The 189,684-nt window shown below is 52.9% G+C and carries 164 protein-coding genes (1 of these 164 running past the window's edge); 76 read left to right on the forward strand and 88 right to left on the reverse strand.

Going from position 1 to position 189,684, the window contains the following annotated elements; genetic code table 11:
• The 15 genes in view from tssH to tssB are tightly spaced (at most 52 nt apart) and all read right to left on the reverse strand, a layout consistent with a single transcriptional unit that may run on beyond the window.
• Nucleotides 1–1,865, reverse strand: the 5' portion of a protein-coding gene (gene tssH / locus J1778_RS14880) for a type VI secretion system ATPase TssH (protein WP_217173827.1). Its footprint begins 706 nt before the window's first position; 1,865 of the gene's 2,571 nt are visible here — the first part of the coding sequence; its start codon is at nt 1,863–1,865; its stop codon lies off the left edge, out of view.
• Between the two features lie 43 nt (nt 1,866–1,908).
• Nucleotides 1,909–5,343 carry a type VI secretion protein IcmF/TssM N-terminal domain-containing protein gene (locus J1778_RS14885; protein ID WP_217173828.1) on the reverse strand — a complete coding sequence of 1,145 codons (3,435 nt, stop codon included), beginning with the start codon at nt 5,341–5,343 and terminating at the stop codon, nt 1,909–1,911.
• A gap of 4 nt (nt 5,344–5,347) precedes the next feature.
• Nucleotides 5,348–5,974, reverse strand: a complete 627-nt coding sequence (locus J1778_RS14890; RefSeq protein ID WP_217173829.1) for a DotU family type IV/VI secretion system protein — start codon at nt 5,972–5,974, stop codon at nt 5,348–5,350.
• A complete protein-coding gene (gene tssK, locus J1778_RS14895) occupies nt 5,971–7,365 on the reverse strand; it encodes a type VI secretion system baseplate subunit TssK (RefSeq protein ID WP_217173830.1) in 1,395 nt (464 codons plus the stop codon). Before tssK ends, J1778_RS14890 begins: the two co-directional genes overlap by 4 nt.
• Nucleotides 7,365–7,940, reverse strand: a complete 576-nt coding sequence (locus J1778_RS14900; RefSeq protein ID WP_217173831.1) for a type VI secretion lipoprotein TssJ — start codon at nt 7,938–7,940, stop codon at nt 7,365–7,367. Before J1778_RS14900 ends, tssK begins: the two co-directional genes overlap by 1 nt.
• Nucleotides 7,937–9,001, reverse strand: a complete 1,065-nt coding sequence (tssA, locus tag J1778_RS14905; RefSeq protein WP_217173832.1) for a type VI secretion system protein TssA — start codon at nt 8,999–9,001, stop codon at nt 7,937–7,939. Before tssA ends, J1778_RS14900 begins: the two co-directional genes overlap by 4 nt.
• Nucleotides 9,002–9,012: 11 nt before the next feature.
• Entirely contained in the window at nt 9,013–9,312 is a 300-nt protein-coding gene (locus tag J1778_RS14910; RefSeq protein ID WP_217173833.1) for a PAAR domain-containing protein, read from the reverse strand.
• On the reverse strand, nt 9,312–9,827 hold the full coding sequence (locus J1778_RS14915) for a DUF6931 family protein (protein ID WP_217173834.1): 516 nt from the start codon (nt 9,825–9,827) through the stop codon (nt 9,312–9,314). Before J1778_RS14915 ends, J1778_RS14910 begins: the two co-directional genes overlap by 1 nt.
• Before the next feature lie 13 nt (nt 9,828–9,840).
• Nucleotides 9,841–11,754, reverse strand: coding sequence for a type VI secretion system Vgr family protein (locus J1778_RS14920; RefSeq protein ID WP_217173835.1), 1,914 nt, complete (start codon nt 11,752–11,754; stop codon nt 9,841–9,843).
• A 3-nt stretch (nt 11,755–11,757) separates the two neighbouring features.
• A complete protein-coding gene (gene tssG, locus J1778_RS14925; protein ID WP_217173836.1) occupies nt 11,758–12,705 on the reverse strand; it encodes a type VI secretion system baseplate subunit TssG in 948 nt (315 codons plus the stop codon).
• Nucleotides 12,696–14,498: a type VI secretion system baseplate subunit TssF gene (gene tssF / locus J1778_RS14930; protein WP_217173837.1), complete on the reverse strand. Its 1,803-nt coding sequence runs from the start codon at nt 14,496–14,498 to the stop codon at nt 12,696–12,698. Before tssF ends, tssG begins: the two co-directional genes overlap by 10 nt.
• Before the next feature lie 12 nt (nt 14,499–14,510).
• A complete protein-coding gene (locus J1778_RS14935; protein ID WP_217173838.1) occupies nt 14,511–14,927 on the reverse strand; it encodes a GPW/gp25 family protein in 417 nt (138 codons plus the stop codon).
• Between the two features lie 52 nt (nt 14,928–14,979).
• A complete protein-coding gene (locus tag J1778_RS14940; RefSeq protein ID WP_217173839.1) occupies nt 14,980–15,471 on the reverse strand; it encodes an Hcp family type VI secretion system effector in 492 nt (163 codons plus the stop codon).
• A gap of 29 nt (nt 15,472–15,500) precedes the next feature.
• On the reverse strand, nt 15,501–16,982 hold the full coding sequence (tssC, locus tag J1778_RS14945; protein WP_217173840.1) for a type VI secretion system contractile sheath large subunit: 1,482 nt from the start codon (nt 16,980–16,982) through the stop codon (nt 15,501–15,503).
• Nucleotides 16,979–17,458, reverse strand: coding sequence for a type VI secretion system contractile sheath small subunit (tssB, locus tag J1778_RS14950; protein WP_217173841.1), 480 nt, complete (start codon nt 17,456–17,458; stop codon nt 16,979–16,981). Before tssB ends, tssC begins: the two co-directional genes overlap by 4 nt.
• Nucleotides 17,459–17,984: 526 nt before the next feature.
• On the opposite strand from tssB, the gene umuD reads away from it, so the two are divergent.
• Together umuD and mntP are read left to right on the forward strand one after the other, a co-directional pair.
• Nucleotides 17,985–18,404 carry a translesion error-prone DNA polymerase V autoproteolytic subunit gene (umuD, locus tag J1778_RS14955; protein ID WP_217173842.1) on the forward strand — a complete coding sequence of 140 codons (420 nt, stop codon included), beginning with the start codon at nt 17,985–17,987 and terminating at the stop codon, nt 18,402–18,404.
• Between the two features lie 266 nt (nt 18,405–18,670).
• A complete protein-coding gene (mntP, locus tag J1778_RS14960) occupies nt 18,671–19,243 on the forward strand; it encodes a manganese efflux pump MntP (protein ID WP_217173843.1) in 573 nt (190 codons plus the stop codon).
• A 10-nt stretch (nt 19,244–19,253) separates the two neighbouring features.
• Here the strand turns inward: mntP and J1778_RS14965 are convergent, their stop codons facing one another.
• The 3 genes from J1778_RS14965 to J1778_RS14975 form a co-directional block, all read right to left on the reverse strand.
• Nucleotides 19,254–19,751: a hypothetical protein gene (locus J1778_RS14965; protein WP_217173969.1), complete on the reverse strand. Its 498-nt coding sequence runs from the start codon at nt 19,749–19,751 to the stop codon at nt 19,254–19,256.
• A 186-nt stretch (nt 19,752–19,937) separates the two neighbouring features.
• The gene (locus tag J1778_RS14970; RefSeq protein WP_238484735.1) at nt 19,938–20,465 is read right to left on the reverse strand and encodes a hypothetical protein; all 528 of its coding nucleotides are present in this window, start codon (nt 20,463–20,465) and stop codon (nt 19,938–19,940) included.
• A 269-nt stretch (nt 20,466–20,734) separates the two neighbouring features.
• Nucleotides 20,735–21,523: a sulfite exporter TauE/SafE family protein gene (locus tag J1778_RS14975; protein ID WP_217173844.1), complete on the reverse strand. Its 789-nt coding sequence runs from the start codon at nt 21,521–21,523 to the stop codon at nt 20,735–20,737.
• 114 nt (nt 21,524–21,637) lie between these two features.
• Here J1778_RS14975 and J1778_RS14980 point away from each other — a divergent pair, with 114 nt between their 5' ends.
• Nucleotides 21,638–22,435: an AraC family transcriptional regulator gene (locus tag J1778_RS14980; protein ID WP_217173845.1), complete on the forward strand. Its 798-nt coding sequence runs from the start codon at nt 21,638–21,640 to the stop codon at nt 22,433–22,435.
• Here the strand turns inward: J1778_RS14980 and J1778_RS14985 are convergent.
• Entirely contained in the window at nt 22,427–23,347 is a 921-nt protein-coding gene (locus J1778_RS14985; RefSeq protein ID WP_217173846.1) for a LysR family transcriptional regulator, read from the reverse strand. The genes J1778_RS14980 and J1778_RS14985 overlap by 9 nt on opposite strands.
• Before the next feature lie 95 nt (nt 23,348–23,442).
• Here J1778_RS14985 and J1778_RS14990 point away from each other — a divergent pair, with 95 nt between their 5' ends.
• Nucleotides 23,443–24,300, forward strand: a complete 858-nt coding sequence (locus tag J1778_RS14990; RefSeq protein WP_217173847.1) for an aldo/keto reductase family oxidoreductase — start codon at nt 23,443–23,445, stop codon at nt 24,298–24,300.
• 61 nt (nt 24,301–24,361) lie between these two features.
• Here the strand turns inward: J1778_RS14990 and J1778_RS14995 are convergent, their stop codons facing one another.
• Together J1778_RS14995 and J1778_RS15000 are read right to left on the reverse strand one after the other, a co-directional pair.
• The gene (locus tag J1778_RS14995; protein WP_217173848.1) at nt 24,362–24,565 is read right to left on the reverse strand and encodes a DUF6434 domain-containing protein; all 204 of its coding nucleotides are present in this window, start codon (nt 24,563–24,565) and stop codon (nt 24,362–24,364) included.
• A gap of 99 nt (nt 24,566–24,664) precedes the next feature.
• Nucleotides 24,665–24,928, reverse strand: a complete 264-nt coding sequence (locus J1778_RS15000; RefSeq protein WP_217173849.1) for a DUF2798 domain-containing protein — start codon at nt 24,926–24,928, stop codon at nt 24,665–24,667.
• Nucleotides 24,929–25,056: 128 nt separating this feature from the next.
• On the opposite strand from J1778_RS15000, the gene J1778_RS15005 reads away from it, so the two are divergent.
• On the forward strand, nt 25,057–25,944 hold the full coding sequence (locus J1778_RS15005) for a LysR family transcriptional regulator (RefSeq protein WP_217173850.1): 888 nt from the start codon (nt 25,057–25,059) through the stop codon (nt 25,942–25,944).
• Here J1778_RS15005 and J1778_RS15010 read toward each other — a convergent pair.
• From J1778_RS15010 to J1778_RS15020, 3 genes are all read right to left on the reverse strand, one after another.
• Nucleotides 25,941–27,359 carry an alpha,alpha-trehalose-phosphate synthase (UDP-forming) gene (locus J1778_RS15010; protein ID WP_217173851.1) on the reverse strand — a complete coding sequence of 473 codons (1,419 nt, stop codon included), beginning with the start codon at nt 27,357–27,359 and terminating at the stop codon, nt 25,941–25,943. The two genes, J1778_RS15005 and J1778_RS15010, sit on opposite strands and share 4 nt — an antisense overlap.
• 63 nt (nt 27,360–27,422) lie before the next feature.
• Nucleotides 27,423–28,841: a glutamine synthetase family protein gene (locus J1778_RS15015; protein ID WP_217173852.1), complete on the reverse strand. Its 1,419-nt coding sequence runs from the start codon at nt 28,839–28,841 to the stop codon at nt 27,423–27,425.
• Nucleotides 28,842–29,000: 159 nt separating this feature from the next.
• The gene (locus J1778_RS15020) at nt 29,001–29,618 is read right to left on the reverse strand and encodes a dTMP kinase (RefSeq protein WP_217173853.1); all 618 of its coding nucleotides are present in this window, start codon (nt 29,616–29,618) and stop codon (nt 29,001–29,003) included.
• A 406-nt stretch (nt 29,619–30,024) separates the two neighbouring features.
• On the opposite strand from J1778_RS15020, the gene yahO reads away from it, so the two are divergent.
• Nucleotides 30,025–30,294, forward strand: a complete 270-nt coding sequence (gene yahO, locus J1778_RS15025) for a DUF1471 family periplasmic protein YahO (protein ID WP_217173854.1) — start codon at nt 30,025–30,027, stop codon at nt 30,292–30,294.
• A 288-nt stretch (nt 30,295–30,582) separates the two neighbouring features.
• On the opposite strand, the gene J1778_RS15030 is transcribed toward yahO, so the two are convergent.
• Nucleotides 30,583–31,545 (reverse strand): autotransporter domain-containing protein, encoded by a 963-nt coding sequence (locus J1778_RS15030; RefSeq protein WP_217173855.1) that lies wholly within the window; start codon nt 31,543–31,545, stop codon nt 30,583–30,585.
• Between the two features lie 249 nt (nt 31,546–31,794).
• On the opposite strand from J1778_RS15030, the gene J1778_RS15035 reads away from it, so the two are divergent.
• The 4 genes from J1778_RS15035 (at nt 31,795) to J1778_RS15050 (ending at nt 34,562) form a co-directional block, all read left to right on the forward strand.
• Entirely contained in the window at nt 31,795–32,118 is a 324-nt protein-coding gene (locus J1778_RS15035) for a DUF3302 domain-containing protein (RefSeq protein ID WP_217173856.1), read from the forward strand.
• Nucleotides 32,119–32,122: 4 nt separating this feature from the next.
• Complete coding sequence (locus J1778_RS15040; protein WP_217173857.1) at nt 32,123–33,259, forward strand: HlyD family secretion protein; 1,137 nt, start codon at nt 32,123–32,125, stop codon at nt 33,257–33,259.
• Between the two features lie 233 nt (nt 33,260–33,492).
• A complete protein-coding gene (locus J1778_RS15045; RefSeq protein WP_115183781.1) occupies nt 33,493–33,942 on the forward strand; it encodes a GNAT family N-acetyltransferase in 450 nt (149 codons plus the stop codon).
• 122 nt (nt 33,943–34,064) lie between these two features.
• A complete protein-coding gene (locus tag J1778_RS15050; protein WP_217173858.1) occupies nt 34,065–34,562 on the forward strand; it encodes a hypothetical protein in 498 nt (165 codons plus the stop codon).
• Between the two features lie 96 nt (nt 34,563–34,658).
• Here J1778_RS15050 and J1778_RS15055 read toward each other — a convergent pair whose 3' ends face one another.
• A complete protein-coding gene (locus tag J1778_RS15055; RefSeq protein WP_217173859.1) occupies nt 34,659–35,552 on the reverse strand; it encodes a LysR family transcriptional regulator in 894 nt (297 codons plus the stop codon).
• 154 nt (nt 35,553–35,706) lie between these two features.
• Here J1778_RS15055 and J1778_RS15060 point away from each other — a divergent pair, with 154 nt between their 5' ends.
• On the forward strand, nt 35,707–36,102 hold the full coding sequence (locus J1778_RS15060) for an acyl-CoA thioesterase (protein ID WP_120509416.1): 396 nt from the start codon (nt 35,707–35,709) through the stop codon (nt 36,100–36,102).
• A 48-nt stretch (nt 36,103–36,150) separates the two neighbouring features.
• Here J1778_RS15060 and J1778_RS15065 read toward each other — a convergent pair whose 3' ends face one another.
• From J1778_RS15065 to J1778_RS15080, 4 genes are all read right to left on the reverse strand, one after another.
• Complete coding sequence (locus tag J1778_RS15065; protein ID WP_217173860.1) at nt 36,151–36,753, reverse strand: TetR/AcrR family transcriptional regulator; 603 nt, start codon at nt 36,751–36,753, stop codon at nt 36,151–36,153.
• 158 nt (nt 36,754–36,911) lie between these two features.
• Nucleotides 36,912–37,592: a type 1 glutamine amidotransferase domain-containing protein gene (locus J1778_RS15070; RefSeq protein ID WP_217173861.1), complete on the reverse strand. Its 681-nt coding sequence runs from the start codon at nt 37,590–37,592 to the stop codon at nt 36,912–36,914.
• A gap of 298 nt (nt 37,593–37,890) precedes the next feature.
• Nucleotides 37,891–38,550, reverse strand: coding sequence for an SDR family oxidoreductase (locus tag J1778_RS15075; protein ID WP_217173862.1), 660 nt, complete (start codon nt 38,548–38,550; stop codon nt 37,891–37,893).
• A 319-nt stretch (nt 38,551–38,869) separates the two neighbouring features.
• Nucleotides 38,870–39,358, reverse strand: a complete 489-nt coding sequence (locus J1778_RS15080; RefSeq protein ID WP_217173863.1) for an Lrp/AsnC family transcriptional regulator — start codon at nt 39,356–39,358, stop codon at nt 38,870–38,872.
• A gap of 128 nt (nt 39,359–39,486) precedes the next feature.
• On the opposite strand from J1778_RS15080, the gene J1778_RS15085 reads away from it, so the two are divergent.
• A complete protein-coding gene (locus J1778_RS15085; protein ID WP_217173864.1) occupies nt 39,487–40,425 on the forward strand; it encodes a DMT family transporter in 939 nt (312 codons plus the stop codon).
• Nucleotides 40,426–40,584: 159 nt separating this feature from the next.
• Nucleotides 40,585–41,850, forward strand: coding sequence for a translesion error-prone DNA polymerase V subunit UmuC (gene umuC, locus J1778_RS15090; protein WP_217173865.1), 1,266 nt, complete (start codon nt 40,585–40,587; stop codon nt 41,848–41,850).
• A gap of 36 nt (nt 41,851–41,886) precedes the next feature.
• Here umuC and J1778_RS15095 read toward each other — a convergent pair whose 3' ends face one another.
• Together J1778_RS15095 and J1778_RS15100 are read right to left on the reverse strand one after the other, a co-directional pair.
• Entirely contained in the window at nt 41,887–42,915 is a 1,029-nt protein-coding gene (locus J1778_RS15095) for an alpha/beta hydrolase (protein ID WP_217173866.1), read from the reverse strand.
• A gap of 67 nt (nt 42,916–42,982) precedes the next feature.
• Nucleotides 42,983–44,095, reverse strand: a complete 1,113-nt coding sequence (locus J1778_RS15100) for an MFS transporter (protein ID WP_217173971.1) — start codon at nt 44,093–44,095, stop codon at nt 42,983–42,985.
• 312 nt (nt 44,096–44,407) lie between these two features.
• Between J1778_RS15100 and J1778_RS15105 the strand changes: the two genes are divergently transcribed.
• Complete coding sequence (locus J1778_RS15105; RefSeq protein ID WP_217173867.1) at nt 44,408–45,298, forward strand: LysR family transcriptional regulator; 891 nt, start codon at nt 44,408–44,410, stop codon at nt 45,296–45,298.
• A gap of 100 nt (nt 45,299–45,398) precedes the next feature.
• Here the strand turns inward: J1778_RS15105 and J1778_RS15110 are convergent, their stop codons facing one another.
• Nucleotides 45,399–46,835 (reverse strand): glycoside hydrolase family 1 protein, encoded by a 1,437-nt coding sequence (locus tag J1778_RS15110; protein WP_217173868.1) that lies wholly within the window; start codon nt 46,833–46,835, stop codon nt 45,399–45,401.
• Between the two features lie 378 nt (nt 46,836–47,213).
• On the opposite strand from J1778_RS15110, the gene J1778_RS15115 reads away from it, so the two are divergent.
• The 3 genes from J1778_RS15115 to yjiA are packed head-to-tail and all read left to right on the forward strand — an operon-like array spanning nt 47,214 to nt 50,640.
• Entirely contained in the window at nt 47,214–49,367 is a 2,154-nt protein-coding gene (locus J1778_RS15115; protein WP_217173869.1) for a carbon starvation CstA family protein, read from the forward strand.
• A gap of 59 nt (nt 49,368–49,426) precedes the next feature.
• Nucleotides 49,427–49,630: a YbdD/YjiX family protein gene (locus tag J1778_RS15120; RefSeq protein ID WP_014341854.1), complete on the forward strand. Its 204-nt coding sequence runs from the start codon at nt 49,427–49,429 to the stop codon at nt 49,628–49,630.
• 47 nt (nt 49,631–49,677) lie between these two features.
• The gene (gene yjiA, locus J1778_RS15125; protein ID WP_217173870.1) at nt 49,678–50,640 is read left to right on the forward strand and encodes a GTPase; all 963 of its coding nucleotides are present in this window, start codon (nt 49,678–49,680) and stop codon (nt 50,638–50,640) included.
• 31 nt (nt 50,641–50,671) lie between these two features.
• Here the strand turns inward: yjiA and btsR are convergent, their stop codons facing one another.
• From btsR to J1778_RS15155, 6 genes are all read right to left on the reverse strand, one after another.
• Nucleotides 50,672–51,391 carry a two-component system response regulator BtsR gene (gene btsR / locus J1778_RS15130; RefSeq protein ID WP_217173871.1) on the reverse strand — a complete coding sequence of 240 codons (720 nt, stop codon included), beginning with the start codon at nt 51,389–51,391 and terminating at the stop codon, nt 50,672–50,674.
• A complete protein-coding gene (locus tag J1778_RS15135) occupies nt 51,385–53,073 on the reverse strand; it encodes a sensor histidine kinase (protein WP_217173872.1) in 1,689 nt (562 codons plus the stop codon). Before J1778_RS15135 ends, btsR begins: the two co-directional genes overlap by 7 nt.
• Before the next feature lie 99 nt (nt 53,074–53,172).
• Nucleotides 53,173–56,238, reverse strand: coding sequence for an efflux RND transporter permease subunit (locus J1778_RS15140; RefSeq protein WP_217173873.1), 3,066 nt, complete (start codon nt 56,236–56,238; stop codon nt 53,173–53,175).
• Complete coding sequence (locus J1778_RS15145) at nt 56,235–57,377, reverse strand: efflux RND transporter periplasmic adaptor subunit (protein WP_217173874.1); 1,143 nt, start codon at nt 57,375–57,377, stop codon at nt 56,235–56,237. Before J1778_RS15145 ends, J1778_RS15140 begins: the two co-directional genes overlap by 4 nt.
• Before the next feature lie 95 nt (nt 57,378–57,472).
• Nucleotides 57,473–58,654, reverse strand: a complete 1,182-nt coding sequence (locus tag J1778_RS15150) for a sensor histidine kinase (protein WP_217173875.1) — start codon at nt 58,652–58,654, stop codon at nt 57,473–57,475.
• Complete coding sequence (locus tag J1778_RS15155; protein ID WP_217173876.1) at nt 58,651–59,346, reverse strand: response regulator; 696 nt, start codon at nt 59,344–59,346, stop codon at nt 58,651–58,653. Before J1778_RS15155 ends, J1778_RS15150 begins: the two co-directional genes overlap by 4 nt.
• Before the next feature lie 124 nt (nt 59,347–59,470).
• Between J1778_RS15155 and J1778_RS15160 the strand changes: the two genes are divergently transcribed.
• Nucleotides 59,471–60,256 (forward strand): MipA/OmpV family protein, encoded by a 786-nt coding sequence (locus J1778_RS15160; RefSeq protein ID WP_217173877.1) that lies wholly within the window; start codon nt 59,471–59,473, stop codon nt 60,254–60,256.
• A gap of 117 nt (nt 60,257–60,373) precedes the next feature.
• Here J1778_RS15160 and J1778_RS15165 read toward each other — a convergent pair whose 3' ends face one another.
• On the reverse strand, nt 60,374–61,480 hold the full coding sequence (locus J1778_RS15165) for an ABC transporter substrate-binding protein (protein WP_217173878.1): 1,107 nt from the start codon (nt 61,478–61,480) through the stop codon (nt 60,374–60,376).
• 308 nt (nt 61,481–61,788) lie between these two features.
• On the opposite strand from J1778_RS15165, the gene J1778_RS15170 reads away from it, so the two are divergent.
• The 5 genes from J1778_RS15170 to J1778_RS15190 all read left to right on the forward strand — a co-directional run bounded on the left by J1778_RS15170 (nt 61,789) and on the right by J1778_RS15190 (nt 67,917).
• A complete protein-coding gene (locus J1778_RS15170; protein WP_112286547.1) occupies nt 61,789–61,980 on the forward strand; it encodes a hypothetical protein in 192 nt (63 codons plus the stop codon).
• Nucleotides 61,981–62,134: 154 nt separating this feature from the next.
• Nucleotides 62,135–63,922: a malto-oligosyltrehalose trehalohydrolase gene (treZ, locus tag J1778_RS15175; protein WP_217173879.1), complete on the forward strand. Its 1,788-nt coding sequence runs from the start codon at nt 62,135–62,137 to the stop codon at nt 63,920–63,922.
• Nucleotides 63,919–66,444, forward strand: coding sequence for a malto-oligosyltrehalose synthase (gene treY, locus J1778_RS15180; RefSeq protein WP_217173880.1), 2,526 nt, complete (start codon nt 63,919–63,921; stop codon nt 66,442–66,444). Before treZ ends, treY begins: the two co-directional genes overlap by 4 nt.
• A gap of 356 nt (nt 66,445–66,800) precedes the next feature.
• Nucleotides 66,801–67,298, forward strand: a complete 498-nt coding sequence (locus tag J1778_RS15185) for a YciE/YciF ferroxidase family protein (RefSeq protein ID WP_217173881.1) — start codon at nt 66,801–66,803, stop codon at nt 67,296–67,298.
• Nucleotides 67,299–67,644: 346 nt separating this feature from the next.
• Complete coding sequence (locus J1778_RS15190) at nt 67,645–67,917, forward strand: ElaB/YgaM/YqjD family protein (RefSeq protein WP_217173882.1); 273 nt, start codon at nt 67,645–67,647, stop codon at nt 67,915–67,917.
• Between the two features lie 170 nt (nt 67,918–68,087).
• On the opposite strand, the gene J1778_RS15195 is transcribed toward J1778_RS15190, so the two are convergent.
• From J1778_RS15195 to J1778_RS15215, 5 genes are all read right to left on the reverse strand, one after another.
• Complete coding sequence (locus J1778_RS15195) at nt 68,088–69,449, reverse strand: NosD domain-containing protein (RefSeq protein ID WP_217173883.1); 1,362 nt, start codon at nt 69,447–69,449, stop codon at nt 68,088–68,090.
• A gap of 58 nt (nt 69,450–69,507) precedes the next feature.
• Nucleotides 69,508–70,929, reverse strand: a complete 1,422-nt coding sequence (locus J1778_RS15200; protein ID WP_217173884.1) for a glycoside-pentoside-hexuronide (GPH):cation symporter — start codon at nt 70,927–70,929, stop codon at nt 69,508–69,510.
• Between the two features lie 125 nt (nt 70,930–71,054).
• Nucleotides 71,055–72,065: a LacI family DNA-binding transcriptional regulator gene (locus J1778_RS15205; RefSeq protein ID WP_217173885.1), complete on the reverse strand. Its 1,011-nt coding sequence runs from the start codon at nt 72,063–72,065 to the stop codon at nt 71,055–71,057.
• 361 nt (nt 72,066–72,426) lie between these two features.
• Complete coding sequence (locus J1778_RS15210) at nt 72,427–73,263, reverse strand: alpha/beta fold hydrolase (protein ID WP_217173886.1); 837 nt, start codon at nt 73,261–73,263, stop codon at nt 72,427–72,429.
• A gap of 138 nt (nt 73,264–73,401) precedes the next feature.
• Entirely contained in the window at nt 73,402–74,298 is an 897-nt protein-coding gene (locus tag J1778_RS15215) for a LysR family transcriptional regulator (RefSeq protein WP_217173887.1), read from the reverse strand.
• A gap of 117 nt (nt 74,299–74,415) precedes the next feature.
• Here J1778_RS15215 and J1778_RS15220 point away from each other — a divergent pair, with 117 nt between their 5' ends.
• Complete coding sequence (locus J1778_RS15220; protein WP_217173888.1) at nt 74,416–75,738, forward strand: serine hydrolase domain-containing protein; 1,323 nt, start codon at nt 74,416–74,418, stop codon at nt 75,736–75,738.
• A 61-nt stretch (nt 75,739–75,799) separates the two neighbouring features.
• Here J1778_RS15220 and J1778_RS15225 read toward each other — a convergent pair whose 3' ends face one another.
• Nucleotides 75,800–76,912, reverse strand: coding sequence for a mechanosensitive ion channel family protein (locus J1778_RS15225; protein ID WP_217173889.1), 1,113 nt, complete (start codon nt 76,910–76,912; stop codon nt 75,800–75,802).
• A gap of 247 nt (nt 76,913–77,159) precedes the next feature.
• Between J1778_RS15225 and J1778_RS24615 the strand changes: the two genes are divergently transcribed.
• Together J1778_RS24615 and J1778_RS15230 are read left to right on the forward strand one after the other, a co-directional pair.
• Nucleotides 77,160–77,525: a hypothetical protein gene (locus J1778_RS24615; RefSeq protein ID WP_238484736.1), complete on the forward strand. Its 366-nt coding sequence runs from the start codon at nt 77,160–77,162 to the stop codon at nt 77,523–77,525.
• A gap of 2 nt (nt 77,526–77,527) precedes the next feature.
• The gene (locus J1778_RS15230) at nt 77,528–78,031 is read left to right on the forward strand and encodes a YqhG/Tai3 family protein (RefSeq protein WP_217173890.1); all 504 of its coding nucleotides are present in this window, start codon (nt 77,528–77,530) and stop codon (nt 78,029–78,031) included.
• Between the two features lie 75 nt (nt 78,032–78,106).
• On the opposite strand, the gene J1778_RS15235 is transcribed toward J1778_RS15230, so the two are convergent.
• The gene (locus J1778_RS15235) at nt 78,107–79,579 is read right to left on the reverse strand and encodes a pyridoxal phosphate-dependent decarboxylase family protein (RefSeq protein WP_217173891.1); all 1,473 of its coding nucleotides are present in this window, start codon (nt 79,577–79,579) and stop codon (nt 78,107–78,109) included.
• Nucleotides 79,580–79,597: 18 nt separating this feature from the next.
• The gene (locus J1778_RS15240) at nt 79,598–80,980 is read right to left on the reverse strand and encodes a diaminobutyrate--2-oxoglutarate transaminase (protein WP_217173972.1); all 1,383 of its coding nucleotides are present in this window, start codon (nt 80,978–80,980) and stop codon (nt 79,598–79,600) included.
• Nucleotides 80,981–81,732: 752 nt separating this feature from the next.
• Here J1778_RS15240 and J1778_RS15245 point away from each other — a divergent pair.
• The gene (locus J1778_RS15245; RefSeq protein ID WP_217173892.1) at nt 81,733–82,722 is read left to right on the forward strand and encodes an aldo/keto reductase; all 990 of its coding nucleotides are present in this window, start codon (nt 81,733–81,735) and stop codon (nt 82,720–82,722) included.
• An 83-nt stretch (nt 82,723–82,805) separates the two neighbouring features.
• On the opposite strand, the gene J1778_RS15250 is transcribed toward J1778_RS15245, so the two are convergent.
• The 7 genes from J1778_RS15250 to J1778_RS15280 form a co-directional block, all read right to left on the reverse strand.
• Nucleotides 82,806–83,693 carry an extended-spectrum class A beta-lactamase RAHN-1 gene (locus J1778_RS15250; protein WP_063864600.1) on the reverse strand — a complete coding sequence of 296 codons (888 nt, stop codon included), beginning with the start codon at nt 83,691–83,693 and terminating at the stop codon, nt 82,806–82,808.
• 124 nt (nt 83,694–83,817) lie between these two features.
• Nucleotides 83,818–85,482 (reverse strand): methyl-accepting chemotaxis protein, encoded by a 1,665-nt coding sequence (locus J1778_RS15255; protein ID WP_217173893.1) that lies wholly within the window; start codon nt 85,480–85,482, stop codon nt 83,818–83,820.
• A 346-nt stretch (nt 85,483–85,828) separates the two neighbouring features.
• A complete protein-coding gene (locus J1778_RS15260) occupies nt 85,829–87,418 on the reverse strand; it encodes an ABC transporter ATP-binding protein (protein ID WP_217173894.1) in 1,590 nt (529 codons plus the stop codon).
• On the reverse strand, nt 87,415–88,230 hold the full coding sequence (locus tag J1778_RS15265; RefSeq protein WP_217173895.1) for an ABC transporter permease: 816 nt from the start codon (nt 88,228–88,230) through the stop codon (nt 87,415–87,417). The genes J1778_RS15260 and J1778_RS15265 overlap by 4 nt, the downstream gene beginning before the upstream one ends.
• An 18-nt stretch (nt 88,231–88,248) precedes the next feature.
• On the reverse strand, nt 88,249–89,187 hold the full coding sequence (locus J1778_RS15270) for an ABC transporter permease (protein ID WP_217173974.1): 939 nt from the start codon (nt 89,185–89,187) through the stop codon (nt 88,249–88,251).
• A 94-nt stretch (nt 89,188–89,281) separates the two neighbouring features.
• Entirely contained in the window at nt 89,282–90,823 is a 1,542-nt protein-coding gene (locus J1778_RS15275) for an ABC transporter substrate-binding protein (RefSeq protein WP_217173973.1), read from the reverse strand.
• Between the two features lie 68 nt (nt 90,824–90,891).
• Nucleotides 90,892–91,794 (reverse strand): homocysteine S-methyltransferase family protein, encoded by a 903-nt coding sequence (locus tag J1778_RS15280; RefSeq protein ID WP_217173896.1) that lies wholly within the window; start codon nt 91,792–91,794, stop codon nt 90,892–90,894.
• A gap of 736 nt (nt 91,795–92,530) precedes the next feature.
• On the opposite strand from J1778_RS15280, the gene fhuE reads away from it, so the two are divergent.
• From fhuE to pqqF, 8 genes are all read left to right on the forward strand, one after another.
• A complete protein-coding gene (gene fhuE / locus J1778_RS15285; RefSeq protein ID WP_217173897.1) occupies nt 92,531–94,753 on the forward strand; it encodes a ferric-rhodotorulic acid/ferric-coprogen receptor FhuE in 2,223 nt (740 codons plus the stop codon).
• A 755-nt stretch (nt 94,754–95,508) separates the two neighbouring features.
• Nucleotides 95,509–96,546, forward strand: a complete 1,038-nt coding sequence (locus tag J1778_RS15290) for a dipeptidase (protein WP_217173898.1) — start codon at nt 95,509–95,511, stop codon at nt 96,544–96,546.
• Nucleotides 96,547–96,716: 170 nt separating this feature from the next.
• Nucleotides 96,717–96,788, forward strand: coding sequence for a pyrroloquinoline quinone precursor peptide PqqA (pqqA, locus tag J1778_RS15295; RefSeq protein ID WP_013578120.1), 72 nt, complete (start codon nt 96,717–96,719; stop codon nt 96,786–96,788).
• Nucleotides 96,789–96,845: 57 nt separating this feature from the next.
• The gene (gene pqqB, locus J1778_RS15300; RefSeq protein WP_217173899.1) at nt 96,846–97,757 is read left to right on the forward strand and encodes a pyrroloquinoline quinone biosynthesis protein PqqB; all 912 of its coding nucleotides are present in this window, start codon (nt 96,846–96,848) and stop codon (nt 97,755–97,757) included.
• Nucleotides 97,758–97,769: 12 nt separating this feature from the next.
• Nucleotides 97,770–98,537: a pyrroloquinoline-quinone synthase PqqC gene (gene pqqC / locus J1778_RS15305; protein ID WP_129638868.1), complete on the forward strand. Its 768-nt coding sequence runs from the start codon at nt 97,770–97,772 to the stop codon at nt 98,535–98,537.
• Nucleotides 98,538–98,563: 26 nt separating this feature from the next.
• Nucleotides 98,564–98,821, forward strand: a complete 258-nt coding sequence (gene pqqD, locus J1778_RS15310) for a pyrroloquinoline quinone biosynthesis peptide chaperone PqqD (RefSeq protein ID WP_238484750.1) — start codon at nt 98,564–98,566, stop codon at nt 98,819–98,821.
• Complete coding sequence (pqqE, locus tag J1778_RS15315; protein WP_420804082.1) at nt 98,808–99,941, forward strand: pyrroloquinoline quinone biosynthesis protein PqqE; 1,134 nt, start codon at nt 98,808–98,810, stop codon at nt 99,939–99,941. Before pqqD ends, pqqE begins: the two co-directional genes overlap by 14 nt.
• 7 nt (nt 99,942–99,948) lie before the next feature.
• Nucleotides 99,949–102,264, forward strand: a complete 2,316-nt coding sequence (gene pqqF, locus J1778_RS15320; RefSeq protein ID WP_217173901.1) for a pyrroloquinoline quinone biosynthesis protein PqqF — start codon at nt 99,949–99,951, stop codon at nt 102,262–102,264.
• 52 nt (nt 102,265–102,316) lie between these two features.
• Here the strand turns inward: pqqF and lldD are convergent, their stop codons facing one another.
• The 3 genes from lldD to J1778_RS15335 all read right to left on the reverse strand — a co-directional run bounded on the left by lldD (nt 102,317) and on the right by J1778_RS15335 (nt 104,449).
• Nucleotides 102,317–103,480 carry an FMN-dependent L-lactate dehydrogenase LldD gene (gene lldD / locus J1778_RS15325; protein ID WP_217173902.1) on the reverse strand — a complete coding sequence of 388 codons (1,164 nt, stop codon included), beginning with the start codon at nt 103,478–103,480 and terminating at the stop codon, nt 102,317–102,319.
• Between the two features lie 206 nt (nt 103,481–103,686).
• Nucleotides 103,687–103,953, reverse strand: coding sequence for a hypothetical protein (locus tag J1778_RS15330; RefSeq protein WP_217173903.1), 267 nt, complete (start codon nt 103,951–103,953; stop codon nt 103,687–103,689).
• Nucleotides 103,922–104,449, reverse strand: coding sequence for a DUF2778 domain-containing protein (locus J1778_RS15335; RefSeq protein ID WP_217173904.1), 528 nt, complete (start codon nt 104,447–104,449; stop codon nt 103,922–103,924). Before J1778_RS15335 ends, J1778_RS15330 begins: the two co-directional genes overlap by 32 nt.
• Nucleotides 104,450–104,638: 189 nt before the next feature.
• On the opposite strand from J1778_RS15335, the gene J1778_RS15340 reads away from it, so the two are divergent.
• The 9 genes from J1778_RS15340 to J1778_RS15380 all read left to right on the forward strand — a co-directional run bounded on the left by J1778_RS15340 (nt 104,639) and on the right by J1778_RS15380 (nt 119,472).
• Nucleotides 104,639–105,124: an Hcp family type VI secretion system effector gene (locus tag J1778_RS15340; protein WP_217173905.1), complete on the forward strand. Its 486-nt coding sequence runs from the start codon at nt 104,639–104,641 to the stop codon at nt 105,122–105,124.
• Nucleotides 105,125–105,458: 334 nt separating this feature from the next.
• Nucleotides 105,459–113,993 (forward strand): glycoside hydrolase family 94 protein, encoded by an 8,535-nt coding sequence (locus J1778_RS15345; RefSeq protein ID WP_420804083.1) that lies wholly within the window; start codon nt 105,459–105,461, stop codon nt 113,991–113,993.
• Between the two features lie 279 nt (nt 113,994–114,272).
• The gene (locus J1778_RS24620) at nt 114,273–114,485 is read left to right on the forward strand and encodes an SDR family oxidoreductase (protein WP_238484738.1); all 213 of its coding nucleotides are present in this window, start codon (nt 114,273–114,275) and stop codon (nt 114,483–114,485) included.
• Between the two features lie 140 nt (nt 114,486–114,625).
• Entirely contained in the window at nt 114,626–115,951 is a 1,326-nt protein-coding gene (gene hutW, locus J1778_RS15355) for a heme anaerobic degradation radical SAM methyltransferase ChuW/HutW (RefSeq protein WP_217173906.1), read from the forward strand.
• Nucleotides 115,938–116,444, forward strand: a complete 507-nt coding sequence (hutX, locus tag J1778_RS15360; RefSeq protein ID WP_217173907.1) for a heme utilization cystosolic carrier protein HutX — start codon at nt 115,938–115,940, stop codon at nt 116,442–116,444. The genes hutW and hutX overlap by 14 nt, the downstream gene beginning before the upstream one ends.
• Before the next feature lie 2 nt (nt 116,445–116,446).
• Complete coding sequence (locus J1778_RS15365; protein ID WP_217173908.1) at nt 116,447–117,070, forward strand: SDR family oxidoreductase; 624 nt, start codon at nt 116,447–116,449, stop codon at nt 117,068–117,070.
• Nucleotides 117,071–117,237: 167 nt separating this feature from the next.
• Nucleotides 117,238–117,459: a YdgH/BhsA/McbA-like domain containing protein gene (locus tag J1778_RS15370; protein WP_112289138.1), complete on the forward strand. Its 222-nt coding sequence runs from the start codon at nt 117,238–117,240 to the stop codon at nt 117,457–117,459.
• Between the two features lie 193 nt (nt 117,460–117,652).
• Complete coding sequence (locus tag J1778_RS15375) at nt 117,653–119,002, forward strand: type II toxin-antitoxin system HipA family toxin (protein WP_217173977.1); 1,350 nt, start codon at nt 117,653–117,655, stop codon at nt 119,000–119,002.
• Nucleotides 118,999–119,472 (forward strand): helix-turn-helix transcriptional regulator, encoded by a 474-nt coding sequence (locus J1778_RS15380; protein WP_217173909.1) that lies wholly within the window; start codon nt 118,999–119,001, stop codon nt 119,470–119,472. Before J1778_RS15375 ends, J1778_RS15380 begins: the two co-directional genes overlap by 4 nt.
• Nucleotides 119,473–119,524: 52 nt before the next feature.
• Here the strand turns inward: J1778_RS15380 and J1778_RS15385 are convergent, their stop codons facing one another.
• The 3 genes from J1778_RS15385 to J1778_RS15395 all read right to left on the reverse strand — a co-directional run bounded on the left by J1778_RS15385 (nt 119,525) and on the right by J1778_RS15395 (nt 122,165).
• The gene (locus J1778_RS15385; RefSeq protein ID WP_112289135.1) at nt 119,525–119,845 is read right to left on the reverse strand and encodes a DMT family transporter; all 321 of its coding nucleotides are present in this window, start codon (nt 119,843–119,845) and stop codon (nt 119,525–119,527) included.
• A gap of 127 nt (nt 119,846–119,972) precedes the next feature.
• Nucleotides 119,973–121,439: a sensor histidine kinase gene (locus J1778_RS15390; protein ID WP_217173910.1), complete on the reverse strand. Its 1,467-nt coding sequence runs from the start codon at nt 121,437–121,439 to the stop codon at nt 119,973–119,975.
• A gap of 3 nt (nt 121,440–121,442) precedes the next feature.
• Complete coding sequence (locus J1778_RS15395; RefSeq protein WP_120162963.1) at nt 121,443–122,165, reverse strand: response regulator transcription factor; 723 nt, start codon at nt 122,163–122,165, stop codon at nt 121,443–121,445.
• 153 nt (nt 122,166–122,318) lie between these two features.
• Here J1778_RS15395 and J1778_RS15400 point away from each other — a divergent pair, with 153 nt between their 5' ends.
• The 5 genes from J1778_RS15400 to map all read left to right on the forward strand — a co-directional run bounded on the left by J1778_RS15400 (nt 122,319) and on the right by map (nt 125,270).
• Nucleotides 122,319–122,945, forward strand: a complete 627-nt coding sequence (locus tag J1778_RS15400) for a cytochrome b/b6 domain-containing protein (RefSeq protein WP_217173911.1) — start codon at nt 122,319–122,321, stop codon at nt 122,943–122,945.
• 10 nt (nt 122,946–122,955) lie between these two features.
• Nucleotides 122,956–123,759 (forward strand): molybdopterin-dependent oxidoreductase, encoded by an 804-nt coding sequence (locus tag J1778_RS15405; protein ID WP_217173912.1) that lies wholly within the window; start codon nt 122,956–122,958, stop codon nt 123,757–123,759.
• 51 nt (nt 123,760–123,810) lie between these two features.
• Nucleotides 123,811–124,092, forward strand: a complete 282-nt coding sequence (locus tag J1778_RS15410) for a pentapeptide MXKDX repeat protein (protein WP_217173913.1) — start codon at nt 123,811–123,813, stop codon at nt 124,090–124,092.
• Nucleotides 124,093–124,222: 130 nt separating this feature from the next.
• Nucleotides 124,223–124,477 carry a ParD-like family protein gene (locus J1778_RS15415; protein ID WP_112289129.1) on the forward strand — a complete coding sequence of 85 codons (255 nt, stop codon included), beginning with the start codon at nt 124,223–124,225 and terminating at the stop codon, nt 124,475–124,477.
• A 37-nt stretch (nt 124,478–124,514) separates the two neighbouring features.
• Nucleotides 124,515–125,270, forward strand: a complete 756-nt coding sequence (gene map, locus J1778_RS15420) for a type I methionyl aminopeptidase (protein ID WP_420804086.1) — start codon at nt 124,515–124,517, stop codon at nt 125,268–125,270.
• 67 nt (nt 125,271–125,337) lie between these two features.
• Here the strand turns inward: map and J1778_RS15425 are convergent, their stop codons facing one another.
• Together J1778_RS15425 and J1778_RS15430 are read right to left on the reverse strand one after the other, a co-directional pair.
• A complete protein-coding gene (locus J1778_RS15425; protein ID WP_217173915.1) occupies nt 125,338–125,817 on the reverse strand; it encodes a PadR family transcriptional regulator in 480 nt (159 codons plus the stop codon).
• A gap of 5 nt (nt 125,818–125,822) precedes the next feature.
• A complete protein-coding gene (locus J1778_RS15430; RefSeq protein ID WP_217173978.1) occupies nt 125,823–126,635 on the reverse strand; it encodes a siderophore-interacting protein in 813 nt (270 codons plus the stop codon).
• A 370-nt stretch (nt 126,636–127,005) separates the two neighbouring features.
• Here J1778_RS15430 and J1778_RS15435 point away from each other — a divergent pair, with 370 nt between their 5' ends.
• Both J1778_RS15435 and J1778_RS15440 read left to right on the forward strand, forming a co-directional pair.
• Complete coding sequence (locus J1778_RS15435; RefSeq protein ID WP_217173916.1) at nt 127,006–129,426, forward strand: TonB-dependent receptor domain-containing protein; 2,421 nt, start codon at nt 127,006–127,008, stop codon at nt 129,424–129,426.
• 287 nt (nt 129,427–129,713) lie between these two features.
• On the forward strand, nt 129,714–130,100 hold the full coding sequence (locus J1778_RS15440) for a methionine-R-sulfoxide reductase (RefSeq protein WP_217173917.1): 387 nt from the start codon (nt 129,714–129,716) through the stop codon (nt 130,098–130,100).
• A gap of 194 nt (nt 130,101–130,294) precedes the next feature.
• Here the strand turns inward: J1778_RS15440 and J1778_RS15445 are convergent, their stop codons facing one another.
• Nucleotides 130,295–131,242 carry an anthrax toxin-like adenylyl cyclase domain-containing protein gene (locus tag J1778_RS15445; RefSeq protein WP_217173918.1) on the reverse strand — a complete coding sequence of 316 codons (948 nt, stop codon included), beginning with the start codon at nt 131,240–131,242 and terminating at the stop codon, nt 130,295–130,297.
• Nucleotides 131,243–131,974: 732 nt separating this feature from the next.
• Here J1778_RS15445 and J1778_RS15450 point away from each other — a divergent pair.
• The 3 genes from J1778_RS15450 to J1778_RS15460 all read left to right on the forward strand — a co-directional run bounded on the left by J1778_RS15450 (nt 131,975) and on the right by J1778_RS15460 (nt 136,014).
• Nucleotides 131,975–132,997 (forward strand): hypothetical protein, encoded by a 1,023-nt coding sequence (locus J1778_RS15450; protein WP_238484739.1) that lies wholly within the window; start codon nt 131,975–131,977, stop codon nt 132,995–132,997.
• Between the two features lie 315 nt (nt 132,998–133,312).
• Entirely contained in the window at nt 133,313–134,578 is a 1,266-nt protein-coding gene (locus tag J1778_RS15455) for an MFS transporter (protein ID WP_217173919.1), read from the forward strand.
• Nucleotides 134,575–136,014 (forward strand): glycoside hydrolase family 32 protein, encoded by a 1,440-nt coding sequence (locus tag J1778_RS15460; RefSeq protein WP_217173920.1) that lies wholly within the window; start codon nt 134,575–134,577, stop codon nt 136,012–136,014. The genes J1778_RS15455 and J1778_RS15460 overlap by 4 nt, the downstream gene beginning before the upstream one ends.
• 2 nt (nt 136,015–136,016) lie before the next feature.
• Here J1778_RS15460 and J1778_RS15465 read toward each other — a convergent pair whose 3' ends face one another.
• Both J1778_RS15465 and J1778_RS15470 read right to left on the reverse strand, forming a co-directional pair.
• Entirely contained in the window at nt 136,017–137,012 is a 996-nt protein-coding gene (locus tag J1778_RS15465; RefSeq protein ID WP_217173921.1) for a LacI family DNA-binding transcriptional regulator, read from the reverse strand.
• 73 nt (nt 137,013–137,085) lie between these two features.
• Nucleotides 137,086–138,024, reverse strand: coding sequence for an aminoimidazole riboside kinase (locus J1778_RS15470; protein WP_217173922.1), 939 nt, complete (start codon nt 138,022–138,024; stop codon nt 137,086–137,088).
• A 253-nt stretch (nt 138,025–138,277) separates the two neighbouring features.
• On the opposite strand from J1778_RS15470, the gene J1778_RS15475 reads away from it, so the two are divergent.
• From J1778_RS15475 to J1778_RS15510, 8 genes are all read left to right on the forward strand, one after another.
• Complete coding sequence (locus J1778_RS15475) at nt 138,278–139,858, forward strand: carbohydrate porin (RefSeq protein ID WP_217173923.1); 1,581 nt, start codon at nt 138,278–138,280, stop codon at nt 139,856–139,858.
• Between the two features lie 72 nt (nt 139,859–139,930).
• Nucleotides 139,931–141,304, forward strand: coding sequence for a sucrose-specific PTS transporter subunit IIBC (locus tag J1778_RS15480; protein WP_217173924.1), 1,374 nt, complete (start codon nt 139,931–139,933; stop codon nt 141,302–141,304).
• Nucleotides 141,301–142,710 (forward strand): sucrose-6-phosphate hydrolase, encoded by a 1,410-nt coding sequence (locus J1778_RS15485; RefSeq protein WP_217173925.1) that lies wholly within the window; start codon nt 141,301–141,303, stop codon nt 142,708–142,710. The genes J1778_RS15480 and J1778_RS15485 overlap by 4 nt, the downstream gene beginning before the upstream one ends.
• Nucleotides 142,711–143,766 (forward strand): LacI family DNA-binding transcriptional regulator, encoded by a 1,056-nt coding sequence (locus J1778_RS15490; protein WP_217173926.1) that lies wholly within the window; start codon nt 142,711–142,713, stop codon nt 143,764–143,766.
• A gap of 293 nt (nt 143,767–144,059) precedes the next feature.
• Entirely contained in the window at nt 144,060–145,289 is a 1,230-nt protein-coding gene (locus J1778_RS15495) for a sensor histidine kinase (protein ID WP_217173927.1), read from the forward strand.
• A gap of 17 nt (nt 145,290–145,306) precedes the next feature.
• On the forward strand, nt 145,307–146,374 hold the full coding sequence (locus J1778_RS15500) for a response regulator (protein ID WP_217173928.1): 1,068 nt from the start codon (nt 145,307–145,309) through the stop codon (nt 146,372–146,374).
• Between the two features lie 118 nt (nt 146,375–146,492).
• Nucleotides 146,493–147,638 (forward strand): methionine adenosyltransferase, encoded by a 1,146-nt coding sequence (metK, locus tag J1778_RS15505; protein ID WP_217173929.1) that lies wholly within the window; start codon nt 146,493–146,495, stop codon nt 147,636–147,638.
• A 48-nt stretch (nt 147,639–147,686) separates the two neighbouring features.
• Nucleotides 147,687–148,181: a BMC domain-containing protein gene (locus J1778_RS15510; protein ID WP_217173930.1), complete on the forward strand. Its 495-nt coding sequence runs from the start codon at nt 147,687–147,689 to the stop codon at nt 148,179–148,181.
• A gap of 93 nt (nt 148,182–148,274) precedes the next feature.
• On the opposite strand, the gene pduF is transcribed toward J1778_RS15510, so the two are convergent.
• The 12 genes from pduF to pduL form a co-directional block, all read right to left on the reverse strand.
• On the reverse strand, nt 148,275–149,084 hold the full coding sequence (gene pduF / locus J1778_RS15515; RefSeq protein WP_217173931.1) for a propanediol diffusion facilitator PduF: 810 nt from the start codon (nt 149,082–149,084) through the stop codon (nt 148,275–148,277).
• Nucleotides 149,085–149,138: 54 nt separating this feature from the next.
• A complete protein-coding gene (locus tag J1778_RS15520) occupies nt 149,139–150,056 on the reverse strand; it encodes a glycyl-radical enzyme activating protein (protein WP_217173932.1) in 918 nt (305 codons plus the stop codon).
• A 79-nt stretch (nt 150,057–150,135) separates the two neighbouring features.
• Nucleotides 150,136–152,682: a glycyl radical diol dehydratase GrpM gene (grpM, locus tag J1778_RS15525; RefSeq protein ID WP_217173933.1), complete on the reverse strand. Its 2,547-nt coding sequence runs from the start codon at nt 152,680–152,682 to the stop codon at nt 150,136–150,138.
• 62 nt (nt 152,683–152,744) lie between these two features.
• Nucleotides 152,745–153,050, reverse strand: coding sequence for a BMC domain-containing protein (locus J1778_RS15530; RefSeq protein WP_217173934.1), 306 nt, complete (start codon nt 153,048–153,050; stop codon nt 152,745–152,747).
• Between the two features lie 9 nt (nt 153,051–153,059).
• Nucleotides 153,060–154,583: an aldehyde dehydrogenase family protein gene (locus tag J1778_RS15535; protein WP_217173935.1), complete on the reverse strand. Its 1,524-nt coding sequence runs from the start codon at nt 154,581–154,583 to the stop codon at nt 153,060–153,062.
• A 42-nt stretch (nt 154,584–154,625) separates the two neighbouring features.
• Complete coding sequence (pduB, locus tag J1778_RS15540; RefSeq protein ID WP_217173936.1) at nt 154,626–155,411, reverse strand: propanediol utilization microcompartment protein PduB; 786 nt, start codon at nt 155,409–155,411, stop codon at nt 154,626–154,628.
• Between the two features lie 49 nt (nt 155,412–155,460).
• Nucleotides 155,461–155,742, reverse strand: a complete 282-nt coding sequence (gene grpH / locus J1778_RS15545; RefSeq protein ID WP_095925478.1) for a propanediol utilization system shell hexameric protein GrpH — start codon at nt 155,740–155,742, stop codon at nt 155,461–155,463.
• 205 nt (nt 155,743–155,947) lie between these two features.
• Nucleotides 155,948–157,156 carry a propionate kinase gene (gene tdcD / locus J1778_RS15550; RefSeq protein WP_217173937.1) on the reverse strand — a complete coding sequence of 403 codons (1,209 nt, stop codon included), beginning with the start codon at nt 157,154–157,156 and terminating at the stop codon, nt 155,948–155,950.
• Nucleotides 157,157–157,167: 11 nt separating this feature from the next.
• Entirely contained in the window at nt 157,168–157,659 is a 492-nt protein-coding gene (locus J1778_RS15555; protein ID WP_217173938.1) for a GlcG/HbpS family heme-binding protein, read from the reverse strand.
• Between the two features lie 9 nt (nt 157,660–157,668).
• Nucleotides 157,669–157,935, reverse strand: coding sequence for a microcompartment shell vertex protein GrpN (gene grpN, locus J1778_RS15560; RefSeq protein WP_112289088.1), 267 nt, complete (start codon nt 157,933–157,935; stop codon nt 157,669–157,671).
• A 12-nt stretch (nt 157,936–157,947) separates the two neighbouring features.
• Nucleotides 157,948–158,634: a flavoprotein gene (locus tag J1778_RS15565; RefSeq protein WP_238484740.1), complete on the reverse strand. Its 687-nt coding sequence runs from the start codon at nt 158,632–158,634 to the stop codon at nt 157,948–157,950.
• A complete protein-coding gene (pduL, locus tag J1778_RS24740) occupies nt 158,631–160,367 on the reverse strand; it encodes a phosphate propanoyltransferase (RefSeq protein WP_274388773.1) in 1,737 nt (578 codons plus the stop codon). Before pduL ends, J1778_RS15565 begins: the two co-directional genes overlap by 4 nt.
• 266 nt (nt 160,368–160,633) lie before the next feature.
• Between pduL and J1778_RS15575 the strand changes: the two genes are divergently transcribed.
• The 7 genes from J1778_RS15575 to J1778_RS15605 all read left to right on the forward strand — a co-directional run bounded on the left by J1778_RS15575 (nt 160,634) and on the right by J1778_RS15605 (nt 169,276).
• The gene (locus tag J1778_RS15575) at nt 160,634–161,449 is read left to right on the forward strand and encodes an ATP-binding cassette domain-containing protein (RefSeq protein WP_217173939.1); all 816 of its coding nucleotides are present in this window, start codon (nt 160,634–160,636) and stop codon (nt 161,447–161,449) included.
• The gene (locus J1778_RS15580; protein ID WP_217173940.1) at nt 161,449–162,264 is read left to right on the forward strand and encodes an ABC transporter ATP-binding protein; all 816 of its coding nucleotides are present in this window, start codon (nt 161,449–161,451) and stop codon (nt 162,262–162,264) included. Before J1778_RS15575 ends, J1778_RS15580 begins: the two co-directional genes overlap by 1 nt.
• A gap of 4 nt (nt 162,265–162,268) precedes the next feature.
• Nucleotides 162,269–163,507, forward strand: coding sequence for an MFS transporter (locus J1778_RS15585; protein ID WP_217173941.1), 1,239 nt, complete (start codon nt 162,269–162,271; stop codon nt 163,505–163,507).
• A gap of 13 nt (nt 163,508–163,520) precedes the next feature.
• On the forward strand, nt 163,521–165,029 hold the full coding sequence (locus J1778_RS15590) for an ABC transporter substrate-binding protein (RefSeq protein WP_217173942.1): 1,509 nt from the start codon (nt 163,521–163,523) through the stop codon (nt 165,027–165,029).
• On the forward strand, nt 165,029–166,816 hold the full coding sequence (locus J1778_RS15595) for an ABC transporter permease subunit (RefSeq protein WP_217173943.1): 1,788 nt from the start codon (nt 165,029–165,031) through the stop codon (nt 166,814–166,816). Before J1778_RS15590 ends, J1778_RS15595 begins: the two co-directional genes overlap by 1 nt.
• Before the next feature lie 79 nt (nt 166,817–166,895).
• Nucleotides 166,896–167,837, forward strand: a complete 942-nt coding sequence (locus tag J1778_RS15600; RefSeq protein ID WP_217173944.1) for a DMT family transporter — start codon at nt 166,896–166,898, stop codon at nt 167,835–167,837.
• 89 nt (nt 167,838–167,926) lie between these two features.
• Nucleotides 167,927–169,276, forward strand: coding sequence for a glycoside hydrolase family 10-like protein (locus tag J1778_RS15605; protein WP_217173945.1), 1,350 nt, complete (start codon nt 167,927–167,929; stop codon nt 169,274–169,276).
• A 20-nt stretch (nt 169,277–169,296) separates the two neighbouring features.
• On the opposite strand, the gene J1778_RS15610 is transcribed toward J1778_RS15605, so the two are convergent.
• Nucleotides 169,297–170,181 (reverse strand): GNAT family N-acetyltransferase, encoded by an 885-nt coding sequence (locus J1778_RS15610; protein ID WP_217173946.1) that lies wholly within the window; start codon nt 170,179–170,181, stop codon nt 169,297–169,299.
• A gap of 241 nt (nt 170,182–170,422) precedes the next feature.
• Between J1778_RS15610 and J1778_RS15615 the strand changes: the two genes are divergently transcribed.
• Entirely contained in the window at nt 170,423–171,874 is a 1,452-nt protein-coding gene (locus tag J1778_RS15615) for a metal-dependent hydrolase family protein (protein ID WP_217173947.1), read from the forward strand.
• Between the two features lie 29 nt (nt 171,875–171,903).
• Here the strand turns inward: J1778_RS15615 and J1778_RS15620 are convergent, their stop codons facing one another.
• The 6 genes from J1778_RS15620 to J1778_RS15645 are packed head-to-tail and all read right to left on the reverse strand — an operon-like array spanning nt 171,904 to nt 178,346.
• The gene (locus J1778_RS15620) at nt 171,904–172,674 is read right to left on the reverse strand and encodes an ABC transporter ATP-binding protein (RefSeq protein WP_217173980.1); all 771 of its coding nucleotides are present in this window, start codon (nt 172,672–172,674) and stop codon (nt 171,904–171,906) included.
• Between the two features lie 24 nt (nt 172,675–172,698).
• Nucleotides 172,699–173,565 (reverse strand): ABC transporter ATP-binding protein, encoded by an 867-nt coding sequence (locus J1778_RS15625; protein ID WP_217173948.1) that lies wholly within the window; start codon nt 173,563–173,565, stop codon nt 172,699–172,701.
• On the reverse strand, nt 173,537–174,442 hold the full coding sequence (locus J1778_RS15630) for an ABC transporter permease (protein WP_217173949.1): 906 nt from the start codon (nt 174,440–174,442) through the stop codon (nt 173,537–173,539). The genes J1778_RS15625 and J1778_RS15630 overlap by 29 nt, the downstream gene beginning before the upstream one ends.
• Nucleotides 174,439–175,494, reverse strand: coding sequence for an ABC transporter permease (locus J1778_RS15635; protein ID WP_420804087.1), 1,056 nt, complete (start codon nt 175,492–175,494; stop codon nt 174,439–174,441). Before J1778_RS15635 ends, J1778_RS15630 begins: the two co-directional genes overlap by 4 nt.
• Before the next feature lie 2 nt (nt 175,495–175,496).
• Nucleotides 175,497–177,140, reverse strand: a complete 1,644-nt coding sequence (locus J1778_RS15640; RefSeq protein ID WP_420804084.1) for an ABC transporter substrate-binding protein — start codon at nt 177,138–177,140, stop codon at nt 175,497–175,499.
• 51 nt (nt 177,141–177,191) lie between these two features.
• Complete coding sequence (locus J1778_RS15645; RefSeq protein ID WP_217173951.1) at nt 177,192–178,346, reverse strand: mandelate racemase family protein; 1,155 nt, start codon at nt 178,344–178,346, stop codon at nt 177,192–177,194.
• A 400-nt stretch (nt 178,347–178,746) separates the two neighbouring features.
• Here J1778_RS15645 and exoX point away from each other — a divergent pair, with 400 nt between their 5' ends.
• Nucleotides 178,747–179,409, forward strand: coding sequence for an exodeoxyribonuclease X (gene exoX, locus J1778_RS15650; RefSeq protein ID WP_217173952.1), 663 nt, complete (start codon nt 178,747–178,749; stop codon nt 179,407–179,409).
• A gap of 21 nt (nt 179,410–179,430) precedes the next feature.
• Here the strand turns inward: exoX and J1778_RS15655 are convergent, their stop codons facing one another.
• Nucleotides 179,431–180,336 (reverse strand): LysR family transcriptional regulator, encoded by a 906-nt coding sequence (locus J1778_RS15655; RefSeq protein WP_217173953.1) that lies wholly within the window; start codon nt 180,334–180,336, stop codon nt 179,431–179,433.
• 134 nt (nt 180,337–180,470) lie between these two features.
• On the opposite strand from J1778_RS15655, the gene J1778_RS15660 reads away from it, so the two are divergent.
• The 4 genes from J1778_RS15660 to J1778_RS15675 are packed head-to-tail and all read left to right on the forward strand — an operon-like array spanning nt 180,471 to nt 183,356.
• Nucleotides 180,471–181,889 (forward strand): MFS transporter, encoded by a 1,419-nt coding sequence (locus J1778_RS15660; protein WP_217173954.1) that lies wholly within the window; start codon nt 180,471–180,473, stop codon nt 181,887–181,889.
• Between the two features lie 31 nt (nt 181,890–181,920).
• The gene (locus J1778_RS15665; RefSeq protein WP_120162917.1) at nt 181,921–182,160 is read left to right on the forward strand and encodes a DUF1272 domain-containing protein; all 240 of its coding nucleotides are present in this window, start codon (nt 181,921–181,923) and stop codon (nt 182,158–182,160) included.
• A gap of 47 nt (nt 182,161–182,207) precedes the next feature.
• A complete protein-coding gene (locus J1778_RS15670; protein WP_217173955.1) occupies nt 182,208–182,852 on the forward strand; it encodes a hypothetical protein in 645 nt (214 codons plus the stop codon).
• 45 nt (nt 182,853–182,897) lie between these two features.
• Nucleotides 182,898–183,356 (forward strand): acyltransferase, encoded by a 459-nt coding sequence (locus tag J1778_RS15675; protein WP_217173956.1) that lies wholly within the window; start codon nt 182,898–182,900, stop codon nt 183,354–183,356.
• A gap of 55 nt (nt 183,357–183,411) precedes the next feature.
• On the opposite strand, the gene J1778_RS15680 is transcribed toward J1778_RS15675, so the two are convergent.
• Both J1778_RS15680 and pqqU read right to left on the reverse strand, forming a co-directional pair.
• Nucleotides 183,412–185,811 carry a glucose/quinate/shikimate family membrane-bound PQQ-dependent dehydrogenase gene (locus J1778_RS15680; protein ID WP_217173957.1) on the reverse strand — a complete coding sequence of 800 codons (2,400 nt, stop codon included), beginning with the start codon at nt 185,809–185,811 and terminating at the stop codon, nt 183,412–183,414.
• Between the two features lie 174 nt (nt 185,812–185,985).
• On the reverse strand, nt 185,986–188,139 hold the full coding sequence (pqqU, locus tag J1778_RS15685; RefSeq protein ID WP_217173958.1) for a TonB-dependent receptor PqqU: 2,154 nt from the start codon (nt 188,137–188,139) through the stop codon (nt 185,986–185,988).
• A gap of 789 nt (nt 188,140–188,928) precedes the next feature.
• Between pqqU and J1778_RS15690 the strand changes: the two genes are divergently transcribed.
• The coding region (locus tag J1778_RS15690) for an alpha/beta hydrolase (RefSeq protein ID WP_217173959.1) at nt 188,929–189,684 on the forward strand (756 nt) is incomplete at its 3' end.

Below are 189,684 nucleotides of genomic sequence, written 5' to 3' on the forward strand. Positions count from 1 at the left end.
GCTTCCTGATATTCAGACATATTGATGGTAATCAGACTTTGTTCACCGCCGAAAAGCAGTTCTGATAATGCCAGCGCCGTTTCTGTTTTACCGACGCCAGAAGGCCCGGCCAGCATAAAGACGCCGGTTGGCTTAACCGGATCAGCAAGATTGGCGCGACCAATGCGGATTTGCTGTGCAATTGAGGCTAATGCATGGGATTGCCCGATCACCCGGCTTTCCAGACGAGCGACCAGATCGCAAAGCTGTTGCTGTTCCTTTTCCACCATTCTGCCCAGCGGAATACCTGTCCACCCGGCGATCACGTCCGCCACACAGACCGCATCGACGCAGTCATAAACCAAAGCATGATCTTTATGCATCTCAGCCAGCCGGGCGCGCAATGCCGCAATGTGTGTCACATCGTCAGAATCTGTGATCTGCGCGACCAAATCTTGCTGTTGCCGCCAGACAGGCAGCAGTTTCTCCAGGCTCAGCGTGATCTCACTTTCACGTTTGTCTAACCATTTCAGGCGGGTTGCCCCCTCCCCCTCCGTTAGCAGACTTTCGCGCTCAGTTTGAATATTGCTCAGGAGTGCGTTGAGATCTTCAATCTCTTTCGGCTCATGGCATTGCGAGATAGCGACGCGTGCGCAGGCGGTATCCAGCAGGCTGATCGATTTGTCCGGCAGCTGACGGCCTGATATATAGCGACTGGACAGGCGAACTGCGGCCACCAGCGCACTTTCGAGGATCTGCACGCCGTGATGCTGGCTCAGCGCCGGTTTCAAGGATCGCAGCATGGCTATGGCGGTTTCCTCATCAGGTTCCGCTACTTTAATGACCTGAAAACGGCGTGCCAGTGCGGCATCTTTTTCAAAATACTTTTTGTACTCCGCCCAGGTAGTGGCCGCCACCACGCGCATTTCTCCGCGTGCGAGAGCAGGTTTAAGCAGGTTAGCGGCATCATTTTGCCCTGCCTGACCACCTGCACCAATCAACGTGTGAGCCTCATCGATAAACAGGATGACCGGAGACGGGTATTCTTTGATTTCACGTAACAGCGTTTGCAGACGATTTTCAAATTCGCCTTTGACGCTGGCACCGGCCTGCAACAGCCCCATATCCAGCGATAAAATTTCCATCTTCTTCAACGCTTCCGGCACGCTGCCTTGCGCAATACGCTGAGCCAGTCCTTCAACCAGCGCCGTTTTCCCCACGCCCGGTTCACCAGTCAGTACCGGATTGTTCTGACGGCGACGCAGCAGCACATCAATCAGCTGACGAATTTCCTGTTCGCGTCCGAGTGCCGGATCAAGTGTCGCCTTGCGCGCCTGTTCGGTCAGGTTACGGGTGAACTTCATTACCGCAGAATCCGCGAGATGATCCACCGGCGCGGCTGCACTGACACCGGCGCTGTGCACACACGCGTCGCGCAGTAACTGGTCGGCGCGTTCAGACTGGCACACTAATGCCTGCTGTAGCGAGGTACCAAGATGTGACTGAAGGCCCTTATCATTAGCAATCAGACTGCCGAGTAACGCCTGAACCGGAAGCTGTAATTGTTGCCAGCAGGTGCTGGCATGAAGCCAGGATTTCTCAAGATGCTCGACCAGTAATTCTGATAACACCGGACTCCGTGTATTGCCGCTACGCTGCTGATTCAGGCTGGTTTTCAGTGCATCGACCAGCGCATCGCCTCGCAGCCCTGCATTCAGACAAAGTTGCTCAATCATGGCTGGCTGATGAGTCACCACCGCCAGCAGCAAGTGCTCGATTTCCACTTCATGGTGTGTCCGGCTGACCGCCAGACTAATCGCCGAGTCGAGGCATTCACGTGACCCAGTGTTCATTTTTTCTACAATTTTCTTCAGATAGTTACTCATAAGTCATCCTGTTTATTTTTCTCAACCGGGTCTTAAGCAACACTCAGTGACAATCGGTGATTTGAACCGGTAACTGCGAGAACCCGCTGTTCAGCGCCGTTGGTCGTTGTTTTTCCGCTTTTTTGCCGCGGATATCCTGTTGCGCATCCGCATTGTCATTCAGTGCCTGATGCAACTCCTGCCACTGCTGCCAGGTTTCCTGGATCCGGTTTTGCGCGCCAGCCTGATAGCGCACCATAACCTCTTTAATTCCCACAGATTCCAGCTGCGCAGCGTCATCCGGGAAGTCATCAGCTTTAAAGCTGTGCTGACCATTGGCAAAATCCTCCAGGAAATCCGGCCAGGCGGAATCGCCGAAATATTCATAAGTCAGGTCAAAGCCCGGGAAGTTGATCACCAGAGTTGTGCGGCTACAGTGCCCTGCCCGCCAGCGGAATGGCGCCTGTTCGCTGAAATTCATGCTGTTAAGTTTCCACTGCTGTTCATCACAAAACAGCGTCAGCCGTGTGCCGGTCGGCATCAGGCGCGCGCCGCCGGGAATGGTGGCAGGCTGACTTTTCAGTGTCAGTTCCAGCGTTTTGGTTTCCAGTGCTGCCATTTTTGCTTCGAGCTGAGTTTGTTCTTCTTTCAGAGCGGCCAGTGCATCGTCGCTGCGGGTATTCTCACGCTCCGGCATCGCCAGTACGTCATCCGGGCGCAGCACGTGATTGACCATCCGCAGGAACTCCGGTGTCAGCCCCGGTGTTTGCCCGCCGAATTGCCCTGCTTTCGGCCCGCTGTCATCAACCACCAGCACGCTTTTCGCCGGTCCGCGAATAAAGTCAGACAGATACTGCCAGGCCAGATCCTGCTGATCCTGATACTCAAGACGAATGGCGTTGTTTTCCATCGGCCACAGCACGCGGCTCTGCCATTGCTGTTGCAGCCAGCAGCCGGAACGTTGCATGGCATGCGCCACCAGCCAGCGGTAATCGTTTTGATACAGAGCCCACACCGCGTCAGTGGCGAAATCAGGACGTTCCGCCGAGAGGCTTTTACGCAACACGTTAAAGCGGCTTTCGAGCAGTTGCAGAGGATTACTGTCGCCCTTCTCGCCGGTCTGGAACAACCCGCGGGTCAGCCGGTCACTGTTTTTCGGCGTGGCAAAGATATCTGCGACTACCCCGTGCAGCCCGGTCTGCCAGGCATTCCAGTTCTTCACGTTGAGTTCTGAAATTGCAGGGGTCGGCGTTTTACTGTCGAGCTTCAACAGTGCCGCTATTTTCTGTTGCATTGATTTCTGCAGTCGGCTGAAGCGTGGCATCAGCGTGCCGGTTAACGGCATAGTTTGTAACTGATGCAGACGGCGCAGCTCGCGCAGCCAGAACTGCGCTTGCCCTACGCTGATATCTTCCAGTTGCTCATTCGCATACGCGGCAAACTTCATCGACGGACTATGCCCCTGATCAAGGGCGATTAGCGTGGCTTGCCATTGCTCATCAGACAGCACGGGGGCTGGTTGCTGGTTAACGGCAAGCATCATCTGCATCCATTGTGTCTGCCGTAATACCGGCCAGCGCTGCTCAAAGGCGGCCAGTTCCGGCATCGGGGTATTGCCGCCCGCAAGGCGAATATAATCCAGCCAGTGCTGAATCTCAGCGGTACCCTGCAACGTCCACAGGCCGCTGAGGTAAGTTTTATCGGCTGAAGCAGGCAGGAAATCGGTCAGGTTCACCGGCGTCAGCTCTTCAGACGGTGCCACTAACCACGCAGTTTGCGGATCACTGTTCACCAGACGGCCCAGCAATTCACGCAACACGGTAAGTTGCTCTTCGCCACCGGGCTGTTGCAACAAGGCCCGCTGCAGCACCACATATTGCAATGGTGGCAGGGTAAGCGTTGCCCCGGTCAGGCTGAGTTCAGCGGGAACAGGCTCCTGCTTCATCAGTTCACTTAACGGCTGCTTTTCCCACATGGCTTGTTTGGTGATCAAGGCGCGTGCCAGCGTCAGGATCATGTCTCGTTTTTGCGACGCATCGGCTTGCTCAAATTGCTGCTGATACTGGTCAGCAATTTGGCGAATATTAACGTTATCGCGTGGCGTTGCCGCCATAATACTGGCCTCAAGCTGCGCATGACGCTGGTTTAGCACCGGTAAAAAAGGCAGATATCGCACAGGTGTCTTGCTCCAGCCTTCGATGTTTTCCAGTAGCTCAACCTGTGCCGTTACATCAGTTTTGGCGGGTAATACATCAGTCAGGCTGTGGGCATAATAGCCACTCACCAGCACATAGATGATCGCCAGTGTGCTGAAAGTCAGCGTTCCCCATTGCTGCAGAAAATGCCGGCCAAACCCGACGGGCACGACTTCACGCTGACGGCTGAATGTCGGTAAAAGCCGCGTCATCAGATCATGGACAAAGACAGCCTGTCGCGTGGCACTGTTTTTACTGACCGGCTCCGTAGCGGTGAACCATATCCCACCTAACTCCGCAGGCTGGAAGTACGCATCCGGTTCGCACAAGGCTGCCAGATAGCGTTGCAACGCGGGTTGTAACTGAGGCAACTGTTCCGGAAAATCCATCAGCGACAGCGTCTCGCCGTCAGGTTCCCCACCAGAAAGCTGGCTGACCCGTACTTTATCCAGTCCGTCTTTCACGCAGGTAAAGAGAGGATCCAGCAGCGCCGGATCCTTACCATCAACGACCGGCGAATGGCGCCAGTAATACCCCAGGGGCTGCTGACGCTGAGCTGGCGAAAGTTTGTTAGCCCAGTGACTGAACCCGGCAACACGGTCACAGCAGGTAATAAACAGGTACACAGGCAGACGGCGTTTGACTTTATTGACCAGCGGTTCGATTTGTGTGCGGATATGACGCGCATGCAGATGCAGAGCAGCTTCATCTTTTTCGAGCAGTTCGGTGACCGAAACGCACACCACGATCCCTGCCGGAGCAGGCACACGACCACACCATTTCACCAGGCGCAACCAGCCACGTTCAAAGGCAGGTGTCTTACTCAGAAAATGACTGGAAAGATCCAGGAAACCTGCTGACCGGAAAAACCACCAGCGCAGGGTACGCGTCGGCACCACCAGCGAACTTTCAGGTTCATTAGAAAACAGAGGCAATCCGGCGCCTGCCATCAGGGTTGTTTTGCCGCTTCGTCCGCCAGTCAGAACAAACCAGGGAATAGGCTGTTTACGTCTTCTGATGCGTTTAATCACCAACGCACCCGTTTTCCAGTGCTCAGATAATACATATTCCAGCCGGGTCAGCTTAAATTTCGCTTTCAGGGCTGAAATATATTTTGCCTGTGTGACACCTGAAGAAAACCCCCAAATAAAACGGGCAATTAAAATTGTCAGCAGCACAACAAAGAACATCATAGCCGCATAAATAATTTCCCGCCCGAGAATAAATGAGATCAGCAGACAGATAATAAATAACACGCACAGAAACAAGGCCCATGCGACAAAGGAAGTTAATTTTTTTAACATAATATTATCTGATAAACATCCCTAAATCAGTGGACATAATCAACACATAAATAATGACGGGCAATGAAAGTAATAAACACTTTCGTTGACGGATTTTTTTTGGTACAGCACTGTTTTTTTCATACCCTCCGCCATCCTGCTCTACCAACAGGGCATCATTCGGCCAGTGACGCCAGGCCTCGGGCAGGCAATGACGTTCATCGTCGATACGTTGCTGCAACAACGAAGCATCCTGATGAGTATATTTACCGTGAAACCCCATCAGCAGACAGAATAAATACACTATTCTGAGCGGGATATTTTCTTTATCAATTGCATCAAGCCTGACAAAAAACTCCTCACCCCCGACGGAAATATCAAAATAATATTTTTGCAGCAAATTACTGCGCCAGTCTTTCACCCATCCCGCCTGTGAACATAATACCCGCTCATCAATCCATAGCACGACCGCGAAATAGGCGTCTTCACATTCCTGAGGTTCATGATGGCGTTCAGACTCATTTAATGCCTGCTGTAATAACGTCATGCACTTTTCACGAAATCCGGTGTAATCAGCATAATCCTGCGGATTAATAAAGAACGCGGTGACATGCCTGAACAGCGGCAAATAACAATTCAGTAAAGTCATCATGATGGCACCACAAAAATAATCTGTACCAGAAGATCGTCAGGCATATCCGGCCAGTAAAAAGCAATGCTGTTATGCTGACTGGCTTTACGCCACAAATCGCTGTCTTGCTCAACCATGAAGTAATGCGAATCACTGCGGTTAGGCACACCACGCGGCGGCTGAGGGCAACGCGTCACCGGGATCCCCGGCAAGGCATGCTGGATCAACGGTTCAATCATTTTTGGCGACGCCAGTTTGATGCCGCCTGGATTTTTGACCTGACGGTTTTCCATCGGCATGCTGGCTGAACGTAAAAGCAACAGCACCATTTCGGCATCTTTACTTTGCGTACTATCGAAATCACCGATGTATACTCCCTGCTGATCGTTCTCCAGCGTGATGTAAGTGTTGTCTTCAAGAACCAGACTGTTGAGCAGAGTAATCAATGTCTTACGCGCACTGTCAAAACTGCTCAACAGATCATTATGGTTATAGGCCTGGAGCGAATTTTCCCCATCGCGCCATTCACCAAGGAAAGAACAGCTGTCGTTGAAGGAGGAGAGTTCACCGATCAGCTGGCACAGCACGTTATATACCTGCCACGGATGCACCTGACGGGCCTGACAAAAGCTTTTTAACTGGGGTAGTACACGGTTTAGGGAGCGCATAGCCAACAGTTGGGTCACCTGATCACCGCGGTCTGCGTCACTGACCAGACGTTCGGAGCGCTTATATTCTTCAAGCTTTCTGGCACGGGCACTCAGTTCAAAATAGAGTGTTTCGATCAGTTTACCGAGGCTTAACGAGCCGAAGAGCGTCACCGCAGGCGCCGAAAATACCGGATCAATAATCACGCTTTCGTTTTCATAACGTAGCCGGGTGAGCGGAATACACTCACAGTCAACGGCATCGGCTTTCTCGATATCGGTCAGCAATCTTACGTTATAACTCAGGCGCGCCACTGTCGCGTCGGGGGCGTGGTCATAGACATCTTTCATCACCAACTCTTCGCTGGTATTTATCCAGCGGGTGACCGCACGGTCATGCTCTTTTTCCGGCGTCGTGACATTACTGTGCAAAGGATCGAACCGGCGCAGCGCCAGCCAGAGTGTCAGTGGCTGATCACGTTGCTTCCAGATATCGCGGAAATTGCGCTTTTCTATCACACTATTACCCGGCTGCGACAGCAACGTGCCGCCGGGTAAAATGCAGCGGATCTGCTCAACGCTGATGGCGTAATCGTTCAGCGCGGCCTCATTAATCGCCACCTCGATCAAACCGTAATTATAGGGTTGGGCAAGGCGCAGGTGCTCAGCCAGGCTCCATTCGTAATGCAGGTCAAGTGACTGAAAATGCTGAGGCTGAAGATAAAGCCCTGAGTGCCAGTAAATTTGTTGCTGTTCAGGATACATTAACGTTTCTCTCCGTCAGTGGCGGGAACATCTGCGCTGACGATACTTTCACTGCCCAGCGTGACAGAGAGGGTGAGCGGGGTTAAATGTGCCTGCCAGACCGGTTTCCACCAGCCGCTGCTGGTGGCTTCAACCGGTACTGCTGCACTGATCATGTGTTGTTTTACCGGGAAGGGGTAATAACCCGCCACCAGCGCCACATTGCGGGTATCCCTTGCACGATCGACATGCACGATATTGGTCTGACCCGGCATCATGACGTAACGATCTACCTGCAGAACTTCACCTTCACTGCCCGCACCAGCGAACAAACTTTTCAGTGTGGCGGGATTACCCAGCAATTTCTCCAGCGCCGGTTTGTCTTTCGCCTGCAACAGCAACACCGTGCAGCTGTTAGGCATGTCATTGACCGTGTTCAACCCCGGTTCAGCGCGTAGTTGCAAGGTAATTGCCCCGTTTGCGAAAGGCGCTGGCGTCGCATCTATAGCCTTCTCGCGCCCTTGATCATTGTCTGAAACGCAGCCTGATAACAGCATTATGGCCAGCATCAACCCCGCACGTTTTTTACCTGTCATTCTCTTCCGTGCCCTTTCAGTACATTGTTGATATCGCGCATACTGCTGTCATCCTGCAACATCTCTTCCAGCCATTCAGTCAGCGTCATCGCCGCCCAGCGCGCTGCGCGCTCCATGAGAAAAGGCACCGGGCTTGATGGTTCAGTCTGGCGGAAGAAATGGGCAATCGTCAGCATCTGGCTAATGGCAAGATCCCGTGACATGGTCTGTTTTTGGGTGTTATTCATCAGCGATCGGGGGTCAGTGTCCGGCTCATTGTCGTAAGGCGTTAATACGTTTAGCGTCATGACGTCGTCATAAGCCGGGGCCACACGGTCAAACAGACGTTGCACAAACTCCTGCATTTCGGCGGTGGCACTGCGAACCTGGCCCATGGCCAGAGAATCCGCATGAGGATTCAACTGAGCGTACGTAGCCTCAAACTGGTCCAGTGCGGTCTCCACCTGTTTCAATACTTCGCTCTGCGCCGCGATCTTTTGCGAGTCCAGTGTGGCGGCCCAACGGTTGAAGGTATCCATCGAGAAATCATCCTCGCTGCCTCGTTCCGCGGCGCTTTCTGGTTTCATCGTCACACGGTGCTGATAAGCGAGGACTTTGCGCCAGTGATCCAGCGTGCTTTCCATCTGACCGAACAGAGGATAACAATGCAGCATCTGCGCCAGCTGACGGTCAAGGCGATTGATCATACCGTGTCGGATCGCGATACCGTCCTCATCCAGCACCGGCCAACCGTTTTGCCAGTAAGTCTGTACAAACGGTGTCATAAAGCCGACCCCTTCCAGCAAGCCGTTGATCCCATTTTGCTGACTCAAACCTTCGATCAGCCAGCAGGCAACCTGCAAATCCTTGCTTTCTTTCCGTAATACCTGCGAACTCAAGCGGACAACTTTTCCCCAGTCAGCTTTCCGCAATTCAGTGGCCCACTCTCCCTGCGGTAAATAATCGGGATCGCTTTCCCGCGCCTCACGGATTTCGTTATAGACTTGCTCATATTCTATGTTTCGCCCGGCAGGCTGGTCATTACTGACCGGAGCGAGCAACTGTTCAACATCTATTATCATTTCGGTACACTCTATGAAATCAGTACGGTCGGACAACCCACAACAATGGTTCCACCATGCGCGGTGCTGTCGCCCATACGCGCGGCGGGTTTTCCGCCTATCAGCACTTTTGTACTGCCCATCACGACGGAATCTGGTGGACCCACACACACCGCCATCGATCCCACTGTCGCGGCAGGCATTCCGCCGATGAGTACCGTGGGTGTTCCGGGAGTGGTCAACGGCCCGCCAACGTGCGGGATCGGCGGTAAGCCTGGCGTGACCATCGGGCAAATATGCATATCTCCAACACGGGCGGCGGGTTGTCCCATCAGTAGCCCCCCTGCGCGGCACGCCATTCAGCCAGCAATGTTTGTGCGCCTTTCAAAGGTGGGTCTTCTGCCGCAATTTCTATGCTGAGCAATTTCAGCGCACACAGCAGCATCAGGCGGGACAGATGTGGTTCAGGGTAAACCGCATCAAATTCTGCAGGCGTCATGCTGCCGTCCATCCAGAAAAGCGATAAACCGAGTGCGCCAACCGGGGTATCGAATCCCAATTTTTCTGCCAGCTGAAAAACACGAAAACGTCGGGCATCATCACGTTCTGCCAGCCATTGCTGTATTTCACTGGCGCATTGCTGCACCGGCTGTTCATGTGATGTCATGTGGTTGAGAGTCTGTTGCAATGCCCAGGCCATCAGTTTTTCCTGCGGAGAATCGGCAACTATGCTTGCCAGCGCATCTTCCCATTTTTCAGCCATCATCAGTTGCGAGGCGTTTTCAGCACCGCTTTGCAGCGAGTTATAAACAGCAAGCGCTTCAGGCGTGAGCAGTTGTTCTTTCATGTGATGTATTTCCTCAGCCAATCATTGTCACGCCGCCCTTGATCTGGGTCATACCACTCCCCTGAACAGTGACCATCGCGCCTTTAAGTTCTGCTGTACCCTTCCCTTCTATCTTGATTGTCGTGCCACTCAGCGTAATGCCGGAAGGAGAAAGGGTGATTTTGCTGCTACCGACTTTTAATTCGATAGACTGGGTGGACTCAATGACACAGGCTTTGTCCGCTTTGACCGTGCTACCGCCACCGCTGATTTTCAGCTGATGATTGCCGCTGCTCAGGCTTTCCTGCAGGTTGCCTTTAATATCCAGGCTGTAATCGCCCTGCTTGAGCGTCAGACTTTCATTCCCTTTGGTTAACTCAGTCGTACGGTTCTCACCAATGGTTTCAGTGACGTTTTTGGCAATGTCGGAAATCACATCGTTTTTTACCGTCAGCAACAGATCGCGTTGCGAGGTGATGATCAGCCGTTCTGCGCCTTTTTTATCGTCAAAGCGCAATGCATGCCCTTCTTCTACACTGGCGTTAAGCGAACTGCGTGACACGAATCCGGCGTGATTTTTTTCTTCCGGCAAGCTCAGCGGTGGTTTGTTTTGACCATTGAATACCGTACCGGTCACCAGTGGATAATCCGGGTTGCCCTGCACGAAACTGACCGTGACTTCGCTGTTGACGCGAGGCAGGAACACGGCACCAAAGCGCCCGCCAGCCCAGGGTTGTGAAACCCTTACCCAGCAGGAACTGCCGTCGTCGTGTTTATTTTCCCCGTCCCAGGGGAACTGAATTTTGATGCGACCGTATTCGTCTGTATGGATTTCTTCTGATTTGGGGCCCACGACTACTGCCGTGAGGATACCTGCGATTTCAGGCTGCTTCGTAAGACACGCGGGACGCCAGGCGAGGCTGTCTTTCAGCACGGTGAGTTCGCAACTGAAATCAGGGCCGCTCTGATCAATGCTGCTGGAAGCCTGTATATGTAAAGACTTAATTCGGTAATCGCCCGGGCATGAAGGATGAGCGCTCAGGTGGAATTTATCGCCACAGCCTAACCACCAGATGCTGACGTCTGCATAAAATTGCTGGTTGTCTGACTCAAGCTGTTCCATTTTCAGCCGTGCCCCCGATTGCAGCAGTTCACGTTTTTCATGGCCATCAGTGTCAACATAGCTGACACCCGGCACCGCATATTCAGCCACCACGGCCTGAGAACCGCCTTCAACACTGGCTGCCTGGACCATGTTAAAACCCTTCAGCAATACGGACGATGCCGCCAGAGAAGAGCACGCCACCCAACTCAGGATCCCGACACCATCACCCCGCCCTGCCTGAGGCATAAAGGGCAGTTCTGCCGTTTTGCCGGTCTGGTGGCTGGAAGGATGATCGGCCAGCACCAACGTGTGTTGTCCGGCGTCGTGCTGGAAGTAGTAATAAATGCCTTCCTGCTCAAGTAATCGACTGATGAAATCAAAATCGGATTCACGATACTGGATGCAATATTCACGCGGCGTATATGTCCCGCGCAAACGTAAATCAATGTGATTGATATTCTGCTGACGCAGCAGCTTGCAGACTAAATCCGGCACGGTAATATTTTGAAAGACCGCCAGATTTCGTCCCAGGCGCAACAGCGCCATACGCGGCTCCAGCGTACCGGTGAAAGTGCTGAGGCCATCGGTGTTGTTGTCTTCTTTGATGTTCGTCAGCACACCGTGAACGTACCGTTTTTGATTGCCACGACCAATCTCGCAGGCAATTTCATGCCCGAGAAAACGGCCCATCTGACCGGTAATTAACGATGTACGAAACTGAATCTGATAGCGGAAGGTGTCAGAAAACTGCTCATCCCCTTCGATATGCATCAACGTTAGTTGATCCGCAGCGCTCCCGACAAAGCGGATAAACCGGTTGTCTTGCCCCAGTAAGTTTGACATGTTTTATTTTCCTTCCCGGCAGACGGGTAAACGAATTTTATGCAGCTCAGCCGCCGGAGAAGTACCAAGGCAAATATCCAGCCCGAGTTGCCCGTTCCCCAATGGCGTAACGACGTTTGATTTATTCTCAATAAGCAGGTCGATGTCGAAATCCAGTCCCTCACCGACATATTCGCGAATATGCGACCATAACTTTTGGTAATGCTTTCCCTTTGGTAAAAACTGACCTGCGTTATGCATCGGCACCGGCCCCATAGTGACCGTAAAATGTGCCTGCCGGTCCCAGTAGACACCGCCCAACATCGGGGCGACCGCCAGCGGTTGAGCCGCATTCCCCAGACAGCAACAAAGCGCGGGTTCCATCGCTTGCCATCCGCCGGTGAAAGGCGTAACTTTCACGCCGACCGAGAAAAGGTGCTTAAACCAGGTTTCAAAATTGACCATTGAGCGGACTGAATGCGCAAAAAGGTCGGCAAATTGCTCCTGCTGTAATGAAGGCGAGCTGTTTGTCACGCCGGATAACGCACGTAGCGCCGTACTCAGCGGGCGTGTTACACAGAATTCCGCCATCGCGTAGTAGTGATATTTCTGCCAGGCGAGATAACGCAGGCTATGTAAACGGTGATTAAAAATATCGAGGAAAGCTTTGGCGGTAACATCTCCGTGTCGGTAGTAACGCTCAATCATCCATTCGGTATACACCGTCGGTAACGCACCCAGTGTCCCCGTCAGCCCGTGTCCTGATACTTCAACCTGCCACCGCTGCTCTTCAAGCAGTGTCACTGTGGTAATTTCACCTTTCGGCGCATCCAGCGAGAGCGGCGAGACAAAATAAAGCTGTTCTTCGAGCACCTTCTTGCTGTCAGTCCATTGCCGGCGGGTCAGCCTGCGCAGCATGGTGCGTACCTGCTGGAAAAAGTTATGCGGGCTAAGAACTTTATTCAGATCCATAACAGTCGTCCTGCACGAACTGGCCAGGTGCGTGCTGTTTCATCGCGGCCATCGATGCAGGTCACTACGCGGGTAAAACTGTTGACTGGGGAATACAGCGCCAGGAAGCAGTCGATAAACCGGCACAACAAAAAATACTCAACCTCTTCGGCAGCCTCACCGGCAAAGGTCATACGAATTTCAATGCCGCGCGCCATTGAACGGGGATCCTGAGGGTTCAGGCGGGCAACAACGGGGCTGGCGCTGACGCTTTTAATCAGATTAATCAGACGGCTAATGCCCGGATTATCCGTAAAGTTGTACAACGCCAGGGATTCTTTGAGCACGCGTGCGCCTTCCGGCCCACTGATCAGCATATGATTGAGCGAAAGCTGAGAGATAAGACGCCAGCGAGTGGCCTGTTTTACCGGCGGTCTGACCGGCAGCGTCGGACGTGTCAGCGCGATAATTTTCATGCCCGCAATCGGCAGTTCTGATTCAAAATCGCCCTCAGGATCGCCGTTACGCATAGCGGCGGGCACATCCCGGTTGGTGCAGGACAGATTCAGACTGACAATATCGCAACCGGGCACCAACGGTTTTTCTCCGCGGTCAGAAAAAGCGATAAACAACGTGGACGCCACGCCCTCATCGAGCAGGGTTTCACGACGCATACATTGCCAGAAAAGCCCGGATTCACCGTTGCTGGCCGAATGATCCAGCCCAAACAGCGGATAGATCGGGCGGGAACGGGTCTCATTGCCCTGCATATCCATCGCACTGACGCTGTCCACAGACCACACTTCCATTGCATTCTGATAACGGATGTCCGGGATCACCGGATATTCAGCGGTTTCATGGTCAGGCGAAATCGGCTCAGCACGATGCGCGAACAGGTTAATCGCCGGGGTGCAATTGAGCAGGAACAGATTTTCATCCACCGTACCGGCTATCTTTTCTAGCTGCCGCACCATAGCGCAGCGATTAAATTTCACCACCAGTGACAAATCTGTCTGTCCACCAGCGACCATTGCCGCGGGCAGCGGCATATCAATAAAATGAAACTTTTGCGGGAAGAAGAAATAGTCTTGCAACAAACTGTGCGTTGGCGAAACCCGTGAGTCCCCTGACAACAACCCTTCATCCTCGCCAAAGCCCACGGCATGTATCGCCTGCGGCGACAAGGTATGACAGTGGTCTTGCGCAAAAAGAGACAGGCTCTCCACCTCACTGCACAGCAAGGTATATAAGATGTTAACGATGGTGCTGGCACCACGCAGATGGACCCTCAACGTCTCCGCCGCCAGGGTAGCTCCCGGCCAGACTGACAGCTGCATTTTCAGGCTCCAGCTCATGTCATCATCATCGAGATGCAGACTGGCTTTATACAGACTGACCGGCTGAAGTGTCACCGGATAGGTGGTGCGGAAACGACAAATCTGCCCGTTGATCGGATGAGAATATAAAGCGGTACCGGCGTCGATACGGTTACTGGCCGTCAGCGCACCCACTTTACTATCCGGCAACATTTGCACGATGCACACAGAAGGAAAAGGACGCAGAAACTGCGGTGCCAGAACGGTCAGTAATGCATCGGTGACTTCAGGCATATCCTCATCGAGTCGCTGCTGAATTTGGGCGGTCACCAGGGCAAAAGACTCAATTATCCGCTCAATATGCGGATCTTCTGAGGTTCCTTCTGACATGCCCAAACGTCTGGCGACCTTGGGAAAATGATGTGCGAAGGCCTTCCCCTGCGTTTTCAGGTAAGCGAGTTCATTCTGATAATAAGAAATTAATTTTTTCGCTAACATAATTAATACCTGTCATTCACGCAGAGAAAATTGACTGATTACATCGTCCCATATAAGCCGGTAGCGAACTTCACCAGTTAAAGTCTCAGCGTCAATAATGAATGAACACAAACTTCCTTGCTCATTTCCTGGTGTAACACTGATGTTTTTCAACCTCGGCTCAAAGCGTTGTAATGCGATTTCAATACGTGACTGCATGATGGCATTACGTTCAAGGCGAGGTGTATTGCTGGCAAATACATCACTCACACCATAATTAAGAATGGATTCATTAATTAATGGCGTTTTATCAATTCGATAACTTCTGGGGCGTGAACACAAAAGCAGCAACATCTCTTCAATTAACATGCTGCTTTTGTCTTCGGCCACATCAGGACAGTTTTGGTCTTTCGGATTATCATCAGACAATTGCTGTAATAAACTTTTCATTAACACACCATGAAACAGTGCATGCCGAAAGCATGCACTGATGATTTGAAAATTACAGCCTGGTATTCTCAACCAAACTCCAGCCCACAGGCCCTTGTTTGCTGGTTTTATTGTCTGCCGCAACCATATTGGTTTCGAATTTCATCTGACCAAAGACGAAGCTCAGATTTTCACGCGGCACTTCACCTTCAGAATAAGCAGCAAAGTTGTAGCTGGTCAGCACACAGTTGGTGTAGATCAACTTCAAAGCTTCAACCATTTTCTCGCCCTGGTACAATGCTTTAACAATGGTGATTTGTTTAAGATTGGTGCCCTCAGCAACCATATTAGCCAGTTGAACTGAGGTGGCGTCCATTGATTTTGAGAATGAAATCGCATCAAAATTTACGCCATCGCTGTTTACCTGACCGCTGGCATTATCGATTTTTGCAGAGCAATACACACCGAAGTTCATATTCTCTACAGCAATCCAATCTTTAAAACCTTTATTACTTACGGTGCCTTTAATGCCTTCAATTTGCATAAAAAGGGTTTCAGTAGCCATGGTATTTCCTTATAGTTTTGATTAAATATTTATGCACCGGTTGATGCAGGGAGTTCCGCTACCAGACGCAGCGACATGCTGAGCCCTTCAAGCTGGAAATGCGGTTTTAAATACGCAACAGCGCGATAACTGCCTGGTGAACCGGGGACATCAACAACTTCCACCACTGCCTCACGCAATGGATGACTGGCTTTAATTGTTGGGCCTACGTTGTCGGAACCCACCACATATTGGTTGATCCAATTCTGCAGAAAATGCTGGCATTCAGATTTGGACATAAAGCTGCCCACTTTATCGCGCACGATGGATTTTAAATAATGAGCAAAGCGCGACGTTGTCATAATATATTGCAACTGGCTGGACAATTTAGCATTTGCATTCGCCAGTTCAGAATCATATTTGCGCGGTTTATTTGTGGATTGCACAGCGAAGAACGCCGCATAATCCGTGCCTTTGCAATAAACCAATGGAATAAAGCCCAGATCGGCTAATTCTTTTTCGCGACGATCGGAAATCGCCACTTCAGTCGGGCATTGCATGACTTTTTCGCCGGTTTGCGAAATATAGTTATAGGTCGGCAAAGATTTGACCAGACCACCGCCTTCGACACCGCGGATTGCAGCGCACCAGCCATGTTCTTCAAAAGCATCGACCATGCGGCCCGCTAATTCATACGCGGCATTCACCCACAGATAGCTTGAACCATCATTGTTTTCTTCAATTTTTTCTTCGAAATTGAAGGCCTCTACAGACACGGTTTTAGCGCCATAAGGCAGGCGCCCGATGACACGCGGCAGTGTTAAACCTACATAGCGGGAGTCGTCGCTCAGGCGGAATGATTTCCAGCGGGCATAATCGGAGGTATCAAATAACTTGCCCAGATCACGCGGACGCGGCATCTCAGAATATGATCCCATACCGAACATGCCAGGATTAGCGGCACTCAGGAAAGGTGCATGTGCTGCGGCAGCGACATGAGAAATCTGTTCCAGCAATTGCAGGTCTTCCGGCATGGAATCAAATTCGAAATCACCGACAAAAGCAGAATAAGGGTCGCCCCCAAAGGTGCCGTATTCGCTTTCATAAATGCTTTTAAATAAGCAAGACTGATCAAAATCGGAGGCCGATTTAAAATCACGCAGCAGCTCTTTCTTCGTGCAGTTAAAAACGCGCACTTTGGTATTTTCTGTTACGCTGCTTTGCACAAGTTTGTGCAGACCGCGCCAGGAGGATTCCATACGCTGAAATTCCGGCGCCTGGATAATTTTGCTGACCTGGGAAGATAACAATTCATCAATGGCGGCAATGCGGGCTTCAATGCTTCCCACCAGATCATTAGACACAATGACCGCCCCGGATGCCACTTCAGACAGTAAGTTATCCAGTTGAGTTTTTACTTTATGCCGATCAGATTCCCGGCGAATGGCCTGGGTATTATCAATAATTTGATCTAAATAATCATTTGATTGCTCAGCCGGGGCTGAAGTATTCATGACCTGAATATCACTCATTCAGCGTCTCCTTTTGCAGGGTCTGCGTCTTTATTCAGGCTCTCAAGTAATTCAACCAACTGTTCTTTCAGGCGGTCATTGCTGGCTGTCCGGTTACGCAAATCGCTCAATTGTTCACGTAATTCAAGCAGTTTGCGCAGAGGCTCAACTTGCATAGCCACATTCTCAGGCGAGAAGTCATCCATACAGTTAAATTCCAGTGAAACCGCCATCTGACCTTCTTTTTCCGGTAGTGTGCTTTCGATCAGCATGTCAATTGCCGGGCTCATGCCTTCCATCACATTGTTAAAGTTGTCTTTATCAATATGTGTGAAACGACGATCGCGCAGAGGCATTTCATCTTTGGCAAAATCACCAATAACGCCCATAACTAAAGGCAATTCTTTTTTGGATTCTGCTCCGCCAATTTCCACGTCATAGGTTATTTGAACGCGAGGAGGGCGAGCTTTACTAAGCTTATGTTGTGTGTTACTCACAGATAAATCACCATAATAGAGGGGAGGTAATTAAAAATACAGCGGCAAGGATAGACAATTGTTTTTTCTTTTTAAATATCTTTCTGCTTACTAATGCATTAACTTTATTTCATTTTTCCATCTAAAATCCTTATATTATTAATACGTTACATTTATTTACTTATAAAATATATACAAGGGCACATTTAGAGCCCCCCCCTATCAAATAAGTAAAAAATCGTATAGCACCTTATTTGTGGAATTTTTATTTTGCTAAAAATGATTTTCTCTTCACATATTATTTTTGTTTGCGGTTTTCGCAGGAGAAATTGTTTATTGTCTGAAAAATAGGTTGGATGAATTGCAGGCCTCATAATTTTACCGTCTCCCGGTCTGAACGCCATTGTACGTCGGGAAATCCAATATCGGCCGGAACACTAAAATTTCTGTCCACACAGGCAGATAGGATTTTCTTCATCTGACAGGCTTGATCCCTGCCCTCTCAATGTGAATACTGTATATAAAACCAGTATCACGAGAAATGAGTATGATTTTGTACACACCCGCAGAACATCTGCAAAAAATCACCCTGCCGTTATTCCTGGATCGCGTGCCTTGCGGCTTTCCGTCCCCGGCGCAGGATTACGTGGAATCGCGGATCGATCTGAACAAGCTGCTGATTGCCCATCCCAGCGCGACCTATTTTATCCGCGTTTCCGGCCATTCGATGAGCGATGCCAACGTCAACGAAGGCGATTTGCTGGTGGTGGACAGCGCCCTGACAGCGGTTCACGGCGATATCGTGGTGGCGGCGGTGGACGGTGAATTCACGGTGAAAAAATTGCGGACTCATCCGCTGCTGCAACTGGTACCGATGAATCCGAATTATCAACCGATCACTTTTCAGGATGAAGAGTCGCTGGAGATATTTGGCGTGGTGACGTTTATTGTTTACGCTGCGCGGTGAGGAAGCGCGGGGCTGCACCGTTGAGATTCCGTGAATAAAACCGGCTCGCGATAAATCGTTATGATGATTGATGTTTTTCATTCCTGCCGATGTCATTTTCAGCAATTCGCGGGCATTTCGACCAAATATAGCCTGTGCTAACATTCTTAACCAATACTATAACGCATTGAAAATTATGGTTTTTTTATTTTAAGTTCTGTGGCAAACTGCGCGCATCTTTTAATAAACAGCCTTTTTTGTTCCCGAAGGCCTGACTGGTCCGTTTTATGCAACTTTACACTATCCTCATTCTGGCGTTCGGCATGTCCATGGATGCCTTCGCAGCAGCAATCGGCAAAGGCGCAGCACTGCATCGTCCGCCATTGAAAGAGGCATTACGTACCGGACTCATTTTTGGTGTGATCGAAGCGATTACGCCGGTGATCGGCTGGGGTATTGGTCTGGCGGCCAGCCAGTTTATTATGAGCTGGGATCACTGGGTGGCTTTCACCCTGCTGCTGATCCTCGGTATCCGTATGATTGTGGAAGCCTTTAAAAAAGATACCGCAGAAGAGACAGAAGCGCCGCGTCGCCATGGTTTCTGGCTGCTGGTCACCACCGCTGTCGCGACCAGTCTGGATGCAATGGCCGTCGGCGTCGGACTGGCTTTCCTTCAGGTGAATATTCTGGTGATGGCGCTGACCATTGGCGCGGCCACCACCATTATGGCGACGTCCGGTATGTTGCTGGGTCGTTTTCTCGGTGCGGCGATCGGTAAATGGGCGGAAATCCTCGGTGGCGTGGTGCTGATTGGCATCGGCACCTCGATTCTGGTCGAGCATCTGGGATTGCTTGGCTGATCGTGGGGTGTTATCTAAAACTCCATTGCACGGTGATAACAAAAACTGAGGGGATAATAATCCCGCTTTCAACCCCGAAATAATCAGTGAAGTTGTATTGAATGGCGTGATAAATATACGGTGAGAAGCCAATGCCGGTGACTTTTTTGAAATCGGCATAAGATCCGTCGTCGCCGCAGTGTTTGAAAGCATCAAAAAAGAACTCGCCGGTGTAGCCGTACACGCCCTTAAACACCCAGCCCGTGTCGCCTTCAGCCCAGTCACGCCGCACCCCTGCTGCGATGCAGCGGTCATCGAAGCTGTTTTTCATCGTACCGACCAACACGCTATATTTTGAATCTTCAGAGAATTTTCTCTCGACCGAGTAGAAATCGTTATCAAATTTCTCGGTATATTGCCCGTGGTTACCGGTCAGATGGTAAACGAAGGAACCGGTATTAATTGAATACAGATTTAATTCCTCAGCCTGACCTGCAGGAAGAACAAGTAATAACGGCAGGCATGAAATACCGAAATTTTTTTTGAGCACGTCAGCCACCGCCTTAATGAAAAAGATCATCGGGGAATCAAACAGCATCAGCCAGACTTTGAGTATAGACGCAGGGAATAAAAAATATCAGGAGGAAATCAGAATGACACTTTAGTGTATATAAGGAGAATTGATCACATTGAAAAAACTATTTATCTCAGACCTTTACCGGAAACTCCACTGGATGCTGGTGGCAAAAATGTCAGGCGCAATGATCCCTGCCTCAACGCCGAAGAAAGTAGTCGGGTTGTACTGAAGCGCGTGGTAGATGTAAGGTGAAAAGCCGATGCCGGTGACTTTTTTAAAATCATGATATGACCCGTGATTGCCGCAATCACTGAACGCTTTTGCAAAGAACTCACCGGTGTATGCATAGACCCCTTTTATCATCCAGCTGGAGTTGATTTCGTGTAAATCCCTTCTCATCCCCACCGACAAACAGCGATCGTTAAAACTGTTTTTCATCGTGCCCACGAGCATACTGTTCTTCGACTCCTGAGAGAATTTACGCTCAACGGAAAAGAACTTATTCTTGAAAATTTCGTTGTAGTCCCCGACATTACCCGTCATATGGTAAACAAAAGAACCGGTATTGATTGAGTATAAACTCAGTTCGCTGGCATCACTTTTAGCCGCCCCTGGCCCCGTAAAGACCAGAAGCCATAAAAGATTTACCCGGTTAACTCTACGCATAAGATGATTATTCCAGCCTCAGATAATGTATTGAGCCACCGGAAAATTCGTGCCTGTTACCGATGAACTGAATTTATTTAATATCTCTTCAGTGTGTATAAAGGATATTTTTAATACTATTATTCTGAGGTGGTGAAACTAAATAAGAGTTAAACAAGGCCGGTCTATACCTTTATTAACGTAAATGTTATTTATGAGCTTTGGATAAATATATCCTTCATGGGTAATAGTCGTGGATTATATTATGGTTGTGTTAATTATTCGTGTTTTCAAATAGCCATCGCCATCAGCACCGCCAGCAGCAAGATGACATAAATCCGGGCGTGCAGAACGTCGGGCACGGCTGGAATACACCGGCGGGTAAACAACATGCCGCAAAAACCTGATGCTGTGAGCAGTACCAAAATCTTCAGGCTGATGAAACCTGAATACCCCGGTGCCGGAACCGCATGCAGCCCCGCCAGGCTATAGGTCACCGCGCCACACACCGCCACGGGAATGGAAAGCGGATTTGCCGCACTGACACAATCACGCATCTCATGACCATGACGACGCAGCAGCGGCACCGTCATCACACTGCCACCCACGCCCAGCAGCGCCGCCACGACGCCAATGAAAATGCCCCCCAGCCGTACAGTGGTGCCGGATAATTTTCGCGGCTGTGGCCGGGTGATAAAGCCTTTACGCATCAGGCAATCTGCCAGCGTGATGATCAGATAAAGGATAAACAGGGCGCGAACCAGCTCATCTTTCAGTAATGCGGCAAGCAGTGAACCACCCACCGCGCCGGCGGCGATAAACCAGACCAGCGGAAACAACACGGCGGTATTTAATCTTCCCGCCCGGCCGCTCTGCACGCTGGCCCATCCGGCGTTAAACACCATGACGGCGGTCGACGTCGCCACGGCAATATGCATGGCATGTGGCGACAGACCCGGCGGCCCCGCCACGATGTGATACACAAAAGGCACCACAATAAACCCGCCGCCAAAACCAAACAGCACCGTGGTGATGCCTGTCGTAAAACCCGCCAGAAGAATAATGATGATGTCGTTCACGTAACCACTCCGCAAAAAGTCAGGCGGCAAGAGTAGCGGCTTCACCGTGCCCTTCCCATTTTTGCAGCGCTCATTTACCCTTGCGAATCGGTCAACAAGCAGCCTGAAAATTTTATGCGCAACGTTCATATAAAAGATTATGAAGATCTCGACCGGGAAGTCGTGGCGGTGGGGAACGATTATCCGGGAGGATTTGTGCTGCCTGAGCATCGTCACCGTCGCGCCCAGTTACTGTACGGCACCACCGGGCTGATGCACGTCACGACCCGTTCGGGAAACTGGATAGTACCGCCACAGCACGCGGTGTGGATCCCCGCCCTGGAGCCGCACAGTGTGAAATTTATCGGCGTTTCGACGCGCAGTTTGTATATCGAACCGGAAAGCGTGCAGCAGTGGCCCGCCCGTGACCGCTGTAAAATCCTTACCGTTTCTCCCCTGCTGAGACAACTGCTGATCGGGGCCGTTGAGCTAGAACCTTTGTACGAGTCAGCACGGGATCGTCTGCTGGTGGCGCTGCTTTTGCAGGAAATTGCCGCGATGCAGACGCGGGAATTTGAAATTCCGCTGCCACAAAATCCGCCGCTGCTGGCGTTATGTCAGGCGTTTTTAGCCGCACCATCGATCCATGATCCTGCTGACCGCTGGGCGAACGCGTTGTTTATGAGCGCCAGCACCTTCCGCCGTCATTTTCTTCAACAAACGGGGATGTCATTTTCTGTCTGGCGGCAGCGCGCCTGTGTACTGGTGGCATTGTCGGGATTAGTGGCCGGAAGGCCGGTCAGTGACATCGCGCTGTCGATGGGATACGACAACGGCTCGTCTTTTTCCACCATGTTCCGGCGCGTGACCGGGCAGCCGCCCTCTTCATATCATCCGGCGGCGACCACACAGGCAGCGCCAGGCTCAGAGTGAGTTTTCCCGGCGCAAATTGTCTTCGCGCACAAAATCGATGAAGGCCTGCAAAGGCGCGGGGATCAGGCGGCGGTCGTTGTAATAAAGCCACGGACCGGAAAAAGACAGCCACCACGGCTGCAATATAGGCTCGAGTTTTCCGCTGTTGATGACGGGCCGTAACCATTCTTCAAACAGATAAATGATCCCCGTCCCGGCTATCGCTGCTTCCACCGCCAGATCGACCGCGCCTCCGACGCTGACAACCAGCGGACCGCTCACCTGCACGCTGAAGGTTTCGCCTTCACGCTCGAATTCCCAGTCGGGCATGATGCCGCTGGCATAGCGTCCGCGCAGACAACGGTGCGGGATCAGATCCCGCGGGTGCGACGGCCTGCCATGGGTATCAAGATAAGCCTGTGACGCCGCCGCCGCATAGCGCTGGATGCGCGGGCCGATAGGGATCGCCACCATGTCCTGCTCCAGACGTTCGTCATAACGGATACCGGCATCGCAGCCATCCCGAAACACATCCTGCACATTACTTTCGGCGATGATTTCCAGCTGGATATCGGGATAACGCCGCAAAAATTCTGGCACTAAGGCGGGCAAAACCAGCCGCGTGGCGCTGACCGGGACATTCAGGCGCAGTACACCGCCCGGCGTGTGACGATAACGGTTGAGCGCGTCCAGCGCGGCATTGACCTCATTCATGGCGGGCAGCAATCGCTCAATCAGCGCCCTTCCGGCTTCGGTCAGAACTACCGTGCGCGTGGTGCGGTGAAATAAGCGGATGCCCAACTGCTGTTCGGCACGGCGTACCGCATCACTCAGCCGGGATGCATTACTGCCGGTGACCCGCGCCGCTTCGCGAAAACCCCCGGCTTTTGCCACCTCAACCACTGCGTGCAACAGAGCGATATCCATCGGCATTGTGCGTAACCTCGTACAGTTTGTCCTGATTTCACCGGATAGTTGCACAGCCAGCGCAGCGCTACAATCAGTGAACACATATAAAGGAGAGTCCCATGTCACAACCCTCAATGACTTATCGTCTCGGCGACCGCGAAGTATCACGTTTAGGTTACGGTGCCATGCAGCTGGCGGGGCCGGGTGTTTTTGGCCCGGTAAAAAATGAAGCCCGTGCCATTCAGGTATTGCGCGATGCCGTGGCAAGCGGCGTTAATCATATTGATACCAGTGATTTTTATGGCCCGCATGAAACCAACAGACTGATCAAGAAAGCCCTGCATCCTTACGCGGACAATCTGTGTATCGTCACCAAAGTCGGTGCGCGCCGGGATGAAAAAGGAGGCTGGTTAACGGCATTCACGCCACAGGAACTGGTCAGTGCGGTGGAAGATAACCTGCGCAATCTTGGGCTTGAGGCGATGGAAGTGGTGAATCTGCGCAGTATGCTGGATACCCATCAGCCGAAAGAAGGATCACTGGAACCGCAGCTGGAGGCGATGATTAAGCTGAAAGAACGTGGGCTGATTCGCCATATAGGCCTGAGCAATGTCACGGCAAAACAGGTCGAAGACGCGCAGAAACTGACGCCGGTAGCCTGCGTGCAGAATATGTATAACCTGGCCAACCGCCACGACGATGCGCTGGTGGATAAACTGGCGGAACAAGGCATCCCGTACGTGCCTTTCTTCCCTTTGGGCGGATTTTCCCCGTTGCAGTCATCGCAGCTTGATGAAGTCGCCGCTGACTTACAGGCCACGCCGATGCAGGTCGCGCTGGCCTGGCTGCTCAGACGTTCACCGAATATTTTGCTGATCCCCGGCACGTCATCGCCGGAGCATTTACAGGAAAATCTGGCCAGCTCACGGCTGAATTTATCTGATGAGGTGATGAAAAAGCTGAACGGAATGAACTGAAGCACGAATGAACTGAGTCCTCGGGAATGAGGACTCAGTGTTTTAAATAGTCACGGTGCGGTTATTGCCTGCGCTTCCACTCATCGGCCACATCGCCCAACGTTTTAGGGATCTCATTGCGGATCCAGGCCATAAAATCACGATCGAACCGGAAATCTTCCCCGCACTGCTCGGTCATGAAACGCCGGACATTTTGCGTGTTCCTGTAATCTTTATCCACGCGCGTAGTACGTGTCAGTGGTGCGCTGTGCCAGTCGATTTTCATCTTTCCTGCTCCGGTAAATACCCATGCGGATAACGTCATAAAGCTTAAATGAGCCGTCCGCCCTTTTCTGTAAAGTCACAATATAACGAATTAAATGATTCAGTGACCGTGAACCGTCCACGCCACCAGCCGGATAACCAACGGGCGCACCACAAGTATACAAACAAAGGCCGCAGGCATCGCCACCTGATAAGCATTCATCACATTTTCCATGTAATGCGCTCCCATGCCAAATTCTGCCAGTGTGATCACCAGACTCATCAGAAACGCCATAATGGTCGCCATATACAGCGCAAAAATGTAGGGGGAAGTACGTTTAGGGAAGCGAATACGTGGGATATTTTTAGTCACTGCGTCAGTCATCGGGTTATCCTGTTTAACGGAGGTTTGCGAAACAGCGGATAAACTAACAAGCTAACCATGACGGTAGTAGAGCGATTATGCTTTAATCATTATTAATAAAAAGTGACGAATCAGGCATCGGGGATTCTATGGATGTATTAGGGCTGATCAGCAATTTTATCCGCGTGGTGGAGAACGGCAGCATCGCCGCGGCGGCACGCGTTAAAGGGATGAGTCCGGCGGCGGTTAGCCAGAGCCTTTCGCGGCTTGAGACACATCTGGGCGTGCGCCTGATATCGCGTACTACACGAAGCATGACATTAACCGAAAGTGGTAAACGGTATTTCGAGAAAGTCCGTCATATTCCACATGATATCGATCTCGCTTCGCAGGCTGCGGCGATTGAAACCAAACCGCAAGGTCCGCTGTGCATCGCTACTACGGCCGCCTTTGGCCGGTACATCATCGCACCCCTGATGCCGGCATTCAAAGCGTCATTTCCGGATATTGATATCGAACTGATCAGTACCGATCGCAATGTAGACCACAGGCAGGAAGGCGTCGACGTCAGTATCCGCATCGAGGCACAACTAAACGATCAACTGATTGCCAGAAAAATCGCCTCTTTGCCGTTTATATTCTGCGCCGCCCCCGCTTATCTGGCGCGCGCAGGCATCCCGCAGACTCCTGAAGAACTGAGCCAGCATGCCTGCCTGGTTTTCCGCTATCCCACCGACGGGCGTTTTCTGCCCTGGACATTTAAAATTAACGGGCAACCTGTTAACGCGAAACTCAATCCACAATTCATCAGCGATGATATTGATATTATTGCTAAAATAGCAGAAAACGGCGGTGGCATTGCGCGTCTTGCAAGCTTTATCGCTCAACCCTTGATTGAGAGCGGACGGCTCACACCTTTGTTCTGCGACAGCGACGCAGAGTCCCTGCCGATGAATATCTATGCCTGCGTCAACGAACGTTCGGCTCTGAATTCAAAGGTCAGAGCCTTTATCGGGTTTTTAGAGTCTGCGGTTTAAGAGAAAGATCGTCGTTGGAAATTCGGGCCCGGTTGAGGCTTTCTTAACACCGTGCGGTGTGAGTTTTCAGCATCGCCGCATAATGCCGCCAAAAACTCAGTCGCCCACCAATGACAGTCATACCGTTTTACCTTGTTAAGCAACTGGCTATGCCTGCGTTTTCTCTCGTGTAACGGCATCATCAGCGCGGAGTGCAGCGCTTCGCTGGTGTCACACACATCGTAGGGATTGACGATCACGGCCTCCGTGAGTATTTCCGCCGTACCTGTCAGCGCTGAAAGAAGTAAAACGCCCGGATCATCACCGTCTTGCGCGAGAATGAACTCTTTTGCACCGAGACTCATTCCCTCAGAAAGAGGGGTAAACATCGCTACGCGGGCTTTATTATAAAGCGCAAAGATCATGGCCTTAGTGCACTGATGATTATGAATATAATTAATGGGATACCATGATAAATCGCCATACTGACCGTTGATTTCCCCGCACAAACGCTCTAATCGTGAACTCATATCAGTCGTCGATGCAGGATATTCTCCGGAGGGATCGGATATCTGCAGCAAACTGACATCCCGGAGATATTGCGGGTACAACTCCAGAAACTTTTTCATGGCCTGCAAACGATAGTCTACCCCGCTGATTTCATTAACAATATCGTTACTAATGATGATCTGACGGTGATAATGACGGACATTGTTTAATTCCTGCTGATTATGAAATTCAGTATTCTTATCGATACCACAAGGCAAAACACACACCTTAATAATATGGTTATTCACTTTAATGGCGTCCTTAGAAATTCGCCAGGCGCGATAATAGCGAAAAACATAAGATATAAAGTTATTAATATCTCCTGATGACTGGAATCCGATGCAATCGTAGTGCAGTAATGACTGGATTAACCAGTCATGTTCAGGCACCGAGCGCAAAACATCACCGGGTGGAAAAGGCTGGTGCAAAAAAAATCCGATCTTATTTTCAACATGTTCTTCACGGATAATCCTGGCCACGGGAAGCAGATGATAATCATGCACCCAGATAACGTCATTGTTTTTTAGAAAGGGAATAACTTTATTCCCGACATCTCTGCTATAACTTTTCCAGGAAATAAAATACTCTCTTTTATATTCCGCCAGATCAGGCCTGTTATGAAACACAGGCCATAACACTTTATGGATATAACCCTGATAAAAGTTATCATACTCTCCGGGCGATAAATCCCATGAGACTTTTTCCCCTCCTTCGCTTTTCACCTGACGATAGGGTTGCTTTCTTTTACTCACTGAAATATTGCCATTCCATCCAAACCAAAGTGCATTGTATTTTCTGGATATTTCAGACAGCGTATGAAATAGCATATCATCCGAACTGTTCGCATAGGGTTCGCATCGGTTAGACAGAATAATCAGCCGGGACATATAAACCTCATTTTAAAATATTAAAAGTGGCGCACTTTTTTACAGTTAATAAAAAACCAACATTCAATAAGAAACAATGTGTTCTCCGGGCGTGACGATGCTTTCAAAGAGTGCCAGTTCAGCAAGTCTGGTTTGGATCCACTGTTTAGAAAATGCCTCTCCCAGAGCAGCCGTTAAATACGGGCTTTGCCGAAACTCATCGAGAGCATGCTGCTGGAATAAAGGCAAAACAGGCGAGCAGGCAGTGAAATCCGTAAGGGGCTCGTCTTCAATTTTTTCAAGACCATAAAGCATCCCGGTTAATATAGTGGCTACCGCCAGATAAGGATTGGCATCAGAACCTGCCAGCCGGTACTCAATACGACGATGCCTCTCCTCTGAACACGGAATGCGTAAGGCGGCAGAACGCTGGTTAACGCCCCAGGAACTGAAGAGAGGTTCATTCAAATTCTTGCGCAACCGTCTGAAAGAATTGACATTGGGTGCCATTATTGCGATGGATGCAGGCATAAGATGAAGCATACCTGCAAGGCTAAGGCGCATCATTTCATTTAAATTTTCATCGGGGGACGCGAAAATATTATTCCCCTGCACGTCATGCAGGCTGATATGAAAATGTAAACCACTTCCTGACATGCCGGAATAAGGTTTAGCCATGAAATTGGCATTAAAACCAAACTTATGCGCAACGGTACTGGTTAAACGGCGAAGCGCCAGAATATTTTCACAGATATCCACCACGTTTTGTGAGTGTTGTAAATTTAATTCGAACTGCCCCGCTTCTGCCTCACAAACAATGCCGGACAACGGCAAATTCTGCATTGTCGCCATGTTTTCAAGCTCTTCAATAAATGCAGTATGCTCCGACGGTACTGCCAGATGAAAACATCCGGAACTCTGAATATTTCGATTCTGAGAATCTTCGAGATAGAATTCAATTTCCGGGGCAATGACTGGGTACAATCCGTGTGCATGGAATTTGCTCAATACCTGAGTCAGTATAACCCGGGGTTCCAGTTCATAGGGTTCACCCTGTTCATCTTGCATCGTAAGAAGTATTTGCGCATTTTCAGCCGGATTATGACCGCATGGTCGTAATGTGCCAGAAACAGGAATGCACATCCTGTCAGGTTCATTTTCTGCCAGGTTATTATCTGCAGCACTCATGACTTTACCCTCTTTATCCATCGAGTAAACCGACTGAGGAAAGTACACCCCTTTTTCAAGAGACTTAAGCGAGGCAACGGTCACTCTTTTTCCTCTGAAAGCTCCGCTGATATCATTAATATAAATATCAACATGCTTAGTGCCCGGGTATTTAAATAAATAGTTTTCCACCTCTTGCAAGAATGGAATGCCATTTCCGGCCACCGGTTCGGCTGAAACGATCTGACTTGCCTGTGTTATTGACGCCAGAGTCAGAGAGGAACTGAGAGGAGCAGGTGATTTTATTAATGAAGAAGACTGAATTTTGAGATTCATATTTTCATTTCATTCATACCTTTCGGCGATGAAATGAGATTAATTTAGGTATGAATAAAATGATATAGAGACAACATAAAGATTAAAGTCACGAATGTAAAAATAGTATAAAGGAATTTTTCAGTACAGATTCACAGCGCGCAGCGGCAAAACCTCTGCTTAAGGGCATCCGGGCACTCTGTAAATCTCAGAAATTATCTGCATCGTTGCGTCTTCAATTGTTCCTTCATTGCGGCATAAAACCCAGCCATGATTTGCAATTTCCCGCTCGAACGCCTCAGTACAAGCGACATGCTCTTCCAGCTTAGAAATCACCGTACTTCCCAGCCCGCGCGACCGGGACGCGGCCCTCGCCCATGAAATTTCAGCCGCAGTCACCACCCCGACATGCAGGTCTGGCGTTCGTACATTACGTTCAAAGTTAAGCTGTAAAATCTCTGCAAATGGCACCATCCGGCGAAACGCGGCATCCGACGGATACCAGCGATCCATTAAAATAATGCAGTCCGCTGGCTGTTTCGTCAGCACATGCCGGGAAATCCAGGCACGGCTATCAGCAAGGCGCTGACAAACCTCCCGTTCCAAATCCAGCGTGGGATTTCTGGCGAACTTGTTAACGAGTGCCATAGTCTCGCCTCTGTAAGGATCGCTTTTTTTCTCGCAAAGCCGGATCACCTTCTTATTGTCAGCCCTTAGTACTTTCGTAATGGCCTCCAGCAATGTGGTTTTACCGGCCCCTTTGGGCCCATCCAGAGAAACAAACAATTGACGACTCATTCTTCAAATGACGATTGATAAACGGTTTTTATAAGGCCTGAATCCGGCAAAAGCATCTTACTTTCCCTCTGTTACGATCTATGCGGTGCAGTTTAAGTGATCCACCAGAAAAACGGAAAACATCACGGGCTGAGCATGTTCTATAAGCAGACGGGAGTTGAGGGCTGCTTTAAGCGTGAAGCGGAAGTTCGGAATGTATACTGACATCAAGGTATCCTGAGTTATGGGTAACAGGTCAAATCACTATGCAGTGGTGTTTGTCTTTAAATTTGCCACCGACACTCTCTGACTATCGACGGCGATTTTCGTGCTTAAATTAAACATACCTGCTACTTCTTCACCTACTATACTCATGGTGTTGCTTTACTTGATTGGCAACACACCCTCATCCACCCGGAGATATTAAATGAAGAAACTTGTGCTTGGCCTTATTTCAATAACCCTATCATTCAGCGTATTCTCAGCAGAACTGATGTCAAAAGCAGAGTTTGAAAAGGTGAAACAAAACTATGTCAAAGTCGGTGACATATCTGTTTCTGGTGAAGTAGCACAGTCTGACGCAAAGGAAGAGCTTTCGAAAAAAGCGGATGATAAAGGAGGGGATATTTACGTTTTAACTTCAGCAAATACCTCGAATAAAGTTTCCGGCACCGCAATCGTTTATAAGAAAAAATAGTATCCGGGAAGTTTAAATTGATAACCAAATACTTAAAAAGTATTTACTTTCTTTTAGGTAGGTATAGTCATTGGATGTGAGTTACTTAATGAGAGTAGATACTTTGATTAAAAATATTGTTCCGTTCAGTAGAATTTTCTCTGTGTAATTTAATAATGGTTTCATCCTTTCGGGTGAAGCACTTGTGTTGCAAAGGACATGATGAGCAAAGCTTCAATAAACACAAACCTTAAAAAAGTCTACCTCATGTCTTGATGCCCTGAAATCACCCAAGGCTTGGTTGCGCAATCAAAAACTGATTGCCATGCCGATACCGTAACCCGTGGTGTTATTTCCGAACATGTAGCGTGCGACCACGCGTGTACGGTTAATCACAATATCATACTTGCTGCTGTCGAGTTCCAACCCAAGGCCTACCGAATTTAAGCTATTAAAACCTAACTGGCCTCGTTGATTTCCCAGATATTCTGTACGTGCACCTTCCATTACATACCGTACTGGTTTATCCAATAGCGTCCAGTCGGCTATTGGCGCTCTGCGGCGCAGATACAGCCCGATATTTTCCGCATCGGCGTTACCGCTCACAACGTCCGAGCTGGTGGCGAAACTTTGCAAATGTTGATAGGAATAGCGTAGTTCCAGGTCAATATCCTGGTTTTTGGAGAACAGTTCGTAGTCAAGCATCAGTGCTCCGCCCAACCCGTAGGCATTAAGACGTCCACCGTCGAGGAAGTCGTACTCACCGCCCCTTTGGCGTTCAAGCGCCCAGGCACCAATGCGCAAATCGCTCGCCACTGTACCTAATGAAAAGTTAGCGATGGGGCGTAATACCAGATTACCCCCCAATTTATCTTTGAGTAGCCGGATGTCCCAGCCAATGCCCCCGGTGGCCGTCACGCTGTTCCATTTGACCGGGATATTACGACTCTCGCTGCCATTGGAGACAACAAACTGGGGATCGTATCGGCTATATCCCAGAACACCTTCCAGATAGATGGGGACCTTTTCACTTAATGTAGCTCCGCCACCGATCTGGGTGAGAGAGAGCGCCGTACTCTCGTTGGAGGTATTGCGGATATTCAGGTCGCTGGCGGTGATATCAGGCACCACCGTATAGGTCATCAGTGAAAGAACCGCATTGGCCCGCTCCTTGATGAGGTCCCCACCGGCGGAAAAAGTCTTCGTGTTTCCCAGTAATAGTATTAATAAGATGACCATTTTTAACTGAGGAATTGCGAACCGTATCACCATACTTGGCTCCGTTAAAACCTTTTGCTGGTGGAATAGAGTTATATTATATGTTTTCTCTTTAAATGAGCGCTGAGAAAGCGCGATAAAAACCAGTCCATCGTATGTAAAACGGCTCTAATTTCATGATTTTAAAATCGAAGTACTTTGTAAACATTCAGTATAGTGTATTAACGCAATGAAAAAAAAGGCAGCAATTCTATTTAACGTCTATTATTTATTCAACACCACTTATTGAGGTTCAAGACCGCTATGTTCCTGAATTACTTTGCATTGGGTGTCCTTATTGTCGTCTTCCTCGTTATTTTCTATGGAATTATCATTCTTCATGATATTCCCTATCTCATTGCCAAATCCAGAAACCATCCTCATGCTGATGCTATCCACGTGGCAGGCTGGGTGAGTTTATTTACGCTACATGTTATTTGGCCATTTTTATGGATATGGGCCACATTGTATCGTCCTGAACGCGGATGGGGCATGCAAACTCAGGAAGCTTCGCTGACCCAGTTGCAACAACGGGTCACGGAATTAGAACAAAAACTGGTGAATATCAACAATCCTCCATTGGAGTAACACGATGGATTTACTCATTATCCTGACTTATGTCGCCTTTGCGTGGGCAATATTTAAGATTTTCAGAATACCGGTAAATAAATGGACAATACCCACTGCGGCCTTAGGTGGTGTTTTTTTAATTGGCGCGCTCATTTTATTGATGAATTACAATCATCCCTATACAGATCTGGCGCAAAAAGCCGTTATTTCAATTCCTGTTACTCCTCAAGTAACGGGTATTGTTAGCGAGGTAACAAATAAACAAAATACGTTAATGAAAAAAGGAGACCTTCTTTTCAAGATCGACCCAGCTCGCTTCCAGGCTCGTGTTGATAAATTACAAGCTGATCTGGTGACTGCTATTCACAATAATCAAGTACTCAAGGGACAATTAGAGGGCGCTATCGCTGATACATCGCGCGTCAGTGCCGAACGCGATCGTTTATATAAAGACTACCAACGCTACCTTGCCGGGAGCAAAGCGCGTGTAAATCCTTTTTCTGAAAGCGATATTGATAATGCCCGGCAAAACTACCTGGCTCAAGATGCGCTTGTGAAAGGATCGGTTGCCGAGCAGTCACAGATTCAAAGTCAGTTAGACAGTGTGCTGAACGGGGAGCAATCGCAAATAGTGAGTATCAGAGCTCAGCTGGCAGAAGCTAAATATGATCTTGAGCAAACCGTCGTTCGAGCGCCGAGTGACGGTTATGTAACTCAGGTACTGATTCGACCTGGAACTTATGCAGCTTCCCTTCCCTTGCGCCCGGTAATGATATTTATTCCTCAGCAAAAAAGGCAAATCATAGCTCAGTTCAGACAAAACTCGCTGCTACGATTGGAGGCTGGCGATGAGGCTGAAGTTGTATTCAACGCACTACCAGGTCAAGTATTTTCTGGAAAATTAACCAGTATTCTTCCCGTAGTACCAGGAGGGGCATATCAGGCTCAGGGTGCCCTTCAGTCACTGAGTAACGTTATGGGCAGCGACAGCGTGATTGCTATCATTGAACTGGCGCCAAACAATGAAGTTGACGCTTTGCCTGATGGTATTTACGCACAAGTGGCCGTGTACTCAGACCATTTCACCCATGTTTCAGTGATGCGTAAAGTACTGCTGCGTATGACCAGTTGGATGCACTACCTCTATCTGGATCATTAGTGAAGTGGTCGATAAAAGTTGGCCACTTCATGAGGGGGCCATGTAAAACCCCTGCAGGTCCGCTTCTGGCACAAAGGGGAATGACTTGGGCGCAAAGTCCGCGCTGAGCGAATAACGGAGATTGTATCCCCGATAAAGCCAGGGAGCAGCGTTGTCCCATTACCCGTTTTGGGATGATGATTTTTCAGGCAGGGTACTTTATGCTGGTTAAACTCCCTTTATAGGATATAACCATGATAACCGTAGAGAAATCAGATCCATTTTCTTCAGAATCCCATCGCTTAATCGAAATGCTGTCCGCTGAACTTGCCGCTATAACTGGCGATAATGGCAAAACCAACTTCACCGTTGAAGCAATGAATGATGACAAAGCATTATGGGTATTGGCAAAGAATGCACATGGGGATGCGATAGGATGCGGCGCAATCCGGCCATTAACTCAAAATACAGCCGAGATTAAAAGAATGTTTTCAGACCAAAGCTTGCCAGGCGTGGGTAGTGCTTTACTTACTTTTCTGGAAACCTCCGCAAAACAAATGGGATATCGCGAGCTGAAACTGGAAACCCGACATATCAACCGTCGGGCCGTCAATTTTTACGAGAAAAATGGATATGTCCGTATTGAGAATTATGGCCCATATATAGGCAGAGAAGAAGCTGTCTGTTTCGCAAAGGCATTGTGATGATTGTATTTGTCGGCCCTGACGTCCGCTTCTGGCACACAGCAGCCCAAAAGGATTTTATTGAGCTGCTATAAGCGATAATCTGTTGTGCTCTATGACGCTTTTTAAGGAGCATGCAAAATATGTTCGGCCATTCTACCCACCCCGAAGTCGCCGAATGGTTTGCCCGCTTTGGTGTCGCCGAGGTGTCATATAGCGGGTGTTCCGTCGACCTGACCAACGAACCGCCTGAGCACTGGTTTTACAAGCGCAACAAGTTGCGACCTGAAAGCCTGAAACTGGATTTGCTCATCCCATCTAACGGGAACTGGTTGGTTGACCTGTCGCGTCATGACAAGCTGTTCAACGTTCAGTGGCGCCCGAATGATGACTTGCGCATCGAGTCGGCGCAACTGCGCTACCGAAAATTGATCAAATGGCCCCGACTATACAGCCTCGTGGATTTTCCCCTGCTGGCCGGGCAACTTGAGCAATGCCTGGATATGCGCTTCCTGCGGCATGCCAATTTCGGAGCGCGCCTGCTTGAACCCGAGGCGCTGTCGTGCAATTCCAAAATCCGTCAATGGTTAGCACCCTGCGCCGACACTTTTGGATGGAACAGAAAAATGCAGCCGGAGTAGCGAGTATGACGAAGCATCTTCAGTTATTTCGATAAATTCCAGGACACTTCCAATAAATCACTCTGCGTTGTGCTTTTCAGTACAAAAGCTGACGTATTATCCGGTGTAGCGCAGCATATCAATCATCAGCGCGAAAGCTGGCGGATGTTGTTTTCTGCTCGGGTAGTAAAGGTAATAGCCCGGAAACGACGGGCACCACGCATCCAGCACCTGGACAAGTTCACCTGATTTCACCCGCTCCTCAACCATATCCTCCGGCACACAGGCAAGTCCAAATCCTGACAACACCGCATCGATTCTTTCTGACAGCAAATTAAACGTCAGTTGCCCTTCCACGCGCACCCTCAGCGGCTTGCCTTCTTTCTCGAATTCCCAGTGGTACAAACCACCGGCGGTCGGCAGGCGCATATTGATACACTTGTGATATTGCAACTCATGCGGAGTTTGCGGAATACCCTTTTCGGCAAAATAGTCCGGTGAACCAACGACCACCATACGGAAATCCGGACCGATGCGGACGGCAATCATATCCTTATCTACGCTCTCGCCCAGACGCACCCCGGCATCGTAGCGACCCTCGACGATATCGACGAAACCGTTATCCACATGCAGTTCGACATTGATTTCAGGGTATTCTTTTAAAAACGTCTTCAGCTTTGGCCACAACAATTTTCTCGCGGAATGTTCTCCCGCCGATATGCGGATATTCCCGGAGGTCGGCCCGTTGAGCTGAACAAGCGTTTCCAGCTCCTGCTCGAGATCTGCGAGTCGCGGTTCCAGGCAGGCAATAATCTTCTCGCCAATTTCAGTGGGTGCCACACTACGGGTGGTGCGGGTTAAAAGACGGAGGTTTAAACGTTCTTCCAGCGCCTTGACGGCATGACTGAGTGCCGACTGTGAAACCCCCAGCTTACCTGCTGCTTTGGTAAAACTTCGTTCTCTCGCAACGACCAGAAAAATCTGCAGTTCGTTGAAGTTTTCTTTCAGCATGGGTTCTTTCCTTTAGTCACCGGCTCCCCAAAGGGATTTTTTTTCCTGAAGCAGGTTATCTTATATCCTGAAACACCTTGGTTTTTACCAAAAGAACTTACTGTTGTATATATGATGCCCTGTTCAAAAAAATTGACTGGCTACGGAGCAGCAAATGTTTAGTAAGCATTATGAAGTAGATGAAAACCATATTGATTTTCAGGGTGTCGTGGATGGCCTGTATTACCCCTTCTACATGGAATGGACGCGCCATGCCTACATGCGCGAAGCGCTGGGTATTGATATCGAGGCAGAGTTTGCTCAGGGCAACATGTACATGGTGCTGGAGTATTCACTGCGCTTTCGTAAAAGCCTGCAAAAAGGCGATCAGGTGGAAGTGACCTGTGAACTGGCGAGAAATGAGAAGCGTAATCGCGTCAATTTCGTTCAGCAGATTAAAGTTGAAGGCGTCGTGTTCGCCGAAGCCACTTTTGTGGCGACCTGTCTGACCAACGGACGCCCTTCGATGCCTGATGCAGTGAAGAACGCATTAGCACAGCTGCCGGAATAATCATTTTCGCAAGCGAATGCCAGTCATTTAATATGGCTGGCATTATTTTCAGAGGATGTGAATAATCTTTTGCGTCGTCGCCATGGCGGAATCAAATGGGCTCATGTTGCGGACAATCTTGACCATCACGCTGGCACCCAGCCAGAGCTGATACAAACTTTCAGCCACGGTGCGTGGTGTATCATCAATCGTCAGAGATCCCTCAGCTACGCCTGTTTCCAATGCCTGCGCCAGACGCGAGATAATTCCCGCAGTGCCGGCAAGCAGCGTTAAACGCATGGTGTCCGAAAGATCCGCGACCTCCGCGCCCAGTTTCACGGCAAGGCATTTGCCCTGACAGTCGGAGAATGACTGAGATTCCCGCCACAGCTGCCAGTAATTCATCAGTCGCTGCGCCATATTATGGCCGGGCTGGCTCAGTGCTCTGTCGAGATCGGCCAGATAGTCTTCAAAATAGCGCTCAAGCATTCCCACACCAAAAGCCTCTTTCGAGCCAAAATAGTGATAGAAAGACCCTTTGGGCACGCCCGCGTCTTTGAGAATTTCATTCAGTCCGACAGCCGAAAATCCCTTGCCGGCCATAATACGCTGGCCTGTCGCAAGGATATGCTCGCGGACGTCATTGTTATGGTGTTGAGTTGCAGTAGTCATAGGGCAAATTTACCAAAAAACTAGACCAGTCGTCTATGAGCGAATGAAAGGACAATATCTTCACACAAGACGATACACTCGCTCACCCCACAATAACAACACGTCGGAACCTGGTACGCGGGGCGACATTCATGCCTGCCGCCCCGCGTGAGGACAGACTATGCACCCAGTTGCTTAATCAGCAGTTCAGCCGCTTCAGCAGAAGAGCCCGGGTTTTGACCGGTGATCAGCAGACCGTCGATCACCACATAAGAACCCCAGTCCGGTCCCTTGGAATAGATACCGCCTTTGGCAATCAGCTCGTCTTCAACCAGGAAAGGCACCACGTCAGTCAGCCCTACCGCTTCCTCTTCGGTGTTGGTAAAACCGGTCACTTTTTTACCTTCAACCAGGGGTTTTCCTTCAGAGGTTTTAACATGACGCAGTACGCCCGGTGCATGACAAACCAGCGCCACGTGCTTACCGGCGGCCATAAATGCTTCGATCAGGGCGACAGAATTTTTATCTTCTGCCAGATCCCACAACGGACCGTGGCCGCCCGGATAGAAAACGGCGTCGAAATCCGCCTGTGAAACGCTGTCGAGACGAACCGTTGCAGCCAGCTGAGCCGTTGCCTGCGCGTCGGCCTCGAAGCGGTGAGTCTGTTCAGTCTGGAAATCGGGCTCATTGCTTTTCGGATCTAACGGCGGGTTGCCACCCTTTGGAGAAGCCAGCGTAATTTCCGCTCCGGCATCTTTAAATGCGTAGTAAGGCGCGGCCAGTTCTTCCAGCCAGAAACCTGTTTTACGGCCTGTGTTACCCAGTTTATCGTGTGAGGTGAGAACCATAAGAATCTTCATAATAAATCTCCGGCGTAGTGAATGTTGTTTTTTGAGTAGACCAGTCGTCTAGTTTTCGGGTAAAAAAATGCAGTAAACCAATAACGAACAGCCTTTGCATCCGGTCAGAACAGAAAGAGTGTGATATCGCCCGTTCGCCGTAACCTTGTAGCTAAGCTAACAACAATTAGACCAGTCGTCTAGTGGTAATTTAAAAAACTTTCCATTAAGCCTGCCGGCTCCCACTACCGATCCGGCAGCCGGCAGTTTCCTGATCCGCAAGCGTTCTTCTGCCCGCGCCGGGAGTTGTGAAAGCTTTTTAGCATTTCGCTATCTTTTCTACGGCCTGACGCACCGGCACATCTCCCGTGGTCAGTTCTATGATGACGCGGCTGACATCAGGCTGCTCAATGAATTCAGCAAGCGTGGCGGCCACGTCATCACGCGGGATATCGCCATAAGGAATGGCGGGCCCGGCCTGAATCAGTCCGGTACCACTGTCATCCACCAGTGTTCCCGGTCTTAAGATCACCCAGTCCAGTTCGCTTTGTGCCAGCGCCACATCGGCTTCTTTTTTGACGCGCATGTAGTTTTCAAACGTATCAGAAATCGTTTTACCACGCCCGGCTTCCGGGAATGCAGACACCAGCAGAAAGCGCGAAACGCCAGCCTGAGTCGCCGCTGCAACCGCAGTTTTCAGCCCTTCTCCATCGACCGCATTGGTCATTTCCGGACCGCCTTTACCGCCGGCACCTGCAGTGAAGACCACCACGTCGCTGCCTTTCATGTGCGCTGCCAAAGTAGTGGCATCCAGTTCTGTCAGGTTCCCGCTGACAGGTTCGGCTCCTGTCTGACGTAACGTCTGTTCCTGTTCAGGTTTACGGTAAAGTGCGCGAACGGCGTGCCCTTTATCTGCCAGCGTCTTTGAAAGACGGCGCCCTATCTTGCCTGCGGCACCGATAATAAAAATCGTGGTCATGAATGTCTCCTTCTCATAATCTGTGTCGCCATTATTCTTTGCAGCGACACCCGGTAAAAATGGATCGCACAAAATGCAACCACAAAAGCTAGCCGACCGGTCAACCATTAAGAAATCAGTATGGCAGACAACCCAAACGTCTGCGTTATGGTGCTGAGTTGACTATCGCCGCAAAAGAAACCTGTTACGGCGGTGGCGCAAAAGATTATACAGACTGGCCTGAAGGCATTTACTGCTGATTTACAGACCGGCTTTGCACAGGATTATCCCCAGATTTTGTGGATAACCCTGTGCGGCGGGGATAAATGCAGGAACATTCTTACCTTCTTAAATGCCGGGTCGGCAAGGCGGTGGTGTATTTCACCTGACTGAGAGCAAAACTTGAGCGAATGCTGGCGACGCCTTCAATCTGGGTAAGACATTCAGTGATCAGCAGCTGATATTTTTGCAGATTCTCTACCACGATCCGCAGTAAAAAGTCTGATTCTCCGGTCATCAGATAGCATTCCATCACTTCCGGACGATCGCTGATCGCATCGGTAAAGTGATTCAGTGAGTCTTTGTCCTGCTGCCTGAGAGACACATGCACAAATACATTCACCGCCAGCCCGAGACTGTGCGGATCGACCAGCATGACAGACCCGCGCAGCACGCCTTTTTCTTTCATCTCCGTGACTCTTCGCCAGCAGGGAGACGCAGACAAACCGATACGCTCGGCTAATTCAGCGTTGCTGATATCGGCATTCGTCTGCAGCAGATCCAATATATGCAGGCTGGTTTCATCCAGCTCAATGGCATTGTCAGGCAAAATTATTCCCCAAAAGCATTTTTAAAGAACAGATTTACTCATAATAATGATTATCAAGGGTAATAAGAACAGTTTTTCCTCAATCAGCAAAATAGAATATCTCTCTGATATAAAAGAGAGTGTTCTGTATGCGCCACGAAAATAGTTCAGCAATTAATCTCAGCTCCGGCTCCTCATCCATGAAAGGAACGGTGTGCTGGCTTCTGGTAATGGTGGTGCTGTGGGGGCTGAGCTGGCCTGCCACAAAACTGGCACTCAATGCAGTGCCGCCATTGTGGCTCGGGGCTATCCGGTTCGGCAGCGCTGGCGTTTGCCTGTTTATCTTCGTTGCTTTGAAAAAACAACTTCGTTTACCCGCGAAAAGTGACTTGCCCATTGTGCTGAGCATCGGAATTTTACAGATGGTGGTTTTCACCGGTCTGGGCATGATTGCCATGCAATATACCGATACCAGTCATGCGGTTTTACTGGCTTATACCACCCCTTTGTGGGGCATTGTCTCTTCCTGGCTGCTGCTGCGACATACGCCTTCTGCCATACAGATCTGCGCCCTCGTTATCGGTCTGGCTGGCATCGGACTGATTTGCTCACCGCTGGAAATGGACTGGTCAAAACCCGGCGTGGTGATGGGATGCGCTTTTCTGATCACGGGCGCCATCTCCTGGTCACTGGTGATTGTCCATGTCAGACACCATAAATGGACGGCGACACCTTTGTCGCTGGCACCGTGGCAAATGCTGATCGCCACCCTGCCCCTGATTGGTATTGCCCGGCTGATTGACGGTTCCCCGCAAGCCATTCATCTCAGCAAGGGACTCCTCGGGTTACTCTTTTTCATTGGCCCGATAGCCACCTCAGTGTGCTTTGTTATTTCTTCCGAATATGGCCGCCGGATCAGCGTCTTCGCCATGTCCAACTTCACTCTTGGTGTACCGCTGATCGGTGCGCTGGCGTCGATCGTGTTACTGGGCACTTCTTTATCGGGCCTGTTTCTCGCCGGTCTGGCACTGGTCTTCGCGGGTGTATCCATGACCGCATTTTCGTCTGCGAAGCGGCAGCCGGGATGACAATTTCATTAATTCCGCCAGTGAATCGGGTACTTATGCGACGCCCCCCTTAAGCGTTTTCCATTTCCCACACTTATGTTTATACTGTATGTATAACCAGTATTTTATGGATGTGGAAACAGATGTGGAAAATGAACCCTGACAAGCGGCAGCCGAACCATGTTTGCCCTCGTTGATGTGAACTCCTTTTACGCGAGCTGCGAAACCGTGTTCAGGCCGGACCTTCGCGGTCGGCCGGTGATTGTGTTGTCCAACAATGACGGTTGCGTGATTGCCCGTAATGCGCTGGCCAAAAAGGCGCAAATCCCGATGGGTGCGCCTTTTTTCAAGGCACGCGACGCGATCCGCCAGCACAACGTGGCAGTGTTTTCATCCAACTACGCGCTGTATGCCGATATGTCGAACCGCGTGATGGAAACGCTCGAACGGCTGGCCCCTGCGGTGGATATCTACTCCATCGATGAGGCCTTTCTGGATATCACTAATATCGAAAACTGCATCTCGCTGCATGATTTCGGGAAACAGGTGCAGAACACCCTCTGGAAGGAGACGCATCTGGCCGTTGGCGTGGGGATTGCTCCCACCAAAACGCTGGCCAAACTGGCGAACTTTGCGGCGAAAACCTGGAAAGGCACCGGTGGCGTGCTGGATTTATCGCAGACCGTGCGTCAGCGGAAACTGATGGCTCTGGTGCCGGTGGAAGAAGTCTGGGGCGTGGGGCGGCGCATCAGTAAAAAGCTCAACATGCTGGGGATCACCACGGCGCTGCAGCTTGCCGACTGCCCTTCGGCGCTGATCCGCAAACATTTCAGCGTGGTGCTGGAGCGGACCGTGCGTGAACTGCGCGGCGAATCCTGTCTGGCGTTTGAAGAATCAGTGCCGACCAAGCAGCAGATTATCTGTTCGCGCTCTTTCGGCGAACGCATTACGGAGTATCAGGATATGCGCGAAGCCATCTGCAATTACGCCGTACGCGCCGCTGAAAAACTGCGCGGAGAACATCAGTATTGCCGCTACGTGTCAGCGTTTGTAAAAACCAGTCCGCATGACCCGAAAGTCCCCTATTACGGCAATCATGCCGGCATCAAACTGATGACGCCGACACACGACAGCCGCGATATTCTTGCCGCCGCCGTACGTTGTCTCGATCAGATCTGGAAACCCGGTTATCGCTATCAGAAAGGCGGTGTGATGCTGGGTGACTTTTTCAGTCAGGGCGTCGCCCAGCTCAATCTGTTTGATGAGTATCAGCCAAAGAAAAACAGCGATCAGCTGATGGCTACGCTGGACAAGATCCACAAGGACGGGGTCGGCAAAGTCTGGTTTGCCGGTCAGGGGATCCAGCGCGGCTGGGCGATGAAACGCGAAATGCTGTCACCGGCGTACACGACGCGGTTCAATGAGCTGGTGCGGGCAAAAGTGTAGTCCGGGCAAAGGCCCGGACTGTTAATAATCCGCGGGTTATTTCAGGTTTTCTTTAAAGAACGCGGTCAGTTTCGCAAAAGGGATCAGATCGGTACGGTCGTAAAGATCAACGTGACCGGCACCCGGAACGATGTACAACTCTTTCGGCTGACCTGCACGTTTATAGGCATCCTCGCTGAATTCTTTTGAATGCGCCTGATCGCCGGTGATAAACAGCATCGGACGCGGTGAAATGGTTTCAATATCGTTGAACGGATAGAAATTCATGAATTTCACATTGCTGGTCAGCGTCGGGTGCGTGGTCAGCGCCGGTGAAGAACCTTTTGGCGTAAACTCGCCGCGCGGAGTGCGATAAAAGTCGTAGAACTCTTTGGCAACAGGGGGAGAGTTCTCGTCAATTTTATGCGGTGTGCCGCTGGTGTATTTCGTTTCGCCACCGGTGAACTCGCTGTAACGTTGCTCTGCCGCCTCGGCAATGATCTGTTTACGCTGCGCAAGGGTTAACGAATTATTGAGCGCGTGACGATTTGCCGACCCCATGTCATACATGCTGACCGTAGCAATCGCTTTCATACGCGGATCAATTTTCGCCGCACTGATAACGAAACTGCCGCTGCCGCAAATCCCCAGTACCCCGATGCGGTTTCTGTCGATGTACGGGCGCGTGCCGAGGTAATCCACAGCAGCACTGAAATCCTCTGCGTAGATATCCGGCGCGACAGCATTGCGCGGTTTACCTTCACTTTCGCCCCAGAAAGAAATGTCTATCGCCAGCGTCACAAATCCCTGCTCGGCAAGCTTTTGCGCGTACAGATTGGAACTCTGTTCTTTCACCGCCCCCATGGGATGACCAATGACAATGGCCGGGTTTTTCGCGCTTTCATTCATGCCTTTTGGCATGAAAAGATTGCCGGTCACATTCATCTGATACTGGTTTTTAAACGTCACCTTTTGCTGAGTCACTTTATCGCTTTTATAAAAGTTATCTGCACCGTTGGACATATCGGCGGCTGTTGCAGCAAATGAGCTGACAAACAGCCCTAACAACATCGTTAACACTCTCATGGAATTATCCTTAATCAGGTATTGCGGTGAATGGACATCAATGTGTCCGGTAAAAATACTCGTGTGATCAATGGTCATTGCGTGAAGTGATAAACGTCAGGCCGGACGCCAGTACCAGCAACGCGGCGCTGACAATAAACGTGCTCTGCCAGCCGATATGGTCAAAGGCGACGCCGCCTAAGGTCGAGCCGAGCGCAATCGACAGTTGCACCACCGCGACCATCAGCCCGCCCCCGGCTTCGGCATTATTGGGGAAAGTTCTTGCCACCCAGGACCACCAGCCGACCGGTGCCGCCGTTGCCACCAGCCCCCATAACGCCAGCAGAATGATGACGATCCCGAACGAATGGCCGAGAACCATCAGCATGACGGCGATTACGGCCATCAGCAGCGGGATCACCATGAGCGTGAGATAGAAACGCTTTTTCAGAAACGTGCCGATCAGTAATGTCCCGGCAAAACCCGCGACGCCAATCGCCAGCAAAATGAGGGACAGCCTCTCTGCGCCGACCCGGGTGACGGTTTCCAGAAACGGCCGGACATAGGTAAACAGGGCAAACTGCCCCATAAAGAAAATCCCGCACGCGGCCATACCCGCCGCCACTAAAGGATTTTTGAATAAACGAAAGACGTTCCCTGCAGAATTTTTCCTGCTTTCCGGCGCCATAGAAGGCAGGCTGATCCACTGCCAGACAAAGGCGATCAGTGCGACAGGCACGAGACACAAAAAGGCACCGCGCCAGCCAATGACGCCCCCCAGATAACTGCCCAGCGGTGCGGCGACCACAGTAGCCAGCGCATTACCGCCGTTGAAAATAGCCAGGGCGCGGGGAACCTGATCCTGCGGAACCAGACGCATAGCCACAGCGGCCGACATTGACCAGAATCCGCCAATGGCCACGCCAATCAGGGCTCGCCCGATCATGTAAGTCGTATAGCCGGGCGCGAAAGCAATCAGCCCGCCGGAAAAGGCCATCAGAAGCGTCAGCCCTAAAAGCAGCGCCTTGCGGTTGACGTTACCGGCCAGCCGGGAGATCGACAGACTGGTTAACACCGCCAGTCCGCCGGAGATGGCAATCCCCTGTCCGGCCAGCCCTTCGCTGACGCCCAAATCGCGGGCAACCGGTGACAGCAAACTCACCGGCATAAACTCGGATGCCACCAGCGCAAATACGCACATCGTTATCGCCCAGACCCCGTTCCAGTGCGCTGCCGGAGTCTGGTTCACAAAATCTTTCTCTGCTGCTGTCGTCACTTGTGATCCTTTTTTCGTTCTGCAGGATGAATTTTGGCAAGCCGGTGCCGTGTCTTATTCGTGAGAATAAAAACAGAAATATCATGTGGTTAATCGAATAAGATGAAGTAGTTTTTATCCCGGTTCTTTCGTTTTCCGGCTTGCGAAAAATTCTACACGACGCGTATAGTCTTACTAGGTAATGAATCCTTAATGGGGCTATAAGCTCTGCTTATTAATCGAAAGTAAGGAGGTGCGATGAAACGTAATCTCAATGATCTCATTGCGTTTGTGACTGTGGCCCGCGAAGGCAGTTTCACCCGCGCCGCAGCGCAACTGGGGGTGACACAACCCGCACTCAGCCAGACCATCACCGCGCTTGAAAATCGCATGGACATCCGGTTACTGACGCGGACCACGCGCAATGTGTCGCCGACAGTGGCGGGCGAGCGTTTGTTGCAGGCTATCGGCACCCGTTTTGATGAGATTGAAGCGGAACTGGACATGCTGACAGAAATGCGCGACAAGCCTGCGGGAACCGTACGCATCACCTGTGGCCCGCACGTGCTCAAAACGATTCTGTTACCGAAATTATCAGCATTGCTGCGCGAATATCCCGACATAAAACTGGAGTTCGATGCTAACCACGGTTTTCGCAACATTGTCGCCGACAGGTTTGACGCGGGGGTGCGGCTGGGTGACACCATCGATAAAGATATGATTGCCATGCCGATAACGCCTCAGCTACGCATGGCTGCGGTGGCCTCGCCTGAGTATTTGCGTTCACACGCCGTCCCCCTGACGCCCCAGGATTTGCTGCAACATAACTGTATGAATATGCGCATGGCGACGTCGGGCGGGTTGTATATCTGGGAGTTCGATAATGAAACGGGACCGGTCAACGTGCGTGTTAACGGGCAACTGACGTTTAACACGTCGGCTCACATGGTCGACGCAGCCTTAGCTGGGCTGGGTATCGCGTTTTTACCCGAGGAGGAGTTTGCTCCCCATATTGAGGAGGGACGTCTGATACGCTTTCTGGAACCCTACTGTCTGCCGTTTCCGGGTTATTTCCTCTATTACCCCAGCCGGAAACAACATTCGCCGGCATTTTCACTGGTGATGGAAGCACTGAAGATGGGCAGTTAAACACGATCCTGCGGTCGCAGGATCCCTGTTGCTGTGCGATGAAACGCAACTAAAGAACAGTCCGGCATCACCCGGACTGTTTTAACTCTGCCGGTAACTGTCAGCTGATGTCTTCCCCGTTCGTTGCGATCACTTTCTGATACCAGTGGAACGATTTCTTGCGGTAACGGTTACCGGTGCCGGAGATCTTATCGTCGAGGTCGACATATATCAGACCGTAACGCTTGCTCATCTCGCCGGTGGACATACTCACCAGATCGATACAACCCCACGGGGTGTAGCCCATCAGTTCCACGCCGTCTTCAATGGCCTCAGCCATGGCTTCAATATGCTGACGCAGATAGTTGATACGGTAATCATCGGCAATGTAGTGGTTTTCATCCGGCTTATCGACAGCGCCCAGTCCGTTCTCAACAATGAACAACGGTTTTTCATAGCGATCGTACAGCTGATTAAGGGCAATCCGCAGGCCGACCGGGTCGATTTCCCAGCCCCAGTCACTGGCTTCGAGGAACGGATTGCGCGCGCCGCCGAGCAGGTTACCCTGTGCTGTAACCGCGTCAGGATTGGTTTTGTTGATGGTCGACGACATGTAGTAGCTGAAACCAATGTAATCCACCGTATGCTGTTTAATCAGCTCTAAATCACCCGGCTGAATATCCAGTTCGACGCCCTGCGACTGCCACAGACTTTTGGCGTAATACGGATATTTACCGCCCGCCTGCACGTCGGCGCAGTAGAAATTAAACGCCTGAGTCTCTTTCAGGGTTTCCAGCTGATTGACCGGATTACAGTCATAAGCGTAATTGGTGGCAAACAGGATCATGCAACCGATCTGGATTTGCGCGTTGGTTTCGTGGGCAATTTTGACTGCCAGACTGCTGGCGACAAACTGGTTATGCCACGCCTGAAACTTCGCCTGCGCCTCAAGCGCGCCGGTTTTCACCGTCAGACCCTGACTCATGATCGGGAAATGTGCCGCACTGTTGATCTCGTTGAAGGTCATCCAGTACTTCACTTTATGCCCGTAGCGGGTCAGTACCGTGCGGGCAAAACGCTCAAAGTGACCAATCAGTTCACGGTTTTTCCAGCCGCCAAACGCGGTTGCCAGATGCAGCGGCATCTCATAGTGTGAAATGGTGATCACCGGTTCGATACCGTGCGCGATACAGGCGTCAATCACCTGATCGTAATGCTTCAGCCCGGCTTCCTCAGGCTCCTGCTCCACACCGTTCGGGTAGATACGCGTCCAGGCGATAGAAAACCGGTAACATTTGAATCCCATTTCCGCGAAAAGCGCGATATCTTCCTGAAAACGATGATAGTGATCGATGCCTTTATGATTCGGATACGTATGGTTTGCGGGATCAAGGGTAAAATCAAATTCCGGTGAGGAAACGATCTTCAGACGGTCTTTGCCACCCGGAATGGCATCGACGATGGACAGCCCTTTGCCATCCTGATCATATGCCCCTTCCACCTGATTGGCCGCCGTTGCCCCGCCCCACATAAAGTCCTGCGGAAATTTACCTTTCATAAAAACTCCCTGAGTGTGTTGATTGATCCCTCGGATCATTTAGCAAATGAATAATTTACCTGTCAAAACACGGCGGTGCCACAAAAGTTACGCGGCTGGCATGCCCTGCTGACAGGTTTGCTCCGTGATCTAAATCACAGATTTATTTGCATAAATCTTTCATCGAACCGCTCATTCCTCGTAATAACCGCTTATCTCTCTCTGTGACCGCTGACCAACTTTCCCGCCTGTACCCTGGCGATTTTGGCACCCTATACGGGCAATAAAAGTGCGCAAGAAAAAAACGCAGTAAACAGGCCCTGCCTCTCTGAAAGCAGTCCTTAATAAAGAAAACAGAGACGGGTATTTCGTGAGTTTTTTTAAATAACCGGGTTATTTATGAATAAAAAAGCCTTCTTCAAACACATACCTTGGATGATTGTTGCCCTCCTCGGTGCCTGCTGTCTGGGCGTCGTCGCCCTGCGGCGGGGTGAACACATCAGCGCATTATGGATAGTCGTTGCTTCGGTGTCGGTCTATCTGGTGGCCTATCGCTATTACAGTCTGTATATCGCGCAAAAGGTCATGAAGCTGGATCCTTCCCGTTCAACGCCTGCGGTGATCAACAATGACGGTCTGAACTATGTGCCGACCAACCGCAACGTGTTGTTCGGCCACCATTTTGCCGCCATCGCCGGTGCCGGTCCGTTAGTCGGTCCGGTGCTCGCCGCGCAAATGGGCTATCTGCCGGGCGTGCTGTGGTTGCTGGCCGGTGTCGTTCTGGCCGGTGCGGTGCAGGACTTTATGGTGCTGTTCATCTCTTCACGCCGTAACGGCGCGTCTTTGGGTGAGATGATCAAAGAAGAAATGGGGCCGGTGCCGGGCACAATCGCGCTGTTCGGCTGCTTCCTGATCATGATTATTATCCTGGCGGTGCTGGCGTTAATCGTGGTGAAAGCACTGGCCGAAAGCCCGTGGGGCGTGTTTACCGTGTGTTCTACGGTGCCGATTGCGCTGTTTATGGGCATCTACATGCGCTTTATCCGGCCGGGACGCGTGGGGGAAATTTCCGTTATTGGCGTTGTCCTGCTGGTCGCTTCAATCTATTTCGGCGGCGTTATCGCCAGCGACCCGTTCTGGGGTCCGGCGCTGACGTTCAAAGACACCACCATCACCTTCACGCTGATTGGTTATGCGTTCGTCTCTGCCCTGCTGCCGGTCTGGCTTATTCTGGCGCCGCGTGACTATCTGGCGACCTTCCTGAAAATCGGCGTTATCGTCGGGCTGGCGATCGGGATTGTGATCCTCAATCCTGAACTGAAAATGCCTGCACTGACCCAGTACATCGACGGTACAGGTCCGTTGTGGAAAGGCGCATTATTCCCGTTCCTGTTTATCACCATTGCCTGCGGTGCAGTGTCCGGTTTCCATGCACTGATTGCCTCCGGCACCACACCAAAACTGCTGGCCTGCGAAACGGATGCGCGGTTTATCGGTTACGGCGCGATGCTGATGGAATCCTTCGTGGCGGTGATGGCGCTGGTCGCGGCATCCATCATTGAACCGGGTCTGTATTTCGCCATGAATACCCCGCCAGCCGGGCTCGGCATCACCATGCCAAACCTGCATGAACTGGGCGGCGATAATGCACCGATGATTCTGGCGCAGCTGAAAGATGTTACGACGCATGCGGCGGCAACCGTCAGTTCATGGGGATTTGTGATCTCACCTGAGCAGATTATGCAAACGGCGAAAGACATCGGTGAACCGTCAGTGCTGAACCGTGCGGGTGGCGCGCCCACGCTTGCCGTAGGTATTGCGCATGTGTTCCACAAGATCATGCCGCTGGCCGATATGGGCTTCTGGTATCACTTCGGCATTCTGTTTGAAGCGCTGTTTATCCTGACCGCACTGGATGCGGGTACGCGTTCCGGCCGCTTTATGTTGCAGGATTTGCTGGGCAACTTTGTGCCGTTCCTGAAAAAAACTGACTCGCTGGTCGCCGGGATTATTGGCACCGCAGGCTGCGTCGGGCTGTGGGGTTACCTGCTGTATCAGGGCGTGGTCGATCCGCTGGGCGGCGTGAAAAGTCTGTGGCCGCTGTTTGGGATTTCGAACCAGATGCTGGCTGCCGTCGCGCTGATCCTCGCCACCGTGGTACTGGTAAAAATGAAACGCACGAAGTACATCTGGGTCACCATGGTGCCTGCCATCTGGTTACTGATTTGTACCACCTGGGCGCTGGGCCTGAAACTGTTCAGCACCAATGCGCAGATGGAAGGCTTCTTCTACATGGCCGGTCAGTATAAAGAACGCATTTCTGCTGGCGGCGAGAGCCTGACCCCGGAACAAATCAGCAATATGCATCACATTGTAATCAACAACTACACCAACGCCGGGCTGAGTATTCTGTTCCTGATTGTGGTGTACAGCATCATTTTCTACGGTATCCGCGCCTGTCTGCAGGCACGTAAAACCGACAAGCGTACCGATAAGGAAACGCCTTATGTGCCGGTTCCTGCGGAAGGGATAAAAATCTCCTCCGGGCACTAACCGTTTACCTGAAAGCCCCGCAAACGCGGGGCTTTTCCACAGAGTTTCAAGGAGTACGTATGTTTGACAACTTAGGTGCGGCGAAGAAATACCTCGGTCAGGCCGCACGTATGCTGGTGGGCATACCGGATTACGACACCTACGTTCTGCATATGCAGACCAACCACCCGGACACCACACCGATGACCTACGAGGAGTTTTTCCGCGAGCGCCAGCAGGCGCGTTATGGCGGCGACGGGAAAGGCGGAATGCGCTGTTGTTAAGAAGAAGCTGTTGTTAAGAAGAAGCTGTAGTTAAGAGGAAAGCGAACATGACACCGATTGCAGTCACAGTATTAACCGGTTTTCTAGGTGCCGGAAAAACCACGCTCTTGCGCCAGATTCTGCATACACAGCAGGAGATTAAAATTGCGGTCATCGAGAACGAATTTGGCGAAATGCCCATTGATAACCAGCTGATTGGCGACCGCGCCACGCGCATCACCACCTTATCCAACGGCTGCATTTGCTGCACCCGTTCGGGGGAGCTGGAAGCGGCGTTGCTGGATTTACTCGACAGTGTGGACAAAGGCGAAGTGCAGTTTGACCGCCTGATGATTGAATGCACCGGCATGGCCGATCCCGGCCCGATCCTGCAGACATTTTTCGCCCATGAAGTCATCTGTGAACGTTATGTCTTAGACGGCGTTATTACGCTGGTGGATGCCGTGCATGCCATGTCGCAGCTGGATCAGTTCCCGCTGGCACAGTCGCAGATTGGTTATGCCGACCGCATCCTGCTGACCAAAACGGATGTATCCGGTGAATGCCCTGAACTGACAGCGCGGCTGCAACGCATTAATGCCCGTGCGCCGGTATATAACATGGTTCTGGGCGATATCGATCCGGCACTGCTGTTTGATACCCGCGGTTTTATGCTCGAAGAGAACGTGGTCGCCGCAAAACCCTTGTTCCACCGCGTCGCACCGCAGCAAAACACCGTCTCCTCAATTCTGGTGGAGCTGGATTATCCGGTCGCGCTGGCCGCCATTTCGAAGGTGATGGAAGAACTGCTGGCCAGTTTTGCCGACAACCTGATGCGGTACAAAGGGATGTTGTGGATAGAAGATCAGCCGTGCCGCCTGCTGTTTCAGGGCGTTCAGCGTCTGTACAGCGCCGACTGGGATCGGCCGTGGCAGCCGGATGAAACCCCGCGCAGTGCGTTAGTATTTATCGGTATGCAATTGCCTGAAACCGAAATCCGCGAAGCTTTTGCCCGGCTGCGAGCGGCCTGATTGAACTGACCAAAAGAAACACCGGCGGGGTTTACAGCCCCACCGTCTCTTTCAGCGATTTGAGATAGCGACGGCTGACCGGCACGACCTGACCATCACGCAGTAACAGCTCTGCCTGATTTTTATCTTCCAGACGGATTTCCTTCAGATAATCCATATTCACCAGATATTGCCGGTGACAACGTAACAACGGCGTGCGGACTTCCAGCGTGCGTAAGGTCAGTTCCGTAAACGTCTCTTTACCATCCTGTCCGGTAACGTAAACCCCGCCAATGCGGCTGCTGACGAATGCCACATCTTCCAGCTGCAACAGCCAGATCCGGTTGCTGCTCAGACAGGGGATAAACTTCAGCGGCTGCTGGTATTGCGGCAACTGCGACACATCCTGCTCCTGAAAACCCTGCCGCAATCGTGCCAGCGTTTTCTGTAAACGCGGCGTCTGGATCGGTTTGAGCAGATAATCAAACGCGCACTGTTCAAACGCCTGCACCGCATATTCCTCAAAGGCGGTCAGAAATACGATATACGGCCGATGCTGCTGATCGAGCATGCCGACCATTTCCAGCCCGCTGATACGCGGCATCTGAATATCCAGAAACACCACGTCAGGACGGATTTTGTGGATCATGCCGATCGCTTCAATGGCATTGGTACACTCGCCGACAATTTCAATGTCGCTTTCATCCTGAAGCTGTAAGCGCAGATTCTCCAGCGCCAGCGGCTCATCATCGACAATCAGCACTCTTAACATGGCGCACCCTCCGCAGGCAGACGTAAGGTAATGCGCGTGAAATCATCCGGTTTACAGCTGACAGTAATGCCGTAACTGTCCCCGAACCGTGCCCGCAGCCGCTTATCCACCAGACTCATCCCTAATCCGTCACTGCTTTCTTCCGGCTGATACAAACCGGCGTTATCTTCCACTTCGACGATCACTATCTGTCCCTCACTGTAAGCGCGAATGATGATATTGCCATTGCTCAGCAACTGAGACGTGCCGTGTTTTATGGCGTTTTCCACCAGCGGTTGCAGAGTGAAGGCCGGAAGATGCTGAAAAGACAATGCATCCGGCACCTGTAAATCCACGTTCAGACGCGACGAAAAACGTGCCAGTTCGATTTGCAGATAGGCGTTCACATGCTCCAGCTCATCCGCCAGCGTGACAATCTCAGAAGAGCGTTTGAGATTTTTGCGAAAGAACGTCGAGAGATACTGCACCAGTTGCCCGGCTTTATCGCTGTCGTGACGGATCACCGCCATCAGCGTATTGAGGGCGTTAAACAGGAAGTGCGGATTCACCTGCGCGTGCAGCAGCTTAATTTCAGACTGCGCCAGCAACGCTTTTTGTTGTTCGAATTTACCGGCAAGGATCTGCGCCGACAGCAGCTGGGCAATGCCTTCGCCCAGGGTACGGTTGATGGAACTGAACAGCCGGTTGCGGACTTCGTACAATTTGATGGTGCCGATCACCCGCTGATTCTCGCCGCGCAGCGGGATCACCAGCGTTGACCCCAGTTTGCAGTTGGGATGCAGCGAACAGCGGTAAGGCATCTCGTTGCCGTCAGCGTACACCACTTCATCGTTCTCAATGGCGCGCCAGGTATAGTCGGAAGCGATAGGTTTGCCGACCAGATGATGGTCGTCGCCGATCCCGGTAAAGGCCAGCAATCGCTCGCGATCGGTAATAGCCACGGCACCGATATCCAGCTCTTTCAGCAGAACCTGCGCCACTTTCATGCTATTCTCTTCGTTGAAACCGCGCCGCAAAATGCCTTCCGTCGACGCCGCGACTTTCAGTGCCGTCGCCGAAAACGCCGAGGTGTATTTTTCGAACATCGCGCGCTTATCCAGCAGAATGCGCATAAACATCGCGGCACCGAGGGTATTGGTCACCATCATCGGCGCGGCAATGCTGCTGACCAGATGGAGCGCATCGGTAAACGGACGGGCAATCAGCAGGATGATCAGCATTTGCAGCATTTCAGCGACAAACGTGACACCGGCCGCCACCAGCGGATTAAACAGCTTATCGATGCGGCCGCGCTTGAGCAGAATGCTGTGAACCAGACCGCCTAATAATCCCTCCGCGATGGTGGAGATCATGCAGCTCAGCGCCGTCATGCCGCCCATCGAATAACGGTGGATACCGCCGGTCAGACCGACTAATCCGCCGACTACCGGCCCGCCAAGTAATCCGCCCATCACCGCGCCTATCGCACGGGTATTGGCAATAGAATCCTCGATATGCAGCCCGAAATAGGTGCCCATGATGCAAAAAATGGAAAACGTGATATAGCACAACAGTTTGTGCGGCAGGCGCACCGTAACCTGAACCAGCGGAATAAATAACCGCGTTTTACTCATCAGCCAGGCGATCACCAAAAACACGCACATCTGCTGCAACAGCAGCAACACAAGATTAAACTCGTACATTCCCAAAGTGTCCAAAATCCAACAAGCGGGCAATATATCGCGTCGCGTAAAAATTTACCTTGAAGCCGCCTGAAGAACGGGAATGCGGTGGTTGACGAATTACATTTTCTCTTGCGGGATCCTCTCGCGTTGCATCACCAGACTCAGGGCAGCCGGTAATACGGTAAGCGTCACGAGAGTGGCGACCAGTAATCCCCCGATGATGGCATACGCCATCGGTCCCCAGAAAACCTGCTCAGCAATCGGCACCATTCCCAGTATTGCCGCACAGGCTGTCAGCAGAATGGGGCGGGACCGGTGAACGGCAGCGGCTTTTATGGCCTCATCGCCACGCATACCGGCCAGAACATGGTTATCGGCCTCACTGATGAGGATCACCGCGTTACGGATAATCATTCCCGCTAAAGCAATAATGCCCAGCAAAGCCACAAATCCCATCGGGGTGCCCGTCGGCAGCATCGCCAGCACGATGCCAGGCAGGCCGAAAGGCGCCATTAACAACGCCAGCAACATGCGGGAAAAACGCTGCAACTGAATCATCAGCAACGTCAGCATAATCAGCAAGGTGACCGGTAACACCGCAAACACCGAACTGTTTCCTTTATCTGATTCCGCCACCACTCCGCCCTCCTCAATCTGATATCCGGCTGGCAGGGAAGCCCGGAGGCTGGAAACCACAGGAGCAAGCTGCTGTGAAACCGCTTCTGCACGCAGTCCCGCGGCTAAATCGGTCTGTACGGTAATAAACGGCAAGCGCTGACGCCGCCAGACCACCGGATCGCTAATTCCCCAAACCGGCGTAGCGACCTGACTCAGCGGTATTTTTTGTCCCGTCGCGCTGGTGATCATCAGCGCCGACAGCGTGGCTACGTCCAGCCGCTCACGATCGTTAGCCCGCAGAACCACATCGGTCAGCCGGTTTTTATCCCTGACCGTGGTCACGACGCTGCCTGACCATACGGTATTAAGCATTGCCGCCAGACTTTCTGAGGAGACGCCTGCTGCCCGCGCGGCAGTCTGATTCACCTGCAGCGTGATGAGCCGCTCCGGTTCTCCGGCGGTCAGATTCACTTCGCGGGTCAGCGGACTGCTTCCCAGCACGCTGGCGAGATGCTGAGCGATTTGTCTGACTTTGTCATAACCGGGACCGCTGACCCGATACTTTACCGGCCAGCCCACCGGCGGCCCCAGTTCCAGCGGTGAGACGCGGGTAATGATATCGCTGAAATCCCGGGCCAGGAGCGAGTTCAGCTGCGCACTCAGTTTATCCCGGTCACCCAGACTTTTCGCGACCACCACCAGTTGCGCGGTATTCTCGTCATCCGGTAACACATCCATCGGCAGATAAAACCTCACGGCGCCGGACCCGACATAGCTGGAAAAGTGATCGACATAAGGATTGCCCTGCAACGCCTGCTCCAGTCGTGCGGTTTGCCGCGCACTTTCCGTTTGCGACGCATTAGCCGGCAGACTCAAACTCACCAGCAGTTCCGGGCGATCAGATGCCGGGAAAAACTCGCCCTGCATAAACGTCGTCGCATACACCGCCAGCCCCAGCAGCAGACAGGCAACACCGATCGTCACCCCGCGATGCGCCAGTACCTGATTCAGCAGGCGCTGGTAGAAACTCATCAGCCGGCTGCGTTTTTCCCCCTGTGAAGCCCGTTTGTCCGGCAAGATCCACAACCCCATCAGCGGAGAAAAAAGAATCGCAACCAGCCAGGAACACAGCAGCGCGATACACACTACCGCAAACAGCGAGTAGCAATATTCACCGGCGCCGGAGGCGGCGAAACCTACAGGAATAAAACCGGCGATCATAACCAGCGTACCGGTCAGCATCGGAAACGCGGTGGTTTCAAAAGCGTACGTCGCCGCACGCCATCGGGGTTCCCCGGCCTCAATACGCGATACCATGGCCTCGACGGTGATCATGGCATCATCGACCAGCAACCCCAGCGCGATGATCAGCGCGCCCAGTGAAATCCGCTGCAAACCGATTCCGGCCAGCGACATGCCGGTAAATGTCATCGCCAGCACAATCGGAATGGCGGCAGCAACGACCAGCCCGGCACGGGAGCCGAGCGAAACAAAAGAGACGGCCAGAACAATCACGACCGCTTCGATCAGTACCCGGATGAAGCCGCTGACCGCCTGCGAAACAACAGCCGACTGATCGGCGACTTTGACCATTTCAATGCCGTGCGGCAGTCCGGCGCTGATTTCTGCCATCCGCTCATTCAGCGCCTTCCCGAAGGAAAGCATATTGCCGTTCGCCGCCATGGAAATGGCCAGCCCGATGGCCTGTTTTCCGTTGACACGAAAGACCGGTGACGGCGGTTCGGCATCCTGACGGCTTATGGTCGCCACGTCCGTCAGCGGAATGTAACGCCCGGCGATATGCAGCGTCACGGCGCGCAGGCTCTGCTCCGTCGTCAGCGCACCGCTTACCCGCAACGCGATATTGTCCCGGTCGCTGCGTAAAACACCCGCCGGTTCGACGGCGTTTTGCGCTTTCAGGGCATCGGTAATTTGCTGTAAATCCAGCCCCATGCCCGCCAGTTGTGCGGGTGAAAACGCAATCACGATATTCTGCTCCTGCACGCCGAGCAGGCTGGTTTTGCCCATGTCCGGCAAGGACATCAGGCTGCGGCTGATATCATCCACCCGGTCACGCAGTCCGCGCGACGAATAGCCTTCGGCGGTAAAACCGTAAATCGTGCCAAACGTATCGTCGAACTCATCGTTCACAGTGGTTTGCACGCCTGCGGGTAACGACGGCGCGATGTCCTGCATCTTTTTACGCACCTGATACCAGATCCCCGCCACGGCGGCAGGCGGTGTGTCATCGCGCAAATTAACAAAAATAACCGACTGTCCGGCGCGCGTTTCACTCTGGACGTAATCCAGATACGGCGTTTCCTGTAATTTTTTTTCCAGCGTATCCGTCATCAGGCTGACCGATTCCGCCACGTCTGCTCCCGGCCAGCGGGCGGTCACGACGGCGGTTTTTATAGTGAATGCCGGGTCCTCATTACGCGGTAACTGCTCATAACTGATGACGCCCGCGGTCATTAACAGCAGCATGAAAAAGGCCATCAGGGACTGATGATTCAGCGCCCAGGCGGAAAGATTAAAGGCGCGCAATGAAGCGGGCTGATTCATTCCGCACTCTCCCCCAGCGTGACTTTTTCGCCGTCACGCAGCTGACTCACTCCGGCGATCACCACCGTTTCGCCGGGCCTGAGACCGGCCGAGATAAAGATATCTGACGCACTGTAACGATCTAAAACAACCGGCCGCAGACGTAGCGTGAGTGTTTGGCTATTGACGATAAAAATGGCCGGGTTGCCACCGGCGCGGGTCAGCGCTGAAGCAGGTAACGCGATCACCGGCTGACCGGCATGCACAAGGGAGATCTGAACACTGGCACCCAGCGCCATCGCGGGCGGCGGATTATCAAGGGTCAGGCGAACGCGCCACGTGCGGGTTTGCGGATCGGCCTGCGGGCTGATGTCGCGTAAATGTCCCGGCGTCACAACCGACGGATCAGAAAGCAGCGAGACATTGAAAGTGCCGCCGGTTTGCTGAGAAAAGGACTGCGGACTGGCGACGTCGAAAACGGCGTCACAACCGCTGCCCGACGCGAGTGTCACCACGGTTTGTCCGGCGCTGACAACCTGTCCCGCAGCCACACTAACCTGTGTGATCACGCCATCCGCTGGCGCCGTAAGCTGCGTCAAGGAGAGGTTTTCGCGGGCGGTTTTCAGTGAATCTTCACTGCTCAGACGTCGCGAGCGGGCGGCCTGCCAGTCAGACTGCGCGCTGTCGAGCTGAGTGCGGGCGATAGCCCCCCCCGGCATCAGCAGTTGCATACGTCTGAGATTCAGCGCCGCCACCTGCTCCGCCGCCCGCGCGCTGTCCAGATCGGCCTGTGCACTGTTGAGCTGATTACGGCTGGTGCCACTTTCCTGCGTTGCCAGCACCTGCCCGGCCACCACGCGGTCGCCGACATCGACAGCCCGGCTCAGCACCCGGCCATCCAGCCTGAATCCCAGCGTCACCTCTTCGTGAGCGCGGATTTCGCCGGTCAGTGGCTCTGTCGCGGATGGCGAGGGTAAAGGGGCAATCAACACATGGACGGGGCGTGCGGGCGCTACGGGCTTACGGGATTTATCCCCGCAGCCCGTCAGTATCACGGTCAGGACCAGCAGACAGGCTGCGGGGATGAGAGGTGCCAGGCAAATACAGGGGTGCAGATGACGCACCGCGTGGCGCACATAATCGGTCAAAGTCACGGTCATAACAGTCGTCCTGAATTGAGATATCGCTATTCAATCCACTGACTGTCCAGATTCCCGTGATATTTCATCAAGGAACCGTCAAGACGCGGTCTTTTTTATTGTCCGATTTCCGGCACAGGTAAACTGACGGTCACGGTCAGACCGCCCCCCGCATTTTTCGCGGCACCGATCCGCCCGCCGTGGGCTTCACAAATCGCGCGGGCAATGGATAAACCGAGTCCGCTGCCACCGGAATGCCGGGCGCGGGAAGATTCTGCCCGGCTGAACCGCTCGAACATAACGGGCAGAAAATGGTCATCAACTGCCGGACCCACGTCCTGAAACGCTATCTCATAACCGCCGGTTTCCGGGGTGATCGTGATGTCGAGACGCCGCCCTTCCAGCGCATAACGCAACGCATTTTCCATCAGAATGGTAAATACCTGCCCGAGACGGAACGGGTCACCGATATAACGGCACGGGGCATCAGGCGTGAGGATGATGTCAAAACCGGCCTCCGCTGACTGAGGTTTCAGCCACGCTATCCGCTCCCGCAGCAGTTCAGTCAGATCCAGCGGCGTTTTGCTCAGAGTCAGCTGACCGGCATCCGCCAGAGAAAGCAGATGCAGTTCGTCGATCAGACGGTTCAGGTGCAGAAGCTGTTTCATCACCATCTGCAACTGTCGGGGTTCCGGCGGGAAAACGCCGTCGAGCATCCCCTGTAACCGCCCGACCGCCGCCGTCAGTGGCGAGCGAAGCTCATGCGCCATCGCAACATGCGATGCCCGCAGTTCACGCTCGTAGCGCGAGAGCTGCAACATCATGGCGTTAAAATCATCGGTGAACTGTACCAGTTCAGCGGGCGCGTTTTTCACCGGTTCAGCCTGAGTATTGAAATCCCCTTTCGTTACCGCACGGGCCACCTGCGCCAGACGGCTGAACTGTGAGGAAAGCGGCCGCGCGGCTTTTAATCCCAAGATCGCGATAAACGGAATGACCACCAGCACCAGAATAGCGACCATGAGCCAGTCAGCTGACGCGATAGAAGGATCGGAGTAACGCGCTCCCCAGCCCATGTCCACAATCTCATGGAAACGCGTAAGATTGAGTTCAGGGTTTTTGCGCAATACTTCAAACTCCTGGCGCATCGCAGGAGACATATGATGTAAAACCCACAGGTTTTCGATCACAAACCGCAGCCACATACACAGCGCAATCACAACCACGCTGCCGATGGCGAGCGTCAGAATGCGCACGCAGATCCAGCGCCATAAAGACTGATAATGTAAGCGTATCATGGCTGTCTGAACCTGTAGCCCACGCCGCGGACATTGACTAACACATTCAGGATGCCCGCCGATTCGAGCTTTTTACGCAAGTTATAGACATGCGTATCGACCACCCTTTCCAGCGCTTCACTTTCTGGCAGGCACTGCTCAAGCAAATACTGGCGCGAAAACGGCCGCGTCGGGGCACGCATCAGGGTGCTCAGAATGCTGAATTCGGTCGGGGTTAAATCCAGATAGCGGCTATCACCCGACGGGGAATTGACGGCGGCAGTCAGCGCATCAGCATCCACTTCAAGCGCCTGCCAGCGCAGGACTGCTGAATTCTTTTCGCCGGGCGCGGTGCGCCGGAGAACGGCCTGCACCCGCGCCACCACTTCGCCGGGATTATAAGGTTTAACCACGTAGTCATCGGCACCTTCGCGCAGCGCACCAATTTTGTCCGGCATATCCCCCATTGCCGTCACCATGATCACCGGCGTGCGGGTTTCCCGCCGCAGCGTCGCCAGCACGTCGGTACCGCTCATGCCCGGAAGCATTACATCCAGCAGTACCAGATCGGGTTTCCAGCGCAGCGCTTTGTCGAGCCCGGAAATGCCGTCGCCCGCAATCTGCACCTCATACCCTTCACGTTGTAAATAGGCATCAAGAACGTCCGCCGCATCGGCGTCGTCTTCAATGATCAGGACTCGTTTTGTTTGCATGTTTATCGCCTTGACGGTTTCTTCATAAATCCCCGACAGTTTGTTGACACTGCCTCTTCATACTTCGGTTTCAGGCGCGGCTGCAATCCGCTACGAACCATACGTTTGGGTGATGAGGAATCACATGATATCCAGAAAACTAATGCTGCACATTACCTGTTTCGCCCTTTCAGCGACAGTGCTGAAGACACTGGCCGGCGACACACTGCCAGCGCCCACCTTCACGGTGGGCATGGGCGCGCAGAGCGCACCGCGTTACAGTGGTTCCGGTCAGCATCACTGGCTGGTCGCGCCGGTTATTCAGGCGCGGGACGGTGCTTTTTTCTTCGATTCGCTCAAGGGCATAGGCTATGACTTGCAGGCAGATAACGGCCTGTATCTGGAACATACGCTGGGATACAGCCTGGGACGCACGGACAAAAATTCCACGTGGCGGGATGGCTCGGCAAAACTCAGAGGTATGGGGAATATTGATGCAACCGCCAACACGGCCCTTGCCGTGGGCTGGTCTGCCACACCGTGGCTGTCTTTTGAAGGCAAAGCGACCCTGCCGCTGACCGACAGTCAAGGCGTGCATTATCAGACTTCCGTGACATTGCTGCCGCTTCAGAATGATACGGACACCGTCGCACTCCAGTCGGCGGCGCTCTTTGGCGACCGGCGCTACATGAACACCTTTTATGGTGTAAGCCGCGAGCAAAGCAGTCGCAGTAATTTTGAGGCTTATCAGGCCGCCGGAGGATTCTATGGCGTGGACAGCAGCCTGACCTGGAGCCATCAGTTAACCCCGAACTGGAGCGGTGTGGTCAGTGCGGATTACACCTGGCTGGACGATAAAGCCGGTAACAGCCCGATAGTGGAAAAACACGGCGGGACGACCTTTAATCTGGCGGTGCTTTATACCTTTTAATTCGGCGGTCACTGAAAATATACGCGGCGAGGTGGCTGCATCCCATGAGATGACTGACTCATCGCCGCAACGTATCGCGGCGATGGATTAACAACAACGATCGGTTATCAGAAACAATTACTGCTGCTCAGCACTGGCCGATAACGCAAAGGTTCCCACCGGCACAACGGGCAGATATTTCTCATAATAATCGTGATAGTTTTTTACAGGATCAATATCCTTAAATAACTCCGGATAAAGAGATTTAGCGATAAACTGTACCATGGTGAAATCCACCAGCGTACGCGATGCGCCCTGATAAACGCCGAAGAGTTTGTCATTCTTAATGGCCGGTAATGAATTCCAGCCGCTACGTTGCGCGAATCCGTTAAGTTTTGTTCTCGCCGTGGCTTCATTGACGCCGATACCCATTTCTAATGCAGTATCGACCTTATTATTTTCCCTGCCGGAAATAAAAATGACATCCGGTTTAGCGACCAGTAACTGCTCAGGATTAATTTCGCCCCACTGTTTAACAAAAGGCGCCGCGATATTTTCACCGCCCGCAAGACGCAGCATCACGCCCCACATATTTTCGCCATAGGTAAACGAATACTCTGCCGGACCTTTATTACCAAACTCAATGTAGACTTTTGGCTTCGGCAGATTTGCCTGTCTGATCCGGTCTTCAATCAGCGTAATATTATTTTTATACAGCTGGGCAAGCTCGTGGGCTCGCTCAGTCTGACCGGTTAATATCCCGATGATTTCCGTGGATTTCACATGATTTTCCACCGTCTGATCATTGTAATCGATCACAACAACCGGAATATTCAGGCTCTGAAGTTGGGTGACTTCATACTTCAGGGCGGCGTACTGCCAGCTGGCTAAAATGACCACATCGGGTTTCAGGCTGATCACTTTTTCCAGTGACACGTTATGCAGGTCGATTTCGCCTATATCAGGGATGTCGGCGATGGAAGGACGGTGCTTAATATACATATCCCAGTTCGCCGGAACTTTGCCATGCCAGGCTTCGCGGGAGATACCGGCAATATGATCAAACGCCTGTTCACCGCCAACGGCCATATAATCTTCAAAATAGAAACCTAATACCGCTCTTTTTACCGGGGTATTTAAGGTTATTTTATTTCCCAGTACATCGGTCAGTGTTGTGGTTGCAGCACTGACCTGTCCGGTAATCACCGCTGACAGCATGAAAAGCAAAGTAGGAAGAAACTTCATTTAATTCCCTTAGGTATTGTGTGATTATTCTCTGAGGCTTAACGCCATTTTTATAGAAAACCCTATATAAAACGCTTTATTTCACTTATGTCACTGCAAACCGTTAATTCCGCTATGTCATTATCGCGGCAGGATATTATACATTTGATCGGCGGCTTCAGTACAGTCTGAACCGGACGCGGCGGCTGGCTGCCGGGCACGACATATCGTCTGATCTTAGTATTGGCGATGAACGTGAATATTCGCTTCAAAAACGCTTCTCTGATGCTGAGCTATAATTAAAATTTACCGACGAGAAGGATACTTATATGGCTCCAGTCGCGAGTATATCAGGTGGCGTAATATTTATTATCATTGGCATCGTGATGCTGTGGTTATTACTCAAGGCTTATAAAGCCAATCAGAACAAGAAGTTCTTCACGCCGAGCAAATGCATGTTGCTCATCGGGACCGTCGTTTCTTTCATTATTTCCATCGTATTTTTCACCTCATCGTCCTGATGCCAGCACCGGTTTCATCACACTTACCGTTAACGCCCCGGCCCTGACCGGGGCCTGATGTCCGGCAGCCCCCCATCCGCTTAATCCTCGACTATCATTATTATTCGTTGGCTAACTGACCTTTTGATTGCCCATTTTTAAGCGAGGTAACGCGATGCATTTCAACGCATTCACCACCAGCTGGGGGGCTAATTTCATCGCCGCCGGCACGGTTCACTTTCGGGTCTGGGCACCGGGTCAGACAAAATTAACCCTGCGACTCTCGGGAAAGAACACAGAAATGTCCGCCGCTGAAAACGGCTGGTTCGAGCACGTGGCAACCGGTGTTTCTGCCGGTGAGGCTTACCAGTATATTCTGGCCGACGGCATGCCGGTGCCTGATCCGGCTTCCCGTGCCCAGCAGGCGGGTGTCAACGGCCCTTCGCTGGTCACGTCATCAGAAAGCTATCAGTGGCAGAACGCTGACTGGACAGGACGTCCGTGGGAAGAGTCGGTCATTTATGAGCTGCATGTCGGTACATTCACGCCGCAGGGCACATTCACAGCGGCGATGGAGAAACTGCCTTATTTAGCAGAAACCGGCATCACCATGATTGAAGTGTTGCCGCTGGCGCAGTTTGGCGGCAAACGCGGCTGGGGATATGACGGTGTTTTGCTGTACGCGCCGCATTCTGCTTACGGGACACCGGATGATTTCAAAGCCTTTGTCGATGCGGCGCACGGGCACGGCATCTCCGTGGTGCTCGATATTGTGCTCAACCATTTCGGTCCTGAGGGCAATTACCTGCCCTTGCTGGCACCGCAGTTTTTCGATTCTGAACGCCAGACCGCCTGGGGCGCGGGCATTGCTTACGATCAGGAGGGTGCCCGCCAGTACATCAGCGAAGCACCGCTTTACTGGCTGAAAGAGTATCACCTCGACGGGTTGCGTTTTGATGCGGTCGATCAGATGAAAGACGCCTCAGACCCGCATATTTTGCCCGAGATCGCCCGGCGCATTCGCGCAGAAATCACCGGCCGACAGGTGCATCTGACCACCGAAGACAGCCGTAATATTATCTTTTTGCATCCGCGCACGCCCGCAGGCGATGTTCCGCTGTTTACCGCTGAATGGAATGACGACTTGCATAACGCGGTTCACGTGCTCAGTACGGGTGAAACGCACGCCTATTATCAGGATTTCGCCAACGATCCTGCCGGGCTGGCTGCCCGTGCATTCGCGGAAGGGTTCGCATATCAGGGCGAAATTTCCCCGCAAAGCGGCAAACCGCGCGGTGAAAAGAGCAGCGGTCAGCCGCCGGTCGCTTTTGTCGATTTTATCCAAAACCACGATCAGATCGGCAACCGCGCGCAGGGCGATCGCCTCACCACGCTGGCCGGAGTGCGCAAAACGCGTATTCTGCTGGCCGCATTACTGCTTTCCCCTCATATCCCGCTGTTGTTTATGGGCGAGGAGTATGGCGAAACCCATCCGTTCCTGTTTTTCACCGATTTTGAAGGCGAGCTGGCGCAGGCCGTTCGCGAAGGACGCGCCAGAGAATTCGAAGGCCACAGTGGCTATGGCAGTGAAAGCGTGCCCGACCCTAATGCCCTCACAACGTTTGAAAGCTCTAAACTTGACTGGCATAAACCCGTCAGCCCGCAAGGCGTGGAAAGTTTGGCGCTGACCCGCACATTGCTCTCTCTGCGTCATGAATATGTAGTGCCGTTACTCACTCCGGCTCAGGGCAATGTGGGCAAGATAGTGCAGGCCTCCGGCGGCGTTCTCGCCGTCACCTGGACATTCCCCAAAGGCATCCTTTCCCTTGCCCTCAATCTCGGGGAAACCAAACAACCGCTGCCCGACCAGCCGGGTGAAACACTTTTTGCCTGGCCCGAAGCGACAGAAGCGTCAGAACCCGGCTCCGTCATCGTCCGTCTTTTCAGGGGAGAATCAACGTGAACATACCCGCTGCGACCTACCGTATTCAGTTCCGCGATGGCGTGGATTTTGATAAAGCAGTGGCACTTGTGCCTTATTTAAAGCGGCTTGGGATCAGCCACTTATATGCATCGCCGGTTTTTACCGCGACCTCAGATTCCACGCACGGCTACGACATTACCGACGCCAACGAAATCGATCCGGTATTAGGGGGACGTGCAGGATTTGATCGCCTGTCAGAGGCGCTGAAAGCCGCAGGTCTGGGACTGATCCTGGATATCGTGCCAAATCATATGGCCGCGTCGCTGGAAAACTCGTGGTGGCGAGACGTCATTGAACACGGCGGGAAAAGTCGTTATGCGCGGCATTTTGATATCGACTGGTCGCGGCGGCTCACCCTGCCTTTTCTCGGCGATACTTTTGAAGAGGTGCTGGAAAAAGGTGAAATTACCCTGAAAGCGGATCCCCGGACCGGTCAGCCTGCTTTTGCTTATTTCGACGCGTACTATCCTCTTGCGCCAGACACTTACGGTGCCAGCGAAACCACGCCGGATAACGCCGCGCTGGCGGAGTTACATCAGCGCCAGCCCTACCGGCTGATGTCATGGCGCGATGCGCCCCGTGAACTTTCCTACCGGCGATTTTTTGAAATCACCGGTCTGGCGGGCGTGCGGGTGGAAGATGACGCGGTATTCGACGATACGCACCGCTTAATCCTCGAACTGGTGCATTCCGGCGCGGTGGACGGGTTACGGGTGGATCATGTGGACGGTCTGGCCGATCCAAAAGCTTATCTTGAACGTCTGCGGGAAAAGGCCGGTGCGGATTGCTACATCACGGTGGAGAAAATCCTCGGTAAAGGCGAACGTCTGCCCGCTGACTGGCCGGTTTCCGGCACCACCGGTTATGAATTTATCGCCGCACTTTCCGACGTGCTGGTCGAGGATGAAAATATCGCGGTGCTGCGCAATCTGTATGAGAACGTGGTCGGCAAACCGGTGGATATGCGCGACGAATTACGCGCCGCCAAACTGATGATGGTCGAGAAAAATTTCGAAGGGGAATTCAACACACTCTGCCAGCTGGCGCTGAATATTGCAGAAGAGGAAAACCACACCTGGGATGCCAATACCTTGCGGGCAGCGCTGCGTGAATTACTGATCGCCTTCCCGGTTTATCGCACCTATGGCACATCGCGGGGACTGCCCGCCGGTGACGCTGAACTGCTGCATAAGATTATCGGGAAGATACAGACCTCATCCCTTGCCGTTCCTGGGGATATCCTCGAATTTCTGGCGCGTATTCTCTCTGCGCAAACACCGGAGTCGGTATCCGGTCAGGCTGATCTGTTCCGTACCCGCTTCCAGCAACTGACGGGGCCGCTGATGGCGAAATCCGTGGAAGACACGCTGTTCTTTCGCCAGCATATGGATCTGGCCCTGAATGAAGTCGGTGCAGAGCCTCTGCTGCGCAGGTTCTCTCTCGACCGGTTCCATCAGGAGATGGCCCGCCGTCTTGAGGAACAACCGGCAGCACTTTCCACCACGTCAACTCATGATACCAAGCGCGGTGAAGATGCCCGTGCCAGACTGTTTACCCTGACCGAAGCACCCGAGCTCTGGGCCGAAAACGTTACCCGCTGGCATCAGATGAATCAGTCGAAAGTCATCACTTTACCCGACGGCCCCGCACCGAAACTGACCGGCGCATGGATGCTTTATCAGGCGCTGGCCGGTGCATGGCCGGCAACACTGCGTCCGGCCGATGAGGACGGTTTACGTGAACTCAATGAAAGATTTCAGCTTTTCGTTGAAAAAGCGCTGCGCGAAGCCAAGCTGCGTACCAACTGGGGCGACAGCAACGACGATTATGAAAACGCGGTGCTCGGCTATGCCCGCCATCTGCTTTCGCCGGATAACAGTCTTTTTCTGAATGATTTTTACGCCACAATCCGTCCCTTTATCCGCGCCGGTCTGGTGAACAGTCTGACCCAAACGGTGATCAAAATGATCGCTCCTGGGGTGCCGGATATTTATCAGGGCAGCGAAGTGCTCAATTTCAGTCTGGTGGATCCGGATAACCGGCGTCTGCCTGATTTCGATGAGCTGGAACAGCTGCTGGTGAACAATGAAAAACCGGCGTGGGACGATGAAACCGCATGGACAAGCGGGCAGCTGAAACAACATGTTGTTACCGTTCTCGCCCGTTATCGTCAGCAAGAACCCGCGCTGTTTCTGCAGGGAGATTACTTCCCGCTGGAAACAACGGGCGATCACGCCGATAAGGTCATCGCCTTTGCACGGCAGGCAAACGGCGATGCGGTAATTGTCGCAGCGCCCCGTCTGGTATTTGATGAACAAAAAGTCGGCTTTACTCAACCCGAAGGGAGATTTGCTGCACAGGTCCTGCTGCCCGCCCCCCTCGCTCACCACACTTACCGTGACCTGCTCAGCGGCAGAGAAATCAACGTGACCGGCCGGTTGGATCTCAGTACCTGGCCGCCTGATCAGCCGGTGGTGCTATGTTCTGTTTCAGCTAACTGACGGCGCATGAAAAGAAAGAACGAGGTGTTGCAATGTTTTTTATATTGATTGCAGCACCTTATTTAATTTCCATTTCCGCATCTTAATTAATTGCCTTAGCACATGCCTTAAAATAAATAAAATCCACTATAAAATCAGGCTCTGACAGCGGATCTCGCATCGGGAAGCCCCGGTTCAGTACATCATCCCTGTGCGTTATCACCTTAAAAATAGCGCATTGAAATAACATCATTTCTTTGAATTTTTGCTGTTATGAAGAATGTTATTTTCAGCTTGGGAATATTCTTAATTCGCAGTCATTTATTATAATACCGCTAAGCTAAGGGGGTATTCCAAATAACCCACAGGAAAATAAAATGTCTATTACCACTCTGAAAGAACTCTTTATTCATGATTTATCTGACGTTTACAGCGCTGAGCGTCAAATTACTAAAGCGCTGCCTAAAATGGCACGCGCTGCGACAGATCCCAAACTGGTCGAGGCGTTTAAATCTCACCTGGAAGAAACACAGGGTCAGATTGAAAGACTGGATCAGGTCGTCGAGTCCTCTGACGAACTGCGCATTAAACGCATGAAATGTCATGCGATGGAAGGGCTGGTAGAGGAAGCACAAGAGCTTATTGATTCTGTAGAAAAAGGTGAAGTTCTGGATGCCGGTCTTATCGGTGCGGCACAAAAAGTGGAGCATTATGAAATTGCTACCTATGGCACCTTAGCCGCGCTGGCGAAAAAACTGGGTTATACCAAAGCGGCTAAGTTGCTGGAAGCCACCTTGCAGGAAGAAAAAAATGCCGATATAAAATTAACGTCAATTGCTGAATCGGAATCGGCTTCCGCCAGCAAAACCCGTTAGGGCATGATGAGGCCCGCCTTACAGGCGGGCTCTGTCAACATGGAATAACCTTTCCCATCGGGCAGAATATAATGAAAACAAAATAAACACCTTATAGAAACTGAAACTTCAATATCTAAGTGGAATGGAAATATCACAATTTTCATTCATTAATCACACAAGTTACAAATACCTTAATCCGCTTACGCAATCGACATAACTCTTAAAATTCCCCTTCAGAAAAAATAAGAAAAATCTCAACCATTAACATATCCTTACAGCATATCTGATTTTTTATTCTGTATTAACGCCATAATCTAAAAATATCGACTACGCTTAATAACGGTTAACTAAAGGAGATAGAGATATGTCATCACATGATATCGATGCAGACGCAAACCATCTGGCAGATAAACTCGAAGACAAAGGCAACCAGCTTGCCGGTGAAGCACAAAAACAATTTGGCGATTTTGTTGATTCTCCTAAGCACCAGATTAAAGGCGCAGCGCGGAAATACTCGGCTCAGGCCGGTGAAGTCGTCTCTGACGTCGCGGAGAAAATCAAAGAAAATCCTCTGTCCGGTTTGATCGCGGCAGGTGCAATTGGTGTTGTGCTGGGTTTACTGCTTGGCCGGAAGTAACAACATCTGGCAGATCATAAGAAAGTGAGTAAGCTGGCATAGTCCGCATAAAAAAGGCCTCCGGGCCTTTTTTATTGCCTGAAAAACCCGCAGATACTTTCGACGCCCCTTTGTCTGTCGGCTGCCAGCATGGAAAACTGAGCGGGCTCATCACCCGCCCCCAAAACGCATTAACGTGTCAGACCCGGCACAGGAGTCGCTCTGAATGCGTTTACGTCCTTATCCATCACAACCTGTGAGTCGGCACCCGAATCAAGAATTGTATTTTGATGTGATTCTGCTTCTATGAGGACGCTGGTTACACAAAGCGGTTCCAGTCCGGAGACAGCCAGTAACGCCCCCACTTGTGTTGAGAAACAAGTGCCTGCTGTCGCGGCAGATGATTGCGCTGTTTCAGTTGTGGCAACAATGTGATTGTCAGAAATAAAGTTCCCCGCTCCCGCGACAATATGCATGATGACCGGCGTTGCACCTGCTGGTGTAATGTATTGTGTGTCAATGGATTCAGAAATATGATTGCCAATAATGGAGTTATTATCGCCATTGATATAGAGCAGGCCATACAGATCATCTAACCCATTGTTGTAAGCCTGCATCGGTGCCCAGGGTTCACGTTCACGGAAGAAATGGTTCGCAGAGACGAGATTTTCTGCACTGCCCTCCTCCAGCACCATCATTCCCGGATAAAAGGAATGGAATCTGTTAGCAGACACAGAGGAACGCACTACGCCCGAGAAATGCACACTGCTTTTGCCGCGCGGGAAAATATTGTTTGCCGTAATTAATAACCCGCCGAAATTTTGAGCATAAATCGAATACCCGCGATAACCGGCACCGATCAAGTTATCGGTTATTTTCGATGCCTGCCCGGACTCACGTAATTCAATGCAGTTACCACATTCAGCGATAAAATTGTCATGTATGGACAGTGCATCGGCGTTATAGACCGTCACGCCATGCTCCAGATAGACGAACCCCATGCCCGAGACGCGAAACGAGTCCTGAGCGCTGGCAATATAAATACCGGTTTTGCCATTGAGATAGCTATTTTCCGGATCGTCACTTCCTGAACCCTCATCGACAAAGTGCAATCCATCAATACAAAAGTCACTGAACTCTACTGAACTTATGCGCGGATCACCGCTGCGTGCGACATAAAATGCAGCGCCAGTATATTCCTCAGCATCAGCCGGAGGAGTTATGTTGACGAGGACCCGGCTGCCGCCCGGCCACAGTTCGTGCCAGTTTGGCCATTCACTTTGCGGCGTATTATATCGAATACTCGAAGAGGTAAAACCATGTCCTGAACCCATAATTTTCAGATAGCTGATATCAATGACTACCTGACTGAGAAGAGAATAATCTCCCGGCGGAATATAGATCACAGCACCGGGTTTTCCTCCTTGATTATTATCCGTCGCGGTTTGCCGGCTTTTAATATCAGCAATAATACTGTTGATAACCTCACCGATGTCCTGATAAGGATTACCGACATTCCACTCAGTGACATCGTAGTAGTTGTTGCTCGCCATTTATTAAATCCTTCTATAAAATTAACACGAATGAAAATAAAGCTGACTGTTTATTTTTTTAAAGAACAGGAGTATCTTTGAATTCCTGCGAGGGGACACCGCCATTTTCCAGTTGACGTTTTGCGAGATCGACTTTAATTCTTTCCAGAACAGCGTTGTTAAGCTTAAAATAACGCACCATGAATGCGCTGACAAAATAACTTACCATCGGCAGCAAAGAGAACATAATAATAATCCCCTGCAAAGTCTGCGTATTTTGTTGTGGCTTATTGGCAATATACCCCGTATAGGACAATATCCAGGCAACGATCGCTCCGGCTACCGCCAGCCCCATTTTCAACATAAACAGATTGCCCGCGAAAGAGATACCGGTCATGCGTTTGCCGAATTTCCAGTCCCCGTAATCGTCTACGTCGGACATCATGGCCCACAGAATGGGCCCGGACTGAATTAAATGCAGAATATTGATAATCACAAATAATGTGATTAGCGGCACCAGCGATTTTGGATCAACGAACCACAGGGCAAAAGAGAGGATGCCGAGAATAATATTGATAATGCGGAATAACTTAACTTTATCAAAGCGGTCAGTCAGAGGTTTAGCGATAACACTGCCCAACATATTGCAGGCGACACCTAGCGCCATAAAAAAGGTAATAAATCCAACAGAAGCCTGCATCACATAGGTCGCGTAATAAATGGTGACCGCACCGCGAATAAAGGCGGGGAAAACGTTAAGAAAGGTAATCGAAATCATCAACAGCCATTGGTCATTTTTAGCGATATCTTTCAGATCCTTCAGTAACGAATCGCCGGACTTAACCGAAACAACGCGTTCTTTAATACTGGAAAAACAGAACAGGAACATGAGCGTTGCGGCACCGCCCATGATCGCCATCGTCAACTGAAAACCAGATGCCCGGCTACCGTTCCCCAGCCAGTCGGTTAACGGTAAAATGGAGGAGGAAACAATCAGCGTTGCCAGACCATTGAGAAAGAAACGCCATGACAAACAACCCAGCCGCTCCTTTTGATTAAGTGTAATCACGCCTGCTACTGAGCAATAGGGGATATTGATAGCGGTATATATCAGCGACATAATCAGGTAGGTGACCCAGGCATAAATAATTTTTCCGTTCATGCTCAGGTCAGGTGTCGTGAACATTAATATGGCACCAAGACCAAATGGCAGCGCCATCCACAATAACCAGGGCCGGAATTTACCCCAGCGGGTTTGTGTGCGGTCGCAAATCGCCCCCATGATCGGGTCGCTGAAAGCGTCGAAAACACGGATCACCAGAAATAATGTCCCCACGACGGCGGGAGATAATCCATACACATCGGTATAAAACCATGTCAGATAAAGCGCCAGCACACTCCAGATCATACAAGAGCCGGCATCTCCCATTCCGTAACCGATCTTTTCTTTCAGCTGCAGCTTTCCGTAAGCACTTTGCTTTTCCATTGCAATATCAGACATAAAATTACCTCAATAATGCGCAGTCATGAATTTAAACACAGGCTATTACCACCAGTACCGGTGTCAAAAATTAAAGAAGATATCTCATTTACTTTCAAACAACGTTAAATCGTGATGCGAAGATATTACAGCGTGGTGATATTAATCGCTACACTACTCTCGCGGATAATAAGCCGTGAGACAATCTCATACATTTCGATATTTTCCTGCTCACTTTCGTTATTGACCATCGTAAATGCCAGGTGTGCGATTTCGTTTATAGGTTGAGCCACGCTGGTGATCTTTTTAGTTTGTGCCAGCAAGGTATTATCGAAACTGGCGATAGCAATATCCTGAGGTACCGCCACCTGCCTTTCTTTTAATCCATCTATAATATAACTGGCAGCGACATCATTATAAACCCAGAGGCATGTGCATTGATTTTTCCGGGCTACTAATTTTTCAATAATATCCTCAAGTATACTGATATGGCCTGATACTCTTTCTCCTTTACCCTTCTCAATCCAGAATTGATTCTCTTTATCGAAAGTTAAACCCTGACTCGTGATTTTTTTACTCCAGGAGGAAACCTTTCTATTATCGACACCTTCCTGAGCAACAAAACCAAATGTGGTATGACCGCTTTTTATAAAATGTTCTGCGATACTTTCCGCACCTTTGCTTTGGTCTATAGAAACGGAATTAAAAAAGCGTGAAACCTGTGTTACCACCGCAACCGGAATATGGGTGGCGATTAACCACTCAGAAAGTTCGGCCTCTGCTTCTGTCGGCACCCACAACAAACTGTCTATTCCCATGCCGATTAAGGTGTGAATAATTTGCTTGTCCTGCTGAGGCTGATTCTGGTGAGTTTTCACGATCACCGATTTACCGATATATCTTGCTTCCTCTTCAAATGTTGCCAGTAACTCGCAAAAATGAGGGTTAACAAGGTTTGGCAAAACCACTGCAATCAGCCCTGAACATTTACCACTGAGCTGAAACGCACTCTTACTTGGCACATAGCACAGGTAATCCATTGCCTCACGCACCACTTTACGTGTTTCAGGTATCACACCGCGATGGTTATTCAGAACGCGTGATACGGTAGCAGTAGAGACTCCCGCTTTTTTGGCTACGTCTTTGATGGATGCCATGGTGATGAGCTGCGTCGCTTAACAAGGGCTTCACTATAAAGTGTGATAAAGGTCAAAAATGTAAGCCAGTTCACATGTTGTCGCGTTACATGGATCCCCGTTTACCCGCTCAATTTAAGCAGCCTCTGCAGTGATTCCGCATCTGACACGGGAAATTGTTTGCGACGAGAACCAGAATTCTCCTACACATTTCTGTCACACAGGAAGTGTATGATGACCATCTCTGTAGCAACCTACAGAAATCTCAAGAGTTCCCCTTGTAACGTTAAAAACGCCCGTTTCCCCTGACGGGCTTTTTTACGCCTTGCAGAAAAAACCCGCCATGTCAGCGGGTTTGTGTATGACATAAAGGACGCAGAAATTATCCGCGGATAAACGCCAGAATGTCCTTGTTGATGACGTCGGCGTGCGTGGTGTGCATACCGTGAGGATAGCCCGGATAAATCTTCAGCGTGCTGTCCGCCAGCAGCTTATCCTGCAGGAGAGCGGCATCTTTATAAGGCACAACCTGATCATCATCTCCCTGCAAAACCAGCGTCGGTACCGTGATGGCTTTCAGATCGTCGGTCTGATCCGTTTCTGAAAACGCTTTGATCCCTTCGTAATGCGCATTGGCGCTACCGGTCATTCCCTGACGCCACCAGTTATTGATGGTGCCCTGGGACACTTCTGCGCCGTCGCGGTTAAACCCGTAAAAAGGTCCGGAAGCAACGTCTAAATAAAACTGTGCACGGTTCGCAGCGAGCGCACTGCGAAAACCATCGAAGACCTCGACCGGTGTACCGTCGGGATTTGCATCCGTCTTCACCATCAGCGGTGGCACGGCGCTGATTAATACCGCTTTCGCCACACGGCCCTGTGGCTGACCGAATTTCGCCACATACCGCGCAACCTGTCCCCCGCCGGTAGAATGGCCGATATGTACGGCATCATGCAGATCAAGATGTTCAGCCACAGCAGAAACATCCGACGCATAGTGATCCATATCGTTACCTTCACTGGTCTGATCCGAACGTCCATGCCCCCGGCGGTCGATGGCGATCACCCGGAAACCTTCAGCGAGGAAGAACAACATCTGATTGTCCCAGTCATCCGCACTCAGCGGCCATCCGTGATGGAAAACAACAGGTTGCTTGTCTTTCGGACCCCAGTCTTTGAAGAAAATGTTAACGCCGTCTTTCGTTTTAACAAAAGGCATAGTAAGAACTCCTCAGCAGATTTTCGGGAAAACAGTCGGGTTTGCAGGGCGAGGTTCAGATAAAAGATGTTCAGAAAGCGTAGCAAAGCCCGCTGAAATTGCCTGCCTGAGGGCACATATTTCTGGCGATAACCGCCCTTAACGCCGGAGGCTGTTACGCCATAATTCCGGCAATACGCTGATTAATCTGCCGGTGACCGGCTGTTTTGTCTGACCGGGCTGCCAGACAGCCACCATCGTAATCGTCAGCCCCTGATTGCCTACTTCCGTCTCCACCGCCTGCACGTTCTTCCATGTCGATGCCTGATAATGCGTCGGTAAAAAACCCCAGCCCTGCGCATTTTCCAGCAAACTGCGCATCACAGCGCGCTCATTGACATACAACGTATGACCCGAAATTTGCAACCGGCGGGCAATCTGCTCATCGTGCTTGTGATGCATGACCAGCTGAGGTTTCAGGGAAAGATTGAGCAGAGTCAGCGGGCGCTGCTGATGCTGAAACAACCCGCTGGCGGCATAAAAATCCAGTTCAATACTTCCCAGCGCACACCATTCCATATCCATGCCCAGCGCACGATTGTTAGCCTGACAGACTGCAATCTGCGCCGTCCCGGCATTAAGGGCTGCCTCGGCCTCTTCTCTCGATGCGCTCCATGCGCTGAAGCGGATCCCCTCTTTCGCCATCACTTTGATAACCGCATCCATAAACGCCTGCGGGACGAAGGGATCGTAGACCATCACCAGTTCCTGCTGCTCAGGCTGCGGCAGCGACTGCGCGTAAAACTCAAAGGCCTGAGCCTGACGCATCAGCAAATGCGCCTGCCGGTGAAGTTGCTGCCCTTGTTCCGTCAGCACCAGAGTACGTCCCTGACGGATAAACAGCGGATAGCCCAGCGCGTCTTCAAGATAATCAATCAAATCACGCAGCGTGGTGCGGTCTTTACCCAGTGATAATGCGGCCCGGGACAAATTCCCCAGTTCAGCGACGCTGGCAAAAGCCTCTATCTGCGAGAAGGAATAACGTAATGCGGACATTTCAGCTCCGTTGCGTATCGGATTTATCGGGGGATTTTCCCCCATTAGCTGATTTTTTTAAACCCTTTACCCTCCTTATACTCATGTTTCCCGATACTCTGATGGACAAGCCAAAACATGAACACATGGAATAATCCCCTCTTAAAACCTCTGATGCTGGCTGTGGCCATGAGTGCAGCAGTCTCGTTTATAACGCCTGCTTTTGCAGAGCAACCACAGGACTGCGGTGGTATCAAACTCAGCACCTGTCCGACGCCATTCGATAAGACGCTTCCGGCTGCCAAAGACATGCTGAACTGGGATCAGGCCGACCGCGTCACAGGTTTTCGTAACGATTACCGCAATTATGCCGGCGACGTTTTCCGTCATGGCAAAGCCACGCCATTTGCACAGGCAGAAAAGCAACTTCAGGATCCAACGTACAGCGTGAACGGTAAAACCTATACGCTGCAGGATTACCTGAAGCGTGAAAATGTGACCGGTATGCTGGTACTTAAAGACGGCAAAATCGCGTACAAATATCTGGGCGAAGGCAATACAGACCATACCTTGTGGACATCCCGTTCTGTGGGGAAATCCGTGGTGTCGACGCTGGTCGGAATTGCCATTAAGGAAGGCAAAATCAGATCCCTGGATGACCTGATCACCGACTACGAACCTGATCTTAAAGGCACGGCGTGGGAGGGCGTAACGTTGCGCCAGCTCATCCAGCACACTTCTGGTGTGGCATGGAACGAGGATTACACTAATCCCGCTTCGGATTTTGCTCATCTCACGCAATGTGAAGCGCAGCCGGGCACCTACGATTGTGTACGCAAAATCATTACGGGTTTGAAACGGGCGCATCCGGCGGGTGAATACTGGTCGTATTCTTCTGGTGGTGCATGGCTGCTGGGCGATGTGCTGGAAAAAGCCACCGGCGTGCCGCTGGCGAAATATCTGGAAAAGACCCTCTGGCAGCCTTACGGCATGGCGCAGGATGGCGTCTGGCATTCCTATCAGCAGGGAAAACATGACGTCGGAGCGCATGGATTTAACGCAACTCTGGAAGACTGGGGACGTTTTGGTGAGTTTGTGATGAGCGGCGGCCAGTTGCCGGACGGCAAAAAAATCCTGCCTGAGCACTGGCTGGAACAGGCAGCAGACTGGAATAAGGCGAAGAATTCAGTTTCCGCTGCGCATCCGGACGGGATGTACGGTTATCAGTGGTGGAACAATGCTGTGCCGGCCAATGCCAAAAACGTCACGCCAGCGCCGTCTGAATCGTTAAAAGGTTCGATGTGGGCACTGGGCATTTATGGTCAGGTGATTATGGTGAATCGCGCGGAAAATCTGGTGATTGTCCAGTGGTCAACATGGCCACAGGCAGAACCTGATTTCAGCGCACAGCCGCTGGAAGCATCGCTGATGTACAGCGCCATCGCACAACAGCTGCGTTAATCAGATCCACAAAAAGACAGGGTTGCAGCACTGTGATGTGCGGCAACCCTGTCTTTTTATCTTAACCCTGTGGTTTTGCGCTGGCAGCTTCCCATTCCCCAATGCCACTTTTCTCCGGTGTTTTAACAATCATATTTGGCAGCGCCATCTCAATACCGTTTTCAATGAGCTTTTCGATAATGCGGATATTAATTTCCTGCTGGATATCCATATATTTATTGTAATCGGCGGTATTAACGATATGAACCACCTCAATATTTAAACGGTCGGTGCCAAAACCCAGAAGATGCGCGCGGTCGAATTTTGTTTCGCCCACATCAATAATGATCTCTTTGACCATGTCACCGATATTACGCAGCTTATCCGGCGGCGTATTGATGGCGATACCAAAATTGAACACGATGCGGCGGGTCTGCATACGCTTGTAATTATGCAGCGTCTGCTGAAGCAAAATGGCGTTCCCGCAGACAATCTGCTCGCCGCTTAAACTGCGGATCCGCGTGGTCTTCAGGCCGATATGTTCAACCGTACCGGCGACATCATTGAACACCACAAAATCACCAATTTCGAAAGGCTTATCAAAGCCAATCGACAGCGAGGCAAATACATCGCTGAGGATGGTCTGGATAGCCAGCGCGATAGCAATACCGCCCACGCCCAGACTGGCGACCAGCGCGGTAATGTTGACGCCAACGTTAGCCAGAATGGATAACAGCATTACCGACCAGACCATCGCGCGGAATATCAGCCCAGTGATCACCAGCGTCACCGGATTTTTGTTCATGCCCGGCTGCCGCATGATATGCCGCAACCACGACACCACACCCTGATCAAGCCATAGCGCCATTTGCAGCGCCAGCACCAGAAACCACGCATGGCTGATGGTGTTGTAGAGATTGTCCGGCAGATTGACGAACCGCAGGCTGAACAGGAATGCGGCGACAAATATCAGCAGATTATTAGTGCGGTTGAGCATATCGCCCAATATAAATCGCATTCTGTTGGTCGCCGGATGCACCTCTCCCCAGCTCTTAACGCCTTTGCGCAGAAACGACAGTAACCAGCTCAGCAGCCAGTAAGTCACCAGCGTAACCACCACCATCGTCGCGACGCCAATCCAGAATGCCGGTGTCATCACCAGCGCGATAAAATTGAAGTGTGACAGAAAATTCATCGTCCCTCCCCGCTTTCAACACAAAGTACCAGTATAGGAAACGAGGCCCGGGCGATCGAAAGAATAGGAAAGTTCGGTGAATAGGCGGGTTGTTACAACTTAACAGAACGGATCCAGAACTAACCCCGATAACAAACTTCTGAAAATAACCTTTCGCACCTTTAGTGCTTTCTGCCCGTTATTTCCAGGGCGTATTTTAGCGTTTCGACAAACGTAGGATAAACAGTGTTTTTACTTTGGAGCAGTTATGAGTTGGAACAGGGACGCAGCAGTTTCGCACATACGAACACACGCGAGCGGAGGTTCACTAAGCCGCTGTGCTGAATACACCAGACAAGCTATTGAAGCGGGAGGCACAACCTTTGACCGGACTGCAAATGCTAAAGATTATGGAGCACCGTTAGAGCGTGCCGGTTTTCGTGAATTACCTCGGGGTTCAACGCTTCAACCAGGGGATGTAGCAATTATCCAGCCCTACACAGGGGGAAACCCGTCAGGTCATATGACCATGTTTGACGGCACAACATGGTATTCAGATTTCAGACAACGCACGATGTATCCGGGTGGGGGCTATCGCAGAGCCCAACCCGCTTATAAAATTTACAGGAAGTAATAATGCGCATACTCGCCATGTTGTTCATCACCCTGCTGACCGCATGCACCTCTCCCCGAACAGATGACCAAAAGGCCATTCAGCAGGTCACTGACTTTTATCATTATTACCTGAACACGTTCATGAGTTCTCCTTCGCCAGCCCTCCAGTCGGCTGAAATGCGTCGCTATGTCGCCACAGACACTCTTAAGCAGCTGGAAATAATCAGCAAACTTCCGGAACCTGATATTTTTAATGTTGATTATTTCACTTACTCACAAGACTATGATCCCGCGTGGATTGCCGCCTTCAAAACAGGTGATATCCGTGATCTGATGGGGGGTAAAGTCGTCGATGTCTGGCTCGGAATTCAGGATGGAAAACACGAACATTTAGCAGCTTATGTCAGGCTGGAGGAGAACAAGTGGAAGATATATCGTGTGCGTGATATCTCAAATAAATTTGAATCCCCTATTTTCGATGATTTCACTATAGAAAATATCCGCACTAACAGCATGTCTGAGTGAATCTTCACAAATAATAAAGCCGGTGACACTTTCGTATCACCGGCTTTTCGCTGCGCCTGGGCGCAGAACTAAAACTTACTGGTTCAGCAGTTGCTGTGCGGTTTTCTCAACCAGCGCCAGCAGAACTTTCACGTCTTCCAGCGTCACCGTCGGGTTCAGCAGAGTCAGTTTCAGGCAGGTCACGCCGTTATGCTCCGTCACGCCTACGTTGGCGCGACCAGATTCCAGCAGCGCATCGCCGATTTTCTGGTTCAGCAACGCGATAGCCACATCGCTGCTGCCCGCCAGTTGCTCAGGACGATAACGGAACAGCACGCTCGCCAGCTGCGGCTTCATCACCAGTTCCAGCGCGGCTTCAGAGGTCACATACTGCGCGACTTCCTGTGCCATCGTCACACCGTGATCGATGATGGCGGCATACTGTCTCTGACCTAATGCTTCAAGACCCATCCACAGTTTCAGTGCATCGAAACGGCGGGTGGTTTGCAGCGATTTGGACACCAGATTTGGCACACCAGCAGCTTCATCGAACTCAGAGTTCAGGTAAGCCGCCTGATAACGCATCAGCTCGTAATGACGCTCTTCTTTGAGCAGGAACGCGCCACAGCTGATGGTCTGGAAGAACTGTTTGTGGAAGTCCAGAGTGATGGAATCCACTAACTCGATGCCGTCCAGATACTCGCGGTATTTTTCGGACAGCAACAGAGCACCGCCCCACGCCGCATCCACATGAACCCAAATCTGATGCTCAGCGGCCAGTTCAGCAATGGCGCGCAGCGGGTCGATAGCACCGGCGTCGGTGGTTCCGGCGGTCGCCACGATCGCGAGTATCTGATCGCCATTGGCCTGCGCCTGTGCGACTTTCTCGCGCAGATCGTTGAGGTCCATACGCGCGAACTCATCGGTTTTAACCAGCGTCACACACTGGTAACCCAGACCGAGCAATGCCATGTTCTTCTGCACAGAGAAGTGCGCATTTTCAGAACATAACACTTTAACTTTACGCAGATTACCGATCAGACCATCCTGCTGAATGGAATGACCCTGACGGGCAAAGAAGGCATCACGCGCCAGCATCAGACCCATCAGATTGCTCTGGGTGCCGCCGCTGGTGAACACGCCCGCGTCGCCAGCCTGATAGCCAACCTGAGTACGCAGCCATTCAATCAGTTTCATCTCAATGATGGTCGCTGACGGGCTTTGATCCCAGGAATCCATGCTCTGGTTAGTGGCGTTGATCAGCACTTCCGCCGCCTGGCTGACGACCAGGCTCGGGCAGTGCAGATGCGCAACACATTGCGGATGATGAACAGACAGGCTGTCTTTTAAAAAGTATTCAATGGCGCGTTCAATCGCGGCCTGGTTACCCAGGCCGTTTGGATTGAAGTCCAGTTTGATACGTTCACGCAGTTCAGCAACGGTTTTGCCCTGATACATCTCAGGTTGTTGCAGCCACTGCACGACAGCTTCAGTGCTCTGCGCAATGGCTTGCTGATAGGCTTCAGTGCTTTGCGCTGAACCTGCCAGAATCGGGTTTAACTCGGACATCAGAATCTCTTACTCCGCTCAGACAGGCTTGACGCCAGCCGCTAACAGCGCCTGCTCAAACTTATCGAGGAAAATACCCAGCTCATCATTGGTGATCAGCAGGGAAGGCAACAGGCGAAGAACGCAACCATTACGGCCACCGCGTTCAAGGATCAGGCCCGCTTCGAAGCATTTTTTCTGCAGCAGCGCAGACAGCTCGCCATCAGCCGGGTAGCAACCCATGTGATCCTGCGCTTCGCTCGGTTTCACGATCTCGATACCGATCATCAGACCCAGACCGCGCACGTGACCAATTACCGGGTAACGTTTTTGCATCTCAGCCAGTTTTCTTTTCAGCCACTCGCCCTGTGCAGCCACTTTCTCGGCAATTTTTTCTTCTTTCAGGATTTTCAGCGTGGTCAGGCCGGTCGCCATTGCCAGCTGGTTGCCGCGGAAAGTCCCGGTATGATGACCCGGCGCCCAGGCATCGAACTGTTTTTTGATACCCAGCACGGCCAGTGGCAGACCCCCGCCCACAGCTTTAGACATCACGATGATGTCCGGCTCAATGCCCGCGTGTTCGAAGGCGAACTGTTTGCCGGTACGGCAGAAACCCGCCTGCACTTCGTCGAGGATCAGCAGAATGCCGTGTTCCTGAGTCACTTTACGGATGCGCTGCAACCACTCAGCCGGAGCCGGGTTCACGCCGCCTTCACCCTGAACAGCTTCAAGGATCACAGCCGCAGGTTTGCGAACGCCGCTTTCCACGTCGTTGATCAGGTTTTCGAAGTAATAGGTTAATGCTTTAACGCCGGCGTCACCGCCAATGCCCAGCGGGCAGCGGTACTGGTGCGGATAAGGCATAAACTGCACTTCCGGCATCATGCCGTTAACCGCTTCTTTCGGAGACAGGTTACCGGTCACCGCCAGCGTGGCGTGCGTCATACCGTGGTAGCCACCAGAGAAACTGATGATACCGGTACGGCCAGTGACTTTTTTAGCCAGTTTCATTGCCGCTTCAACAGCATCAGCACCCGACGGGCCGGTGAACTGCAGGCAATATTCTTTGCCCTGTTGTGGCAATACAGAAAGCAGATATTCGGAGAACTGATCTTTCAACGGTGTTGTCAGATCCAGTGTATGTAACGGCAAGCCGCTGGTAATGACATTTTGGATGCTTTGCAGCACGTCAGGATGATTATGTCCCAGAGCCAGCGTACCCGCGCCCGCCAGGCAATCAAGATATTGATTATTCTCAACATCAGTGATCCACACGCCATGGGCTTTCGCAATTGCCAGAGGCAATTTACGAGGATAGCTCCGAACATTCGATTCAAATTCAGCTTGTCTCGCCAAATAGGTTTCATTGTTTCCGTTTAATGAATTCGCACCTAAACTGTCAATACGGACTTTATCCGTCATCATATCTCTCCTACAACCGCGGGTTATTGGTAACGCCGCAATTGAATAAATGGAATTTAAAAGTAAGTACCCTGTGAAAAACGCGGCCAATATATGGCTTTTTTGCCCCCACCTCAATAATTTATTTTGTATAGAATTGTTTATTCTTTTGCATACTAATCAATATGTTGCTGATTTAATGAACGATCGTGCTGAGTTAAGCCCATAACGCGGTCATTAATAAAGGCCAAAAAGGCACTTCCGGCCTGTTAAACACAGGCTAAACAGGGATTCCCGCAGGCACTTTCCCCCTGCGAAATCGCGAAGAGGTTTGGCCAGACAGCCGTGACGATGCACGGGTCGGAAAACCTGCAGCAGACAACTTAGTTAACATAGCTATTATAGCCGCGGGGACCACAGATAAGCGCCAGTAATAATTAAACCGGCAGTAACTGGCTGAATATTGGCCTGATATAAATGTTTAAATATATTTCACCGATATCAATTCCACTTAGGGACGAAATAATCCGGATTTTTATTACTGCTTATTAAAACTGTTAATACAAAGCGGCTTTTCAAGGATATAACGGCAGCATCCTGTTGATTCATGAATCCTGCTCATAAGATCTTGCAGATAACCCCCTCTAATCTGATTAAAGTTCTGCGTCTAGTATGACTAACACTACGCACCTGCCGTTGCCCGCAACGGGAAATCACAAAATCCCATAATCACAAGATGACAGGATTTTAGAAGTCAATCAGAGGAAAATCACATGCAAAAACGTCTGCTGGGAAAATCCGGCCTTGAAGTCTCATCACTCGGTTTAGGTTGTATGGGACTGAGCCATGGCTACGGGCCTGCCACAGGGACTCAACAGGCGGTTGAATTGATCCGCGCTGCCGTCGAACGGGGCGTCACTTTCTTTGATACCGCCGAAGTCTATGGTCCTTATCTTAACGAAGAAGTGGTTGGCGAGGCGCTGGCACCGTTTCGCGACAAAGTGGTGATCGCGACAAAATTTGGTTTCACTTTTGGCGATGATAATAAGCAGCAAATCCTTAACAGCCGCCCGGAACATATCCGCCAGGCCGTTGAAGGTTCGCTGAAGCGTCTGAAAACCGACGTTATCGACCTGCTCTATCAGCACCGTGTTGACCCGGAAGTACCGATTGAAGACGTCGCCGGTACGGTGAAAGACCTGATCAGCGAAGGTAAGGTGAAGCATTTCGGGCTGTCCGAAGCGGGTGCGCAGACAATCCGCCGTGCGCACGCGGTACAACCGGTGACCGCACTGCAAAGTGAATATTCAATGTGGTGGCGTGAGCCGGAGCAGGAAATCATCCCCACGCTGGAAGAACTGGGGATCGGTTTTGTGCCATTCAGTCCGCTCGGTAAAGGTTTCCTGACCGGTTCCATCACCGCTGATTCAACGTTCGGCAGTGACGATTTCCGCAGCCTTGTGCCACGTTTCTCTCCGCAAGCGCTGGAGGCCAATCAGCAACTGGTGGCCGTTATTCATCAGATTGCGCAGGACAAAAAAGTGACGCCTGCGCAGATAGCGTTAGCCTGGCTGCTGGCGCAGAAGCCGTGGATAGTGCCGATCCCGGGCACGACTAAACTGCACCGTCTGGAAGAAAACCTCGGCGCCGCAGAGGTGACACTGTCGGATGATGAACTGCGTACCATAGCCACCGCACTGGAGACGGTGAAAGTTCAGGGCGACCGTTATCCGGCCTCACTGATGGCACGCGTCGGCCGTTAACCGGGTTGGGCGTTAGACAGACATAAAAAAGGGTCCCTGCGGACCCTTTTCTTATTGTTCCAACTGATCTTTACGAGCGTGGTTCAATAACCCTGCGTCACAATCTTCGCCGCACTTGCCAGCACATCACGACGGGATTTTGCATCTTTTTCCGGTTGGGTGAAATACGTCACCAGCACCAGCGGCGCTTTATTTTCCGGCCAGATCACCGCGATATCATTGGTGGTGCCGTAATCGCCGCTGCCGGTTTTATCGCCAACAACCCAGGTCGCCGGTAAACCTGCGCGGATGCTCATCGCGCCGGTGGTGTTACCCTTCATCCATTCCACCAGTTGTGCGCGCTGCGGTTCAGCCAGCGCGGAGCCCAGCGTGGCATGTTGCAGGCTCAGGGCCATTGCACGCGGTGACGTGGTATCACGGTCATCGCCCGGGATCGCGGTGTTCAGCGTCGGTTCGGTGCGGTCCAGACGGAACGTTTTGTCACCCAGCGTACGTGCATAATCCGTGACCTTATGTGGCCCGCCGAGATGCTCGATAAGCTTATTCATGGCGGCGTTATCACTGTACTGCAAGGCCGCCGCGGCCAGCTCACCAATCGTCATGCCATCGTTAAGATGCTTTTCGGTAATCGGGTTGTAATTCACCAGATCCGATTGTTTCAGCGCAACATGCTGAGTAAGCAGATTCTTCTTAACTTCACTCTCTTTCAGGATCGCCGAAGCCGCCATGAACTTACTGGTGCTGCACATCGCAAAACGTTCATCCGCACGATAAGCAATTTGCGAGTTGTCCGCCGTATCAATCAGCATCACGCCCAGACGCCCGCCGCTTTCTTTTTCCAGCGCCGTCAGCTGTTGCTGAACTGACGTCATTTTCGTCGCTGTTTGCGCCCAGGACGCCGCACTGAATGCGAGCATTGGCACTACAGCCGCCGCCATCAGTGCTGTTTTACGCAGGGTATTTTTCATCATTAAAGCCGTCTCCTTTTTATTGGCGCAGGGATTATGGCAAAAGCTGATACAGAAAGTAAAAAACCCGACAGAATTTGTCGGGTTTAGACATAAAACAGAAATTTTTCAGAAACTGTGCGGAAGTTTAAAAGGTTTCCCAGTTACCTTCTTCAATAACAGGAACCGGCTGGCGGTTTGACAACAAGGCCGGTGTTTTCGCGTGAGCAGCCTTACGCACCGCCGCCGTCGCGGAACCTGCGCTGACTTTGAAGATGCTGATGGCCTGCGACAAACGCTCCGCCTGCTCATTGAGGGAATATGCCGCCGATGAGGCTTCCTGAACCAGAGCGGCGTTCTGCTGCGTCACTTCATCCATCTGCGTGATGGCTTTATTAATTTCCTCAATGCCGGTGCTCTGTTCGTTACTGGCGATGGCGATTTCGCCCACAATGTCGGTCACGCTTTTCACGCTGGACACCACTTCTGCCATCGTCGAACCGGCTTTCGCGACCAGTTGTGTGCCGTTATCCACTTTCGCCACCGAATCGTCGATCAGCACTTTGATCTCTTTCGCGGCACTCGCAGAGCGCTGCGCCAGATTACGCACCTCAGACGCCACGACCGCAAAGCCACGCCCCTGCTCACCGGCACGCGCCGCTTCAACCGCGGCATTCAGCGCCAGAATATTGGTCTGGAACGCAATGCCGTCAATCACAGCAATAATGTCGACGATTTTACGGGAAGACGCGTTAATACCTTCCATGGTGTTGACCACTTCGCCCACCACTTCACCGCCCTGAACAGCTACGCGGGAAGCCTGCGCGGCCAGCTGATTGGCCTGACGGGCGTTATCCGCATTCTGTTTCACGGTCGCCGTCATTTGCTCCATGGCCGACGCCGTTTCTTCCAGAGAGCTGGCCTGCTGTTCGGTACGGGAAGATAAATCCAGGTTTCCGGCCGCGATTTCGCCCGAAGCGCTGTGGATCGCGTTCGTGCCCGCACGCACTTCGGTCACAATTTTCAGCAGGTTTTCGTTCATGTTCTTCAGCCCCTGCATGAGCTGACCGGTTTCATCGCCTGAGGTCACCTGAATTTGCGTAGTCAGATCCCCTGCCGCGACATTTTCCGCCACTTTTACGGCAGTATGCAGAGGACGGGTAATGGAACGGGTGAGGAAGAAGCCCAGTGCTGCCGCGACCAGAATCGCCAGTACGGAGAAAATCAGTGTCAGCTGAATGGCATTGTGCCCGTCCGCGATAGCTTTTTTCCCTTCAGCCTGAAGCTGCTGATCTTGTGAGTTAGCAAACGCGGAAGCCAGATCCAGATAGGCATTTTGCGAGGTGGTCAGTTTGCGCAGAACGAACTCCGTCGCGCCGTCCATATCCCCGGCGCGAGCTAAAGCGACCAGTTGTTCTTTCGCAGCTTCAAAGATATCACTCGCATCCTGCAGCGCTTTAATCTTCTGTTTGCCGACCACGGTAGTCTGAATAGCGGCGATTTTATCCATCGCTAAATTAGTTTGTTTCACGGAGTCATCAAGCTGTAAATAACGTTTGTTATTTTGCTCTGGATTTTTGGTATCGATGACAATACCGCGAAGATATTTAATCTGATCGTTCACCCCGTCACGAACATCAAATGCCAGACGCACTTTGACATAACGGTCGCTGATTATTTGTTCGATACTGCTGTTAATACTGCTTATTTTAGTTACTGCCGTTACGCTGACGATGATCAGCAGCAGTATCACCAGACTAAATGCCGCACCCAGCCGGGCACCGACACGCATATTGTTGATCGCTTTAAACATTCTCTCTCCCTTATTTCCTGGCCAATAAAAATAAATACAATGAAAAATATTTCAAAATATTGATTGCATAGCGGAACTACATTTCAGATATTTATTTAATCCAAAAGGGTTATCGGTATAAATAAAGGAATCTTTAGCGAAGAGAATATTGGGAAAGTGTAAAGAGGAATGACCCTTTTGCTCCCTTCCTGCGAAGGGAGGGTTGGGGTATTAAGGTCAGCCGATAACGTTGAAATTCACTTACGCTTTCTTTTCGTCATTAATACCCCCTCCCGGCCTCCCACTTCGCAGGGGGAGGAGCACTGCGAAACTCCCTGTCAGCCCATGCCGGGCAGGAGAGGGAGTATTAATTAGCAAACATTTCTTCCAGCCAGCCGGCGCGCATTTCAGGTACAGAGTGCAGCAATTCACGGGTGTAATCGTCCAGCGGTTCGGCAAGTGTGCAGCCGACCGGGCCCTGCCGCACAATCACGCCTTGTTTTAGCACCGCGACTTCATCGGCGACTTCCCGCACCACCTGCAAGTCATGGGTGATGAACAGGTAAGAGATGCCGGTGTCTTGCTGGATCTGGCGCAGTAAAGCCAGCACATCGCGGGCGACTAACGGGTCAAGTGCCGAGGTGGGCTCATCACAAACGATAACTTTGGGTTCAGCCGCCAGTGCCCGCGCGATACAAACGCGCTGTTTCTGACCGCCGGAAAGCGCATCCGGAAAACGCTCCGCCAGTTCAGCATTAAGCCCGACTTGCGCCAGCAAGGCTTTCACCCGCGCCTCACGCTCACTGCGGTTCAGAGTGGTAAAACACGCCAGCACGCGCGAAATCTGGCCGCCGATACGCTCTTTCGGGTTAAGCGCCGTATCAGGGATCTGATGGATCATCTGCACATCGCGCAATTGCACGCGGCTGCGCTGACGCAGCCCGGCGGGCAGCAAGGTCTGCTCAAGGCTGACATCTCCCGACTCCGGCACCAGTAATCCGCAAATCACTTTACCGAGCGTCGATTTGCCAGATCCCGATTCACCAATTACTGCCAGCGTCCGGCCACGCGGCAAAGTGAGTGAAATGTTTTGCAGCACCGGCTGCGCGTGATAGCGCGCGCTGACATTACTGATCGTCAGCATCAGCGGCGCATCGCCGGTTTGCGGTGTTTTGGTCTTGCCCTTCGCCTGTAACAGGCGGCGGGTGTAATCCTGCTGCGGCTCAGCCAGCAGTTGTGCCGTCGGCGCGTGCTCCACCATTTTGCCGTGCTGTAATACCATAATGTGATGGCTTATCTGCGCGACCACCGCCAGATCATGGCTGATATAAATCGCCGCCACGCCGGAAAGGCGAATAACATCGCTGATAGCCTTCAGTACGCCGAGTTGCGTGGTGACATCCAGAGCCGTCGTCGGCTCATCGAAAATCAGCAGTTCCGGCCCCGCGCAAAGTGCCATCGCAATCATCGCCCGCTGTAGCTGGCCGCCGGAAACCTGATGCGGATAGCGCTGATAAAACTGCTGCGGATCCGGCAATCCGAGCTGTTCAAATAACTCAATCGCCCTCGCCTGCGCCTGCTGGCGGTTAAAAACGTTGTGTTTCAGCGCCGCTTCAATTACCTGCTCGCCGAGCGTCATCGCCGGATTAAACGCCGCACCGGCAGATTGCGCCACATACGCAATTTGCCTGCCGCGCACCTGACGCAGCTGGCGGTTAGAAAGCTGCGTCAGCTCCTGCCCGCTGAAGGCAATTTTGCCTGACTGAATGCGCATCCCCTGACGGCAATGCCCGAGGATCGCCAGTCCGATGGTCGATTTGCCCGCGCCCGATTCACCAATCAGTCCGAGCACTTCACCGCGTCTGACGGTAAAAGAGACCTTATCCACCAGAGTGCGCGGATTTTTACCCTGCGAAACCACACACAAGTTTTCAACGTTCAGTAACGGTTCATTCATGCTTTTTTCCCCCAGACGCGACGCTGACCGCTCATCAGCCAGTCGGCCACCGCGTTGACCGCCAGCGCCAGCACGGCAATCGCGCCGCCAGGGATGAGTGCCGCCCAGACGCCAAACAGAATGCCGTCCTTGTTATCCCGTGCCAGTCCGCCCCAGTCAGCAGTCGGTGGCTGGACGCCTAAACCGAGGAAAGACAGGGCGGAAAGGAACAGCAAAATGAAGATAAAACGCAGGCCGAATTCGGCAATTAACGTCTGTAAAGCATTCGGTAAAATGACCCGCCAGAGGATCCAGCCAAGGCTTTCGCCGCGTAAACGCGCCACATCGACAAACTCCATCACGCCGATATCCACCGCGAGAGAGCGTGCCACACGCAGTACGCGGGTGGATTCCAGCAGGCCGAGCACCAGCGTCAGCACCAGAATGGTTTTGGGTAACACAGCCAGCACGATCAGCGCCAGGATCAGCGTCGGGATCGCCATGACGATATCGTTGCAGCGGGAAATCACCTGATCCAGCCAGCCACCGCGCAGTCCGGCGATAAAGCCCAGCGTACAGCCGACGATAAACGCCACCAGCGCCGCCAGCGCGGTCACGCCTAGGGAAACGCGGGTGCCCCAGATCAGCCGGGAAAGCAGGTCACGGCCGAGATTATCAGTGCCCAGAAGAGAGCCGGGCCCTGGTAAATCCCACGACATGCCGAGCGTTTGATCCGGCGCATGAGGTGCCAGCCACGGAGCAAAAATGGCGATAACAATAAACAGACTCAGCACCAGCAGGCCGAGAATCGAAGCAGGTTTTAAAGCAGGCATGACAACTATTCCTAAGATTCAGCGGTTGTGGCGTAAACGCGGATTTGAGATCAGCGCCATCACATCCGCCAGCAAATTCAGCAGGATATAAATACCGGCCAGTAACAGCGCGCAGTCCTGCATCACCGGAATATCACGCTTGCTGATGCTGTCGACCATGTATTGTCCGAGTCCCGGATACACAAACACGTTCTCGACAATCACCACACCGACCATCAGATACGCCAGATTAATCGCCACGACGTTAATAATCGGCCCGATAGCATTGGGTAAAACGTGACGCCATAAAATGCGCGACGGAGACAGCCCTTTCAGCAGCGCGGTATCGACATACGCCGAACTTTGCGCGGCAATCAGTGCAGCGCGGGTCATGTTGCTCATATGCCCGAGGATCGCCAGCACCAGCGTGGCGCACGGCAGGGAGATCGCAGAAAGTTTGGCCATCAGCGGCATATCTGCAGTGATACTGCTGTTGCTTGGTGCCCACGCCAGCGTGATGGCAAAAATCAGGATCAGCAGATAACCGGAGAAAAACTCCGGTAACGCGACCGTCGCGCGGGTGATCGCGTTGAGCAGCGTATCGATAACACTGCCGTGATAGCGCACTGAGATAAACCCGATCAGCAGCGCCAGAGGAACCGCAATCGCGGCGGTGCATCCGGCCAGAAACAGCGTATTACCCAGACGGGTAAACAGCGGGCCGCTGATAGCTTCACGGGTAGAAAAACTGGTGCCGAAATCACCGTGCAGCACGCCAGACAACCAGCTCAGATACCGGCTGACGGCGGGTTTATCCAGCCCAAGCTGGAGATTCAGTTCACGAATGGCATCCGGCGTCGCACTCTGGCCCAGAATGGCCGTCGCAGCATTGCCCGGCAGCAGTTGCACACCGGCAAAAATCAGCACCGAGACAGCGAGCACCACCAGCACGCCATAAAACAGGCGCACCAGTACCATGCTCAGAAGGCCGGAATGAGGTTGCGAAAAACGGCCCGCAGGCCGTTGAGTCGCTTTCTGTTGTGCAGATAAGTCAGACATGTTTTTACCCGGTTCAGCCTTCGATCCAGACTTTTTCCGCCGCGCGGTTGCCACTCAGCGGCATCCCCGGAACGGAAGTAAACCCTTTGATTTTGGAGGAACATCCGTCGAGAGCGTCGGCATACAGCGGAATGATTTCGCTGCCCTGATCGACCAGCATCACCTGAATATCGTGATAAATCTGCCTGCGGCGCGCTTCGTCCGGTTCACCGCGTGCGGCTTTCACCATCGCATCGAACTCTGGCACATGCCACGCCGATTCGTTCCACGAGGACTGGCTGGTGAATACCAGTGAAAGCAGTGCATCGGCAGTGGGACGGTTCGCCCAGTTAGACGAAACAAAGGCTTTCTTCTGCCAGATGTCATTCCAGAACGCATCGTCCGGCACGCGTACTACATTCAGGTTAATGCCTGCTTTGGCCGCGGATTGCTGATAAATCTGACCGGCATCAACGGCACCGGGGAAACCGGCATCCGCCACATTCAGCGTCAGCGGACCGCTGAAACCAGACTTCTTCCAGTGGAATTGCGCTTTTTCAGGGTCGTACGGACGCTGCGGAATGTCTTTCGCGAAGTAACGGTTCGACGGGAAGATCGGGTTATCGTTGGCCACGCTGGCGTAACCGCCGAGCACGGTGTCGATAATTTTCTGACGGTCGATGGCGTATTTCAGCGCCAGACGTCCATCCACATTATCGAACGGCGCGAGATTCGACAGCCCCGGGAAGGTGTAAATCATGCTGTCTTTAGCACGCACCAGTTTCAGATTCGGCATACGCTCGATGCGGCTGACAATGCGCGGATTCACGCGGTTAATCAGTTGCGCCGATCCGCTGACCAGCGCGGCCACGCGGGCAGTAGAGTCGTTCATTGCCAGCGTTTCGACCGAATCCACATGACCACGTTCACTGTTCCAGTAGTTCGGATTGCGTTTGGTCAGCGTGGTGACACCCGGCTGGAATTTCTCCAGGATAAAGGCGCCGGTACCGATACCTTTATCAAAGCTTTCGTTTTCAGCGGTAATGGCGAAATGCACGGCGCTCAGCAGCCAGACGAATTCGACGTCCGGCGCGGTGAGTTTGATCGTCACTTCATGTTCACCGGTGGCTTCAATGGAACTGACCGGATCCAGATACCCTTTCACCGGCGAAGTGGATTTCTCGCCACGATGGTGATTGAGGGAATACACCACGTCTTTCGCGCCCAGAGAACGACCGTCATGGAACTGCACGCCCTGACGGATTTTCAGCACCCAGGTTTTGCTGCTATCAGTGGAAGCCCACGACTCGGCCAGCGACGGCGCGAGTTTAGCGTTTTCGTCGATTTCCACCAGATTGTTAAACATCTGCGAGCCGACGAAATACATGTAAGTTTCGAACCAGAACGCCGGATCCAGACGGTCAGTGCTTGAGGCGTTATCCACGCCGACGACCAGATGGCCGCCCTTTTTCGGTTTATCTGCCTGCGCAGCAAAAGCATTCCCCAGCCACAGAGAATGCGTTGCCGCTGCAACGGTAAGTGCCCCCGCACTTTTAATAAACGAACGACGATCAATCATGTGTTTCCCCTGTCTCCGAAGGATCCCTTCAGAATAAAAAATGTGACTTCTTCTTTTTATGGACGTTATTTAACGAAGGCCTGTTTCAGCGCCGCAATGTGTTCCGGCCCGATGCCGCAGCAACCGCCAACCATCGTCGCGCCCTGCGCCACCCAGTCTTTGGCGAAATCCAGGTATCCGGCAGGATCGGTATCCTGACGCATTTTGCTCAGCCCTTCGTTGGCACCGCGGGTGTTATCGGAAGGTTCAAAGGCATTGGCATACACACCGATATCAAGCGCCGATCCCTGCGCGGTCAGTGCAGCGCGTGCGGTTTTCACCGCCGTCGCCATCACTTCCGGACGGCTGCAGTTGAACAGCACCGCACCGGCGGATATCCGCAGCGCAGCATTCACCGCCTCAGCAACGGATTCGCCGGAACGCAGCAGCGCGTTGCCCTGCGGGTCGAGATTGTCCTGCAAAGTGAAGGACAGCCACAGCGGACGCGGGTCATCGCCCAGCACATCACGCACCGCTTCAACTTCCGCCACAGAACTCTGCGTTTCTGCCAGCCAGACATCGACGTTACCGGTCAGGTTATCCACCAGCACCTGAAGTAATTTTTTAGCCGCCACAGGTTCGAACAGATCCGGGCGATAAGAACCCAGAACCGGAGGAAGCGAACCCGCAACAAGCACCTTGGCCGGAGCCGCATCTGCCGCTTCGCGCGCCAGTTTTCCGGAAAGTGCGATCAGCGCCGCGCCCTGCTCAGCAAAAACACCCTCCCCGACGTGGAACGGCACGACGGCGTAGCTGTTGGTGGTGATCACCTGAGAACCGGCAGCGATAAAGGCATCATGAGCAGCACGCACAAACTGCGGAGCCTCCATCAGCGCCAGCGCAGACCATTCTGGTTGACGAAAAGGAGCGCCCATCCGGGCCAGTTCGCGACCCATGCCGCCATCGAGGATTTTAATGTTACTGAACATTGTGTCACCACCATCGTATTTTTCTTAGCCGAATCAATCGTTAACACGGCAGGTGATGACACTCTACAAAACGAACGTTTAGATGTCTAGATTTCTTAATGGCTAAAATATGGATTTTTAATTGCAAATTGTTCTCACCTGGCGGTGAGGGCTGGATCGAGGATATTTCGGGTTCTTACTCGCCGTGAGGGCTGGATCGAGAATATTTCGGTTTCTTAACAACGGTTATCACGTAGCCTTTCGTGCCGAAACCGACCAAGAGGGAAAAGTGCTTTTTCCCTCTTGGATCTCCCTTCGCTTTTTCAACAGGCGCTAACGCTCGCTGGCTATGTTTCAGGTAGCGCAGTGACAGGCTGGAAATCTTGCCGCTGCGCGGTGCCTTCTCTCGGTCTTCGAGCCATAGGTCTCGAAGCCGCTCCGTTCAGCAAGATTTCTGAATCGCCCGCACGATCTTAAATTCAACATCAAGTCGGTGTGGGCCGACGCCCACGGTCTTGATTTTAAGGCCAGTGTTGGCGGCCAACCCACGCACCCTCTCCCCGCGCCTGTAATATTTATTTACAGCAGTAAACCCAATGCGTATTATTCTCATTCGCTTTATTAACCATGACCATTTTATCTTGTCCAGCCCTTGTTCCGGGGGATTCTGGCGGGGTTTGCTCATGCAGATAAAGCCGAATTCATACAAAAATGCAGTGGCTTAAAAAATAATAAAATAACCGCGTGGAGAATAGTTATGTTCGATTTTTCAGGGAATTATGTCGTCAGGAGTGTTAAGGAAAACCCTCAAAATAATTCAGGAAAGACACTTTCACTTTCCGTCCTCGCCCTTCTGATTTCATCTTCACTGCATAGTGCTTATGCAGCCGAAGCCAGCGCAAAAAACACCCCTGAAGACACTGTGGTCGTCACCGGTCAGAACGACACCAGCGCTGCAGATACCGCAGCGACCGATTACAGTGTTCCGGTCACCACCGCGGGCACCAAAATGGCGCTGACTGCACGCGATATCCCGCAGTCCGTCAGTATTATCAGCACACAACGTATGCAGGATCAGCAGCTTCAGTCACTGGGTGATGTGCTGCGAAATACCACCGGGATCCAGGAAAGTGTCTCTGACCTTGACCGCCGCACCTATTACGCGCGCGGTTTTCTGATCGACAACTACATGGTTGATAATATCCCGACCACCTTTGACCCACGCTGGGATATTGGTGATTCCCAGTCCGACACGGCCATTTATGATCGTATCGAAGTTGTCCGTGGCGCGACCGGCCTGATGACCGGTCCGGGGAATCCGTCAGCGTCCGTCAACCAGGTGCGTAAACATGCCGACAGTAAAGAGTTTACCGGCAATGTTTCCGCCAATTACGGCAGCTGGAACAAACAACGCTATGTGGCGGATTTATCAACCCCGCTGAATGAATCCGGCAGCGTGCGCGGCCGTCTTGTCACCGGTTATCAGGATAAAAACAGCTACGTTGAACGTTACGGCGCGACCAAAAAATTCGTATATGCCACCGTGGATGCTGACCTGGCCGATTCCACCCTGCTTTCGGCGGGCTACGAATTCCAGCAAACCAACACCGACAGCCCGACCTGGGGCGGCATGCCGCGCTGGTATCTGGACGGCAGCAAAACCGACTATCGCCGTGGTTTTAACTCGGCACCGGACTGGGCTTACAGCGATAAAGAAACCACCAAACTGTTCACCACCCTGAAACAGTCTTTCGACAACGGCTGGCAGGCGACCCTGAACGGCACGCATACCGAATCGCACATCGACTCTAAGATGATGTATATCGACGGGACATTCGATAAAACCACCGGCGTCGGTGAATCGGCCTATGCCGGATATCCGGTCGTTGCGGGTACCGGCTATAACACCGGTAAGCGTAAAGTCGATGGCGTGGATGCCTTTGCCAGCGGTCCGTACCAGCTGTTTGGCCGTCAGCACGAAATGATGACCGGCGTGAGCTACAGCAAACAACAGAACACCTATTACAGCTCCTTCGCCAATATTTCCACTGAAGAGCTGGGCAACTTTAATGATTTCAACGGGCAGTTCCCTGAAACGGACTGGAACCCGCGTTCTCTGGCCGAAGACGACACGATTCGTCAAAAGTCAGCCTATGTTGCGACACGTCTTTCACTGGCCGATCCGCTGCATCTGATCGTCGGGGCGCGTTACACCAACTGGAACTCGCACACGCTGACCGATCAGATTGAGAAGAACAACATCACGCCATATGCCGGTCTGGTGTTTGACATTAACGATACCTGGTCGACCTACGCGAGCTACACCTCGGTGTTCCAGCCGCAAACCTACCGTGATATCAGCGGCGCGTATCTTTCCCCGGTTATCGGTAAAAACTATGAAGCCGGGGTTAAATCTGACTGGTTTAACAGCCGCCTGACGGCTTCAGTTTCCATCTTCCGCGCAGAACTGGACAACGTTGCGCAGAGTACCGGCCGAACAATCCCGGGCTCGACCGATACGGCGTATGAAGGGAAAGACGGCACCGTCAGCCGTGGCGTGGAATTTGAAGTGAACGGCGCACTGACCGATAACTGGCAGATGACGTTCGGCGGCACCCGATACATTGCAGAAGATGAAAACGGTGATGCGGTTAACCCGCAACTGCCGCGCACCCAGCTGAAATTGTTCTCCAGCTACCGTCTGCCGATGTTGCAGGATCTGACCGTCGGCGGTGGCGTGAACTGGCAGACTCACGTCTGGCAGGATGTCCCTGGCCCGAGCGGTAACGGTACCCGTTATGCAGAACAAGGCAGCTATGCGCTGGTCAACCTGTTCAGCCGCTATCAGGTTACGAAACAGCTGGCCGTGCAGGGCAACATCAACAACCTGTTCGACAAGGAATATGACACCAGCGTGAACCAGTATGTGGTCTATGGCGAGCCGCGGAATGTGTCGGTGACGGCGAGCTATAGTTTCTGATTTGCTGAGGCCGCAGCAATTGCGGCTTATCACTTGCAGTGAGGGCAGAACGGGTAAATTTCGGTTTTTCACTTGCAGTGAGGGCTGGATCGAGAATATTTCGGTTTCTCAAGTGCTGCGGTCACATGACGCGCTGCGCCGAAACCGACCAGAGGGGAAAGGCTTTTCCCCTCTGAACTCCCCTCGCTTTTTCAATACGCGCTCCGCTCGCTGGCTATGTTTCAGCAACCACAGCGACAGGCTGGAAATCTTGCCGCTTCGCGGTGCCTTCTCTCGGTCCTGAAGCCTGAGGTCTTCAGGCCGCTCCGTTCAGCAAGATTTCTGAATCGCCCGCACGATCTTAAAATCAAAAACGGAATGGATTTATCTTTTAGATAAGTTGATTGGCGTGATCAAAAATGGCACCGAATGAACGGTTCGAGACCTTAGGCTCGAAGCCTGAAATTCGGGAATTGCGAAGCGATGACATTTTGCGCCACTCACAAATGCGCCGGAACATGTCCGTCGTGCCCGCGATAGCGCGCAGTTAAAAAAGCGCGGAGTCCAGAGGCCCGCGCGTTACCGGGTCTCTGGTCGGTGTGGGCCGACGCCCACGACCTTGACCTTAAGGTCAGTTTGGGTGGCAACCCACGGTCTTGACCTTGACCTGGAAATTGATTTTAAAGTCGCCCCCTTTGCACCGTTCCGTGCAAAAAAACCAAAACTTACATAATTCTCCATGTTTCAACATGAATTTATAAAGTACCATTAACATCATGAACACCATCCCCAATCCCCCTGTCTTTGACGGTCACAACGACCTGTTACTTCGCCTGTGGCTGCATGACGCAGCAGATCCTGCTGCCCTGTTTCTTGATGGCACACTTGAAGGACATCTCGATCTCAGGCGTTGTCGTCTGGGCGGTTTCGCAGGCGGTTTATTTGCTATTTTCGTACCACCTGCTTCGTATATGCCGCAACTGAAGCCGAATTCTCCGGCTGAACCGCATGACGCATTAGCCATCACCCAGGCGCAGATTTCACTGCTCGAACGTATTGAAACGCAGTCGTCCGGGCGGGCAAAAATCTGCCGGACAGTCGCCGAAATTGAGCATTGTATTGCGCATGGCGTGCTGGCAGTGGTGATGCATATTGAGGGCGCGGAAGCACTGGGTGACGACTATTCGCGGCTGGATCTCTGGTATGAAAAAGGGCTGCGCAGCATCGGCCCCCTGTGGAATTTACCGAATCAGTTTGGTACCGGCGTGAAGGGTGATTTTCCGGGTTCGCCGGATACTGGTGACGGACTGACGCCCGCCGGGCTTGGTTTACTGCGTGAATGCAATCGTAGAAAAATGCTTTTCGATGTCTCGCACATGAACGAAAAAGCATTCTGGCAGACGGCGAAATTCAGCGATGCCCCGCTGGTCGCCACTCACTCAAATGTCCATGAACTTTGCCCGCAACCGCGCAATCTGACGGATAAACAACTGGCGGCCATCGCCGAAAGCGACGGCTTTGTCGGCGTGAATTTCGGCACCGCATTTCTGCGGGCTGATGGCAAGCGTAATGGCGACACCCCGATCACCGAAATTGTTAAACATCTTGATAACCTTCTTGGTAAACTGGGCGAAGAAAATGTTGGTTTTGGTTCGGATTTCGATGGCATCAATGTGCCTGATGCCCTCGGTGATGTCGCCGGATTACCGTTACTGATTCAGGCTATGTCTGATGCGGGCTACGGTGCCGAACTGATCGAAAAAATTGCGTACCGCAACTGGCTGAAAGTATTAAAGCAAACGTGGGGTGAATAGTTTTTCATCCGGCATTTTGCGCTAATCCCTGTGGCTTACAGGGCAATATCGGTCTGGCACCATCGCAACATTTTTGTAGCCAAACCAGCGATATTTGACAATAAGCCGATCACCTGCCGCAATAAAAGCGGCAGTGAACTTAAAACTGTAATCACCAAAAGGACGTTATCATGTGGACTAAACCTTCTTTCGAAGACCTGCGTTTAGGCTTAGAAGTGACGCTGTACATTTCTAACCGCTAAGCCCTTATGCCCACAGTTCGCTGTGGGCATCTTCCTTCCCTTTCCCCTGGTTCACACATGCAAATTATCGTACTTGGTTCAGCGGCGGGCGGCGGCTTCCCGCAGTGGAACTGCAATTGCAGCAACTGTCAGGGCGTGCGCAATGGCACCATGAAAACCTCCGCGCGCACGCAATCTTCTATCGCCGTCAGCGACAACGGCACCGACTGGGTGCTGTGTAACGCCTCGCCGGACATTTGCCACCAGATTGCCGCCACGCCAGAACTGATTAAACACGACGTTTTGCGCGGCACCGCCATCGGTTCCATCATCCTGACCGACAGCCAGATTGATCATTGCACCGGTCTGCTGAATTTACGCGAAGGCTGCCCGCATCAGGTGTGGTGCACGCCGGAAGTTCACGACGATCTCACCACCGGCTTCCCGATTTTCACCATGCTTTCGCACTGGAATGGCGGCCTGCAACACCACGCTATCAAGCCGGAGAACAGCTTCTCCGTGGCCGTGTGCCCGGATCTGAAATTCACCGCCATTCCGCTGCTGAGTAACGCGCCGCCCTATTCGAAATACCGCGGCAAACCGCTGCCCGGCCACAACATCGCGCTGTTTATTGAAGACACGAAAACCGGCACCTCGCTGCTTTATGCACCGGGTCTGGGCGAGCCGGACGACGAACTGCTGAAATGGCTGCATAAAGCTGACTGCCTGCTGATCGACGGCACGCTGTGGCAGGACAATGAGCTGGCGACCACCGGCGTCGGCCGCAATACCGGCAAAGACATGGGCCATCTGGCGCTTGCCGAAGAACAGGGGCTGATTGCCCTGCTTTCTTCCCTGCCGGCAGAACGCAAAATTCTCATCCATATTAATAATACCAACCCGATCCTCAATGAATCCTCTGCCGAGCGGCAGGCGCTGACGCAGCAGAATATCGAAGTCAGCCGGGACGGGATGCGCATCGAACTTTAGGTAAATACGATTATGACCACTTCTTCACACCCGACGTCACCGATGACGCCGCAAGAATTTGAACAGGCGCTGCGTGCCAAAGGCGCGTTCTATCACATCCATCATCCCTACCATATTGCGATGCACAATGGTCAGGCGACGCGCGAACAAATTCAGGGCTGGGTAGCGAACCGGTTCTATTATCAGACCAGCATTCCGCTGAAAGACGCGGCAATTATGGCCAACTGTCCGGATCCGCTGACCCGCCGCAAATGGGTGCAACGCATTCTTGATCACGACGGTTATGACGGCAGTGAAGGCGGTATCGAAGCCTGGCTGCGTCTGGGTGAAGCGGTCGGTCTGGATCGTGATGTGCTGCTTTCAGAAGAAATGGTTTTACCGGGCGTGCGTTTTGCCGTCGATGCTTACGTTAACTTTGCCCGCCGCGCGGTCTGGCAGGAAGCGGCATGCAGCTCGCTGACCGAACTGTTTGCCCCGCAAATCCATCAGGCGCGTCTCGACACCTGGCCGCAGCATTACCAATGGATCGAGGAAGAGGGTTACGGTTATTTCCGCAGCCGTCTGAGTCAGGCGAATCGCGACGTCGAACACGGTCTGCAACTGGCACTGGAATATTGCGATACCGTTGAAAAACAACAGCGCATGCTGGAAATCCTGCAATTCAAACTCGACATTTTGTGGAGCATGCTCGATTCCATGACCCTGGCTTACGAACTTAACCGCCCGCCGTACCACAGCGTGACGCAACAGGCGGTCTGGCACAAAGGACGACTCCTGTGATCACCATAACCGAACACTACACACCAATGTTTCGTCGCGGCTACCGCATGCAGTTTGAAAAAACGCAGGACTGCCACGTGATTTTGTATCCGGAAGGGATGGCGAAACTCAACGACAGTGCGACGTTTATTTTGCAACTGGTCGACGGCGAGCGGACGATTGCCAATATCATTGATGAACTGAATGAACGCTTCCCGGAGGCCGGTGGCGTGAATAATGACGTCAAAGATTTCTTCGCTCTGGCCCATGCACAAAAGTGGATTACCTTCCGTGAACCTGCTTAAACCTGCGGTCAAACCGCCCCTGTGGCTGCTGGCCGAACTGACTTACCGTTGCCCGCTGCAATGTCCGTATTGCTCGAACCCGCTCGATTTTGCCAAACAGGAAAAAGAGCTGACCACCGCCCAGTGGATCAAAGTATTTGAAGAAGCGAGGGAAATGGGTGCGGTGCAAATCGGTTTCTCCGGCGGCGAACCGCTGGTGCGTAAAGACTTGCCGGAGCTTATCCGCGCCGCCCGTGATTTGGGTTTTTACACCAACCTGATCACCTCCGGTATCGGGCTGACGGAAAAGAAAATCGATGCTTTTGCGCAAGCCGGTCTGGATCATATTCAGATCAGCTTCCAGGCCAGCGACGAAGAACTGAATGCCGCGCTGGCAGGTAACGCCAAAGCGTTCCAGCAAAAACTGGCGATGGCCAAAGCGGTAAAAGCCCATGGTTATCCGATGGTGCTGAACTTCGTGCTGCATCGCCATAACATCGATCAGATCGACAAAATTATCGACCTGAGCATTGAGCTGGATGCCGATGACGTCGAACTGGCGACCTGTCAGTTTTACGGCTGGGCGCAACTCAACCGCGAAGGATTATTGCCGACCCGCGAACAGATCGCCCGCGCCGAAAATGTGGTGCATCAGTACCGTGAGAAAATGGCGGGCAACGGTAATCTCGCCAACCTGCTGTTTGTGACACCGGATTATTACGAAGAACGTCCGAAAGGCTGCATGGGCGGCTGGGGCGCTATTTTCCTGAGCGTCACGCCGGAAGGTATGGCGCTGCCGTGCCACAGCGCGCGCCAGCTGCCGGTGGAATTCCCGTCGGTACTGGAAAATACCCTGCAGGAAATCTGGTACGACTCCTTCGGTTTTAACAAATACCGCGGCTTCGACTGGATGCCGGAACCTTGCCGTTCCTGCTCTGAAAAAGAGAAGGATTTCGGCGGCTGTCGCTGTCAGGCATTTATGCTGACCGGCAATGCTGATAATGCCGATCCGGTGTGTTCCAAATCTGAACATCACGGCATGATCCTCGCCGCACGCGAACAGGCGAACTGCACCAACATTCAGATCAATCAGCTCCAGTTCCGCAACCGCGCGAACTCTCAGCTGATTTTCAAAGGCTGAAACGCTGATGCTGGCCGATGTGCAGTCACTGACGCTGGCTAACGGCCTGCGGGTTAACATACTTCACGACCCGCAGGCCTCGCGTGCTGCCGCGCTGATTCATCTCAATGCCGGAAGTCATCACGAACCGCCGGAGTTTCCCGGTCTGGCACATCTGTTCGAGCACGTCGTGTTTGCCGGAAGCCGCGAGTTTCAGGGCGATGAGCGGCTGATGACGTGGGCGCAGGCGGAAGGCGCAAAACTCAACGCCACTACGCACGCGAATGCCATGGCATGGTTTTTCGACATGACACCGGCAAAGTTCGAAGCCGGGCTGGCGCGGATGGTGGATATGCTGGCGCAACCGCTGCTGGCAGAGGATGCGGTCAGGCAGGAAGTGTCTGTCATTGATGCCGAATACAACATGCTGACCGGCCACACAGACTCGCTTTGCGATGCGGCGCTGAGCCTGGCGTTTAGCGCTCCGGCACGGCTGCACGATTTTCACGTCGGTAACCGGATAAGTTTCGGTGAAGACATCCCCGCGCTGCAACAGGCGCTGGCACGCTATCATCAGCAATTCTTCACCACGGACCATCTCACGCTGTGGCTGCAGGGCCCGCAATCTTTCACAGAACTGACTGCGCTGGCAGAACGTTACGGCCATGTTTTTGCAAAGGGACGCAGTTTTCAACCTTCTGCCGATCAGCCCCTGACGCTTCAACACAAACGCTATCTTCAGCTGCGTCTGGAGGGTTCCCCACGGCTGCGTTTTTCATTCCCGGTCACACCTTGCCCCGCGCTGACCCTGTTGCGCCAGTTACTGACAGACGAAGCGCCGGACAGTTTGCTTGACACACTGCGAGCTCAGGCGCTCGCCGATGATGTGCGGGTTTCGCTGCCGTACGCGTCCGGCAGTGGCGATATTCTCAGTATTGAATTTCTCGTCTGCGAGGCTACCTCAGCAATCCGTGCCCGAATCGAAACGACGTTCCGCCAGTGGCTGCAACAGATCCGGGATTTAAGTGCGGAACATCTGCAACATTATGTCGCCCTCGCACAGCGTGATTTCAGCCGCTTAACGCCGCTGGATCAGTTGCGTTTCCGCACGTTAGATTTTCCGCCGGCCGCGCAAAACGGCTGGCAGAACTTGCTCTCTGAGTTGCATCCGCAAAACATGACGCGGCTGTGGATTGCGCCGGATGTTCAGGGGCAAAACACACCCGCTCAGGGGTTCTGCCTGCCGGTGAGTTTCGCTGAGTGGAAGATAATAAGTGACAACGTCACAAATTCATCTTTTACTTTTCATCTCTCATCCAGTGGGATTGCGCACAAAACAGACGGAAAGGTGCATACGACCGGCGCGCTACTGACCTTACATCAGGCCTGTATCGCCCGTGCCTGTCTGCGGGCTCTTTGTGCGAAATCTGCTCATGAAGGCCATTCGCTGGTCTTTACCCATGTTCAGGGCAACGGATTATTGCAGCTCAGCGGGCCGCAGGAATGGGTAACACGCACGCTCTCCACCGCCCTTGCGCTGTTGCGCTCGCCATCTGTTATAGCGCTGACGCAGGGCGGACGGCTTTTTGAACAGGAGCAACGCAAGTCAGAGTCAGAGATTGCGATCCGTACGCTGCTGGCGAAATTGCCGGAAGTGATCAGCGGGTCGTCAGAAAAGTTACATGAATTCATTACCGCCGGTGACGATACGGCGGTACTGGTATTCAGGCCGCTGACGGAAAACACCGCCGTATGTCTGGCCGCCACGCAGATTCTGGCGTCCTTTCTTGAGCCACTATTCTTCCAGCAATACCGTGTTGAAAAGAATATTGGTTATGTGGTCAGTTGCCGTTTCCACCAGACCGCGCGCCAGGCCGGCATTTTGTTTGCGTTGCAGTCACCGGCCTTTGACGCCGAAACCTTGCTGGGATTTATCGATGCGTTTATCGCAAAGGTCCCTGCCATGATTCACAGCATCACCCCGCAGGCGCTGGAGGAGAAGCGCGCCGCGCTGAGGGAGTCGCTGCGAGTCAGGCCTGCCGACAGGCTGGAAGCGGCAAGGCAGCAATGGCTGAGGGAGTTTGCGATTGCGCCAGAATTGAATGAAGAGTCTGTTGCGGCGATAACAACAGAACAACTGCTGGCCTGTGTACAAGAATCGGACAACTCCCTCCCCTGCGAAGCGGAGGGTTGGGGTGGGCTATTACAGAAAAATCAAGAAGTTGATGTCTGCTTTGGCCATCGGTTCGTCCTTAAAACCTACTCCCCACCTGCCCCTTCGCAGGGGCATGATCCGGGCCACCCTATCCCGATGCCAGAGACCCGTGGGATGAAACGGGGATGACGTGGGTAATGAAACCGGGCGCGGGTTGAGTCAGAAGCCAAGCTATGCTTTTTTACAGCGTTGCACGACGCACCTGATCGCGCCCGTACACCAGCGATTCCCCACTGATTTCAGCAATGGTTTTCGCGCCGGTCAGTGTCATCGCCACGCGCATTTCTTTCTCGATCAGGTTCAGCAGATTGATGACACCCGCCTCGCCCGCCGCCGCCAGCGCGTACACAAACGCCCTGCCCAGTAATACGCTGTCTGCGCCAAGGGCGATCATGCGCACTACGTCCAGACCGGTGCGGATGCCGGAGTCGGCAAGAATAGTGATGTCGCCTTTGACCGCGTCGGCGATGGCAGGCAATGCGTGCGCGGTGGAAAGCACGCCGTCGAGCTGGCGGCCGCCGTGGTTAGACACCACGATGCCGTCTGCACCAAATTTCACCGCGTCTTTCGCGTCTTCCGGATCCAGAATGCCTTTGATAATCATCGGGCCTTTCCAGAACTCGCGGATCCATTCTAAATCTTTCCATGAAATTGACGGGTCGAAGTTGGCCCCCAGCCAGCCGATATAATCTTCCAGCGTGGTCGGTTTACCGCGATAAGCTGAGACATTCCCGAGATCGTGCGGTTTGCCGTTCAGACCCACATCCCAGGCCCATTGCGGATGCATCACCGCCTGTAATATGCGGCGGGCGGCAGCGTTCGGGCCACTCATCCCGGAATGCGCGTCGCGATAACGTGCGCCTGGCACCGGCATATCCACGGTAAAAACCAGCGTTTTGACGCCTGCGGCCTGAGCGCGTTCCAGTGCATTGCGCATAAATCCACGGTCTTTGAGCACGTAAAGCTGGAACCACATCGGGCGGTCAATGGCCGGTGCGACTTCTTCAATCGGGCAGACCGAAACGGTGGAAAGCGTGAACGGAATGCCTTTTTTGGCTGCGGCGCGGGCGGCCTGAACTTCGCCACGGCGCGCATACATGCCGGTCAGCCCGACCGGAGCCAGCACCACCGGCATCGCCAGCTTTTCGCCAAACAGCTCAGTTTCCAGACTCAGATCCGACATGTTTTTCAGGATGCGCTGGCGCAGGGCGATATCGGCCAGATCGGCGGTGTTACGACGCAGCGTGTGCTCGTTATAAGCGCCACCGTCGATGTAATGAAAAAGGAATGGCGGCAGTTTACTTTTTGCCGCAGCGCGATAGTCCGTTGATGCAGAAATGATCATGATGTTTTCTCGTTATTTATTATGCGCTCTTTTATCTGGCGCTGTAGGGGTGTCCAAAGTGTAGTTGATAAACACAACCTGAGAGAAAACAATGACAACGAAAAGCATTATTTTACACAGCAGAGCATGGGAGAGGGAGGAAGGGGAAAATCTTGAAAATGCGCGGCGATTTTATTCTTGCTGCTTTGATCGTGCCCACAGGTTCATCACTTATCAGGTTTGTTAAGATGCCTGTGTAAAATCCTGACGATCACCTGATAGAAAATAATAGTGATAGCAGGACAAATGAGTAATAGCGCCCATCCGATAAAGCCTTCAACATCCGGTTCTCCAAATAGAGCGGCAGTATCATTCCAAAAAGCATATTGTTCTTTAGTCACTGGGGATGATGGCCGCAGAGTAAGAAAAACCAGAATGTAAATCCCCACGCCGATTAAAATTCTAAATCCCGTTGCCACACGACGCCTGCCCATTTAGGATCACCTCTATCGTTCCGTAACTCATTAAACCATTAGCTAATTCTGTCTGCCGGGTAGACATCAAAGCCTGACGAATAGCCATAAAATCACTGCGATGCTGAAGGGTGATACATCCTAAAGAAATTCCTAGCGGACCGGGGGGATGCAGGCGAAAATTACCACGCTCAACTCCTTCTATCCAGGTTTTATCATCTATTGAACCATCGTCCCGATAAAGGGCAAACCACTCCGCCTTGATAACTGGGGTAGGCGTAAACCAAGAATAAGAATCACGAAGATCAGCCCTTACAACACCTTTCACTCCACCTGTTACTCGTTTAACAATATGATAGCGCCCATGTGGAATCGGCCCCAGATCCGGAATTCCAATACAACTTGCCCTGTTGCGATACGCATCTCTTCCGGAATAAGCCATAAAAGTACCTACTCCAAACATCATCAAGGGGCAGTAATCCGCATCATTAATGACAAACTTTCCTTGGATAGCCATGAAACTACCTTTCGTAAATTCAATTTAAGGGATGACACTACAGGAATCAAACCGTAAAAAATAGGCACTTAGAATGCATAAATGGGTAACAAAATTCTGAAAATTCATTCTCTTACGACATTCGCTAATTGCACCGATGGGGGGATGGGCATAACGTGGGACTCCCTTTCGTTAACGAGAATTATAACAATGCCAATACCTGCTTATATGTGGCTCTATGATGATGCCGGTTCCGCTATTAAAGGTTCATCAGATGTTGCAGGGCGTGAAGGAAGTATTGAGATCATCGGTTTCAGCCACGGTCTGAATATTCCGGTTGATGGTCGCACTGGCAGCATTACCGGAACAAGAACTCATTCGCCAATGATGTTTGAAAAGGAATTCGATTCGTCGAGTCCTTATTTGTATAAGGCTGTCGCTAAAGGGCAAACATTAAAATCTGCTGAGATCCGCTGGTATCGCATTAATGATGCCGGACGCGAAGAGGTTTATTTTATTATGACGATAGAAGGTGTGAAGATTACTGGTGTAAATCCGGGAATGCCGAACGTTAAAATATCTGGCAACTCGCAGATTAATCACATGGAGTCATTGTCAATGATGTACAGCAAAATCACCTGGCACTGCATTGACGGCAATATTAAATACACCGATGAATGGAACGAACGTTCATAAGAAAATGGGGGGCTCTCCCCATTTTCACTTATCGTTAAAAAATTTACATGTACGCCAGGGAAATTTACCTAATCCAATCCAAACTTCACCATCGGTTTACTATTGATAAGCATCGACATTATGCCCCTGTGCCCTACGTCTGCAGCGAACTCTCCGTAAGCAACTTTGGAAACTAAACCCACGCTATACCATAAAAGAGACTAAGCTCAGGGGAGACGCCCGCCCGGCGACAAATTCGATCTGCCTCCCTGCCCTCTGCCCACTACTCTTTTCGTGTGAACTCTTATCGCAGCCCAGGCAACTGCCTTTTCGGGTTCGCGTAAGGTATGTCGACGTGAAAAATGCTGTGATTAACTGGTTTAAAAGTAAAAGATCACCTCCTGCTCCGGTCATTACCCGACGTCATCGGGCCAGCGCGCTGGAAAATCCCGCGCCTATCCGCGCCGAGCTCTTCTCAGCGGATCAAATGGAACGTTTTGGCGGTAAGCTTGCCCTCTCGCATAAGCTTTCCGGTAAGAAACTGCCCTACTACTTACTTAAACGTCTCGACGATAATGAAAAAGTCCTGACCCGCAGTTGCCTTATCCTCAGTAATGGCGAGAAAGCCAGTATCACGCCCGCCGGAGAATGGCTGCTCGACAACTTTTATCTGATCGAAGAACAGATCCGCGTCGTTCGCCAGTTGCTGCCGAAAAACTTCGGCAAAGGCCTGCCCTCACTGGGCGCACCGCATTTTTGCCCGCGCATTTATGACATCGCCACCGAAGTCGTCAGCCACAGCGACGGACTCTGGGACATCACCACGCTCACCCGTTTTCTCTCCACCTATCAGAGTGTGCGACCGCTGACGCTCGGCGAGTTATGGGCGTTTCCGGGAATGCTGCGCCTGGCGCTGATAGAAAACCTGCGCCGGGTCAGCATAGAAGTGGCAAATGCCCAGCAGGAACGCAATCTGGCCGATTTTTGGGTCAATAAATTGCAGGACAGCGCCGAGAACGATCCGGCCAGTCAGATCATCGTGATTGCCGATATGGCGCGCAGCAATCCACCGCGCACCAGCGCGTTTGTCGCCGAACTGGTGCGCCGCCTGCAAGGCCATGGTTCAATACTGGCGCTGCCGCTGACCTGGGTAGAGCAGCGTCTCAGTGAAGTCGGCCTGACGCAGCGGGAAGTGATCGACAAATTTAATCAGCAACTGGCGGCCAACCAGCTTTCAGTCAGCAACAGCATTATGGGATTACGTCAGCTGACCGAAATGGACTGGGCGGATTTCGCTGAAAATCTCAGCGTGGTGGAGAAGATTCTGCATGAAGATCCCGCTGGCATTTACGCCTCCATGCACTTCGATACCCGTGACAATTACCGCCATCAGATTGAACGCCTTTCGCGAAATTCCCGCCACGATGAAGCCTTTGTTGCCAGCCGCGCGGTTGCCTTAGCGCAACAGACCAGCGGTGCCGTCCAGCAACGTCATGTGGGATATTACCTGATCGATGCCGGTCGCAAGGCGCTCGAAAAAGACCTGAATGTCAGATTCTCATGGGTAACGCGCATGCGTGGCCGTCTCAACCAGACGCCGCTGCTCTCGTGGCTGGGAAGCCTGTTGCTGCTGACCACCGCCGTCACCGCTGATGCGCTCTACCGTTCCGCCCATACGCCCATGCACTGGTTATGGTGGAGTTTGTTGGTGCCGGTGGTGCTGGTCGCCAGCCAGTTCGCGCTCAATCTGCTCAGCGAAATCACCACCCGCAGCCGGACGCCGCAACCGCTGCCGCGCCTCGAATATGCCGGTGGCATTCCCGCATCGGCCAGCACGCTGGTGGTGATCCCTTGTCTGCTCGGCAGCCGAAAAAATATCGAGGCGCTGATCAGCAGTCTTGAAGTTTGTTATCTCGGCAACGTGTTACCTAACCTGAATTTCGCGCTGCTCAGTGATTTTCATGACAGCGTAAATCCGCAGAATGCGGATAACGATGCCCTGCTGGCCTTTGCCGTGCAGCAAATTCAGGTGCTGAACCGCCGTTATCCCTCTGCGCAGGGCGCACTGTTTACGCTGTTGCACCGCGACAGCGAACTCAATGAGAAACAAGGCGTATGGATGGGGTATGAGCGTAAGCGCGGCAAACTGAATGCGCTTAACCGCTGGCTGCGCGATGAAGGTGAGCCGTTCTCGCTGACCGAAGGCAGAACGCAGGCGCATCTGCGTCAGGTGAAATACGTTATCACTCTCGACAGCGATACCGTGCTGCCGCGGGCCACCGCTCATCAGCTGATCGCGGCAATGGCGCATCCGCTCAATCATCCTGTGTATGACGAACAGCGTCATCGGGTGGTGTCCGGTTACGCCATTCTCCAGCCACGGCTGGCGGAGGAAATCCCGGAAAACGGTCAGGGGCGCTACGCCGCTTTATGCAGCAGCGTGCCGGGCAACGATCCTTATTCGTCGATGTCTTCCGACATCTATCAGGATCTATTCGGGGAAGGCTCTTTTGTCGGTAAAGGTATTTACGACGTCGATATGTTCATCCGCGCCACGGACAATACCTGCCCGGAAAATCTGGTGCTCAGCCACGACCTGCTGGAAGGCTGTTACGCGCGCTCGGGTATGCTCAGCGATGTGGTGCTTTACGAGCAATATCCCGATCATTATCTGGCAGACGTAGCGCGTAAAACCCGCTGGATCCGTGGCGACTGGCAGTTGCTTAACTGGCTGGGGTTTTATGTCACGCAGGAAGATGGGACGCGTTGCCGTAATCCGCTGACCACGCTTTCCCGCTGGAAACTGTTCGATAACCTGCGCCGCAGTCTGGTCGCGCCAGCCCTGCTGGTTCTGATCTTCACCACGCTGCTGGTGGTGCCGGACAAACTTTACTGGCTCGGTTTTATTACCGTGATGCTGCTGTTCCCGGCGCTGGTGGCGCTGGTGTTAGACCTGCTGAATAAAGGGCCACGACGGGCGCTGGTTCCGCATCTGAAAAGTGTGGCATCGGCCACCGTCAGCCGGATTTCCCGCGTGTTGCTTAATCTGATGACGTTGCCGCACGAAGCCGTTTATTCGGTGCAGGCGATTTTGCTGACACTGTGGCGACTCAGCGTCAGCCATCGCAAGTTACATGAGTGGGCGAGCGTCAATATCAGCGCGAAATCCCGTGCGCATTCGCCGGGATATTTCTACCGCCGCATGTGGGCTAATCCGCTGGCGGGTGTGGCGGTCATTTTGCTGGCCGCACAGGCGCATCCACCGCTGCTGGGCTTTGCCGTTCCGCTTGGCGTGCTGTGGTTTATCGCGCCGCGTATTCTGTGCTGGCTGAGTCAGCCCGCCCGCCGCCAGGCACCCGATCTGGACGCCCGGCAACAGATTTACCTGCGTCAGGCTGCCCGCCAGACCTGGTCCTTCTTTGAAGTCTTCGTTAACGAAACTGAAAACTGGCTGCCACCGGATAACTTCCAGGAAATCCCCCAGCCGGTGATTGCCCACCGCACCTCGCCGACCAACATCGGGCTGTCTCTGCTGGCCAATATTACCGCGTGGGATTTTGGTTATCTCACGCAGGGCGAAGTGCTGGAACGCACTATGCTGACGCTGGATACGCTGGATAAACTCGAGCATTATCGCGGGCATTTATATAACTGGTATGACACACGCACGCTCCAGCCGCTCAATCCGCGCTACATTTCCAGTGTAGACAGCGGCAATCTGGCCGGGCATTTACTGACGCTGAGCACCGGCTTGCGTCTGTGGCGTACGCAGTCCGCCGTCAATCTTCCGGCGTGGCTAAAAGGGCTGGAAGATACGCTGAATATGGCGGAAAGTCCGGCAGATGCGCCGCTGGTGGCAAAGCTTCGCGAAAGTCTGAAACAGGCTGCTGGCGAAAAACCACAGCAGTGTATTTTAAGCCTGTGCGAGATGCGTGCGCTTATCGCTGCCACAGCAGAAGGCTGGCTGCAACGGCTGGCGCAGCAACTTGATGCCGGTCTGCAGGCGTGGTCAGATTTTTACGCCGGGTTGTCACCGGAGGCGCAAAACGCACCGCTGCCTTCGCTGCAATGGCTGGCGCAGCAGGATGCACGTACAGCGCCTGCGCTTTCCCGCGCTATCGGGCTGGCGCGGCAGCGTCTGGACATTATCGGCGAGCTGGAACAGCGCCTTAACGACCATGCGCGGATGGATTTCCGCTTCCTGTACGACAAAAATACCCATCTGCTGACCGTCGGATATAACTGCGACGCACACAAACTGGACAGCGGGAAATACGATCTGCTGCCTTCTGAAATCCGTCTGACCAACTACGTCACCATCGCCACCAATCAGCTGCCGCAAAAAAGCTGGTTTGCGCTCGGACGCCTGTTCACCGTGATCGACAAACAGCCGTCGCTGATGTCGTGGAGCGGGTCGATGTTTGAATACCTGATGCCACAACTGGTGATGCCGGCCTATCCGGACACCCTGCTGGTGCAGATGTGTCAGACCGCCGTTGACCGGCAAATCGCCTGGGGTAAGGAAAACAGCGTGCCGTGGGGGATTTCTGAATCCGCTTATGCGGCATTTGACCTCAATCAGAATTATCAGTATCACGCCTTCGGTGTGCCCGGTCTGGGCCTGAAGCGCGGTCTTGGTGAAGACATGGTGGTCGCGCCTTATGCCACCATGATGGCGCTGATGATCCGCCCGCAGGAAGCCTGTCTCAATCTCAACGTACTGGAACATTGCGGTGCGCGTGGCGAATATGGCTTTTACGACGCGCTGGATTACAGCCCGTCGCGTCTGATCCGCGGCCAGATTTACATCGTGGTGCGCTCTTACATGGCTCACCATCAGGGAATGGGTTTCCTGGCGCTGGGCAATGTGCTGCTGGGCGCGCCGATGACCGCACGCTTCGCCGCCAATGCCGCGTTCCAGTCGGCACGCCTGTTGTTGCAGGAACGGGTGCCGGATGCCGTCGAGCTTTACAGCCCGCGTCGCCACTTTGAGTCTCATGACAACACGCTGCAAAAAGTGAACATTGAGTTGCGCGAATTCACCGACACCAGCAGTGCCTCGCCGGAAATTCAGCTGCTGTCTAACACGAATTACCATCTGATGGTGACGCAGGCCGGTGGCAGCGTCAGCCGCTGGAAAGACCTGACGCTGACCCGCTGGCGGGAAGATGCAACGCGCGATAACCGCGGGATTTTCTGCTATCTCAGCGATCCGGAGTCCGGCGCGGTCTACAGCAATACCTGGCAACCGCTCGGTAAACAGAAAGGCACCTATCACGCGGTGCTAAACGATTTCGGTGCGGAATTCAAACGCACACAGGGTTCGCTGACCATGCAAACCCACATCGTGGTCTCGCCGGAGGATGACGTCGAAATCCGCCGCATGACGGTTACGCATCATGGCCGCCGTCCGCGTGAACTGGAAATCACCACCTATGCCGAAGTGGTACTGGCGCCAGCTGCCAATGACACCGCGCATCCGGCCTTCAGTAATCTGTTTGTACAGACCGAACTGGTGCCCGCACAGGAAGGGATTTTGTGCCACCGCCGTCCGCGCGAACCGGAAGAACAGTGTCCGTGGATGTTCCATATGATGGCGATCCACGGCTCTTTCGAACGCGAAACGTCGTTCGAAACCGACCGGTCGGCCTTTATCGGACGCGGCAATACCGCGGCCAGCCCGCAGGCCTTGCGTCAGGGCGGATCGCTCACTAACAGCGCCGGTGCGGTGCTGGATCCGGTGATGGCCATCCGCCAGCGCATTACCCTGAAACCGGGCGTGCCGGTGATTATCGATATGGTGTACGGCATTTCCGACACACGGCTGCAAAGCCTGATGCTGCTGGAAAAATACCGTGACCATCATATTGCTGATCGAGTATTCGAAATCGCCTGGTCGCACAGTCAGGTGGTACTGCGCCAGCTGAATGCCACCGAAGATGACGCGGGATTGTATAACCGCCTGGCCGGTGCGCTGGTTTTCGCCAGTCAGGAACTGCGCGGCGATGCACAGACCGTGGCCGCCAACCGCCGCGGGCAATCCGGGCTGTGGGGACAATCGCTTTCCGGCGATCTGCCGATCGTGCTGCTCACCCTGACCAGCGATGAAAATATCGGGCTGGTAACGCAACTTATCCGCGCGCACAACTACTGGCGTCTCAAAGGGCTGAAGGTCGATCTGGTGTTGTTATGCAATGACTCCGGCGGCTATCAGCAGGCGTTGCAAAATCAGATCCTCAGCCTGGTCGCTTCCGGCGCGGGCTCCAGTCAGACCGATATTCCGGGGGGAATTTTTGTCCGCAATGGCGAACAACTGACGCAGGAAGACCGCACGCTGCTGATGAGTGTGGCGCGCGTGGTGATCGACGACCGCCGCGGCTCACTTGCCGATCAGCTCAATCTGCGAATGCAATTGCCACACGTCTCACTGCCTGCCCTGTTGCCGGTACGCACGGTCACCGACAATACGCCGGTTGCTGCACCGCCGCGCGACCTGAGTTGTTTCAACGGGCTGGGTGGTTTCTCGCCGGACGGACGTGAATATCAGATTGTGCTCAACGAAGGCCAGAACACGCCTGCGCCGTGGTCCAACGTGCTGGCGAATGCCGGTTTCGGGACGGTGATTTCAGAAAGCGGACAGGCCTATACGTGGTTTGAAAATGCCCACGAATACCGCCTGACGCCGTGGGAAAACGATCCGGTCAGCGACAGCTCGGGCGAAGCATTCTATCTGCGCGATGAGGAAACCGGCAGCGTCTGGTCACCGGCACCGTTACCGGTACGTGACAACGGCGGCTATGTGACACGCCACGGCTTCGGCTACAGCGTATTCGAGCACACCGGACACGGGATCAGCAGCGAAATGACGGTATTAGTGGCGGAGCATGCGCCGGTGAAACTGATTATGCTGACGCTGACCAACCTTTCCGGGCGGCCACGCAGGCTCTCAGTGACCGGTTACGCCGAATGGGTAATGGCGGATTTACGCGCCAAATCAGCCATGCATATCGTCACCTCAGCGGCACACGTGGCTCAGGGTTGCGGAGTGCTGGCGACCAACCATTACACCAGTAACGGCTCCCCGCGCACCGCCTTCTTCGCCGTAACCGGCGCGCACTGTTCGGTGAGCGGCGATCGTCGTGAGTTCCTCGGTCGCACAGGTTCAGCAGCCGCGCCCGCGGCTATGAAAAATCAGCGGCTGTCGGATAAAACCGGCGCAATGCTCGATCCGTGCGGTGCGGTTCAGTCCGCGACCACGCTCATCGACGGCGATCAGCGCACCTTTATTTTCGCCCTCGGTCTGGGGCAAAACGCCGGTGAGGCCGAAGCCTTAATCCATCAGTTCTTCCAGGAAGGCGCTGCGCAGGCCGAACTGGACAGAATTCATCACCACTGGCATCAGGTGCTGGATAAAATTCAGATAACGACGCCGGACAAATCTGTCGATCTGCTGACTAACGGCTGGCTGATTTATCAGACCCTTGCCAGCCGGATCCTTGCGCGCAGCGGTTATTACCAGTCCGGCGGCGCGTTTGGTTTCCGCGATCAGTTGCAGGATACGCTGGCGCTGACTCACGCCGCACCGGAACGTATGCGCGAGCAGATCCTGCTGTGTGCGTCACGGCAGTTCATTGAAGGCGACGTTCAGCACTGGTGGCATCCGCCAACCGGTAATGGCGTGCGCACCCGCTGTTCCGATGACTATTTGTGGCTGCCGCTGGCGATCAGTCATTACATCGCGGTAACCGGCGACCACGCGATTGCAGAAGAACAGGTGCCCTATCTTGAGGCACGCTTGCTGGCTCCGGGCGAAGAGTCTTTCTACGAACAACCGGTGGTCAGCGGAACCCGCGAAAGCCTGTGGCAGCACGGCATACGCGCGCTGAAACATGGCCTGCAAATGGGCGGGCATGGCCTCCCGCTGATGGGCGCGGGCGACTGGAACGACGGCATGAATCTGGTCGGTCTGGGCGGACGCGGGGAAAGCGTCTGGCTGGGCTTCTTCCTGTATGACGTGCTGCAACGCTACGGCGAACTGGCGGAAATCCGTCAGGACGCGGCCACCGCCACGTTGTGCCGCGAACAGTCGGCGAAGCTGAAACAAAATCTCAACGATCATGCCTGGGACGGCGAATGGTATCTGCGCGGTTATTTCGACAGCGGTGAAACGCTCGGTTCGCACGTCAATGCGGAATGTCAGATAGACGCCATTGCCCAGAGCTGGTCAGTGCTTTCCGGCGCAGGCACGCCGGAACGTACCGCCAGCGCCATGCAGTCGGTGGACAAATATCTGGTGGACAGTGACGCGGGCCTCATCAAACTGCTGACGCCGCCTTTCGACGGCAACGGGCCGAATCCGGGATACATTCGCGGTTATCTGCCGGGCGTACGCGAGAACGGCGGGCAATACACGCACGGGGCCATCTGGGCGGTGATGGCGTTCGCCAGACAGGGCAACACCGAACGCGCGTGGCAATTGATGTCGATGATTAACCCGGTCAATCATAGTCTGACGCCGGAGGCGGTCAGCCGTTACAAAGCCGAACCTTACGTGATTTCCGCCGATATTTACTCGGTAGATCCGCACAGCGGGCGCGGCGGCTGGAGCTGGTACACCGGCTCCGCTGGCTGGACATATCGCCTGATCACCGAATCCCTGCTCGGTATCACCCGTCACGGCGACGCCATTTCGATCCACAGCCAACTTCCGCAGGACTGGCCGGAAATCACCGTCACCTACCAGCAGGGCAGCAGCCGTTATCTGATCACCGTCCGCCGCAGTACCGGAGAATATGGCGTCACGCTGGACGGTACTCCACTTGCCGGTGACAAGATCCCACTCAACGATGATGGCGTTGAACACAGGGTGGAGGTTGAATTGGGAGAGTAATACCGCTGCCTCTCAAAGCCCCGCCCTGCGGGGCTTTTCTTTTTTGCACAAAAGCTAATCCAATAAACGCAATCGTCCGTCCGACACTGGGCTGATAAGTTGATGAAAAACCCTGAGGAAATCATCATGAGTTCACTCCCTGTTGCAGTTGTCACCGGCGGTACCAGCGGTATCGGACTGGCGGTTGTTCATAATCTGGCGTGAGATCATCGCGTTTATGCGCTCGGGCGTAATAAAGACAGCCTGGTTGCGCTGCGACAGGAGGAAAGCGAACACGGCGTGCGTGTTTCCACCGTCGCGCCCGGCCCGACAGATACGCCGATGAATCGCAAAACTCGCGAAAGTCAGGGCAACGTTGAAGCCATCGACCCGCGCGAATACAGCACGCCAGAATCAGTGGCTGCGGCAGTACGTCTGGTGATCGACGCCAGTGACGACACGCAAATTACCGATATTGCGGTCAGACCGAGGCGGGATAAGGCGAAGCGCTGAACTGCTTCTTCTCGCCCTCCCTTACTTTTCTAAACTTGATACAGATCATCACAAACGCGTTTTGAGTTTGATCGAATGATAATCATTATCGTTTAATGCCAGCAAATGAATGATGATTTCTTCAGGAGAAGACAAACTCAATGAGCTTAGACCTCGCGCGTTTTCACGCTGCCGCTGACGGGCTGCCGTTCCCTGACCGCTGGGCGGTGATGCCCTGGCGGCCTCAGCAGCCGGTTCCGCCGCAGGATATTCCCGCTCAGTGGCAGGCGCTGTGTCAGCGTGCGCTTCCGGCCAATAAACGTCTGGTTTATCTGCATATCCCCTTTTGTGCGACGCACTGTAAATTTTGCGGGTTCTACCAGAACAAACTGGAAGCGGAAGCCACAGAACAATACTGCGATTACCTGATCCGGGAAATAGAACAGGAAGCCACTGAGCCGCTGCCTCAGTCCGCGCCTGTCCACGCGGTCTACTTTGGTGGCGGCACACCGACCGCACTCAGCGCAAAACAGCTTCACCGGATCATCAGCACGCTGCGTCGCTGTTTGCCGCTGGCACCGGATTGCGAAATCACTGTCGAAGGGCGGATCCTTAATTTCGATGACGAACGCATCGACGCCTGTCTGGAGGCGGGTGCTAACCGTTTTTCTATCGGCATTCAGACCTTTGATACCCGTGTCCGCCAGCGTATGGGACGCCGCGCCAGCCGTGAAGAAGCGATACAGTTTTTGCGTAAACTCGGGGAACGTGACTGCGCTGCGGTGGTCTGCGATCTGATGTTCGGATTACCGGAACAGACGCCGGAAAGCTGGCGGGAGGATTTGCAGATCGTCCGCGATTTACCGCTGGACGGCGTGGACCTTTACGCCCTGAACCTGCTGCCTTCCACGCCGCTGGGCAAAGCCGTGGAAAATAAACGCGTCTCTCTGCCGGATGTCGCGATGCGTCGTGATTTTTACCTCGAAGGCGAAGCCTTTCTGGCGCGCGATGGCTGGCATCAGATAAGTAACAGTCACTGGGCGCGCACCACGCGGGAACGCAATCTGTACAATTTGCTGATCAAAAAAGGCGCGGACTGTCTTGCTTTTGGCAGCGGTGCAGGTGGCAATCTCGGCGGGCAATCGTACATGACCGCACGCAGTCTGGAGATGTATTACCAGCAGATGGACGCCGGACAGAAACCGATCATGATGATGACCGCTGCGGCGACCGGTGAGCACCGCTGGCGACTGGATTTACAGGGCGGCATCGAGGCGGGCCGGTATGACCTGAGCCGTATCATCACCGATCCTTTCCCGCTCGAACCGCTGTTACAGCAATGGCAAGAGTGCGGCCTGATGCACAACGAAGGCCCGCGCTTCAGTCTCACTCCCTCCGGACGATTCTGGGCCAGCAACATGTTGCAGGCGCTGCAAACCCTCATCCCACAACTGACTTTACGGAATACCCACCATGCCAACGGATAAACTTCAGTCCCTGATCGACTTTCTCGCCACTCAGCCCGACGGAACCGTCGAAGATATCGCCCGCGAATTCCACATCACCCCGCTGGAAGTGATCCAGAACCTGCCGGGGAGCTATCTGTTTGCCGGGGCACATTTCGACGCCGTATGGGACAACATTACCGGATGGGGCGATGTGACGACGTTGGTCAATAATGACGATCTGATCCTCGAATTTCACGGCCCGTTACCGAGCGGAACACACCGTCACGGTTATTTTAACCTGCGCGGCAAACAGGGCATGAGCGGGCATATCCGCGCGACGCATTGTCAGCATATTGCGCTGGTGGAACGTCCGTTTATGGGAATGAGCACAGCAAGTGTCTGGTTTTTAAGCGCTTCTGGTTATGCCATGCTCAAGGTTTTCGTCGGGCGTGACAGCCATCGGGAATTACTGACCGATCAGCTGAATGCATTTCGCGCCCTTCCCGCCACTCTGGCTGAGAGAGAGAAATAACCTTGAACACTTTTCTGATTTTTGGCGCTGGCAGTGGCGTCGGTGCTGAACTGGTGGCGTTGACGGCGCAGGAACGTCCGGTGGTCGCGCTTATCCGCAACGCCGAACAGGCGCAAACCTTGCGCGCACGTGGTGTGACCGTCATTGAGGGCGATGCGCTTAATCCCGCCGACGTTTTGCAGGCCTGCAAGATGGCAGGAAGTGAAGCACAAATCGTGTCAACGCTGGGCGGTAAACTCGCCGATTACACCGCCAACCGGTTGATCATTGATACTGCGGAGCAAACCGGTATCCGCCAGATGTTACTGGTCACCTCAATTGGCTGCGGCGACAGCTGGCCGACGCTGTCTGCCCGCGCAAAACAGGCCTTCGGTCAGGCCGTACGCGAAAAATCACTGGCGGAAAGCTGGCTGCAAACCAGCACGCTGGACGGGTGCATCCTGCGTCCCGGCGGCCTGATGAATGGCGAAGCGACAGGCAAAGCGCATCTGATCCAAACCGAAGCCCACGGCCGCGTGCGCCGCAGCGATGTCGCGCTGCACATTCAGCAGCTGCTGGCCTCAGGCGAAGGCTGGGGCGAGATCTTTGCGCTGTGTGATTCGACCCTGGAAGGGGAACGGTTCTGATCTCATGCCCCGGAAACGGGGCTTTTTAAGCCCCCGACATTTAATTCAATTTTTTCGAACAAAATAAGCAAATCACTCCGCTATCCCTTCCGGTCGCACGGCGCTATTCTTCTTCTCATCGAAGGCACACGGCCTTACCCAAACAAACATTGAGAAGGAATGACATCATGAAATCTATCAAAACTTTCGTTATCGCTGCTGCACTCACCACAGTTTCTTTCGGTAGCTTCGCGGCTGAAATCGGCACCATAACGGCCTCTGACAATACCTTAGAGGGTCTGGAATCCACTTTCGCCGCCAAAGCCGCTGCTGCCGGTGCCAGTTCTTATAAAATCATCGAAGCCGGTGGTCAGAACCGCATTCATGGTACCGCTGTGTTGTACAAATAATTTGCTGAAATTTGTTATTCAAAACAAAAGCCGCTCCTTTTACAGAGCTGCTTTGTCGTTGAGTAGCGAAAATTAACGAGTGGTATAAAACGCAATAAATTCGAAAAATCCGAATAATGAGTGCTTTAGGTAACGTTAAATGGACTATTCTTTATTAACGAGTAATATGACACTCATAAGTAAAGGGGATCTTATGGAACAGTTAACGTTACAGGCTTTTCTCAATAATGAGTGGGTGGATATTGCTAACATCACTTTTCCCGACAGCGAACAAAACAACTATCGCCTGACTGAACTTAATTATCTTTTCGATTATGCGATTGATAACCTCGACCGGGACGATAACCGCGCCGTATCACTTAACCATCCGGTCGCCCTCTTTTTCGATGATAACGGGCAACGCGGATGGCTGAAATTTCTCGATGACATCATTCCCAGCGGCTCCAGCCGCCGCTATTGGTCCAACTATCTTGACCTCGAAGGGCTGACCCCGGATGAGCAAAATTTTGTATTGCTCAAGCATGGCACCCTGTCCCCTGTCGGTAACCTGCGCATTAAAGAATCCTTGCCGGAACATAACCCCCTTGCTGAACAACTCTTTTTCACCGTCGACGACGTTATAAACCGGGCAGGAGACTTTCTGGATTATGCCCAGCAACGCGGTGCCGCTGCCGGGGGGGCGACAGGTGCGGGCGGGGAAGCACCAAAACTGCTGCTCCGTTGCAACCGGGAACAGCAAATCTGGATCGATACCTATCAGAGTGATCCCGCCAACCGGGATATTCCTTATCTGGTCAAATATCCACGCGGGGCAAGGACTGAAGTGGACTGCAATATTTTGCGGGCTGAATTCCATTTCTATCATGAACTGGAAGCGATGGGATTTGAGACAATCCCGACTCACAATATGCGGCTGGAAGAAGGTCTGAGTTATCCGTCACTGTGGTTGCCACGTTTTGATATTGCCTTTGAAGAAGATGGTGTCGTCAGGCGGTTGGGGATGGAATCGGTCTATTCTCTGCTGCGCAAGGCACCCGGTGTCACGCTCTATCATGAAGAAACCCTCAGGACATTGATTAATCAAATTTCCCGCAGCCATATGGTGACAGGGCAGGGTTTTTCTTTTGATATCCCGGCGTTTGTTACCGAATGGGTCCGACGGGATCTGCTCAATATTATTTTTGGCAACAGCGATAACCATGGTCGAAATACTTCTTTTCTCAAGGATGAAGGCAGCATCCGGCTCGCGCCGATCTACGATTTCGCGCCCATGAAGGCCGATCCTGAAGGGATTGCCAGAACGACGAAATGGAAAACGCCGCTGGAAGTTGGCGGTGAATATGATTTTCCCGCTATTGCGCAAACCCTGGATGATCTCATTCCGGCACAAAACTTACTCCGGGCGCTCAATGAGACTGCTGAGCAACTGACAGGTCTGAAAGACCGGCTTGCTGCCCGGGGTATCCCGCAACAGATCCTGAACATGCCCGCAATAAGTTTCAGTTTTATTCCCGAAAAATTGCGCCGCTGGGGGCTGTTATGAAAGAACCTCTGATTGCGGCCGATTCAGCGAAAAGCACCATCGCGAAAATACGGGCGAAAAAAAATGCCGCGCAGAGAACCCAAAGCGACACTGCAGAAATCACGAACCAGGCAGAGAGGGACCATGCTGTTAAAACACGCACCCGCCGCAGAGTCTCTCATCTGACGAAACCCGTCAGCGCCAATGAAAGGAATGAAGCCAGACTTCAGATCATGCGCGCGCTGATATCCGGGGAAATAAGCCAGGGGGAAGCGTTAAAAGCACTGCGGATCAATGTGCTGGGGCTAAAACAAGATGCTTTCGCTAAACTGGTTTCCGTGTCGCGGAAAACACTGTCAGAAGTGGAAAATGATAAAGGAAATTATACCCCTGATATTATCAACAAACTGTTCAAACCCTTTGGTCTGAAAGTCGGGCTGGTGCCGGTTTCTCAGCAGGTGCTCTCGACGCTTTTTTTCAATAAGCAATAAACAAAAGCCGCTCCTTTTACAGAGCGGCTTTGTCGTGTTCAGCGTCCGGCTTTTACCCTTTCGTCGCCACTTTTAGCAAAACCACGCCGGAGAAAATCAGCAGCACGGCGATCACCCGCAGCGGGTTGAGGCTTTCGCCGAACATCACCACGCCGAGAATGAAGGCACCGATAGCGCCGATACCGACCCAGACAGTGTAAGATGTGCCGAGCGGCAGGGTTTTCATCGAAATCGCCAGCAAAATGACGCTGAGGATCATGAAGAAAACCGTGAGAATACTGGGAATAAGGCGGGTGAAACCGTGGGATTCTTTCATTGCGGTCGACCAGACCACTTCGAAAATACCGGCAAGAAACAGATAGAACCAGGCCATGATAGTTCCTGAAAACGCGCAAGGTCGTCCCTGCTTAGTATGGCTGAATCTCTGGTCGTCCAGTCAGCATGAAGAGTGAAATATTATAGTCCACTCATTCATGCTGTTACAAAAACATAATCAGGATTCAGAGCGGCACAGAAAACTGGAAACAGGCACCGTGTTTCGGCTGTTCAATCAGCTGGATATCGCTGCCGTGCAGTTGCAGAATGCGGCGGACAATCATCAGCCCCAGCCCGCCTGCGCGGTGTTTGTTGGTACTGAGTATCGACGGACGTACAAACAGGCTGTCTTTCAGCTCCGGCGCAATGCCCGGACCGCTGTCTTTCAGTTGCACCATCACCTGCCCTTCGCGCGGCCACAGTTTAATTTCGATCGTCCCGCCTTCCGGCGTGAAGCGGATGGCGTTATCCAGCAGGTTGGTCAGCACCCGTTCAATCATGCCGAGATCGGCATTCACCAGCGGAATACCCGGTGTGATATCCGCCAGTAATTTTTGTCCGCGTGTTTCTGTTGCCAGTTCAAATTTCTGGAAAACATCTTGCACCAGTTCACTCAGCGAGAAAGGCTCTTTCTGCGGTTTCACCACGCCGTATTCCAGCCGCGCCAGTTCAAATAATTCCTGCGCCAGACGCCCGACTTTTTTACTCTGCGTCAGGGCAATATTCAGATAACGCTGGCGATCTTCATTGCTCAGATGATCTGATTTGACCGACAGCGTTTCCAGATAACCGTGCAACGATGTCAGCGGCGTACGCAGGTCATGAGAAATATTGGCGATAAATTCACGCCGTTGCTGATCCTGCACCATCAGGTTTTGCCATTGCTGGTCGATACGTTTTGCCAGCCCGACAAATGCCTGTTGCAGTTGCGTGACTTCATCACGTGCGGCTCCGGCCGGTGCATCCGTTTTTGCCAGCGCCTGAATGGCATCCATGCCGCCGGTATCAAGCCCGGCAATTTGCGCCGTGAGTTTTCGCACCGGACGCGTCACCCAGCGGAACGCCAGCGCACCGGCCAGCAAACCAAACAGCGCCACCAGCCCCATCGAGCGCAGCGCCAGAGATATCGCCGACTGATATTGCGCATCACTGGTCAGCGCGGTGTAAGCATCGCCGAGCAGAACGATGTACACGTAACCCTGAGTTTTTCCGTTGACCAGCAACGGCGCGACGCTGAAGACCTGCGGAGTATGTGGGTCGCGCGGATTATCGCCATACACCGGCATCTTCGCGCCATGCAGCAGCGCGTTAACCGGTGCGAGATCGATGCGCTTTTGTTGCAATCTGCCAGCAGGAGCGGCATTGCCGACAATATTGCCGTCTTTATCCAGCAGATAAACCTCCACGCTGGGATTCACCGCCATCAGCTGATCGAACAGGGTGTGCACTGCTTTCGGATCCCAGTCGCCCTGGCTGAGCAGCGGATTATTCGCCGCAATCTGTGTCGCCAGATTGGCCGACAGCCGCTGGATCACCGACTGGCTGTACTGGTTGCTGGAGCGCACCTGCATATAGCCGGACAGCGCGCAGCAGGCGATCAGTAACACCGTAAATACCAGAGTCAGTCTTTGTGCCAGCGTGAGATTTTTCATGATTTACCCTTGCGCATCTTCAGCAGAAGACACGAACTTATAGCCTTTTCCCCACACGGTCAGAATGCGTTCCGGCTCGGCCGGATTAGCTTCTATCTTGATGCGCAGCCGGTTGATATGGGTGTTCACCGTATGCTCATACCCTTCGTGTTCGTAGCCCCAGACCTGATTTAACAGACTGAGACGCGAGAACACTTTGCCGGGATTTTTGGCAAAGAAGTACAGCAGATCAAACTCGCGCGGCGTCAGTTCTACGGGCTGCTGACTGAGCATCACTTCGCGCGCAATCGGGTCGATCACCAGCCCGGAAAAACTCAGGGTTCCGGCGTCCATTTTCATATTGCGACTCATCGCTTCCTGCCGCCGGAACAGCGCTTTGACCCGCGCCACCAGTTCCAGCATGGAGAAAGGTTTCGCCAGATAATCGTCCGCGCCCAGTTCCAGCCCGAGCACCCGATGCACTTCGCTGGAACGTGCGCTGATAATAATGATCGGCGTATAACGCGTCATGTTGCGCGCACGGCGGCAAATTTCCAGACCGTCTACACCCGGCAGCATCAGATCGAGGATCAGCGCGTCCCAGCCACCCTTTTCCAGATGCGCCACGCCCAGATTACCGTCTGCGGCGTGCGTAATTTCATAACCCTCATCACGCAGATGCAGGCTGAGCAGTTCTGCGATATCCCCGTCATCTTCAACGATCAGGATCTTCTTCGTCTTATCCATATGTCATCCCAAAACGTGGTGTTCCCCAATGGTTTGAGTCTACACAAGCAACCGCCCGCGAGTTATCACATTTTATTTAACTTTGCGTGAGGTATCGGGGAACAAATCCGCTCAATACTCGCTTCATCACAGGACGGACAGCCGGATGACAACATGACAATACACACGGATTTACCCGATCAGGCAAAACAAAAACCCGCCATCGTGCATCCGTTATGGCTGCGTCTGACGCACTGGCTGAACGCGCTGGCCGTGCTGATTATGGTCACCAGCGGCTGGCAGATTTATAACGCCTCACCGCTGTTTAATTTTGATTTCCCGCCAACGGTCACACTTGGTGGCTGGCTCGGTGGCGGCATTCAGTGGCATTTCGCCGGTATGTGGCTGTTTGGATTTAACGGCCTGTTTTATCTGCTGATGAATATTTTTACCGGCCGCATGAAACGAAAATTCTGGCCTCTGACGCCGCGCGGCATCTTCAACGATTTACTGGCTGCCGTGCGCGGCAAGCTGAAACACGACGATTTACGTCACTACAACATGGTGCAGCGCGCGGCGTATGTGTTCGTGATGTTCGACGGCATCGTGCTGGTGCTTTCCGGGCTGGTGGTATGGAAATCCGTGCAATTTCCGCTGCTGCGTGAACTGATGGGCGGCTTTGATACGGCGCGTTATGTGCATTTTCTGGCGATGGCTTCACTGGTGGGATTTGTGGTGCTGCATATCGTGATGGTGGCACTGGTGCCGAAAACCCTGATTGCCATGATCCGCGGACGTTAAGGAAGACATGATGAAAAACCTCGTTAAAAAAACGATCAGCCAGATTTTCAGCCCTTCCGACAGCGAAGCCATTTTACAGGAAGCGAAAAAACAGATTATCCGCGAACTGGATGCGCCCTCCCGCCGCCTGTTTTTACAACGCGGGCTGACGCTCGGCGGCGTCGCGATGCTGACCGGTTGCGACATCAGCGATAACGCCAGCGTCGAAAACGCACTAGGCAAAATCTCCGGCTTTAACGACCGCGTGCAGGGCTGGCTGTTTGGCTCGACGCGCCTGGCGCCGGTGTATGCCGAATCGATGATCACCCGTCCGTTTCCGTTTAACGCTTTTTACGCCGAAGACGATGCACCGGAAGTCGACGGTAACGCTTATCGCCTGAAAATCGCCGGTCTGGCGCTGGATAAACGCGAATGGTCATTACCGGCGCTGTACAAAATGGCGCAGGTCAGCCAGGTCACACGCCACATTTGTGTCGAAGGCTGGAGTGCAATTGGCAAATGGGGCGGCGTGCCGTTCGGTGATTTTCTGCGCCTGATCGGGGCCGATCTCACGGCGGAATACGTCAGTTTTAAATGCGCAGATCAGTATTACACCAGCATTGATATGGCGACGGCACTGCATCCGCAAACCCTGCTGACGCTGACTTATGACGGACAGATTTTACCGCGTAAATACGGCTTCCCGATGAAGCTCAGAATGCCAACCAAACTCGGCTATAAGAATCCGAAGCATATCGAAGTGATTGAAATAACCAACAAGTTCACCGGTGGCTACTGGGAAGATCAGGGCTACAACTGGTTCGGCGGAAGCTGAACACGATCGACAACAACCTTTGTATCTCAAAACCTAAAAGAAGGATTTACCATGAAAAAGTTAACCGTAATGATGATGTCTGCTTGTCTGATGATGGGCGCTGTGAGCACCACTTATGCTGCTGACGCAATGGCGAAGAAAGATACCATGGGCCATATGTCGAAAGACTGCATGAAAAAAGACAGCATGAGTAAAGATTCCATGGCGAAAGACAGCATGGGCAAAGACTGCATGTCGAAAGATCATATGAAGAAAGACAGCATGTCTAAAGACTCTATGTCCAAAGACAACATGTCAAAAGATGCGATGAAAAAAGAGTCCTCGGGTCAGTAAGCTCCACTCAACCCGTTCATGTAGCGAAAAAGCCTCCGTCTGTTCAGCGGAGGTTTTTTTATTGGAAAATCCGCTGCGACCTGCGTAGTATATAAAACATATATGATTCGTATACTACTGAGGACGCCCGATGGGTATCATCAAAATTTCAGAACTGATGCATGAGAATCTGCGTATCGCCAGTCTGGCGTATACGCGTTCCATCAACGCGCAGGCCGAGCACTGGATGAAAATCGGCATGCTGATGGAAACTCATCCGGACATGACGCACAGCGAGATTTCACAATTGCTGGTGCGTTGCAGCATGGAATCTGAAGAAAACACCGGAAGTATCCGCACGCTGTTAAATGTCGGCGGCACACACAGGAAGGCAAGCAATGAATAATGGTTTAGACAGCCGATATTTCGTCAACAATAACCGCATGGTCAAAACGCCGGAAGGCATCGATAAAGCGCGTATCGCCGGTAAACTGGCAGCGCGGGTGCTGCATATGATCACGCCTTACGTGGTGCCGGGTGTCACGACCAATGAACTGGACCGCATCTGCCACGATTTTATCGTCAACGAATTACAGGCGATCCCGGCAAATATCGGTTATCACGGCTATCAGAAAACCACCTGCACCTCCGTCAACCATGTGATTTGCCACGGTATTCCCTCCGATAAAGCCCTGAAGAAAGGCGACATTGTGAACATCGACGTGGCGCTGATCAAAGATGGCTGGTACGGCGACACCAGCCGCATGTATTACGCCGGTGAGCCGGGCATTATGGCGCGCCGCCTGGTGGATACCACCTTTGAAGCGATGATGGCCGGTATCGAAGTGGTGCGTCCCGGCGCAACCCTCGGAGATGTGGGTTATGCCATTGCTGCTGTTGCGAAACGCGAAGGGTTTTCCATCGTGGAAGAGTATTGCGGTCACGGCATCGGTATGGGCTACCACGAAGATCCGCAGGTGCTGCATTACGGCGAAAAAGGTCGCGGACTGGTGTTGCAGGAAGGCATGTTATTCACCATCGAACCGATGCTTAACGCCGGTAAAAAGCAGAACAAAGTGCTGCCTGACGGCTGGACGGTGGTGACTAAAGATCATTCGTTATCCGCGCAATGGGAACATATGATTGCGGTGACGAAAACAGGTTATGAAATCTTAACCCCGTGGCCTGAAGAGAACTGATTTTCCTGTTATATTTCCTGAATGTAAAAGCCTCCGGCCGGAGGCTTTTAACTTTCTGTGACACGGCTCAGCTGCGCTCAATTTCTTTGGTCGCGCGGTCTAACGCATCGGTGATTTTATACAGCGTTTCCTGCCCGATCGGACCTTTCGCCAGCCGCAAATTGAGCGCCATGCGCATATTGTTAATCGCCCGCTGCATTTCCGGAATACTGCGGTTATTCGATAAAATCGCCAGTGAATGCAGTTTTTCCCTTACTGAACCGAGCAAATCACCCTGCTCTGCCAGCGACTGCGTGCCTTCCGGCGTAATCGAATATTGTTTCTTGCCGCCCTCTTCCTGATTTGCCGTTACCAGACCCTGTTCTTCCAGGAACGTCAGGTTCGGATAAATAATACTGGCGCTCGGCGTGTATTCGCCTTTAGAGAGTTCTTCGATGGCTTTGATCAGTTCATAACCGTGAGCTGAACGTTGCTGTAAAAAATGCAGCATCAGCAGACGGATATCACCCGTTTCAAACATCCTTTCGCGACGGTGTTTATGATTCATCATCGTTACTTGTTGTGCCAGTAAGCGACACAACGCACCAGATTGGCGTCCAGTCCGCGATTTTCAACGAAGTAATCATTCAGCCCTTTAACAAATTTCCCCTCACCGGTCGCCCAGATGTAGTAATCGCTTTCCGGCAGGGACAGGCTTTTCAGCTTTTTAACCGCCGCGTCATCTTCCCGATAACCATTTTGTTCTTCGCTGACAATCCATTCGATGTCGAACTCTTTTTCATCGTCTAAGTAGCTAACGCAGCTGACATCTTTCACTTTGACCAGCACGGTGACTTTCGCGGCAGACGCGGCCTGTTTCAGCTCGCGCAAACGGCGCTTCACCGCCGGAAGACCGGTTTCATCGCAGACATACAACTGCCATGCGTAAGTGGTCGGGACGATCAGTGAACCGCGCGGCCCGCCAATAATCAGTTTATCACCCGGCTTCGCGCCAGCCGCCCATTCACTGGCGACACCGCCATCGTGAAGATAGAAATCCAGCGTCAGTTCATTGGCTTGTGCATCGAAATGCAGCGGCGTGTATTCGCGGTTAAGCGGACGCGGCCCTTCGCCCCAGACAATGCCTTCGTCGGTCGCGACCGGAGGCGTGATCACATCACCGGGATTTGCCGGGAAAAACAGTTTGATGTGGTCATCAAAACCACGCGAATTAAAACCTTTCAGATCGTCGCCGTTCAACACGATACGCTGGAAACAGCCAGCCACGTTTTCGCTGCTTTTAACGGTGATATGACGGAAAACCAGGTCATTTTTGACGCGGACAGGCAGGTTTACGGCAGGGATTTCGTTGCGATGTTGAGTCATCACGTTTTCTCTTTTGAAGTAAGGTTGAACGAAAGATATATCTTAGGACTATTTTCCGCAACCCTGAAAAACGTAAGGACACAGACATCAACCCCCGCACTTTTGTGCTCACGGTAGTTCATTCTGAGCCAGGCATTGCAAAGATTTCGTTAAGAAGCCCATTTTTATTTATCAATTTGTTGATAACAATTATCAGTATCATTATCATTCGCACCAAGCCGAAGTGGGTAAGGACGTTAAATAAACCCATATTTTATAAGGATAAGGGCTTTTTACGGAAGATTTGAAAGCAGATGACCAGCGCGTCTGATTTGTCGAAAGGCAGTAAATGCGAGCAGAACTTTTAAAAATAGTGCAGGGCTAAAAACAAATGTTCAAATCCTTTACACAGCAGGGTTTGGTGAAAAACGTCATTTTCATGGGGACGATTCTCACCACCACCTTTAACGTAACTGCAGCACAAGCGATTAAAGACACCACCGATCTGGCAGCCAGTAAAACGCCAGCTTCTGAAGCCATCAGGAAAAAACCGGTGGTACGTACTGCGCAGGATCTGGCGCAGAACAATGAAGAAGTGATGACGGTGACCGAAACGATGCCGGATAAAAAGCCGGGCTCGAAAACCACCATCACAGCAGCAGAAATGCAGCAAAAAGGTGGCAATAATTTCGGCACAATCATGCGTTATGAGCCGCTGATCACCGCCACCGGCTCCAGCGGCGGTTCCGGCAACGGCAAAAGCGGCTTCGACCGTAACGGTTATACCGGCTATAACATCCGGGGTCTGGAAAGCAACCGCGTCGGCATCGATGTCGATGGCATTCCCCAGCCAAGCGCCACCGGCCGCAGCTACGCAAGCCGCGCGGGTCTGGGCACGTCCGGTATTGGCCGTGATTACATCGATCCTTACATTTACGGCCAGGTGGATATCGAATCCGGCGCCACCTCCGCTGAACGTGCCAACACCTCTATCGGCGGTGCGGTTTCCTTCCTGCCAAAATCTGCCGATGATTATCTGCGTCCGGGCAAGGAAACCTATTTCGGTTACCAGTCTGATTATGATTCTTCCGACCGCTCCTGGCACAACGGCATCACCGCCGCCGCAGGTGACGAAACCCTGCGTGGTCTGATTGCCATCAGCCGCCGCGACGGTCAGGAAACCAGCAATAACAGCGGAACGCACGATGCGTATCCGGCAAACTGGCACTCCGACGCAGTCATGACATCCGTTATCTGGCAGCCAAATGACGAACATAAAGTCACCGGTACGCTCGATTATTACGAAAAAGTAAACCATACCCATTACGATGCGTGGAACAGCTCAGGCAGCGCTATTCTCGGCACCGCACAGCAGCAAAGTAATACCCGCCGCTGGGGCGCGACGCTGAAGGATGAATGGACGCCGTTCAACGATTACGTCGATGCTATTGTTTCGAAAGTGTATTACCAGTACACGCAGGCGCACGACAATACCTACATGCCGAACGCCAGTAAGCAGATGATGAACGTCTATTCCAACTATGACGTCAACACGTTCGGCGGCGAAACCAGCTGGCTGAAAACACTGGGGCGTCATGAGCTGAGCGCCGGTATCAACGGTCGTATGTCCAACACTGAACGTCCGTTCCGTGAAAGCCCGGATCAAAGCGTTTACACCACTATCATGCAGCCGGAAGCGAACAGCCGTTCTTATATTCTCGGCGGCTTCCTGCAGGACACCATGAAGTTTGACCTCGATGGCCATGATTTCTCCATCGTGCCTGCAGTACGTGTGGCGTATCAGAACACCAAAGCGAAAGATCTGTCTGACTTGTCCAACAGAACCGTTTCTGAGGGTCAGGTTTCTACCCTTTACGGCAAAGCCAATTCCGATACGCAGGTTCTCCCGTCCCTGGCGTTCACCTATGACATCACGCCTAAGCTGATGACTTACCTGCAATATCGTCGTGGTGCGCAATTCCCGGATGCCAGCCAGCTTTACGGTTCCTGGAACCTCGGTTCTTCTTATGCCGGTTCTCAGCAATACGCGCTGATCGGCAACACGGATTTGAAAACCGAGACCAGCAATAACTTCGAATGGGGTATGAAAGGTGAAGCGACTGAAGGTGTGACCTTCAAGACTTCCGTCTTCTACAACACTTACAAAAACTTTATTGCCAACACCCGTTACAGCCGTGCGGCCAACCCGGGCATGTTCACCAATGTGCCATCCAATATTTATACGATTTATCAGGCCGAAAACCGCGATGAAGCGTTTATCTATGGTGGTGATGTGAGTACCAAAATTAACTACGGTACCTGGTTCAGCAGCGTTGACGGTCTGAGCACCACCTTCGCACTGGGGTATGCCAAGGGTGAATCTAAATCCAGCTACGATGGCGACAAATATGTGGATCTCGACAGTGTGCCGCCAATGAAATTTGTCGCTGGCGTGGCGTGGGATGATCCATCCGGCGTGTACGGTACTGCGCTGACCGCGACGTTCGTCAAAGGCAAAAAAGCCGAAGCGACTAACCGTCAGAGCTACACCAACGCCGGTACGCCAATCACGGGTTCCACCACCGAATACATGAACGTACCGGGCTACGGTATGGTTGATGCAACGGCGTACTGGAAAGTCGCGAAGAACGTGAAACTCAGCGGTGGCGTTTACAACATCACCGACCGCAAATACTGGGATTACCTGAGCAGTCGTACTCTGACTGATACCACCAATCAGGATGAATACAACAAAGCGCTGGCCGTGATGCCTGGTCGCAGCTTCCAGCTGGGCGTTAATGTTGATTTCTAACATCAGACGTTAATACAGCCGTTTAATCACAACAGCGTCATGTGCAAACATGGCGCTTTTTTATTTCCTTGCTGTCCTCCCGCACGTTTACGTCAATGCCCGTCAGCCAGAATGAGCCTCAACCGTCACGTTTTAACTGAGATCCCCGCCTTCCCTGCTGAGCTGAACCCGCTGACCGGCGCTTAGCAGCAGGTGCTCAGGTCTGGTCGTGTACGCCACGCGGTCAGGTTTATCGTGTAAACTGAAAGCCAGAACCTGCAATGTCTGTAATCTGAGGAGTCATCAGAATGAATAAAGAACTCAACGAATTCGAACGTTTTGTTATTGAAAATAAAGGGACGGAGCGCCCTTATACCGGTGAATATAATGAGCACTTTTCACCGGGCCGTTATGTCTGCAAAAGATGTTCTGCGCCGCTGTATTCGTCAGAACATAAGTTTGAATCTCACTGCGGCTGGCCCGCTTTTGATGATGAAATTCCGGGTGCGGTTGAGCGCGTGCCTGATGCCGATGGCCGCAGAACCGAAATTGTCTGTGCCAACTGTAAGGCGCATCTGGGGCATGTCTTTGAGGGAGAATATTTAACCGAGAAGAATCTGCGTCACTGTGTGAACTCCGTTTCAATGGTCTTTGAAAGCGCAGACGAGCAAGGTAATTATCACCCGGCAGAATAGGAAGCTATCTCCACCGCCGGTTACAACCCGTCTTACAGGAACAAGAGGCGGCCTGAACTACAGAAGTGAATGGCCAGGCCCGATGTTTCTGTAAGCCCCGGAGCGATATCTTTCGACCATTCTTCTGCTTATCTACTCCTGTACACTGTGCTGCCAGTGACAGACAGATCCTGACCGGGCGGTACATCTTATGATTAAAAACCAAATCGTGGACTGTATTCAGGCGCATACCCTTCTGATTTTAAACACGCATAAAAATTGATTAATCCCGGCCTTGAGGTTGCGACAAAAACTTCTCCCCCAGGAAGGAAGAATATAGGTTTGTCATTAACATCAAATCCTGGACTAAATGGATTCCCCGTTTCATCGTTGTGCCAGATTAACTTACCCCCGGAATACCCCAGAACTTTTACTTCCCTGTTCAGGGCATCTGCGATCCTTTCACCAAAAAAGTGCATGTTTCCTTTGTTAACATCTTCTTTTTTATTACAAAAACTCTTTGGTGAAAGAAAATCAAGGTTAAATTTCCCTCTCATAAGTATTGGAGGGGAAGTCAGCGGCCTGATATTGTAACTTTGATTAACCCTCGGGATAATCGCGAAGAGATCATAGTCTGCTGTTATCGGCTGTATGTTACTTGCAGTAGCCCCAAATTCAGGAGGGTTTGTCATCACTTTAACAGGATTATTTTTTTCATCAAAAACGCCACCGGCATCATTAATAAAGAAATCGTATGTTCCATTAGGATAATTTGCTGAATATCGCCCCTGGCTACAACGTGTCATTTTTTTACTTTCTATTAATTCTTTAATCCTTGCGTTGTTAATAATTAAGTTTACTGCTTTAGCCCCTTTCACTTTTGATTCATTAATGTAATTGCGATGCTTTTGTTCTAAATGAAGCGGGCTTTTTGAATATTTTATATCTTCAGTAATGAAACCCGCCGTGGGGCCGGCCGGGCTGGACTTCGCCTTGACATGAAAATTTTTTGAAGGAAATCCGTCGTTAAGCAGTGCAAAACTCAGCGCGTTTGGTGATCTCACTCCTATAACTATTTTGTATCGATTGGCTACCGTCTTAAAGGCTGACCCGTATAATAAATTTGTGTGTGAATTTGTGTGTGATAGTTTTCGATTTAACATGGCATTAACTCTTTATTAAGATATTGATGTTTTTATTAAAAAATTCATCTGAATTTGATAAGGATTTTTATTTACTCGCCGCGAAGTTATGAATAAAACGCGAATGAATGGCTCCGCTTAATTTTAACAGGACTCTGACAGCGAAGGACTTTTTCATAAAATGGTGCATTTTTAATAAATCAGTCATCATGAAACGTTTCCCGCCCAATGACTGAATGACTCTTTTAATTATTATCGACCTCAGCAGAAAGGGGGTCAAGAATATAATCCTTTTTCCATCGACACTTCGCCCGGTGGCAGAATCAATGTTAATCCCTATATATTTATACGGTGAATACTTCACGTTACCCGGCAACGTCCGCTGACAGGAAAACGCGCAGTAAATTCGCGCCGGCCGTTATCCGCAGCAACCCTTCTGCGTTCTGCGATAAAGCTATCAGTAGCGGCGCTACGACACACTTTCATTGTCCATTGAGCCTCCCTCGCGGTAACCTATTGAAACCGCTCTGTTTACTGATTTATTTTCAGCAAGGCAGGAAGGGTTAGAATAAAGCCCCTATTTTTTAAGGTGAATAATTATTTTTTGGTGTAATCGTCATTCTCTTACTAACATTAAGGCAGCTAATGTAATCGTGCGATCATCCGCTGATATTAGCCACGGCAGGCAGTGATTATGATGGTATTAACCGCCATCTGACCATCAAAAGTATGGCGATACATGGAGATATCAAAATGACAGAACATCAACAACCTACCACTGAAATTTATAATGAAACGTTGATTGAGCCAGTTAACAGAGTGCCGCTTAAACGTATTTCATGGAGTGCTATTTTTGCCGGCGTCATTATTTCAATGGTGGTTTATTTGTTACTGGCAATATTAGGGACAGCCATCGGAGCCAGTACCATTGATCCGCTGAAAGAGCAAAACCCACTCGATGGATTAGGGAAGGGAGCGGCCATCTGGACAGGCATCAGCATGTTGATTTCCATTGCGGCCGGGGCCTATGCCAGCGGGCGACTGGCTCAGCGTGAAGGTGCTCTGCATGGCGTATTAATGTTTGGGGTGAACACCTTAATTTGCACCTGGTTCCTGATTGTGGTCGTCAACAATGCGGTCAGCGGTGCAGCCAGTGTTGTGGGATCCGGACTACAAACGTTAGGCAGTGGAATATCTGCCGCCGCGCCACCGGTTACTCAAATGGTTAAAGACAAGTTGGGAGAAAATAATATTAATCTCGACAGTCTGCAGAATGAACTTGAAACCACTCTGCGCCAGACCGGCAAACCAGAACTACAACCTGAGAATCTGCAAAATAAAGCCGAGAATGAGGCTGATAATGCACAAAATCAGGCAGCTGATACCGCCAACCATCCGCAAACAGCCGATACGGATATCACTAATTTTATTAAAGGTTTAATTAGTCGTAATGCTGATACATTCCAGGCAGCTGACCGTGACGCGTTGAAAAATATCATCAAGGCCCGTACCGGAAAAAGCGATCAGGAAGTCGATCAGATTGTCAGCCAGGCTGAAAAAACCTATCAGCAGGCCCGTGCGAAATATGAAGAACTGAAACAACAAGCTGAGCAGAAAGCCCGCGAAGCCGCTGAAAAAGCAGCTGCTGCAACGGCGAAAGCCAGCTGGTTTACCTTTGTGATGTTAGTGATTGAAGCCATTCTGGCGGGCTTTATGGGCATGCTGGGGCGCCGTACTCAACCCCGTGCTGTTTATACCCATCAGCGCCCGTTGTAATGACAGCCTCATAAATGTCCTGATGTAAAACACGGGAGGAGATAGCGATATCTCCTCCTTTTTTATTCAGTCCCGGAAGCTGCTTAACCTGCCCTTTTTCCTCCCATGCTCCTTCTCGTTTTGTTTTCGCTGACCCGCTCGCCTCACTCAACAAAGAGATGCTCTTCAAGAAAAATGATACTTTGATCACACTCCAAAAATGTTAACGTTAACATTCGTGATTAACATCATAATTCTGGCTTTATGAATCTTTGAAAACTGAGATGTTAACGTTAACAATATGACTCCTTGTGACGATTCAAACCCGGACATGCCATGAAAAACAGTCAACGAAGTCATTACGCATTGCTGAGTGGTTTACTTTTTTCCTTTTTCTACACCTGGTCTTCCGCCTTTTCGCTTATCTCACTGTGGCTGAGCCAAAAGGTCGGGCTGAAAGGCACTGAAACAGGCTTGTTTTTTTCCGCCGTCGCGTTGACCGCGCTTTGTGCACAGCCTCTGTACGGTTTCATTCAGGACAAACTGGGGTTGCGTAAAAACCTGCTCTGGTTTCTGGGGTTTCTGTTACTCATCAGCGGGCCGTTCTTTATTTTCGTTTTTGCGCCGCTGCTGAAGATTAGTATTTTGTCAGGCGCTGTGGCGGGCGGTTTGTATGTCGGTGCGACTTTTTTTGCCGGGATCGGTGCGTTGGAGTCTTACACCGAGCGCGTCAGTCGTATTCTTGGATTTGAGTTCGGTAAAGCCAGAATGTGGGGTTCACTGGGCTGGGCGGTCGCAACCTTCTTTGCCGGGATGCTGTTTAATATCAATCCCAACCTTAACTTCTGGATGGCTTCCTGTTCGGCTGCCATTTTTCTGCTGCTGCTGTGGCAACTTCGTGAGGTGAAAACGGATGCCCTGAGCCAGCTCGAATACGGCAAGTCCAGCACCCTGACGCTCAGCGATGCCATGACCCTGTTTCGCCTCCCGCGATTCTGGGCGCTGATTGTTTTTGTTACCGGCGTCAGCGTTTACAACGTCTACGACCAGCAATTTCCGGTGTATTTCGCGTCACTGTTTTCTGATGTCCGCCACGGCAACGAGATGTACGGTTTCCTTAACTCTTTCCAGGTGTTTCTGGAAGCGGGCGGCATGTTCCTCGCCCCTTTTGTCGTCAACAAAATCGGGGCGAAAAACGGATTGCTGCTGAGTGGAACGATTATGGCACTGCGCGTTTTTGGTTCCGGCCTCGCAGCCGATGCGGTCACCATTTCCTGCATGAAATTGCTGCACGCTGTTGAGCTGCCCATCCTGCTGATTGCGATGTTTAAATATATTACCACCCGCTTTGACCCGCGCCTTTCCGCCACACTTTATCTGGTGGGATTCCAGTTCATTACGCAAGTCTGCGCCAGTGTGTTATCGCCGCTGGCCGGTCACGGCTACGACCTGCTGGGCTTTGCTGACACCTACATGATCATGGGGACACTGGTACTGGTCCTCACCCTCCTTTCCGTTTTCCTGCTGACCGGCGAAAAAAGCCAGGCTCCGCCTTCCCCGACAGCAAAACATTTGCTTCTGAATAAAAGTGAGATGGTATGAAGACAAAACTTGAACGCGCACAACAGGCGTTAAATCAGGCAGAACCTCTGCGTGGCAACGCCTTTTATCCCAACTTTCACCTCGCCCCTCCGGCGGGCTGGATGAATGATCCGAATGGCCTGATTTATCATCAGGGGGTATATCACGCGTTTTATCAGCACCACCCGTTCAGTGAAAACTGGGGACCGATGCACTGGGGTCACGCCATCAGCAAGGATATGGTGAGATGGCAGCATCAGCCGGTGGCGCTGGCACCGGGAGAAGAATTCGACCGCGACGGTTGCTTCTCCGGCAGTGCCGTTCATGACAACGGCACGCTGAGCCTGATATACACCGGCCACGTCTGGCTCAATGGTGAAGGAAATGACAGCGCCATCCGTGAAGTACAATGTCTTGCAACCAGTCAGGACGGTCTTCATTTTACCAAACAGGGCGTGGTGCTGACGCCGCCGGAAAATATCATGCACTTTCGCGATCCGAAAGTGTGGCAGGAAGACGGTCACTGGTGGATGGTCGTCGGTGCCCGTGACGCCAGCGATTGTGGACAGGTACTGCTTTATAAAGGCACCAGCTTGCGCGACTGGACGTTTGATCGCGTCCTCGCCAAAGCGGACGCCGCTAGCGGTTACATGTGGGAATGCCCGGATTTCTTCCCGCTGGGCGACGAAAATATTCTGATGTGCTCGCCGCAAGGGATCCGCACGCAGGGCCATGATTATCAGAACTTATTCCAGAGCGGTTATCTGCGCGGGCACTGGCAGCCGGGTCACCACTTTGAGATTACGCAAGGCTTTATGGAACTCGACCACGGGCACGATTTCTATGCGCCGCAGTCATTCACTGCGGCCGACGGACGCCGGATCATTATCGCCTGGATGGATATGTGGGAATCGGTAATGCCGTCCAAAGAAGAAGGCTGGGCGGGCTGCCTTACCCTGCCCCGCGAGCTGACGTTACGTGACGGAAAACTCCTCATGGTGCCGGTGGAAGAAGTCTGCACACTTCGCCGGGAACATCGCCCGCTGACGCCCTGCGTGCTGAAAGGCCACGTGCAGCAACTTTCTGAAAATGCGCAGGCGACTGAAATTATCCTGCAATGGGATCTCAGTCATTCCGACGCCGAACGCTTTGGCATCATGCTCGGCGACGGTCTTTCCGTATTCGTGGACAAACAGGCGCAAAGACTCTTTCTGAGCCGGGATTATTCCGCATACGGAATTCAGGACAGCCGCAGTGTCGTGCTGCCGGAAGGCAATCTTCTGGAGTTGCGTGTCTATATCGACCGCTCATCGGTGGAAGTTTTTGTTAATCAGGGGGAGAAAACGCTCAGCAGCAGAATTTATCCGCAGCCGGACAAGCGCGCCCTTTCTCTCTTTGCAGAAAAAGGACAGGCCATGTTAAGTCAGGGAGATAGCTGGACACTGAGCACCGAATAACGTCACAAAGAAGCACGCTCAAGCAGCGGGGAGGAAATCTGTATCACTCCGCTGTTCGGCCGCTGTTCGATCAGATGCAATACCGCTTCACGGCCTATCTCGCGGTGCGGCAACTGCACCGTGGTCAGCGGCGGCTGGAACAGATCACCGATACCGACCATGTTGTCATAACCCAGAACCGCCACCTGCTGCGGGATGGCGATGCCTTTCGCCAGCAATACCTGATAGGCCAGAAACGCAATACGATCGTTGCCGCACACCAGCACGTCAAAATCCGGCTTATCCTGCGGGGTAAACTCATTCAGCAGAGCCACCACATCGCGATAATGCTCATCACCTGACGCCATATGGAACTGGCGCAGTTGTTGTGCAGGCAATCCGGCTTCCTGCCAGGCCGCTTCCGCGCCTGCCCTTCGGCAAATCCCGGCAGGTATGGAATCGGGTAAATAAAAGCATAGCGGACGCTGGTAACCTTTCTTGATCAGGGCTTTCATCGCCTGATACTGCCCTGCAAAATCATCAGGAATGTAACCCGGCAGCGCGTGTTCGCGGCTCAGGCAGTTTGCCAGCACCAGGTTTTTATCCAGCAGACGTTCCGGGATTTCTACTTCACGCAACCCCATGGTCGTAAAGATAATACCGTCCGGGCGCTGAGAAAGCAGCTGACTGACCGCCCGCTTACTGTCTTCCTGCGACGTGATATTGACCAGAAAACTGCTCCAGCCAAATTCACGCGCCGTCAGTTCAATCGAGAGAAGGAGTTCAACGGAAAATGGCGTGGTGGCGGTATCAAGCGCCAGCACACCCAGAGTCGAGACTTTGCTACTGCGGCCACGCATTTTGCGCGCGGAGAAATCGGGCACATAATTCAGGGCACTGATCGCCTGCTGGACACGCGCCAGTGTCTCGGGCTTTAGCCGCTGCGGTTCGTTAATGGCGCGGGACACTGTCATCAGTGAAACCGCGGCCAGTTGTGCTACTTCTTTCAGCGAAGCCATAACTCTCCGGTCCGGCAAAATTGACTCCCCTGATCCTACACAAAAAAACGGACACAGAGTAAATCTATTCGGATCAGTTCTGGGAGGAAAACGCCTCTAAGGTCGCGCTGTCGGGTAATGCGGTCATTGCGCCACGGGCTGTGGTGGCAAGAGCCCCGCACGCCAGCGCCTGATGAACGATTTGCTGCCAGACGTTGTCCGAGGTCAGCGGCCAGTGCTGCGCCAGCCCGGCCAGCAGTCCGGCGACAAAGGCATCCCCCGCACCGGTAGTATCCACCGCCCGCACTTCGGGTGCCGGATAGTGGTTAAGGGTGGCATTCTTCTTGCGGTAGACTGACACACCATTTTTACCCTGCGTGACCAGCAACAGTTCGGGATTATAGCGTTCGCACAGGCGCAGCATTCCCTCTGACAGCAATGTTTCTCCGGTCAGAAACGCCAGCTCGTCCTCCGATATCTTAATCACATCCGCCAGCGACAAGGCGCGGACAAGGTTGTCACGCAGCTGTTCCTCATCCGGCCACAAGTCATGCCGGATATTGGGATCAAAACAGACATAACCGCGTGCCGCTTTCATCTTCGCCATTGCCAGAAAGGCGGAAGACCGTGATGGTTCTGCGGATAAGGCAATCGAACACAAGTGTAAAAACTGTCCTGCGCTAAACGCCGGAATGTCGGTGGCCTGAAGAAATAAATCCGCCCCCGGACGCACCATAAACGTGAAAGAACGTTCGCCGTCGGCATCGTTTTCCACCACCACGGTGGAGGTACGGTGATGCGGATCAGGGATCATACAGTCGGTATTGACTCTCTCATCGCCGAGCGTTTTCACCAGAAACTTCCCGAACGGATCATCACCTACACGCCCGATAAAAGCACTGTTTCCTCCGAGACGGCGGACGCCCACGGCAACATTTGCGGGTGCACCGCCCGGGCATTTTAATAAGCGACCATCCGGCTCAGGGATCAAATCCACCACCGCATCGCCCAGTACCCAAATTCTGTTATTCATCGTCATTCCCTTAGTTACATTCCTGATTAATTTGCCTGTCGATAAAATAGAAGAACCGGTTTAGCTTCACAAGCACAAATGAATTATTAAGATTAAGTGCAGATTTGCCAGCAAGATCACAATTACACCAACAGATAAAGGAACTCCGTTGCATAAAGGGAGGGTGAATGTCTATTGTGCTCAGGAAAACCAGTTTAGCAATTTAGCAAAATGGTTTTCCCATAATAATTAAACTTCCTCTGAAGGGATAAAAATGATGATGAAACCTCGCTATCTTGCTGTTGCTATTGGACTTATTCTTTCTTCTGCGGCTCAGGGGGCCGATCTTTCTTCCAGTGCTATTGAAGCCCGCTTTGCGGCGATGGAAAAACGACTACAACTCGCCGAAAGCCGAGCCGCTAAGGCCGAAGACCGTGCTACGCGGGCAGAACAGCAGGTTAAACAACTCGAGACACGCACCGCCAGTAACGAACAGCAAACGCGTCAGGTGGCGAAGACGGCTGAAACCACCCGGCAGCAAACTGCCGATGTGGCTAAACGCACCGAAACGTTAGCCAGTAATGCCAAAAGCAACAGCAGTGATAACAGCGGGTTTAAATTCAGTGGTTATGCCCGTTCCGGCGTGATCATGAATGATTCTGGCACCTCAACGGAAAGTGGCCCGTACGTCACCCCGGCCGGACAAACAGGCGGTGCAGTCGGGCGTCTGGGTAACGAAAATAACACCTACGTCGAACTGAATCTGGAGCACAACCAGACGATGGCCAGCGGTGCGACCTCCCGCTACAAAGTCATGCTGGCTGATGGTCAGCGCAGCTACAACGACTGGACCGGCGCGACCAGCGACTTAAATATCCGTCAGGCGTTTGTCGAACTGGGGTCGCTGCCGACATTCACCGGTCCGTGGAAAGATTCCACGCTGTGGGCGGGTAAACGTTTTGACCGCGATAACTTCGACATTCACTGGCTGGATTCCGACATCATCTTCCTGGCGGGTACCGGCGGCGGGATCTACGACGTCAAATGGGGCGATAACCTGAAAAGTAACTTCTCGCTTTACGGAAGAAACTTTGACGATCTGAAAGACGACAATAACGACGACACCCGCATCGAAAACTACATTGTCACGGCCAACAACTATGCCGGTCCATTCCAGTGGATGCTGAGCGGCCTGCGTGCCAAAAATAATCAGGATCGTGAAAATACCGGCAACCGGGGGACCAGCACCGCGGCGGACACCGGCTTCCACACGATGCTGGCGTATCACGGTGACAGTTTCTACGGCCTGCGTGAAGGGACATCGAAAACAGCCTTGCTTTACGGACACGGACTGGGAGCGGAAGTGAAAGCGCTGGGCTCTGACGGACGACTGACTGACGATGCCGGAACGCTGCGTCTGGCAACGTATGGCATCACGCCCATCAGCAAAAACTGGAGTATCGCCCCGGCAGTGCTGGCGCAGCAGAGCAAAGACCGTTATGTCTCTGGCGATAATTACAAATGGCTGACCTTTAACACCCGTCTGATCCAGCAAATTACCGAGAACTTCGAACTGGCATATGAAGGCAGTTATCAGTATATGGATCTCAATCCACAGGGTTACAGCGATTACAACAAAGTGAAAGGCGGTTTCTACAAACTGACCTTCGCTCCGACCTTCAAGGTAGGCGATATCAGCGACATGCTGAGTCGTCCGGAAATCCGCTTCTTCGCCACGTATATGGACTGGAGCAAAGAGCTCGACAGTTATTCCTCCGCAGATTCATTTGGTACCGACGGATTCACGGCGGGCGGGCAATGGAACTTTGGTATCCAGATGGAAACCTGGTTCTAAACGGCAGGGTCTGATTTAAAAAAAGCGCCCGGCCTGACCGGGCGTTAATGATAATGAAAATTAAGGGATTCTATGAATATCAATGCGATTGCGACTGAATTGCTTCCGTTGTTGGGCGGCAAGGACAATATTGCCAGCGCGGCACACTGTGCCACCCGGCTGCGTCTGGTGCTGGCGGACGACAGCCTGATCAACAAAAGTGCTATCGAACAGGTCGAAGGCGTTAAAGGCTGTTTCAGCAATGCCGGACAGATTCAGATCATTTTTGGTACGGGGCTGGTGAACAAGGTCTACGCCGAATTTATTAAAGTAGCCGGTATCAGCGAATCCAGTAAATCTGAAGCCGCTGATATTGCGGCGCAAAAGCTGAATCCGTTTCAGCGCATCGCCCGCGTGCTGTCGAATATTTTCGTGCCGATCATTCCGGCGATTGTCGCATCCGGCCTGCTGATGGGGCTGCTCGGCATGGTGAAAACCTACGGCTGGGCCAACCCGGAGAGCGCGATTTTTATCATGCTCGATATGTTCAGCTCAGCGGCGTTTATCATTCTGCCAATTCTGATTGGTTTTACCGCCGCGCGGGAATTTGGCGGCAACCCGTTCCTCGGCGCTACGCTGGGCGGCATTCTGACCCATCCGGCGCTGACTAACGCCTGGGGCGTCGCCAGCGGTTTCCATACCATGAATTTCTTTGGTATTGAGATTGCGATGATCGGCTATCAGGGCACGGTTTTCCCGGTGCTGCTGGCGGTGTGGTTCATGAGTTTTATCGAAAAACGCCTGCGCAAAATCATTCCGGATGCACTGGATCTGATCCTGACGCCTTTCCTGACAGTGATCATTTCCGGCTTTATCGCTTTCCTGATTATCGGCCCGGCGGGTCGTGCGCTGGGTGACGGCATCTCCTTTATTCTCAGTACATTGATTACTCATGCAGGCTGGTTCGCGGGGCTGATATTTGGCGGGCTGTATTCGGTCATCGTCATCACCGGTATTCACCACAGCTTCCATGCTATCGAAGCCGGTTTGCTGGGTAATCCAAATATCGGCGTGAATTTCCTGCTGCCGATCTGGTCGATGGCTAACGTTGCGCAGGGCGGTGCCTGTCTGGCGGTTTACTTCAAAACGCGTGATGCGAAAATTAAAGCCATCGCAGTGCCTTCGGCGTTTTCCGCCATGCTGGGTATTACGGAGGCAGCAATCTTCGGGATCAACCTGCGCTTTATGAAGCCTTTTCTGGCGGCGCTGGCGGGCGGTGCGCTCGGCGGTGCCTGGGTGGTGGCGATGCACGTCAATATGACGGCAGTCGGTCTGACCGGCATACCGGGGCTGGCTATCGTGCAGGCCAGCTCTATTCTCAGCTACCTGATCGGGTTAGTGATTGCCTTCGGCAGCGCATTCCTGCTGTCATTGCTGCTGAAATACAACACGGAGAGTGAGAAATGACGGAAACCAGTTTGCTGAGAAAAGCGCTGCGCAGCGTGGTGGCCGGTCAGGTTAAAGCAGCGGCAGATCCTTATCGTCCCGGCTGGCATCTCGCGCCACCGGTCGGGCTGCTGAATGACCCGAACGGATTTATTCAGCATAACGGTCGTTTCCATTTGTTCTATCAATGGAACCCGCTGGCCTGTGCGCACGGTGCTAAATTCTGGGGTCACTGGAGCTCGGCCGATTTATTGCACTGGCAGCATGAACCGCTGGCGCTGGTGCCGTCAGAAGAATACGAAACTCACGGCTGTTATTCCGGCTCAGCCGTGACCGATAACGGCCAGCTGACGCTGATTTATACCGGTAACGTGAAGTATCCCGATGGCAGCCGTACCGCATTTCAGTGTCTGGCGCGCGAAAATGCAGACGGCGAATTTGATAAAACCGGGCCGGTCTTTAATCTGCCGAAAGGCTATACCGGACATGTGCGTGATCCGAAAGTCTGGCGCCATGAAAACCACTGGTACATGGTGCTGGGCGCTCAGGATCTCAGTCTCAAAGGCAAAGTGTTATTGCTGCGATCTGACGATTTATCAGCCTGGGATTTTCTGGGCGAAATTGCCGGTTCAGGTTTACACGGGCTGGGCGAATTCGGCTACATGTGGGAATGTCCGGATTTATTCCGGCTGGCAGATAACGACATTCTGATTTGCTGTCCGCAAGGTTTAGCGGCGGAATCTGACCGTTATCTGAATACGTTCCAGTCGGGTTATTTTGTCGGGCAACTGGATTACGACAATGCGACCCTTAAGCACGGCGAATTCACTGAGCTGGATCTGGGGTTCGAATTTTATGCGCCGCAGACCACGCAAACGGATGACGGGCGACGCCTGCTGATTGGATGGATGGGGATCCCGGACGGGGATGAGTTTTACCAGCCAACGATACAAAACGGCTGGCTGCATACGATGACCTGCCCGCGCGAAGTGACGCTGGTGGCGGGTAAAATCATGCAAAAACCGGCGCGCGAGCTGCAACAACTCCGTCGTGATGAGCAGGCATGGCAGGGGATTGCCGACGATTGCCCTCCTCTGAACATCACAAAAGCTGAAACAGAGATCGTCACTGAACATGCTTTTAGCGCCAGTTTAGGTGGCGATATGACACTCAGCTTTAACGGACAATGGCTGCGTTTAACGCGAAATAACCGGCGTACAGGCTTGCCTGAACATCGGATCTGGCGCGGTCAGTTGCATAAGCTGACGGTGTTAAGCGATGCGTCGAGCCTTGAGATATTCATTAATGGCGGAGAAGCGGTGATGTCCTCACGCTATTTCCCTGTTTTACCGGCACAATTGAACTTGCGGGGGTCACATCAGATTACGCTGCGCCACTGGTCGTTGGCGGAATGCGTGATAGAATAAATGTCTTTCCGGACAACAGAATATGGCGCAGTGAAAAAGACCAAACGCATCACTATCAGTGGCATAGCCGAACTGGCTGGCGTCTCAAAATCGACTGCCAGCCAGGTACTCAACGGACACAGCAAGAAGTTTCGAATCTCCGATCCCACCCGGGATCGGGTACTCGCCGTGGCGGCTGAACATCATTATCAGCCCAGCATTCACGCGCGTTCGCTCAATGTGACCCGCAGTTTCACACTTGGGCTGGTGGTCCCGGAAATGACCAACTATGGTTTTGCTGCCTGCTCTAACGAACTTGAAACGCTGTGTCGCGAAAACGGCATGCAGCTGCTGATCGCCTGTACGGATGAAAATACCAGTCAGGAAACCATGGTGGTCAATAATCTCATTCAGCGTCAGGTCGACGGACTGATTGTGGCGTCCAGTATGCTCAGTGATGCGGAATACGTGAAAATCAGCCAGCAATTGCCCGTCGTCTTATTCGACCGTCATATGCAGGACACGCAGTTGCCGATTGTGGTCTGTGAAGCCATCGAATCCTCGGCAGAACTGGTTTCGCGAGTTGCAGAAACCCAGCGTGAGGAATTTTATTTTCTCGGCGGTCAGCCACGAATTTCCCCAACCCGTGACCGCCTCGCGGGCTATCAGCTTGGCCTGCAACGGGCGGGTGTCACTTTGAATCCGGACTGGATTGTGTACGGCAATTACCACCCTAGCTCCGGCTACGAAATGTTTGCGCAACTTTGCGCCCGTCTCGGACGTCCGCCCAAAGCGCTTTTCGTGGCTTCCTGCGGCCTGATGGAAGGCGTTCTGCGCTATATGAGCCAGCATCAGCTGCTCGAGAGCGATATTCATCTGTGCAGTTTTGACGACCACTATCTGTACGATTCCCTGTCCGTGAAAATTGACACGGTCGCGCAGGATTGCGGGGAACTGGCTATGCACTGCTTCAGCATGATCAGTGACCTGATGAATGAACAACCCATCGCACAAACCCAATGCTTCCTGACCCCTAAATTGCACTGGCGTTCCCGGCACTTCTCGCAGATCAAATAAATAGTAAATACTCTCGCAACAAGATGATGTGATAATTCATTTCGCATCATCTGATTTATTCCGCCTGCGTTGTCCCATACAGACTTCAATGCAGTCATGGTGAGTTAATCATTTTGCGTCTGAATCGCAAATATCTGACTGATTTACACACTTATAATTAACATCAGCGCATATAAATTAATAATCAAGATTATTTAAATTACCCCCGCTGTGACGGATTTCAAAATACATAAAGGTGCCTTCCTGTATATTTATACGGTGAATGCTTTCAATTACCAGTGCAGGTAATCATAATGAATAACAAATATAAATTGCATGAATTTCTTGATGTAAAAAGACTTCAAACCCTCCAGGATAATTTTAGTAAATCGATGATGATTGCCTTAGTGGTGGTCGATCAGGATGGTGTGCCCGTCACGCAGGCCAGCGGTTTTTCAGATTTCTGCGCCCGTTCACGGCTTAACGAAACATTGGCAACACATTGCTACGAAAGTGATAACGCCGGTGGACGTGCCGCTATGGAGGCCGGAAAACCAGTGGTGTACCGCTGTTACTGCGGCTTTGTTGAGTTCGCTGTGCCAATCATGATTAACGATCATTATCTGGGTGCGTTTATTTCCGGCCAGGTAAAAGTCGAGGAAGAGAAAGAGCGCACCATCCCCTTTATTCTCAATAACAACGAATTGTGGAAAGAAAATGAATGGCTGATCGACTTACATCATGATGCTAAACGCATGCCTTACGATCGTTTCGAATCGACCGCCTCCACATTATTACATGTCTCGTCATATCTGGTAGAACAGGCACATACCAACAATATTCAGCGGGAACTGCACCGCAAAGATCTCGAACTCACCGATGAGTTGCGTAAAAGAGTGGAAATAGAACGTTCATTGCACGAAGCGGAATTCAAAGCCCTGTCTTATCAGATTAACCCGCACTTTCTATTTAACGTATTAAATACCATTGGCCGTCTGGCATATCTGGAAGATGCACAGCGCACAGAAACCATGGTGCATGACTTCTCCGACATGATGCGCTATTTGCTGCGCAAAAATAATCATGGTCTGATTACGCTAAGTCATGAAATTAATTATGTCACCTGCTACATGTCCATTCAGAAAGTCCGCATGAATGACCGTTTTGATTATGAGTGTGATATTCCGGAAAAATACTTCGATGTTGTCTGCCCGTTTTTGATTTTGCAGCCGCTGGTCGAGAACTTTTTCAATTACGTGGTTGAGCCACGCGACACTCCCAGCCTGTTGCAGATCAGTGCCACAGACGACGGGCACGATGTCATTTTGGAGGTGACCGACAACGGCGACGGCATTTCACAGGCGGATATTGCCAATATTCTGTCCGGTGACGAGAAACGTCAGAAAGGCGGTATCGGCATTAATAATATAAAAAACCGGCTTCAGCTATTATTTGGTGAAAGCTACGGTCTGGCGATTTCCAGCGCGCACCGGCCAAGAATGGGCACCACTATCACCCTGAAATTTCCCATGCTGCAAGCCTGAAATCTGGAGATATGAGTATGTACAATATTGTGATTGTCGAAGACGAACTCATTGAATCTGAATCTTTGCGACGCATTGTGTCTCAGTACGTCGATAATTCTGTGGTGCATGAAGCCAATACCGGCAAAAAAGCCATCCAGCTGATCGACCAGCTCGATCAAATCGACATGATGTTGGTCGATATTAATATTCCGCTGCCTAATGGCAATCAGGTGATTGAATATCTGCGCACCAAAAGCGCCAGCACCAAAGTGATTGTCACTACCGCTAATGACGATTTCGATATTGTGCGCAGCATGCTGAACCTGAAAGTGGATGATTATCTGCTGAAACCGGTGAAAAAAAGTACCCTTACCGATGCCATCAGCAAAACCCTCGCGGTGAGTGACGTGGATATTGCGGCGTCACGGGCACTTAAACAATCTATCGGCGCGATGATCGAACAATGCGATTATTATCAGTGGCACCAGTTTCTGTTAAATGCGCTCGATGACGCATGCGCCAGTACACCTTCCGGCATCAGTCAGCGCAAATTACTGACGGATATACTCGAATTACTGCATCAGCATCTTTCTTCACTGGGAGATAAAGGACTGCCCGCCGGGAAGAAAGTAACGGCAATGATCCAGGAAATCAGCCAGTCTGGCATTACGCCTGGAGCCTATTTCCGCATCATGACCAGCCTGCTTAGCATCGGCGAAGACGTTTTCGACCATGCACTAAAACACTTTGCCGGCACCATGAATTTTATCGATCGCGCCAGATTCCACATTGAGAGAAACATTCTTAATAATCTGACGCTCGACGACATTGCCGCTCGCTCCTTCGTCAGCTCCTGCTATCTGAGCAGGGCGTTTAAGAAAATGACCGGTGCCGGTTTTTCAAATTACATCGCTGCCCGCAAGTTAAGCGTTGCCAAATCACTTTTGCAGTTCAGTGATCTCAGAATCAACACCATCGCGCTGGAATTGTCATACCAGGACGCCAACTATTTTTGCCGTATATTTAAAAAAGAGACCGGCATGTCACCGTCAGATTTCCGTAAAATCGTCGCACCGGAACCCGTCAGTTCACAGGCGGGCTAATTTTGTGCGACCGTACGCCGTGAGGGCAAAAAAGTCCTCCCTGCCCGCAAGATAATGTACGTTGCTTTCAGCTGCCACCCCCTACCATGGGGGAACCTTTGAACAACGTGGGGCAACTTTGGAAGACTCTCTTTTTACCTCTGAATCGGTTGCCGCCGGGCACCCGGATAAAATGGCTGACCAGATAGCCGATGCCATTCTGGACGCCTGTCTGTTACAGGATCCGCAAGCCAGAGTGGCCTGTGAATGCCTGGTCAAAACAGGGGTAGCCATTGTGGCGGGGGAAATCAGCTCAACTGCTCATGTTGATATCGAATCAGTAATCCGCCACACCATTAAAGAAATTGGCTACAACCATTCCAGTCTGGGTTTCGACGGCGCGACCTGCGCCGTACTGAATATGCTGGGTAAACAATCTGCCGATATCGCGCAAGGTATTGGCGGTGCAACCCCTGATTCACTGGGCGCGGGCGATCAGGGCATCACTTTCGGTTATGCCTGCAATGAAACGGCAGAATATATGCCTGCGACGCTGGTGTATGCACACCGTCTGATGGTGCGTCAGGCGGCGTTACGCCAGTCGGGGCGCCTGCCCTTCCTGCGCCCCGACGCCAAAAGTCAGGTTACGTTACGCTATCGCCAGTATCAGGTGGTATCCGCCGATACGCTGGTGATTTCCACGCAGCATTGCCCGGAAATTTCTCTTACGCACCTTCGCCAAGCGGTACTTGAGGAGATCATCAAACCGGTTATTCCCGCCCGCTGGCTAACGCCTCAAACCCGTATCTTGATCAACCCCGCCGGACAATTTGTCACTGGCGGTCCGGCAGCAGATTGTGGCCTGACCGGCAGGAAAATCATCGTAGATACTTACGGCGGCGTAGCCCGTCATGGCGGTGGTGCCTTCTCGGGTAAAGATCCTTCGAAAGTCGATCGCTCGGCCGCTTATGCCGCGCGCTATGTGGCAAAAAATATCGTCGCGGCAGGGCTGGCTGAGCGCTGCGAAGTCCAGTTCGCCTGGGCCATCGGCCTGCCCCGCCCGGTCGCCATCCGTATCGACACTTTTGGCAGCAGCCCGCTTACGGAGCCACAACTGGTTCAGCGGGTGAACCGACATTTTGACCTCAGCGTCAGCGGCATCATCGCGACACTGGATTTGCTTGTCCCGCGTTACCGTCAGACCGCCTGCTACGGCCATTTTGGTCGCGACATTTTCCCCTGGGAAAAAACCGATAAAGCACAGGCACTGCGCGATAACGCCTGAAACAGTGCGCGACGCACTTCACCTTGAATCTGTTAACAGGAGCGACTTATGCCCGGACAAAGTTTGGGATTAATTGAAACCGTCGGTCTGGCCGCGGCAATAGAAGCCGCGGATGCCGCGATAAAATCCGCGCACGTCACGCTTATCGGTTATGAACTGACCAAAGGTGGCGGTATGGTCACCGTCAAATTTGAAGGCGAGATCGGCGCCATTAACGCGGGCGTCGCAGCGGGTGTGATGGCGGCCAGCAAAGTGGGCACCGTTTATGCGCACAAAGTGATTGCCCGTACGGCGCAACACATTGAATGTATGATTTATTCTGCAGATACCCTCGGCATAACCGCTGCCGGGCCTCAAGCTGAACCCGTACCGTTTGAAAACCCACTCACTATTCCGGTGCGTAATGTGGAAGAACTGAATGTGGAAGAAACGCCGGATCAATCCACTTGTATGGATTTTTCAGAAGAGGCACCGAAGAAGGAACAATCAACGGTCACTGTAAACAACAGCCAAAAGCCTCGTGGCGCTGGCCGTAGAAAATAAACGTAAAAAAATAAACGTGATTTGCAGATAAAAAAACGGCGATGCATCAGCACCGCCTTTTTTATGGGCTGGTTTTTATGGGCTAAATGAAATCTAAGGTTTGGCAACTTCCGCCACCGCCGCATTACCCGGCAGATTTTTACCGATACACAGGCGATACACCGCTGCGCCCAGGCAAGCACCGATAACAGGCGCAATAATCGGGATCAGGAAATATGGAATTGCCCGGCCGCCGGTCATGGCGATGTCACCCCATCCGGCAAAGAAACTGAACAATTTCGGGCCAAAATCACGCGCCGGATTCATGGCAAAACCGGTCAGCGGGCCGGTTGAAGCGCCGATAACTGCGACCAGAATGCCAATCAGCAACGGACCTAAGGGGCCACGCGGCACGCCGTTCCCGTCATCGGTCAGCGCCATGATCAGCCCCATCAGAATCGAGGTTATGACGATTTCGATAAACGCCGCCTGCCACACGCTGATGGCCGCCGAAGGATAAGTACTAAAAATGCTGGCCAGTTGCAGGCTTTCAACACTTCCGCGCACCATATGGTTGGCAGTTTCAAAATTGATAAAGAGATTATGGTAGAACATGTATGCCAGCAGCGCGCCGCCGAAAGCACCGGCTACCTGGGCGATAATATAAGGCACCACTTTACGAGCGGGAAAACTTGCAAACAGCCAGAGGGCGATGGTGATCGCAGGATTCAGGTGTGCACCGGAAATGCCTGCGGTGAGGTAGACAGCCAGCGAAATCCCCAGTCCCCACACAATGCAGATTTCCCACAAACCAAAACTGGCTCCCGCAACTTTTACTGCCGCAAGGCAGCTGATGCCAAAAAACAAAAATAAACCGGTACCAAGAAATTCCGCAATACATTGCGTCTTCACTGAATCATTCATACAACGACCCTTCCCGATGATTGTTTTACAGGACTGGATTTCCTCAACGGAAACTCAGCCGCCGATGTGGCAATGAAAACCAGACGACTCAACTTCTTTTTTTAATAATTCCATTTTCGATTCGGCAATACTTTCTGCTTCACCCATCGGATAAATACGCCCCAGCAGGCCATACTTATTTTCGCCAAAAGAGTGATAAGGCAATAAATGCAAGGTATCGACGTTTGACATCAGCCGCGCAAATTCCGCGATATTGTGTATTTCATCTGGATTATCATTCACGCCAGGGATCACCGGGATACGCACAATGGTTTTGGTCAGGAATGAAATACGCAGCAAATTCTCCAGTATTTGACTGTTGTCAATTCCAGTATTAGCCAGATGAATGGCCGGATTGATCGCTTTAATATCGGTAAGCGCCAGGTCAACGTAAGGGAATACATCAGCAATCACCTCCGGCGTGGTAAAACCGGTGGTTTCCATGGCCGTGTGCCAGCCCTTTTCCTTACAGGCTTTAAGCAGTTCGCGGGCAAATGCAGGCTGCGCCAGCGGTTCACCGCCGGAAAGCGTGATGCCGCCGCCTGAACGCCGGTAGAGATTTTCTTCCTTTTGTAATTCCCGCATAACATCAGCGACCGTCATGCGTTTACCTTTCATTTCCAGAGCCTGTGTCGGACAGACCTGTGTACATTCGCCGCACTGAATACAACGTTCACGATCAATAAAGAAAGCGTTACTGATCGATAATGCCTGCTGCTTGCATACCTCAATACATTTGCCACAGCGAATACAATCGCTCTTTTTAAAAATTAACTCCGGCTGAGGACGTTGTGATTCCGGGTTACTGCACCATTTGCATGACAGTGGACAACCTTTAAAAAAAGGAATGGTGCGGATCCCTGGTCCGTCATGCAAAGAATAGCGCTGAATATTAAACAGCACGCCTTCCATCTCGTAATCGACTTTATTCATAAAATTGACCCGCTATCAGCGCCACAGGTTATTTAAAAAACGGGCTATGTATTGCTACATAGCCCGTGAAGTTAGCTGATCAGAATTGCTGTTCTGTACGGCTGATAATGTCGTCCTGCACTTCTTTCGCCAGTACCACAAACTGCGCACTGTATCCTGCGACGCGCACCACCAGATCCTGATGTTGTTGCGGGTTGTTCTGCGCTTCTATCAGGGTGTTACGGTCAATGACGTTGAACTGGACGTGCATACCCTTTTTATCAAAGTAATTGCGCACCAGCCCGCTGAAATGCCGCAACCCTTGTTCTCCGGCCAGTGAAGACGGCAGGAATTTCTGGTTGTACAGCGTGCCATTAGAGGCAATGAAGTGATCGAGCTTAGCCACCGAGTTAGCCGCTGCCGTCGGCCCCTGTGTATCTTTGCCCTGACGCGGTGATACACCGTCAGCCAGGGGTTCTTTCGCCATGCGTCCGTCCGGCAGTGCTGCCACGTCTTTGCCGAACAACACGTTAGCCGACACCGGATAGATCCCGGCCTGGAACTGGCCGCCACGCGGGTTGGTGTATTTTTCAACTTCCTGGCAGTAAATCAGCGCACATTTACGCGCAACCAAATCCACTTCGTCGATGTCGTTACCAAAGCACGGTGAGTTTTCCAGAATGTGGCGGATCTCTTCAAAGCGCGGGTTATTGCCAGCCGGAGCCGCAGAAGTGCTGCTGGCAAGCTGACGGTAAACTTCATTTTTAATCGCGGCCGGATCGAGAGAACCATGCTGACTGATGATGCGTTTCACCATCTCATGGATTTCCTGCTCTCCGAGCGATGACTTACCGCCTGTCGCATGAGGAGCGTTGCCGATGTCATGACCAAAGTTAGCGTCCAGCGCGTTTTTCAACTCAGTCATTGAGAGTTTGCGGTCTTCAAAGACTTGCTTTTGGATGGCGTAGACGGAATCCCCGGTGTCAGCGATACCAAAGGCCTGCGGGCCGGTAAAGTTGTAGATTGCGCCGCCATCCTGCAACGATTTACCGCGACCGATACAGTCATCCACCAGCGCGGAAAGGAACGGTAACGGGCAACGTTCGCCGTGGGCGATATCGACGCTGTTACAGGCTTCCACCAGTTGATGTACAAAGTGCGCCATCTGTTTTTTGAAGGCCGTAAAGAAATCATCAATGCTGGCGTATCCGGTCATTTCGCCGGTCACCGGTCCTAATTGTTTACTGCCTACGCGGCCATTGTTGAGGGTGATTTCCAGCACCTTCGCCACATTGAAGAATGCCGCATCGTGCCAGCCCTCAGTGCGGTGCGGTGCCTGTGGTTCGACGCAACCGATAATGCAATAGTCACGGGCATCGTGCAGAGAAACACCACGGTTTTGCAGCGCAGGTATAATCACCTCATCGTTGTACATTGCCGGTACGCCCAGCCCCATACGCACCAGTTCGCAGGCACGGAACAGGAATTCGTCCGGCGTACCCTGCCAGACACGGATGGAAAATGACGGTTGCGGGAGACGCACATGTGCAGTAGCTTCCATACACATGTAGGTCAGCGGGTTGGTGGCATCGCGGCCATCTTCAGTCTGACCACCGACGCACAAGTTCTGGAACACGGCGTAACCGGCAAATGCCTGTGCGGAAATTTCATCGCGGGTTTTGTTGATGTCGTTAAGCTTTATCCAGCAGCAATCCACCAGCTCCTGCGCGAATTCTTTCGAGATGGAAGTATCAGCGGCGAGATACGGGTACATGTACTGATCGAAACGCCCCGGGGAAATGGAGTGACCACTCGATTCTATCTGCAGCATACTTTGCAGGAACCAGAAGGTCTGACAAGCTTCCCAGAAATTGCTGGCGCCGTTTTCCGGCACACGCGTACAGTTCTGCGCAATTTGTTCCAGCTCACGCTTACGCGTTGGATTACTTTCCAGCTGCGCAAGACGTGTCGCTTCCTGCGCATAGCGATGCGCAAAATTGATTGCCGCCTGATAGCTGATAATCACGGCATTGTAGAATTGTTCTTTTTTAATATATCCAGGTTCGGAACGGTCCAGAGCTTCCAGCTGACGGGTCACCAGGTTAATAATACCTCGGAAGCCGATTTTCAGTATTTTGCCGTAATCCACACTGACATGGCCGACACCACCATAGAAATAGTTGCCGACGGTAAATACGCCGCTGGCCATACTTTCTTTGGTGCCTTCCGACATATAAGATGCCGCCAGTGAACTGGTGGTTTTTCCCGGCCAGTATTTAAACGCCTCATGCAAATCATCAGCCGTTTTTTTCGGGATAATAAACGGGTCGGCGACCCGGTGTTCCATGGTATTAAATTCTTTTTCTACCCAGTCGTAAGAGAATTCAGGACAGATTTCAGTAGAGCGCGGATTAATCGTCACCGCGCCAACAATCAACTCGTCAGGACGAATAGTCACCGGCAGCTCATTGAATATTTTCTCGACCACGCGCGCCCGACGCATAATAGCGGGAAGTTGTTCGTTTTCTTTATAAGCCTGCGTCGCTAATACTGCGCGTTCCGATTCAACATAAGGTTTAGCATGCAGGATCATATTCTTGAGTCTGACAACACGTTCGGTCGGATTAGAAAAACCTTTCTCTAACATAGTATAACTCCAGAAATTAGTGAATTAACCTTACGGCAGTAATAGGTTTTATTAGCGGATAATCAGAAAGCGCTATTATTGTTGTCGTCTTCTATTATTCGCATGGCTTCATTTACCGCGGCGACTTCGCCAAAAATAGCCAGCGTCGTAATATGTTGCGGACAACTGCCGAATATTTCAGAGACCACCACATTGGCGCTTTTACTGGCGGCATCTGCGTAAAAATACAGGTCCGGCACCGGCAACATAATCATGCCAATCGCATCGATACGGATAAGATCAAGCCTTGAACGAAATTCCCCTGGCATTCTGCGTTTTATCATCGCCACGATGTCCGGGCCCGGCGCATTAATAATGCGTTTTTTCATCGACGCTCCTTATCTGACGTTAAGGGCCTCGACCATTACGCAGCGACGTGTTCTGGCAAATGAACGCGCTGACGTCAGCCCTTCTCCGGTAGGTCCGGCAATGGTAAAGGTGGCATGCCCTTCGCCGCCGACACCCAGCCCGGCATAAGAAGGCCCGTTTTTGACGAAAATCGTAGTCTGGATCTGCCGGGCCATTTTGGTCAGCTTTTCGACGTTGGTTGAATGCATGATGGCAGTATGGCGGTTGCCGTGCTCGACCTGAACCGCCAATTCAATGGCTTCATCCACGTTATCGACCCGAACCACCGGCAGCACCGGCATCATCAGTTCATGCACCACAAACGGATGATTTTTCCCGGTTTCAACTAAAATCACTTTTGTGTCTTCCGGCGCACTAACGCCCAGTTGTTGCAGGATATAGCGAGCATCTTTGCCAACAAAAGCGGTGTCAGGACCGGAGCCTTTTTCGTTCAGCACCAGAGATTCCAGCTGGCGGATAAGTTGTTTGTCACACAGTAAATAGCCACCGCTTTTTTTCATGCAATGGATCAGATAATCCGCTACCTGATTGACGACAATCACTTCTTTTTCAGCCACGCACGGCAAATTATTATCGAAGCTACATCCGCGAATGATGTCGCGGGCCGCCTTTTCAATATCGGCGGTTTCATCCACCACTGCGGGCGGATTGCCTGCACCGGCACCAATCGCTTTTTTACCGGATGACATTACCGTTTTCACAATCGCCGGACCGCCGGTCGCCACCAGCATATTGATGCGCGGGTCGTTGATCAGCACGCGGGTGTTGTCGAGGGAAGGTTGCGTGACCGTCACCACCAGATTAGCCGGTGCGCCCAGGACGGCGAGTTTCTGGTTAATCAGTTCAACACAGTATAAAGAAACGTTGCGGGAGCGCGGATGCGGGCTGAATACCACGGAATTGCCTGCCGCCAGCATACCGATACTGTTGTTGATGATGGTTTCTGTCGGATTGGTGGTCGGCGTGATTGAACCGATAACACCGTAAGCAGAGAACTCCGTCAGTGTCAGACCGCTGTCGCCACTCAGCGCGCCGGTGATGAGGTCTTCCAGACCGGGCGTTTTCTGCGCCGCCACACGGTTTTTGATCAGCTTGTCGGCGTAATTGCCCATGCCGGTTTCTTCAACCGCCATTCGGGAAATATCCTGCAAAACGGCGTCCTGCAGGAAAACATCGCGGATGCCCTGAACAAACGTCGCCCGATCCTGCATTGAACAGTGGCGATACTTAACCTGCGCCAGCACTGCCGCCGCAATCGCCTCATCCATTGAAGCGAACGCACCTTTGCCTGCCTCGCTCGCTGGTGACTGCACGGCCGTTGTCGGGGTTTTATAAGGAGCCTGCGCCAGCGCTCTGGCAACAATGGCGTCGATCGTATCACCGCCCGTTGCCTGCGCGACTTCAGACACAGCCTCAGGCGCCGGATCTGACGTTGTTTTGGTAAACCTGCTCAGCACGTTGGAGACCGCCTGAGCAATTTCAATATCATTCATGCTGTTAATTCCTTACTTCACGTCGCTTCGCCAGGTTAACCCTTAAATATAAGGTTTAGTGGTAGAACTGATAGGCGTCGGATCCAGCGTGGCAAGCAGTTGCAGCCCGACTTCACGCGCCGCAATCACGGCCTGTCGCACCGCACCTGAATCACCGGCAAAGGTGAAAATGACTTCGTTGCTAAAACTGGTGCCTTTCGACGGGCTGGCGTAACCTACCGGCTCGATCACCGCCGATTTGGCCGCCACATCGGCAATCACCACGCCGATGGCCGCAGGTGACGCACAAGTCATGCCAAAGGCTTTACCGACCGGCGCACCGAAAGCTTTATTCAGCGCAAAACTGGCACGTGCTGTGTACTGGAATTCAAGATGACCGGCCGGAGAGCCGTAAACATCGCCCATCGTGCGTTCAATCTCTGACAGCGCCACTTCAATAGCACGGCGGACATCGGACACATCAGTAGCACCAAAAATAATTAAACATCCGTGTCCGCCGCCGCCTTCCGTATCACGCGCCAGTTCCACCGATAATATTTCGCTGTTGGTGGCTTTCACTGCTTCATCAGCCGCAAATATATGTGGACCCGCACCGGTTCGCGCCCCAAGAATACCAATAGAGCGATATTTCTTGTCGATATTCATGACGTCATGTAACTGATGATCGACATTGGCAATAACCAGACCAATAGTATGTCCGAGCGTGGTGCCGACAAATTCCGTTAAACCGCAACCGGCAATACTGGCGGATTTTTTATCCCTGGCATTGTCGCTGGTCTGTTTATTCACTACTTCAGATATAATCTGCTCAACAAGATTATCTCTCATGGTCAGTATCCTCTGGGGTTATTAACCGACAACTGTTAACTGACCTTTATTAGCCGACGGCTTTAGGCAGAATTTTTTCAACTTCAATATGCGGGCGAGGAATAACATGTACAGATACCAGTTCGCCCACTTTGAGGGCCGCTGCAGAACCGGCATCCGTCGCCGCTTTCACTGCACCGACATCGCCGCGCACCATGACAGTGACCAGCCCGGAACCGATTTTTTCATAACCTACCAGAGTAACATTGGCAGATTTCACCATGGTATCTGCGGCTTCAATTGCAGAAACCAGACCTTTTGTTTCAACCATACCTAACGCTTCTTGTTGCATAACGACCTCTGATATTGAGTTGGGAAATTAATTAATGCAGGGTTATTAACGCCGGCCAAAAATCCGCGCACTTATATCCTGCTGGTAAACTATTCACGCACAATGATAATAAGGACTTCAGGACAAAATGTTTTGCCCGCCAGCCGGACTTTCTTGTTATTTCATCCGGCAACCGGACAATAAAATCTCTTTGTTTTCTTTTTAATTAATTCACCGTCTGGGCGGTGCAAATCTCGACCGCATCCAGCGCGATCATTTTTTCTTCATTGGTCGGGATCACGACTACGCGCGGGGAACCTGGTAATGAGATGACGCCCGTGCGACCGCCGCAGGTGTGCTGATTTTTTTGCACGTCCAGTTTCATCCCCAGCACGCCAAGACGATCGAGCGTCAGTTCGCGGATCAGCGCCGAATTTTCGCCAATGCCCCCGGTAAAAATCAGCGCATCGAGGCGTTTCAGTGAGGTCAGATGCGCCCCCAGATGGCGCGCCAGACGGTGAACCATCACATCTATCGCCAGCGTAGCCCTTGCATCTCCCTGCCCGCGCGCATCCTGTAAGGTACGGCAGTCGCTGGATATTCCTGATAATCCGAGCAACCCGGACTGGTTATTCACCATTTTGTACAACGCATCGATACTCTGACCGGTACAGGTTGCAATATGCGCCGCTGCTCCAAAATCCAGATCGCCACAACGTGTACCCATAACCAGCCCTTCCAGTGGCGTCATACCCATTGAGGTATCCACGCTGCGGCCGTTTTGCACCGCACATACCGAAGAACCGTTACCAAGATGGGCAATCAGAATGCCGTGATCGGCCGGGTCAAGATCCAACATTGTCAGCGCTTCACCGGCAATATAACGATGCGACGTGCCATGAAATCCGTAACGGCGTACCTGATAGCGTTGCTGATATTCCAGCGGAATGGCGTAGGTATAAGCCGCTGCTGGCAGCGTCTGATGAAACGCGGTATCAAACACCGCGACCTGTGGCACCTGAGGCAGCAGTGAGATGGCCGCTTCGATGCCGGTCAGATTCGCCGGGTTATGCAGAGGCGCCAGCGCCGACAGCGCATGAATTTTTTCGATGACCCCCGGCGTGATGCGAACCGATTGTTTGAATTCATTGCCGCCGTGGGCGACACGATGTCCGATAGCCTGTACCGCAGGCAACCACTGGCGTTCTGCCAGTTCCCTGAACAACACTTTCAGCGCGCAAACGTGGCTGGCTTCGCTCAGCACTACCGTGGTCTTCTGTCCGTGAGTGTCTTTCAGCGTCATGCTGGCGTTATCCAGCCCAAGCCTTTCAGCCAGCCCCGACAGCACCGGCGCGCCTGAATCAGACGGGATCAGCGAAAATTTCAGCGAGGATGACCCGCAGTTAATAACTAATACCAGTGAACCGAAGGACATGTTGACCCCTGTTAATCATTTCCTGTTGTGAGTACAAAACGTGCGGCGCTGAAGCGGGTAAGTGTGTTACGTGCGACTGCCAGATCTTGTTCAACCGTGCCGCCGCTGATACCAATCCCGCCAAGCAAAATACCTTCCGACCAGCACGGCAACCCGCCACCAATGCAGCAAATTCCGTTCTGATGTTGCAGGCCGTATAGCGCTGCACCCGGCTGTATCAGCGCAGCGAGTTCAAGAGTGGGCATTTTGAGCGCCACGGCGGTATGGGCTTTTTCCGGCGCAAGCTGGTGGCTGATCAGCAATGCGTTCTCCATGCTGAAGAAATAGCGCTGATGGCCGCTGGCATCCGCCAGGCTGAACACCATCGGCACGCCAATATTCAGCGCTTCTTCGGCGGCAAACCGCGCCAGCAAAGCAGCGTCGTCCATGCTCAACCTGTGCCGGGAACCCTTTCCCTGCGCTGCAATCGCCGCGCTGATCCAGCCATCGAGTTGTTCAGACATAGCGTTTCCTTAAGAGAGATCTTGCGGATCGACGATGCCAACCACGGCAGCATCAATCACAGAATGCTCTTTGCTGTTGCTCATGCGCGCCGAACTGCCGGTGGAGATAATGACGATTTCGCCATTGCCTGCCCCGACGAAATCCACCGCCACCTGGGCGCTGCCGGTGGGCTGGTAATGCTCATCCAGCCGCGCAACCATCAGTAATTTGGCCCCGTTTAACGAGACGTGTTTGGTGGTCGAGACCAGCGCGCCGGTCACTTTTGCCAGATACATAATTCCTCCGGTTCACCGGATCACGGTGATGTTCTGTCGGCGAATTTCATCTTGCGCAGCAGGCGTAATCAGCGTGTTACGACCGATTCGCAGCGAGTCGCCAGTGTGATAAAGACGAATATCATTCAGGGTGATCAGTCGCTTTTGGTAGGCATTATCTTCACGGCCCTTTATCGCAATGCCGTATTGCCTGAGCGTATCGACATAATCATTCAGCCGGGCCTGTAGCGGCAGCGAAAATGCGCTATCACTCGGATGCAGAAGTTCAGGATTGAGTGTGACAATTACCGGCGTTTTTATGCTGAGGGCGTGGAAAACCTGTGTCGTAGCGAGGTTATCGCGTAAACCGAGCGCAATTTTGCTCAGGCTGTTGGTGGAAAGCGCCGGCAAATACAGACTGTCGTCGGTCAGCGATAACCGTTCATCGTCGTCGCTAAAGGCTTTAATTTCAGAGAGTAATGCAGATTTCAACCCGGACTGTCCGGCGCTGAGCGAGAACATCACCCGGAGTACATAACCGGCAGCCTCCAGTGCCTGCAGGCTTTTCAGAGTCTGTGGCAAAGCCGTCAGGTCGCTGCCGGTGATCACCACGCGCACGGTTTTACATCCTGCATTGCGTGCCGCACGTTTGCGCACCAGCAGCTCGGCAATCGACTTATCTATCAGCCGTGACAAACGCTGAAGCTCCGGCGTATTCATGGGCGCGATCCGTTACTGGTACGAAACAGCAGGTCGCCATTGCGCAGCCCCAGGCCGTTGGCTTCTTCTACATCGATATGTAATTCTGCTACCGCATCAGTGCTGACCCGCACCATCACATGGCTGAGAACTCCTGCCCGCTGGCCCTCTGCCTGCAAATCGATTTCCATGCCATCGCGTAAACCGTGGCGCTGTGCTTCCTGCGGTGAGATATGAATGTGCCGCCAGGCCACAATTGTGCCGTACGGTTTGCTGACCCTTCCTTTCGGCCCGACCAGCTCAATGCCCGGCGAATTTTCCAGATCACCCGACATTCTCACCGGCGCTTTCACGCCCAGCACAAAACTGTCGGCCACAGAAATTTCAATCTGCGTGACGCTGCGCAGCGGCCCAAGTACCCGTACATTGGGGATATCACCTTTGGGCGTGCGTAAGGTAACGGTCTCTTCAGCGGCAAACTGGCCGGGCTGTTTAACCGCTTTCAGGCGAGTCAGTGTCGAGCCATATCCGAACAGCACATCCATATCTTCACGGCATAAATGCACGTGGCGGTTAGAAATACCCACCGGCACGGCAAACTTCGGTGCACGGTATTCGCCGGTTTCAGCGATGCAGGAAAGCAGCAGATCAATGCTCTGCGCACAAGGCGTATAGGGGTTGGAAGCCGTGCAACCATCGGCCAGCACGGCCTGTGTCAGCAAGGGGCGCATCGTTTCATATGCTGCCAGATCTGTGCCGAGTTCTTTTAAGCTGCAGGGAATACCAAACTGCCGGTTGAGCTGGCGGAGGCTCTGCACCAGTTGGGAGATCATGTCTTGTGGATCAGCAGTTGCGATGCCAAGAATGCGTGCGCACTGACAGTAACGGCGGGTCGTTTCGGGCGAGGCATGCGCGGCGTTAAATTCGGTGATTAATGGCAACAACATGGCATTAATTTTACCATGAGGAATATGCAACATCCCGCCGATGGCGTGTGCCATGCCATGCACCAGCCCAAGGCCGGCCGAGTTAAACGCCATGCCCGCCATACAGGAAGCATTATGCATATGAGTCCGCGCCGCGACGTTTTTATCATCCTCATAAATCTGCGGCAAATGCTGCCACGTCAGGGCGATGGCTTTTTCGGCCAGCGCATCACTGAAATCATTAGCGCCGGTTGAAACCAGTGCTTCGATGGCATGAGTCAGCACGTCCATTCCGGTATCCACCGCGATATGTCGCGGTACACTCAGCACCAGTTGCGGATCAAGAATGGCGGTATCCGGCACCAGTGCCTGCGAAACCAGCGGGTATTTGCGGCCATTCTGCGGGTCAGAAATAATCGCATATGACGTCACTTCCGAACCGGAACCGCTGGTCGTTGGAATGGCAATCAGTTCGATGTTCTGTTGCTCAGAATCGCTCTGCTGATAGTGATCTTCCAGCGTCACTTTGATGCCTTTGGCAGCATCCAGCGAAGACCCGCCGCCCAGAGCAATAATCACCTGCGGCCGGAAGGCTTTAAACTTTGCCGCGCCTTCCTGCAAAATGTCTGTGTCCGGATCCGGCCTGACCTTGCCATACACTGATATCGTGGCCTGCGGCATCTGTTCCGTCAGATACGCGACCTTGCCTGACGTCACCATAAATTCATCGGTGACAATCGCCACTCTCTTATTGATCAGACTGTTTAATGCCGTGAGGGCACCGTCGCCAAAGTACACGCGCGGGCTGGAGAAAAAATAACTCGCCATTATTTCAACACCTTTACTCAGGTTGCCGGCTTACGGAAGGCGGCCGAAAAAAGATGCGTTTAACCTAACATTCAGCATCTGAAAGGCTGTTGCTCAGGGTTGTGCAGGTGGAGGACTTTTTTGCCCTGTTGTTTTTGCAACGGGCAAAAAAATGCAGGAAGGAGGAAGAAGACGGAGAAAAAAACAAAAATCCTTTTGCATCAAATTGACACATTTTGTTATGTTATCACATATCAAAAAAACCACTGTAATGGACAGGTTCAGGGATGACGCAAGACAGAGCACAACACACCGCACCGGTTCTGGCGGTTGAAGGACTGACGTTATGGCTCGCGGGTGAAAATCGTATTTCCGGTTTGAGTTTCAACATCAACGCAGGTGAACGCGTTTGCCTGCTCGGCGCTTCCGGCTCGGGTAAATCGCTGACCGCCAAAGCCATCACCGGCACAGCGCCCGCACGCGCAGATCTCCGTGGCAGCATTCGGGTGAACGGCCTGGAAGTGTGCGGCAAACCGCCGGTTTCACGTTGCTCATACAGCCGCGTGGCCACCGTTTTTCAGGATTCGTCTACGGCACTGAATCCGCTGATGACAATCGGTAAACAGCTGCGTCTCGCCCTGCCCGTCGCCAGCGTCCAAGAACTCCTCGCCATGCTGGATGCCGTAGGACTTGGCGATATCGCGCAATTAATGGCCAGGTATCCGGCGGAACTTTCCGGTGGTCAGCGCCAGCGGTTGTGTCTTGCGCTGGCGATGCAGTCGTCGTCTTCGCTGCTGCTCGCCGACGAGCCGACTACCGCGCTGGATGTACTCACCCAGCATCAGGTTTTGCAGGTCATGCAAACAGCCTATTCTGCCAGCCCTACGCGCGCTCTGCTGTTTATTACCCACGATATCGCCGTCGCCGCGCAGTTATGCGAGCGCGCGCTGGTGATGGAAAACGGCGTGCTGGTGGAATCCGCGCCGATGGCGCAGTTACTCCGTCATCCGCAACATCCTTATTCCCGGCAACTGGTGCACGCTGCCAGACAGGCCGACGCGTCGCATCAGAATCACGCAGCGCTGCGAGGAGTGACGGTCTGATGGAATCTTCACTGCATCTGGTCACTGCCCCGTTTCTGCATCTGCATAAGGTCAGCCGGCATTTTGCGCTGCCGGGTTCTTTCTGGCGCAGGCAGCACACGACGCTTTTCGAAGGTCTGTCGCTGCGCATCGCTGGCCATGAAACCCTTGGGCTGGTCGGTGCTTCCGGTTGCGGGAAATCTTCGCTGCTGAAAATTTTGCTGGCACTCGAAGCGCCAGACAACGGCGAGGTGTATTGCACCGGAGAAAAAATCCGCCCCGGCTCCTTGCGGTCATTACGCGAATACCGCCAGCGTGTGCAGTATATTCCGCAGGATCCTGCAGGCTCACTGCCTCCTGCGCAGACGATCGGTCAGATTATTGCTGAACCGCTCAAACATCTCGGATTTGAAGGCGATATTCGTTTGCGGGTCAGCGATGTGATGGCGCAGGTGAGTCTCAGCGACACTCTCCCCTCCCGGACGGCAGGCGAGCTTTCCGGCGGACAGGCGCAGCGTGTGGCGATTGCCCGTGCGCTGGCGATCCGCCCGCAATTTCTGGTGGCTGACGAGCCGGTCAGCGGGCTGGATCTGCCGCTGCGTGCGCAGGTTAAACAGCTGCTGCAACAGGTGACGCAGCAAAATGGCATGGGCCTGCTGATGGTGACACATGATATTTCGATGGTCGCCGGTTTATGCGACCGTCTGCTGGTGATGCACGGCGGTGAGATTGTAGAAGACCGCGCCACGCAGGACGTTTTGCGTTCGCCGGACCATACTCATACGCGGCAGCTGCTGCAGGCCATACCTCATTTACCTTTGACCGTTAACGGATAACCGGATGCTGACCCGATTTATTGCGCGCGCTTCTGCGCCCAAACCGCCGCTGCTGCTCGCCAGCAGCCTGGTGTTTAATATTGGCTTTTATGCTGTCGTGCCATTTCTGGCGATTTTTCTTCGCGATGATTTACTGCTTTCCGGCTGGGCGATCGGGCTGGTGCTGGGTCTGCGCACGTTCTCACAACAAGGGATGTTTTTACTCGGCGGCGCGTTGTCCGATCGCTACGGAGCACGTCTCATTATTCTGCTCGGTTGCGTGGTGCGCATCGCCGGTTTCTTGCTGCTTGGACTTTCCGACACGCTGGCACCGGTGATCCTTGGTGCGTGCCTGACCGGTGTCGGCGGCGCGCTGTTTTCCCCTTCCATTGAAGCTCTGCTGGCGCAGGCAGGGACCCAAAGCGAAAAATCCGGAAAACGCAGCCGCGCCGAATGGTTCGCGCTGTCCGCTGTCTGTGCGGAACTGGGTGCGGTACTTGGGCCATTGCTCGGCTCGTTGCTCTCCAGATACGGTTTTCAGCCGGTGGCGCTCGCCGGTTCCGGTCTGTTCCTGATTGCGCTGCTGGTGCTGTTTTTCACCCTGCCCGCCTCGCCGAAACGCGCCGCCGAACTGAAAATTGTGCCATGGTGGGAGACGTTCCGTCAGCCGCGTTTTGTCGCCTTTATCATCGCCTACAGTGCGTACCTGTTCAGCTACAACCAGTTGTATCTGGCGCTGCCGGTTGAACTGCGCCGTTCTGGCGGCAGTGAGCAAGATTTGGGGCCACTTTTTGTGCTGGCGTCGGTTCTGGTGATCGTACTGCAAATGCCGCTGGCGCGTTTTGCCCGCCGGACAGGTGCCGCGCGGATTTTGCCTGCGGGCTTCGGATTGCTCTCCGCCGCTTTTGTCGCTGTGGCGCTGTTCGCCTGGACAATACCGCCCCAGGGCTGGCTGCGGCTGCTGCCGTCATTATTGCTGATCACCCTGCTGACTGTCGGCCAGATGCTGATTGTGCCGGTCGGGATGGATCTGATCCCACGCTTTGCCGGGCAACATAATCTCGGTGCGCATTACGGTGCGCTCTCTTCGATGGGCGGCATCGCGGTGCTGGTGGGCAATTTCCTTCTCGGCGGCCTGCTCGATAACGCACTAACCCCATCACCCGCTGCGGTCATTCCGTGGCTGGCACTGGCGGCAGTTCCCTTTTTAAGTGCGCTGGCGATGTGGCGAATCTGCCGCCGCCTGCCTCCTCCCGCAATCTGACAAGGAAATTCTGATGTCTCTGTTACATGTAAGCCCGCTGGCCGGGCTGCTTTCTGCTGCGCTTTTACTGACCGGTTGCTTCAATGAAGCCGATAAAACCCCTGAAAAAAGTGCCGATCAGCGCCTGCGACTGGCGATGTTACAACCGCCGCGTTCGGCGCTGACGCCGCTCAGTGACGATGCGTTTAAACTCTCGCGCTGGAGCACGGCAGAAACGCTGGTGGTACTGGATAAACTGGGCGAAGCGCAACCGGCGCTGGCGACCAACTGGCAGCAAACTGGCAATAACCGCTGGCGTTTCGAGCTGCGTTCCGGCGTGAAATTCCACGACGGCAGCGAGCTGGATGCAACAACCGTGGTGAATGCGCTGACCGTCGCCGCCAGTGCTGCGCCGAAACCGCGCATTCTGGATGGTGTGCAGCTGACCGCTGAAGCCGATGGCCAGATGGCGGTTATCGTCACCACCGCGCAACCCGATCCGTTGCTGCCACAGCGGCTTTCCAGCCCGCAACTGGCCATCCTTTCACAAAAAGCCTACAGCGCGGAAGGTACGGTGAACCCGCGCCACACCGGTTCCGGCCCCTTTGAACTGGTGCAGATCAACGGCACCAGCAGCGCCAGACTCGAGCGTTTCGCCGGTTACTGGGGGGAACAGGCTAAAGCCAGCGGCATCGACGTCAGTTTTGTGCCGGACGGTACCGCGCGGGGAGCCGCGTTACGCACCGGTGCAGCGGATATTGTGGAAGCTATTCCGGTTTCACAGGCACCGTTGCTCGACCAGCGTTTAATCCACGAAGTGCCGATGCCTCGCACCAACACGCTGTATCTCAATACGAAATCCGGTGTGATGCAGGACGCGGCAATGCGGGCTGCCGTACGCGACGCGATCAACCGCCAGCAACTGGTGGATAACGTTTACGAAAAACGTGCCGATGTGGCCAAGGGATTGCTCGGCCCGGCGCTGCCGTGGGCAGCAGAACTGCGCCAGCCGGTGAGCCACCCGGTTGCCGCCGCGAAACCTGCCGGTGAAACCATCACATTAGCGACGTTCAGTGACCGCGCGGAGCTGCCGGAAGTGGCGGTGTATCTGGCACAGCAACTGACGTCGGCGGGCTTCACGGTGAAACAGGTCGTACGTGAGTACTCACAAATCGAATCGGATGCGCTGGCAGGCAAATTCGATGCGTTTATTTTATCGCGGGCGACGGTGCTCGACTCCGGCGATCCGGTGGCCTACATGTACAGCGATTTCGCCTGCAAAGGTTCTTTTAACATCGCGCAACTGTGTCGCCCTGAAATCGACCAGGCATTGCAAAAAGCCGCTGCCATTCCGGCAGGCAATGCGCGCCGTGAGGCCATTATGCAGGCTGAAAACCTGATCCTCGCAACCGATGCCGCCATTCCGATGCTGCATGAACGCGTGATTCAGGGCGAAGCAGCGGACATTCGTGACGCAGTGCGCGACCCGCGTGAACGCACGCTGATCAACGCAGCAACGCAGCGCATGGTTCAGGCCGACTGATGAGTGAATCCCTGTATTGCCGTACCTGCGCGGGGGTCAGCCGTCTGCGCATGAGTCAGACCGGCGGCGCACTGGTGCCGCTGATTTCACGCCTGCTGACGCTGACGGGGATCGTCGTGCTCACCGGTCTGCTGCCGTGGCTGTCGGGCAGTGATCCGGCGCTGTCGCTGCTGCGCGCACGGTCCGGTGAGCAGGAAGCCACTGCAGAAACGCTGGGCGCTATCCGCCAGTCGCTCGGGCTGGACAACGGCCCCTGGTTCGCGCTGACGCACTGGTTGAGCGGTTTGCTGAACGGCGACGCCGGTGTGTCCTGGGTTTCTGGATTGCCGGTTCTGCCCGGTATGTTGCAGGCAACCGGCGTTTCATTAACGCTGATGGCATCCTCGGCCAGCGTGGCCTTTACTCTCGCACTGCTGCTGTGCGCAGGCACGATGGTGCGCGGATTACAGGGCAGAACGCCCCGTCCGGCAGGGTTTACCGCAGCACTGTTCACCGCCCTGCCGGAGTTTTTACTGGCGTCTGTTTTGCTGATTGTGGGTGCGGTCTGGCTTTCCCTCTTTCCGCCTTATGGCTGGCAAGGCTGGCATTACGCAGTCCTGCCTTCGCTGGCACTGGGGATTCCTGCGGGCGGATATCTCGGGCGAATTTACTCCGATGCGCTCTGCGAAACCTTTAAAGAAAACTGGCTGACGACCTGGAGCGTGCTGGGTATTCAACGCCGTCATACCGCGCTGGCGGTTATCTGCCGGACGCTGCCCGGCGTAATGCCGCTGACCGGACTGGTGCTGGTTTCCCTGACCGGCGGCGCGGTGGCGGTTGAAAAGGTGTTCGCGATCCCGGGTCTGGGGCGCGCCACGCTGGGTGCCGCAGCAGCCGGAGATTTACCGGCCTTACAGACCGGCGTTTTGATCCTGCTGTTGCTGGCGTCTCTTTTTGGCATGTTAACCGGAGGGGTGCGGATCGTATTGTTGGGGCGCGCCGTAAGACTGAACGCGCTGCCGGTTCCGGTATCTTCCAATCCCACGGAAAAATCCCGACCGTGGATCCCACTGTTATGTTTGGGAATTCTGCTGGTCATGGTCTTCACCGGTTTGCCACGCGACCCGCTGGCATCGGAATATTTGCGGTTACAGCCGCCCTCTTTCGCCCTGCCTTTTGGCGCTGATGCCATGGGACGCGACCTTCTCGCCCGTGTGGCGCACGGTACGCTCAATACCTGTTTTCAGGCGCTGATTGTTTCGCTGATTTGTCTGGCTATCGGCCTCATTGCCGGAGCGTTTCCCCGCGCCATGACCGGGCCGGTTGAAGTTGCGAATGCGCTGCCGCCGGTGATCGCCGGATTAGTGGTTGCCGCCGTTAGCCGCCCGACGGCGGGAGGCGCCATTATTGCCGTGACTGCCGTCAGCTGGGCACCGCTGGCGGCTCACACAGCCGCGCGGGTGGCAGAAATCCGCGCGCGGGCTTATATGCAGATGCTGACGTTTTCCGGCGTCGGCGCTTTTCGTCGTAATGTGTTTTATGTGTTTCCCGCCCTTGCCGGTCCGCTTCTGCGCCATGCATTGCTGCGTTTACCGGGCATCGCGCTGGCGCTGGCGTCTCTGGGTTTTCTTGGCCTTGGCGCTCCGCCGCCGGTGCCTGAATGGGGACGCGTGCTGGCCGAAGGCATGCCTTATATCGAGCGTGCGGGCTGGACGGTTTTCGCCCCGGCAGGCGCACTGGCGTTACTGTCAGTGATGGCCGTAACCCTGAGCAATGTACGCTGGAAAAATCCGGCCCGTGCTCGCTGAACCATTATCTGAATTTATAGTTTCGCGCTAATCTGTTGGACTGATTTATGACAATAAAAACAGAACAGGAAAACAGAAAATGGACTCGCGTAAACCGCTGGACGGATTTGCCAGCAGCGTGATGGTTGGGCTTTGTATTATCTGGGGTGTGCAGCAGGTGGCGATCAAAAGCGCCGCAGCGGATATCACGCCGTTATTGCAGGTGGCGCTGCGCTCGGGCATGGCGGGGCTGGCGGTGATGATCCTGATGCTCATCCGTCAGCGAAAAATCCCGTTCAGCGCACAGACGCTGCGCCCCGGATTGCTGGTCGGTTTGCTGTTTTCCGTCGAATTTATGTTTGTCGCCGAAGGCCTGCGGTTCACGACTGCCGCTCACATGGCGGTTTTCCTGTATACCGCACCGATTTTCGCTGCGCTCGGTCTGCATTTTCTGGTGCCGGAAGAACGCCTGAGCCGCCTGCAATGGTCCGGCGTCGGCATCACCTTTCTCGGCGTAATTGTCGCTTTCCTGTTTGGCGGCAATAATTCTGCTGCACCGCAGGCCAGCAATATGCTGCTCGGCGATTTCTTCGGCCTGCTGGCCGGTGCCTTTTGGGGCATGACCACTATCGTGGTGCGCCGCAGCGCGTTATCTTCCGGCAGCGCTACTATGACGCTGTTTTATCAGCTGGCAGGCGCGTTCGTTTTGCTCGGCGCAATGGCGTTGCTGACCGGTCAGACGCAGTTTCGCCTCACGCCGGTTTCGGTCAGCAGCATGGTGTTCCAGACCGTGATCGTGACGTTCGGCAGTTATCTGGCGTGGTTCAGCCTGATGCGCCGTTATCAGGCTTCGCGCCTGGGGATCCTATCGTTTATGACGCCGGTTTTCGGCATTATTGCGGGTGTGGTTTTTCTGCATGAGCCACTGAGAATCAACTTTATTGCCGGTGCGTTGCTGATCATGCTGGGGATCCTGACGGTAAGCGCCGAAGGAATATTTCGCCAGTGGATAGCAAAAAGACGTCAGCGAAAATTGCGTTAATATCTGATTACAGGGAAAATTAACCCTGATTATAAAGCTCGCGACACTAAGCAGCTAATCTGCTGTCTGTCCCCGCGATTACAAGAAAAATGGAGTTCATCATCGCCCGTTCTCATCACATTTCAGCGATCAGGATCTTGAAAAAATCAGCGGCCCTGATGGGACTGGCCCTTTTACTGGCCAGTTGCTCATCCACGCCGCCGAAATCGCTGGTGACCCCGCAGCCACCGGTAACCAAACACCCGCAGCCGGGCAAAGCTGCGCCGTCGCATGAGCCTGTGCGCGGAGTTTGGCTGACGACGGTTTCCCGCCTCGACTGGCCGCCGGTATCTTCGGTGACAGCCAGCAGCCCGTCTGCACGCATCAGCCAGCAGAAAAAGGCACTGACTGACAAACTCGACAAGTTGCAAAGTCTCGGTATAAACACCGTGTTCTTCCAGGTAAAACCGGATGGCACGGCGCTGTGGGCGTCTAAAATCCTGCCGTGGTCGGATACGCTGACCGGCAAAATCGGCCAGGATCCGGGCTATGACCCGCTGCAGTTTATGCTCGATGAAGCGCACAAGCGCGGGATGAAAGTCCACGCCTGGTTTAACCCTTACCGCGTGTCGGTCAACACCAAGCCTTCCACCGTGACCGAACTGAACAATACGCTGCCGCTGCACCCTGCCAGCGTATTTGTCCTGCACCGCGACTGGATCCGCACCGCCAGCGACCGCTTTGTGCTCGACCCCGGTATTCCTGAAGCGCGCGACTGGATAACCAGTATCGTAGCCGAAGTGGTGTCACGTTATCCGGTGGATGGCGTGCAGTTTGATGACTATTTCTATACTGAAGCGCCGGGTTCGACGCTCGACGATAATCTGACGTTCCGGCGTTACGGACAGGGATTTGCCTCGAAAGCTGACTGGCGACGCCACAATACCCAGCTGCTGATTGAGCAGGTTTCGCGCACCATTAAACAGCTGAAACCCGGCGTAGAATTTGGCGTCAGTCCGGCAGGCGTATGGCGGAATGTATCGCACGATCCGGCAGGTTCCCGCACCTCTGGCGCGGCGGCTTATGATGAGGCGTATGCCGATACCCGTCTCTGGGTGCAGCAGGGTTTGCTTGATTACATCGCCCCGCAACTTTACTGGCCTTTTGCCCGCAAAGCCGCGCGTTATGATGTGCTGGCGCAGTGGTGGGCTGATGTCGTAAAACCCACCCATACGCGCCTTTATATCGGCGTCGCACTTTATAAAGTGGGTGAGCCTTCAAAAAGTGAACCGGACTGGATGATTAGCGGCGGCGTGCCGGAGCTGAAAAAACAGCTCGATATGAATGAATCCAACCCGCAAATTCAGGGCACGATTCTGTTCAGGGAAAACTACCTCAACCAGCCGCAGACGCAGGAAGCCGTCAGCTACCTGAAACGCAGATGGGGCAACGCAGGCTGAGGCAACAGGAACGCGACCGGTCAGGCGGTCGCGTTTTGAAAATCTTCTTTTTTAAGGCGCATCGGTGTAATCGGCATGCCGTAAAAATCAGTGGTCGGGCCGGTGATTACACCGCCCAGATCACTGATGATTTTCACCGTGGAATCCCGCGCATCCAGCAGCACTTTATCCGTTTGCTCCAGCATCTCCTGCAATGAAACACGCGCCAGCTGTTTACCGATCCCCATACCGCGATAGCAGGGATTTATCGCAAATCTTCCCCAGTGCCAGTGATTATTTTCATACCAGCCGGCGACGGTGCCGAGAACATATTCCCCCGAGCGGACTATCCAGCTCTGACTTTTCAACTGCGGCGGTAATGAAATCAGTTCCGCCGGAATATTCTGCTCCTGCGCAAAGGTCTCAGTTAATAGTTTCGTGACTTCCGGCAGGTAATGACTGCGCATAATTTCAATTTGTATTCTTTGCGGATGACGTGCGGCATTACGCCGGAAAGTATTCACTCTCAGCGTCCGTAATCCCTTTATGATTTCCTGTACCTCCTGTAGCTCCATTTCATTATCAATAAATGAAAATTCATTATCCGCCGCGTCATCCGCAGTCTCTAAACTCCGCGTACCCGCCGCCGTCAGCTGAAAACTTTTCTGCCGTTTGTCTTTGACACCCGCCACCGGTTCAACATAATTTTTCCCCGCCAGCACGTTCAGCGTCCGGCTCAGCGACGCTTTATCCATACTCAGCTGCAGGCATAATTCGGCAAAAGACGTCACGCCATTCTTTGACAGATAGGTCAGCAGATGGGCCTGCGTGAGGGATAAACCCGAACGAAAACAATTTTTATCCAGCAGCCCGAGCTCCCTGACAAGATAGCGGAGCTCGGTACGGATCCTGTGAATGGCCGACATGATTAACCCTGAAAGTTGATAGTATCAACGAAATTAAAGCGTCACTATTATTCTGTCAAGTCCCTGGTTTTAAAGCCGCTTTATATTGGCGTTCCAGACAACTTTATATAGCGAAGAGAGATAACCTTAAAAATTTACGCGGTAAGCTTTTAACCTTAGAATGAAGTTATCTGCTTCTTTATTAAAAATAATTAGCATTCTGAATGCATAAGCCTGACTGACTGCTGAGGAACACTGCTTTATGCGACAAACACCTCTGAATTATCCGACTCACGAACATTCTGAAGCTTGTCTGTGCCACAGCCCCGCCTTTGTACGAATCAACACAGTCCTGACCCGGGAAGCCGCAAAAGCACCGCCCATCACCGCTGCAACAGTTTCCGCGGCTCTACCGGGCGAAAAATCCCTCCGTGAGGCCACAACGGCGACATCTGCGCACCTGAAAGCGTTCATAAATGTGCGAATTTTCGACGGTGTTTCTGACGAGCTGCGCGAAGATTTGCAGGTCATTATTGAAGGCAATGTGATTAAGGCCATCGAAACGGCGGGCACACCATTACCTCAGAATGCCACGATAATTGATGGTGCAGGCGGTGTTCTAATGCCGGGGCTGATTGATGCCCACTGGCATGCGATCATGGCGCGTCCGTCAATGATGACCGCTATGACGGCTGATTTTAACTATATTCAGGCGCTGGCGATTGCTGAGGCGCAGGCGACGGTATTGCGTGGTTTTACCACTGTACGCGATATGGGCGGCCCGGTCTTTGGCCTGAAACGGGCGATTGACGAACAGATAACGCCGGGGCCACGTATCTATCCATCGGGTGCATTTATTTCGCAAACCGGCGGACATGGCGATTTCCGGCTGCTGCATGAAGTACCGCGCGCACCCGGCGACAACCTGAGTTATATCGAACGGATTGGGATCACGGCGATCGCTGATGGAGCTGATCAGGTTCTGTTGCGTGCCCGGGAGCAACTGATGCGCGGCGCATCGCAGGTTAAGTTCATGGCGGGCGGTGGCGTCGCCTCAATGTATGACGGCATCGATGTCACCGAAGGTTCCGTACCAGAAATCCAGGCGGCGGTGACCGCAGCGGAAAACTGGGGAACATATGTGACCGTGCACGCCTACACGGCGCGGGCGGTGTCGATGGCAATCAAAGGTGGCGTGAAGTGCATTGAACACGGCCAGTTGGTGGATGAAGACACGGTGCAGTTGATGGCGCAACAGCATATATGGTGGTGTCTGCAGCCTTTCCTCGATGATGAAGATGCGGTGCCGATGGCGACGCCTGCATCGCGCGCCAAACAGCTTGTAATGTCTGCGGGGACTGATACGGCTTACCAGCTTGCCAAAAAATACAACATCAAAACCGCCTGGGGCACGGACACTCTGTTTGACGCTCATCTCGCCACCCGTCAGGGCGCGCAGTTAGCCAAACTGGTGCGCTGGTACACCCCGGTGGAGATCCTGAAAATGGCCACCAGCGTGAACGCCGAGCTATGCGCCCTCTCCGGCCCCCGCAATCCGTACCCCGGTAAGTTGGGCGTTATTGAAGCGGGTGCGCTGGCAGACATGATCGTCGTAGACGGCGATCCGCTGACAGATATTGAGCTTATCGCCCGGCCGGAAGAAGCATTCCGCGTTATTGTGAAAGACGGAAATGTTATGAAAAATACGCTGTAACAGACGGGGAAATACTGCCAGTCCCCATCCTACAGCATCACTTTCGCCGCCATTTCACGGCTGTAGTCGCGGCTGGCGTCGACCAGCACGCGGGTGTAATCGTCCGTGATATCGCCGCGCAGCAAGGCATCGGTTTCCAGCGTTTCGAGGATTTTGCCGTATTTCATCACCGCGACGCGCTGGCAAAGATGGGCTATAACGCCCAGATCGTGCGTGACCATCAGATAGGTCAGACCTTCCTCTTTTTGAAGATCGAACAGCAAATTGAGGATTTCCGCCTGTACCGACACATCCAGCGCAGAAGTCGGTTCGTCGAGAAGTAAAACGCGCGGTTTGAGGATCAGTGCCCGCGCAATTGCCACGCGCTGGCGCTGTCCGCCGGAAAGCTGGTGCGGATACCGGCTGCGGAACGCGCGGTTCAGGCCGACTTTCTCCAGAATATTATTAATGCGCTGATCACGCTGATCGATGCGATGAATTTGCAGCGGCTCTTCCAGAATGTCGCCAATGGTATGGCGCGGATGCAAGGAGCCGTACGGATCCTGAAACACCATCTGCACCAGACGACAGCGGTCGCGCCCGATGCGGTGCTCAAGCTGCTGGCCATCGATTTCCAGCTCGCCCTTCCAGTGAGTAAACAACCCCGCCAGACATTTCAGTACCGTGGTTTTGCCGGAACCGGATTCCCCCACCAGCCCGAAAATCTCGCCTTCACGCACGGCGATATTCACATCCGTCAGCACCTGCGTGGTTTTCGCGCCTTCGCCAAACGTCAGGTTCAGGTTACGCACGTCAATCATGGTTTTAGCTGTCATGTCGGCTCCTTAATCGGTCAGCCAGCTGGCCTGCCGTTGCATTACCGGCAGCGGATAACGACGGTTATCCATGTCCGGCAGCGCGTTCAGCAGGCCGCGCGTGTACGGATGCTGCGCGTTATCCAAATCGGTGGCAGCGATGGATTCCACGATGCGTCCGGCGTACATCACCAGCACGCGGTCGCAGAAACTGCGCACCAGATTGATGTCGTGACTGATAAAAATCAGCCCCAGACCGCGCGTTTTCACCAGGTCGTCGAGCAGCGCCAGCACCTGTAAACGAACGGACACATCGAGCGCCGAGGTCGGTTCATCGGCAATCACCATTTCCGGATCGGTGATCAGCATCATTGCAATCATGATGCGCTGCCCCTGCCCGCCAGAAATCTCGTGCGGATACAGGCCGTACACCCGTTCCGGATCCCGGATGCGCACCACATCAAGCATGTTCAGCACTTTGCTTTTGGCATCCTGATACGAACATTTGTGGTGCGACCGCCACGCCTCGGCGATCTGGTCGCCCACGCACAGCACCGGATTCAGCGAATATTTCGGGTCCTGCATAATCATAGAAATACGCTTGCCGCGTACCTGACGCATTTGCTTCGGACTGGCGCGCAGCAAATCGACATCGGCGAACTGCATTTTGCTGGCGGTGATCTGCGCTTTTGAAGGATGCAGATGCAATAACGCGCGACCTACGGTGGATTTCCCAGAGCCCGACTCACCGACAATCGCCAGTTTTTCGCGCCCCAGTTGGAAAGACACGCCGCGAACTGCCTGCGTCACCTGACGGCCATTCACAAAGCTGACGTGCAGGTCCTGCACATCGAGTAACGCCGGAGCGTCAGTCATTTCGGGGATCGAGGATGTCACGAAGGCCATCTCCTAAAAAGTTGAACGCCAGACTGTTAATCAGGATCGCCAGACCGGGAATGGTCGCCACCCACCAGCACTCCATCATGTAAGTACGACCGCTGGAAATCATCGCGCCCCACTCCGGATCCGGCGGCTGTGCGCCAAGCCCGAGAAAGCCCAGACCGGCGGCGGTCAGAATAATCCCGGCCATGTTCATGGTGATGCGGATGATGACGGACGGCAGGCACAGCGGCACAATGTGACGCCACAGCACCCGCAGCGGACTCGCACCCTGCAAACGCACCGCTGAGATAAAATCGGCCTGTCGCAAGGAGAGCGTTTCAGCACGTGCCAGACGCGCAATCGGCGGCCACGCGGTGAGCGTAATGGCGATCACTACATGCTCGAGCCCCGGCCCAAGCGCAGCGACAAACGCCAGCGCCAGCACCAGACTCGGGAACGAGATGAAGATGTCGGTGACGCGCATCAGCACCATGTCCGTTTTGCCACCGAAATAACCGGCGGTGACACCCAGCAGCAACCCGAGCGGTCCGACGGTGACCGACACCAGCAACACGATGTAAAGCGTGATGCGCGATCCATACACCAGACGGCTGAAGATATCGCGGCCAAACTCGTCGGTGCCGAACCAGTGTGCCGCCGACGGCGGGCTGAGCGCGTTGTTTAAATCCTGCACCAGCGGATGAAACGGCGCGATCCACGGCGCGAATATCGCCACAATCATCAGCACCAGAACAATCGCGCCACCGATAGCAGTGAGCGGATTAGACGCCATCTGCCACAGAAAATGACCGACGCGGCCAAACGCCCTTTTCACGCGCTGACGTTTTTCATCGCCTGCGCTGAGCGTGACGGAATCGAGGGAGATCGTCATACTTTTGTCCTCGGGTCAAAGACCTGATAAAGCAGATCAGAGAGTAAATTCAGCACCACGAAAATCATGCCGACCACCAGCACGCAACCCATCACCGCGTTCATGTCACCTAACATCAGGCTGCTGGTGAGATACGAACCGAAGCCCGGCCACGAGAACACAGTTTCGATCAGCACCGCGCCTTCGAGCAGCGAGCCGTAGGCCAGCGCCACCACGGTCAGCAACTGAACCAGAATGTTGCGGAACGCGTGATTCCACAGCACATGCCATTCGCTGAGCCCTTTCACACGGGCGGTGATGATGAATTCCTGCGAAAGCTGCGCCAGCATAAAGCTGCGGGTCATACGGCTGATGTAAGCCAGCGAGTGAAAACCCAGCAGTGACGCAGGCAAAATCAGGTGATTAAGCGCATTGCGGAACACTTCCCAGTTTCCGGCGATCAGCGCGTCAATCAGCATAAAACCGCTGTGGCGCGTGACCTGCCCGTCGAGGCTGAAATCTACCCGTCCGGCACCGCCCACCCAGCCGAGCCAGGCGTAAAACACCAGTAAACCCATCATGCCGACCCAGAATATCGGGGTGGAATAACCAGCAAGGCTGATGATACGCACCACGTAATCGGCGATGCTGTTGCGTTTTGCCGCCGCCAGCACGCCAAGCGGAATGCCGACGCCTGCGCCGAGAATGATCGCCAGCGTCGCCAGTTCCATCGTCGCCGGGAACACGCGAAGAATGTCCTGCGTCACCGGTTTGCCGGTCAGCAGCGCGTTGCCTAAATCGCCGTGCGCCAGCCCGGAAAGGTAGATGCCGAACTGCGTCCACAAGGGTTTATCAAAACCGAGCTGGTGGTAAACCTGCTGATAAGTGCTGTGGTCGGCGTCCGGTCCGACAATCGCCAGCACCGGATCCACCGGCATCACACGGCCGATAAAAAACGTCAGCAACAGCAGGCCGAACAGCGTGACCGCCACCTGGACCAGCCGTTTGCCGATACGCCCGGCAGGGAATGACAACCGCGCCGTTTGCTTTGAAGCAGGCGCCGGAATTTGCATGGTCATAATCCTTTACCTCCGGTTGGCTGGGCGTCAGCGGGATCATCTTTCCAGACGTCGCGCAGGAAAGTGGTTGCTGAAGGATGCGGCAGGTAATTTTTGACATCCTTACGCACTACGATGGAATCAACCATTTGCGAGAGCGGCACCAGCGCCGGGATCAGCGCGTCGTAACGTTCCTGAATGGCAAAGTAATCCTGTTTTTGTTTTTCCGGGTCACGTTCGAGCAACGCCTGATCGATATCCGTGTTCAGCCGTTTGTCGTAAAAACCGGTGCGCCAGCCCTGAAAGTTGGTCAGCCGCGCCGCGTCGTTGTTGTCCGGGTTGTAAACCAGCGCGCGCAGGCTGGAATGCGGATGCGGTTCCACGCCGCTGCCGCCGCGCCCGACCAGCATGTCGAACTTACGCTCGCGCATTGCGCCGTAAATCTGGTTACCGGTGCCGGTGACAATTTTGGCGCGAATGCCTGCCTGCATCAGCGTCGACTGCACCGCAATCGCAATATTGAGGAATGGCTGATCGGCCAGCACCCGCAGCGTGGTATCAAAACCGTCGGGATAACCGGCTTCGGCCAGCAAAGTTTTCGCACGTGGGATATCCAGCTGGTAACCGGGATCCGGCAACGTGGCGGGCATTCCGACCTGAATCGGCCGCTGATGCACAATGCCGTAACCGTTCATCAGCGCTTTGCCGATGCCCTGATAATCAATCAGATAGCGCACCGCCTCGCGTACTTTCGGGTTGGCGAAATGCGGCTCTTTCATGCTCATCGCCACGTAATAAATAGTGCCTTTTTTCACCTGATCGACCTGCATCGCCGGGTCATGGCTGAGCGCGGTAACGTCCGACACGGCCATGTTATTGGCAATATCCAGATCGCCTTTTTCAATCATCAGACGTAAGGTCTGGGATTCCTGAAAATGGCGAAATACCACGCGCGAAAGCTTAGGTTCGCCGCGCCAGTACTGTGTGTTCCGGCTCATGTTCAGCACGTCCTTCGCCTGCCAGTTATCGAGGCGAAACGGCCCGGAACCGGCTTCATTGGTGGTCAGCCAGCGGTTACCCCAGTCGCCGTTCACTTCATGCGCCTGCACGGTTTTGCTGTCCAGCGCCACCACGCTGCCGAGCGCCGCCAGCGAGTAAATCACCAGTTTCGGGTCGTTAGGTTTAGGTAGCTGAATTTCCACGATGCCGGGTGACGGCGAACGCACCATCTCGTCGACATTCTTTTTGCTGAATCCGTAGGATTTCCACACCGAGGCCTGTGCCAGATTGAGGTGCAAAATGCGACGCATCGACCACACCACATCGTCGGCGGTGACCGGATTGCCTGAGTGGAATTTCACGCCTTCGCGCAGATGAAACGTGATGAGATTGCGGGCGTCGTTGACCTCCCACGAGGTCGCCAGCGCCGGTCGCACATTGGTGAGTTGTTGCGGATCGAGCTCAATCAGCGGGTCATAAAGATTGACCACGATGCCGACAATATCATTGCCGGTCATCGCTGCGGGGTCGAGCGTTAACAGGTTATTCATGTTCATGCCGATGATCAGCTGGTCGGGCGGCGTTTTCGCCTGCGCCGTCCAGCCTGCGGCCATCAGCAGGAGCGCGAAAATCCACGCGCCCCACGTTTTGCCAGAGTTCATGATGTACCTTCCGGGTAGAGTCAGAGGTTTATTATTTTTTCTGCCCGCAGGTCAGTCGTGGCTGACGGTATGGGTTTCTATATAATCAAAATTGATGTCCTCACCCAGGCCCGGGCGGTCAGAAAGATGCACAAAGCCCTGTTCATCCATCGGATCAACAATGCTGTTCAGGTACGCAGCCGGTTCATCGTATTCGAGGAACGGATGCAGCAGGCCGCGCTCATACCAGCGACAGTTGCGGATAGCGCCGACCACTGCCAGACTCGCCGCGCCGTTGCCGTGGACTTCACAATCCATGCCAAAGGCTTCTGCCAGACTGGCGACTTTCATACACGGCGAGATACCGCCGACGCCGTTAGCACCTGCACGTAAAATGTCGCAGGCTCCGGCTTTCACCCAGTCCGCGCGGCTGTGATGCTTACCGCCGAGACTTTCCGGCCCAATGACGTCAATCGACAGGTTTTCCGCCAGCCACGCGTAGGACGCCATGCTCTCTTCTTCCATCGGTTCTTCGAACCACGCAAAGTTGAGTTTTTCCAGCGCCTTACCAATGGTCAGCGCCTGACTGCGGCTGTACCAGTGATAGCCGTCAAGCATCAGTTCGATGTCCGGTCCGACCGCTTCACGCACGGCGGCGCAGGCTTTGATGTCCATTTTCGGATCCGGCGCAAACGCCACCGGCGGCATCCAGGTGTGCAGTTTGATAGCCTGATAACCGCGCGCGACCAGTTTTTCGGCAAACTGGCCGAACTCGTCAGGTGTCGATAATCCGCCTTTCAGCTCATCGCCGCACATGGTGCTGCCGTACGCCGGTACTTTCTCGCGGAATCCGCCCAATAATTTGTGCACCGGCATCTTAAGTTTGCGGCCAATCAAATCCCACAATGCCTGTTCGACAAACGACAGCGCCCTTTCGGTCAGCTGATGCGCACTGCCGCGCTGCCAGTGCACCAGATCCTGCCAGAGACGTTCACGGTCGAACGGATTCTGACCGATCAGTACTTTTCTGAAAAAAGCATTCACTACGTGCGGACGCACAACTTCCGGCGGTGCAAACGAATAGCCGCAATCGCCTTCATCAGTGGTGATGGTTAACATCGCCATTTTCGCCTGACTTTCTTCACCCGGATGCGAATGACCCGCGCTGTCAGAAACGCGACGGGTCGGATAAGTAAAAACAGAGACTTCAACGGAACTTATTTTCACAGCGATACCTGCCATTACTGAGTGAGTTAACGCCCTTCAGGGCGCGCCGCAATTGCGTGTTCATTCAGCAATGTGAGCGCACTCACACTTCCTTAAAACCGCAATCCAACAATAATAAAATAGCGTTTCAATAATGAACTTAGCCAGTTTGTGATCCCTTTTCCACAGCTAAAAGCCGAAAATTTCCGGGTTTGTTTGGGCATCTGCACGGATGAATGTGAGCATTTTCACGAAAGAGAGGCGAACTGTGATCTGTACAGGAAATAGACGGAGTGAGTGCAGGGAGATATCCAGCCTTTGTTTGTGATGAAAAAAGTTGTGATCAGAAAAGTGGGCACAGGAAAGCCATTCCGTTAGGCTAGCGGTATTGAAAGTATTTGGTGATCAGCCGGAGTAGAAAATGTTGCGTGTTATTGATACGGAAACCTGCGGATTGCAGGGTGGCGTGGTGGAAGTGGCCTCCGTCGATATTGAGAACGGGAAAATCGTTAATCCGATGAGTGATCTGGTGCGCCCGGATCGTCCGATCAGCCATCAGGCGATGGCCATTCATAAAATCACCGAAGCAATGGTTGCCGATAAACCGTGGATTGAGGAGATCATTCCGCGCTATCACGGCAGTCAATATTATGTGGCGCACAACGCCAGTTTTGACCAGCGTATGCTGCCAGAAATGCCGGGCGAATGGATTTGCACAGTGAAACTTTCCCGTCGTTTATGGCCGGGGATCAAGTACAGCAATATGGCGCTCTACAAATCTCTCAAGCTGCAAGTCGCCACGCCTGCGGACCTGCATCATCACCGTGCGCTGTTTGACTGCTATATCACCGCCGCGCTGCTGATCCGCATCATGGATGAATCCGGCTGGACGCCCCAAGAAATGGTGACCATTACCGGCCGCCCGGCGCTGGTCAGCACCATGATGTTTGGGAAATATCGCGGCAGGAAAATTGCCGAAATCGCCGAAGACGATCCGATGTATCTGCGCTGGATGCTTAACAACATCAAGGAATTAACGCCCGATTTACGCATGACGCTGAAGCATTATCTGGAAGCTGAATAAGAGTAGGGTTTATTCCCTCGTTTAACGCGGCCCTTTTTCCCGGCATACACTGAGCACCAGTTGTCGCAACCAGCGGTGCGCCGGGTCCACTTCTGAACGCGGATGCCACATCTGAGATATTGTGATTTCGCGGGTGTTCACCGGCAGTTCAAACGCATGTAACCGGTCTGGGTCAGCAATGAATAATGAAGCGGGGATCAATGCCACCAGATCAGAGTGTTGTGCAATCGCCAGCGCGGCAGAAAACCCCGGCACGACGGCGGCGATTTTCCGTTTCAGTCCGACTTCGGCCAGCGCGTCATCCACAGGCCCATAGGTGCTGTTGCGGCGCGAAACGACAACATGTCCGAAAGACACATACTCGTTTGCAGTAATCATTTTCTCACCCGCCAGCGGATGGCCTTTTCTCACCACGCCCATAAACCTGTCGCGGAATAACGTCTGTAAACGAATTTCCGGCCCCATTTCGCCTAAAACGCCAATCTCAAGATCGACCCGCCCTTCCCGCAACGCATTCGAGGTTTTTTCCGGTTTTGGCATAAATCGCAAACACACTGACGGGGCAACCTGCGCCGCCGCGGCAATCATCGCTGCGCCAAATGCCACCACAAAACCGTCGTTGGAGCGGATCAGGAAAGTCCGCTCAAGTCTGGCGACGTTGAAATCTGCGGATGAAGGCCGCAGCAAGGCACGGGCTTCAAAACTGGCATTACGGGCGCGCTGGCGGATTTCTTCCGCGTAAGGCGTCAGCACCATATTTCGTCCGGCGCGCACCAGCAGCGGATCGCCGGTGGTATCGCGCAGGCGACCCAGCGTACGGCTCATGGCAGAGGCGCTTAATCCCAGACGTCGGGCAGCACCGGCTACACTTGCTTCAGCCAGCAGCACATCAAGTGCAATAAGTAAGTTCAGATCGGGTTCAGTCATCTGCACAGAGTAACGCAACAGCAATAAGGAGAGAAGGCGTTTGGTGCAGGTATTAAGTGCAGATGCTGCGTCTTCCGCACTATATGACCTCCCGCTATAGTTGCCTGACTCAATATTAATAAGGTGAAAGTGTAATGGAATTATTTTCCGACAAACCGGGCGACGAAGGGTTACCGGGTCGCGAGCGCGGACTGGCCATGGCCGCAGTTATGACCATGGCAACAATGGCGGTTTTTGACGGCTCGATGGTTAATATTGCCTTGCCGCAAATTGCGCGGGCACTGAACATCCCGGCGGGCGCTGCCGTCTGGGTTTCTAACGGTTATTTGCTTTCTGCCTCCATGACGCTGGCGATATTTGCCGCGCTCGCCAGCCACATCGGCTTTCGTCGGCTGTTTGCCGCCGGATTGACGGTCTTTACCCTCGCCTCTTTGGGTTGTGCGCTGTCGTCCTCCCTCGATACGCTGATTTTCATGCGGGTGCTTCAGGGTATCGGTGCGGCGGCCACGCTGAGCATCGGCCCGGCGATTTTGCGCTCGGTGTTTCCCAACCGGCTGCTCGGGCGAATACTGGGCCTGAACGCGCTGATTATTGCCACCAGCACGGCGATAGCGCCGGTGCTGGGCGGAACCATACTGTCAGGGATGAGCTGGCAGTGGCTGTTCGCCATTAATATTCCACTGGGCGTGATGGCTATTATCCTCACCCTGCGCGTGGTTCCGGCTAATCCCGCCGCGACCCAATCTCCGTTTGATGTCTCCGGCGCGGTGTTGTCTGCCGTAGCGCCTGGCGCACTGATTATGGCGGCGGATTCCTTTTCGCACCCCGGCAGCCATGAACTCATGACCGCCATAACTTACGGGCTGATTGCAGTGATCGCAGGCATGGCCTTTGTCTGGCGTCAGCATCGCGCACCAAAACCGTTGCTGCCGCTTGGAATGTTTGCTTCCAGCCGGTTCACGCTGGCGGCGTTCACTTCGCTGGCGTCGTTTATCAGCCAGGGGATTACCTTTGTCGCGCTGCCGTTCCTTTTCCAGAGCGTCTATGGCTACAGTGCTTTTGTCTCCGCACTGCTTTTCACGCCCTGGCCGCTGGGGATTATTCTGGCCGCGCCGCATGCCGGACGTTATGCCGACCGCTATCCGGCAGCGATCATTTCGACCGCAGGATTGTGCGTTTTCGCACTGGGTTTAGTGCTGCTGGCAAAGTTGCCGGAACATGCCCAAGTCTGGGATATCGGCCTGAGAAGCTTTATCTGCGGTCTGGGCTTCGGTTGCTTCCAGAGCCCGAACAATCGTGAAATGCTCTCCAGCGCTTCGCGGGAAAACAGCGGTTATGCCTCCGGCGTACTGGCGATCATGCGCACATTTGGCCAGTGTCTGGGAGCGGCGTGCGTCGGCGTTATCCTGACCATTTATTCTGCCAGCAACGTATTACATGAAGCGTTAGCTGTGAGGGTCAGTCTGTGGGTGGCGGTGATTGCGACGGTGCTGGCGATAGTGATCAGCGTGAGCCGCTTGCGAAATACTGCCGCTCACCTGCAAAATGGCTAAAACTTACACATGCTGCTCAAGGATAAATTCTATGCTGGAACTGAGACCCAATTGCGAGTGCTGCAACACCGATCTGCCCCCGGCTGCTGACGCCAGAATTTGTTCATTTGAATGCACATTCTGTGTCCCTTGTGCCGAAGATAAACTGAGCGGGATATGCCCCAATTGCGGCGGAGAACTTGTCGCACGCCCGCGCAGACCGGCAAATAAACTGGCAAACAATCCGGCCTCCACCACCCGGGTGTTTAAGCCAGAAGGTTGTGCTTCTTAGTAATGGCTGAATGAAATCTGGATCATCATTATAAATAAAGGATTTATATGCCTCGCTATTTTTCTCTGGTTTCTTCATCTGCACTCATTGGTTCGGTTTTTCTGCTCACCGGATGTCCTCCTCCGCCTGATTTAACCCAGTGGCAGCGCCCTGGCAGCAACATAGATGATGCGCGTGTTGCAATGGGTCAATGCGGCGTCCCGCTTCCGGGGCCGGAACCTTCTTTTACCGATAATGAATCGGTGCTGTATTACCAGTGCATGGAGGGGAAAGGATTTACCTATAAGGGGGGTTTTCACATTTGCGATTATTACAAAAACACCCCTGCCTGCATCGAGAAACAACAGGGTCACCCGCTCAGTCAGCGACAGCTCGAAGCACTGCCTTTTGTCGCTGATGAGGGTTTTCATCCGATCAAACCGGATTCAGGCCGGAATGAATACCAACTCATTAGCTGGCGTAAAGCGGGTGCCTCACGGCATTTTTCGCACGCAGCTGAGAATGACAAGCTCGCGTTACAGGTAATGTATGAATGCGGATATCCGAAACCGCTGGGCTCGGGCCTTTTTGACCCGACCGTCCTGAAAGCCGCCAAAGTTCAGCAATGTATGCTGGATAAAGGCTTTGAACCGAAACATAAACTCATGCTGGTTTGCCGCAATTATCCGCAAGTGACGGGTTGCGGGAAATAGCAGCCACAGGGAGTTCGCAGCACCTCTTCTGTCAGGAGAAATAAAATGCCCTACACCCAACGCAACGTGCAAATCCGTAATGTGAAAGCAGGCCAGGATGTGGTGATTTACCAACCCGCTAATGTGTATGACTGTGCTCTCGGTGATGACGTTTTTGTCGGGCCCTTTGTGGAAATTCAGGCCAACACCAGCATCGGACGGGGGACAAAAATCCAGTCGCATACCTTTATTTGTGAATATGTCACTGTCGGGGAAAACTGCTTTATCGGTCACGGCGTGATGTTTGCGAACGATATGTTTGAGGCAGGAAAACCCAATCCCGACCGGGATTCATGGGCCAGGATCCGCGTGGGTAACGATGTGTCTGTTGGCAGCGGTGCGACCATTCTGGGCGTCACAATCTGCGATGGCGCAGTGATTGGTGCGGGAAGCGTAGTGACGAAAGACATCACGGTGAAAGGCGTTTACGCCGGAAATCCGGCGCGATGGCTACGGGCGTTGTAGCCATAAAAAAGGCCGCATTCGCGGCCTTTCAGATTTCAGAGCTTATGACAGCTAATTATTTAGCGTCAGCGTCTGGCAGTGCATAAGCGATGATGTAATCGCCCAGTTTGGTGCCGAACGAACCGTGACCGCCTGCTGCGATAACAACGTACTGCTTGCCATTCACAGAGTAAGTCATTGGGGTCGCCTGGCCGCCTGCTGGCAGACGAGCTTCCCACAGTTTGTCACCGTTGCTCATATCGAACGCGCGCAGGTAGTTATCTGCGGTCGCGGCGATGAAGAACACGTTACCGGCGGTAGAAATCGGCGCGCCAAGCATTGGCATACCCATTTTGAACGGCAGCGGTAATGGTGAGCTGTCGCGCACGGTGCCGATACGTTTTTTCCACACGATATCGTTGGTTTTCAGGTCAACGCCGGAGATGTAACCCCATGAAGGCTGTTTACAAGGGAAGCCCAGCGGAGACAGGAACGGATTCAGCGTCACACCGAATGGCACGCCGTACTGTGGCTGAATGCCAGTCTCAGTACCGGAACCGCCTTTATCGTTCTCATCTGGCTCCATAGGGTTGCCAGGACCACGTGGGATCAGTTTAGACACGAATGGCAGAGCAATCGGGTTAGCGATAGCCACCTGACGATCGGTATCCACAGAAATACCACCCCACTCGAACATGCCGAGGTTACCTGGGAACACCAGAGTGCCCTGCTCGGATGGCGGTGTGAAGGTGCCTTCATAACGCAGTTTGTGGAAGATCACACGACACATCAGCTGGTCATAGATCGTTGCGCCCCACATGTCTTTACCGGTCAGTTTGGCTTCCGGACGGAAAGTCAGTTCGGAGAATGGCTGAGTCGGAGAAACGTGGTCGCCTTTCGCTGCGCCTTGCGGAACAGGTTTTTCAGGTGCATCAACAATCAGCTTACCGTCACGGCGATCCAGCACGAAGATGTTACCGGTTTTGGTCGGAACATAAATCGCAGGAACTTTGTTGCCGCTCTTGTCAGTGATATCAGCCAGGGTTGGCTGCGCCGGAACGTCCATATCCCACAGGTCATGGTGAACAGTCTGGTAGAACCAGGCCAGTTTACCGGTGGTTGCGTTCAGCGCCAGCAGGCCGCTCGCGTAACGTTCCATCTCAGGAGTACGGTTGCCGCCCCAGATATCTGGTGTGGCGACACCGATTGGCAGGTAAACCAGATCCAGTTTGTCATCATAAGCCGCAGGCGCCCATGAGTTCGGGGAGTTCGGTGTGAAGTGCTGACCATCCTCAGGGATTTTGTTCGGTTCAGCAGCGCCCGGATCGAAGGCCCACAGCAGTTTACCGGTCTCAACATCAAAGCCACGGATCACGCCGGAAGGCTCGCGGTTTGAGTAGTTATCGGTAACCGCACCCGCCACGATGATCACTGATTTAGTGATGATTGGCGGTGATGTTGGCTCATAGTGACCCGGCGTAGCGTAAGGCATGTTGCCTTGCAGGTTCAGCTCACCGTTGTTACCGAATGCCGGGCAACGTGCGCCGGTTTCAGCGTCCAGTGCGAACAGACGGCCATCGTTGACAGGCAGAATGATACGACGTGAACAGACAGCAGGTGCCGCGCCCTTAGCAGCATCACCTTGTGCCGCAGGCGTAGTCTCATGATAAGACACACCGCGACAGGTCACGTGCTGGAAGGTCGGGTTAGAATTGAGCTGCGGATCGAATTTCCACTTCTCTTTACCGGTCGCGGCATCCAGAGCAAACAGCTTCTGGTGCGGCGTACACAGGTACAGCATGTCGCCGATTTTGATTGGCGTCACTTCGTCGGTGATTTCACCCGGATCGTTCGGGGTTTTCAGGTCACCGGTACGGAATGTCCATGCCACATCCAGCTTGCTGACGTTTTTGTCATTGATCTGGTTCAGCGGCGAGTAACGGGTACCGCCCTGAGTACGGCCATAGGCCGGCCAGTCACTGGCTGGAACGCCGGAGTCCGTCGCCGCTGGAGCAGCATCGGCAGCTTTCAGGGTGCCGTTGATTTCCTGCGGGTCGTTGAAGACGGAGTACGCCAGCACGAGCACAGTGAACACCAGAGACAGCGCCAGAGCGCCGCGGGCGAAGGCGTTTTTCACCAGCATCTGGTTATAAACGACTGGCAGCAGGATCCACAGGCCCAGGAAGAAAGTGACGTCCAGACGCGGCGTCAGTGCCCAGAAGTCTGTGCCCACTTCCCACACAGCCCACACCGTGGTGCCGAACAGGAAGATTGCATACAGCAATAATGCAGAAGAGCGGCGGCGATACAACAACCACGCGGTAACCAGCGAGATAACACCGGCAATAATGTAATAAAGAGAACCACCTAATTTTGCCAGCCAGATACCGCCGACAAGAAGATAAATCCCGCTTAACGCGGCGAACAAAGCGGTAATTATGACGACGATGCGTGATAACGAGGCTTTCGTTTCCATAGTTGATGACCTTACTGATTTTTTATAATCGTCGATTCAGGCATCGCCCGAATCTTCAAGAACATCCGGTTCTCACCGGGTGTCATTCCTTGCATGTGCTGCCCTGCCTGAGTGGAGGCGCCGGGCAACACCGCGTGGTTCGTTGTTCTGCTGACTGAAATTACTGACTAAAAGTTATTCGAAACTATAAGAAAGCGTAGCGCCGCCACCGTAGTTTCTGCCAGGTGCCGGCTCGAAATAGCGACCGTTGCCTTCATTGACGATGACAGAACCGACGTAATTTCTGTCAAACAGGTTGTCGACCCGGGTAAACAGGTCGAGCGTCACTTTGTTCCAGTTGAAGCGATAACCCGCATTCACGCTGGCGACGGTATAAGCCGGTGCCTGTTCACTGTTTTCGTCATTCACTTCGATGTCACTCATGTAGCGCACATCTGCGCCAGCATGCCAGCCATCAACCGGGGCCCACTCCAGTGAAGCGTAGCCCATGTTGCGTGCAATACCCGGCAGACGGTTGCCCGCGGGTGTGCAATCCCCGGCGCCGCAGGTCTCATTGCGGAAGGTGGCATCGAGCAATGTCCAGGCCATTTTAACGCGCCAGTTTTCTTCAATCTGCTGATCTAACGACAGTTCCAGTCCGCGACGACGTGTTTTTCCGGCGTTGGTGTAACTCGAACGTCCGCCGACACTTTCTGCAACAATTAACTCATCGTCAGTATCAGTCTGGAAGACCGCTGCCGTGACTAAACCATTGCCGACGCGCCATTTGCTGCCCAGTTCAACGGTGTTGCTGGTCGAAGGTTCCAGACCCAGATTCAGGCCGGACTGGCCGTCAGTGCGATACGAAAGCTCGTTGATGGTCGGCGTCTCGAAACCGCGACCGGCAGAGATATAGGTATTCAGCGCCGGCGTCACCGCATAGTTCAGTGAGGCCATCGGCAGCAGTTTGTGATAAAGGCGCGAACCGCTGTCGTCCGGGTTTTTGCCGGTGATGTAATAATCCTGTGAGTCAAAACTCACGGTGCTGTAGCGTGCCCCGACATCCAGCGTCCAGCGCGGTGTCAGATTCCACGTGGTTTGCAGATAGGGATCGAGGTTCCACATCACGTTCTTTTCATTGCGACGTTCGTCGCCTTTTACGCCCAGATCGCCTTCATCATTGAAGTTTTCGTAACCGAAACGGCGCTCGGTCATGGTTTCATAATCCAGACCGCCGGTAACGGAGAACGGCACAGAACCTATTTGATCGTCATGTTTCCAGCGGGTATCCACGCCGGAATACTTACGTTCCAGCACAATCACCCCGCCTGCGTTCAGCGGATTCTTCTGCGATGCCGCCGGAATGGTCTGGTACTGCGTGGTGTGGCGCTCGCCATGATAGGTCATCAGGCTGAACTCATCGTTCTCGCCCATCTGACGCTGATACCGCAGGCCGACCTGCGTCTGATCCAGCGATTTGCGCGCATTGTATTGATCGGCGCGTTTTGCCTGCGTCGGGTCGTCATGCCATTCGGATTCGGTCAGACCGCCCGGATCGTTCGCATCAACAGAAACGCTGTTAAACATCAGCGTCAGGGTGCTGGCATCGTCAATACGCACACCCAGTTTGCCGTTACCGAGGTTTTTCTGCGTGCCGCTGTGATCACGGTAGCCATCAGTGGTGAAACGCGAACCGGAAATCAGGTAATTCACATCACCCGCGTGCGTGCCGTCGCCGGTCGCTCCGCTGGCTTTTACGCTGTTACGAAACGAGCCATAACTGCCAAAATAAGTGCCCGCTTCAAGTTTTGCAGGCTGGGAACCGGTTTGGGTATCCACGTTCACCACGCCGCCGGAGGCATTGCCATACAGCGCCGAGAAGGGACCGCGCAATACTTCCACGCGCTCTACCGAGTTCAAATCAATATTGGAGGTCTGCCCCTGCCCGTCCGGCATCGTGGCCGGAATACCATCCACGTAAATACGCACACCGCGCACGCCGTACATTGAACGGCTGCCGAAGCCACGCACGGAAAGCTGGAGATCCTGCGCGTAGTTCTGGCGGTTCTGCACCTGCAAACCCGGAACACTGCCGAGGCTTTCTGACAGGTTGACCTGCGCTTTGCTGTTTCTGAAATCGTCGCCATCCACCACGCTGACCGCTGCGGGTGTATCCAGTTCTGACAGGCCGCCGCTGATTTCGCGTTTAATGATCATCAGGGAAGAAGAGTCTGATGAATCGTCCGTATCGCCTTTCGGGGCGTCGGTCGCTGATTGCGCATAACTGACTGAAACCGGGTTCAAAAATGACAAGAACGTGATGATAAAAGCAGAGGTTTTGGCGTTCACTTTATGAGTTCTTTTATTTGTGTTAAAAGGCTGGGTCAAAAAATAAGACACATCTCTCAATTTTAGACATTAGAAGTAGACATAAATCGACCGATCTGATTGAGAGCCGTAAGGGGGCTCACTATAGATTTTTTCTTCCTGTTAGTACATACGCAACTTTACAAATATAACTTTTTAACAAAATACCGCACGCAGTGTGCATCACCATGCGACTTTCCAATTAATTCCCCGCGTAAACTTCGTGGATTAATTGACCTGATGCCGCATTTATTGGCGGATAAAATAAAACACCGCTTTCATTTGAAATTTCACCGAATAAAAAGCCAGTCTTTATCTGCCTGTAAATGGCAACGGTTACATTATAGTTAAAACACTGATACTAAACACATAACATAAAAACACAACATGCTCATTTCGTGTATTAATCATGCACTGCTTACGGTTGGGTAATTTGGCTTTCATCTTTCGAAACTGCACAGGCCGAATCAAAGTCAGAGTAAATATAGACCACTATTTTAAGACAAGAGAATATTCTCTGACGTTTTTTCATTCAATCTGTTGCAGGTAATGAAACAGGCCCTTCTTTACATAAGATATAAAACCCTACCTCGCCCTCCCGCTTAAAAAACATACAGATCGCTCCGGGGAAACGTTTCCACTGCCGGGGGGGTAGCTCCGCCCTGATGACGTTTTTGTCATCATCACGTCACTTCTCTGTCAGACCGTCAGGCTCACAGTGGCCCCACAGACTGATGTTCATTCAGGTTTAAAACGAAAAGAGGAAGTGCCATGCGTTTACGTTTAGCTTCAACATTGTTACTGGCTGCCACGGCGGCGTTGGGTTCCCAGGCCGCCGTGGCGGCTCCAGTGAAAAATATCGTGCTGGTGCATGGTGCCTTTGTGGGCGGCTCAGGCTGGCGTCCGGTGTATGACATCCTGACGCACGACGGCTATAAAGTGACGCTGGTGCAGGAACCGCTGACCTCGTTTACCGATGACGTCGCGGCCACCAAACGTATTCTGGACAGGCAAAACGGTCCGGCGATTCTGGTCGGTCACAGTTATGGCGGCGCGATTATTACTGAAGCAGGCAACGATCCGCACGTGGCTGGACTGGTGTATATCGCGGCACATGCGCTGGATAACGGGGAAACCGAAGCGATTAACGGTAAGAAATTCCCGAACGCCGCACATCCGTTTGTAAAAACGCCGGACGGTTTCCTCTACATCAATCCGGCCAACTTCCCGGCGGATTTCGCTGCCGATCTGCCGCTTAAACAGGCGCAATTTGAAGCGCAGGCACAAATGCTAACCTCCGCCAGCGTGTTTACCGCTAACATTCCTGATCCGGCGTGGAAAATGAAACCGAGCTGGTACATGGTGGCCAAGTCCGACAAAATCATTAACCCGGATTTAGAACGTATGTACGCCAAACGCGCGCACAGCCACACCGTCGAAATCGCCGGTGCCAGTCATTCGGTGTATGAATCCCATCCAAAAGAAGTGGCGCAACTGATTGAGCAGGCAGCGGCGGGGGCGGGGGCG

Source organism: Rahnella bonaserana, from assembly GCF_019049675.1.
Classification (GTDB): domain Bacteria; phylum Pseudomonadota; class Gammaproteobacteria; order Enterobacterales; family Enterobacteriaceae; genus Rahnella; species Rahnella bonaserana.

What these genes read in the sequence shown, in the direction of transcription:
- J1778_RS14885 (WP_217173828.1), bottom strand. Translation starts at nt 5,343, where the DNA reads ATGTTAAAAAAATTAACTTCCTTTGTCGCATGGGCCTTGTTTCTGTGC.
- J1778_RS14890 (WP_217173829.1), bottom strand. Translation starts at nt 5,974, where the DNA reads ATGATGACTTTACTGAATTGTTATTTGCCGCTGTTCAGGCATGTCACC.
- tssK (WP_217173830.1), bottom strand. Translation starts at nt 7,365, where the DNA reads ATGTATCCTGAACAGCAACAAATTTACTGGCACTCAGGGCTTTATCTT.
- J1778_RS14900 (WP_217173831.1), bottom strand. Translation starts at nt 7,940, where the DNA reads ATGACAGGTAAAAAACGTGCGGGGTTGATGCTGGCCATAATGCTGTTA.
- tssA (WP_217173832.1), bottom strand. Translation starts at nt 9,001, where the DNA reads ATGATAATAGATGTTGAACAGTTGCTCGCTCCGGTCAGTAATGACCAG.
- J1778_RS14910 (WP_217173833.1), bottom strand. Translation starts at nt 9,312, where the DNA reads ATGGGACAACCCGCCGCCCGTGTTGGAGATATGCATATTTGCCCGATG.
- J1778_RS14915 (WP_217173834.1), bottom strand. Translation starts at nt 9,827, where the DNA reads ATGAAAGAACAACTGCTCACGCCTGAAGCGCTTGCTGTTTATAACTCG.
- J1778_RS14920 (WP_217173835.1), bottom strand. Translation starts at nt 11,754, where the DNA reads ATGTCAAACTTACTGGGGCAAGACAACCGGTTTATCCGCTTTGTCGGG.
- tssG (WP_217173836.1), bottom strand. Translation starts at nt 12,705, where the DNA reads ATGGATCTGAATAAAGTTCTTAGCCCGCATAACTTTTTCCAGCAGGTA.
- tssF (WP_217173837.1), bottom strand. Translation starts at nt 14,498, where the DNA reads ATGTTAGCGAAAAAATTAATTTCTTATTATCAGAATGAACTCGCTTAC.
- J1778_RS14935 (WP_217173838.1), bottom strand. Translation starts at nt 14,927, where the DNA reads ATGAAAAGTTTATTACAGCAATTGTCTGATGATAATCCGAAAGACCAA.
- J1778_RS14940 (WP_217173839.1), bottom strand. Translation starts at nt 15,471, where the DNA reads ATGGCTACTGAAACCCTTTTTATGCAAATTGAAGGCATTAAAGGCACC.
- tssC (WP_217173840.1), bottom strand. Translation starts at nt 16,982, where the DNA reads ATGAGTGATATTCAGGTCATGAATACTTCAGCCCCGGCTGAGCAATCA.
- umuD (WP_217173842.1), top strand. Translation starts at nt 17,985, where the DNA reads ATGATTTTGTACACACCCGCAGAACATCTGCAAAAAATCACCCTGCCG.
- mntP (WP_217173843.1), top strand. Translation starts at nt 18,671, where the DNA reads ATGCAACTTTACACTATCCTCATTCTGGCGTTCGGCATGTCCATGGAT.
- J1778_RS14970 (WP_238484735.1), bottom strand. Translation starts at nt 20,465, where the DNA reads ATGCGTAGAGTTAACCGGGTAAATCTTTTATGGCTTCTGGTCTTTACG.
- J1778_RS14980 (WP_217173845.1), top strand. Translation starts at nt 21,638, where the DNA reads ATGCGCAACGTTCATATAAAAGATTATGAAGATCTCGACCGGGAAGTC.
- J1778_RS14985 (WP_217173846.1), bottom strand. Translation starts at nt 23,347, where the DNA reads ATGCCGATGGATATCGCTCTGTTGCACGCAGTGGTTGAGGTGGCAAAA.
- J1778_RS14990 (WP_217173847.1), top strand. Translation starts at nt 23,443, where the DNA reads ATGTCACAACCCTCAATGACTTATCGTCTCGGCGACCGCGAAGTATCA.
- J1778_RS14995 (WP_217173848.1), bottom strand. Translation starts at nt 24,565, where the DNA reads ATGAAAATCGACTGGCACAGCGCACCACTGACACGTACTACGCGCGTG.
- J1778_RS15000 (WP_217173849.1), bottom strand. Translation starts at nt 24,928, where the DNA reads ATGACTGACGCAGTGACTAAAAATATCCCACGTATTCGCTTCCCTAAA.
- J1778_RS15005 (WP_217173850.1), top strand. Translation starts at nt 25,057, where the DNA reads ATGGATGTATTAGGGCTGATCAGCAATTTTATCCGCGTGGTGGAGAAC.
- J1778_RS15010 (WP_217173851.1), bottom strand. Translation starts at nt 27,359, where the DNA reads ATGTCCCGGCTGATTATTCTGTCTAACCGATGCGAACCCTATGCGAAC.
- J1778_RS15015 (WP_217173852.1), bottom strand. Translation starts at nt 28,841, where the DNA reads ATGAATCTCAAAATTCAGTCTTCTTCATTAATAAAATCACCTGCTCCT.
- J1778_RS15020 (WP_217173853.1), bottom strand. Translation starts at nt 29,618, where the DNA reads ATGAGTCGTCAATTGTTTGTTTCTCTGGATGGGCCCAAAGGGGCCGGT.
- yahO (WP_217173854.1), top strand. Translation starts at nt 30,025, where the DNA reads ATGAAGAAACTTGTGCTTGGCCTTATTTCAATAACCCTATCATTCAGC.
- J1778_RS15030 (WP_217173855.1), bottom strand. Translation starts at nt 31,545, where the DNA reads ATGGTGATACGGTTCGCAATTCCTCAGTTAAAAATGGTCATCTTATTA.
- J1778_RS15035 (WP_217173856.1), top strand. Translation starts at nt 31,795, where the DNA reads ATGTTCCTGAATTACTTTGCATTGGGTGTCCTTATTGTCGTCTTCCTC.
- J1778_RS15040 (WP_217173857.1), top strand. Translation starts at nt 32,123, where the DNA reads ATGGATTTACTCATTATCCTGACTTATGTCGCCTTTGCGTGGGCAATA.
- J1778_RS15045 (WP_115183781.1), top strand. Translation starts at nt 33,493, where the DNA reads ATGATAACCGTAGAGAAATCAGATCCATTTTCTTCAGAATCCCATCGC.
- J1778_RS15050 (WP_217173858.1), top strand. Translation starts at nt 34,065, where the DNA reads ATGTTCGGCCATTCTACCCACCCCGAAGTCGCCGAATGGTTTGCCCGC.
- J1778_RS15055 (WP_217173859.1), bottom strand. Translation starts at nt 35,552, where the DNA reads ATGCTGAAAGAAAACTTCAACGAACTGCAGATTTTTCTGGTCGTTGCG.
- J1778_RS15060 (WP_120509416.1), top strand. Translation starts at nt 35,707, where the DNA reads ATGTTTAGTAAGCATTATGAAGTAGATGAAAACCATATTGATTTTCAG.
- J1778_RS15065 (WP_217173860.1), bottom strand. Translation starts at nt 36,753, where the DNA reads ATGACTACTGCAACTCAACACCATAACAATGACGTCCGCGAGCATATC.
- J1778_RS15070 (WP_217173861.1), bottom strand. Translation starts at nt 37,592, where the DNA reads ATGAAGATTCTTATGGTTCTCACCTCACACGATAAACTGGGTAACACA.
- J1778_RS15075 (WP_217173862.1), bottom strand. Translation starts at nt 38,550, where the DNA reads ATGACCACGATTTTTATTATCGGTGCCGCAGGCAAGATAGGGCGCCGT.
- J1778_RS15085 (WP_217173864.1), top strand. Translation starts at nt 39,487, where the DNA reads ATGCGCCACGAAAATAGTTCAGCAATTAATCTCAGCTCCGGCTCCTCA.
- umuC (WP_217173865.1), top strand. Translation starts at nt 40,585, where the DNA reads ATGTTTGCCCTCGTTGATGTGAACTCCTTTTACGCGAGCTGCGAAACC.
- J1778_RS15095 (WP_217173866.1), bottom strand. Translation starts at nt 42,915, where the DNA reads ATGAGAGTGTTAACGATGTTGTTAGGGCTGTTTGTCAGCTCATTTGCT.
- J1778_RS15100 (WP_217173971.1), bottom strand. Translation starts at nt 44,095, where the DNA reads ATGTGCGTATTTGCGCTGGTGGCATCCGAGTTTATGCCGGTGAGTTTG.
- J1778_RS15105 (WP_217173867.1), top strand. Translation starts at nt 44,408, where the DNA reads ATGAAACGTAATCTCAATGATCTCATTGCGTTTGTGACTGTGGCCCGC.
- J1778_RS15110 (WP_217173868.1), bottom strand. Translation starts at nt 46,835, where the DNA reads ATGAAAGGTAAATTTCCGCAGGACTTTATGTGGGGCGGGGCAACGGCG.
- J1778_RS15115 (WP_217173869.1), top strand. Translation starts at nt 47,214, where the DNA reads ATGAATAAAAAAGCCTTCTTCAAACACATACCTTGGATGATTGTTGCC.
- J1778_RS15120 (WP_014341854.1), top strand. Translation starts at nt 49,427, where the DNA reads ATGTTTGACAACTTAGGTGCGGCGAAGAAATACCTCGGTCAGGCCGCA.
- yjiA (WP_217173870.1), top strand. Translation starts at nt 49,678, where the DNA reads ATGACACCGATTGCAGTCACAGTATTAACCGGTTTTCTAGGTGCCGGA.
- btsR (WP_217173871.1), bottom strand. Translation starts at nt 51,391, where the DNA reads ATGTTAAGAGTGCTGATTGTCGATGATGAGCCGCTGGCGCTGGAGAAT.
- J1778_RS15135 (WP_217173872.1), bottom strand. Translation starts at nt 53,073, where the DNA reads ATGTACGAGTTTAATCTTGTGTTGCTGCTGTTGCAGCAGATGTGCGTG.
- J1778_RS15140 (WP_217173873.1), bottom strand. Translation starts at nt 56,238, where the DNA reads ATGAATCAGCCCGCTTCATTGCGCGCCTTTAATCTTTCCGCCTGGGCG.
- J1778_RS15145 (WP_217173874.1), bottom strand. Translation starts at nt 57,377, where the DNA reads ATGACCGTGACTTTGACCGATTATGTGCGCCACGCGGTGCGTCATCTG.
- J1778_RS15150 (WP_217173875.1), bottom strand. Translation starts at nt 58,654, where the DNA reads ATGATACGCTTACATTATCAGTCTTTATGGCGCTGGATCTGCGTGCGC.
- J1778_RS15155 (WP_217173876.1), bottom strand. Translation starts at nt 59,346, where the DNA reads ATGCAAACAAAACGAGTCCTGATCATTGAAGACGACGCCGATGCGGCG.
- J1778_RS15160 (WP_217173877.1), top strand. Translation starts at nt 59,471, where the DNA reads ATGATATCCAGAAAACTAATGCTGCACATTACCTGTTTCGCCCTTTCA.
- J1778_RS15165 (WP_217173878.1), bottom strand. Translation starts at nt 61,480, where the DNA reads ATGAAGTTTCTTCCTACTTTGCTTTTCATGCTGTCAGCGGTGATTACC.
- J1778_RS15170 (WP_112286547.1), top strand. Translation starts at nt 61,789, where the DNA reads ATGGCTCCAGTCGCGAGTATATCAGGTGGCGTAATATTTATTATCATT.
- treZ (WP_217173879.1), top strand. Translation starts at nt 62,135, where the DNA reads ATGCATTTCAACGCATTCACCACCAGCTGGGGGGCTAATTTCATCGCC.
- J1778_RS15185 (WP_217173881.1), top strand. Translation starts at nt 66,801, where the DNA reads ATGTCTATTACCACTCTGAAAGAACTCTTTATTCATGATTTATCTGAC.
- J1778_RS15190 (WP_217173882.1), top strand. Translation starts at nt 67,645, where the DNA reads ATGTCATCACATGATATCGATGCAGACGCAAACCATCTGGCAGATAAA.
- J1778_RS15195 (WP_217173883.1), bottom strand. Translation starts at nt 69,449, where the DNA reads ATGGCGAGCAACAACTACTACGATGTCACTGAGTGGAATGTCGGTAAT.
- J1778_RS15200 (WP_217173884.1), bottom strand. Translation starts at nt 70,929, where the DNA reads ATGTCTGATATTGCAATGGAAAAGCAAAGTGCTTACGGAAAGCTGCAG.
- J1778_RS15205 (WP_217173885.1), bottom strand. Translation starts at nt 72,065, where the DNA reads ATGGCATCCATCAAAGACGTAGCCAAAAAAGCGGGAGTCTCTACTGCT.
- J1778_RS15210 (WP_217173886.1), bottom strand. Translation starts at nt 73,263, where the DNA reads ATGCCTTTTGTTAAAACGAAAGACGGCGTTAACATTTTCTTCAAAGAC.
- J1778_RS15215 (WP_217173887.1), bottom strand. Translation starts at nt 74,298, where the DNA reads ATGTCCGCATTACGTTATTCCTTCTCGCAGATAGAGGCTTTTGCCAGC.
- J1778_RS15220 (WP_217173888.1), top strand. Translation starts at nt 74,416, where the DNA reads ATGAACACATGGAATAATCCCCTCTTAAAACCTCTGATGCTGGCTGTG.
- J1778_RS15225 (WP_217173889.1), bottom strand. Translation starts at nt 76,912, where the DNA reads ATGAATTTTCTGTCACACTTCAATTTTATCGCGCTGGTGATGACACCG.
- J1778_RS24615 (WP_238484736.1), top strand. Translation starts at nt 77,160, where the DNA reads ATGAGTTGGAACAGGGACGCAGCAGTTTCGCACATACGAACACACGCG.
- J1778_RS15230 (WP_217173890.1), top strand. Translation starts at nt 77,528, where the DNA reads ATGCGCATACTCGCCATGTTGTTCATCACCCTGCTGACCGCATGCACC.
- J1778_RS15235 (WP_217173891.1), bottom strand. Translation starts at nt 79,579, where the DNA reads ATGTCCGAGTTAAACCCGATTCTGGCAGGTTCAGCGCAAAGCACTGAA.
- J1778_RS15240 (WP_217173972.1), bottom strand. Translation starts at nt 80,980, where the DNA reads ATGACGGATAAAGTCCGTATTGACAGTTTAGGTGCGAATTCATTAAAC.
- J1778_RS15245 (WP_217173892.1), top strand. Translation starts at nt 81,733, where the DNA reads ATGCAAAAACGTCTGCTGGGAAAATCCGGCCTTGAAGTCTCATCACTC.
- J1778_RS15250 (WP_063864600.1), bottom strand. Translation starts at nt 83,693, where the DNA reads ATGATGAAAAATACCCTGCGTAAAACAGCACTGATGGCGGCGGCTGTA.
- J1778_RS15255 (WP_217173893.1), bottom strand. Translation starts at nt 85,482, where the DNA reads ATGTTTAAAGCGATCAACAATATGCGTGTCGGTGCCCGGCTGGGTGCG.
- J1778_RS15260 (WP_217173894.1), bottom strand. Translation starts at nt 87,418, where the DNA reads ATGAATGAACCGTTACTGAACGTTGAAAACTTGTGTGTGGTTTCGCAG.
- J1778_RS15265 (WP_217173895.1), bottom strand. Translation starts at nt 88,230, where the DNA reads ATGCCTGCTTTAAAACCTGCTTCGATTCTCGGCCTGCTGGTGCTGAGT.
- J1778_RS15270 (WP_217173974.1), bottom strand. Translation starts at nt 89,187, where the DNA reads ATGGTACTGGTGCGCCTGTTTTATGGCGTGCTGGTGGTGCTCGCTGTC.
- J1778_RS15280 (WP_217173896.1), bottom strand. Translation starts at nt 91,794, where the DNA reads ATGTTCAGTAACATTAAAATCCTCGATGGCGGCATGGGTCGCGAACTG.
- fhuE (WP_217173897.1), top strand. Translation starts at nt 92,531, where the DNA reads ATGTTCGATTTTTCAGGGAATTATGTCGTCAGGAGTGTTAAGGAAAAC.
- J1778_RS15290 (WP_217173898.1), top strand. Translation starts at nt 95,509, where the DNA reads ATGAACACCATCCCCAATCCCCCTGTCTTTGACGGTCACAACGACCTG.
- pqqB (WP_217173899.1), top strand. Translation starts at nt 96,846, where the DNA reads ATGCAAATTATCGTACTTGGTTCAGCGGCGGGCGGCGGCTTCCCGCAG.
- pqqC (WP_129638868.1), top strand. Translation starts at nt 97,770, where the DNA reads ATGACCACTTCTTCACACCCGACGTCACCGATGACGCCGCAAGAATTT.
- pqqD (WP_238484750.1), top strand. Translation starts at nt 98,564, where the DNA reads ATGTTTCGTCGCGGCTACCGCATGCAGTTTGAAAAAACGCAGGACTGC.
- pqqF (WP_217173901.1), top strand. Translation starts at nt 99,949, where the DNA reads ATGCTGGCCGATGTGCAGTCACTGACGCTGGCTAACGGCCTGCGGGTT.
- lldD (WP_217173902.1), bottom strand. Translation starts at nt 103,480, where the DNA reads ATGATCATTTCTGCATCAACGGACTATCGCGCTGCGGCAAAAAGTAAA.
- J1778_RS15330 (WP_217173903.1), bottom strand. Translation starts at nt 103,953, where the DNA reads ATGGGCAGGCGTCGTGTGGCAACGGGATTTAGAATTTTAATCGGCGTG.
- J1778_RS15335 (WP_217173904.1), bottom strand. Translation starts at nt 104,449, where the DNA reads ATGGCTATCCAAGGAAAGTTTGTCATTAATGATGCGGATTACTGCCCC.
- J1778_RS15340 (WP_217173905.1), top strand. Translation starts at nt 104,639, where the DNA reads ATGCCAATACCTGCTTATATGTGGCTCTATGATGATGCCGGTTCCGCT.
- hutW (WP_217173906.1), top strand. Translation starts at nt 114,626, where the DNA reads ATGAGCTTAGACCTCGCGCGTTTTCACGCTGCCGCTGACGGGCTGCCG.
- hutX (WP_217173907.1), top strand. Translation starts at nt 115,938, where the DNA reads ATGCCAACGGATAAACTTCAGTCCCTGATCGACTTTCTCGCCACTCAG.
- J1778_RS15370 (WP_112289138.1), top strand. Translation starts at nt 117,238, where the DNA reads ATGAAATCTATCAAAACTTTCGTTATCGCTGCTGCACTCACCACAGTT.
- J1778_RS15375 (WP_217173977.1), top strand. Translation starts at nt 117,653, where the DNA reads ATGGAACAGTTAACGTTACAGGCTTTTCTCAATAATGAGTGGGTGGAT.
- J1778_RS15380 (WP_217173909.1), top strand. Translation starts at nt 118,999, where the DNA reads ATGAAAGAACCTCTGATTGCGGCCGATTCAGCGAAAAGCACCATCGCG.
- J1778_RS15385 (WP_112289135.1), bottom strand. Translation starts at nt 119,845, where the DNA reads ATGGCCTGGTTCTATCTGTTTCTTGCCGGTATTTTCGAAGTGGTCTGG.
- J1778_RS15390 (WP_217173910.1), bottom strand. Translation starts at nt 121,439, where the DNA reads ATGAAAAATCTCACGCTGGCACAAAGACTGACTCTGGTATTTACGGTG.
- J1778_RS15395 (WP_120162963.1), bottom strand. Translation starts at nt 122,165, where the DNA reads ATGGATAAGACGAAGAAGATCCTGATCGTTGAAGATGACGGGGATATC.
- J1778_RS15400 (WP_217173911.1), top strand. Translation starts at nt 122,319, where the DNA reads ATGACAATACACACGGATTTACCCGATCAGGCAAAACAAAAACCCGCC.
- J1778_RS15405 (WP_217173912.1), top strand. Translation starts at nt 122,956, where the DNA reads ATGAAAAACCTCGTTAAAAAAACGATCAGCCAGATTTTCAGCCCTTCC.
- J1778_RS15410 (WP_217173913.1), top strand. Translation starts at nt 123,811, where the DNA reads ATGAAAAAGTTAACCGTAATGATGATGTCTGCTTGTCTGATGATGGGC.
- J1778_RS15415 (WP_112289129.1), top strand. Translation starts at nt 124,223, where the DNA reads ATGGGTATCATCAAAATTTCAGAACTGATGCATGAGAATCTGCGTATC.
- map (WP_420804086.1), top strand. Translation starts at nt 124,515, where the DNA reads ATGGTCAAAACGCCGGAAGGCATCGATAAAGCGCGTATCGCCGGTAAA.
- J1778_RS15425 (WP_217173915.1), bottom strand. Translation starts at nt 125,817, where the DNA reads ATGAATCATAAACACCGTCGCGAAAGGATGTTTGAAACGGGTGATATC.
- J1778_RS15430 (WP_217173978.1), bottom strand. Translation starts at nt 126,635, where the DNA reads ATGACTCAACATCGCAACGAAATCCCTGCCGTAAACCTGCCTGTCCGC.
- J1778_RS15435 (WP_217173916.1), top strand. Translation starts at nt 127,006, where the DNA reads ATGTTCAAATCCTTTACACAGCAGGGTTTGGTGAAAAACGTCATTTTC.
- J1778_RS15440 (WP_217173917.1), top strand. Translation starts at nt 129,714, where the DNA reads ATGAATAAAGAACTCAACGAATTCGAACGTTTTGTTATTGAAAATAAA.
- J1778_RS15445 (WP_217173918.1), bottom strand. Translation starts at nt 131,242, where the DNA reads ATGTTAAATCGAAAACTATCACACACAAATTCACACACAAATTTATTA.
- J1778_RS15450 (WP_238484739.1), top strand. Translation starts at nt 131,975, where the DNA reads ATGACAGAACATCAACAACCTACCACTGAAATTTATAATGAAACGTTG.
- J1778_RS15455 (WP_217173919.1), top strand. Translation starts at nt 133,313, where the DNA reads ATGAAAAACAGTCAACGAAGTCATTACGCATTGCTGAGTGGTTTACTT.
- J1778_RS15460 (WP_217173920.1), top strand. Translation starts at nt 134,575, where the DNA reads ATGAAGACAAAACTTGAACGCGCACAACAGGCGTTAAATCAGGCAGAA.
- J1778_RS15465 (WP_217173921.1), bottom strand. Translation starts at nt 137,012, where the DNA reads ATGGCTTCGCTGAAAGAAGTAGCACAACTGGCCGCGGTTTCACTGATG.
- J1778_RS15470 (WP_217173922.1), bottom strand. Translation starts at nt 138,024, where the DNA reads ATGAATAACAGAATTTGGGTACTGGGCGATGCGGTGGTGGATTTGATC.
- J1778_RS15475 (WP_217173923.1), top strand. Translation starts at nt 138,278, where the DNA reads ATGATGATGAAACCTCGCTATCTTGCTGTTGCTATTGGACTTATTCTT.
- J1778_RS15480 (WP_217173924.1), top strand. Translation starts at nt 139,931, where the DNA reads ATGAATATCAATGCGATTGCGACTGAATTGCTTCCGTTGTTGGGCGGC.
- J1778_RS15485 (WP_217173925.1), top strand. Translation starts at nt 141,301, where the DNA reads ATGACGGAAACCAGTTTGCTGAGAAAAGCGCTGCGCAGCGTGGTGGCC.
- J1778_RS15490 (WP_217173926.1), top strand. Translation starts at nt 142,711, where the DNA reads ATGTCTTTCCGGACAACAGAATATGGCGCAGTGAAAAAGACCAAACGC.
- J1778_RS15495 (WP_217173927.1), top strand. Translation starts at nt 144,060, where the DNA reads ATGAATAACAAATATAAATTGCATGAATTTCTTGATGTAAAAAGACTT.
- J1778_RS15500 (WP_217173928.1), top strand. Translation starts at nt 145,307, where the DNA reads ATGTACAATATTGTGATTGTCGAAGACGAACTCATTGAATCTGAATCT.
- J1778_RS15510 (WP_217173930.1), top strand. Translation starts at nt 147,687, where the DNA reads ATGCCCGGACAAAGTTTGGGATTAATTGAAACCGTCGGTCTGGCCGCG.
- pduF (WP_217173931.1), bottom strand. Translation starts at nt 149,084, where the DNA reads ATGAATGATTCAGTGAAGACGCAATGTATTGCGGAATTTCTTGGTACC.
- J1778_RS15520 (WP_217173932.1), bottom strand. Translation starts at nt 150,056, where the DNA reads ATGAATAAAGTCGATTACGAGATGGAAGGCGTGCTGTTTAATATTCAG.
- grpM (WP_217173933.1), bottom strand. Translation starts at nt 152,682, where the DNA reads ATGTTAGAGAAAGGTTTTTCTAATCCGACCGAACGTGTTGTCAGACTC.
- J1778_RS15530 (WP_217173934.1), bottom strand. Translation starts at nt 153,050, where the DNA reads ATGAAAAAACGCATTATTAATGCGCCGGGCCCGGACATCGTGGCGATG.
- J1778_RS15535 (WP_217173935.1), bottom strand. Translation starts at nt 154,583, where the DNA reads ATGAATGATATTGAAATTGCTCAGGCGGTCTCCAACGTGCTGAGCAGG.
- pduB (WP_217173936.1), bottom strand. Translation starts at nt 155,411, where the DNA reads ATGAGAGATAATCTTGTTGAGCAGATTATATCTGAAGTAGTGAATAAA.
- grpH (WP_095925478.1), bottom strand. Translation starts at nt 155,742, where the DNA reads ATGCAACAAGAAGCGTTAGGTATGGTTGAAACAAAAGGTCTGGTTTCT.
- tdcD (WP_217173937.1), bottom strand. Translation starts at nt 157,156, where the DNA reads ATGTCCTTCGGTTCACTGGTATTAGTTATTAACTGCGGGTCATCCTCG.
- J1778_RS15555 (WP_217173938.1), bottom strand. Translation starts at nt 157,659, where the DNA reads ATGTCTGAACAACTCGATGGCTGGATCAGCGCGGCGATTGCAGCGCAG.
- grpN (WP_112289088.1), bottom strand. Translation starts at nt 157,935, where the DNA reads ATGTATCTGGCAAAAGTGACCGGCGCGCTGGTCTCGACCACCAAACAC.
- J1778_RS15565 (WP_238484740.1), bottom strand. Translation starts at nt 158,634, where the DNA reads ATGAATACGCCGGAGCTTCAGCGTTTGTCACGGCTGATAGATAAGTCG.
- pduL (WP_274388773.1), bottom strand. Translation starts at nt 160,367, where the DNA reads ATGGCGAGTTATTTTTTCTCCAGCCCGCGCGTGTACTTTGGCGACGGT.
- J1778_RS15575 (WP_217173939.1), top strand. Translation starts at nt 160,634, where the DNA reads ATGACGCAAGACAGAGCACAACACACCGCACCGGTTCTGGCGGTTGAA.
- J1778_RS15580 (WP_217173940.1), top strand. Translation starts at nt 161,449, where the DNA reads ATGGAATCTTCACTGCATCTGGTCACTGCCCCGTTTCTGCATCTGCAT.
- J1778_RS15585 (WP_217173941.1), top strand. Translation starts at nt 162,269, where the DNA reads ATGCTGACCCGATTTATTGCGCGCGCTTCTGCGCCCAAACCGCCGCTG.
- J1778_RS15590 (WP_217173942.1), top strand. Translation starts at nt 163,521, where the DNA reads ATGTCTCTGTTACATGTAAGCCCGCTGGCCGGGCTGCTTTCTGCTGCG.
- J1778_RS15595 (WP_217173943.1), top strand. Translation starts at nt 165,029, where the DNA reads ATGAGTGAATCCCTGTATTGCCGTACCTGCGCGGGGGTCAGCCGTCTG.
- J1778_RS15600 (WP_217173944.1), top strand. Translation starts at nt 166,896, where the DNA reads ATGGACTCGCGTAAACCGCTGGACGGATTTGCCAGCAGCGTGATGGTT.
- J1778_RS15605 (WP_217173945.1), top strand. Translation starts at nt 167,927, where the DNA reads ATGGAGTTCATCATCGCCCGTTCTCATCACATTTCAGCGATCAGGATC.
- J1778_RS15610 (WP_217173946.1), bottom strand. Translation starts at nt 170,181, where the DNA reads ATGTCGGCCATTCACAGGATCCGTACCGAGCTCCGCTATCTTGTCAGG.
- J1778_RS15615 (WP_217173947.1), top strand. Translation starts at nt 170,423, where the DNA reads ATGCGACAAACACCTCTGAATTATCCGACTCACGAACATTCTGAAGCT.
- J1778_RS15620 (WP_217173980.1), bottom strand. Translation starts at nt 172,674, where the DNA reads ATGATTGACGTGCGTAACCTGAACCTGACGTTTGGCGAAGGCGCGAAA.
- J1778_RS15630 (WP_217173949.1), bottom strand. Translation starts at nt 174,442, where the DNA reads ATGACGATCTCCCTCGATTCCGTCACGCTCAGCGCAGGCGATGAAAAA.
- J1778_RS15635 (WP_420804087.1), bottom strand. Translation starts at nt 175,494, where the DNA reads ATGCAAATTCCGGCGCCTGCTTCAAAGCAAACGGCGCGGTTGTCATTC.
- J1778_RS15640 (WP_420804084.1), bottom strand. Translation starts at nt 177,140, where the DNA reads ATGAACTCTGGCAAAACGTGGGGCGCGTGGATTTTCGCGCTCCTGCTG.
- exoX (WP_217173952.1), top strand. Translation starts at nt 178,747, where the DNA reads ATGTTGCGTGTTATTGATACGGAAACCTGCGGATTGCAGGGTGGCGTG.
- J1778_RS15655 (WP_217173953.1), bottom strand. Translation starts at nt 180,336, where the DNA reads ATGACTGAACCCGATCTGAACTTACTTATTGCACTTGATGTGCTGCTG.
- J1778_RS15660 (WP_217173954.1), top strand. Translation starts at nt 180,471, where the DNA reads ATGGAATTATTTTCCGACAAACCGGGCGACGAAGGGTTACCGGGTCGC.
- J1778_RS15665 (WP_120162917.1), top strand. Translation starts at nt 181,921, where the DNA reads ATGCTGGAACTGAGACCCAATTGCGAGTGCTGCAACACCGATCTGCCC.
- J1778_RS15670 (WP_217173955.1), top strand. Translation starts at nt 182,208, where the DNA reads ATGCCTCGCTATTTTTCTCTGGTTTCTTCATCTGCACTCATTGGTTCG.
- J1778_RS15675 (WP_217173956.1), top strand. Translation starts at nt 182,898, where the DNA reads ATGCCCTACACCCAACGCAACGTGCAAATCCGTAATGTGAAAGCAGGC.
- J1778_RS15680 (WP_217173957.1), bottom strand. Translation starts at nt 185,811, where the DNA reads ATGGAAACGAAAGCCTCGTTATCACGCATCGTCGTCATAATTACCGCT.